The 230,686-nt window shown below is 43.2% G+C and carries 201 protein-coding genes, 4 tRNA genes, 14 pseudogenes and 2 other annotated features (2 of these 221 running past the window's edge); of the genes and pseudogenes, 32 read left to right on the top strand and 187 right to left on the bottom strand.

Translation table 11 applies throughout. The features are described 5' to 3' along the window. From VZF35_RS17560 to VZF35_RS17500, 13 genes and pseudogenes are all read right to left on the bottom strand, one after another. Positions 1–73 carry the start of an ABC transporter permease gene (locus tag VZF35_RS17560; RefSeq protein WP_407306956.1) on the bottom strand. Its footprint begins 1,127 nt before the window's first position, so only the first 73 of its 1,200 coding nucleotides appear in the window; its start codon is at positions 71–73; its stop codon lies beyond the left edge, outside the window. After that, positions 70–297 (bottom strand): hypothetical protein, encoded by a 228-nt coding sequence (locus VZF35_RS17555; RefSeq protein WP_407306955.1) that lies wholly within the window; start codon positions 295–297, stop codon positions 70–72. The genes VZF35_RS17560 and VZF35_RS17555 overlap by 4 nt, the downstream gene beginning before the upstream one ends. Then, on the bottom strand, positions 282–1,325 hold the full coding sequence (locus tag VZF35_RS17550) for an efflux RND transporter periplasmic adaptor subunit (RefSeq protein WP_407306954.1): 1,044 nt from the start codon (positions 1,323–1,325) through the stop codon (positions 282–284). Before VZF35_RS17550 ends, VZF35_RS17555 begins: the two co-directional genes overlap by 16 nt. Positions 1,326–1,357: 32 nt before the next feature. Continuing rightward, a pseudogene (gene obgE, locus VZF35_RS17545) lies at positions 1,358–2,625 on the bottom strand (GTPase ObgE). Positions 2,626–2,712: 87 nt separating this feature from the next. Further along, the gene (locus VZF35_RS17540; protein WP_407306952.1) at positions 2,713–3,222 is read right to left on the bottom strand and encodes a Spo0B domain-containing protein; all 510 of its coding nucleotides are present in this window, start codon (positions 3,220–3,222) and stop codon (positions 2,713–2,715) included. Between the two features lie 121 nt (positions 3,223–3,343). Then, positions 3,344–3,649, bottom strand: coding sequence for a 50S ribosomal protein L27 (gene rpmA / locus VZF35_RS17535; protein ID WP_407306950.1), 306 nt, complete (start codon positions 3,647–3,649; stop codon positions 3,344–3,346). Continuing rightward, on the bottom strand, positions 3,643–3,981 hold the full coding sequence (locus VZF35_RS17530) for a ribosomal-processing cysteine protease Prp (RefSeq protein WP_407314686.1): 339 nt from the start codon (positions 3,979–3,981) through the stop codon (positions 3,643–3,645). The genes rpmA and VZF35_RS17530 overlap by 7 nt, the downstream gene beginning before the upstream one ends. A 13-nt stretch (positions 3,982–3,994) precedes the next feature. Beyond that, positions 3,995–4,306 (bottom strand): 50S ribosomal protein L21, encoded by a 312-nt coding sequence (gene rplU, locus VZF35_RS17525; protein WP_407306948.1) that lies wholly within the window; start codon positions 4,304–4,306, stop codon positions 3,995–3,997. Positions 4,307–4,316: 10 nt separating this feature from the next. Then, positions 4,317–4,401, bottom strand: a sequence feature (ribosomal protein L21 leader region). 432 nt (positions 4,402–4,833) lie between these two features. Further along, positions 4,834–6,126, bottom strand: coding sequence for an MFS transporter (locus VZF35_RS17520; RefSeq protein WP_407306946.1), 1,293 nt, complete (start codon positions 6,124–6,126; stop codon positions 4,834–4,836). Positions 6,127–6,282: 156 nt separating this feature from the next. Further along, positions 6,283–6,768, bottom strand: a complete 486-nt coding sequence (locus tag VZF35_RS17515; RefSeq protein ID WP_407306944.1) for a MarR family winged helix-turn-helix transcriptional regulator — start codon at positions 6,766–6,768, stop codon at positions 6,283–6,285. Next, positions 6,731–8,356, bottom strand: coding sequence for a DHA2 family efflux MFS transporter permease subunit (locus VZF35_RS17510; protein WP_407306942.1), 1,626 nt, complete (start codon positions 8,354–8,356; stop codon positions 6,731–6,733). The genes VZF35_RS17515 and VZF35_RS17510 overlap by 38 nt, the downstream gene beginning before the upstream one ends. 15 nt (positions 8,357–8,371) lie before the next feature. Further along, entirely contained in the window at positions 8,372–9,022 is a 651-nt protein-coding gene (locus VZF35_RS17505; protein WP_407306940.1) for an HlyD family secretion protein, read from the bottom strand. A 17-nt stretch (positions 9,023–9,039) separates the two neighbouring features. Next, a complete protein-coding gene (locus VZF35_RS17500; protein WP_407306938.1) occupies positions 9,040–10,014 on the bottom strand; it encodes an HlyD family secretion protein in 975 nt (324 codons plus the stop codon). A 330-nt stretch (positions 10,015–10,344) separates the two neighbouring features. On the opposite strand from VZF35_RS17500, the gene VZF35_RS17495 reads away from it, so the two are divergent. The 3 genes from VZF35_RS17495 (at position 10,345) to VZF35_RS17485 (ending at position 11,263) form a co-directional block, all read left to right on the top strand. Continuing rightward, entirely contained in the window at positions 10,345–10,560 is a 216-nt protein-coding gene (locus tag VZF35_RS17495) for a helix-turn-helix domain-containing protein (RefSeq protein WP_407306936.1), read from the top strand. 220 nt (positions 10,561–10,780) lie between these two features. Further along, positions 10,781–11,002 (top strand): DUF1659 domain-containing protein, encoded by a 222-nt coding sequence (locus VZF35_RS17490; RefSeq protein ID WP_407306934.1) that lies wholly within the window; start codon positions 10,781–10,783, stop codon positions 11,000–11,002. Between the two features lie 21 nt (positions 11,003–11,023). After that, positions 11,024–11,263 carry a DUF2922 domain-containing protein gene (locus VZF35_RS17485; protein WP_407306932.1) on the top strand — a complete coding sequence of 80 codons (240 nt, stop codon included), beginning with the start codon at positions 11,024–11,026 and terminating at the stop codon, positions 11,261–11,263. An 85-nt stretch (positions 11,264–11,348) separates the two neighbouring features. Here VZF35_RS17485 and VZF35_RS17480 read toward each other — a convergent pair whose 3' ends face one another. Then, positions 11,349–11,789 (bottom strand): DUF134 domain-containing protein, encoded by a 441-nt coding sequence (locus VZF35_RS17480; protein WP_407306930.1) that lies wholly within the window; start codon positions 11,787–11,789, stop codon positions 11,349–11,351. A gap of 138 nt (positions 11,790–11,927) precedes the next feature. Between VZF35_RS17480 and VZF35_RS17475 the strand changes: the two genes are divergently transcribed. Next, on the top strand, positions 11,928–13,580 hold the full coding sequence (locus tag VZF35_RS17475; RefSeq protein WP_407306928.1) for an FAD-dependent oxidoreductase: 1,653 nt from the start codon (positions 11,928–11,930) through the stop codon (positions 13,578–13,580). 148 nt (positions 13,581–13,728) lie between these two features. Beyond that, positions 13,729–14,520: an SGNH/GDSL hydrolase family protein gene (locus tag VZF35_RS17470; protein ID WP_407306926.1), complete on the top strand. Its 792-nt coding sequence runs from the start codon at positions 13,729–13,731 to the stop codon at positions 14,518–14,520. Positions 14,521–14,685: 165 nt separating this feature from the next. On the opposite strand, the gene VZF35_RS17465 is transcribed toward VZF35_RS17470, so the two are convergent. Both VZF35_RS17465 and VZF35_RS17460 read right to left on the bottom strand, forming a co-directional pair. Next, positions 14,686–15,003, bottom strand: coding sequence for a type II toxin-antitoxin system RelE/ParE family toxin (locus tag VZF35_RS17465; RefSeq protein WP_407306924.1), 318 nt, complete (start codon positions 15,001–15,003; stop codon positions 14,686–14,688). Continuing rightward, complete coding sequence (locus VZF35_RS17460) at positions 14,990–15,259, bottom strand: type II toxin-antitoxin system Phd/YefM family antitoxin (RefSeq protein WP_407306922.1); 270 nt, start codon at positions 15,257–15,259, stop codon at positions 14,990–14,992. Before VZF35_RS17460 ends, VZF35_RS17465 begins: the two co-directional genes overlap by 14 nt. A 328-nt stretch (positions 15,260–15,587) precedes the next feature. On the opposite strand from VZF35_RS17460, the gene VZF35_RS17455 reads away from it, so the two are divergent. Beyond that, the gene (locus VZF35_RS17455) at positions 15,588–16,049 is read left to right on the top strand and encodes a hypothetical protein (protein ID WP_407306920.1); all 462 of its coding nucleotides are present in this window, start codon (positions 15,588–15,590) and stop codon (positions 16,047–16,049) included. Between the two features lie 59 nt (positions 16,050–16,108). Here VZF35_RS17455 and VZF35_RS17450 read toward each other — a convergent pair whose 3' ends face one another. The 6 genes from VZF35_RS17450 to VZF35_RS17425 form a co-directional block, all read right to left on the bottom strand. Further along, the gene (locus VZF35_RS17450; RefSeq protein ID WP_407306918.1) at positions 16,109–17,314 is read right to left on the bottom strand and encodes an ABC transporter permease; all 1,206 of its coding nucleotides are present in this window, start codon (positions 17,312–17,314) and stop codon (positions 16,109–16,111) included. 5 nt (positions 17,315–17,319) lie between these two features. Further along, positions 17,320–18,477, bottom strand: coding sequence for an ABC transporter permease (locus tag VZF35_RS17445; RefSeq protein WP_407314684.1), 1,158 nt, complete (start codon positions 18,475–18,477; stop codon positions 17,320–17,322). Further along, positions 18,470–19,177 (bottom strand): ATP-binding cassette domain-containing protein, encoded by a 708-nt coding sequence (locus tag VZF35_RS17440; RefSeq protein WP_407306916.1) that lies wholly within the window; start codon positions 19,175–19,177, stop codon positions 18,470–18,472. Before VZF35_RS17440 ends, VZF35_RS17445 begins: the two co-directional genes overlap by 8 nt. Before the next feature lie 2 nt (positions 19,178–19,179). Beyond that, positions 19,180–20,247, bottom strand: a complete 1,068-nt coding sequence (locus VZF35_RS17435) for an HlyD family secretion protein (RefSeq protein WP_407306914.1) — start codon at positions 20,245–20,247, stop codon at positions 19,180–19,182. A gap of 14 nt (positions 20,248–20,261) precedes the next feature. Next, positions 20,262–20,915: a TetR/AcrR family transcriptional regulator gene (locus VZF35_RS17430; RefSeq protein WP_407306912.1), complete on the bottom strand. Its 654-nt coding sequence runs from the start codon at positions 20,913–20,915 to the stop codon at positions 20,262–20,264. 109 nt (positions 20,916–21,024) lie between these two features. Next, entirely contained in the window at positions 21,025–21,156 is a 132-nt protein-coding gene (locus VZF35_RS17425) for a hypothetical protein (protein WP_407306910.1), read from the bottom strand. Between the two features lie 150 nt (positions 21,157–21,306). Between VZF35_RS17425 and VZF35_RS17420 the strand changes: the two genes are divergently transcribed. The 7 genes and pseudogenes from VZF35_RS17420 to VZF35_RS17390 all read left to right on the top strand — a co-directional run bounded on the left by VZF35_RS17420 (position 21,307) and on the right by VZF35_RS17390 (position 25,853). Next, on the top strand, positions 21,307–21,519 hold the full coding sequence (locus VZF35_RS17420) for a helix-turn-helix domain-containing protein (protein ID WP_407306908.1): 213 nt from the start codon (positions 21,307–21,309) through the stop codon (positions 21,517–21,519). Positions 21,520–21,919: 400 nt separating this feature from the next. Further along, positions 21,920–22,945: pseudogene (locus VZF35_RS17415) on the top strand (IS1595 family transposase). 149 nt (positions 22,946–23,094) lie between these two features. Then, positions 23,095–23,433, top strand: coding sequence for an IS66 family insertion sequence element accessory protein TnpA (gene tnpA, locus VZF35_RS17410; protein WP_407306906.1), 339 nt, complete (start codon positions 23,095–23,097; stop codon positions 23,431–23,433). Beyond that, positions 23,430–23,801, top strand: coding sequence for an IS66 family insertion sequence element accessory protein TnpB (tnpB, locus tag VZF35_RS17405; RefSeq protein ID WP_407306904.1), 372 nt, complete (start codon positions 23,430–23,432; stop codon positions 23,799–23,801). Before tnpA (VZF35_RS17410) ends, tnpB (VZF35_RS17405) begins: the two co-directional genes overlap by 4 nt. A 149-nt stretch (positions 23,802–23,950) precedes the next feature. After that, positions 23,951–25,383: pseudogene (gene tnpC / locus VZF35_RS17400) on the top strand (IS66 family transposase); the annotation flags it as partial. Positions 25,384–25,407: 24 nt separating this feature from the next. Then, positions 25,408–25,569: a hypothetical protein gene (locus VZF35_RS17395; RefSeq protein WP_407314682.1), complete on the top strand. Its 162-nt coding sequence runs from the start codon at positions 25,408–25,410 to the stop codon at positions 25,567–25,569. Between the two features lie 38 nt (positions 25,570–25,607). Then, positions 25,608–25,853 (top strand): hypothetical protein, encoded by a 246-nt coding sequence (locus tag VZF35_RS17390; RefSeq protein ID WP_407306902.1) that lies wholly within the window; start codon positions 25,608–25,610, stop codon positions 25,851–25,853. A gap of 85 nt (positions 25,854–25,938) precedes the next feature. On the opposite strand, the gene VZF35_RS17385 is transcribed toward VZF35_RS17390, so the two are convergent. From VZF35_RS17385 to VZF35_RS17165, 45 genes and pseudogenes are all read right to left on the bottom strand, one after another. Continuing rightward, positions 25,939–27,387 carry a hypothetical protein gene (locus VZF35_RS17385; RefSeq protein ID WP_407306901.1) on the bottom strand — a complete coding sequence of 483 codons (1,449 nt, stop codon included), beginning with the start codon at positions 27,385–27,387 and terminating at the stop codon, positions 25,939–25,941. Positions 27,388–27,514: 127 nt separating this feature from the next. Continuing rightward, positions 27,515–28,180 (bottom strand): class I SAM-dependent methyltransferase, encoded by a 666-nt coding sequence (locus VZF35_RS17380; RefSeq protein ID WP_407306899.1) that lies wholly within the window; start codon positions 28,178–28,180, stop codon positions 27,515–27,517. A gap of 374 nt (positions 28,181–28,554) precedes the next feature. Continuing rightward, the gene (locus VZF35_RS17375; protein ID WP_407306897.1) at positions 28,555–30,072 is read right to left on the bottom strand and encodes an oligosaccharide flippase family protein; all 1,518 of its coding nucleotides are present in this window, start codon (positions 30,070–30,072) and stop codon (positions 28,555–28,557) included. Between the two features lie 143 nt (positions 30,073–30,215). Next, positions 30,216–30,404: a transposase gene (locus VZF35_RS17370; protein WP_407314680.1), complete on the bottom strand. Its 189-nt coding sequence runs from the start codon at positions 30,402–30,404 to the stop codon at positions 30,216–30,218. A 1,017-nt stretch (positions 30,405–31,421) separates the two neighbouring features. Continuing rightward, complete coding sequence (locus tag VZF35_RS17365; RefSeq protein WP_407306895.1) at positions 31,422–32,783, bottom strand: hypothetical protein; 1,362 nt, start codon at positions 32,781–32,783, stop codon at positions 31,422–31,424. A gap of 270 nt (positions 32,784–33,053) precedes the next feature. Next, positions 33,054–34,151 (bottom strand): glycosyltransferase family 2 protein, encoded by a 1,098-nt coding sequence (locus VZF35_RS17360; RefSeq protein WP_407306893.1) that lies wholly within the window; start codon positions 34,149–34,151, stop codon positions 33,054–33,056. An 87-nt stretch (positions 34,152–34,238) separates the two neighbouring features. After that, positions 34,239–35,426 carry an O-antigen ligase family protein gene (locus VZF35_RS17355; protein WP_407314678.1) on the bottom strand — a complete coding sequence of 396 codons (1,188 nt, stop codon included), beginning with the start codon at positions 35,424–35,426 and terminating at the stop codon, positions 34,239–34,241. Between the two features lie 48 nt (positions 35,427–35,474). Next, entirely contained in the window at positions 35,475–35,669 is a 195-nt protein-coding gene (locus tag VZF35_RS17350; RefSeq protein WP_407314676.1) for a glycosyltransferase family A protein, read from the bottom strand. A gap of 62 nt (positions 35,670–35,731) precedes the next feature. After that, the gene (locus VZF35_RS17345; protein WP_407306891.1) at positions 35,732–36,346 is read right to left on the bottom strand and encodes a glycosyltransferase; all 615 of its coding nucleotides are present in this window, start codon (positions 36,344–36,346) and stop codon (positions 35,732–35,734) included. Beyond that, positions 36,343–36,984, bottom strand: a complete 642-nt coding sequence (locus VZF35_RS17340) for a glycosyltransferase (RefSeq protein ID WP_407306889.1) — start codon at positions 36,982–36,984, stop codon at positions 36,343–36,345. The genes VZF35_RS17345 and VZF35_RS17340 overlap by 4 nt, the downstream gene beginning before the upstream one ends. Before the next feature lie 301 nt (positions 36,985–37,285). Beyond that, positions 37,286–38,353, bottom strand: a complete 1,068-nt coding sequence (locus VZF35_RS17335; protein ID WP_407306887.1) for a glycosyltransferase family 4 protein — start codon at positions 38,351–38,353, stop codon at positions 37,286–37,288. A 285-nt stretch (positions 38,354–38,638) separates the two neighbouring features. Then, entirely contained in the window at positions 38,639–40,030 is a 1,392-nt protein-coding gene (locus tag VZF35_RS17330) for a sugar transferase (protein ID WP_407306885.1), read from the bottom strand. A gap of 293 nt (positions 40,031–40,323) precedes the next feature. Then, complete coding sequence (locus tag VZF35_RS17325) at positions 40,324–41,121, bottom strand: tyrosine-protein phosphatase (protein WP_407306883.1); 798 nt, start codon at positions 41,119–41,121, stop codon at positions 40,324–40,326. Positions 41,122–41,285: 164 nt separating this feature from the next. Then, on the bottom strand, positions 41,286–41,996 hold the full coding sequence (locus VZF35_RS17320; RefSeq protein WP_407306882.1) for a CpsD/CapB family tyrosine-protein kinase: 711 nt from the start codon (positions 41,994–41,996) through the stop codon (positions 41,286–41,288). 19 nt (positions 41,997–42,015) lie between these two features. Next, positions 42,016–42,714: a YveK family protein gene (locus VZF35_RS17315; protein WP_407306880.1), complete on the bottom strand. Its 699-nt coding sequence runs from the start codon at positions 42,712–42,714 to the stop codon at positions 42,016–42,018. A gap of 72 nt (positions 42,715–42,786) precedes the next feature. After that, positions 42,787–44,283, bottom strand: coding sequence for a cell wall-binding repeat-containing protein (locus VZF35_RS17310; protein WP_407306878.1), 1,497 nt, complete (start codon positions 44,281–44,283; stop codon positions 42,787–42,789). A gap of 314 nt (positions 44,284–44,597) precedes the next feature. Next, the gene (locus tag VZF35_RS17305; protein WP_407306876.1) at positions 44,598–47,534 is read right to left on the bottom strand and encodes a cell wall-binding repeat-containing protein; all 2,937 of its coding nucleotides are present in this window, start codon (positions 47,532–47,534) and stop codon (positions 44,598–44,600) included. Between the two features lie 566 nt (positions 47,535–48,100). Then, entirely contained in the window at positions 48,101–49,375 is a 1,275-nt protein-coding gene (locus tag VZF35_RS17300; RefSeq protein WP_407306874.1) for an Rne/Rng family ribonuclease, read from the bottom strand. Between the two features lie 506 nt (positions 49,376–49,881). Further along, on the bottom strand, positions 49,882–50,589 hold the full coding sequence (locus VZF35_RS17295) for a TIGR03936 family radical SAM-associated protein (protein WP_407306872.1): 708 nt from the start codon (positions 50,587–50,589) through the stop codon (positions 49,882–49,884). Beyond that, positions 50,586–52,442 carry a TIGR03960 family B12-binding radical SAM protein gene (locus VZF35_RS17290; RefSeq protein WP_407306870.1) on the bottom strand — a complete coding sequence of 619 codons (1,857 nt, stop codon included), beginning with the start codon at positions 52,440–52,442 and terminating at the stop codon, positions 50,586–50,588. The genes VZF35_RS17295 and VZF35_RS17290 overlap by 4 nt, the downstream gene beginning before the upstream one ends. A gap of 111 nt (positions 52,443–52,553) precedes the next feature. Beyond that, positions 52,554–53,441 (bottom strand): M50 family metallopeptidase, encoded by an 888-nt coding sequence (locus VZF35_RS17285; RefSeq protein WP_407306868.1) that lies wholly within the window; start codon positions 53,439–53,441, stop codon positions 52,554–52,556. 61 nt (positions 53,442–53,502) lie between these two features. Next, positions 53,503–54,285, bottom strand: a complete 783-nt coding sequence (locus tag VZF35_RS17280; RefSeq protein WP_407306866.1) for a murein hydrolase activator EnvC family protein — start codon at positions 54,283–54,285, stop codon at positions 53,503–53,505. Positions 54,286–54,401: 116 nt separating this feature from the next. Continuing rightward, complete coding sequence (gene rodA / locus VZF35_RS17275; protein ID WP_407306864.1) at positions 54,402–55,562, bottom strand: rod shape-determining protein RodA; 1,161 nt, start codon at positions 55,560–55,562, stop codon at positions 54,402–54,404. Positions 55,563–55,735: 173 nt separating this feature from the next. After that, positions 55,736–56,014, bottom strand: coding sequence for a cell division topological specificity factor MinE (minE, locus tag VZF35_RS17270; RefSeq protein ID WP_407306862.1), 279 nt, complete (start codon positions 56,012–56,014; stop codon positions 55,736–55,738). A gap of 29 nt (positions 56,015–56,043) precedes the next feature. Beyond that, positions 56,044–56,838 carry a septum site-determining protein MinD gene (gene minD, locus VZF35_RS17265; protein WP_407306860.1) on the bottom strand — a complete coding sequence of 265 codons (795 nt, stop codon included), beginning with the start codon at positions 56,836–56,838 and terminating at the stop codon, positions 56,044–56,046. Between the two features lie 35 nt (positions 56,839–56,873). Further along, positions 56,874–57,557, bottom strand: coding sequence for a septum site-determining protein MinC (gene minC / locus VZF35_RS17260; RefSeq protein WP_407306858.1), 684 nt, complete (start codon positions 57,555–57,557; stop codon positions 56,874–56,876). Between the two features lie 112 nt (positions 57,558–57,669). Further along, entirely contained in the window at positions 57,670–59,775 is a 2,106-nt protein-coding gene (mrdA, locus tag VZF35_RS17255) for a penicillin-binding protein 2 (protein WP_407306856.1), read from the bottom strand. Positions 59,776–59,799: 24 nt separating this feature from the next. Further along, positions 59,800–60,306: a rod shape-determining protein MreD gene (mreD, locus tag VZF35_RS17250; RefSeq protein ID WP_407314674.1), complete on the bottom strand. Its 507-nt coding sequence runs from the start codon at positions 60,304–60,306 to the stop codon at positions 59,800–59,802. After that, entirely contained in the window at positions 60,306–61,175 is an 870-nt protein-coding gene (gene mreC, locus VZF35_RS17245) for a rod shape-determining protein MreC (RefSeq protein ID WP_407306854.1), read from the bottom strand. The genes mreD and mreC overlap by 1 nt, the downstream gene beginning before the upstream one ends. Before the next feature lie 18 nt (positions 61,176–61,193). After that, positions 61,194–62,212 (bottom strand): annotated as a pseudogene (locus VZF35_RS17240) (rod shape-determining protein). A 125-nt stretch (positions 62,213–62,337) separates the two neighbouring features. After that, positions 62,338–63,021, bottom strand: a complete 684-nt coding sequence (radC, locus tag VZF35_RS17235) for a RadC family protein (protein ID WP_407306852.1) — start codon at positions 63,019–63,021, stop codon at positions 62,338–62,340. Next, positions 62,990–63,627: pseudogene (locus tag VZF35_RS17230) on the bottom strand (Maf family protein). The gene radC and the pseudogene VZF35_RS17230 overlap by 32 nt, the downstream one beginning before the upstream one ends. Before the next feature lies 1 nt (position 63,628). Continuing rightward, positions 63,629–63,892: a DUF4321 domain-containing protein gene (locus VZF35_RS17225; protein ID WP_407306850.1), complete on the bottom strand. Its 264-nt coding sequence runs from the start codon at positions 63,890–63,892 to the stop codon at positions 63,629–63,631. Between the two features lie 527 nt (positions 63,893–64,419). Beyond that, positions 64,420–65,829 (bottom strand): aspartate ammonia-lyase, encoded by a 1,410-nt coding sequence (aspA, locus tag VZF35_RS17220; RefSeq protein ID WP_407306848.1) that lies wholly within the window; start codon positions 65,827–65,829, stop codon positions 64,420–64,422. A 279-nt stretch (positions 65,830–66,108) separates the two neighbouring features. Then, the gene (locus VZF35_RS17215; RefSeq protein WP_407306846.1) at positions 66,109–66,498 is read right to left on the bottom strand and encodes a hypothetical protein; all 390 of its coding nucleotides are present in this window, start codon (positions 66,496–66,498) and stop codon (positions 66,109–66,111) included. Positions 66,499–66,571: 73 nt separating this feature from the next. Further along, positions 66,572–68,164 (bottom strand): citramalate synthase, encoded by a 1,593-nt coding sequence (gene cimA, locus VZF35_RS17210; protein WP_407306844.1) that lies wholly within the window; start codon positions 68,162–68,164, stop codon positions 66,572–66,574. Positions 68,165–68,448: 284 nt separating this feature from the next. Further along, positions 68,449–69,081 carry a redox-sensing transcriptional repressor Rex gene (locus VZF35_RS17205; RefSeq protein ID WP_407306842.1) on the bottom strand — a complete coding sequence of 211 codons (633 nt, stop codon included), beginning with the start codon at positions 69,079–69,081 and terminating at the stop codon, positions 68,449–68,451. A gap of 150 nt (positions 69,082–69,231) precedes the next feature. After that, entirely contained in the window at positions 69,232–69,930 is a 699-nt protein-coding gene (locus VZF35_RS17200) for an SPOR domain-containing protein (protein ID WP_407306840.1), read from the bottom strand. 143 nt (positions 69,931–70,073) lie between these two features. Then, positions 70,074–71,081, bottom strand: a complete 1,008-nt coding sequence (locus tag VZF35_RS17195) for an inorganic phosphate transporter (RefSeq protein ID WP_407306838.1) — start codon at positions 71,079–71,081, stop codon at positions 70,074–70,076. Further along, on the bottom strand, positions 71,074–71,700 hold the full coding sequence (locus VZF35_RS17190) for a DUF47 domain-containing protein (RefSeq protein WP_407306836.1): 627 nt from the start codon (positions 71,698–71,700) through the stop codon (positions 71,074–71,076). The genes VZF35_RS17195 and VZF35_RS17190 overlap by 8 nt, the downstream gene beginning before the upstream one ends. A gap of 178 nt (positions 71,701–71,878) precedes the next feature. After that, the gene (locus tag VZF35_RS17185) at positions 71,879–73,201 is read right to left on the bottom strand and encodes a bifunctional folylpolyglutamate synthase/dihydrofolate synthase (RefSeq protein WP_407306834.1); all 1,323 of its coding nucleotides are present in this window, start codon (positions 73,199–73,201) and stop codon (positions 71,879–71,881) included. 19 nt (positions 73,202–73,220) lie between these two features. Continuing rightward, a pseudogene (locus VZF35_RS17180) lies at positions 73,221–75,850 on the bottom strand (valine--tRNA ligase). 91 nt (positions 75,851–75,941) lie between these two features. Continuing rightward, positions 75,942–76,174, bottom strand: a binding site (T-box leader). Positions 76,175–76,259: 85 nt separating this feature from the next. Continuing rightward, positions 76,260–77,650, bottom strand: a pseudogene (locus VZF35_RS17175) (FMN-binding glutamate synthase family protein). 354 nt (positions 77,651–78,004) lie between these two features. Further along, on the bottom strand, positions 78,005–78,541 hold the full coding sequence (locus VZF35_RS17170) for a nitroreductase family protein (RefSeq protein WP_407314672.1): 537 nt from the start codon (positions 78,539–78,541) through the stop codon (positions 78,005–78,007). Between the two features lie 159 nt (positions 78,542–78,700). Further along, entirely contained in the window at positions 78,701–79,390 is a 690-nt protein-coding gene (locus VZF35_RS17165; protein ID WP_407306832.1) for a hypothetical protein, read from the bottom strand. Positions 79,391–79,673: 283 nt separating this feature from the next. On the opposite strand from VZF35_RS17165, the gene VZF35_RS17160 reads away from it, so the two are divergent. Both VZF35_RS17160 and VZF35_RS17155 read left to right on the top strand, forming a co-directional pair. Further along, on the top strand, positions 79,674–80,420 hold the full coding sequence (locus tag VZF35_RS17160; protein ID WP_407306830.1) for a LysM peptidoglycan-binding domain-containing protein: 747 nt from the start codon (positions 79,674–79,676) through the stop codon (positions 80,418–80,420). A 143-nt stretch (positions 80,421–80,563) separates the two neighbouring features. Continuing rightward, the gene (locus tag VZF35_RS17155; RefSeq protein WP_407306828.1) at positions 80,564–81,442 is read left to right on the top strand and encodes a DMT family transporter; all 879 of its coding nucleotides are present in this window, start codon (positions 80,564–80,566) and stop codon (positions 81,440–81,442) included. On the opposite strand, the gene VZF35_RS17150 is transcribed toward VZF35_RS17155, so the two are convergent. From VZF35_RS17150 to VZF35_RS17105, 10 genes are all read right to left on the bottom strand, one after another. Continuing rightward, entirely contained in the window at positions 81,408–82,406 is a 999-nt protein-coding gene (locus tag VZF35_RS17150) for a sodium:calcium antiporter (protein WP_407306826.1), read from the bottom strand. The two genes, VZF35_RS17155 and VZF35_RS17150, sit on opposite strands and share 35 nt — an antisense overlap. Positions 82,407–83,221: 815 nt before the next feature. Beyond that, on the bottom strand, positions 83,222–83,524 hold the full coding sequence (locus VZF35_RS17145; RefSeq protein ID WP_407306824.1) for a hypothetical protein: 303 nt from the start codon (positions 83,522–83,524) through the stop codon (positions 83,222–83,224). After that, the gene (gene yihA / locus VZF35_RS17140) at positions 83,521–84,111 is read right to left on the bottom strand and encodes a ribosome biogenesis GTP-binding protein YihA/YsxC (protein ID WP_407306822.1); all 591 of its coding nucleotides are present in this window, start codon (positions 84,109–84,111) and stop codon (positions 83,521–83,523) included. The genes VZF35_RS17145 and yihA overlap by 4 nt, the downstream gene beginning before the upstream one ends. 44 nt (positions 84,112–84,155) lie before the next feature. Further along, on the bottom strand, positions 84,156–84,359 hold the full coding sequence (locus tag VZF35_RS17135; protein WP_407306820.1) for a hypothetical protein: 204 nt from the start codon (positions 84,357–84,359) through the stop codon (positions 84,156–84,158). A gap of 42 nt (positions 84,360–84,401) precedes the next feature. Continuing rightward, entirely contained in the window at positions 84,402–86,822 is a 2,421-nt protein-coding gene (gene lon, locus VZF35_RS17130) for an endopeptidase La (RefSeq protein ID WP_407306818.1), read from the bottom strand. 72 nt (positions 86,823–86,894) lie between these two features. Continuing rightward, positions 86,895–88,640, bottom strand: coding sequence for an ATP-dependent protease LonB (gene lonB, locus VZF35_RS17125; protein ID WP_407306816.1), 1,746 nt, complete (start codon positions 88,638–88,640; stop codon positions 86,895–86,897). Between the two features lie 247 nt (positions 88,641–88,887). Next, positions 88,888–90,153, bottom strand: a complete 1,266-nt coding sequence (gene clpX, locus VZF35_RS17120; RefSeq protein ID WP_407306814.1) for an ATP-dependent Clp protease ATP-binding subunit ClpX — start codon at positions 90,151–90,153, stop codon at positions 88,888–88,890. Between the two features lie 41 nt (positions 90,154–90,194). Next, positions 90,195–91,478: a trigger factor gene (gene tig, locus VZF35_RS17115; protein ID WP_407306813.1), complete on the bottom strand. Its 1,284-nt coding sequence runs from the start codon at positions 91,476–91,478 to the stop codon at positions 90,195–90,197. 344 nt (positions 91,479–91,822) lie between these two features. After that, positions 91,823–93,088 (bottom strand): polysaccharide deacetylase family protein, encoded by a 1,266-nt coding sequence (locus tag VZF35_RS17110; RefSeq protein WP_407306811.1) that lies wholly within the window; start codon positions 93,086–93,088, stop codon positions 91,823–91,825. A gap of 41 nt (positions 93,089–93,129) precedes the next feature. Then, entirely contained in the window at positions 93,130–94,281 is a 1,152-nt protein-coding gene (locus VZF35_RS17105; protein ID WP_407306809.1) for an MGDG synthase family glycosyltransferase, read from the bottom strand. Positions 94,282–94,516: 235 nt separating this feature from the next. On the opposite strand from VZF35_RS17105, the gene VZF35_RS17100 reads away from it, so the two are divergent. From VZF35_RS17100 to VZF35_RS17075, 6 genes are all read left to right on the top strand, one after another. Next, a complete protein-coding gene (locus tag VZF35_RS17100; RefSeq protein WP_407306807.1) occupies positions 94,517–95,194 on the top strand; it encodes a DUF421 domain-containing protein in 678 nt (225 codons plus the stop codon). A gap of 54 nt (positions 95,195–95,248) precedes the next feature. Next, a complete protein-coding gene (locus tag VZF35_RS17095; protein ID WP_407306805.1) occupies positions 95,249–95,605 on the top strand; it encodes a DUF4363 family protein in 357 nt (118 codons plus the stop codon). Between the two features lie 439 nt (positions 95,606–96,044). Further along, on the top strand, positions 96,045–96,197 hold the full coding sequence (locus tag VZF35_RS17090) for a hypothetical protein (protein ID WP_407314883.1): 153 nt from the start codon (positions 96,045–96,047) through the stop codon (positions 96,195–96,197). 88 nt (positions 96,198–96,285) lie between these two features. Beyond that, entirely contained in the window at positions 96,286–96,735 is a 450-nt protein-coding gene (locus VZF35_RS17085) for a hypothetical protein (protein WP_407306803.1), read from the top strand. A gap of 153 nt (positions 96,736–96,888) precedes the next feature. Beyond that, positions 96,889–97,044, top strand: coding sequence for a hypothetical protein (locus VZF35_RS17080; RefSeq protein WP_407306801.1), 156 nt, complete (start codon positions 96,889–96,891; stop codon positions 97,042–97,044). Between the two features lie 119 nt (positions 97,045–97,163). After that, the gene (locus VZF35_RS17075) at positions 97,164–97,517 is read left to right on the top strand and encodes a hypothetical protein (protein WP_407306799.1); all 354 of its coding nucleotides are present in this window, start codon (positions 97,164–97,166) and stop codon (positions 97,515–97,517) included. 57 nt (positions 97,518–97,574) lie between these two features. Here VZF35_RS17075 and VZF35_RS17070 read toward each other — a convergent pair whose 3' ends face one another. From VZF35_RS17070 to VZF35_RS17060, 3 genes are all read right to left on the bottom strand, one after another. Further along, positions 97,575–99,188 carry a cell wall-binding repeat-containing protein gene (locus VZF35_RS17070; protein ID WP_407306797.1) on the bottom strand — a complete coding sequence of 538 codons (1,614 nt, stop codon included), beginning with the start codon at positions 99,186–99,188 and terminating at the stop codon, positions 97,575–97,577. 312 nt (positions 99,189–99,500) lie between these two features. Further along, the gene (locus VZF35_RS17065) at positions 99,501–99,659 is read right to left on the bottom strand and encodes a hypothetical protein (protein ID WP_407306795.1); all 159 of its coding nucleotides are present in this window, start codon (positions 99,657–99,659) and stop codon (positions 99,501–99,503) included. A 389-nt stretch (positions 99,660–100,048) separates the two neighbouring features. Further along, positions 100,049–100,615 carry a hypothetical protein gene (locus VZF35_RS17060; protein ID WP_407306793.1) on the bottom strand — a complete coding sequence of 189 codons (567 nt, stop codon included), beginning with the start codon at positions 100,613–100,615 and terminating at the stop codon, positions 100,049–100,051. Positions 100,616–101,272: 657 nt separating this feature from the next. Here VZF35_RS17060 and VZF35_RS17055 point away from each other — a divergent pair. Further along, a complete protein-coding gene (locus tag VZF35_RS17055; RefSeq protein WP_407306791.1) occupies positions 101,273–101,632 on the top strand; it encodes a hypothetical protein in 360 nt (119 codons plus the stop codon). Positions 101,633–101,637: 5 nt separating this feature from the next. Continuing rightward, positions 101,638–102,099, top strand: a complete 462-nt coding sequence (locus VZF35_RS17050) for a hypothetical protein (RefSeq protein ID WP_407306789.1) — start codon at positions 101,638–101,640, stop codon at positions 102,097–102,099. Positions 102,100–102,196: 97 nt separating this feature from the next. Here VZF35_RS17050 and VZF35_RS17045 read toward each other — a convergent pair. The 14 genes and pseudogenes from VZF35_RS17045 to VZF35_RS16980 form a co-directional block, all read right to left on the bottom strand. After that, positions 102,197–102,279 (bottom strand) — tRNA-Leu (locus VZF35_RS17045). A 74-nt stretch (positions 102,280–102,353) separates the two neighbouring features. Next, the gene (locus VZF35_RS17040; RefSeq protein WP_407306787.1) at positions 102,354–102,653 is read right to left on the bottom strand and encodes a hypothetical protein; all 300 of its coding nucleotides are present in this window, start codon (positions 102,651–102,653) and stop codon (positions 102,354–102,356) included. Between the two features lie 113 nt (positions 102,654–102,766). Beyond that, a complete protein-coding gene (locus tag VZF35_RS17035) occupies positions 102,767–103,423 on the bottom strand; it encodes a TVP38/TMEM64 family protein (RefSeq protein WP_407306785.1) in 657 nt (218 codons plus the stop codon). 600 nt (positions 103,424–104,023) lie between these two features. After that, complete coding sequence (locus tag VZF35_RS17030; RefSeq protein WP_407306783.1) at positions 104,024–107,158, bottom strand: efflux RND transporter permease subunit; 3,135 nt, start codon at positions 107,156–107,158, stop codon at positions 104,024–104,026. Further along, positions 107,155–108,363 carry an efflux RND transporter periplasmic adaptor subunit gene (locus tag VZF35_RS17025; protein WP_407306781.1) on the bottom strand — a complete coding sequence of 403 codons (1,209 nt, stop codon included), beginning with the start codon at positions 108,361–108,363 and terminating at the stop codon, positions 107,155–107,157. Before VZF35_RS17025 ends, VZF35_RS17030 begins: the two co-directional genes overlap by 4 nt. 333 nt (positions 108,364–108,696) lie before the next feature. Continuing rightward, a tRNA-His gene (locus VZF35_RS17020) sits at positions 108,697–108,772 on the bottom strand. A gap of 22 nt (positions 108,773–108,794) precedes the next feature. Beyond that, positions 108,795–108,871, bottom strand: a tRNA-Arg gene (locus tag VZF35_RS17015). 60 nt (positions 108,872–108,931) lie between these two features. After that, positions 108,932–109,009 (bottom strand) — tRNA-Pro (locus VZF35_RS17010). A 234-nt stretch (positions 109,010–109,243) separates the two neighbouring features. Then, on the bottom strand, positions 109,244–109,867 hold the full coding sequence (locus tag VZF35_RS17005) for an XTP/dITP diphosphatase (RefSeq protein ID WP_407306779.1): 624 nt from the start codon (positions 109,865–109,867) through the stop codon (positions 109,244–109,246). Beyond that, a complete protein-coding gene (gene rph / locus VZF35_RS17000; protein WP_407306777.1) occupies positions 109,864–110,589 on the bottom strand; it encodes a ribonuclease PH in 726 nt (241 codons plus the stop codon). The genes VZF35_RS17005 and rph overlap by 4 nt, the downstream gene beginning before the upstream one ends. A gap of 107 nt (positions 110,590–110,696) precedes the next feature. Then, positions 110,697–111,622, bottom strand: a pseudogene (locus tag VZF35_RS16995) (alanine-tRNA synthetase second additional domain-containing protein). Positions 111,623–111,668: 46 nt separating this feature from the next. Continuing rightward, positions 111,669–112,373 carry a heparan-alpha-glucosaminide N-acetyltransferase gene (locus tag VZF35_RS16990; protein WP_407306775.1) on the bottom strand — a complete coding sequence of 235 codons (705 nt, stop codon included), beginning with the start codon at positions 112,371–112,373 and terminating at the stop codon, positions 111,669–111,671. A 62-nt stretch (positions 112,374–112,435) separates the two neighbouring features. Continuing rightward, positions 112,436–113,110: an O-methyltransferase gene (locus VZF35_RS16985; protein ID WP_407314670.1), complete on the bottom strand. Its 675-nt coding sequence runs from the start codon at positions 113,108–113,110 to the stop codon at positions 112,436–112,438. A gap of 119 nt (positions 113,111–113,229) precedes the next feature. Further along, positions 113,230–113,454, bottom strand: coding sequence for a hypothetical protein (locus VZF35_RS16980; RefSeq protein ID WP_407306773.1), 225 nt, complete (start codon positions 113,452–113,454; stop codon positions 113,230–113,232). Between the two features lie 2 nt (positions 113,455–113,456). Between VZF35_RS16980 and VZF35_RS16975 the strand changes: the two genes are divergently transcribed. Continuing rightward, on the top strand, positions 113,457–113,594 hold the full coding sequence (locus VZF35_RS16975) for a hypothetical protein (RefSeq protein WP_407306771.1): 138 nt from the start codon (positions 113,457–113,459) through the stop codon (positions 113,592–113,594). A gap of 23 nt (positions 113,595–113,617) precedes the next feature. Here the strand turns inward: VZF35_RS16975 and VZF35_RS16970 are convergent, their stop codons facing one another. The 28 genes and pseudogenes from VZF35_RS16970 to VZF35_RS16835 form a co-directional block, all read right to left on the bottom strand. Next, on the bottom strand, positions 113,618–114,841 hold the full coding sequence (locus VZF35_RS16970; RefSeq protein ID WP_407314668.1) for an HD domain-containing phosphohydrolase: 1,224 nt from the start codon (positions 114,839–114,841) through the stop codon (positions 113,618–113,620). Between the two features lie 93 nt (positions 114,842–114,934). Then, on the bottom strand, positions 114,935–116,182 hold the full coding sequence (locus VZF35_RS16965; RefSeq protein ID WP_407314666.1) for a methyl-accepting chemotaxis protein: 1,248 nt from the start codon (positions 116,180–116,182) through the stop codon (positions 114,935–114,937). 259 nt (positions 116,183–116,441) lie between these two features. Then, positions 116,442–116,654: a hypothetical protein gene (locus tag VZF35_RS16960; protein ID WP_407306769.1), complete on the bottom strand. Its 213-nt coding sequence runs from the start codon at positions 116,652–116,654 to the stop codon at positions 116,442–116,444. Positions 116,655–116,756: 102 nt separating this feature from the next. Beyond that, positions 116,757–117,314 (bottom strand): Fe-S-containing hydro-lyase, encoded by a 558-nt coding sequence (locus VZF35_RS16955; RefSeq protein ID WP_407306767.1) that lies wholly within the window; start codon positions 117,312–117,314, stop codon positions 116,757–116,759. Beyond that, the gene (locus tag VZF35_RS16950) at positions 117,311–118,171 is read right to left on the bottom strand and encodes a fumarate hydratase (protein WP_407306765.1); all 861 of its coding nucleotides are present in this window, start codon (positions 118,169–118,171) and stop codon (positions 117,311–117,313) included. The genes VZF35_RS16955 and VZF35_RS16950 overlap by 4 nt, the downstream gene beginning before the upstream one ends. A 154-nt stretch (positions 118,172–118,325) precedes the next feature. Continuing rightward, positions 118,326–121,562: a cell wall-binding repeat-containing protein gene (locus VZF35_RS16945; protein ID WP_407306763.1), complete on the bottom strand. Its 3,237-nt coding sequence runs from the start codon at positions 121,560–121,562 to the stop codon at positions 118,326–118,328. Positions 121,563–121,929: 367 nt separating this feature from the next. Continuing rightward, a pseudogene (citG, locus tag VZF35_RS16940) lies at positions 121,930–122,842 on the bottom strand (triphosphoribosyl-dephospho-CoA synthase CitG). A 26-nt stretch (positions 122,843–122,868) separates the two neighbouring features. Next, positions 122,869–123,393, bottom strand: coding sequence for a citrate lyase holo-[acyl-carrier protein] synthase (gene citX / locus VZF35_RS16935; RefSeq protein WP_407306761.1), 525 nt, complete (start codon positions 123,391–123,393; stop codon positions 122,869–122,871). 3 nt (positions 123,394–123,396) lie between these two features. Next, positions 123,397–124,455 carry a [citrate (pro-3S)-lyase] ligase gene (gene citC / locus VZF35_RS16930; RefSeq protein WP_407306759.1) on the bottom strand — a complete coding sequence of 353 codons (1,059 nt, stop codon included), beginning with the start codon at positions 124,453–124,455 and terminating at the stop codon, positions 123,397–123,399. A 15-nt stretch (positions 124,456–124,470) separates the two neighbouring features. Then, entirely contained in the window at positions 124,471–126,009 is a 1,539-nt protein-coding gene (citF, locus tag VZF35_RS16925) for a citrate lyase subunit alpha (protein WP_407314664.1), read from the bottom strand. 41 nt (positions 126,010–126,050) lie between these two features. Then, on the bottom strand, positions 126,051–126,953 hold the full coding sequence (locus VZF35_RS16920) for an HpcH/HpaI aldolase/citrate lyase family protein (protein WP_407306757.1): 903 nt from the start codon (positions 126,951–126,953) through the stop codon (positions 126,051–126,053). A 34-nt stretch (positions 126,954–126,987) separates the two neighbouring features. After that, on the bottom strand, positions 126,988–127,251 hold the full coding sequence (gene citD, locus VZF35_RS16915) for a citrate lyase acyl carrier protein (RefSeq protein ID WP_407306755.1): 264 nt from the start codon (positions 127,249–127,251) through the stop codon (positions 126,988–126,990). Positions 127,252–127,323: 72 nt separating this feature from the next. Continuing rightward, positions 127,324–128,109: an acyl-CoA dehydratase activase gene (locus VZF35_RS16910; RefSeq protein WP_407314662.1), complete on the bottom strand. Its 786-nt coding sequence runs from the start codon at positions 128,107–128,109 to the stop codon at positions 127,324–127,326. A 61-nt stretch (positions 128,110–128,170) separates the two neighbouring features. Next, positions 128,171–129,184 (bottom strand): 2-hydroxyacyl-CoA dehydratase family protein, encoded by a 1,014-nt coding sequence (locus VZF35_RS16905; RefSeq protein ID WP_407306753.1) that lies wholly within the window; start codon positions 129,182–129,184, stop codon positions 128,171–128,173. 133 nt (positions 129,185–129,317) lie between these two features. Beyond that, positions 129,318–130,565 carry a methylaspartate ammonia-lyase gene (locus VZF35_RS16900; RefSeq protein ID WP_407306751.1) on the bottom strand — a complete coding sequence of 416 codons (1,248 nt, stop codon included), beginning with the start codon at positions 130,563–130,565 and terminating at the stop codon, positions 129,318–129,320. A 19-nt stretch (positions 130,566–130,584) separates the two neighbouring features. Beyond that, complete coding sequence (locus tag VZF35_RS16895; protein WP_407306749.1) at positions 130,585–132,039, bottom strand: methylaspartate mutase subunit E; 1,455 nt, start codon at positions 132,037–132,039, stop codon at positions 130,585–130,587. Positions 132,040–132,050: 11 nt separating this feature from the next. Then, positions 132,051–133,430, bottom strand: coding sequence for a methylaspartate mutase accessory protein GlmL (gene glmL / locus VZF35_RS16890; RefSeq protein ID WP_407306747.1), 1,380 nt, complete (start codon positions 133,428–133,430; stop codon positions 132,051–132,053). A 14-nt stretch (positions 133,431–133,444) separates the two neighbouring features. Continuing rightward, entirely contained in the window at positions 133,445–133,864 is a 420-nt protein-coding gene (glmS, locus tag VZF35_RS16885; RefSeq protein ID WP_407306745.1) for a methylaspartate mutase subunit S, read from the bottom strand. 50 nt (positions 133,865–133,914) lie between these two features. Further along, on the bottom strand, positions 133,915–134,850 hold the full coding sequence (locus VZF35_RS16880; RefSeq protein WP_407306743.1) for a glutamate racemase: 936 nt from the start codon (positions 134,848–134,850) through the stop codon (positions 133,915–133,917). Further along, positions 134,847–135,800 (bottom strand): GntR family transcriptional regulator, encoded by a 954-nt coding sequence (locus tag VZF35_RS16875; RefSeq protein WP_407306741.1) that lies wholly within the window; start codon positions 135,798–135,800, stop codon positions 134,847–134,849. The genes VZF35_RS16880 and VZF35_RS16875 overlap by 4 nt, the downstream gene beginning before the upstream one ends. A gap of 284 nt (positions 135,801–136,084) precedes the next feature. Continuing rightward, the gene (locus VZF35_RS16870) at positions 136,085–137,698 is read right to left on the bottom strand and encodes a cell wall-binding repeat-containing protein (protein ID WP_407306739.1); all 1,614 of its coding nucleotides are present in this window, start codon (positions 137,696–137,698) and stop codon (positions 136,085–136,087) included. 37 nt (positions 137,699–137,735) lie between these two features. Continuing rightward, entirely contained in the window at positions 137,736–138,953 is a 1,218-nt protein-coding gene (locus VZF35_RS16865; RefSeq protein WP_407306737.1) for an ABC transporter permease, read from the bottom strand. After that, entirely contained in the window at positions 138,950–139,675 is a 726-nt protein-coding gene (locus VZF35_RS16860; protein WP_407306735.1) for an ABC transporter ATP-binding protein, read from the bottom strand. Before VZF35_RS16860 ends, VZF35_RS16865 begins: the two co-directional genes overlap by 4 nt. 40 nt (positions 139,676–139,715) lie before the next feature. Further along, a complete protein-coding gene (locus VZF35_RS16855; protein ID WP_407306733.1) occupies positions 139,716–141,317 on the bottom strand; it encodes an HlyD family efflux transporter periplasmic adaptor subunit in 1,602 nt (533 codons plus the stop codon). Positions 141,318–141,438: 121 nt separating this feature from the next. Continuing rightward, the gene (locus VZF35_RS16850) at positions 141,439–142,971 is read right to left on the bottom strand and encodes a sensor histidine kinase (RefSeq protein WP_407306731.1); all 1,533 of its coding nucleotides are present in this window, start codon (positions 142,969–142,971) and stop codon (positions 141,439–141,441) included. Continuing rightward, positions 142,968–143,663, bottom strand: a complete 696-nt coding sequence (locus VZF35_RS16845) for a response regulator (RefSeq protein WP_407306730.1) — start codon at positions 143,661–143,663, stop codon at positions 142,968–142,970. The genes VZF35_RS16850 and VZF35_RS16845 overlap by 4 nt, the downstream gene beginning before the upstream one ends. A 162-nt stretch (positions 143,664–143,825) precedes the next feature. Then, positions 143,826–144,269: a MarR family winged helix-turn-helix transcriptional regulator gene (locus tag VZF35_RS16840; protein ID WP_407306728.1), complete on the bottom strand. Its 444-nt coding sequence runs from the start codon at positions 144,267–144,269 to the stop codon at positions 143,826–143,828. 452 nt (positions 144,270–144,721) lie between these two features. After that, positions 144,722–145,546 carry a GerMN domain-containing protein gene (locus VZF35_RS16835; protein WP_407306725.1) on the bottom strand — a complete coding sequence of 275 codons (825 nt, stop codon included), beginning with the start codon at positions 145,544–145,546 and terminating at the stop codon, positions 144,722–144,724. A gap of 195 nt (positions 145,547–145,741) precedes the next feature. Here VZF35_RS16835 and VZF35_RS16830 point away from each other — a divergent pair, with 195 nt between their 5' ends. Further along, positions 145,742–146,482: a ZIP family metal transporter gene (locus VZF35_RS16830; RefSeq protein WP_407306723.1), complete on the top strand. Its 741-nt coding sequence runs from the start codon at positions 145,742–145,744 to the stop codon at positions 146,480–146,482. Between the two features lie 110 nt (positions 146,483–146,592). On the opposite strand, the gene VZF35_RS16825 is transcribed toward VZF35_RS16830, so the two are convergent. Then, positions 146,593–147,294, bottom strand: coding sequence for a GDSL-type esterase/lipase family protein (locus tag VZF35_RS16825; protein ID WP_407306720.1), 702 nt, complete (start codon positions 147,292–147,294; stop codon positions 146,593–146,595). A 169-nt stretch (positions 147,295–147,463) separates the two neighbouring features. On the opposite strand from VZF35_RS16825, the gene VZF35_RS16820 reads away from it, so the two are divergent. From VZF35_RS16820 to VZF35_RS16810, 3 genes are all read left to right on the top strand, one after another. Beyond that, a complete protein-coding gene (locus VZF35_RS16820; RefSeq protein ID WP_407306717.1) occupies positions 147,464–147,949 on the top strand; it encodes a YlbF family regulator in 486 nt (161 codons plus the stop codon). Positions 147,950–148,112: 163 nt separating this feature from the next. Further along, entirely contained in the window at positions 148,113–148,712 is a 600-nt protein-coding gene (locus tag VZF35_RS16815; RefSeq protein ID WP_407306714.1) for a hypothetical protein, read from the top strand. Next, the gene (locus VZF35_RS16810; protein ID WP_407306711.1) at positions 148,699–149,013 is read left to right on the top strand and encodes a hypothetical protein; all 315 of its coding nucleotides are present in this window, start codon (positions 148,699–148,701) and stop codon (positions 149,011–149,013) included. Before VZF35_RS16815 ends, VZF35_RS16810 begins: the two co-directional genes overlap by 14 nt. An 89-nt stretch (positions 149,014–149,102) precedes the next feature. On the opposite strand, the gene VZF35_RS16805 is transcribed toward VZF35_RS16810, so the two are convergent. Then, complete coding sequence (locus VZF35_RS16805) at positions 149,103–150,065, bottom strand: hypothetical protein (protein WP_407306708.1); 963 nt, start codon at positions 150,063–150,065, stop codon at positions 149,103–149,105. Between the two features lie 112 nt (positions 150,066–150,177). Here VZF35_RS16805 and VZF35_RS16800 point away from each other — a divergent pair, with 112 nt between their 5' ends. Next, complete coding sequence (locus tag VZF35_RS16800) at positions 150,178–151,134, top strand: metallophosphoesterase (protein WP_407306705.1); 957 nt, start codon at positions 150,178–150,180, stop codon at positions 151,132–151,134. Between the two features lie 34 nt (positions 151,135–151,168). On the opposite strand, the pseudogene VZF35_RS16795 reads toward VZF35_RS16800, so the two are convergent. Next, positions 151,169–151,525: pseudogene (locus tag VZF35_RS16795) on the bottom strand (cell wall hydrolase); the annotation flags it as partial. 506 nt (positions 151,526–152,031) lie between these two features. Between VZF35_RS16795 and VZF35_RS16790 the strand changes: the two are divergent. Further along, on the top strand, positions 152,032–152,430 hold the full coding sequence (locus VZF35_RS16790) for a hypothetical protein (RefSeq protein ID WP_407306703.1): 399 nt from the start codon (positions 152,032–152,034) through the stop codon (positions 152,428–152,430). 121 nt (positions 152,431–152,551) lie between these two features. Here VZF35_RS16790 and ltrA read toward each other — a convergent pair whose 3' ends face one another. The 43 genes and pseudogenes from ltrA to VZF35_RS16575 all read right to left on the bottom strand — a co-directional run bounded on the left by ltrA (position 152,552) and on the right by VZF35_RS16575 (position 203,781). Beyond that, on the bottom strand, positions 152,552–153,961 hold the full coding sequence (ltrA, locus tag VZF35_RS16785; protein WP_407305724.1) for a group II intron reverse transcriptase/maturase: 1,410 nt from the start codon (positions 153,959–153,961) through the stop codon (positions 152,552–152,554). Between the two features lie 179 nt (positions 153,962–154,140). Then, positions 154,141–154,272 carry a hypothetical protein gene (locus tag VZF35_RS16780; protein WP_407305726.1) on the bottom strand — a complete coding sequence of 44 codons (132 nt, stop codon included), beginning with the start codon at positions 154,270–154,272 and terminating at the stop codon, positions 154,141–154,143. Positions 154,273–154,419: 147 nt separating this feature from the next. Then, the gene (locus VZF35_RS16775; protein ID WP_407306700.1) at positions 154,420–155,628 is read right to left on the bottom strand and encodes a TolC family protein; all 1,209 of its coding nucleotides are present in this window, start codon (positions 155,626–155,628) and stop codon (positions 154,420–154,422) included. A gap of 10 nt (positions 155,629–155,638) precedes the next feature. Then, positions 155,639–156,823, bottom strand: coding sequence for a TolC family protein (locus tag VZF35_RS16770; RefSeq protein ID WP_407306697.1), 1,185 nt, complete (start codon positions 156,821–156,823; stop codon positions 155,639–155,641). A gap of 147 nt (positions 156,824–156,970) precedes the next feature. Then, a complete protein-coding gene (locus VZF35_RS16765; protein ID WP_407306694.1) occupies positions 156,971–157,324 on the bottom strand; it encodes a hypothetical protein in 354 nt (117 codons plus the stop codon). A 55-nt stretch (positions 157,325–157,379) separates the two neighbouring features. After that, positions 157,380–159,041, bottom strand: coding sequence for a S41 family peptidase (locus tag VZF35_RS16760; RefSeq protein ID WP_407306691.1), 1,662 nt, complete (start codon positions 159,039–159,041; stop codon positions 157,380–157,382). Between the two features lie 189 nt (positions 159,042–159,230). Beyond that, a complete protein-coding gene (locus tag VZF35_RS16755; protein WP_407306688.1) occupies positions 159,231–159,635 on the bottom strand; it encodes a M domain protein in 405 nt (134 codons plus the stop codon). 131 nt (positions 159,636–159,766) lie between these two features. Then, positions 159,767–161,242 (bottom strand): DEAD/DEAH box helicase, encoded by a 1,476-nt coding sequence (locus VZF35_RS16750; RefSeq protein WP_407314660.1) that lies wholly within the window; start codon positions 161,240–161,242, stop codon positions 159,767–159,769. A gap of 330 nt (positions 161,243–161,572) precedes the next feature. Further along, on the bottom strand, positions 161,573–161,818 hold the full coding sequence (locus tag VZF35_RS16745) for a hypothetical protein (protein WP_407306685.1): 246 nt from the start codon (positions 161,816–161,818) through the stop codon (positions 161,573–161,575). Positions 161,819–161,856: 38 nt separating this feature from the next. Next, positions 161,857–162,000: a hypothetical protein gene (locus VZF35_RS16740; protein ID WP_407314499.1), complete on the bottom strand. Its 144-nt coding sequence runs from the start codon at positions 161,998–162,000 to the stop codon at positions 161,857–161,859. Between the two features lie 39 nt (positions 162,001–162,039). Further along, a pseudogene (tnpC, locus tag VZF35_RS16735) lies at positions 162,040–162,876 on the bottom strand (IS66 family transposase); the annotation flags it as partial. Next, positions 162,758–163,459: an IS66 family transposase zinc-finger binding domain-containing protein gene (locus VZF35_RS16730; RefSeq protein ID WP_407314497.1), complete on the bottom strand. Its 702-nt coding sequence runs from the start codon at positions 163,457–163,459 to the stop codon at positions 162,758–162,760. The pseudogene tnpC (VZF35_RS16735) and the gene VZF35_RS16730, both read right to left, overlap by 119 nt. A 141-nt stretch (positions 163,460–163,600) precedes the next feature. Then, a complete protein-coding gene (gene tnpB / locus VZF35_RS16725; protein WP_407306682.1) occupies positions 163,601–163,891 on the bottom strand; it encodes an IS66 family insertion sequence element accessory protein TnpB in 291 nt (96 codons plus the stop codon). Positions 163,892–164,066: 175 nt separating this feature from the next. Beyond that, positions 164,067–164,834, bottom strand: a complete 768-nt coding sequence (gene istB, locus VZF35_RS16720) for an IS21-like element helper ATPase IstB (protein WP_407306382.1) — start codon at positions 164,832–164,834, stop codon at positions 164,067–164,069. After that, on the bottom strand, positions 164,831–166,300 hold the full coding sequence (gene istA, locus VZF35_RS16715) for an IS21 family transposase (protein WP_407306679.1): 1,470 nt from the start codon (positions 166,298–166,300) through the stop codon (positions 164,831–164,833). The genes istB and istA overlap by 4 nt, the downstream gene beginning before the upstream one ends. A gap of 234 nt (positions 166,301–166,534) precedes the next feature. Next, a complete protein-coding gene (tnpA, locus tag VZF35_RS16710; RefSeq protein ID WP_407306676.1) occupies positions 166,535–166,873 on the bottom strand; it encodes an IS66 family insertion sequence element accessory protein TnpA in 339 nt (112 codons plus the stop codon). A gap of 175 nt (positions 166,874–167,048) precedes the next feature. Continuing rightward, entirely contained in the window at positions 167,049–167,501 is a 453-nt protein-coding gene (locus VZF35_RS16705) for a hypothetical protein (RefSeq protein ID WP_407306673.1), read from the bottom strand. A 244-nt stretch (positions 167,502–167,745) separates the two neighbouring features. After that, positions 167,746–169,578 (bottom strand): polymerase, encoded by a 1,833-nt coding sequence (locus VZF35_RS16700; protein WP_407306670.1) that lies wholly within the window; start codon positions 169,576–169,578, stop codon positions 167,746–167,748. Positions 169,579–169,813: 235 nt separating this feature from the next. Next, positions 169,814–170,398: an IS3 family transposase gene (locus VZF35_RS16695; protein WP_407314658.1), complete on the bottom strand. Its 585-nt coding sequence runs from the start codon at positions 170,396–170,398 to the stop codon at positions 169,814–169,816. A 241-nt stretch (positions 170,399–170,639) separates the two neighbouring features. Further along, entirely contained in the window at positions 170,640–170,801 is a 162-nt protein-coding gene (locus tag VZF35_RS16690; RefSeq protein WP_407306667.1) for a hypothetical protein, read from the bottom strand. Between the two features lie 15 nt (positions 170,802–170,816). Then, positions 170,817–170,933 carry a transposase gene (locus VZF35_RS16685; RefSeq protein WP_407306664.1) on the bottom strand — a complete coding sequence of 39 codons (117 nt, stop codon included), beginning with the start codon at positions 170,931–170,933 and terminating at the stop codon, positions 170,817–170,819. A gap of 89 nt (positions 170,934–171,022) precedes the next feature. After that, a pseudogene (locus VZF35_RS16680) lies at positions 171,023–171,365 on the bottom strand (transposase); the annotation flags it as partial. 310 nt (positions 171,366–171,675) lie between these two features. After that, positions 171,676–173,586, bottom strand: coding sequence for a methyltransferase domain-containing protein (locus VZF35_RS16675; protein WP_407306661.1), 1,911 nt, complete (start codon positions 173,584–173,586; stop codon positions 171,676–171,678). Between the two features lie 101 nt (positions 173,587–173,687). Next, a complete protein-coding gene (locus VZF35_RS16670; RefSeq protein WP_407306658.1) occupies positions 173,688–174,863 on the bottom strand; it encodes an acyltransferase family protein in 1,176 nt (391 codons plus the stop codon). Between the two features lie 224 nt (positions 174,864–175,087). After that, positions 175,088–176,221, bottom strand: a complete 1,134-nt coding sequence (locus VZF35_RS16665) for a DegT/DnrJ/EryC1/StrS family aminotransferase (protein WP_407306655.1) — start codon at positions 176,219–176,221, stop codon at positions 175,088–175,090. 21 nt (positions 176,222–176,242) lie between these two features. Then, entirely contained in the window at positions 176,243–176,764 is a 522-nt protein-coding gene (locus VZF35_RS16660) for a GNAT family N-acetyltransferase (protein WP_407306652.1), read from the bottom strand. Between the two features lie 19 nt (positions 176,765–176,783). Continuing rightward, on the bottom strand, positions 176,784–178,148 hold the full coding sequence (locus tag VZF35_RS16655) for a class I SAM-dependent methyltransferase (protein WP_407306649.1): 1,365 nt from the start codon (positions 178,146–178,148) through the stop codon (positions 176,784–176,786). Between the two features lie 12 nt (positions 178,149–178,160). Next, entirely contained in the window at positions 178,161–178,724 is a 564-nt protein-coding gene (locus VZF35_RS16650) for a hypothetical protein (RefSeq protein ID WP_407306646.1), read from the bottom strand. Between the two features lie 21 nt (positions 178,725–178,745). Then, on the bottom strand, positions 178,746–180,425 hold the full coding sequence (locus tag VZF35_RS16645; RefSeq protein ID WP_407306643.1) for a glycosyltransferase: 1,680 nt from the start codon (positions 180,423–180,425) through the stop codon (positions 178,746–178,748). Next, positions 180,418–182,268 (bottom strand): glycosyltransferase, encoded by a 1,851-nt coding sequence (locus VZF35_RS16640; RefSeq protein WP_407306641.1) that lies wholly within the window; start codon positions 182,266–182,268, stop codon positions 180,418–180,420. Before VZF35_RS16640 ends, VZF35_RS16645 begins: the two co-directional genes overlap by 8 nt. 12 nt (positions 182,269–182,280) lie before the next feature. Then, positions 182,281–183,000 (bottom strand): ABC transporter ATP-binding protein, encoded by a 720-nt coding sequence (locus tag VZF35_RS16635; protein ID WP_407306639.1) that lies wholly within the window; start codon positions 182,998–183,000, stop codon positions 182,281–182,283. 26 nt (positions 183,001–183,026) lie between these two features. After that, positions 183,027–183,809 (bottom strand): ABC transporter permease, encoded by a 783-nt coding sequence (locus tag VZF35_RS16630; RefSeq protein WP_407306637.1) that lies wholly within the window; start codon positions 183,807–183,809, stop codon positions 183,027–183,029. 186 nt (positions 183,810–183,995) lie between these two features. Then, the gene (locus tag VZF35_RS16625; protein WP_407306634.1) at positions 183,996–185,003 is read right to left on the bottom strand and encodes a glycosyl transferase family 1; all 1,008 of its coding nucleotides are present in this window, start codon (positions 185,001–185,003) and stop codon (positions 183,996–183,998) included. 9 nt (positions 185,004–185,012) lie between these two features. Next, the gene (locus VZF35_RS16620) at positions 185,013–185,906 is read right to left on the bottom strand and encodes a glycosyltransferase (RefSeq protein WP_407306632.1); all 894 of its coding nucleotides are present in this window, start codon (positions 185,904–185,906) and stop codon (positions 185,013–185,015) included. Between the two features lie 16 nt (positions 185,907–185,922). After that, complete coding sequence (gene rfbB, locus VZF35_RS16615) at positions 185,923–186,936, bottom strand: dTDP-glucose 4,6-dehydratase (RefSeq protein ID WP_407306629.1); 1,014 nt, start codon at positions 186,934–186,936, stop codon at positions 185,923–185,925. Then, the gene (gene rfbC, locus VZF35_RS16610) at positions 186,936–187,499 is read right to left on the bottom strand and encodes a dTDP-4-dehydrorhamnose 3,5-epimerase (RefSeq protein ID WP_407306626.1); all 564 of its coding nucleotides are present in this window, start codon (positions 187,497–187,499) and stop codon (positions 186,936–186,938) included. Before rfbC ends, rfbB begins: the two co-directional genes overlap by 1 nt. A 12-nt stretch (positions 187,500–187,511) precedes the next feature. Then, positions 187,512–188,390 carry a glucose-1-phosphate thymidylyltransferase RfbA gene (gene rfbA / locus VZF35_RS16605; protein ID WP_407306624.1) on the bottom strand — a complete coding sequence of 293 codons (879 nt, stop codon included), beginning with the start codon at positions 188,388–188,390 and terminating at the stop codon, positions 187,512–187,514. Positions 188,391–188,473: 83 nt separating this feature from the next. After that, positions 188,474–189,580, bottom strand: coding sequence for a glycosyltransferase (locus VZF35_RS16600; protein ID WP_407306622.1), 1,107 nt, complete (start codon positions 189,578–189,580; stop codon positions 188,474–188,476). Positions 189,581–189,809: 229 nt separating this feature from the next. After that, positions 189,810–191,159, bottom strand: coding sequence for a sugar transferase (locus tag VZF35_RS16595; RefSeq protein WP_407306620.1), 1,350 nt, complete (start codon positions 191,157–191,159; stop codon positions 189,810–189,812). A gap of 313 nt (positions 191,160–191,472) precedes the next feature. Next, positions 191,473–193,545 (bottom strand): cell wall-binding repeat-containing protein, encoded by a 2,073-nt coding sequence (locus VZF35_RS16590; RefSeq protein ID WP_407306618.1) that lies wholly within the window; start codon positions 193,543–193,545, stop codon positions 191,473–191,475. 256 nt (positions 193,546–193,801) lie between these two features. Beyond that, positions 193,802–197,353 carry a cell wall-binding repeat-containing protein gene (locus tag VZF35_RS16585; RefSeq protein ID WP_407306616.1) on the bottom strand — a complete coding sequence of 1,184 codons (3,552 nt, stop codon included), beginning with the start codon at positions 197,351–197,353 and terminating at the stop codon, positions 193,802–193,804. Between the two features lie 666 nt (positions 197,354–198,019). Further along, complete coding sequence (locus VZF35_RS16580) at positions 198,020–201,577, bottom strand: cell wall-binding repeat-containing protein (protein WP_407306614.1); 3,558 nt, start codon at positions 201,575–201,577, stop codon at positions 198,020–198,022. 614 nt (positions 201,578–202,191) lie between these two features. Further along, entirely contained in the window at positions 202,192–203,781 is a 1,590-nt protein-coding gene (locus VZF35_RS16575; protein WP_407306611.1) for an N-acetylmuramoyl-L-alanine amidase, read from the bottom strand. Positions 203,782–204,508: 727 nt separating this feature from the next. Here VZF35_RS16575 and VZF35_RS16570 point away from each other — a divergent pair. Further along, positions 204,509–206,431: a cell wall-binding repeat-containing protein gene (locus VZF35_RS16570; protein ID WP_407306609.1), complete on the top strand. Its 1,923-nt coding sequence runs from the start codon at positions 204,509–204,511 to the stop codon at positions 206,429–206,431. Between the two features lie 246 nt (positions 206,432–206,677). Further along, positions 206,678–207,022 carry an EamA family transporter gene (locus VZF35_RS16565; RefSeq protein ID WP_407306607.1) on the top strand — a complete coding sequence of 115 codons (345 nt, stop codon included), beginning with the start codon at positions 206,678–206,680 and terminating at the stop codon, positions 207,020–207,022. A 259-nt stretch (positions 207,023–207,281) separates the two neighbouring features. On the opposite strand, the gene VZF35_RS16560 is transcribed toward VZF35_RS16565, so the two are convergent. The 19 genes and pseudogenes from VZF35_RS16560 to VZF35_RS16470 form a co-directional block, all read right to left on the bottom strand. Next, positions 207,282–207,989, bottom strand: a complete 708-nt coding sequence (locus VZF35_RS16560; RefSeq protein ID WP_407306604.1) for a glycosyltransferase family 2 protein — start codon at positions 207,987–207,989, stop codon at positions 207,282–207,284. Between the two features lie 9 nt (positions 207,990–207,998). After that, a complete protein-coding gene (locus tag VZF35_RS16555; protein WP_407306602.1) occupies positions 207,999–208,400 on the bottom strand; it encodes a DUF2304 domain-containing protein in 402 nt (133 codons plus the stop codon). A 3-nt stretch (positions 208,401–208,403) separates the two neighbouring features. Next, a complete protein-coding gene (locus VZF35_RS16550; RefSeq protein WP_407306600.1) occupies positions 208,404–209,756 on the bottom strand; it encodes an ArnT family glycosyltransferase in 1,353 nt (450 codons plus the stop codon). A 31-nt stretch (positions 209,757–209,787) separates the two neighbouring features. Then, positions 209,788–212,049, bottom strand: a complete 2,262-nt coding sequence (locus tag VZF35_RS16545) for a cell wall-binding repeat-containing protein (protein ID WP_407306598.1) — start codon at positions 212,047–212,049, stop codon at positions 209,788–209,790. Between the two features lie 462 nt (positions 212,050–212,511). After that, a complete protein-coding gene (locus tag VZF35_RS16540) occupies positions 212,512–213,171 on the bottom strand; it encodes a GNAT family N-acetyltransferase (RefSeq protein WP_407306596.1) in 660 nt (219 codons plus the stop codon). A 272-nt stretch (positions 213,172–213,443) separates the two neighbouring features. After that, positions 213,444–214,100 (bottom strand): sugar transferase, encoded by a 657-nt coding sequence (locus VZF35_RS16535; protein ID WP_407306594.1) that lies wholly within the window; start codon positions 214,098–214,100, stop codon positions 213,444–213,446. Positions 214,101–214,213: 113 nt separating this feature from the next. After that, positions 214,214–215,425, bottom strand: a complete 1,212-nt coding sequence (locus VZF35_RS16530) for a glycosyltransferase family 4 protein (protein WP_407306591.1) — start codon at positions 215,423–215,425, stop codon at positions 214,214–214,216. Positions 215,426–215,515: 90 nt separating this feature from the next. Next, positions 215,516–216,520: a lipid II:glycine glycyltransferase FemX gene (locus VZF35_RS16525; RefSeq protein WP_407306589.1), complete on the bottom strand. Its 1,005-nt coding sequence runs from the start codon at positions 216,518–216,520 to the stop codon at positions 215,516–215,518. Continuing rightward, the gene (locus VZF35_RS16520) at positions 216,495–217,940 is read right to left on the bottom strand and encodes an O-antigen ligase family protein (protein ID WP_407314656.1); all 1,446 of its coding nucleotides are present in this window, start codon (positions 217,938–217,940) and stop codon (positions 216,495–216,497) included. Before VZF35_RS16520 ends, VZF35_RS16525 begins: the two co-directional genes overlap by 26 nt. Continuing rightward, positions 217,940–219,589 carry a hypothetical protein gene (locus VZF35_RS16515; RefSeq protein ID WP_407306586.1) on the bottom strand — a complete coding sequence of 550 codons (1,650 nt, stop codon included), beginning with the start codon at positions 219,587–219,589 and terminating at the stop codon, positions 217,940–217,942. The genes VZF35_RS16520 and VZF35_RS16515 overlap by 1 nt, the downstream gene beginning before the upstream one ends. A 5-nt stretch (positions 219,590–219,594) precedes the next feature. Beyond that, a pseudogene (gene wecB, locus VZF35_RS16510) lies at positions 219,595–220,663 on the bottom strand (non-hydrolyzing UDP-N-acetylglucosamine 2-epimerase). 154 nt (positions 220,664–220,817) lie between these two features. Continuing rightward, on the bottom strand, positions 220,818–222,236 hold the full coding sequence (locus VZF35_RS16505; RefSeq protein ID WP_407306584.1) for a flippase: 1,419 nt from the start codon (positions 222,234–222,236) through the stop codon (positions 220,818–220,820). 52 nt (positions 222,237–222,288) lie between these two features. Beyond that, complete coding sequence (locus tag VZF35_RS16500) at positions 222,289–223,512, bottom strand: glycosyltransferase family 4 protein (RefSeq protein WP_407306581.1); 1,224 nt, start codon at positions 223,510–223,512, stop codon at positions 222,289–222,291. Beyond that, positions 223,481–224,611, bottom strand: a complete 1,131-nt coding sequence (locus tag VZF35_RS16495; RefSeq protein WP_407306578.1) for a glycosyltransferase family 4 protein — start codon at positions 224,609–224,611, stop codon at positions 223,481–223,483. Before VZF35_RS16495 ends, VZF35_RS16500 begins: the two co-directional genes overlap by 32 nt. Beyond that, entirely contained in the window at positions 224,608–225,942 is a 1,335-nt protein-coding gene (locus VZF35_RS16490) for an O-antigen ligase family protein (RefSeq protein ID WP_407306575.1), read from the bottom strand. Before VZF35_RS16490 ends, VZF35_RS16495 begins: the two co-directional genes overlap by 4 nt. A 122-nt stretch (positions 225,943–226,064) precedes the next feature. Further along, positions 226,065–226,909 (bottom strand): annotated as a pseudogene (locus tag VZF35_RS16485) (DapH/DapD/GlmU-related protein). Between the two features lie 25 nt (positions 226,910–226,934). After that, positions 226,935–227,981, bottom strand: a complete 1,047-nt coding sequence (locus VZF35_RS16480) for a Gfo/Idh/MocA family protein (protein ID WP_407306573.1) — start codon at positions 227,979–227,981, stop codon at positions 226,935–226,937. A gap of 199 nt (positions 227,982–228,180) precedes the next feature. Further along, on the bottom strand, positions 228,181–229,536 hold the full coding sequence (locus VZF35_RS16475; protein WP_407306570.1) for a nucleotide sugar dehydrogenase: 1,356 nt from the start codon (positions 229,534–229,536) through the stop codon (positions 228,181–228,183). Between the two features lie 17 nt (positions 229,537–229,553). Beyond that, on the bottom strand, positions 229,554–230,686 hold the 3' portion of the coding sequence (locus tag VZF35_RS16470) for a polysaccharide biosynthesis protein (protein WP_407306568.1). It continues 739 nt past the right edge of the window; only the last 1,133 of its 1,872 coding nucleotides appear in the window; its start codon lies beyond the right edge, outside the window; the stop codon is at positions 229,554–229,556.

Below are 230,686 nucleotides of genomic sequence, written 5' to 3'. Positions count from 1 at the left end.
TCGTCAGCCCTGTCCGCAGCTTGTTTGTCCGCAAGCTAAACAGTGCTCCCCGCAAAGCCTCAAACAGACTCATGCTCCTCCACTTCCTTGTTCAGACGTCACCGTCATGCCTTCGGAAAGTTGGTTCGAAGGATTAAGTACAATGAGATCCCCGGACTTTAAACCACCAGTAATTTCTTGGTACGTGTCGTTCCCAATACCCACCTTGACCTCGGCCTTATGCAGACGTCCTTCTTGAATTCGATAGACAAAGTTTTTGCTGCCCTCCTGGAACAGGGCTTCTAAGGGGACCGCCAAAACCCCCTTTTCGTTGCTACAACCACTTGGATATTCACATTATAGCCCGGCTTCAGTCCGGCCGGAACATGGTCTAAACGGATTGTCACTCCCACTGTGGGGGAAGCATTCCCCTGAAGGCTTGCTTGAGCTGCCGCTTCAGGTGCAACTTCTGTAATAACGCCTGCCATCGTTGAAGCGCCTAGGGTTTTAGTGGTTACTGTTACTTTCTCACCTTGCTTTACCTTGCTTGCATCCATTTCATTGAGTTGAACAACAACATTCATATGGGTTAAATCTCCGACAACCACCAGAGGCTCTTGGGCCGAAGCCAAATCTCCGGCCTGAGCTTTCACTTCAAGAACGGTCCCTGAGAGAATAGCCTTGCAGCTCAGCTGGTCTCGTTGTACTTGAGCAACATGCAGCGTTTCTCGGGCCTGTTTTAACGCCGCCTGACTCTGGGCGAGAGTCCCTTGAGCCTGGGAAACAGCGCCTGAACCTTCGAAAACACTCGAAAGAGAGCCGACATTCGTCGAGCTGCTGTTATTATTAGAGACGCTTCCGCCGCCGTTTCCATTTATATTTACAACCTCCGCATTACTTTGGCTGGCGTTCCCAGCAATTGCGGCATTTGCAGAACTTGCGGCAGCTGCCGCACTGCTTTGAGCACGCTTCAGCTCCGTCAAATTGTTCTGCGCAGCATTAACAGCAGCTTGGGCCGCGTCAACGCCAGCCTGGGCTTGAGCCACCTGCGCATCTGCCAAAGTTGTATCGAGGGTAACAAGGACTTGTCCTGCTTTGGCGAAGTCTCCGACCTTCACTGCTACCTTGGAGACAATTCCAGGGTTTAAGACCCGCACCTCTTGGCGCGAACTAGGGGCAACACTTCCTGTCGCATAGACATCTTCTTGCATCGAAATCGACGTCACGGTTCCGGCAGTGACCTTCTGAGTGCCGCGAGCACTCCCCCAGATCAACCACCATCCGACGATGACCAACACAAGAAGCACGACCACTGTCCCTATTCCCCACCAGAGACGTTTCTTCACAGTGTTACCTCCAAACGACTAGAATTCGCTGTTTACTCCCATTCAAACGTCACGCCCGCTATTTCTACACTGTCCCCTTCTTTAATCCCCGCCTCACGCAAAGCATCGTCAACCCCCATCGCCTTAAGGATGTTTTGGAAACGGTAAACGCTCTCTTCGCGATCAAATAAGGTCATTCTGACATGTTTCTCAATTTCCTTACCTGAAATCGTATAATGATTGTCTGCTTTCAAAATTTCAAACCGCTTTTCCGGTTGGGCTTTTGTCACTAAATGATCCGTTGAATAAGCCGCAATCTCAGGCACAGGAATATCCGGTAAACGTTGGACAATACGATAAATCAACGCCTGCAGTCCTTCCCCCGTTGCCGCGGACACGGCAAAAATCTCCTGATCTTCCTCCAGCACGTCTTTTAAGCGCTGAAGATGTTCCTCCGCACCCGGAATATCAATTTTATTTGCTACGACAATCACAGGACGCTCAGCAAGCGCCGGGCTATATAACCTAAGTTCTTCCTGGATAATCCGAAATCCTCCACGGGATCCCGTTCTTCGGAGCCGGAAATATCCAAGACATGCAGAATTAAGCGAGTCCTCTCTGTATGACGCAAGAATTCATGCCCTAATCCAGCCCCTGTATGGGCACCCTCAATGAGTCCCGGAATGTCCGCCATGACAAAACTCTGGCCATCTTCGAGTTCAACCACTCCGAGATTCGGCACAAGGGTTGTAAAATGGTAATCCGCAATCTTCGGATTAGCCGCCGAAACCTTGGAAATCAGCGTAGATTTTCCCACATTAGGGAACCCTACCAACCCGACATCGGCCAAAAGTTTGAGTTCTAAGCGCAGCCAATGCTCTGCACCCGGTTCGCCATTTTCCGCTAAAGTAGGGGCTTTATTCGTATTGCTCATAAACCGAGCATTTCCTCTGCCCCCTCTGCCGCCAGCGGCAACAACAACACGCTGACCGTGTTCTGTAATATCGGCAATCACGTCACCCGTTTCATCCTCGATGACCACTGTGCCCACAGGAATACGCAGAACCACATCGCTGCCGCTCTTCCCGCTCATATTTTTCGCCTGCCCGTGCTCACCGCGTTCCCCTTTGTAATGCCGTTTATAGCGGAAGTCCACCAGCGTGCTCATACCTTCATCCCCAACAAAAACAATGTTCCCTCCACGGCCGCCATCTCCGCCGCTCGGCCCTCCTTCAGGAACGTACTTTTCTCGCCGAAAGGCGACAGCGCCTGCTCCGCCGTCGCCCCCTTTGACATAGATCTTTGCTTGATCATAAAACAATGACATACCCATTCTCCTTGTATCCTAAAATAGCTTTTTTAATAACTCTATAATATCGATTGAACCGCCAACTGCATTTTCATTAATCTATTCAGTAACCTCTCGCGTAAAACGCATTGTCCTATCAAAAAGCACCTTTTCCTCGTCCTCCAGAATAAATTGACAAGAAAAACCTTCCGGCTCATCGAACAAATATACTTCAGAATTTAAATCCGGAAATCCCTTATAGCGTTCCGAGACCTCCAAACATTCTCTAGTGTACCCGAATAAGCCCATTCCATATTCTTCTCGCCAATGATTTAGCCAAAAGTCCTCCAATTTCATCTCTTCAGGGTAGTCCAAAGTAGTAACAACGTTATTCTGCCTGAGACGAATAATCCAGCTGAGTAGAATCGCCGAAAGTACAGGAACTGGAATTTGACCGGCCTTTTGTTCTTCTTGAGGCCTTATCAGTTCGCGCATGTATCCGAGGGCTTTCTCTGGCTGCTGAAGCTGAAGATTGCCCATGACTACTTGCCAATGATTTAAAAAATCGTGTCTTTGAAGGCGATACCATTGCAGCATATCCAACAATAAACTATGTTCAAGATCTGACATTGTCATCGTTCCCCTCATTGGAAAACTTTAGTATTCCGTATAAATTTACGAAGTCAAATATCCCTTGTATATGTACACGAAAAACCCCTGGGGAAAAACCCAGGGGCGTAAAAAAAGCTGCTTATTGGGCAATAGCCGCCGGTACTTTGCGTTCAGCATAAACGCTCACTTGTTTATGCGTCCTGTCTTTATGCTCAAATTTAACGTAACCGTCAATCAGAGCAAATAAGGTATCATCTTTACCGAGGCCGCAATTTTTAGCAGGATGAAACTTCGTTCCCCGTTGGCGTACGATAATCGTTCCAGCAGTGACAAATTGACCGTCACCGCGCTTAAGCCCGAGACGCTGCGCGTTGCTGTCCCGACCGTTTCGAGAACTACCCACCCCTTTTTTATGGGCGAAGAGCTGCAGATTCATGTTTAACATGGAGTCCACCTCCTTTGATCAATTAATATATACGCTGGCCCATAGGCCGATTCTATTTGTTCAATACCAAGCTTCAAGGTCTGCAGAATCCACTGGGCCTGTTCTAATTCTTGCTCGGAGATTCCTACCAGTTTACAAGAGAGAAAACCCTCTCCTTCTTGAACTTGAGGTGCCTGCGAGAGAAAATATTCCAACCCATTGACCGCTGCAATACCCAGCGCGGAGACGCCCGCACAGACAATATCTTGGCCTGCTTCTGCATAACCGGCATGACCGGACAGCTCAAAACGACGAATTCGCCCCAACTCATCCGACCAAACTAAGAAGCAAATCCCATCCTGTCCCTTACGCTTGGAGTGCTTCGACAAGAACTTTTGTGTAAGGCTGACGATGTCCTTGTTTACGGCGATAGTTTTTCTTGGCTTTGTACTTGAAGACAATAACCTTCACCCCTTTGCCGTGCTCCACAACTTTAAGCACTGCGCTAGCACCTGCTACAACGGGGGCTCCTACTTTGACAACACCCTCTTTTTCCACAAGAAGAACTTTGTCAATCGTCACGGTATCTCCGACATTAGCTTCCAATTTTTCAACGAGAATCTCGTCACCTTCTTGGACGCGGAACTGTTTTCCACCAGTTTCAATCACTGCGTACATATATACACCTCCCATACCCTAGACTCGCCATTGCAGGTCGGTTTTTAAGCAATCAAAAACCTGTTTGCACCTGATTCGAGCGGTTGCGGTGAGAAGTCACCACATTTAGTTATTTTAGCATTTGGCTGCTTCGTTTGTCAAATAAAACTTACTAAAGACTAAATTCTGAGCCTATCAAAAGTACACAACAAAAAATTTCCAGGAACCTTACTTAATTTTAAAGGAATATCGGTCTGAATGTTGAATAGAAATCCAATATCCATCAATTGTAAGGAGTTAAAGTTTATGCCATGGATACGGTTTAAAGATTCCCCCTTACATTTACCAACACGTCAGGACCTCCTCATTATCGTTGGAGTTGTGGTTACTTGCCTTATTGTCATTGCTTATTTCATTCTAAGGTCATAAGCAAAGAAGATAACTATTAGCGTTAGAGCTGACTTCAAAGTCTAAGAAGAAAAATCAGGAGGTTCCGCAAGGGATTTCCTGATTTTTCTTCTTAGATTATTAGTTTTTCGTTATTAATCCTAGCCCAGAGAAGCACCCTTCTCCTCCATCGGCCATCTAGAAGACCGCGCGGGCAGACGATAGGAAATCCAACTGGCCATTAATAGGAGAAGTGTTGTTAAACCAAAAGCAAAGAAATGCGTCCCAAAGGTTTCATATCCCCAGCCGCCTAGAAAAGTCCCGATGGCTCCTCCAATTTGGTGACCAAAATAAGCCCAGCCATACAAAAGACCCAGCAGCTTTGTCCCATAGAGATCACTGAGAATCGCCGAAGACATAGCTGTAGAACCTGCCCAAACCAGTCCGCCGGCAACTCCTACAGAATACAGCTGCCAAGGGGTGGCTGCCAAAACTAAACCGAGAAATCCAAGACCACGTACCAAATAAATCCAAAACAAAATTATTTTGCGTTCATAGCGATCCGCAATAGAGCCTAAGAGCAATGTGCTGAAAATCGCTACAATTCCGATGATCCCAATTCCAAAAGACGCCGTCATCGGATCAAAATGATGATCAACAAGCATGGGAACCCCTTGGGAACCCAGAAGGTTCATACTAAACCCACAAGTAAAGAGTCCTAAAACGATCTGCCAATAAGCTTTTGTCCCTACTGCATCCCGCCAGGTCATTTCCGATACCTTAGAAAGGTTATTTACGCTAGACCTTCCATCAATACCTTTAACTGTTTTGTCTGGTTTAACCGCATCATTCTCACGATCTGCCCCCTCCGGTACATCATCACGCATTACAAACAGAGCACAGGGAACCACGATCACTATAAATAACCCGGCAAACAACCAAAGCGTTTTATGCCAACCCCAGGCCTCGATCAACATCGTCTCCAAGGGAGTCATGATGGCGATACCCGCCATGGATCCGCTGGATAAGTAAAATAAAGCCTTCCCTCTTTGCCGTACAAACCAACGGCTGATAATAGGAGTCATTGCAACGGGGCTTAAGAACGAAAGCCCAATAGAAAGCAAAATCCCAAAGGACAGAAGAAGAGATCCCTCGCTTTTCGCCAAAATCGTCCAGATTAAAGAGCCACAGACGATAACCATGCCCACAAGTAACACTGAACGTGTACTATAGCGTTTGATTAGAAATCCAGCCAAAGGCATACCTAACCCATACATTAAAGCACTTACTGCGGCGATTAAGGAAAATTGAGTGCGGGATATCCCTAAATCTTTCATCATAGGAATAACAAAAGGGCCGACTCCCAAACGAAACCCCACGGTAAGCAGAGTAATTAACGAAGCCGCCAGAACAATATACCAGCCATAATAACTATTTTTTCGATTCTCTTGCATATCGATCGTCTTCTTTCCTACTAACTAATAATATTGCAAACAGCACAAAAAACTCTAACTTGTGCAACTGCTCTCTCCTCAATATGTAAGCAATGAATAGGAAAAGAAAAGACCCAGTTGAGTAGATTCCTCGTTCTGAGTCTTTCCCTGGTGAAATTACAATAAATCATTACCTTTGCTTAGATCGTTGCCTTTACTTAATAGCCTGTACAATACCTCCAGACCAGTAATTATTTTCTCCAGATCTTCTTCATTAGCTTCTTTAAGCGCATCCGCAATGTACTTGTTGATAAGCTCCTTAATAACATTGTTCTCTTGAAATTCCGGTGTCAGAGATAAACGTACAATTCTGCGATTGTTCTCGGGGATTTCTCGGATGACGACTCCTTGATTAACCAAACGGTTTACAATCCCTGAAACAGTGCTTTTGGACAACCCTATACACTCACTCAGTTCGTTCAAAGTTATATAAGGGTGCTTACTCAGACCAAGGATCAAACCCATTTGTGGTCCGGTAAAGCCATATTGCCGAGATTTTTCAAAAATTTGGTCCCGATATATTTTTTGAACGGCTTTAAATAGAAATACGATTTGTTCAGAAGGGTTACTCCATAAAGCCTGCGAATCCAGCTTCTGGTTCATGAGCTGCCTTCTCTCCTTCTAAACTAGTATTGGGCTTGTTCTTGGTGGTCGCTTTTTTGGGCCTCATCATGAGTACTAAAACAACTGCGATGAAAACTGCTGGAACCGTAACTGCAATGGCATAATTCATGGCATCCAGATAAGACTGACCATAAATCAACTGCCCAAGCGTGGAAAAGGCCGATACTTGAGCATCCCCTTGGGATAAACCCGAACTCATAAACACACCTTGCAAAAGATTAGTCGCATACGTTGCCGTATGATTAAAGGGAGTAATCTGCTCGGCAAGTCTGGCATAGTTGAAATTTGACTTGGTAGAGATGATCGTCGTCATAAAAGTAATTGCCATAGCTTGAGTAATACTTCGAACTGTAGTTGACAAGGCCGTCGCTTTAGGGTAAAGATGCCTCGGTACAGCATTCATGGCCGCCGTATTGACGGGCATCATGGAAAGGCCCAGTCCAAGACCTCGAATGGTGGCAATAAAGGTAATGGTTGCTGCCGGCGTATCCATGTTAAACAGAGACATTTTATAGGTGGCATAGGCCACGATTAAAAGTCCGGGAATCGTTACCACTTTCGCCCCAAACCTGTCAAAAATAGCACCGCTGACAGGCATCATTAAGCCGGAGGCAATCGCTGACGGGAATAAGATCAGTCCTGTTTCCATCGCCGTGTAGCCTCGTAAATTTTGCAGGAACAGGGGAAGCACATACATTCCACCCATTAGGGCCAGCATTGTGATCGTGGTAATTAATTGACTGAGCGAGAAATCATAAATCTTAAAGACCCGCAATTCCAGCAGCGGATCAGGATGCATTAATTCATTAACAACAAAGATCAGCATACTGAAACAACCTAAGGCAATTAACAACGGAAATTTAATATTTCCCCAATCAATATTATCCGCTTCACCGAGAACGTACAAGAGACTTACAATTCCAATAACCGAGGAAAAAAAACCAATAAAATCAAAATTCCCTTTATAGGGTTTGAGCGGAGGTTCTTTGAGCAAAATACTTGCAAATAAAACTCCAAATATTCCAATCGGAACATTGACATAGAAAATGAACCGCCAATCCATGGCTTGAATGATATATCCTCCTAAGGTAGGCCCAATAGCCGGGGCAGCCATTGAGGCAATCCCCCAGAAACCTAAAGCCTTGCCTCGCTCATGGAGGGGGAAAATCTGCATAATATAAGACATTCCGACCGGCATAATCGCTCCGCCGCCAATTGCCTGGATAACCCTGAAGACAATCATCACGTTATTACTCCAGGCAAAACCGCAGAGAAAGGAGCCTATAGTGAAAATACTCAAGGCAAACATAAAGAGTTTCTTGATTCCAATCGTATCGCTTAAAAACCCTGTTATAGGTACTATGGCACCCATAGCCAAAGTGTAACCCGTTAATATCCACTTGACGGAATCCAAATCTGCGCCAAAAACGCTCATCATTTTGGGAATCGCGATATTAACGATACTGCTGTCCAACATAACCATAAAAGTGCCTATGACAACCACAAACAAGGCAAACCACTTATACGCCCCGTCACCTGCGCTTTCTGTTGGGTGATGTTCTGTCATACTCATTTCACCTCATCACTTAATGTGAATATTCACAACAGCATTTGTACCTGGCAGTAAGGACGTATCGACTTTATCAAATTCAATCTTAACCGGTATCCTTTGCACAACCTTGGTAAACGTTCCGCTTGTCGATGTCGGAAGCAGGGCAAACGTGGCATTCGAAGCCTGCCCAACGTATTTAACCTTACCGGTAAACACTTTATTGCCAAATTGATCAATCGTAATATCTACTTTTTGACCTTGCTTAACCTTGCCGAGTTTTGTTTCCTCAAGATTCGCCGTGATGTAAAGTTTGGAAGGATCAACAATCATCGCTACCGTCTGTCCTGGGGAAACGATTTCTCCGATCATACCTTGCTTTTTAATCACAATTCCGTTGATCGGTGCTCTAAGAACTGTTTGGTCGATGTTGGTTTCCTGAGGATCACTCAGACCTTGGCGTCCGATAATCTGATCCTTAACAACCGTATCGCCTTCCTCGATGTTTAATTCTAAAAGTTTTCCGGAAATCTGGGGACTCACATTGGCAATGTCGCCCTCTACTGTCGCATCGTCTGTCGAAACATAATAAGTATTTTGATACCAGTAATATCCACCGATACCGGCAAAGGCTATAACCATTACCGTAAGAATTAAGTAAATTATCTTTTTACGTTTTTCCATACTCTTCTCGCCTCTCCTTACTTTTTAAGGCCAATTTCTGCCAGCATGCCAGGCTTTAAGACAGGGTCCGGATTCTTAATTTGGATTTTTGCCAACACGCTTGTGCTCCGTGAATCAATCACAGGATCAACCGAAGCAACTTCTCCAACAAATTCTTTATCCGGAATTTCTGAGACCTTCACCAGGACCTCCTGACCGGCCTTCACGCTTCCAACAAGTCCGGCTGGCAATGAAGCGCTTACGAATAAGGAGTCATCATTGACGACGGAAAGCAACGCCACTCCTGGAGAGGCTAATTCTCCAATATTGATATTTTTTGCACTAATAGTACCCGAAATTGGGGCGACAATCGTTCCATTGGCAAGCTGAGTTTTGGCTAAGTCCAGGGCGGCTTGGGCTTGTTTGACTTGAGCTTGCAAAACATTGATGGTTTCTTGGGTTTCTCCTTTGCTCAGCATAGTCAGCGAGTCTTGGGCCGAGTTATACTGGGCCTGAGCAGCCGACAGCTGGGTTTGAGCGGTTTCCAATTGAGCTTGCGAGATTGCACCGGCAGAAGCAAGCTGTTGATTCCGATCATAATTCGTTTGAGCATTTGTATAAGCAGTTTTGGCAGCGTCCAACTGGGCCTGAGCTTGCGAAATCTGCTCAGGACGCGATCCAACCTGAGTCTTGACCAAATTTGCTTGAGCAGTATCCACCGCAGCTTGAGCCTGGGCTACTTGGTCTTCGATATCCTTCGTATCCAAGGTAATCAGCGTATCCCCTTTTTTGACTACGGAACCAACGTCCACGGAGATAGCAGCTACTTTGGCTGCGATTTTCGACGTGATCTGAGCCTTATCGTTGGCGTCAAGAATCCCGGCCATAATATAAACCGGCTTATTTGTTTGAACACTGGCGCTTGCTTGCTCGCTTGGTTGGCCTGCCCCTGCCGTCCCGCAGCCGGTCAGCCCAACAACTATGGCTAGCATGACTAAAACAACTCTTTTCATTCCAATCCCCCTTGTGTTTGTACTGCAACCGTTCGCATGCAGATTGTTTGCAGGCATAACTAAACTTACCTCTGTTTACGACGCCTGTCAAGACCCAAAATAAGCCTTTGCCGGGCCTTAGGATACCTCAGTTGGAATTGCCGGAAATAATGACGAAAAAGAAAGCAAGCAGCCTTTTATCATCCAGAACGTATCTAAGGACAGGCTCATATAATAGGAAAGAATTATCTAAGGAGGCGTCCCTCTAACTTTTTCAAAGCAGGTCTGAAACGAAATCCTTAATAAAGTCGCCTAAGGAAAACTATAACCTAAGGATGGAGGATCTTAAGTTTGAAAGCAAGAAGCCAAATAAACTATGCCGGCCAAAAAGTGAGAAAGGCCCGCCTTGACGCGCACATTGGGACCCAAAAAGAGTTAGCTGAGAAGAGCGGCATCCCTGCTAATATCATCAGTGATTTAGAGCGGGGAAAACGTCAGATGAGCCCAGCATGGGCAAAGCGGATTGCCGAAGCAGTTGGCGGGGAGTGGTCAGACTTCATCGATTAGCCCAGGTGTGATTCCATTCCCGGTCTTTCCCCGCGTTGTGACAGGAATAGGCCCAAGTCAATATACTGGAATTAGGACAAGCATTCTCAGGCAGGGAGCAATTCACTTACCATCCCTATCAGCCCTAAGATTTTGAATCTCCTGCCATTACGAACAGTCGGCAGAAGCGACTGTTTTTGTATCGAGAATTCTGCCCAATAGTATAGAAAGGAGCATGTGTATGGCAATAATCAGTAACGCGAGAGACTCAGTGATGGTCGTCACCTATCAAGTTGGTTTGACTGCCCAAGGCTCACCCAAACTCAGTCAGCGCAGCATTGGCAATGTCAAATCGGCCAGCTCCGACCAAGACGTCTATGACGTGGCCGTTGCCCTCTATGGACTCCAAGATTACCCCTTAGTTGGAGTGCGCCGGGACAATCGCCTTGATTTAACCGAGTAATAAAAGAAAGGAGGAGTGCCAATGGCCAGCACCAATAAAAAAGTTTTGCGCCTGAGCTTTAACAACGCTTCCGGCAGTGCCGTAACAATTACGCTGCCCCAACCTAAGGCCGATTTGACAGCCGCTGAGATTGAAACCGTCATGGATTTAATCATCGCCAAAAATATTTTCCTCACCTCCGGCGGTGACCTGGTTTCCAAACGAGATGCGAAAATTATCGAAACAACGACAGATGACCTCTACGATCCACCTGCCGTATAACCCATCCCCTTAGGCAGTGCAGAAAATCAGTAAGGCATCGGGGCAAACCCGATGCCTTTAAAGCTGCTGTGTGGTCCAGCAGCTCTTACTTTTCACATTCGGTAATACATTGCTGCTTATTACACACGATCTTATGGGAACCGCAATACTGGCATACAGGCCCTTGTTCCTCATAGGTCGTATTCATTTCATTCCCACAGGAGATACATCGGAAATTACAGACATTTTTCGTATAATGTCCTCCACCGATGGTGATCGCCCTATTTTCTATCAAGGCTCCGGCGACCTTCTTCCTTGCCTCATCAATGATATTCTGAAAGGTTTGCCTGGAGATCTGCATCCTTGCGGCACACTCTTCCTGGCTGAGTTCTTCTATATCCTTTAACCTCATGGCTTCTAGCTCTTCTATTTTAAGTTGAACCTCTTCAATTCCCTCTAAGCGATCACATTTTCCCTTGGGACAGGGGGCAAAATATTTATTTTCGGGAATATACTCAACCCTTCTCCATTTAACTGGCCTAGGCATAAGATTCTCCTTTCACTTAACAGCTGTGTTATCACGAATTAGAATAACATGATTATTGTCAAATGCCAATAATCATGTTATTATTTTCATAAATTCATAAACTCGGTTTAAATCTTTTAGCTGAAGGAGAAGTTTGTGATGAGCAAAAAGGTACTCATTGTTGGGGGAGTTGCTGGAGGAGCCAGCGCTGCCGCCCGCTTGCGCCGTTTGGATGAAGAGATGGAAATCATTATTTTTGAACGCGGAGAACATATTTCCTACGCTAATTGCGGCTTGCCGTATTATGTCAGCGGAGTCATCACTGAGCGGAGTGCACTTCTTGTGCAAACACCCGAAAGTATGAAAAAACGCTTTAACCTGGATGTGCGGATTTTCAGTGAGGTCACCCGTATTTTTCCTGAAGAAAAAGTCGTTGAAGTCCAAGAAGCCGGTGGCAAGATCTATCGGGAATCTTATGATCAATTGATACTTTCTCCCGGAGCCGCTCCGCTTCGTCCGCCGATTCCCGGAATCAACGATATCGAATCCCTTGTCGTGCGCAGTGTCACAGATATTGATCGGATTAAACGCTATATCGATGAGCAGAAGCCGCAAACCGCAGCTGTCGTGGGCGGCGGCTTTATCGGCCTGGAAATGGCCGAGAATCTCCAAGCAAGAGGCGTAGCCACTACGATTATCGAAATGAGCAATCAGGTCATGGCTCCTCTGGATTATGAAATGGCTGCAATTCTCCATGAGCAAATCTTCAACAAAGGTGTCAACCTTATCTTGGAAGACGGAGTAAAATCCTTTGCTAAAGAAGAAAATAAAACGGTCATCACCCTCCAAAGCGGTGAGCAAGTACAAACAGATTTAACGATCTTAGCTATTGGGGTGAAACCTGAAATCAAATTGGCTAAAGAAGCCGGCCTGGCCATCGGAGATCTGGGAGGAATCAAAGTTAATGAAAAACTCCAGACATCAGATCCGAATATATACGCCGTCGGTGATGCCATCGAAGTCAAACACTTAGTCACCGGACAAGCCGCGCTCATCCCCCTAGCTGGACCTGCCAATAAACAAGGCCGCATTGTCGCCGACATTATTGCCGGACGGAATAGTCAGTATAAAGGGACCCAAGGCACCTCTATTGCCAAGGTTTTTGACCTAGTGGCAGCTACAACCGGCGCCAATGAAAAAATGCTCAGCAAACTGGGAATCCCCTATGAAGTATCCTTTACCCACTCCGCTTCCAATGCCATGTATTATCCCGGATTCGCCAGGTTATCCCTTAAACTTATCTTTGACAAAACTGACGGCCGGATTCTGGGAGCCCAAATCGTCGGGGCTCAAGGTGTCGATAAGCGAATTGATGATATTGCCGGAGTCATCCGCCGCCAAGGCACTATCTATGATTTACAGGAACTCGAGTTGGCCTATGCCCCACCCTTCTCATCGGCAAAGGATCCGGTGAACATGGCTGGCTATGTGGCTGAAAACATTATCAATGGAGATGTCCAGACGATTCAATGGCACGAGCTAAGAAAAATGAACCCCAAAGAGGTCTGTATCATCGATGTACGGACGGAAGAAGAACGCAGAGGGAAATTTATTCTCGGCTCGGTCCATATCCCCATCGATGACCTACGTAATCACTTATCCGAGCTTCCTAAAGATAAAGATATTGTGGTTTACTGCGAGATCGGGCTGCGAGGTTATATTGCCTATCGGATTTTAACGCAGCACGGATTTACACGCGTTAAAGATTTAAGCGGTGGCTGGGTCACATATTATCCGGCTGTGTTTGGTTAACTTTGGTTATAGAATCGAGAAAAGCACGAACAGTTTTGTCCGTGCTTTTCTTTTTCATCGATATTAATAGAGAATTTCTCTGTTTTTTAGACAAATTTCCCCTTACTTCGCAACAGATTTATGGGATTATTAAGAGTGGAGTAATCTATTGACAGACCGTTTAATCAAAAAATATCAATTTAGTACCAGAAAGAGAGAAAAACTAACAGCCATGAAAAACAAAGCAGCAATATTCTTATCCTTAACAATCGTCTTATCAATGGCAAACTTTTGGATTCCGAAAACTGTACATGGAGCACAGGCTACCCTGACCACTTCAACTGTTGCCAATGCCCATTCCCTAACCGGTATTAAAAAATTAAAAAACGATAACATCAAGGCTGTTATTCTCGGAGACTCAATAGCAGTCAGTCAAGGCGCTTCGAATCCTTCAACGACAGGGTGGGTTTCTGAACTTATGACATCATTGACCAAAATATATTCACATAATATACTTTGGAATAATAAAGCTTCATCTGGAACCCTTGTAGATTATTGTTTGCAGAGAGCTGAAGAAATAGACGAAACTACAGACGTTGTCTTTATTTGTGTAGGAAGGAACGATAGAAACTATTATACGTCTGATCAGTTCTGCCTAAAATACACTCAACTAGTCCAGCTCATTAAACGGAAAGCTCCCAATGCAGATATATTTTGCATCGTTGAACCCCCTATGGTCTCTTCCGATGAATCCTTATTTAAAGGCATTCGATCTGCACTTACTATCGTCTCTATTAATAATAAGGTAACCTTATTAGATGTGTGGAGTGCTTTTCCAACCGATCAATCTGCTTTAGCTGACATATTAACGGACGGCCTTCATCCCAACGACGCGGGATATAATCTAATGTCCAGTTACATACGTAGTCAACTAGTCAATATGATAAATTCGGCCAACTGAAAACAGCCATAAAAAAGTTTCGTGGGGTAAACCACGAAACTTTTTTCTTTTTCGATTAACTGAAATCATCTCAACTCAGTTCGACAGATTAATAAATATGTTGAAAATGCAGGCATCACAAACCACATAACCCCCCATATGTTTCGGCATTCCTGCTTTTTGATTTTATCTCTTAATTTGTGTCAATAAGTTGGGATAATCCCGCATCCCATGAAGTACTCTGTATATTACAACCTCGTCATCAATCAGCTTATAAAAAACAATGTAGCTTTCGATAATTAGCATACGGTATTCTTGTTTTGCCAACTCATTATCTGGTACAATTTTACCAACAAGCGGAAGCTCTGCAAGCATATCAATTTTGTCAGTAATCTTATCAATCATGGCAAGCGCCAATTCCGAACTGTCTGCAGCAATGTAAAAGAATATTTCCCCAATGTCTTCACGAGCAATCTGTAGTATCTTAACCTTATACCTGCTCATTACACAGACCTCTGATATATTCTCTCACATCATCTGTAGTGTAGGTTGGTGCGCCACTAAGACGTTGTTGTTCAGCCTCTAACAACTTGGCTCTTAGATTTAGCATTGCTTCTCTACGTTCAAACGCGGCAATGCTCATTACAACCAACTCGCCCTCACCATTTTTGGTCAAATAAACAGGTTCAGACTTTTCCTTACATATTTTTGTTATTTCACCAAGCTCTGTCCTCAACGCAGATGTGGGTTTAATGATCATTATTCATCACTCCTGTGCAAAATTCTGACTTAATTATGCTTTTATTATATGCTAACTTTGTCACAGTTAGCAACAGGACAATGAGTTAAAGTAGTAAATCGCATTTACTCTGTTTTGTCGACCGAAAGCATATTGAAACTTTCGGGAATTCTTCTAAATTACAACCCATCATCACAAAACTGTCACAAAAGAAGCTTATAATTACAATGTGCGTTAAAAAAAAGAAAAGGAGCCGTAAAATGTCCGCCTCTGGTTATACTAGAATTGAACCCATACCCCTAAACCTATTTGACGTTAAATTAATTTATGTGAAGGAGCTATAATTCCCATGAAATTAAAAAAAGATGGATCACTGAAAAAGTCCAAGGGTCCCGCCGGTTCACTCGTATTGTATATTGCCTCTATTGTTGTAGCTTTAATGGGACTTGCCTATTTAGTGACAAACATTGTTTTGTTCCAAAAAGCTGTGGCTCAATATGTTGCCCAAGGATACCCTGCTGTTACAGTTACCAGCCAATTGATTCCCAGCCAATTGCTGCCGGGAATTTATGAGCCAATCGGTGTCTATGGCGGTATCGCTCTCCTTTTGTTTGGGGTCGGTATGCTCAATCAAAAGCTCTGGAATTATCTCAGACTAAGGGATATATCAACAGAGAACGCTCAGCTTAAGGCTGATGAGACTAATGAGACTGATATCGCAGTTTCTGAAACCAATACGTTAGAACCCGATGATCTTAAAAGTGACGAATTCGAATCGAATAATCCTGAGTCGAGGGAAGAAGAGCAGTGAGCTCTTGCGCCCATATGATTCCAACAATATGGGCGCAATTAAACTCTATGCCAGAGTCGTCAGCTCAAAAGCCGCTTATCAGGATAATCAACACCGCCATTGACCGCCACTCCAGTTTGAGCCGGCGGTTTTCTGCGCTTGGAGAAAGTCAAGGCAAAGAAAGAACTCACTGCTGCCATGACGATCAACACCATAACCTTATCAACGATATAATCGAACCCCAAATTTTTTACCGTAGCCAGACGGAAGCTTTCGGCCATCCAAGTGTAAGGCATAAGCCGAGCCAGCCAGTTAATGACAGCCGGGATATGAGTACTGGGCCAGGAATAGCCGGAAGCGACAAAAATGGGAATCGAAATCAGCATAAGATAACGGGTCACCAAGAGAGAATTAGGTACATAAACGGAAACGATAAACCCTAATGAGACAACAATTAAATCAAACAGCAGCCCCAGCAGGAGGATCAAAGCCACCGAGCCTTCAATCTTAGCATTAACAAAGCGGGCAGCAATCCACATCAATAAACCGTAATTGAAAAAGTTGGCAATAAAATAAGGTAAAGCTTTACCGCTAAAGATCTTCCATTGGGGAACTGGCGCACTCAGAAACTGAATCCAAGAGTTTTGTTCCTTCTCCCGCGTAACTGTTAAACCAATACCTAAAAGACCAATCTGTTGGAAAATCATCAGGGCCAGGCCCATAAAGATAAAGGTAGCGTAGCTGAAGGTTGGATTATACCAAACCTCCATACTAAAAGAAACTGTATCCATAACATTGGTTATCTCTTGCTTTGTCATACCCAACCCACTGAGGTAAGCAGCCGTATGGTCTGCACTGAAGGTATTGAGCACTTGCTGAAAATACTTGCGTGTATTGAAGCCATAAATCAGGTTGGACCCATCATAGATGGTCAGGATCTGGGTAAGTTGATGCTGAGACAATTTTTGGGAATAATCTTCGGGGATCACGACACCCGCACGCACCGTTCCGTTTTTCATTCCCGCCTCTAAGCCGGCATAGGTGGCCACTTCCGGTATCACCTGGAAGTTCGGGGTATTCTCAAAGGCCGAAACAACTGCCCGACTTTCCTGAGAATGATCCAGATCAACAATCCCCAGCGGCACATGCTGCAGAATGCTGGAGACGTAAACCAAACCGAACAACGAGGCATAAAGGAGCGGTACAATAAAGATCATCAGCAATAGCACCCGCTCTTTTAAAATATGTACGATTTCATAATGAGCTATATTCAAGATCTGCTTCACATCAATCACCCCTTATGCGAAACGCTGCCGAATACCAGACGTAACCCTGCAACGCTATAGAAGAGGACAGCCATTAGTCCCAACGCCAAACAATAGTGGCTCATAAATCCCCAACCCGGATTTTTAAAGGTCAGATAATTCACACCTTGAAAGAACCAAGTCTGGGGAAGGACCCAAGCCGCAGACTGGAACCAATGCGGCATAGCCCCAAGGGGCCAGGTATAACCTGAGATCACAAAAGCCGGCAGAGCGATAATCATCCCATAACGGGAAGCATTCACGGCATTTCGGGAAATGCTGGACATCATCGTGCCTAAGCTATGCAGAGTAATTGTAAACAGGAAGGTAAATAACAGGAAGCTCGGCCATCCGCAGGCCAGAGGAAGCTTAAAGACCACAAAGGCCAGAAAATACAGAGGGAAAACCAACAACATGAAAACACCGATATGAACAAGGGATTTGCTGAAAAAAAGCTTAAATGAAGATACTCCGGAAGCTTTAATCTGAAGCCAGCTGCGCAGCCCATTCTCGCCAATCACTGTCATGCAAGAAGCCAGCGTCAGGCACTGCTGCCAGACATTTAAGGCCAAACCCAGCACCATGAAATAGGCATAATTTAAGGTGGGATTAAACCAAGCCTCTTCCGGAAAGGCGATGGACTGATAAGCCTCTTGGGCCTGATTCACTTGAATCCCCTGAGCAATTAAGGTTTGAATCCCGACTTGAGCCCCCAAGGTTCGAGTAATCGTCAGTACCGCACTTGAGGCATTCGTGGCATAAGCCATGTTCATGCCATCAATCATCACAGCTACCTTGGTCTGGCGCTGCAAAGCAACATTCTTGCCATAATTCTCAGGAATAACAACCCCAACAATCACCTGGCCTCTTTTAATAGCCTCCTCCAACTGAGCATAACTGTCAAAATAAGCAACCACCTGCAAATTTTGCGTATTCTTCAGTTCCGTGACAACTTGCCGACTAGCGCTGCTATTATCCAAGTCCACAATCCCGGTGGAAATATTACCGATTCGCTGGTAGCTATAGACCCCTGCGAACAGCAGCAACCCCAGCAGCGGACCGATAAGCAAAATATTGCGCAGGCTCTTGTCCCGCCACATGTAAAATAATTCACGCTCCATAATTGCCCGGCATTGTCTAAGCATGACAGCAACCACTCTGTTCTGTGTAAAATTTCTTCTGCCTTTCCCACTCTGCCAAGGCAGCTTCCAGTTCATAGAGACTCATCTCTCCACCCTCCAGCCAAGCCACTTTGTTTACATAGTCACAAATCTCAAAATTACTGAAGGTGCTGACACAAGTTCCTCCTTCAGCCAGGAATTGTTTCAATTCCTTTAAGATAAGGCTGCGCGAGTATAAATCAATGTCGTTCACGATTTCATCGACAATTAATACTTTCGGTCGATTGAGCAGAGCACAAGCCAGAGAAAGCCGCTGCAGAACTCCAATCTCCAGGACAGCTACCGGCTTAGACAGATATTCCTGGAGTTGATAACGCTCAATCATCTCACGCACATTGGCCCGCGGCGCCTTCTTTAAAGCCGCAATAAAATCAAGATTTTCGATCACCGTCATATCCCGAAACATACTACACTCCTGAGTCACAAGCCCCAATTCCCGCTTAAACTTCTCAGTTTTTCGGATATTCCAGCCCAATAGTTCGACCTGCCCAGAGGTAAAACGGTCAACCCCCGCTAAAATATGTGCAAGAGACGTCTTTCCCGCTCCACGAGTGCCAAAGATCCCCAAACATTCTCCAGGCAGTACCTCAAAGGATATGCCCTTGAACAGTATTTTGCGGCCTATTTTCTGCACCAGATTATTAACCCTAATGACAGGCTCCATCCCTACTTGGCCTCCTCTACGATTTTAGCCTTGGCGGTCATCCCCGTCTTCAGGGCTAAATCCTGATTAAGCACATCAATCTTGACCTGGAAACTCTCAATATCATGCTCATACTGTTCATTGATCGCTTTCTTTACGGCAAATTCCCCGGCTCCATTGATTAAGACCACTTTCCCTTTAAAGACCCGTCCTGGGAAGGCATCCACAGTAATCTCCGCATCTTGATTCAGGTGGACACGCCCAATTTTAGCTTCGCTTATGTAAACATTCACATAAGGATGGGCCAAATCTGTAATCTCATAGACCGGAGTGCCCGCATTCAGCATTTCACCGGCTTGAAGGTATTTTTGAGTGATGAAACCGGACATTGGGGAAAGCAAATGGGTATCATTGAGATAGGCACTGGCTTTTTGAACAGCTCCACTGGCCTGTGTCACCGACCCCTGAGCAGCCTGATATTGGGTCTGAGCAAGGGTTACGTTGGTCCGAGCAGACAAAGCCTGATCAAGGGCGGCTTGGGCTTGCTGCAGCTTGCTCTGGGCCAAGTCATAGGCATTCGTGGCATCATCCAAGGTTTTCTGCGGTATAGCATCCCCTTTAAATAAGGCAGTAGCCCGGTCTAAGGAGGATTTAGCATCTTTAACTCCTATTTCAGCCTGAGTCACTTGAGCTTGAGCCTGGGTTATCGTACTTTCCACCTGTTGGCTTGTTAAAGGGACCGCATCAGCTGCCCGCTGCGCCTCTTCAACCGCCGCATTATACGCACCCTGAGCAGTGACAACATCAGAACTAATCTCTGAGCCTTCCAAAGAAGCTATCTCCTGCCCGGCATCTACTTTACTCCCCTCAGCGACAAGGGTTTTCTCCAGCTTACCGGGGACTTTGAATGAAGCCATGACATCCGTAGCTTCAAGGGTTCCTGTCGCCGTCAGACTCTGCTGTTCACCAGCCAAGGCAACCTCGTGTTGATAAAAATAGCGGTTAAATATAAGCAGACTTCCTCCAATAATCGCTATAAACAAAATAAAAGCACCGACTTTTTTAACATTGATTTTAGCTAAGGCATCCACGACTCTCTTCCTCCTTATGACATAAAGATTCCCTCAAAAATAAGCTTCAGTATGTGCTGCAAGCGTGCTTCGAGCATCCCCTCAGAAAGCATATCCTCCTGCCAGAGAGGCTGAACGATCTCCCGCCGATTAAAATAAACGAGACACAACGCCTGAACACTAAGGATCACCTGACGAATGTCAATATCCGCTCGGATAAACTTCCGCTTAATCCCATCCTTAATAATGCCGTCAAACTCTAACTCCACCAATTCAAAGAATTGAGGAATCACCTTCCGTGCAAACCGACCACCATTCAGCGCTTCCCAACTGATCAGCCGTACAAACGCCTCGTTGTTGGCCAAAAAATAGAAGTAAGCCCGAATTGCCCTGGTCACATTCTCTTTGGGATCATCCGCTAAAATGAAAGCATTCTTGCTCATGGTGTAGATTTTATCGTAGTTGAAACGCAAAACTTCCACATAGAGATCTTCCTTGTTGCCGAAATAATGATAGAGCATTCGCTTATTAATTCCCGCATCCTCAGCGATCTCATCAATCCGAGATCCATCAAACCCCTTCTCGGCAAAAATCTTCGTTGCCGAATTCAAGATCCGTCCACGGCTCTCCTCAGAGCGTTGTTCCCGACCATCCCCCTTTTTCGGTGTCGTATGTTCGATGTTATGCATAAGACGTCCTCCCAAATTAATCAGGTATGTAACTAGTTAGTTACTTTTCTATAAAACTTATTCTAAGGTTTCCATGCTTAATATGTCAAGATAATTCTGCTTCAATGAATCATTCTTCCTTCTTTGATTGATCAAGATCGTTGCCTGACTTCAGCAGAATAAATTCCCTGTCTTTGCCGCAAATGTACATCTCCTCAGTTTGACGCTGGATCTGCTGAATTTCTTCGATGATATCTGTCATTTTGTTGAATAATATACTGTACATCTCTTTGTAATCCACCATTGTACATCACCTCACTGCCAGGTTACACTAATCATTTTATGCGTTTTTTGCATAAAAATCAATATGCGATTATTGCATAATATAAAATGATTCCTGAGGTGTATGCACATGTACCAACGATTACGTGATTTAAGAGAAGACAGGGATTTGACCCAGAAAAACCTTGCAACCTTGTTGAAGATAAGTCAAACTACCTATTCAAGATATGAAAGCGGTGTCCTGGATATTCCTAGTACCTCGCTGATTATACTTGCTGAGTTCTATAAAACCAGCATCGACTATTTGGTGGGATTGACAAATAATAAAAAGCCGTATCGCTAACGTTAATGTTAAGTGCCAGTTAGAAATTACGTGCCTGATTAAAAAAGCAGTAATGTAAAGGATCTTATTAGGAATAGCAAATATAAATAGCTCCTTAAATATCGATAGTCATGTCACGTTGATCTGATAACCCAGCGATGATCTTATGTAACCCAAGTTTCTCCTAAAGCTTACGAAAAACCATAGCAGGACCGTGCTCTCGACTCTATAACCTAAACCTACAACCCCTACCGTAAATTGTTTACTTTGATTTTATCTAATAGTTTTTGCCTCATAATTAAAGTCCTCCGTACAATTTAATTTATTGGCTTAGTTAAAGAGTGTTGTTGATTTTTGCAAAGTTATGTCCAAGCCATGTCTTACAATAGAGTTAGGAACCTATTTAAGGAGGACTCTATTCATGGGTGGAACACTCTTTGGCTCTATTATTGAGCTTATCTTCCGTTTAAGCTATGACGAAACGGAACGGCTTGTCCTTAAAATACAACATATGCAGAGCAACTCGACCCAAGGCAATGCTAAACTGATTAGCAAACTCCGTAAAAGAAGTTTAGCGAAGGTTTTACTTGCCCTCATTGTAGAGGTTCTCATGTTGTTCGGTTTGGCAAGTTCAAGGGTCGTCAACGGTATCGCTGTAAGGACTGTTCCAAGACTTTTTAGCAACTTAACGGCTACTCCTTTAGCAAGAACTCGCTATCCGAATAAGTGGATTTGCTTTATTGACTGTATGCTCCAGGGACTTCCTCTTCGTAAATCAGCAGAGATTTTGGATGTTTCCCACGTAACCTTGTTCTACTGGCGACACAGCTGTTAACTGCTCTACGCAGATGGATATTCCTTCATTCAAGGGAATCTTAGTGATGAAACCTATTTTCTCTATTCAGAGAAAGGGAAACGCGGAATCACCTATCGCAAGCCTAGAAAGCGGGATGGGGTTGCTAAAGTTCGAGACATCAGTCACGAACAAGTCTGCGTATTGGTTGCCCGTGACCGTGATAAGAACACCGTTTCTAAAGTATCTTACCGAGGTCGAATCAGCAAAAAGCAAGTGGATAAACTCATTGGTTCATAGGTTTCGGAATCAAATATTCTTTGCTCCGATGCTTGGCGGTCTTACTCGATCTTTGCTAGGCAGAATGGCTTAGAACATTATCGTATTAAAAGTACCGAAGAGCATGTCAAGAAAGGAATCTACCACATTCAGAACGTGAATAGCTTTTACAAACGTCTTAAGAACTAGATGGAACATTTTTGTGGCGTAGCCAGCAAGTATCCGGATAACTATTTAGCATGGTTCAAGTTCTTAGATGCTAAAGGCTTTGAGAAAACTTAAGCCAACCTCAAGGAAATGCTTTACACCGCCTGTCTCTTTCGGGTTAGTGAAACCTATAATTCTTTGCGTTTGTCAGAATTCAGGGTCGCCTGATAGCATTATTTATTATCTTGGGCAAAATCAACACTAGAGTTTAAATAAGCCAATTTATTATGTAAGCGGTAGACTAAATAGCGTAGCGAAAAAATCTCCTGACTTTGTTACTCCGTTAATAACAGTGAATAGAGACAGGAGGTTTTTATATGGCTAGAGATTTAGCCCTGGAACAACGTTGGCGAGACCGTATCAAAGAATATCGCCAGAGCGGACTGAGTGTAAAGGAATGGTGCCTGCAAAACGGACTAAAGAATACCTCATTCCATTATTGGGTTAAAAAGTTTAAAATCATAGAACGACAAGATGCCAGAGATAACACATTCGCAGAAGTGGTTCTACTCCCAGAAGGTAATAACAGCACAGAAGAAACATTATCTATGAAATCTGAATTTTCCTTATCCTTTGGCGACTATTCCATCAGCATACCAGATGGTTTCAATCCGATCACCTTGGCAGAACTGGTGAAAGTTCTGCAGACGCTATGATTCAGCATATGGCCGATAGCGTCGAACATATTTATCTTGCCCTTGGATATACGGATTTTCGGAGGCAGATTACTGGATTGACGGCTATGGTTGCTCTGCAGTTTAAAATGGATCCCTATTCCAGAAAAACATTGTTCCTATTCTGTAATAAGCGCCATACAGCAATCAAAGCGTTGAGATGGGATGGAAACGGATTTCTGCTTGCTACTAAACACCTGGCTAACGACATGAAATTCCAATGGCCAAAAACACAGGGAGAACTCAGGGATATCAGCATCAGACAGATGAAGTGGCTGTTGGAAGGTTTGCAGATTGACCAGAAAAAGGCACATCCCTCAACCGTCGATACGACTAGTAGTGTCTTTTAAAATCAATAAAATAAAACACATCATTATGCTGGCATCATGTTTGTTTTTGCATGAAACCAGCATCATTTTATGCCTAAAATTACCGAATATATCGCAGTATTCGAGTATTTCCGGTATAATAAAGGTATGATTTGAAGGGGCAAAGACGGATGATGATATACCTTGAGCAGGAGCTTTCCAACCTCAAAGAGTCGGAAAAGAAGCTTCGCGAAGAGAATGAAATAAAACAAAAACGAATTGAAATTCTGGAACATAACGTGGAAGCGTTGACTCAGGCACTCCTGCAGGCAGCCAAGCAGCGTTTTGGTGCGTCCAGCGAGAAAACACCGGATGGAAACGGACAGCTATATCTTTTTGAGGGAGAAACAGAGCTTTCATCAGAAGAGGAAAAAGCACAAACACAAACGGTAAAGGCACACGCGCGCCTTAAAAGAAAAAGCGGTGACAAAGCACGTCAAATCGCAGATATTCCCCGCGAAGTAGTGGAATGCGTTTTGAATGTAGAGGAAGTGTGCGATGTCTGTTCTTCTTCTCTACAGGTTATCGGTAAGAAAACCGTAAGAACGGAGCTAGAGTATATACCTGCAAAGTTAAAGGTTATCGAATATATGCAGTATACCTACAAGTGCAGTACTTGCGGAACCACAGAAGAATACCCAGACGCAGTTATTAAGAAAGCACCCGTTCCGGCGCCGGTGATGCCGCGGCCCCTTGCATCCGCAACGAGCGTTGCATGGATTATGTACCAGAAGTATGCCCTAGCTATTCCCCTTTACCGTCAAGAGAAGGAATGGCTGCGTATGGGCATAGCCTTGACCCGATCAACTATGTCAAACTGGGTGATCCAGTGTGCTGCCTCCTGGCTGAAGCCTTTGCGCGAAAGAATGCGTGAAAGGCTGCTTACATATGATATCGTCATGAGTGACGAAACGACCATCCAGTGTAATAAGGAGGAAGGACGGAAGGCATCTAGCAACTCATACTTTTGGCAACACCGGAACGGACCGTGTGAGAGACCACCGATCATACTGTTTGAGTATACCCGTACCCGGGCAGGCGAACATGCCAGAAAATTTCTGGAGGGTTTTCCGGATTTATCATAACTGACGCGTATATAGGTTATGAAAAGGTGGAAAACATAACACGCTGTTTATGTTGGTCGCACCTGAGGCGATACTACCATGAAGCTATTCCACTGAACAGCAGCAAAAAAGAGATCCCGGGTTCTGCCGGTGCCAAAGGAAGAGCTTATTGTAACAAGATTTTTAAACTTGAAAAGCAATGGAAAGAACTACCGCATGAGAAGCGTAAACAGAAGCGTCTAGAACAGAGTATTCCTGTTTTAAATGCCTTTTTTGCGTGGGCTGAAAATGTGAATACTAATCAAGAGCCTTTAAAGAAAGCGATTAAATATACACTTAACCATAGGGAGTACTTTACTAACTTCCTGTTGGATGGGCGTATTCCTATCTCGAATAACATGAGTGAGAATTCAATACGAGCTGTAGCAGTAGCACGAAAGAACTTTCTCTTCTCCGACACTCCACAGGGTGCCGAAGCCAGTGCTCTTGTATTTAGCATCATAGAAACGGCAAAAGCTAATGGTTTGGATCCCTATGAATATCTAGTTCACATATATAGAAACCTGCCCAATCTGGATTTTTATAACAAGCCGGATTTGTTGGAGAGCTTCATGCCCTGGGCGGATATGCTGCCGGAATTCTGTTATGCGAAGAAAACTAATAAGGAAGCTGAGGAAGGAAAATAAGCAAGATGGCGATGACTAATATTAACTACATAATGGATATGACGAAATCGTTTTTAGATGGAGAAATCGACTGCATAAGTTATTGGCTGGACTTTCCCTATGAGATAGAAAAGCGCTATCGGAAGATGGTCCGGGAAGACAGAGACTATGCCGAACTTATTTTCGATTATCTAGTAGAAGAAGGAACTAATAAGTACGATGACTTAACTGATGCCCAGTTCAAGAAGCTGATCCGTAAACAATATAAATACATCAAGGATGTTGCAAGTGAAGGATTTTTGTAAGAACGTTAAATTCGCCCCGATTTTCATTAGTTGAAATCAGGGCGAATTTTTTGTGCTACGCCATTTGTTCCACCGCTTACATTTATTATATTGACTTCTTGAGAAACCCTGCTACCCTCTGCTTTATCCCAATGATAATACTGTCCGAGATTAGGGGGAAGTATTTAATTCTAGAGTTAGTTACTTCTACGTTTTCGACTAATCCACCTCTACTAACAAAAACCCCTATTTGATTACCCGTTGCATTAGTCTCATTGCCATCAAATTTGAAATCTCGTATTGTAGATTTATTATCTACAAATATCATTCCCACAGTAGCAGGCGAGTAGTTCACTCCGTTCATAAGTTTTATTATGGCATTATTTCCGTCAAGAACATTACCATATGTTACATCAAAAGCATAGCCTCCACTAATATGTGAAATATTATAGTTTCCTTCGAGTAATGTTACTTTACCTGTCCTTGGTAATATTGCGTTATTTATAGCATTGCCTATATCTGATCCGACACATAAAAATGCAGGAAAAGAAATACCACCTACTGGGTAATATTTTGAATAATAACACAATAGTTGATTATTGGGAAAAGTATCTCTATTAATGGTATTAGTAATTACGGAGGGAGTATCAACTAAATGAATAGGATCATAGACTACTACTCCTAAAAATTTACGTTGATCCTCTTTAAAAAAGGGGTCTACACATTGATAAAGTTCAAGTACCCCACCTTTTCTTGCATCATAGTATTTGCTAATTAATAAATAATAATTTCCGTTATATTTAAAGGGTGCCGAACAGTATCTATCGCCAGTAAATGTAAAGCCATTTAATGATCTTTTCCAGGATGTTAAATTAGTCGATGTCCAAACATTAATACTTCTATCTCCACAAGTTGTATTTGTATACAAGTAGTATGTTGATCCTACTTTAATTATACCAGCTGGGTCGGCTTCATTTGCAATTACAGGATTGCTTGCAGATTTAGCCCATACAACCCCATCACTTGACGTAGCCAAACAAACATTATTACCATTACCACGATATAACGCAAACCAGTTAGATCCTTCCTTCCAAGGGTTAAAAACTGCTACACTTTTATTATCCCATGTTCCACTACCACTGACTGTAAGTACTGGATTATGTGCTATATCAGCAGTCCAAGTAGTTCCGTCTTTGCTGGTGAAATGTAAGATATTCTTATAGGTACTATCGGCACCATAGGCATGGTAAATCGTACCATCATACCATACTAAAGAAAAGTTAGCTCCCGTTAATATTGGAGATTTATTTGGTTGATTCCATGCATTAGAAAGATTCAATATATCACTAAATGCAGCCCTGATTTGTTCCTCATCGTTTGTTCCTGTACAAACATAATCAGCAGAAGCTTTGGACTTGTCAGAGGAATTTGACGCAGCAATTATTCTTGTTGCGGTAAGTCCTTTAGAAGCGTTGTCTTTAGGTGCGGTAATTATACCGCACCCGCTTAAAATCATGACAAAGCTACAAAACAAGATCATTAATAGTCTTCTCATTTACAACCCCCCATATAAAATCTTTGCGAAATTTCTAAGTTATCAACATTCCTATAACATCATACTAATAATTTCAAGCCATCCCCTTGTGTAAGGAGCAGATCCTAGCATGGTTCACCCCCCTGGGTTACGATAGTTGTCGTAGGCTCTTAAGTACAAATAGAATATGCTTATGCTGACCCCAGACCCTGTGTTGTTTCTCTACTGAAAAATATTTAGACATTAACCTTTTCAAGCTTGCCTTTGAAGTCATTAAACTAATATCAATTTCCCAATGATGTTCTGGCTCAATAGATTTTGCCGGTATACGTATATTTATGTCTATAGGCCAATTATTCTTAAGAAAACCGTTAAGTAATAGTAGATATCTACCTGAGCGAGGTAAAGTAAGAACTGTCCAGTCAGCTAAACGAGAGAAACTTTCAAGACAGTTTTCAAAATGCTTATATGGTAAATGCTCTAATACCTCAGCACATAGAATAATGTCAAATTTTTGTTCTTTAAAGATAGTCGCTAATTCAGTAACACTTCCTACAATATCAGGTTTCAAATTTCTGTTTATATCGACAGTTGTTAATTTGTATCCAAAATTCCTAAGTATAGAGGAAACTACACCATTCCCGACACCAATCTCTAATATTGAGACTGGCTTTATGTTTTTAGCCGCTAGATTTACCACAGCCTCCACCTGAGCACGATAACTCATCCATTGAAACGACTTAAAATAGCCCTCTGTTAAATACCTATTAAAAGGTAAAGATGCCTCACCTTCCATCGAACGTCCTGTAGCCATTCCACATACCTCCTAAATTATAATATTACTTTTTGTATAATGTCGTAATTGATCTTAACTTAAATCTTTGTTCTTAGTGGAGTAAACCCTAGCAAATCAACTTCAGGTAACGATCTGTCTGTTCCCCCTAGTTTACTTCGGAGCTTCTCAATAGCCCAACCATGGACGAGTACCAAAAGGGCTCCTCATCTAACAGTACGTGTCCTATTATAGCTTACGGCTCCGAAATCATTCATGAAGGCATTCACAAGTCAACTATTGGATAAATAACCCATTTCTTGTACACCTGAGCTGAAGCTTAAATTTACACCATAACATCAATGGTATTAAGTTTTTTATAAACTTTTTCAAAATAGGCTGATCTCACTTACGGCTTACAACAGGTACTCATCCGTAACACGCAAATTATCCTTCAAATAATTAAGGCGTCTGTAGAAGATCAAAGTGTAAATGAACATTGCAAGCGACCCAACTGTAAACAATCTTATGTACATATTTACGCCAATTCGAATTAGCATAAATTCGATTGATAATTCAGGAATAATGCAACCCATGCAAATTAATATTATATATATCATATGCTTCCATGGAAATATTTCCCTGAATCTGCATTTTAAAATTTTTGAAGAATGATACAATTGAATATATGCAACTGACGCAATACTTAAAAGCGTCGCCCATGCAGGACCTGTGTAACCTATTAAATACCACAAGGAAAAAACAAGAAAGACATTAAGGAAAAGAATTATAAGCGAATAATAAAAAACAAATTTTGTATTACCGGTAGCATTTAAGATCATGCCATAATAAGTGACTCTAAAGAGTAAAATTAAGGCGTAAACTCTGAATACCGGAACTCCCGTTATATATTTAGAAGAGTATAAAAAGCTTACTATCTCCGGAGAAAGTAAAAAAATTATACTGACCGAAACGGAAAGAATAATAAAACACATTTCGGATGACAATTTCCATATTCTTATTACTTCATTTTCTTGTCCCTGTTTGAGCAGTTTTACCACAGTAGGGAATAATACCGAAGTAAAAGAAGCTGTTATCACAGTAATAGGTAGCTCCTTTGCCATGTTAGTGTATTCCGCTAGTTTTACAGTTCCCATAACATGAGCAATAAAAAGTTGGTCTATATTAAGTGTGACTGTACCCACAATAGAAGAAATCCAAATGGGAACAGAGTATGTAAAAATCCGTTTGTGTAATTGTATATCAAATTTACGAAATAAAAAGCCACCAGCATACCAAATAAGTATAAAAACCACAAATATGCAATAAGTGCTATAATATAAGAAAAATAAATATAAATATCTAACAACACCAAACTTTAAAATAAATGTTATAGCAGCAATTAAAATTTGAATAAAAGCGGTTACCATCCGTGTATAGATAATTTGCTTGGTTTTCCCCCATGTAATCAGTGAAACCTCAAATATGCTATCAAATATTGAGAAAAGCGGTAAAAAGACCATCACAGGTAATACTAAAAGTAAATCTTTATTACCAAAATACCAAGTAATTAAATACCTTAAAGCGAAAATTACTAGAGCGGCTATCAATCCAAGCATTAAATTGAGAAAAAGCATTTGTGAGATAATATTTCTTTGCTCATCTTTAGAATCTGACGTAGATAGAAAAAAATTACAGCTTGCACCTGCACCAAGCGAGAATATCGTAACCGCAAGCCCAGTAATTAAGAATATCTGTGAATAAGTTCCGTACTGTATCACAGAAAAAGCGCGTGTAAGTACGATTGCGTTAATCAAACCGGAAATAAGCGTCATAAATCTTGCGAATGAAAGCGTGGCAAAATCCTTAAAAATATTAATCCTCATACATACTCCAAAATTAATTAATTTTTCGTAGTGTTGATACTGATGCAAAAAGACAAACTTGATTCCGTCTTAAAGGGTTTTTGCTAAATTCACAATGCAATATTTGGTAAAGCACTCGTTCTTTTTAAAAATAGTCCATGTTTTTCTTTGCATCTACCCATTTGAACATCATTACTTGTCTTATCATGTTTTTAAGACAAAGCAACCCCTAGATCCTCTTTTCGAAGTTTCTTAGCAATCTCAAGCATATGTTTACAAAACCTCCTAAAGTTTTGAGCTGTTACTTTTAACCCAACTACCAATTGAGACTTGGCCAATCCACGAACCTTTAGACGATTCATGCCGTGTCTCCGCTTTAAAGCGGAGTTGGTACACTCTATGCCTGCCTACGTGCTGCAATTACTTTTATGATTTTCAGCTATCATTTTGCGTTGCTTGGATGCTATAAGTGCCTTGTTGCTGATCCGGACCACATAGCTCTTCTTCAGTTTCGGTTTTTTAGCTGGACACTAGTCTATCAGGTTACAACTCTCACAGGATTCCGATGGGAAATGGGCTATAATCTGGCTTCCTTTCTCAACAGCATATTTAGGTTGAATGCCCTTAGGACAGCTTTTGATGATTTTGGTGTTGTCATCTATGTCAAACTCACAGACTGCTATATTACTTTTGGTTCTTTCCCAGTAATAATCAGTGAAGTTGATCCTAGTACCATTCTCTTCTTTTGTACCGGCAGTTTTTTTAGAGTAATAACAGCCGTCGACGTAAAGTTCTTCGCAATCAGTATTGTTTTTGATCTCAGAAAGTCTCTCTTTAAGAAGCTCGACATCACTGGCAATGTTGGTAGGACCTTGTCGTCAGTCATGAGATGAAAGGGATTCTCCTTTGAGCAGGTTTCTGGTATTAAACAGGGATGGCTGATTATGAATGATATTTTCTCTAAACATGGCAATTACCACCGCTTACATAACTTTATGGTATAATTACTTGAATTATTTTCTATTTATTCGTAAATAAACCACACTTTGCGTTAGGTGGAGTAAATAATATGGGTTTTTGCACTAAAATCAATGTTAAATTAAAATCCTGTTCAGCTCTCCCACGCATAGCGTGGGGCTTATTTAGTAAATTCTATGCGAATTCGGCTAAAAATCTCCCTGGATTTTTTTCCGTCCCCAACCTGTCAGCGGCTTCTATATGACATACTAGATTGTTGATTTTTACTTCCGCTAACTCACCTACCAGCGCAGAATTTATATTGCCATATAATAAGAACAAATCTGTTTTTTCTTAGTAGTATTTTCTCAATTGCTCCCAGCATGGCTCCCAGCATCTTTCCGCTAATGCTGCTAAAGATGCCAATCCTAAATTAACACCCATTTACAACTTCAAATTAGTCAAAATAAGTCTTCAAATTGTTTCACTATATTCTTATAATTAAACCTTTCAATATAATCGTAATTCGGATTAAATGCTAACTTTCCGCTATCAGTGAACTCATTATATTTTGTTAAAATAAATTGTTTCAGAAGTTGATAATCCACCTCATCATTCACTTCCTCATAGCAAACACCAATCTTAGCTTCGTGAATCATCTCTTTAAGGGTACAGTTTGGCAAATTTCCAGATATTGCACACAGTATAGGTCTATCCATCATAATATACTCAAAAAATTTACCTGTAATAACGCCAGTACTACCAACATTGTTCCAAGATGCTAGCAGCAAAATATCAGCGTGTCTCTGCACCTCCAAAGACTGTTCGCGAGAAATTACACCGCAGACAGTTGTATTATTTTCTAAGTTATACTTGCCGATCTGCTGAAGAAAACACGCCTCTGACGCACCTGCATAAACAAATGATACTTTATCTATCTCCATTAATTCCTCATTAATAAGTTCACGAATACATCTAAAAACTGCCGTTAAATCTCTTTTTCCTTCATATAGTGAGCCAACATATGCAAAAATTAATTTGTCATGATAAGTATTATTTGTAGCTAATATATCAGTAACATCCTCCCGATCATATCCATTTGTAATAATGTGTTTATTAGGATAGTTTTCAAGGAACAATTCGTTCATACAACCTTTTGAGACAGCTACAACTGCATCTGCACTTTTTGTAACCCGCTGTGCATAGATTCTTGCATAATGTCTGAATCCCAAGGGAGTAAATATATTAAGAACAGGATCTCTAAAGTCAGCAATCCAGCGGATACTCGGATATAATTTTTTAATCCATTTTGCAACTAAGTGGCTGGACAAGGGTCCATATGTAGAAATAATATAGGAATAATCACTTAAATCGACAGTCCTAAGATATCGTATAGCACCATGCTTAAACGCCATAGTATTAGCATACTCTATTAAATAATATGCTAATAGTTTAAATTGTACCTTTATTTGATTATTATTTCTGAGTACACTATTATGTTGACTATCAGCAGAATTCATTTTTATGCGTCTATTATGCCTATTCACTAATAGACAATATACAAACCTTCCAATCCTATTATTATCAATTCGCACTATATTAGCTTTATCTATTACGTCTTTTTTGAGTATTTCGTCTTCATAATCTTTGTTATACTCATTTGCAATTACCAGTATTTCATATTTACCATCCTTATTGAGATACTTGGTTATCTTGGACATACGAACGGCTGCTATTATATTCTCTGGTGCATAATATTCACTTATTATTATAATCTTCTTTCTGTTACCCTTCCCCTTAATATCCCCACTATTATTATTCATTTAGATTTCCCCTTTGTTTTGCATAAACGAATGAAACAAAGAAATACAGAACTATTGTCATTATCCCATATCTGCAGTTAACTGTTTTTTGTGCTTCAGCAAATACAAATAAGCAGTAAATTCAAACATAAGATAGCTCCTGAAAATGCGTGTTCGACAATACCCGGGTGGTACCAGCCCACTAGCAAGCAAAGAGAGTTTATTTTTTAAATTTTCCTAATAGATAATAACGCTAATAATAAATAATTAGTGCTATATTCCATATCTTTATTAAGGCATTTTATTTTTCACTTCCTTATTGTTTGAATAGTAATTATGTTTAAGAAAGTAATTCGTAAGCGTTTTCTTAGCTCTAACCAACCAACAATAAAAAAGTGATGATCGATAGAATAATTTTATTTTAAACATACTAATTATACTATTACCTTTAAAATTACTCATACGGTGATATAAATTCTCTCGCAATCCTGGATATTCATTATCCAGTTGACAGTTTAAAACCTCAATGGTTTGTTTCTTAGGAAACTTACTTTCCATTGATAAATAATCAGCGCACGATACATAGTTATAAATATAATTACTAATAATAGAATCGTTTGTAATGCAATCAATAACCTCTCTTAATTCCTCTAGTTTTAAACTTTTGAAATACTCACCAATTCTCAGCATTGCGTTAATTACATCGAATCTTTTAATGTCAAACGAATTGGACATTGAACCAATACGCCGAACATAATATGTAAGGACTTCTTGTTTAAAACTTACCTTTTTAGCCTGTGAAAGAGCTTTATAAGTAAATTCTTGATCTTCACCATTTGCGCATCCTTCTGTATACTTTAAATTATGATTTAACAACCATTGCCTTTTATAAACCGCACTTCCCGTACAAATCCAAAACTGTTTTTCTAGTATGATTTTTTTAAGTACTTTTATTCCACTAATCTGATTGCCAAAGCTCTTATAATTATCAAAAAAACCTGATAATTTTACACTATCTTCATTAACTATATCAAATCCCCAGCATATAATTTCTGGTTCCTCGTTTTTGATCGTATCTACAACTTTCTTAACTAATTGACTCGAAATATAATCATCTGCATCTAAAAACAAGATATAATCACCAGATGATGCGGCAAGGCCTCTATTCCTTGCCGTACTAACCCCTCCACTTGGTGTTAAAATAACTTTGTAATTTTGAATGCCATTCCTTTTTAATTCATTATCGGCAAAAGAATGTGTCTCGTCTATTGAACCATCATCTATAACGATGACCTCAAAATCTATGTAATTCTGACAACCCAATGACTTAATACTTCTCGCTAAATAAGCCACAGCATTATGTGCAGGGATTACAACAGATAGATACATTGACCGACCCCCAATAAATCTTATTCTATCCTTTTAGTATTTATCTTTTGGTGTTCAATTTACCGAACATTAAATTTAAATTACATTTCACTCATAACTCAATTTTAAATCTTGTAAATGTAAATTATAGCTATAATTTACAATCACCATTAGTAATGGTAGAGAAATCATTGAACAAAAGTAAGTGTAAAACATATTAAAAAAAGCATTAAACCCCCAAATTACGAATATCAAAATTTTAAGGAGGAAAGGAATCTGTAGCCGATATAATAAACCTCTAAAAACAGCTTTAATGCTATAAAGATAGAGTAACAATCCTAAAAGTCCAAAAGTCGTCAAAATTTGTATAAAATCATTATGAGCCCATATATAAGAGCCAGTTATCCTAGCATTAACATCGTATACAAAGTTGAACCCATTTCCGAAGAGTTGATGTATAATACCAGAGTTTAAATAAGCCTCTAAATCGGCCCTCCAAAAAACAGAACGCCCGCTAGTTACTGTTCCCCAAAAATCATAATAGCTGTTACTTGTGTAAGACGTTGCTAGTATTTTGGATTGCGTCGCACTATATGCTATTAAGGAAACTGCAAGGAATGCTATAGGAACTATGGTTAAATAAAACATTGAACGTTTTGGACAAAATATATACCAAATTATTATAAACATTAATAGGCCTACGCCTAAATAAGTCCTTGACCCCCCCATATAAAAACAAAACATTGGCAATATCGTATATATAATATGCCTTTTTCTTTTGTAAGCAATCATTGCAAAAAGTACAAGTGTCATTATCCCCAAAGCAGTAGGGGCTAATCTAAATATATTTTCAGCAAAAGAGGTAAAGTATCGCTCGCCACCCCAATCAATTTTGTAAGAAGACGGAAGAGGAATAGATATCAATACTATCAAATTCCAAACTCGAATTAAGTTAATTATAAATTTTTTATCGTTTAATAAATATTTAATTATGGATTCTTGATTCTTCACTACATACAGACTATATAAAACCCAGAATACAAAATAGAACAAATCGTTAAGGTTGTATAGAGGGAATTCTGTAAAGAATAAAGCAAAAACATGAAAAATTATGAGTAATATAAAAATAAGCATCTCCTTATATATGGCTTTTTTATTAAGAATCAAAAACAAAAGCAATACCATTGAAACGCCAAATAGTATCTTATTTATAGCATCTAAATAGACCTGAAATATGGTAGTAAGAGTAAATAATAATAACAACCTAAATAATAAAACTTGTATATTAATCTTCATCAATCGTTATTCTCCCTATTCATAATAACCCAAAGATAGCATATTAAATTAGTTACTATTTCGACCATCGTTCCTGGTATCCGATAACCCGCCATTAGTTTTATGCATGGCTTTAATCCTATTATTAACCAATGTATACTTATCACATTTCGCACCGCTCGAATCCTGCGAACCATCGTGGACTAATAATATATCCAAGTTTTTATGTGTCTGATTCATTACACTTCTAATGCACCTAGCAATATAATTTTACTATATTATTACATTAAATACAGGTATTATCACACTTACCGTCAATCTCATATTTACATTCCTAATTCTTTATTAGAACCGTTAATAAGCTTTACGTAAACTTTAATAATATCTTTGATATATTTTTCGCCTTGGAATTCTTCTTTTGCAAAGTTGAGTGCATTTAAGCAAAGTTTTTCATAAGTTTTCTTATCTACTTGTGAAACCATTTTCATCTTCCTTAATAATTCCTCTCCATTGCCTGCTTTGAATAAATATCCATTATACCCATCAATAATCATTTCTGGCAATCCCCCATTGCTACTAGCGATAACCGGAACGCCTTTTGCTAGGGTTTCCATTACAGTGTATGGACCATTTTCATACCATTCTGAAGGGACTACCACACACTTTGCTTTCCTGATCAGATGGTCCATTTGTTCTCTCTCTTTAAAGCCAAGTAATTGGATTCTGTTCTCTAAATTATTTTGCTTCAAATAATCCTCAATTTCTCCAAATTGAGGCCCATTGCCAGCTATCTTAAGTACTGCCGAACCGGGCATTTTGGAAAATGCCTTAATAAGAGTCAGGATGCCTTTTTCAAACGATAAACGACCAAAAAACAAGAAATAATCCTCTCGATCCAAATTGATTCTAAACTCAGTTGAATATGGTAGAAAATTAATCATATGCTTAATGGGACTATTCGTAAAATTGGTTTGAAGGAGTTTTTTCTGTAAAACTCTGAAGGAGTAATATAGAAATCCACCTTATAGTAAGTCTTTCGCCACTTATAAAAGTAAGTCTCGATTACTCCAAGTAAACTTTTTAATTTGGATTTCTTAATGCAATTACGTTTTACACAATTTAGGTAGTTACCCGTTAAACAATCCTCACAAACACCATTGGGCGAAAGCATTACATAATTAGGACAAGCACAAATTAAATCATGCATTGTGAAAACCACTGGAATGTCGTATTTATGAGCAACATCAATAACAGATAATGTAATTTGTCGATGAACGTTACTCAAATGAATGATATCCGGCTTTTCGTCCAAAATTAATTCTTCAAATTTCTTTTTAGCCTCAAACGAATATATCAACTTAACACTAATTTTAATTATCTGTAAAAAATTATGCTTTTTGTTATAATCAACTTCTTCAACGAAATATTTACTTTGTTCACATGGGAAATTCATTTCATGTTTCATCGAAAAAAATACGACCTTATGTCCTTCCGCCTTAAGCCCATCAGCGAGAGCAAAATAATAACTTTCAGCTCCGCCTTTTAAATAGTGAAATTTATTTACGAGAAGTACTTTCATATCTGCTCATCTTTCTTTTGAATTAACGTTACGTTTTTAGTTCAAAAGATAAGAATATGATTAATCTTTTGAACCTAAAAAAGCTTCGTTCACATTAACTTATCTGATATTATTTGGCGCCCAAAATGCCATCTACCACCAAAGAAATCCTCCATATGTAAATTAATTTCATAAAGTGTTTTTCCAAAAGAACAACCACTATATATAGTGGCGTTTAACAGATTATTAACTATATATAGCACTAACAATTCGACTTTTAGGTATTATGAAATTGATTCATGTATAATGATTACTACGCTGTCTATTTTGCATATAGCCGAAGTGTCTCACGAACAATAACATCCCAATTATATTTTCCAATGATAAAACTACTTGCCTCTTTCTTAAATACTTCCACTATTTCCACATTGTCTATAAGCCATTGAAGCTTATCCCGTAAATCGTCTACATTACTCTTTTTAAAGCTCACAGCTTTATCTTCTATAATCTCTGTGCATTCAGCAATATCGCTTACAACACAGCAATTGCCGTAGCTCATAGCTTCCAACAGACTTAGTGGCATACCCTCAACATCACTTGGAAGAACATAAAGATATGAATTACTGTAGAGTTCCTCCAGTTCTTCGCCCTGTACGAAATCAGTAATTATTATACGTCTATCTTCAGCAGCCTTTCTTTTGATTTCCATTATATAACCATCCGTATGGCTGCTCCCACCTACAATCACCAGTTTCAACGATGTATTTAATTCTCGATAGGCATCAATCAAATAATGTAAACCTTTTTCTGGAACTACTCTTGCTAAAAACAGTATATACGTGTCCTTCTGAAGTCCCCATTTTTGAGAAATTATATTAGTACCCCGCTTTACAGGTTTGCTGATTCCGTTTGGAATGAACTCAACTTTCCTTCCATGTTCATCCATGAAATATTGCTTCATATTCTTTGAAAGTACGACTATTTTATCGGCATACTTAGCGGCTATTTTCTCTCCAAATCTTAAATACTTTACGGCAAAACCTCCCCATTTAGCTCTCTGCCAATCGAGACCGTGTATTGTTGCGACGGTCCGAATACCACAAAGATGCGGAAGCCATAACATTGCGCATGGACCCTCTGCATGGAAATGAATGCAATCATAATGACCGAACAATGCCCGAAATGTTGCCAGTACAGAGTATATAAACGCATTTAAATTTCCATTCCGAAAAGTGGGAATGACTAAGATTTTAATTCCTTTATATTCAGAGAGATTACCGTTTGACTTTCCCTCAAAACTTTTACCTGAAACATGATGCCCTTTTCTATTATAAGCATCAACTTCATTCCCTGCAGCGACCATTCGAGTAGAGAGTTCTTCAACGACCACCTCTACACCCCCCTCTCTAGAAGGGATACGTTTGTGTCCCAACATTGCTATCCTCATGTGTTGCACCCCATAAATTTAATATCTAGCGTGTTTTTCTTTAAGACTCTTACATATTTCAAATTCTGATTATTGAATTTAATTCTTCGTATGATTCTCTTATTTAATAAAAACCCTTAAAACATACTATATATAGTTTTTATCTCTTTAGGACAGTCGACATTCATTAGTACTTACTTAATTTATTGTTAAATTTAATGTTATTTTTAATGATGCAAAGCAGTTATGCTAACTCGCACCCTTCCTCCCCAATACCACCGGCACCGTCTTCACCAAGATAGCCATATCCATCCACAATGACCACCGCTCCACATACTCCGCATCCATTTCCATCCACTCTTCAAAGTCCACTTCATTCCGACCACTAATCTGCCAGATACATGTAATCCCCGGCTTGACTGCTAACCGCTTCCGATGCTTCGGATCATACAAATTAACTTCACTTGGCAATGGTGGGCGTGGCCCGACTAAACTCATCTCGCCTGTGAACACATTCCATAGTTGAGGCAATTCATCCAGGCTTGTTTTTCGCAGCAACTTTCCTATTTGAGTAACCCGTGGGTCATTGGTGATTTTAAACACTGGCCCACTCATTTCATTAAGATGAGCCAATTCCGACTTTAACGCTTCTGCATTCACGACCATTGATCTGAATTTATACATTTTAAAAATGCGACCATTTAAGCCCACCCTTTCTTGACCAAATAAGACTGAACCTTCAGATGATACCTTGATAGCAAGCACAATCAGCAGTAGAATCGGACTAATAAGTAGAAGACCAATGCCTGAGATGATTACATCCATGCTTCTCTTAATAAGCTCATGCCAGGGCTTCCTTGGACGGCTATCATAAGCAACCATCGGCAGTCCATTGAAATCAATGGGTCTGCTTCTTGCGATTTTAGCAACAATATCATCAAGTAAAATCGTTACCGTTTTTCCCATGAGATCTAATAATTCCAGACAATCCTTTATCCGCTCATCTGACAAAGGGGCTGTGACAACTGTTATGTCCACGATCTTCAGTGCTAAGACCGTTTGCAGATTTGAATAATCACCTAAATACGGTATTTCCAAGCCATTCCGTTTGGGAGCCAAGTAACCGACCAATTTGTAACCCAACTGCGGGTTTGCTTTCACTTTATCTAAGTATGTACGGGCAGCTTTGCCGCTGCCAAGGATAAGCACATAACGAGTATTTCTCCCGATTGAACGCCAGGCTTGCAGTATCAATCGAACCATTAAATGTTCGGTCAAAGTAAGACATAGTGCTATAGCCTCGAAATAAAATACAAAACGGTTATGCATCAAGGTGGGCTGATACAACATAACGGAGGTAACTGTTACAGCAAAGGTTACTGCATGTGCTTTAAAGATCTGCTTTGTTTCCAGACTTGCTGACATAAACCTCCTGGATTGGTAAACTCGATGAACTTTAGAACTGACAATCCAGCCTAAGATATAAACCAAAAAGATAAGAAAGTATTGTTCCCAAATCTTACCATAAATAGCGTTCTTATATCGATAAAGCTCAACGGTAAAGAAAAAGCCTAAACCGATAATTATTAAATCTACCATCTGTGAAATATCATCTAAAATTGTCCCGAATTCTCTGAGCACATGCTCTCCCCCTCTTGGAGATGAAACTCTGTTCAAAATGATTAAATGTATTCGTTAAAATTAACCGTAGACCCAACCGCATGAGTCTACGGTCCTAGTACATACGTACTATTACTGTAATTTCGCCATTTAAAAAAAATATCCTTCAAGTAAAGGATATTTTTTTACTAATATTACAATTAAAATTAATCAATCCTCTAAGGAAAAGACGTCTTGTAATATTTTATTCTAACTATAGTTGTTTAAAATTCTATTTTTCCTTAGATTACGATGCAAACATTAAGAGTTCGACACTATTTTCTAAATAAATCCCAAAATCTACGTTTTCCTTTAATATTTTCGATTATTTTCAGTTCATAATCTCCATTAGTCATTATGATTTCTCTCTCAAGAATCCTTTGCGGGTTCTTGACAGCGACTTCTTCGAACGTTTCTTCGTCTAAAAGTTGCCTCACTCTCTGGAGTGCCTCTCGATCGACAGATTCATTTTGGGAAACACGATGGGCATCGGAGCCTAAAAAATGGATTAAATGACTGTTTAACATTGTTTCCGCAAGTCGCTTCGACTGAGGGCCATATCGTCCACTTAAACTTCTTAAATCTAGTTGAAAGAGGATTCCCTTATTTGCCCACTCGACAAGACGTTCCGGCTCATGGAATAATTCTCGATATCTCTCCGGATGGGCAAGCACCGGAGTCAGTCCCTCAACCTGTAGCTCAAAAAAAACTTGGTCGACATAGTGGGGTATCTCCAGCATTGGAAGCTCAACGAGGATATAGTTTCCTGTGTTTGCTAAAGTCAGCAGCTTCCCTGCTCGTACCCACTTGGCCATGTCTGGAAAGATGTAGTTTTCTGCACCAGGGAAGATTTTTACAGGAATACCCGCCTCGGCGATTGCTTGGCGCACTTGTTCTACTGCAGTTAAGATTTCTTCAGCACGCAGGAAATCTGTCCCTTCAATGACGTGGGGAGTGGCTATGAGGGTTTCTAACCCTGCTACTTGGAGCTGACGAACTATTCCCAACGTCTCTTCCAAAGTTTTAGACCCGTCGTCTAATCCAGGTAGGATATGGCAATGAATATCAATCATCTTGAACTCTCCTAAAGATTAATTAGGTTTAAATTTAATTAATGACAAGTACCTATCAGACACCGCGCAAGAGTATGAATCTGAAAAGTAAATCAATGCTCATTCTGATTTAGCAAAAAAGCGATCCCTTCCATTATTTCTTTGGAGGAGAATCGCTTTTTTCATCAACGAGCTTTCTGACGTTTATGCTTTTTCTTAGGATCATCCGAACCATGGTAATAGTAGTAATAATAATATTCACTCGTTTTGAGGTCCGCTTTGTTGAGCACGGCTCCGAGAATCTTGGCACCTACTTTATCCAACTGTTCTTTCGCTCGAAGTGCATAATCTTTGTTTACTTCGCCTGAAGCCAATACTAAGATGACCCCATCGACTTCTTGGGCTAAGATGGCAGCATCTGTCACTGCCACGATGGGCGGGGTATCAATAAGGACGATGTCAAATTGCTCACTGGCTTCTTCAATCAAACGCTTCATTCGCTTCGATCCAACAAGCTCCGCTGGATTAGGAGGTATAGGACCGCCTGTGAGTACCAATAGCCCAGAGACACTCGTTTCTCTAACATAGTTTCGGTACTCTTGATCTTGAACTAACGCGACGGATAGACCCTGAACGTTAGCCAATCCAAAGAGCTTATGCTGAGTGGGATTACGCAAATCAGCGTCTATCACCAGGACGGTCTTCCCAGTCTGAGCAATGCTTACCGCAAGGTTGGCAACGGTGGACGATTTACCTTCTCTTGGACCAGCGCTTGTGATCATGATCTTCTTAGTCTCGGAATCCACACTTGTGAACTGAACGTTCGTGCGAAGGGTTCTGAAAGCCTCTGAGATCGGAGATTTCGATTGTTCTACAGTAATTAATGAATATGCCAAAGAAATCTTCCCCTCTTACTTATCCTTGTTTTCCAATGTCATAGTTTGGAATCACACCTAATACCGGAATCCCGAGAAGAGTCTCTACATCATTCGAAGTCTTGACGGTGTTATCCAGATATTCGAGCAGGAAAACCAAGCCCACCGAGGCCATCAGCCCCACTACGAAGGCAATCAATACATTAAGCTTCTTATTCGGTTTGACAGGAATGTCTGGAGTTACAGCTTTATCAACAATACTGACACTGTCCACTTTTTTAATCTCGATAACGGCTTTGGAAAACTCTTGGGCCATGGTGTTGGCAATAGAGGCCGCTAATTCAGGGTCGGTATTGCTCACCTGAATTTCAAGAATTTCTGTGGTCTTCACTTGGTCAATGGAGATCAATTTATCCAGCTCGTCGGCAGTCAGCGGCAGATTTAAATCCTTGATGACATTTTCCTCAACGGTTCTGCTTTGGGCAATGGTAGCATATGTCTTAGCCAATTGCTGATTAGCCAATAGGACGTTATTATCCAGCATTTGCGCTGCAGCTTGGCCTTCCTCAGATGCTTTCTTTCCAACGATCAGAGTCGTGGACGCCTGATAGGAGGGTTTTATAATAAAAAAGCTAATAATTCCGCTTGTAAGTGCCGCTATGAGAGGTATTGCCACTACGATAAGCCATCGTTTGCGCAGAATCTCCCAGTACTGCCTTAAATCTATTTCTTCTTCCATTGTCACCCTCCCAAATCAGTCCTCGTAAAAACTTGTTAGACTATTTACTTTTCTATTGGAGCTCACGAAAATCTAGTTTTTAAATTTCAAAGTAACCGTTAACGTACCTGCGGATGTCCCATCTTTCAAAAGTTGACCTACCAGAGTTTTTGTTGTGTAAATAAGTCGGAATTCCCCCAGGGTTACCTTACTCTGAATTTGTCCGCCAGTGATTAAATCCCCAATCGTCACGTCTTTCTCTACCCCTGCTGCCAAGGGAATATTCTGGACATTATTCAGCACTTTAAATTGAAGAGTGCAATCCTGATCCGCAGTCAGACCAAATCCGAGAACTGTTACTGAATCATCCAACCCTGAAAGATCAATAACTGCACCATTGTTAAATGTTCCCAATGAATTCGCCGGATCGGTATTGACTTTCAGATTGCTGACAGTCACAGTGCTCGGCATTGTAGGAGCCGTTGGAGTTGGCGCTGACGAAGCCCCTCCGCCTGCCGAGGGAACCGCTGACGCCGCAGGCGGAGTCGGTGAATTCGAGACCTCGTTCGAAATATCTGTTAAAGACCCTAATACGTTATCTGGTACAACGGCCGCTCCTCCAAGAGCAACGATCTCTTGCAAGTTATTTTGTTTTAAGAAATCCTTCATCGCAGCTGACCAGTCGCTTTGACTTAAAAGGATCGGGGAATTAGTGAGCGAAGCGAGTGATACTCCGGAAAGAGCATCAACAAACGTATCTCCATTTGCCACATAAACCTTATCATAATGAATGTCTTTGGCAAATCCTTTTAACACTTCAAGGTTCGTATCAAATTTCGTTACACCGAAATAGCGATGAACTGTCCCCGGAAGTGCTTCTTTAATTGCCTCTCCGACAACTGCAGTTCCGCCAATGACATAGGAATCTGTAATTCCAGGATGTTCATTTAAAAACTCCTTGATTGAAGGAGGCAAGGCATCATGTGTTGTGGCCAAAATCGGGATTTCCAATGCCGCTGCAATTGAAGAAACAGACAAAGCATCTACCGGGGCCATCCATCCTGCAGTTACGACTACCTTTGTCACATCCGTCCCCAGGGATACCATTTCCTTCGCGATGTTTGCCGATGTTTCATATTGATCGATCCCGCCGAGTGGAACCGGTGTAATCCCTAATGCTTTAATTTCTTCAATTGCCGAAGCTTTAATCACTGCCGTACCGCTGGTTATGTAGACCTTCTTCGGTTTAAGACGCTCAAGTTCTGCTTTCGTAAAGGAATTTAAATCTTGCCCGCTGTCTGTTAAAAGAATCGGAGCCTTTAACTTAGCTGCTAACGGGCCGGCCGAGAGCGCATCCACAAGGGCACTGTTTATTCCTGAGGAAAGAACAACGTTGTCCGTTGATCCTGTCCAACCTCTTTGGGCGATAAGTGCCGCTGTCTCGTACTGGTCAACTCCGCCAATTCTGGTCGGGATACTTGAAGTATTTGTAGTGGCTGCATTCGCGCTAACAGGAGCAAGGGTTGAAGACAGCAAAACGATAACTGCCATGCAAGCCTTTAACAAGGTTTGCTTTGTTCTTGGGTTCATTGATTTGACCCCCTCTTTTTACTCTTCCGTTGTTTCGAGGTAAGACAATAACTATTTATTCAGAGTCTTTGCTTAAAGGAGATCTCTGAGTTTATTCGACATGACAATGAGCTTTCCTGCATAAAGATTCATATTCTGTTAAATCCCAGCGTATCTTAAGCGAATACTCGGTTCATCGACTCAGAAGAACCCGCTACTTTTTTAGCGGGTTCTTCCGATAGGGAAAACTCTTTATCGTCGCCTGAGCTAACCTGCTGCCATGAAAGATACTTTAAGTTATCAAGTTAGGAAAATAAGCGCCGGTCCAAGTATTCTCAAGAGCCTTTAACAACCGTATATGTCTTGGTGGTTCCGTTCGCATTGGTTAAAGTTAGATACACTGTGTTTGGACTTGTCATAACTAGCTCTAGTAAAGCGCCATAATCGACGGCATTGCTTATATTCACCGTGAGGGCAGCTTGGTAGATGGCAGCACAATCAAGATAGACGAGATCTTTATTACCCGCAGGCAATCCATCAACCGCATTGAACAGCGCTGTAAAGTTAATCGCTAAGTAAATGGCATTTTTATTATTAGAAACTCTTAAAGCACTAAAAAGTTGCTGAAAATCAATGTTGCTGAAAAATTCATTCATTTTATTACTGTTATTTAGCGTTTCGACTGCAGCTGCAGAATTTGCGCTTGTTCCTGATAATAAATCTGCTGCAGTCACATTAACACCAGTTGGTATGGCGTTAGTAACGATATTACTGATGCTCGTTTGGGTATTCGCGTCAGCTGCAGCGTAAATACCTGGCAGATTAAGGGCCTGATAAAATGGATTTGCTGCGCTGGTGTTCTTAGCTTGGCTAAGAATATCAGCCATGGCATTGTATACATTTTCTTTGTTACTGGTTGTCATACCTTGGGCAGCTGTTAAGAGGGCTCCGAAGTTTACCGCGCCAAAAATTTGAGAGCTGGAAATTTGAGTTGCCTTGAGGGCATTCAGAGTTTGGATGAGGCTTAAGTTTAAAGCATTACTTGCGGAGAAAATATCATTGCCTGAGGCAGAATTAGACAAATTCCAGGTACCCAAATCATAATCTACGCCTGATCTCGTCACTTTGATTTTCATGGTTGAATTTTGATTAACTTTAACATTGGGTTCTTTGAATAAACCGGGAGTAATAGTAATGGTTTTAGTGGTATCATTGTCAACAATGCTGGCTGTCGCCCCTGATCTTGAACTGGTGATGGAAGTTACAGAAGGCGCTTGAGTTGTAACAGTCTGGCCTCCCGTTACGGTACTGCCGCCCACAGACGCGCTGCCTGCCCCGGGGGCTACATAAGTCGTAGCTGGAGATTGTTCAATGGTTGTTCCACTAGAATTAATTGTCACGCTGTTAATGGAACCCGAGCCGGTGACATTGGTTGCAGCATTTAATGTCATGGTCGTGACCGATGCTGCTGAGTCCATACTTACAGCAGTGCTGGGAGCGGTACTCGCAACCGTTATAGAATTGACCGTACCACCATGAACATTCACCTGAGCCGTCGCTTGGATGTTAAGTTGTCCGATATTACCAGAGCTCATAGTGACGGTGGGATTGCTCACCCCGTCAGGAATTGTCAGCGTTGAGACAGTACCGCCAGTAACGTTGACAGAACTCCCCGTGGCACTTTGCCCTAACGAAAGAGTTGATACAGTTCCATTCGGAACCGTGATCGTAACTCCGGGAGCATCTAAGGTGACACTGGTAAAATCCCCCTCAAGATCAATGTCATTGTCTGTACCTGTAAAGGTAGTCACTGTGACCTGACCGAAGGCTGAATTTGAGCTCGAATCGTTCTCCAAGGTAACTCCTGATTGCAGTTGAACGTTCGGAATGCTCGTATTTCCTCCCGCAACAATCCGAACACGACCGTCTTGCCTAATGACGATTAAAGTACCCGTTAAAGTCGAATTCGTAAGGTGAATGCTGTTCTGTCCCCCGCCTCTGACAGTTGTCTGACCTGAAACAGTGACATTATCCAAATAGACATCTCCATCTCCAACCGAGGCGGAGATCTCCAGATTCCCGCTAATACTTAAATTTTGCAGGTGGACTCCTTGAGCAGTGATCTGAGCATCACCCGATACAGTTTGTACTCCGGAAGTAGGACCATACGTTGAATTTGCTGTATCATAATAGGTTACTGGTGTACCGGGGTTTCCGCCGGGGCCGCCGGAGTAGCCTCCTCCACCTCCGCCGCCAGTAGCTGGAGCTGGAGCTGGAGCTGGAGCTGTATAAACGATACCTGTCCGTACAACTTCTGGAACTACTGCTATCCCACCCAAGGCAGTGACGATGCTTTTCGCAGAGAGTTTGCTGCTGACATATGTTGTGCCCTCATTGGCTTCTCCGTTCGTAAGTACAATTCCGGCGTTGTACTTTGCGGCAAGAGGCGCTCCAGCTAATGCGTCAATAGCCGTTTCGCCATTGGCTATAAAGACATGATCATACTTTAGTACGCTGTCAAAAGCTTTAAGAACAGCAAGATTTGTATCATAGGCTGTGTTGCCAAACTGACGTACAGCGCTGGGAAGCTGAGCTTTGACGGCATCGCTGATCACGCCTGTTCCGCCAATAACATCCGTTGTTTTCACACTCGTGTTATTTGACAAGAAGTCTTGCACACTTGAAGGGATTGAGTCTTTCTCTGTTAGGAGGATCGGCTCAGTTTGAGCAGAAGCAATGGAGGCGATGGAGAGCGCATCTTGATTCTTCCATCCATAGGCAACTGCTGCTTTACTTACGCTGGCTCCGAGCGACACCATTTTCTCGGCGATATTTGCTGATGTAGCAAAACGATCAACTCCGCCCAAGGAGACTACTGTAATGCCCATAGCTGTTAACTGATCAAGGACCGCTTGGCTGATGACACCCGTTCCGCTGGTGACATAAACCGTCTTAACCTGTAGTTTGGTGAGTTCTGCCTGAGTATCAGGATTCAGAGTGTCCCCTGCTTCTGTTAAAAGGATCGGTGCTTTAAGGAAGGTAGCGAGGGGGCCGGCTGTCAACGCATCCACCATGCCGTAGGATGTGGACGACGCCAGAATTGCTGTACCCGACCACCCTGTTTGTTCGGCGATTTGAACTGCAGTCTGTGCGGCAGTATTTCCACCGATACGTGTTGGGACGGTACTCTCTGCAAGGACATTTAAGGGGACCAAAGTAAGGGCCATACCAGCAATAGCTAATGAAGCTATCGCTTTTTTAATGCTTCTCATTCAGTGAATTTCTCCTCTCAACTCTCTTCTTGTTCGTATTTTATATTGGATTAACGATAACTAGTTCTATCCTTCACTGGACGCCGCGCAGCCGTCCCTCACCCCCTTAATTCAGAAAAATGCTTTTGAAAACTATCCAAAAGCATTCAAAGTATACTTCTAAGTGTCTCAACTAAGATCTTATGTCGAAGCATTTATTAGTTTTAAAGCGAACTGAAAATGATAATATTAACTCCAATTTATATGTACTAAGTTCTATTCTTTGTGAAAACAAATTTTCCTGCTTGTTTTGCAACATTTTTAAATTATCCAGACTAGATTTATATTTTTAAGATAATTAAAATCATCAAATTAAGATTATATCTGTCATTTATTTTAAATAATCGACTGAAAACGATATTTTACTACATTATTGGCAATTAGAAAACGAGAACTTTATACAACTATTAGCCTTTCCAAAGTTGAAGTGCGGTCGGACTTCCATATGCAAAGAAGCGGTCAACAATTGAAGGGTCTAACATTGAGAAAATGAGACTATTTGAGCAAAATAAAAAGAGGCCGAAGCCTCATTTTTCAATCATGTATGTCCGCCCGCTTCCATCACAGGCCGGGCAAGGGGACGTGTACCTCACTGCTAAGGTCTGTCCTACTTTCTTGCGAGTCATTTCCACCAGTCCCAGTTGAGTCAATCCTAAAACTTGGGACTTCGTCCTGTCCTTAGAGCAGGCCGATTCTAAGGCCTCGATCACTTGCTGCTGATCCTCTTTCGACGTCATGTCGATAAAATCAATCACAATAATACCACCCAAATTTCTCAGCCGCAGCTGACGGCCTATCTCCCGAGCCGCTTCAAGGTTTGTATGAACGACCGTCTCTTCCAGAGAACGTTGTCCGACATATTTTCCCGTATTCACGTCAATCACAATTAAAGCTTCCGTCTGTTGGATGACCAGATATCCGCCGCTTTTTAACCAGACCTTAGAGCGCAAGGCTTTGCGTATTCCATCGTCCACTCCGTATTTGACGAAGAGGTCCTCATCCGAGACGACAAAAATTCGCTTAGCGGCCGGATGTTCAATTTCCATCAAAGCCTGACGCAAGGTTCGAGCGACATCCTCCTGATCAACCGTAATCTTTTCCACATCCTGATCGATCCAATCCCGTAGTAAGCGTGAAACCAGATCGACATCCTTATGTACTAAACCAGGCACTGAAACATGTGGAATCCTAGGCTGCAACGTGCGCCACATTTCAGTCAGCTGGGCAATATCTTCTGCAATTTCCTCTCCATCAATTCCTTCAGCAAGGGTACGAATAATCACGCCCATCCCCTCGGGCTTAGCCTTCTCAGCCAAATCCCGTAATCTCTCTCGTTCATGGTCATCTTGGATCTTCCGAGAGATACCGATATAGCTGACCTGAGGAAGAAGGACAACATAGCGTCCTGGCAGCGTAAGGTTAACGCTTATCCGCGCTCCCTTTGCTCCAACCGGTTCTTTGTTAATCTGAACGACAAGTTCTTGACGTGGTTTAAGAATGTGCTCAATCCGATCCTGAAGAACCGGAGAATTCTTTTCATCATCTTCAAAACGAGAGGGAACAGCATCCCCGACGTAGAGAAAGGCATTCTTATCCAAACCAATATCCACAAAGGCTGCCTGCATCCCCGGCAGAACGTTCTCCACTCGGCCCCGATAAATATTCCCCACCAAATGAGACGAACCACCCTCTTCTTCGAAGACTTCCATCAATTCCCCCTGCTCAAACACAGCCGCCCGAATCTTATGGGACTGGCTTTGGAGAACAAGTTCCTTTTTGCAAGTCGAGTTCTCAAGCTTCATACGGATTTATACACCTCCTATAAGAACCTGCGTTACAATGCCCACCTCATGATATTATGCGCACTTTATCATAGAGCTTCGCATTTGTAAATGCGAAGTTCCAGTTAATCTTACCATTCAACTCAGTCATCCTGCTCAAACTGCTCTAAGCAGCCCCAAAAAATACTGATACTTAAGGAATACAAGTAAGAATACCAAAAAACCCCGAGCTTCAGAGCGAGGGGCGCGATCACCGACGAGAAGCCTTTGCGCTCGTCGTAGTCAAACTCGGCTTTAAATTCGCATTCTTAAAGCAGGGCGGGAAACAGGACGTTTCCCGCCGGCCTTGCGGCACGGACGACGGCACACGGATGTGCCTAGTGCAGGGTGCGCCATGGATGGCATAGCACGCTGCCGTCGCATAGGCCGGGAACCCTGCCCACTTCCATCCAGAATTTAAAGCCCTAGTTTGGCACGACGAACGCATGGCTGAACAAGGTGACGCGCCCCTCGCTCCCCAAAGCGTCCTATTCCGCCATCTCAAACGGCGAACTCTTCTTCCCCTGATAACTGACATGCACACCCGTCCGCTTAATATGCAAGGAGTCCAAATCCAAAGGCAGATTCTCCAGCTCTCTCAAACTGGCCAAGACTTCCTCAGGACGAACACTGCCGGCATTACCCATCTCGACATCCAGTTCAAAGATAACTTCGTCTCCCTGAACTTTCCCTTCCAGACTCTTCACCCAAGGGCGAATATCTTTATCCGTCGGTCCCTTTTTGGAGTAGCGTGAGTAGGTGACGTGTTCTCGTGCCAACCAAGCTGTGATAGCTTCCTGCAGGCGATTCTCCTGAATGGGCAGAGCCATAGCAACGCGTATTCGATAACTTGCTGCATTCAGCACGGCCATCAAAGGTTTGGCACCCGACGTTAAAACACTTCCTTGCAGCAAACGAATGCCGGAAGGCAATTGTTCTTGAATTCGTCCCAAGACGTCTCCCAATTCCAACTCATGTTCAAGATCTACGTCCACATATTCCCGCTCTCCTTCTGTTCCCACCGCCAGGGCAAAACCAAAGGAGATTTTAGGTCGGGGGTTGAAGCCCTCCGTATAGGACATTTTAATCCCTGCCCGTCGGATCGCGCGTTCAAACACCCGGGTTAAGTCAAGATGTGCTATAAACTTAGCATCTTCCACTTTGGTATAGGCGATTCTTAGCCGCATGGCACTCACCCTTTCAAATCAATCTGAACCCCTCTGCCCGGACATACCCCGCACCCGGTGCAGACATCATATCGACAATCAATGGTCCTGGCTTCTTGCAATGCCCGATGATGTTCTTCTGTCAAGAAACGTTTTGTCACACCGCTTTCTAAATGCTCCCAGGGCAGAATATCATCATAATCCATAGCCCGGTTCGCATAAAAATGAGGATCGATGCCTAATTCTTGGAATCCTTGCATCCATGTCTCTTGATCAAAGTGTTCAGACCAGCCATCAAAGCGGCAGCCGTGGTTAACCGCCCATTCCAAAAGCGGGGCTAAGCGTCGGTCTCCTTTGGCAAACACAGCTTCCAAATAGCTTGTCTTCATATCGTGGTAATTATATTTTATCCTGCGATCTCGTAATTTATCTTTAAGATATTTCTGTTTGAGTTCGACCGACAGGTGAGATTCTTGAGGTTCCCACTGAAATGGGGTGTGAGCTTTCGGAACAAAAATACTCGTAGAGACTGTTACATTAATATTTCTGCGACCCAGTTGGGTCCCCAGATTGGCAACCTTTTTCGCCAAGTCAACAATCCCGTCAATGTCCTCTTGGGTTTCCGTAGGCAGGCCAACCATGAAATACAACTTGATATTCGACCAGCCTTTCTTGAAGGCGGCGCCCACCGCAGCTAAAAGGTTTTCCTCGGTGACTCCTTTGTTGATCACATTTCTCAAGCGCTGGGACCCTGCTTCCGGTGCAAAGGTCAAACCGGATTTGCGGGCTTTTTGGATAGACTCGGCGAGGTCCACATCGAAAGAGTCCACACGCAGTGAGGGGAGAGAAACTCCCACCCCATCAGGGCTATGCTTTTCCATGATAGCTTGAATGGTCGGCTGGATGCAGGTATAATCTCCGCTGGAAAGCGACGTGAGGGCGATTTCATCATACCCCGTGGAACGCACGAGTTCTTCCGTATGTTTGAGTAAGGTTTCTGGGGATCTCTCCCGAACCGGGCGGTAAATCATCCCGGCCTGACAAAAGCGGCAGCCTCGTGAACAGCCGCGCATCACTTCCAGCATCATCCGATCATGCACGATTTCCATATAAGGAACGATGGGGCTGGTGGGAAAAAACGCTTGATCAAAGTCTTGAACAACGGCTTTCTCCACCACGGACGGAACATCGGCTTCCGCCTTGATTTCTTGGATACGGCCGTCCGGTTTATAGGACACATGATAGAAATCCGGAACATAAACCCCTTGAACCTGAGCAACGCGGGTTAAAAACTCGCGGCGGGGAAGCAGATGTTGCTTCTGTTCGGCGATGAGGCGCAGCACTTCCGGCAGTTGTTCTTCGCTCTCCCCCAGCAAAAAGAAATCAATAAACCCAACAAGGGGTTCAGGGTTAAAGGCACAGGGACCGCCGGCGATAATCCAGGGATCGTCGGCTCCGCGTTCCTCCGCACGCAGTGGAATTCCTGCTAAATCAAGCATATTAAGTATGTTGGTAAAGCTCATTTCGTACTGCAGCGTAAAGCCAACAACATCAAACGCCTTCAAGGGCTGAAAGGATTCCAGGGCATATAAAGGAAGCTTCTTTTGCCGCAGCTTTTCCTCCATATCCACCCAGGGTGCGAAAACCCTTTCGCAAAGAAATTCCGGGAAGGAATTCACTAAGTGGTAGAGGATCTTGGTTCCTAGATGCGACATCCCCACCTCATAAACATCTGGGAAAGCGAAGGCCATATGCACATCCGTTTTGTCCCAGTCTTTTTTTACAGCATTCCATTCAGAACCCAGATAACGGCTCGGCTTCAAAACTTTGGGCAAAAACATTTCGACCTGCCGGCGCAGTTCCGCAGGGGTAAGTTCACTCATGATTTTTGTGAGGCCTCCTTGTACTCCTTTGTGAACTTACATTATATCACAGATAACATAAATACCCAATATTTTGCCTAAGTCGATTCCAGTCGCCGATCGTTATCCACCTCACTCCTTAGTCAACAGTTTACCCACTGGGAAGCGAATCCCTTCCCTCAGCATTCCTTCCAAAACATCCGTTTCGGTCAAGATCTTTTCCAGTCCCATTTCTTCTTTGGGGAGGGTAACCAACGTATAGCGGTCAGGGGTAAATTCCTCGACGATGCGGACTAACGGAGTATTGCGCTGTACCGTAAGCCATTTGCTGCGCATCAATCCTTTTTTAATTAACTCCTCTTTTTTACGAGTTAATTGTCTAAGAAAGGTTATATGAGCTGCTGAAACCTCCTTGCTCCCTGCCAGCCAAAAAAATCCCCCCAGCACTATAAACGTGAGAGGTCCTTCTGAAAACTGCCCCTTGCTCCAGAGGAGAATTCCATAAAGTGCTAAGATGACACCCAGGCCTTTCCCTGCCCACGCCAGAAACTTCGTAGCCCGCACAAAGCCAAAACCGTCTGCACAAAGGGCCCTCATGACTCGCCCGCCATCTAAAGGCAGCACGGGAATGAGGTTAAAGGCAGCCAGCCAAAGATTATAGCGGACAAACTGGTCGGCGAATTCACCTGCCCAAATTCCTTGCCACCTTAAGGCTTGGGCAGCAAATAGAAGGGCAATATTAAATCCCGGGCCTGCTAAAGCCATCACACTCTCCTCAAGTTTTCTGCCCTCGAAAAGATCATCACAATAGGCCGCGCCACCGAAGGGAAAGAGCTCCAGACCAATCACTTTAAATCCATAGGCTCGCGCCGTGATCAGGTGCGCCAGCTCATGGCCCAGGACTAAAGCGAAGATGAGAAGAGCCTGGGTTACTAGACCCAGGACCCCATAAACCGCGAGGACAATGAATAACGTGGGATGGATGCGAAGGCTTACACCGAAAAGCTTGAAAAGCTCCATTTCAGCCTGGTCTTAGAAACCAGGTCTTTCACCTCTTTTCATAGTACATCGCCAAGTGCACTTAACTTTTAGACTGAGGAGGAATCAAATAAGGAATCGGATCGAGGGGTTGGTTATTCTTTCTTAATTCAAAATGCAGCCAGGGTTTTTTAAGTGGGGCTGAAAGTCCCACCGTCCCAATAATCATTCCTTGATTTATCTTCTGACCTTTCTGGACGGAAACATTTCCAAGATTGCCAAGCACCGTGGTCCAGCCATCCCCCAAATCGGCTTTGATGATCTTCCCTAATTGAGGATCTTCGCCCACAAAGGTAACTACGCCATTTGCCGGTGAAAGCACTGGGGTTCCCAAGGCACTTCCCACGTCAATTCCTTGATGTACTGAACCTGCCGCATTGCTTCCCCCTTCGCCCACAATTCCAAACTTAGCCATGACCTGACCCGAAATGGGCGGCAAAAACTTTCCGAGCATCTTGGCATCGACGGGAACACTTTTATTGCTTACTCCGCCAAGGGAAAGAGCATCCTTGGCCATACCATTTAAGGTATCATAATAATTTCCCGAATCCATAGCACTTCGGTACAACCCATGAACTGCCTGAGAGAATCCGTCAGTACCATTGGCACTGAAGAAAACCAAAAGAAATAAGGTTGCTGCCAAAATAGTTCGCTTCTGAGTCCCGTTCCAATGCTTAAAAAAGTTTCCCCGATTTCCCTTAGCTGAATGTCGATAACGTTCAGGGCCGCGGTTTAAGTCCGCTGATTTTCCCCGCCCCTGTTCTTTTCCCACCTCTTGGATTGCTCGTTCCCATTCCCAATCATCCCAACGTTCAAAAGGATTCATCCTGCAATGCCTCTCTTTTTTACCCTATTTGAGCTCGTACGTTTCTCTAATAGTTTATGAGAGGGCAAAAAAAATAGAACTTCGCTGTGCGAAGTTCAAGTTCGAAGTTGGAATCCTCAGAACATCAGCCTTTGCCGCCTTAAGTTTATACTCAGCAACAGTCCAATCGCCGCCATATTCGACCACATAGCACTGCCGCCGAAACTGATCAAAGGCAAGGGGATACCTGTCACGGGCATGATTCCAGAAGTCATGCCGACATTGACTAGAATATGAAAGGTAAACATGGATATAATTCCCGTCCCGACCAGCATGCCATAGGGACCTCGGGCTTTTAAGGCGATACTGATACTGCGCAGAATAAAAATCAGGAAGATAAAGAGCAGGGTCACCGTTCCGATAAAGCCAAACTCTTCTCCTACCACGGAAAAGATAAAGTCGGTGTGATGTTCCGGTAGAAAATTCAGTTGTCCCTGGGTACCCATCCGATAGCCTTTGCCCCAGAATCCTCCCGACCCAATAGCCCAAATGGATTGAATGATATGGTAGCCATCACCTGAGGTGTCGGCGGCGGGATTGACGAAGATGGTAAGACGCTTGAGCTGATAGTCTTGCATTGGAAGAGGAAGACCTTGAGCCCAATGCAGCCAACCGGGCAGGTTGGTCGCAAAATGCAGCCACAGGGCAATTCCGATCAAGCAGGCCCCGCCGAGCAGCAAACCTCCAAATTTCCAAGGGTTGGCCCCGGCCACAAACATCATACCGATAAAAATAGCCGCAAAGACCAAGGTGGTTCCTAAGTCCGGTTGTTTAAAAATAAGCAGCATGGGGACCAGAACAAAGAGAAACGGCAGTATAAAATCTTTGAAGTTATTCAGCTTGCCTTGACGGTCCGCCAAGAAATCAGCAAGGGTGATTATTATGAAAATCTTAGCGAACTCAGACGGCTGGATACTGAAGCTGGAGGTGATGGGAATCCAACGAGTTGCCCCTTTAGCACTGGAACCAAAGAGAACAACCGCCAGGAGCAGAATAAGGTTTAGGCCGTAAATCCACCAGCGAAAATGACGCCACTTCTCATAATCAATCGCCGCCAAGACAATGGCGATTACAATCCCACTCGCGATCCAAATCGCCTGAGCCTTCACGTAGTGCATCGGATCTGCCTTGTCAACATTGATGGAAGCTGTGCTTAAAATGACTAAACTTGCAGCCAATAGAAGGAACGTAAAGACAATAAATAAAGAATCTAGGTTTCTTAATGAACGTTTATCCACAAAAGCTGTCCCCTTCAGTTAATGTCGTCGCGGGATCACAGGTATATGAACATTATAACACATCTCGACATTCCTCCCAAAGGTTGTAGCCGGAGGCTAATCCAAAAAGGCCTCAACAAATTTTCCCAATTTGTGAGACCTTTTCTTCAATAGTTACTTACATTCTGCTTTACCTAAAATTTCGCTGCATAATCTCGTTTCATCTTAACGACAGGAATGTTGGCAACTAAAGCCACTTCGCGTTCATCTTGACAAAGATTAAATTCGAGGGCCGTTTCGTCAATTTCCATGTAGTTCGAGATGACCTTAACTAAATCTTCTCTCAACCTATTCAGCATTGCTGGCGATATACTGGCGCGGTCGTGAACTAAAACAAGCCGAAGACGTTCTTTTGCCACCGACTTGCTCGAGGCACTTTCCTTGCCAAGCATTCGGCTGATAAATTCTAACAAGGACGATTCCTCCTCTCAGTACCGAACGTTTAACGTAAGCCGACGAGTCTCTTCAGTTTATCCATAATTCCCACCGGCACATCGAGATTCATTAAAGGAACGTCTTCGCCTTGAATCCGCTTCGTAATCCGCCGATAGGCCTCTCCTGCCTTGGAACTGTTGTCCAAAACAGAAGGTTCGCCGCGGTTTGTGGAAATAACAATACTCTCGTCTTCCGGAACAACCCCTATCAGATCAATCGCCAAGATATCCAGAATATCTGAGATATCCATCATATCCCCACGCTTTACCATTTGGGGGCGAATACGGTTAATGATTAATTTTGGATTTCTAAGTTCGGCTGCCTCTAAAAGTCCAATAATCCGATCGGCATCCCGTACTGCACTGACCTCCGGTGTACAGACAACCACTGCTCGGTCCGCTCCGGCAATGGCATTGCGAAAACCTTGTTCAATCCCTGCAGGGCAATCAATCACTGCGAAATCAAATTCTGTCTTTAATTCTTCGCATAACGTCTTCATCTGCTCTGGACTGACCGCTGTTTTATCCTTTGTTTGAGCAGCCGGAAGCAAAAAAAGATTCGTAAATCGTTTATCTTTAATCAGCGCCTGCTTTAGACGGCAATTTCCACTGGTAACATCCACAAGATCATAGACAATTCGGTTTTCCAGTCCCATCACTACATCAAGATTGCGCAAACCGATGTCTGTATCAACGAGTACTACTTTATGATTGGCGGCTGCCAAGCCTGTACCAATATTTGCAGATGTCGTTGTCTTGCCTACGCCCCCTTTGCCGGAAGTTACGACGATTACCTCACCCATATTTAGACCTGCCTTTCCCTTTAGTCTTATTCTTCTCAACGGCCCTTGCTGCGCCAACTATTCATCCCAGCCGCTTCTACAATCAATCGATCATCTTTGATTCTGGCAATCTCAGGTCCCCGTCCATCCATTTCCTCATCAGGCGCTCTTGTAACCAAATCTGCAATCCGCAATTGAGTGGGCGCCAGATGATAGGCGCTCACCGAAGCTTTTCGTTCACCTGTCGCCCCTGCATGGGCTACGCCACGTAGGGATCCCAAAACGACAATATTTCCAGTTGCGATAATCTCTGCCCCAGGATTAACATCACCCAGAACGACGACATGACCTTCATATTGCACACTTTTCCCGGAACGCAGAGTTCGTTCTACAAAAAGACAGTGTCCTGCCACCATCCCTTCATCTCCAAGGCGCATTTCTTTTTCTTCAGCCGCATAGGATTGAACTTTGCCTGGTACGTACACTTCTTCTGTAGTCAACCATCCCCCAAGCTCCAACTGATGTTGTTTTAAGAGATCTGTTAACTGAGCATGCTCATCTTCCGTGTATTCCTTGCTTCCAGCATAACAGCGGACTGTCGCACCCTGTAGGAACTGGACAGAATCCATCAGCAGCTTGTCGAGCTCAGTCATCAACAATTCGAAATCCGCAGCCGGATCAAAGTACAGGACTAATCCTTCGCGAGTGCCCTTTAGGGCCACATGTTCTGTCCGTGTCAACCTGCACAATCCCCCATTGCTTCTCGTTATTCAATGTCTTCTATAAATTCTACAAGCCTGTCCCAATTCCCTTTTCCTCTAAAAAAAAAACGAGGAGAAATTTCCTCGTTTTTTAGCCCCCATTCGTGGATTTCCACCCAAAATACTTCATAAATGCCGCTCTAGCGACGTATCCTGCCGTATCTCCACCGTGACTTCCATATTCGACGACCCCAGCAAAGGCAATCTGGGGATGATCATAAGGGGCAAAAGCCACAAACACCCCATTATATAATTCTCCGGAAATTGTATCTTTTGATCCGATCTGGGCGGTACCCGTTTTGGCTCCCCCGGAAAAGTCCGGAATGTCTGAAAATAGAAAAGCTCCTGTCCCTTCGCCGGTTGTCACAGCGGCCATTCCTTTTTTGACGGTATCCAATACATCGGGAGAAATCGACACCGTATTTTCAACCTTCGGCTGATTTTGTTCAACGACCTTCCCTGTGATGGGGTCTAAAATCTTATCCACGATATAGGGACGATAGTGTTTGCCGCCATTGACCAAAGTTGCTACATAATCCGCCAATTGAAGCGGGGTATAATCGTTGTATCCTTGTCCGATGGAATTGTTGTAGCTGTCATAAACTTTCCAGTCAACGTTTTGACTGAGCATTTGCTGGTACCAGACCTGAACTTGCTTTTTCTCGGCATCCTCAGCCGCCTGCAATTTCTGTTTGCTCGCCGCGTCGGCTGCCTGTGCTAATTTCGGAACATATTTACTGTCGATATCCGCAAGTTTCTTGTCACGCTGTTTATCATAGTTCGGCTGAAAGTAGGACTTTTTCCAGGCTGCTGACGGGGCGAGTCCCTTTGCTTCTCCAGGTAAATCGACGCCGCTATCGGTTCCCAGACCAAATTCATGGGCGATCTGGCCTATAAACTCGGGGTTGGCATCAAAGACTCTCCGGCCCATGACTTCAAAATAAATGTCGGAAGATAAAGCCAATCCTCGGTAAAGATTCACGAGACCAAAATTATTTCCGCCCCATTCCACGAACCCTTGTTGTTGAGACGCTAGATTTCCCAGAGATGACAGAACATCATTGACCTTTTCCTCCGGTGTCGTCAATTTGAGCTGCAAAACAGCCATTGCTGTCACCATTTTAAAGACGGACCCTGGAGGATACACCCCCGCCAAAGCTCGGTTGAGGGAGGCCGCTGGTGCTTCTTTGTTCGTGAAATACTTATCGGACATAGCCTGGGAAATATCTCCTATTAAGTCATTGGGATTCATCCCCGGACGCGAGGCCATGGCCAGAATCTTTCCTGAATTGACATCGATGACCACTGCGGCACCGGACTTAGCATTAGGATTAGTATGCTGCTGGACATTGGAAATGACTTGATCAAGGCTATCTTCAACGGTTTTTTGCAAGTCTCCATCGATGGTAAGCTGAACCGTCTTTCCCGGTTCGGGCGCTTGAACGACTTGTTTGGACACGGGACGGGCATTGTTGTCTACCTCTACCTGTTGAATTCCTTCTTTACCACGCAGCCAAAAATCATAGGATTTTTCCACGCCGTCCTTGCCGACCAAATCTCCCTGCTGATACTCAAATCCGGCCTTTTTAGCATCTGGGTTTTGATTAAATTGAGAGATCTCATTCGGGCCAATCTCCCGAACATATCCGAGCAGCTGACCTGCTAAAGTGTTCTGAGGGTAGGAACGAATTGGGGTAGCATCTACACTGACACCAGGAAGTTCATCTTGATGCTCAGCAATGATGGCTTGGAGTTCCTGAGGAACATTGTCTAAGATAGTGACAGGACGATAACGCTCCCACTGGTGATTTTGGATATTGACCAAAATATCCATTGTGATGGAATCAACCGTTTGGCTACTATTCGGCCAATAAGGTTTAATAAAACCGGCTAAGCGAGCAACGACATCTTTCCAGTTCGTGGATTTAGACTGCTGCAAATCCAGCCAGTCCAGTGTCAGGACAAATTCCGGCACACTGGTGGCAAGAATCTTTTTATTTTTGTCAATAATATCCCCCCGGGTTGTCGGGATCTTCACAAGCTGCATCACATTGCCTTTGGCCATAGCAGAATAATAAGAGCCTTGAGCAATCTGAAGACGCCAAAGGTTAAAGCCCAAAATCAAAAACACGAGAACTACAACCACGCTTAGGCCCCAAAAACGATGCACATATGGTTTTCGTTCTTTGTCATCCATTCCTAAAACCCCCTATTCGATGCGCTATCTCTCATATCTCGGACGGTATCTCAGCCAGCCATGCAGGAAAGACCTATGAATCAGGGGATATGTTACAGGGACAAGGACTGCATTATACAAAGCGACTCCGAAGACCAATTGAGCAATATCTCCCAACGACCATTGAAGTCCTGCACCCAGACCCAAAAAAGCAACGCAGATTTGCCCGACCATCGTTACCAGAAAAACCATGAACGTTGTCAATAGAAAGTTTTCACGATACCAACGCTCTGTCAGCCAGTTGCTAAGGACCGCTACTACGATAAGGGTGAGAGTGTACATCCCAATATAACGGCCTAAGTAAAAGTCTTCTAATAAACCTGCGCCTAAGCCCCAGAGCATGCTTGAGGGAAGTCTGTGGTGCATGGCCATGTATATCGTGAGCAGCATCAAAAGATCTGGTTTAATGCCTGACCAAGCCCAAAAGTGAAATAGTGTCCCCGGCAGAACCAGGCTCATAAGAAACATTAAGGCGATCATGACATAGCGCATCATTTTGCCCCCACCATTTTTACGATATTTACTTCCTCTAAAGAATCGAAATCAACTAATGGTTCGATATAGGCTGTTTTAAGCAAGCCGGAAGGATCGAGTTGGATCGTCTTGACCTTCCCGATGGGCACATCTTGAGGGTAAACTCCGCCAAAGCCCGAAGTCAAGACCAAATCTCCTACATTGACATTATCCTCCCGCCGAAAGAGCATTTCCAGATTTCCTTCAGGTGTCAGACGAGAACCGCGTTTATAGGTTCCCTGTACAATTCCAAATGTCCCGCTGCCTGTACTGCCGCGTACTACGGCACTCACTTGTCCGTCTCCATCAAGAATCATCAATACTTCAGAAGTCGTCGGCGAGACAGACACAATCTTGCCTACAAGGCCTAAATCTCCGATCACAGGGTCGTTGACGGCAAGCCCATCTTTACTCCCTCGGTTTAAGGTAAACGTCCGATACCAGGTGTTCGGATTTCGATCAATGATCGTAGCCCCAACTTTCGTAAATTTATCGAGGGTTGGGCTGCGAAACACCCCTTGGTCAAGTTCCGTATACCTCATTCCTGCCAACACTTGTTCCTTGAGCTTGATATTGTCCCCTGTCAATTGATCGACTTTTTTGCGTAAAGCTTCATTTTGAAGTTGAACATCCCTAAAATTCCACAAGGCTTTTGTATTATCTCGAATACCATTTCCAAGCTGCAGAATCGGCTTTTCTATGGTACTCAATACGCCTTGAAGAACTCCCCCTATGGGGTTGGGAAACTGGCTGCCGAGACCTGTCAAGCGAATACTTATGAGTACGCCTAACAACAGAAAGAAAACGAGAACCGCAATTCCCGTTACATTAACTCTCTTCCCCACCATGACTCCTCCCCGCTGTCCTTAACTCTTTTGCGAGGATGCAATTTTACGAAGGACTTCAGCATGTTCCAGAACATGCCCTGTTCCGATGACGACACAGGACAAGGGGTCCTCCGCTAAGTGCACCGCAATGCCCGTTTCATCTGAGATCAATCGATCCAGATTGCGCAGCAATGAGCCTCCCCCGCCATCATAATACCGCGGTCCATAATATCGGAAGATAATTCCGGCGGAGTTTTCTCCAAACATGATTTCACAGCATCAACAATGGCCATGACAGGTTCTTGCAGCGCTTCCTGAATTTCTTCTGAGGAAACTTCAATTGTTTTCGGAAGTCCTGTCAATAAATCACGGCCCCGGACGGTATAATTCCCCGGCTCAGCCATGTAGGCATATCCAATCTCAAATTTCAAAGATTCAGCGGTGCGATACCCCACCATCAAATTATATCGTCTCTTAATATGAGCAACAATTGCGTCATCCATTTCATCTCCGGCAACGCGGATTGAACGGCTAGTTACAATCCCCCCCAAAGATATCACGGCAACTTCAGTTGTTCCGCCGCCGATATCGACGATCATGTTGCCTGTCGGTTCACTCACAGGAAGCCCGGCACCAATGGCTGCAGCCATCGGCTCCTCTAAAATAATGGGGTCCTTGGCTCCGGCAGCCATAGCTGCTTCTTTAACTGCACGCTCCTCGACAGGAGTAACACCGGAAGGTACACAGATAACTACCCTTGGGCGAATAAATGGGTGCTCTGTACCAAGGGCTCGGCTTATAAAGTATTTCAACATTTTCTGTGTAATATTAAAATCCGAAATGACCCCGTCTTTAAGAGGGCGGATGGCCACAATATTGCTGGGAGTCCGGCCAATCATTTCCTTGGCTTTATCTCCAACGGCCATCGGAGTCTTCGTCATAATATCCATCGCTACTACAGAGGGTTCTCGTACAACAATTCCCTTACCCTTTAAATGCACTAATGAGTTCGCAGTCCCAAGGTCAATCCCTAAATCCCGGCTGAATAAACTAAACATGGTTTTTTAAAACTCCTTCCAGTCACTCTATAATAAACAGTATACCCGTTCAACCCGTAAACTACCAAATCACAAGTTCGGGCATACAACACGAGACCCGAATTGAGACGAACAGAGTCACACAATTATAGGATTCCCCGTTCTTTCAAACTAATGTAGCGATTATCCCCAATGATTACGTGATCAAGAACTTCAATTCCGAGAATCTTTCCCCCGTCTGCCAAGCGGCAGGTGACTTCTATATCTTCCTTGCTAGGAGTCGGGTCGCCGCTGGGGTGATTATGCAACAGAATGATGGCATTCGAATTTCTTCGAATGGCTTCTTTAAAACATTCTCGCGGGTGAACCAACGATGAATTGAGAGAGCCAATTGAAATCGGGCTGATCCCCAAAACATGATTCTTAGTCGAAAGGGAAACAACGCGAAAATGCTCCCGATCAAGATGCCGCATCTCTTCCATTACGATGTGGGCCACATCCTGTGGCGAATTAACAACAGGTCTTGACATCGGATCCACTGAAGTCGAACGACGTCCTAACTCTATCGCAGCTTTTAGTTCTGCAGATTTGGCCTGTCCTAATCCGTGAATTTGGGCTAACTCATGAACTGTTAGTTTTCCTAAGCCCGAAAGCCCACCTACGCCCGCTAAAATACGTTCCGCCAGAGTTAAAACATGTTCTCCTTTAATCCCCGTGCGTAGAAGAATCGCCAGAATTTCGCTATTGGACAGTGCTTCAGGTCCTAATTGGCGAAGCCGTTCCCGAGGCAATAATTCCTCAGGCAAATCCTTTAACCGCCGATAATCCATGACTCACCTCGCGCGAGGCGATATTTGTCTGTTCAATCCCCCACGCCTTAAGCTGTTCAGCGAGATACTCCATCGGAAGACCAATGACATTTGTCAAGGATCCTTGGATCGCAGCGACAAACTTTTTAGCTTCCCCTGAATTCCGTAGGCACCTGCTTTATCCATCGGTTCCCCGCTGCTAACATATGTTTTAATTTCCTCTTGGGAAAGTTGACGAAAGACGACATTGGTTTCTGTTACTTCTGTTTTTAACCTTCCCGAACCGTTTATCAGGGCCACGCCTGTTAAAACAGCATGAGTTCGACCGCTTAAACTTTGCAGCATCTCTTCTGCTTCCAGCGGGTTTGACGGTTTGCCCAAAATTCGAGTGCCTAAGACAACGATAGTGTCCGCCCCCAACACAACATCTAAGGGGTCTCCCCCAAGTTCCAGCCAACGATTAAGGCCGGCTTTGGCTTTGCGTTCTGCCAGCTCTCTGACTCCTAGCTGCGGTGAAATCCCCTCAGGCAGCACTTCTGAGACAGCCATCGTTACTGTCTGGAATGAGAAACCAGCCTCGTTCAGCAACATAGCCCTCCGGGGAGATGTCGATGCAAGTACAAGCATCTTACCACTTCCTTGATAACATATATCCACCCAGTGCACCTAGTAATGTCGCGCTGGTAATGCTTAAACGAAATCCAAACGATAGGGAGAGGAAAAAGAAATCGAGGTAAGTATGAGACGGGAAATCGATGACAGCAGGCCGTAAAAACGGTGCAAAGATACCGTATTTTTCCAAGCCAAAGCCAACAAGTGTCCCTAGGGCAGCGCCAATCAAAATGAGCAATACCATTCTCCCTGTCCCCGAAGAATTTCGCCCAACCGCCATAGTTTTTTCCCCTTCCATCTACAGAAATTCAGTCTTTTGTCTACAAATCCCCAAACTATGACTTCTCATTAAGTGTAGCATCTTCCCCTTGACTAAGCAAGTTCGACACCCTTTTGCATTCCATGCAAATAAAGGATATCTTCGCTCATTGACACAATTCTTCAAAGAACCTTCCTTAGCAGAAACCCCTTCTCTCGCCTTTAAAAATCGGTGGAAAATTGAACTAAAAGATTGGGCAAAACTAAGGACGGTTCTTTATTGCATAAGCATACTCATACAACAAAGAACCGCCCCTTGTCTTCGATTATTAACGTTAGACATTAACGCATTAGAAAGCTTGAAAGGCCTATAACGCACAAGGCAATAAGCATGCACACACCTATAATAATCTGGTTTTGCTTTCCAGTTTTTAGTTTATGCCAAGGTAATGCTCTATCTTGCAATTCAAGTTCCTCCTAATAAAATTCTCACTCCCAAATGGTAAGATAGAGTTTCCAAAGAGTAAATAGTCCAAACAGCCTATTTTTTTATTTTCCCTTCAGTAATTCAGCTCCGGCAATGCCGGGTCGAGTCATTTCATAAGGATGCAGAATCAGATCAAGTTCCTCTTCAGTTAAGACTCCCTTTTCTAAGACGATGTCACGAACGGGCCGGCCGCTGATGATTGCTTCCTTCGCAACACTCGAGGCTACTTCATAGCCTACGTGTGGGTTAATAGCTGTAACAACACCTACGCTGTTTTCCACCATTTCCTTGCAGCGCTCCACATTTGCCGTGATACCGACCACGCAGCGATCTTGGAAAACACGGATTACATTGCGCAAAATATCCAAGGACTGAAGTAAATTAAACACGACCACTGGTTCCATAACATTAAGTTCGAGCTGCCCAGCACCACATGCCAAGGCGATGGTGAAATCATTCCCCTGAACTTGAAAAGCTACCTGATTGACTACTTCTGCCATCACCGGGTTCACTTTGCCAGGCATGATCGAAGACCCTGGCTGCATCGGGGGCAGATTAAGTTCATTTAAACCGGTTCTTGGCCCTGAAGCCATGAGGCGCAAATCATTGGCCACTTTGGAGAGATTTACGGCTAACGTCTTTAGTACCCCCGAAACCTCCATAAACGCATCGGTGTTCTGTGTAGCGTCCACCAAGTCATCGGCCATACGCATCGGCAAGTTCGTCCATTCGGCGATACGTTCAGTTACCTTTTCGATATATTTGGGATCGGCATTTAAGCCTGTCCCTACCGCAGTCGCACCCATATTCATCACTTCGAGGGACTGCATTGCCTGTTTCAGACGTTTAAGGTCACGTCCTAACATGTGAGCATAAGCTGCAAACTCTTGTCCCAGGCGAATCGGCACAGCGTCTTGTAAATGAGTTCTGCCCATTTTAATAACCCCATCAAATTCCAGCGCCTTGTCCTCCAAGGATTGACGCAATTGATCAAGGGCCTCAAGCAAATCGGTAGCCACATTTAAGCTGGCGATACGAATCGCGGTGGGGAAAACGTCGTTGGTACTTTGAGCCATGTTGACATGAACATTAGGATGAACTTTAAAGTAGTCGCCTTTTTGACCGCCAAGAAGTTCTATCGCCCGGTTGGCAATCACTTCATTAGCATTCATGTTCATTGAAGTCCCCGCCCCACCTTGAATCACATCCACCACGAATTGATCATGAAACTTTCCATTAATTATTTCCTTCGCAGCTTCCACAATTGCTTTCCCTATAACAGGACTCAGCGAACCAATATGCATATTAGCTTCAGCCGCCGCCCCTTTAACCATGCCTAAAGCACGGATTAATTCCCGATGCGGATGATACCCCGTAATAGGAAAATTCTCGGTTGCCCGCAGTGTTTGGATTCCATAATAGACGTCATCCGGAACATCGTGAACCCCTAATAAATCTTTTTCTTGGCGCATGCTGCTGCCTCCCCTAATTTTCAACGTCAGTATAATGTATATTGTATACATTATACAACCTAACTCAAAATCTGTCGATGAAAACTTCGCCTTACAACGTTCACCTACCAACCCCCTATGTCACCAAGAGCATAACTCACCTTTAATCCTATTTCATTTACAAAGAACTACACAGTGACGTTCCTCTCTTATCAACCCAGTGGGTCGCGGTCGCTTAGCGAGAACCTTTGGCGACTCGCTGCCAAGTTCGACATTAAACCCTCTTTCGTCAACAAGGAATCACACCATACATTTTTCTCTCTTATCAGCCCAGAGGATCGCGATCACACGGCGTGAGGCCTTTGCGTGCGTCGTAGCCAAACTCGGCTTTAAACCCTCTTTCAGCAACAAGGAATCACCCCATACATTTTTCTCCTTATCAGCCCAGAGGGTCGCGATCACACGGCGTGAGGCCTTTGCGTGCGTCGTAGCCAAACTCGGCTTTAATCCGCTTTCATAAAGCAGGGCGGGAAACAGGTCCCCTCCCGCCATCCATGGCTCCGGGGACACTAGGCCGTCCGTGGCCGTCGGACGTTTCCCGCCGGCATCGAGGCAAGGATGCCTCGTTTGCCGGGCACCCTGCCCGCTTTCATCAAGGATTAAAGCCCTAGTTTGGCACGACGAGCGCATGGCCGAACAAGTGTGATCGCGACCCTCGGCATACACCGCCGAACAAATGTATCACGATCAATCCAAATGTGATCTACTTTCGCGACCCCTCAAATTTCCAAATCGTCCAATTTATCGCATCCAACAAAGCCTGAGCACTGGCCTTAAGAATATTCTTGGAAACCCCTATCGTCCCCCAAACTTCATGACCTAAGCGAGTGTCTATGATAACCCGCACAATGGCCTCTGTCCCCCGAGAGCCGTCTAAAACCCTAACCTTGTAATCCACAAGTTCGCTCTGTTCCAAAATTGGGAAGAAGCTGGCCAGAGCCTGCCTCAACGCAGTATCGAGGGCATTCACCGGACCATTGCCTTCTGAAGCGATTTGCACGGTGGCTTCCCCGACTTTAACTTTTACGACAGCGACAGAATCTAGTTCGCCGCGCAGCGGATCACTCCAAACATGATAATCTAAGACTTCAAATGGGGACGTGAAACCATTGAGAATACGAACGAACAATAAATCGAGGCTTCCTTCTGCCGCTTCAAATTGGAACCCATTGTTCTCCAGGTCCTTAATCTCGATCATTGCTTTCTCTACCCGAGGGTCTTCCTTAAGAATATCCGGTACAAAACGCCGAAGTCGTTCTAAGATATTAGCTTTCCCTGCTTGATCAGATATTAAAATTCTGCGCTCATTCCCAACCTCGGCTGGGTCCATGTGTTCAAAGGTGCGTTGGTTTTTAAGAATTGCGTCAACATGCATTCCGGCTTTATGGGCAAAAGCACTGCGGCCTACGTACGGCTGTTTCTCGTCAAACGGTGCATTAGAAAGCTCAGCAACGAATCGGGAAAATGGGGTAATTTTAAGGAGGGCTGAATCCGAAACGACCGAGTAGTTTCCCTTGATCTGCAAGAGTGGAATCAGAGTACTTAAGTTCGCATTCCCACAGCGTTCGCCAAAACCATTCCAGGTTCCCTGAATTTGAGTAACCCCTGCCTCTACGGCGACGAGAGAATTGGCTACGGCTAAACCACTATCGTTGTGAACATGAATTCCTAACTCTCGAGGAGCGAATTCGTGCCTGACTGCTTCTACCCCCCGGGCAATATCACCGGGTAAACAGCCCCCATTCGTATCACAGAGAATTGCTATGGCTGCGCCTGCCTCAAGAGCGGCTGAGATACATCTAAGGGCATAAGCCGGGTTTTCTTTAAAACCATCAAAGAAATGCTCTGCATCAAAGAAAACTTCACGCCCCTGTTGAGCTAGAAACGAGACAGATTCACGGATTAAACGCAGATTTTCCTCTAAGTTTGTCCTTAAGACGTCACTTACATGCAGATCCCAGGCCTTCCCGAAAATGGTGATTGTTTGAGCTCCAGAAGCCAGGAGCTTAAGCAAAACATCGCTGTTCTCAGGGGATTCATTGACTTTACAGGTACTTCCGAAGGCTGCGATTCGAGTCGATTGAAGACGTTGTTCTCGTAAAAGCTGAAAAAAATTATCATCTCTCGGATTGGCCCCTGGCCAACCCGCCTCGACATAAAGGCTGCCCATCTCCTCAATCCGCTTAACGTAACTCAGCTTATCTTGTGTCGAAAAATGAATCCCTTCTCCCTGAGCTCCATCGCGCAGCGTCGTATCGTAAACAGTAATTTTCTTTTTACCCTCGTTTTGACCCATTCTTCTCCTCCTCTTCTCTAAAGTAAATTAAAAGCCCCGCAGCCGTTCCTAAGAACTTCCACGGGGCTTTTTTCCCACACGGTGTAGTTGGGCACTTTCCAACCTGTGTCGCTCGGTCCAGACCCTTGCGGCGGAACCCTTGACACACTTCTTATAGTGCTATTATATGACACAAACCACTTAATGTACAACAGCTTAAAGTCTTACACCTACGGGTATTGGCAAGGAAAAACGTAAATGTTAATTGTTTCTAATTTACTTAATTTACATAAGTAGGTTTAAGCTTAAAACCTTTGTACCCCGACATTAAATGTAAGTACTTCCAGGTTAACTGCTAAATCTACATTACGCAGCTCAATCTCAGGAGGAACATTCAAAACCACAGGTGCAAAATTTAAAATTGCTTGCACGCCTGCATTAATAAGTTTGTCCGCAATTTCTTGAGCAACTGCCGAAGGCACGGCGACAATACCGATCTGGGTTTGATTTTGTTTCGTAACCTCTTCAAGTTTGTCAATCGGCAGAATTTCCACGTCACCGATTTTTGTTCCTATTTTACTAGGGTCTGAGTCGAAAATACTGGTAATGATAAAACCGCGTTCCCGAAACCCTTTATAGGAACTTAAAGCCAAACCTAAATGCCCGGCTCCGACCAAAGCAACGCTCCAATCAACACTTAAACCGAGAATCCTTAGGATATGTTGACGAAGATCTTTAACGTTATACCCTACGCCCCTTGTTCCGAATTCTCCGAAATAAGCTAGGTCTTTACGAACTTGTGCAGGGCTGACTCCGACTCCTTCGGCAATATCCCCTGATGAGGTGGTAATTATTCCTTTTCTATCAACGTCTGTCAGATGACGTGAGTAAACTGAAAGTCGAATAATGGTAGCCTCTGGAATTTTAAGCGTTTTCAATAAGTTCCCTCATTTCTCATCTGATAATTTAAGGATAGATATGTTAATTATATCACTATCAAAGAAAAACGCAAATAAGTACAATTTGAAATCTTCTGAATAGATTGCATCTTTATCCCATCCTATCGCTTCATAGTTAATCTATAGTTATTATTTCCCAGAAAAGGCGTTTATAATCCTTGTTGATTGAAAATATAATGACAATCCTAAAACACGCTGTTCCTCAGGATTGGTCTGTTGCCGAAGCTTACTATAGAGTTGGTGGAGCTGAGCTAATTCTGACGGGGAATGATCTCCAGCTTGGGAATCCCAAGCTTGTTGTTCTTGGGCTAAAAGTTGGGGACTCAATCCGTCTTGCAAAACACTGTTAACGTTCGACAACAGTTCCATGGTTAGGCGCGAACCGTTTCCTGCGATACGAAAGGTCCGTTCAGGAAGCTCAACTTTTTTGACAACAATAGAGATTCCTTTTGAGGCCAGAGTTTGTTTTAATTCACTTAATTCCTTGGCCGAATGACCCAGACCAATCCCTACGACCCAGGGATTGGTGCTTATCACTTCACCCGTGTAACCTAGTTCCCTAAGTTGTCCGAGACAGGACTGAGCATTCTCTTCGCTCTTGAAAACACCAACTTGACAGGTCCAAAAAGTAACTTTGGGAAGCACCAGCATGGTGCCCTTCGATTGATCCGTTTGCTGATTGCTCGTTGGAACGTTTTTGGCTTTTACCCCTCCAGAATGCCCGACAAGTTCTAAATATACTCTCCCAATTCCCCAAGTAAGTAAGCCTAGAGCTAGCATCCCTAAAATCACTACAATGAGAATGCGCAAACGCTCAAAATTTTTCATGTCTCTTCTCCTTCCGTTTAGGCCGGACAACCCTTCTAACGGAAGATATGTTAGAGATCTAAAAAGTAGACTGAAAATATATGAACGGAGTTGCGACAAACTCCCAACAGTTTGTTGCAACTCCGTTGAAATCCTTAGACAATCTACATGAATTTTGAAAGCACAAAGTAATAGAGTGCTGCAACAGCGGAGGTAGCTGGGATTGTCACGACCCAAGCAATCAACATTTGTTGAGCGACGCCCCAGCGTACAGCCGAGACTCTTTTGGCACTTCCGACTCCCATAATAGAGCCCGAAACAACGTGAGTCGTCGAGACCGGAAGGTGAAGGCTTGGGAATACCGTTGCCGTCCAAATGACAATGGACGAGCTTAAGTCCGCAGCAAATCCGTTGATGGGTTCAAGTTTAAAAATTTTCCCACCCATCGTGTGAATGATTTTCCACCCTCCTGCCGCAGTACCCAGGGACATGGCCAGAGCGCAGGCCAGTTTAACCCAAAGCGGAGGGGCTAAGACTGTTTGAGCCTGTATCCCAGTTGCAATGAGGGTCATGGTGATAATCCCCATTGATTTCTGGGCATCGTTCGAGCCGTGATTAAACGCCAGCAGTCCTGCCGAGAGGATTTGCATTTTCTTAAACCCATGATTAACACGGGAGGGAGAAAACCGGCCAAAAATACAATTTAAAGATTTCATAATGATAAAGCCTAAAATCATACCAACAATTGGCGAAAAAATCAAGGCTAAGAGGATCTTGCCCAAACCCTGCCATTGTAAGACTGCAAATCCTGCTTTCGCAGCAGCAGCACCTGCAATCCCACCGACAATGGCATGGGAAGAACTGCTCGGAATCCCTAAATACCATGTTAGAAGGTTCCAGGTAATCGCACTGAGCAAAGCAGCGATAACTACCTCTTGGGTCGTTAATTTAGGTGATACAATATCTTTGGCTATCGTTTGGGCCACCCCGGTACTATAGAGTGCACCGATCAAGTTAAAGCAGGCAGCCAAGACTACTGCTCGTTTGGGGGAGAGAGCCCGAGTTGATACGCTCGTGGCAATGGCGTTGGCTGTATCATGAAAACCGTTAATATAGTCAAACGCTAACGCTAAAAACACTACTAAAACTAACAGCACGCCGATATCAGTCATATTTTAAGACCACGCTTTTTAGAAGATCGGCGATCGATTCACAATGATCGAGGGTTGTTTCAATATGCTCTAAAATTTCTTTCCACTTAATGATTTCAATCGGGTCTTTCTCGAATTCAAAAAGGCGGGCCACTTCTTGGCGATAGAGTTTGTCTCCAGCACTTTCTAAGTTATAAATTTCTTCTGCTGCAGCCAAAATCGTAGATTTCTTAAAATGAATGTTGCCAAGACAAGCAAAGGCCGCTTGAATCTGCTCTGTTGCCAGTTCGACTAAATGGACAAGTTCTTGAGCTCCAAGCGAAGGTTTTCCCGTACGATATAGAAGCATACGTTCTACGGTACCTTCGGCAAAATCTACGATATCATCTAATACTTGTGCAAGTTTATAGATATCTTCACGATCTAAAGGGGTAATAAAGGTGGAATTGAGGCGTTCAAGAATTTGCGTGGTCACCTTATCTGCTTCATGTTCGAACCGATGCATTTGAGCGGCATCTTCTGCTGATACAGAGTCTTGCTGCATGATACCCTGAAGTCTCTTCAGCGTTTTTGCAATGATTTCGGTACTTTGGGCGAAGAGTAAATAAAATTTATCTTCTTTAGGCGATAAACCGAACATAAAAAATAACCCCCAACCTAAAATTTTCAGTCTCCACACAGAATCTATCTGTTCCACGGAGTATTGTATCAAATCTTTGTTGGTTTGTGTAAAAAATATATTAAGTTTTTCGACACTGTTTGCCAAAAGAGGGGATTTAATAATACTTCCAGCCGTTATATTTGTTAACGTTCTGTTATTATTTCTTTAACTCAGCGATTAAAGCTTGTCGAGCATCCGCTAACATATAAATAGAGCCTGTCACACAAAGCATGTCCTTTTCACCGACACGGTTCAGGGCATAAATCGCTGCTTCTTTAGGATCTTCAATACATTGGACAGGCTTGCCGTGTTGTTCGGCTAAACTCCCCAGAGCTCTCCAATCCCCGGCTCGCGGAGAATTAGGGCGGGTAATGATGATTTCATCCGCCAAGGGAACGAGCATATCCACAACCTTTTCCCGTTCCTTATCCGCCAGCATTCCTAAACAGAGAATAAGACGGTCGCGTGTATAGAGCGGGATTGCCGCCGCTAACGCTTGAGCACCATCAACATTATGTGCTCCATCCAAAAGAATTTTAGGCTTCAAGGAAAGTAATTCTAACCGCCCCGGCCATTCCACGTTACGCAGACCCGCATAAACAGCCTCTCTCGGAATTGTTACTCCGTACTTGCTTTGCAGAAGTTCACAGACAGTTACAGCCGTAGCGGCGTTGCGCAGTTGGTGAAACCCTATCAGGTGAAGACGCAGTTTATAATACGTTGAGTGTAACCCGACAAGGTCAAATTCCTGTTCGAGCTCACCGCTCCACTTGCTCTCCCAACTAACATCCTCTCCGACGAGCCAAAGAGGGACGTCTGCAGCCTTCGCTGCATCACGCAGAACTTGAATCACTTCGGGGTCTTGAGCCGCTGTAACCACTAGGGACTGGGGCTTAATAATTCCTGCTTTAACCTTGGCAATGGATACCACATCCGGTCCCAAATAATCCATATGATCCATCGCAACATTGGTTATCACTGAAATTAAGGGAGTGACAACATTGGTCGAATCAATAGCTCCACCTAATCCTACTTCAATTAATGCATAATCAACATCTTCTTTCGCAAAATAGAGCAGCGCCAGGGCAGTGCTTACCTCAAATTCCGTGGGATGCTCAAAGCCCTGTGCAACCATATCTTCCAAGTGGGGCCGAACGTATGCAATCATCTGAACAACCTTTTCTTTGGGAATCATCTGTCCATTGATGGTCATACGTTCACGATAATCATGCAGATGAGGCGACGTAAAAACTCCGACTTTATATCCTGCTTCCCGTAAAATCCGGGCGATCATCACAGTCGTCGAGCCCTTACCATTTGTGCCCCCCACGTGAACAACGCGCAAGTTCTTTTCCGGGTTTCCTAACCGCTTAAGAAGTTCCTGGATTCTCCCCAACCCAAAGTTCATTCCAAAGGTCGTCAGGCTGACAAGGTAGTCGAGACTCGCTTGATAATTTTGCTCAAGTTCCATTGCCTTCATATCGCTTCCCCCTATTATACTATTGATTCGTCTGCAATTCCCTTAGGCGCTCTTCTAAGGCTGCTTTTCTGGCTGACAGGCCTTCCGCCCTTTCTCGCTCTTTTGCCACAACGGCCGCCGGTGCTTTGTTTGTAAAGCCCGGATTATTAAGTTTAAGCTCCAGAGCCTGTTGTTCAGCAAGCACGAGGGCTATCTCCTTTTCCAAACGAGCTACTTCTTTATCTAGATCCATTAACCCTTTCAAAGGAAGATAAATTTCCACACCCCCTAAAACAGCGCTGGCTGCTTGAGAGGGTTTCTCAGGCATGGATTCAAACAGCTCTACACTTGCCCCTCCGGCAAGTTTGAGGATATCCGCTTTTCCGTTTTCTAAGACAAATCGTTGGTTAGGATCGGCGGCTAGCATTAAAATTTCTACTTTTTGACCGGGAGAAACTTTCATTTCTGCCCGAATGTTACGAATCGCTTTGATGGCTTCCATCAGAAGAGTCATATCCTTCACTGCCTCTTCCTCATGATATGCCGATACAGCAGGCCACGGCTGCATCATAATGCTTACCCCTTGAACAGGGAGGTTCTGCCAGATTTCTTCTGTCAAGAAAGGCATAAACGGATGCAATAAGCGCAGCGTACCTTCAAGCACTTCAAGCAGAATGGATTGTGCCGTGTGGCGAGCAAGATTATCTTCTTTGTTATAAAGGCGTGGCTTGGTTAGTTCGATATACCAATCACAAAATTCATTCCAGATGAATTCGTAGAGGAGTCTCCCGGCTTCACCAAGGTCGAAAGCTTCAAGTGCTTCGGTGGTTTTTTCAATGGTCGAAGCATAGCGGCTTAAGATCCAACGATCTGCTAAGGTGAGTTCTCCGCGTGGTCCGGGCGCATAATCTTCTAAATTCATGAGCACAAAACGAGAGGCGTTCCAAATCTTATTACAGAAATTACGAGTTGCCTCCAATCGTTCCGGATGGAAGCGAAGGTCATTGCCCGGCGTATTACCTGTTATTAACATGAAGCGTAACGTATCCGCTCCATACTGTTCGATGACTTCTATTGGGTCCACTCCATTGCCCAAGGATTTGCTCATCTTCCGGCCTTTAGCGTCTAACACAAGTCCATGGATCATGACTTTAGGAAAGGGTACTTCTTTTCTAAACTCCATAGCCATAAAGATCATGCGCGCCACCCAGAAAAAGATAATGTCTCTTCCCGTCACTAACACTGTGGTCGGATAAAACTGGCTCAATTCCGGGGTTTTTCCGGCCAACCCATTGTGGAGAAAGGCCAAAGCCCTGAAGAAAACCAAGTATCCAAAACATCCGGATCTTGCTTTAGATGCGCTCCACCACAAGCAGGACAGATCGTTGGGTCTTCTTTCGCACAGATCTCCTGTCCGCAATCCTCACAATACCAAACCGGAATACGATGACCCCACCACAGCTGACGCGAGATACACCAATCCCGAATATTTTCCATCCATCCCAGATAGATCTTATCAAAACGTTCCGGCACAAATTGCAGTCGACCATCTTTAACGACTTCAAGCGCTGGTTTAGCCAAAGGCTCCATTTTTACGAACCATTGTTTGCTGACCATGGGTTCAATAACCGTAGCGCAGCGATAACATTCTCCTACTGCATGGGCATGGGCATCTATTTTGACCAATACCCCAGCTGCTTTCAGATCCTCCACAATCGCCTTGCGCGCCTCAAATCGGTCCATGCCCTGATACTTTCCGGCATGTTCATTCATCTTCGCTTCTTTGTCCAAGACGACAATCTGAGGCAGTTGATGCCGAAGTCCGATCTCAAAGTCGTTGGGATCGTGAGCAGGGGTGATTTTCACGGCACCGGTGCCAAACTCCCGATCTACATACTCATCGGCAATAATGGGAATTTCTCGTTCCATCAAGGGTAAGATCAGAGTTTTGCCAATTAAATGTTGATAGCGTTCGTCTTCCGGATGCACAGCAACCGCCGTATCTCCCAACATGGTCTCCGGCCTTGTCGTCGCCACGACCAACGTCTCATCACTATCTTTTACAGGATAACTTAAATGATACAAATGTCCCTCACTATCCACATGCTCAACTTCGATATCCGAAATCGTGGTGTGGCACTTTGGGCACCAATTGACAATATAATTTCCCCGATAAATTAACCCTTGCTGATACAAGTCCACAAAGGCTTCCCGAACCGCCTTCGAGCAGCCTTCATCCATCGTGAACCGTTCCCGTTCCCAGTCGCAAGAAGCCCCTAAGCGGCGCAGCTGCTGGGTTATCCGCCCGCCGTACTGCTTTTTCCACTCCCACACCCGGTCTAAAAACTTCTCGCGTCCGAGTTCTTGGCGGCTCGTACCTTCTTTCACCAACTGCGCTTCCACTTTTGCTTGAGTAGCGATCCCGGCATGGTCCGTCCCAGGCAGCCAGAGAGTATTATATCCCTGCATCCGCTTATATCTGGTCAAAATGTCCTGGATTGCGCCATCCATGGCATGGCCCAGGTGAAGGGCTCCTGTCACATTAGGCGGCGGCATCACAATGCTAAAGGGCTTTTTTTCTGCATCCACTTCCGAATGAAAGAACTTGTTTTCCTCCCAAAACTGATACCATTTTCCCTCCACTTGGCTCGATTCATAGGCTTTAGCCATCTCTATCTTTTCTGGTTTTTTCAAAATTTCATCCACAAGATTTAACTCCTTTCTTATAAACCATGTAAATATACAAAAAGCCTCTCATCCGACAAAGGACGAAAAGCTATCGTGGTACCACCTTAATTCAGTGAAACAGCCTTACAACACTTAAGACGTTTCACACTCATTGATTCGACTAACGGGTTTTTCCGTCAGAAAGTACTCTATTCCTCTCTGCCTCTCCTGTGCGACCCAAGTGTTCCTCCCGAAAAGACCTCTCAGCTTATGGCCTTTATCTCTGAACGGCAGCTTTGCACTATTCCTCACATTCATCGAGTTTCCTAATATTATATTTGGATACATTATACTCGGATAGATGGTGATTGTCAAAATTTGCGGCCTTTAACCCGTGCCTTAATCCGTCATTTTAATTCTCCCAAGGATAAGCGCGCTTGACCCCGGTTACCTTAGCTGTCCAATCGTCCAGGGCCACAAGATCGTTGGGACCGAGTTCGGACAAGGCCGTTTTTCCTAGTGCCCGCACCCCTTCTTCCATTTCCATGGTCATGGATTTTAAAACATTTGCCACACTCTGACTTGCCAGATTAATGTCCAATCGGTCTTTATAGGGCGAATTGTACCATACTAATTGGGTCAATGGTTCCCAAGGGAGCACTTTGTGAATTTGGCGATGTATTAAAGCAAACAAGGGGACTGTTCCCAGATAGACTGCATCAGCCCCTAAGGTTATGGCCTTTAAGCATTCACCAGGTGTCGCATAACCGCCGGCGACCACCAAGCTTACATCCTGGCGCGCGCCCTGTTCACACAAAAACCGTTCCGCTCGGACCAGACCTAACAAGCTTGGAATTCCTAGATCATCACAAATCATAGGTGAAGCTCCAGAGGCACCACCTTGCGCCCCATCAACCACTATCACATCAAAGCCCGCCTCTAAGGCCACTGCCAGGTCCCTTTCAATTGCGCCTGTCGCCATAATCTTTAAGGCAATCGGCTTGCCTCCAGCCTCTGCACGCAAATCCCGGACATACTTGATCCAATCCCAGGGACTTTGAACTCCCGGGATAACTGCGAGGGTAACGACCGTTTCAACAGGAGAGATGCCCATTAGTTTTTGGGCTCTGCCTTTAACGGCCTTCGGTTCAACAGTAAAGGGACCCATTCTCGCTCCCTGACCCATCTGCACTTCAATCATATCTGCCGCAGCGATGGCCTCGGGCGAATGTCCCCAGGAGCTCCGGCTAATTTGCCAAATAAACTTTCCTGCTTCCTGTCGCTCTTCAGGCAGATAAGGGCCTTCTCCGGAATTGGTAGCAGTTTTAAGCTGATTAGCCGCCTTGGCTAAGGCGATTTTTGCTTGCTCACTAAGCCCTATACCGTACCCCATGCCTGAGATCATGAGAGGAGTTTCTATGACCAGGGGTTTTTCGGCCTTAGGGCCAAGAGTTACTTTCATATCAATAGCAACACTTGCCTCTTTAGGCAGACGTGCCATCTGAGCGGGAACAAACATCAAGGTGTCATAATGAGGCAGCCGTCTTGGAGAACCTAAAGGCCGTTCAATGAGTTTTCCTTGCTCAGCCCGTAAGCTGATTTCCAAGATATTCTGTATTGACGTTCGCCGCACAGCACCCCAGAGTTCCATAAGATTTTCGTGGTACTTGTCTTCAAGCAGCCTTTCAATAACCAAACCAAACAAGCGCTGAACAAGCGTACGAAAAAACGTTTCCCCAGGAAATAGAACAAACCTATAAGTATTATTCCTGCGATGATTGCCCCAATTGCTGAAAGAGCAATAACGAGCAGAGCAGTCTGTAACAACAACGTCAATCCCCCATCGTTTCATAAAAGAGTACAGATATCTTCAGTAGTCTATACCACTTGTTGAAGAATATTCACAAGTATATACAATAGCTAGTTTGCTCTGCGTCTAAGCACTAAGTGTTGTGAATTCTATACTTTATTATTAAAAAAGCATTACAACCTTAAAAAGTTGCAATGCTCAAGGCCCATACCAAGACGGTGCACATAAAATGTGCCATCCCCCAAATCTCCTAAATACACTAACCTACTTGTTCCCTATCCCAAGCCTGGGGACGCAGTGTGCCACGAGGGCGACGTCTTTAGGTAAGCAGAATAGCTAACTCCGTGTCACACAAGTCCCTGATCCCATTTTCCCTGGAAAACAATCTCAGCCATTGTTTTGCGGGGACGTGGGCGCCGTTCTTCGGCGGCATATCCCAGAGGGGTCATCGCCAAGACCCGTACGTCATCTGGGACATTCAAAGCTTCTCTGACTTTTTGCTCAGTAAACAGGCCCTGCCAGCACGTCCCTAGACCTTGTTCCGTCGCCGCTAACAAGAGGTGTTCCATCGCGAGTCCGGCATCGAGCATCATAAAGTCCTTACCTTCCCATACCTCTGATTCCTTAGGCACCGCACAGAGCACGATGATAACTGGGGCACTGGTCAAAGCTTTCCGGCCAGGATTCGTCTCTCCCATACTGTCAGCTAAGGCTGCTTTTTCTGCCGCATCCTCAACGACAACAAAACGCCAGCACTGCATGTTCTTCCAGGAAGGCGCCAAGCGAGCGGCCTCCAGAACATACTCCAGCTTTTCCCTCTCAACGGACTTATCTAAATAGGTTCGCAAACTCCTGCGTGTCTGGGCTAATTCAAGAAAATTCATCATCAAATGCCTCCTATGCCTATTATGTCTATAATGTTTCCATTCAAAGAAATAGAATTCTTGTCTCCAAGTTTCTTTTTCTACAGAATTCTCTCTAAGATAGATGATTCCTTCCTAGATCCCCAATTTTCAGAAGTTTATTTTTATTTAGTCCATAACCTATTCCCACCACGGCCTGCTCTCACTTATTTTAGTCGGCTCATCCGGCTTAACCGGTTCATCCTGGATTTTCATGTTATCTATTTTTTCGTAACGTTCATTCCAAGGCCATTCAACTTCTGGATTTGGATCAAAATCTCTCTGTTCTGAACCTAACTCGAAACGTTCAACTTCAAAGTCGACGTTAGTTTCTGAGTCTTCCTTAGGTTCATTTATGTCGTTTTGCAGGCCGCTATCTGCATCCCAAGCAAAATCATCGGTCTGGTCCTCGCTGCCATACCCTGCAAAGTAAGGCCTGTAGCTAGGTTGTGTAGCCCTTCTGCCAATCCCTGGGTTTAAGACTTTTCCCTTTTTACCTCCAGCTCCGACTGCGCCTGCTACTAAACCTATGAGGATGCCCTCTCCTAAGACTTGAATGAAACCCCAGACACGAATCGGCAGAAATAAGGCGAGCAGCAGAGTTCCCACAGTAACATACCCCGCTCCCGTAATCCCGCCTGTCAGCCATTCTCCACTTTCTTTCGCGGTACGATATCCACCAATTAAACAGCTTGCCAGCAGACCAATATCTAATAACCCAGATACGTTCAATCCTCCAAAACCCATTGCCCCCCATATTACTCCGCCAAAAAGGGTTAAGACCGTCACCAGCATGGCCGTAGTAATTCCTCTTAAGACGTATGAAAGCATCGTTACTCTACTCCTCCCTATTTTAATTAGTTGGAACATTGTTGAACCACAGATTCATCTCTATCGTCTATAAATACGTCGAACCTGTCCAATACATTCCACAAATGCCCATAATTATCCATTACCATGCTTCATGATCGGAGAATATAGTGTACCATGACATAAAGAAAACTTGGCTTGTGCCGAGCTTGCGAAGGCAGAAGCCGTTAGTTGCTCTTATGCTGCAGAAAGTATTAACGAAGTTATACTTTCTGACAGTGCAAAGTAAAGGAGGAATACGAAAATGGATTATGCACGCTATGTTGTGCAAGCAGGGGATACCATTTATAAGATCGCCAAAGCATACTCCGTCGAAATGGCCGAAATTATCCTACTTAATCATTTAAAACATCCTGATCGCATTTATGCCGGTCAAGTACTTTTATTACCCGTTCTGGGTACTCATGAACCAAAGCCGGAAGAAATACCCGAACCAAACTTTACATACGCCATTTGGCTCTACGAGGCTTATGCAGGTACGGATTCGGAACTAACAGCCATCACCACATACCTTTATCAAGCTGTACTGCTGGATCGTCCAGAATTTGATGCCTTATTCAGACCAATTGCCTACGATGAAATCCGACATCTCGAAAAGCTGGCCTTAGCCCTGCGCCATCTGGGCGTTGATCCCAGATATGGCTCTTTAAGCAGCGGGCACTGGGTTGACTGGCGTTCTCGTTTTATCAACTATACCAGCGAACTTTGCGCTCTCATTGACACGAATATTGAAGACGAAGCCAAAGCTCATCGCCTCTATCTCGATCTTGCGCATAAGATCCCCATTCCGGAAATACAGGCGATCTTGACTGAAATGGCTGCAGATGAGGAACAGCACTACTACCTGTTCTGCCAAGCTAAGCAGCAATATTGCAGTGAATGTGCCCCCTGCCCGCCTCCGCCTCCTTGTTCTCCCCAACCAATCTATACCCCAACGGATGAGCCAGGTCAGCCTGATTTACCAGAACCCCATGAAGGGGGAAAGGGTTAACGGAACTTTTTTCTTTTCAGTTAGCTCGAGTTCCGTTATACTAGAACTGCGTGAACTTAGTGCCAAAAAGGCCGTTGCGTATTTTACGGGACGGCTTTTGTTATATCTTGTACCGTGAACAAATCGAGGGGGCCTGTATCAATTTGAAAATAACTCGCACTCAATGGGCTGATTTTTCGCTGCTCTTAGTGACTCTCGTCTGGGGTTCGACATTTGTGATCGTTAAATGGGCTATTGCAGATCTTCCCCCATTCCCTTTCCTGGCGATTCGCTTTTTTCTAGCGTTCCTAAGTTTGTTGCCCTTTCTATGGTTTCAGAGGGCCCATATTTCTAAAAAGACTGTTCTCAAAGGAATGGCCGTTGGTGTCTTTCTTTTTTCCGGATACATATGGCAAACGCTAGGGCTGCAATATACAACGGCCTCTAACGCTGGTTTTATTACAGGACTTTCAGTGGTTATTGTCCCTACCTTAGTTGCTATGACAACAAAGAAACTCCCCCGGCCGAGCCTTCTCCTTGGCATTATAAGTGCTTTAGTAGGTTTGGCGTTACTCTCCTTGGGAGATCATTTTCAATTTAACAAAGGGGATCTCATGGTTCTGATTTGCGCTTTCAGTTTCGCCTTACATATTTTCTTAGTTGGGCGCTATGCTCCTCAAACGAACGCCACAGTATTGGCCAGCGCTCAAATTCTTACAGTAAGTATCTTGAGCGGAATTTTCTCAGTGATTTTACCTCAACCGCCACTGCATTTTAGTTCGACAGCTTGGCTGGGCCTGCTCATAACTGCGGTCCCCGCCACTTCTATAGCATTTTTTGTGCAAACAAAAATGCAGCAATTTACCACGTCAACTCATACAGCCCTGATATTCTCCATGGAACCAGTCTTTGCGGCCATTTCAGGTTTCTTCCTCGCAGGCGAAGTTTTATCGATCAAAGGTTTATTGGGAGCCGGATTAGTCCTTGGAGGCATGCTGATTGCCGAACTCACTGGATCTGATAACGAACGATCGTCAGAATAAATATGACATAAAAGATTCCCCCCATGAGGAGACCAGAGGGATGGATTACTTCTTTACGACGCAGAGAATAAAACGGAATCATCGCCGAACCTAACGCTAAAAACGCACTCCAAAGTGCCAAGATGTCTAATTTCCAAGGCGTAAGAGCGATCCCGATTGCAGGAATCACAGAGCTTTGAAAGACCATCGCTCCCGTTAAATTCCCTAAGGCTAATGTATCTTTGCCACGAAGAATCCAAATTACACTGTTGAACTTCTCCGGAAGCTCTGTGGCCACGGGAGTAATAATTAAAGAAAGTACAAAAACAGGGATTCCCAGAGATACTGCGATTGGTTGAACTGCATTGACAAAACGATGAGCTCCAAACAGAATGGCAATTAAGGCCAAGACGATCTGCAAAATAACTGAACTCATTTTTGGATTATTAACTCCACGAGCTACGTAAAGCGAGGCTAATTTTTCCTCTTTATGACCGCCTTTACTTGAACTCAAGGTCAAGAAAACGTAGATTAAGTAAAATAAAATCAAAGACCAAGCGGCCAAAGTCTTATAAAATTGATTTCCCAAAAACGATGCTAATATGGCGATAGTGTATACGACAAGAAAGAACTTCAAGTCTCGTTGCAGGACTTTGGCATCCAGCTTTAAAGGACGATTCGTCCGTCGGCTCAAGAGCGCCGCCAACCCCGTTATAAAAAAAGCCAACGTTGCTAACATAAAAGGGGCCCCAAGAATAGCTCCGATGCCAATATCAGCCCCCTCTGTTCCCTCCTTAAAACCTAGAAACGCAATAATTGGAACAATTGTCTCCGGTAAAGCTGTCCCCACAGCCGCGAGAATACTTCCGACAGCCCCGACCCCAAGCTTTAGCTTTAGCCCTAACCACTCTATACTGTTTGTAAACGCCTCCGCTCCAATCAGAATTATCCCTAAGCTTACAATGAGCATAATGACATCTCTCAAGCTTTTCTCTCCCTTCTTTAGCTCCTTTAGACTGTCAAATCATTCCTCACTGTAACTATACGAGAGAGGTAATCCATTTATACTGGGAACTTTGCCTTACTTCGCACACTCAGATAAACTATCTTAGCTAAACTTGCCTAGAGGAGGCAGTCAGACATTTCGTAAATGCCCAGGCCATCAAAAAATATGAACTATGAGAGCTGCCACAAGTGAATGGCAGCTCTCATAGTTCACATTTGAGTTATTAACGTTAAACTGTTATTCTTCGGTTGAGGAATCCGTGTCCGAATCTTACTCCCTAACCCACAACAGACGGGGCACATGAAATGTGCCGTCTCCCCCAACACTCCTCGTCGTCCTCCCGTTCTCCGACCCCTAAGCCCGGGACGCAGTGTGACACAAGCGTGTTGTCTTTACGTAAGCAGAAACAGCAAACTCCGTAAAAGCCAATGACCCCATCTACAGCTTACTCTCCAGCCCACAACAGACGGCGCACATGAAATGTGCCGTCTCCCCCAACACTCCTCGTCGTCCTCCCGTTCTCCGACCCCTAAGCCCGGGACGCAGTGTGACACAAGCGCGTCGTCTTTACGTAAGCAGAAACAGCAAACTCCGTAAAAGCCAATGACCCCATCTACAGCTTACTCTCCAGCCCACAACAGACGGCGCACATGAAATGTGCCGTCTCCCCAACACTCCTCGTCGTCCTCCCGTTCCCCGACCCCTAAGCCCGGGACGCAGTGTGACACAAGCGCGTCGTCTTTACGTAAGCAGAAACAGCAAACTCCGTAAAAGCCAATGACCCCATCTACAGCTTACTCTCCAGCCCACAACAGACGGCGCACATGAAATGTGCCGTCTCCCCAACACTCCTCGTCGTCCTCCCGTTCCCCGACCCCTAAGCCCGGTACGCAGTGTGACACAAGCGCGTCGTCTTTACGTAAGCAGAAACAGCAAACTCCGCGAAAGCGAATGACCCCAGATGCGGGGCAGTGAACAAGGATGTTCACTGCCGCCATAGCGCCAAGGACGGCGCTTATGGCGGGAACCCCGCTCCCCAAAGCATGAGCTTGAACGGCTAGTTTGCTCTGCGAACGTATGACTGAGCGCTGTGTCACACAAGTCCCATCTCTTCAAGCGCCTCATTCAATTCTTCCACACCGGCCCCAGTCTGTGCCGAAAAAGGCAGAATTACAGAAACATCCTCGATCTCCAAAGCTTTGGCTATAATCGTCAAATGTTTAAGCCATTGCCCACGCGAGATTTTATCTGCCTTGGTGGCCACAACCATAGTTGGAATCTGTCTCATCCGAAGCCACTGCTGCATTTCAATATCCTCACGACTTGGCGCATGACGGATATCAACAATTTGAATTACCGCTTTAAGAAACTCTCGCTTTTTAAAATACGTTTCCATCATGGAACCCCATTGAGCATTGACTGACTTGGCTACTTTGGCATACCCATAACCGGGCAGATCCACCAGAAACCAAGCGTCATTGACCCGATAAAAATTAAGAGTCTGAGTTTTCCCAGGTGTATTTCCGGTCCGTGCCAGATTCTTTCTGCCTAAAAAACGATTGATCAGCGAGGACTTACCCACATTAGACCGCCCTGCCATCGCAATTTCCGGCAAACCGCCGATAGGATACTGTTCATATTTAACCGCGGAGGCCACATATTCGGCTTTCCGAATTACAATCAAGACTTCATCTTCCTTTTTAAGTATTTAGCGTTAAATTGCACATTCTATTCTCCAATCCAGAGGGTCGCGCTCACACGTGCGAAGCCTCTGCGTGAGTCGTAGCCAAACTCGGCTTTAAACCCACTTTCGTGAAGCAGGGCGGGAAACAGAACGTTTCCCGCCGGCCTTGCGACAGGGATGTTGCATTGGCCGGCACCCTGCCCGCTTGCATCAGGGTTTAAAGCCCTAGTTTGGCACGACGAACGCATGGCCGAGCGCGCGAGTGTGACGCGACTCTCTCTCGCGACTCCCTATGACACGACAGGCCGTTCCTCAGGCCTCGTATTATCAACAGGCATTCCCTTGGCTCCGTAGACGGAATGCCTTGCAGCTTCTCCGGGAACTTTATCCGAGTGAGCCAAAGGCAAAAGGGCTAGTTTCAGGACTTCTTCAATTCGGCTGACAAAGTGGAATTCCAGGATTTTGCGGACCTTCTCCGGGACTTCTTCAAGATCCTTACGATTTTCCTCCGGAAGCAAGACAACCTTGATGCCGGCTCGATGGGCGGCCAAGACTTTTTCTTTAACGCCACCGATAGGCAAGACATTTCCCCTCAAAGTTACTTCACCGGTCATAGCCAGATCTGCTCGCACAGCGCGTTTCGACAACGCAGAGGCCATTGCAGTTGCCATAGTGATTCCAGCGGAAGGACCATCTTTCGGGATTGCACCTTCTGGAACGTGGATATGGAGATCTGTGCGCTCATAGAAATCCTCTTCTATTCCCAGTTCCAGAGCATAGGCGCGTATAAAAGTCCAGGCCGCTTGGGCAGATTCCTTCATGACATCTCCTAATTTCCCTGTCAGAGTTAAATGTCCTTTGCCGGGCAAGGGGGTCACTTCGATCGTTAGAACCACTCCTCCCACTTCCGTAAAGGCCAGTCCAGTCACTGCTCCGATCTCCGGAGCCTTTGCGGCTACTTGGAAATGATAGCGTGGGGCACCTAAGGCCGCTTCAATGTCGTCAAGATTTAAGGGATGTGGTTCCCATTCTTCCTTTACCCAACGAACGGCAATCTTCCGGCAAACATTCGCCACTTGCCTCTCTAAATTTCGCACCCCAGATTCCCGCGTATAATTCTGAATGAGTTTAAGCAGCATCTCATCATCTAAAGAGAAGACCTCTTCCTTAAGCCCATGGGTTTTCATTTGTTTGGGTACAAGGTAACGCTTGGCGATATTCACTTTCTCATCCTCGGTATACCCGCTTAATGTAATAACTTCCATCCGGTCTAAGAGCGGGCGCGGGATAGTCTCTAAAGTATTCGCCGTCAGCACAAAGAACGTTTGCGACAAATCAAAAGGCACTTCTAAATAATGATCTGTGAAGTTGGCATTTTGCTCAGGATCTAGTACTTCGAGAAGAGCAGACGCCGGATCACCACGAAAGTCTGAGGACATCTTATCAATTTCATCTAAGAGAAATACCGAATTGCGTGTTCCGGCTGTTCGAATGCCCTGAATAATTCGCCCTGGCAAAGCCCCAATATATGTGCGGCGGTGTCCTCTAATTTCGGCTTCATCACGCAGTCCGCCTAAAGACATGCGTACAAACTTTCGATCTAAAGATCTCGCGATAGATTTTGCTAAGGACGTCTTACCAACCCCCGGAGGCCCCACTAAGCAAAGGATTGGACTCTTCATTTTAGGCGTCAGTTTGCGAATAGCCAGAAACTCCAAGATCCGCTCCTTGACCTTCTCCAAGCCGTAGTGATCTTCATTAAGAATATTTTCGGCCTTTTCCAGGTCAATTTTATCCTTCGAGGCCTTGGTCCAGGGCAGTACTAAGAGCCAGTCTAAGTATGTGCGGACAACCGTACCTTCTGCCGAAGAGGGAGGCATTTTCTCCAGGCGTTCAATTTCTTTCAAAGCCTTTTGTTCAACCTCTTTAGGACACTTGGCTTTCGCTACTTTTTCCCGATATTCGTCGGCTTCAACTTGGCGCTCGTCCTTGTCGCCTAGTTCTTTCTGAATCGCTTTGATCTGCTCGCGTAAGTAATATTCTTTCTGTGCTTTATCCATCTGCTTACGGACTCTCAAACCAATACGACGTTCCAATTCCATAATTTCGATCTCACGCATGATAAGTTCGGTTAAGCGTTCCAGACGTTCATCGATCATTAAGGCCTCTAAAATCGTTTGCTTGTCAGGGACTTTGAGATTGAGATGGGAAGCCACAATATCTGCAAGTTGACCCGGTTCCTCCACAGACAGAACCGTTCCCAGCGTTTCAACGGGTACACGCTTGCTAAGTTTGGCGTATTCCTCAAACTGATGAGTCATTCCCCGTACTAACGTTTCAGTTTCCGTCGTTATAGGTCCCTTTTCTTGGGCTAATTCCTCAACTCGAACCTTAAAAAACGGCTCCTCTTGGAGAAATTCCAGCACGTGTCCCCGGGAAATCCCCTCTACCAAGACACGCATGGTGCCTCCCGGAAGCTTTAGTAGTTGTTTAATCTCCGCAACCGTACCCATCGTATACAAGTCTGCAGTCGTTGGAGAATCAATCTCTGTTTCTTTTTGCGAGGTCAATAAAATGATTCGTTCTCCGAGCATTGCTTCCTCAATCGCTGCCATGGAACGTTCTCTGCCTACATCAAGGTGAATAACCATATACGGAAAAACTAGAATTCCACGCAATGGAAGTAATGGCAATTCACGTTCTTTACTCACTAAAAATCCCCCCTTTAGATCTATAGAAAAAGACACACTACAGCTAGTGTGCCAAACTTATCTTATACTATTCTAACATGTTTTGCCTCGTTCAGGCAAATTTACAGCCGCATTGTTTACTACTTTATTGACGGCAAAATCTAAGCAGCTTAAAACTTCTTCAAGAGGCGGACGCATTTCGGTTTTTTCTAGTTTTATTCCGGAAGGCATGGAAAGTTCTAAAACCTGAGTGAGGTCTTCCACAGGAATAACCTCTATACCGCCCTCAAACTCTGCAAAACGTTCCTGCCAATTTTCTTTAGGAATTAAGACTCGTTTACACCCCGCCTGCTTCGCTGCTTCAATCTTGGCAGCGACGCCACCGATAGGCTTTACTCGTCCACGAATTGACAGTTCTCCTGTCATGGCTAAATAATTGTCTACCTTCTTTTGGAGAATTGCTGAAATGGTCGCAGTCGCGATGGCAATCCCTGCTGAGGGCCCATCTATGGGGACCCCGCCTGGGAAATTAACATGGAGATCATAATTTACAGGCTGAATTCCAAGTTGTCGTCTTAAGACTGTTAGAACATTTTCTACAGAACTGCGGGCCATGCTCTTACGCCGAATTTTTTTTCCTTCACTCCCTTGCTCTTCTTCCTCAACGATTCCTGTCACGAGAAGAGCTCCGGTGCCTGGAGCAACAGGTAGAGCAGTCACTTCCAATTCTAATAAGGCACCCATGTTGGGTCCATAAATGGCTAAACCGTTGACCACCCCGACGCTGGCTTCCGTTGGAACTTTCCTCTCAGGACGGGGAGTATACTGACCTGTTGTAACCACCCATTCTACGATTTCCACATCCACTTCGGTCAATTGATCTGTCAAGGCGACTCCTGCGGCTAATTGAACCATATTGACGGCTTCTCGTCCGTTCGAAGCAAATTGCTTAATTACCTCAATGGCTGCAGGAGTAAAGGTCATATCCATTTTAGCTGCAGCTACGCGGGCTATCTCCGCAATTTCCTCAGGGAGCAAACCTCGGAAGTAAACTTCCATACATCGAGATCGAATCGCCGGTGGAATTTCCTCCGGACTGCGAGTGGTTGCCCCTACTAGGCGAAAATCCGCCGGGAGCCCGTTCTGAAAAATATCATGGATATGTTGGGGAATATTCGGATCCTCTGAACTATAATAAGCACTTTCCAGGATCACCTTTCGATCCTCCAACACTTTCAAGAGCTTATTAATTTGGATTGGATGGAGCTCCCCTATCTCATCGATGAACAGTATACCGCCGTGGGCTTTAGTGACAGCTCCCTGCTTTGGCTGAGGGATTCCGGCTAACCCCATAGCACCGGCCCCTTGGTAGATAGGATCATGCACTGAACCAATCAAAGGATCGGCAATCCCCCGCTCATCGAAACGCGCTGTTGCACCATCAATTTCTGTGAAACAGGCATGTTCTTTAAAGGGAGAGAGGGGATTCTTCTTAGCCTCTTCTAAAATCAAGCGAGCAGCTGCAGTTTTCCCAACACCCGGAGAACCGTAAATTAGCACATGCTGCGGATTGGGACCGCAAAGGGCTGCTCTTAAGGCCTTAATGCCTTCTTTCTGACCGATAATTTCATCAAAATGAATAGGGCGAGTTTTTTCAGATAGTGGAGTGGTTAAGGCTACTTTACGCATCTTTTGTAACTTTTCAAGTTCTTTACGTGATTCTCGTTCAACGGAAACCTTATTCCCCTGTTGTGACTTGAGCATTCCCCAAAAATAGAGCCCGATGACAACAGCGAAAACCAACTGAACGACCATGACTATTCCGCTCAGTCCATTCATACACTCATTTCCTCTCAGTGATTTCTCACTGTTAGTATTGCCATGGTGCAAAAATTAAAACATTCTATTTCACAAAGTATAAAATTAATGGAAAAGGCTGTAACAAAACCAGAAAACTGGTTTTGTTACAGCCCTGCTATAGTCATTATTTGTTATCATCCACCGCTATTGGGACTACTTACTTGCTGATCGTATCGTCTATCTCACCTTAAGCTGGTTCTAAATGGTTCAGAGCCTTCAGCTTCTCTTAAGCGGATTCTTCCTTCTTGCTTTTTTTAACCTTATCGGCCATGACAAGCATTGGCTCTTCTTTCTTTAGAACCACTTCTTGGGTTACGACACACTTTGTGACATCGCTGCGCGAGGGCAGATCATACATCACGTTCATCATAAGTTCCTCAACAATAGCCCTCAAGCCTCGTGCTCCGGTGTTTCGCCGAATGGCCTCTTCGGCTATGGAAGTCAGAGCAGTATCTTTGAATTCTAATGTAACACCGTCCAATTCCATGAGCTTTTGATATTGTTTAACCAGAGCATTTTTAGGTTCCGTCAAAATACGAACTAAAGCTGCTTCATCCAAGGCCTCCAAAGTTACGATCACAGGAAGACGTCCTACGAACTCTGGAATCAGTCCATACTTTTGAAGGTCGGCGGGCAAAATCCCTTTGAGTACTTCCCCGATTTTCATATCCTTTTTATTTTGGATATTCGCTCCAAAACCCATGGTCTTTTCCCCAACACGATTTTGAATGATCTTTTCAATCCCATCAAAAGCGCCACCCACAATAAATAGGATATTTGTGGTATCTAGTTGAATAAATTCCTGATGGGGATGCTTACGACCACCTTGTGGGGGAACGCTGGCAACGGTTCCTTCGAGAATCTTCAGTAGAGCTTGTTGAACTCCTTCTCCAGATACATCCCGAGTTATTGAAGGATTTTCGGATTTACGAGCTATTTTATCGATTTCGTCGATATACACAATACCCTTTTCTGCTTTTTCAACATCATAGTCAGCGGCTTGGATTAACTTTAGCAGAATATTTTCGACGTCCTCGCCTACATAACCTGCTTCAGTAAGTGACGTGGCATCCGCAATAGCGAAGGGAACATTAAGAACCTTAGCTAGAGTAGAGGCCAGCAAAGTTTTTCCCGAACCCGTAGGGCCCAGCATGATAATGTTGGATTTTTGTAATTCCACATCATCGATTTTCATACCTAGGTTTATTCGCTTGTAATGATTGTATACCGCCACGGAAAGTGCCTTTTTGGCTTGTTCTTGACCAATGACGTATTGATCAATAATCGCCCGAATCTCCTTAGGCTTCAGGATGTCCCCAATTTCTACGCCAAGATCGTCGGTAAGCTCTTCCTCAATAATTTCATTACAAAGTTCAATACATTCATCGCAAATATAAACGCCCGGGCCAGCAACCAGTTTCTTGACCTGCTCCTGGGTCTTACCGCAAAATGAACACTTTAGTTGATTTTTATCGTCGGTGTACTTTGCCATCCTCTCACCTCTATACCTCAGAATTTCCCTTAAGGCGTAGTTTAGGCGTTCTGTTCTGCTAAAAAGTTGACAGTTTTCTCTTGAATTAAATTTTTTCTAAAGAAATCCATCTGCCCACGCTCTATAAGGGATTGTTTGAGCAATGCAGGGTCTTGTTTAAAACGCTCACCAAGTTTTTGGATTCCTTCGTTTACTTCGTCTTCTGTAACCACAATTCCTTCTGCTTTGGCGACAGCTTCTAAAACTAAATCACTTTTTACGCCTTCCACAGCTTGTGGACGTAGTTGTTCCCGCATTTTTTGCTCAGATGAGTTAGTAAACTGATAGTACTGATCCATTGTCATTCCTTGCGCAATAAGATTGTTGTTCAATTCTTCGAACATGTCGTTAATTCGTTCCGTAAACATAACTTCTGGAATTTCGACGCTGGCATTGTCTACCACTTTTGTAATGACCGTTTTTAGGTAATCGTCTTTAACTTTTGCCTCACCGATCTTCATTAATTTATTCCGCAAATCGGTTTTCAATTCATCCAAAGTTTCAAATTCGCTGACATCTTTTGCAAATTCATCATCCAATGGTGAGAGTTCCTTACGTTGGATTTTTTTGATATCAGTTTTGAAAACAGCCTTTTGCCCTGCTAGCTCTGCACTATGATATTCATCAGGGAAGGTAACGTTGACATCTACATGTTGTCCAACTTCGGTTCCAATAAGGCCTTCTTCAAAGCCTGGAATAAAAGTTCCCGAGCCGATAACAAGCTCATAATTCTCTGCTTTACCACCTTCAAAAGGAGCGTCATCTTTAAAGCCCTCAAAGTCAAGGGTAACGATATCTCCATTTTCAACTTTGCCATCTTCTAACGTTAAGAGCCGAGCGTGCTGTTGTTGTCTGCCTTTCAATTCTTCCATAACTTGCTCTTCTGTCACAGTGGCAGCATCTTGTTCAATATGGAGGCCTTTATACTCGCCCAATACTACCTCTGGACGAACGACAACTTTTGCTTTAAAAATCAGTTCTTTACCTTCTTCGATTTGTACCAATTCCACGTCAGGACGATCAACGGGATTGATCCCGCTTTCTGCCACAGCTTGAGCGTAAGCTGGCCCGATGACATGATCGAGAGCTTCATCATACAGAGCAGCTTTGCCTACGTGCAGTTCCACCATTCTGCGAGGAGCCTTTCCTTTGCGGAAACCGGGAACATTCACTCTTTTAGCCAAGCTTTTGGCCGCTTGGTTGACCGCATTAACAAACTTTTCTGCTTCAACTGTGACTTCCAAAGCCACGACATTTTTTTCAACGTTTTCTACTGAGACTGACATATATTCTCCCCCTTAAAACACTATTTACTCTATGTGCAAGGCAACTGTGGGATACTTCGATAGTCTTACCGTTTTTTTAGACTACAAACCCCGCTTAAGCCAAATACATCCCTAAAAATCCGATTTTATGCATTAAACCTTAAATCTGCCTAAGGGGGAACATGCCGTTCCCCCTTTATCACAAAGTCCCTGTAAAATGACAAAAAATCGATCCAAAAAATTTACTAGCCAATTATACCAGACTTAGACGCTGTAATCAAATAGAAGACAAATAAGCAGCTATTTACTCTCATTCTTTACTCTCTTTTTTGAGAATAGTAAATAGCCATTAACTTTTTTAAATATTAGGGCTTACTAGAATTTAGTTCGGGCGCTGCGTAGGAAAGCAACTTGCTGCGGCTGATCCAAACCAGCTTCGTCTTAGTCCCTAAACGCTCGTTTCCACGCTCTTTACCAGCGGGATGATACACTCGCATAATCATCCTCTGCAGCCAAGCGATGCCTTTGCTGTTCCATGTTTCAGGCAATTCTTGAACTTCAAATCCAAATCCTTTAACCGCCCGATACAGCAACGTTTCACCCATAAAAACCTTAATGTTCGAATATCCCGGATTGTTGATGACATATTGAGCCAGATCCGGCATAGATGCTCGAGCTTGACGCAGGGCTTTGAGCGCCGTTTTCTGGATATCTCGGCCTTTAGCCTGGAGGCGAATATTATCCAGATGAATTTCTGCTACCGGATCTCCTTTTTCTGCTAAGAGCTTTCCATCTTCAGCATAGAGGTTTGGTCCATTATAAACTGTTTTTTCCAAACGAAAAATATTGGTGGCATTGACCCGCTCTACATGATGTTTTATGGCATAATAATGCTCCCATTTTTCCCATACTCGAAATATTAAACGTTGTCCAAAGGACCAATCAGGAAATTCAAGCGGTACAAAGGGCAATTTCAAGTCCTGTACAACCCGTTTGCTTAAAAGTTCCAAGGCAAGAAGAGTATTTTCCGGAGCCCCACTGTCACCGCCGCTATCATGCAGAACCACAATAGATCCCTCATTAATCTTCTTTATTATACGAGCAGCTATTTCTTCAGGAGAACGACGTACTTCCCAATCGTGTCCTTCCACATTCCATAAGACTGCTCTCATAGTATGCCTTTTTAGCCACCACCATGTTACTAGGTTAAATGTCCCCCAAGGCGGGCGCATCCAAGCTATTTTTTGGTCTGTAAGCCGCTCCAATAAGCATAAGCTTTCTGTCCATTCTCGCCAAGTTTTCCAGGGTGAAGTAAACCAAGCATAGCGATGGCTGAGAGAATGAACGCCAAGTTGATGCCCCTCCTCAGCTATTAATCTGGTCAATTCCGGATATTTCTCCGCTTTTTCAGCAACAACGAAAAAAGTCGCAGGAATGTTATATTGTTTTAAAATCTGCAACAAACGGGGAGTAACCATTGGATCAGGTCCATCATCAAAGGTCAGAGCTACGCCAGAACTATATTGGCGCTTCCAGCTCCCAATACCCAAACGATGGAGCAACAGGTCCGGGATCACGGTATAAACTGCTAAAATTAAGATCAAGCAAAACAATACATTCTCCCAGACCATGTTCTATCTCTCCATCTTCTTACAATTTCTTGTGCTATTTTCTAGCCAATCCTTTGAATGTTGCGCCGATCTTCCACAAGCTGCAGGATTCCCTCCACAGCAAGTTCTGCAGCACGGCCTGGAACTGCTTTGGCTGCTGCTGTGCGCATCCCTTCCAAGTCTTCAGGATGTTCTAACAGATTAAAAATGATCTTCTCCAACTCTTCTTCGTTCTGAGCAACCCGCCCTGCCCCGATCTCTTCGAGATAAAGAGCGTTTTCTTCTTCCTGACCGGGAATCGGTTTAAAGATGACTAAAGGCAATCGCTTAGTCAAAGCTTCCGAAACGGTGAGGCCTCCTGCTTTAGTAATAATCATATCTGCTGCGCTCATCAGTTCCTCGACGTTTCTGACAAAACCAAAACGCGCCACAGGGTTCTTACATTCCTCAACCAAAGAATCCAAAGCCTTATATAACTTTTCATCTTGTCCGCAGACAACAATACTTTGTACAGGGATTGAGGTCTCCGAAAGAACTTTGCAGATCCATTTGGCGCCGCCTAAAACTCCATACGCTCCACCCATCACTAATACCGTAGGAAGATCAGGATTCATCATTAACTTCGTTAAGATTTTCTGACGATCCAATTTTGATTCGAACTTAGGGCTTACCGGAATTCCGCTCACCCGAATCGATTGGGGATTGATTCCACGGGCGACCAGCCCTTCATAAACGCTTTCACACCCAACGATATAATGATCAACCCCAGGATGAATCCATTGGCTATGTACTGCATAGTCCGTTACAACCGTCACCAAAGGGACATTTAGGACTCCTTTCAGTCTTTGTTGAGCCAAAACGCCTGCTACCGTAGGATACGTACAAATTACCAGATCAGGTTGCAAAACCTGAATAAATCTCACGAATTCACGACGGCCGAGACCGTTCAAAAAACGTTGAAACAAGGAATCTGGAGGAATTTTGGAAGTGCGATAGTAAAATTTACCCCATAACCTGGGAGTATGCTTGATGAGCTCAATGTAAGTATTTTTGACAACAGAATTAAATGTCTTGCTTAGGAAAGCTCCAAAATCCAGGTGGGTAATTTTAACGTTCGGGTCCTTAGCGCGCAGCGCTTCAATAATCGCGTCTGCCGCTCGCACATGCCCAGCGCCAAACGACGCCGAAAAAATCAGCACATTTAATTGTTCCACGAACAAACCTCCTCGCTGACCGTCTGATCCTTTTCAGAATATACGATTAAGATGGCTAACCATTCTGAACCTCTGTTCTTTACCATTATAACGTGAAATTCACAGTTCACCAAATTCTGGGGGACTCGTAGTTAAATGGGGGATAACTCACATTATTTGGGGTAATATAAATGCTGCCAAATGCTTCGCTCAAACGTTAAGCATTCGGAACATTAAGCCAAAAAGGAGTACGAAAATGATCATTGTTGTGCTCAGAACCTTCATTTTATATGCCCTGGTAATTATCGCCCTGCGTCTGATGGGGAAGAGGGAAATCGGCCAGCTGCAACCTTTTGAGCTTGTTGTCATTATTATGATTTCAGAACTTGCTGCCATTCCCACAGAGAATATCGGCATTCCCCTTCTCAGCGGTATTATTCCCATTATGGTGCTTCTCTTAGCCAATGTTACCTTGGCTTGGATTTCCTTAAAAAGTGAACGGGCTAGGACGATCATTTGTGGTTCACCCAGCATACTTATCGAACGGGGGAAAATCTTAGAACACGAACTGAGAAAAAATCGTTATAGCCTCACCGACTTGCTCGAAGAACTGCGTATAAAGAATGTACCAAACATTGCAGATGTCGAATTCGCTGTTCTGGAAACCAATGGGCAACTAAGCGTTTTTCCCAAATCTCAAAACAGGCCCACGATTCCCAAGGATTTTATGTTAAAAACCCAATACGAAGGACTTCCGTTGACTTTGGTCATGGATGGTGTCTTAAATCAAAAAAATCTTCAGCAAGGAAATAAAGACTTGAATTGGTTTATGAACGAACTTAATAAACGGAATATCAACCGGGTGGAAGATGTTTTCTTAGCCAGCCTTGACACATCGAATACGCTCTTTGTACAGGCTAAGAGTCGATCATAAACTCAAGACAGAAAAGTGAGGCGAAAACTATTGCGCACCCTACCGACGATCTTCATGATATTAGTTTTATTACTTGGTGGTTCATTTGCATCCTATCATTATATCCAAGGAACAACTCAAACTCTGGGCTCTCAACTTGATACCCTCGAGCAATCGATCTCCAGCCAGCAATGGGACGCGGCTGAAAAAGAATTGGACACTGCCCAGCAACATTGGGATAACAATAAGAATTGGTGGACCGTTCTCCTTGATCATCAGGAGGTTGATAGAATCGACCTAAGCTTCAAACGACTCGACAAGTATTTAGTCACCCAAAATCTTCCTCTCTCTCTTGGTGAGCTTTCTGATTTGGAGCTGTTAATCCATCATATTTCAGATTCAGAAAAGCTTACTATTGAAAACATCCTATAACCAAATCGATTTTACCGTAATCATAAATAGGGTGATCGGTTTCATCAAAACCATTGATCGGCCTCTGATATAAAGAAAACTTGGCTGGCGCCCGAAGACACTGTCTTCGCACTTGTTAGCCTCTGGCGAAGGCGGCTGCCTAGTTGCTCTTATGCTTAGAAAGTATATAACGCAAGTTTATACTTTCTGGTTAGTAGAACAAACCTTGTGGGGTTTTAACTTTGGGATAATTAATTTCCTTATTGTTGCAATTTTTCCTTATGTTGCATATTATGAATTATCTCTGATAAAGGAGGAAATGCACATGGCATTTGGAGCTGTTGATGGGGCTTGCGGAACAGGACGTGGTTTTGGTGCTGGAATCGCTGCTGTCGTAGTAATTATTCTTTTGCTTATCGCAATGGGAATCGTATTCTAAATTAGAGAAAGGGGGAAAATAATGATGTACGGAATGGGTTATGGCGTTGGCGGCTACGGTATGGGTGGAGCATGTTGTGCTCCTGTCGCACCTTGTGGTGCCGGTCGTTGTGTTGGCGTAGGTATCATTGCAATCGCAATTTTGATTCTTATCGCTTTAGGCGTTATCTTCTAAAAGAAGTAAGTTTAGGGGGCGTAACGAGACTTCAGTTTCGTTACGCCCCTTCTATTTGTTGAAATCCTGTTTGACATCCCATGTTAAAGTGTTAAAATTTGATAATATTAAAAGAAATGTTGAGGTGATGATCATAAAAAAGTTACTTTATTTTTTAACATTATTAATTTTATTGGTTCCTCTGGTTTCATGTGGTGCTAAAAATCCTCAAGCTAATAATAACGCCAATACCTCAACTGATAGTAAAATAACGTATACTAAGGAATTCTCCTATCTTCCATCTTACTATGGCGCCAACTCAACTACTTACACCCCGTCTAACGCGAAGGAATCCCTCGCTAAAGCAACCTATATCATTCAAAATACAAAAGATACCAAGGTCTTTGAGGATTATGAAGCCCTCTTTAAAAAAGATGGTTGGACTATTACTCAAGAACAACCAGTTGCTAGTTTCTCAGCGAAAAAGGGAAATCATTCAGCAAATATTTTAATTCAAATATTTGGCAGTGATGTAAAATTAACTATCCAATCAAAGTAACACTTCTTAACCAGAGGGACTTCGATTTAATTCGAGGCCCTTCTTTTTTAGATGGACTATCCTATTTTTGTTTATAAAATCTCCCAAACATTATTCTTGTAATTCAGGAAATACTGTAAAGGTAATCAATCAAATTTTAAGGAGGGGTTTTTTTTGAGCAAGAATGAATCAAGAAGAGAAGTTCTAACAAATAAATATCCCGAAGTGGAACAGCATTTTCAAGATATCAAAGACGAGATGTATGAGCCTCAAGTAGAACGATTGGGTGAAACTAAGAAAGAACAAAAAAAGCGAACTAACGCTCAATAAAATAACTAATTCTACATTAAATTAATAAGGAGGGCTAAAATGCTCTCCTTTCCGTTGACATCTTAGCCCAGACGTGTTTATAATTTTGCAGATATCAAACAATTTTTTGAGGTGAGTTTATGAAAAATATATTTTCAAAATTAACGGGTGCGAAAGATACAAGCGCGGCTACTAATGTTGTTACTTCTTATACTAAAGAATTCCCATATCTTCCATCGTATCATTGGGTTCAAGCAACCGAATATACTTCTGCAACCTCGAATGAGCTTCTCGCGAAAGCTAAATACATCATCCATAATTCAAAAGATACCGTCGTATATGATGCTTATAAAGTCATCTTGGAAAGAGATGGTTGGACCATTACTGAGGAAACTCCGGTTATAAATTTCTTAGCAAAAAAAGATCTTCACGAAGCAAATATCTCATTTTCAATTTTTGAAGACGATGTTTTGCTGACCGTTCTATCCAAGTAATTTGAACCTGTATTTTAACAATGATCTTATTTTAGTTGCTAAATTCCCCGTATATTATTAAGTATTGCTTGCAACCTCTACTGTTAAAATTACATAGCCATCATATCCGTCTACCGTACCAAAATAATAATAAGTTCCAGCTTCACTTGTGTCGACAGTAGACACATTCCATTTAACTGCTACGTTGCTTCCGACATTTCCTTTATATACCTTTGCTTTTACGGTTGTCGGTAGCGTATAACTACCATTTTGATTTATAGATATATTTAGGTTATCAATTAAAATAATATCTTTCCCATAATTTCTAGCATAGATTATTTGAGAACAATTATAATCGCCTCCAGATAAATCCCTTAAGTTTATATTCTTAAGACAAATATACTTTAGATCGTCCAGGCATTTCAATAAATTATTACTGTCCAGGTGTAGCGTCGTAAGATTTGAAAAACCTTTTAGGGTGCTAAGATCACTTACTTGATTATTGTCGAGGTAAATAGCTGTTAAATTTGTACAGTTTTCAATACCGCCTAAATCTTTAATCTGACAATTATTAGCGTAAAGGCACTTTATACTTTGGACATCTTCAGTAGTTATATCTCCATTATTTTTATGAATTGTTTTCCTGATTACACTTTGCAGATTTTTATCTTTAAAATTACAGATCGTTTGTGGAGTAACAATTGTTTTATTACTTAAGTCTTGAATTAAACTATCAGAAACAACTGCTGTCCCTCCAAATACATTAATTGAACTTAGTTTTTTTACACACTGTTGATAGTAATTCTTTGTTACATCCTGCGGATCATTTTTTACAAGCATAATAGGGGTATTTAGCTTTGCAGCATATACTGAACCTGTCAATGCATCTGCGAAATTTTCTCCAGTAGCTAGACAAATATTATCAGATTTAAAATAATTTCTAAATTTCTGAATAACGGCTATATTCTTCTCATATTTATCCCTGCCATCAATTCTCTCGGGACTATTAAATTGATAATAAACATTGTCCTTAATAGTATCCGAATCTCCAATTACATAAATTTTGAGGGGAACCATTCTTAGGGCAATAATATAATTCTTGACGCAATCCGGCATACCGTCTTTTGGTACTAATATTATTGGACTTTGGGTTGCTGCTGCAATAGGGGCTATCGATAAAGCATCTGCATAATCCTCACCATTGACTACGAAAATCATAGGAGTGGACGGGTCAATTATCTGCTTAGCCACTTGTATCGCAGTCTCATACCGATCTTGGCCAGCGATGCGATTGGAATCAATTCCCATTGATTTTAATTCCAATTCAATTGATGAAGTTATTACTCCAGTTCCGCCAATAATAATCACGTGCTTAACCTGTAAATTTATCAAGGTTTGTTTCGTTGCGGCCGGCAAGCTATCGCTGGTCGTTAACAGTATTGGCGCATTATATCTACTGGCCAAAGGTGCTGCCGATAATGCATCAGGATAATTCTCACCGTAGGCTAATATTGCGTAATCAGATTGTTTCCAACCACTATTGACAATTGCTGCTGCTGTCGCGTATCTGTCAACACCGGCTAATCTGGTTAATGTTGGAGTTGTGTCAGCTAGACTTGGTATAGACAAAGAAAATATAATAATTAGTGTGAGTAATAGGCTGAAAAACTTCTTGGTCAAAGATGTGATCATTTTTACCCTCCTCATTGATTAGTTATACACACTATATCATGAGTAGCAAGCTTTTTTTGATGATTCTTGTCAACTAATTCAGTTATGGAAAAATTATTATACCCTTCAAAATATAAGACCTCCGCGTCCGGAGATCTTATTATGCAATGTCCTGTAGCCTTCGTCCTTGTCTATAGGGCAAGACTTATGTTATGTCTGCTAATACGCTTACATTTTGCAAAACAGAAAAGATCCCCCTTTCGGAACATCTTTGTTCTCATCTCAGTAAAATTCAGAAAGCCATACAGAGCAGCATGGTTTAGCAAAAAACACTTATGGTCTTATTGGTGCGGTGCCATTAAGTGTTACTTCAATGACGGTGTTTTCGCCTGAGACGATTGTCGAGTGAGTAAATCCGCTGTGTTCGAATAAGGCGATTCCATCAGATATTGGACCCGGGCCTTGAACCAAGATAAAATTACCGGGTTTCAAAATTATCCCTTCTTGTATTGGACATAAGAAAAACGCCCTTCGAATGGCACTTTTATGTAATAAATGTAAATGTTTAAGCTTCTAAATATAATATTTCTTAGGCGGCGACGTGGTGAGAACACAGCACTAAGTACATAGGCCTGTTCTCAGCGAATTCCTTTGCCGGTTCGAATCCAGCCCATCTACCCAGAAGAATAATTTTGCCCCTGGTCAATAAAGACCAGGGGCTTTTAACTTAATGTTGCTAGACAATAACTCTAGTACCGGATAAAATACTCTTTTTGGGTAACCAATTTTGCACAATTTCAATATCTAATTACGGAAATTCCAAAGGGTTATTTTGGTTCATTAAGTATAACGGCACGGTGTTTTCTTTTTATAGTACTTTATTATTGGGCTGAGTCGATTAGGATTGTATCATCTGTTGTATTCGAACTCGTCGTTGTAGTATCTGTCGATGCAGTAACACTACCACCCAAATCCTTCAGGATTGTTTGAGCGTCAGTTATCAGTTGTTTTCTGGCAGCAATTTGATTGTTTAAATCTGTAACGACGGTGTCCTGATCTCCAGCAACGGAATTCAGTGCATTTGCGGCCTGACCGTCCATTTGCAACTTAATATTGTCTTTTTCCAGGTTCAGTCTAGCAGTAAGTGCCTCGGTGTAGTCCTGCACCATTTTAGACTCGTCACTATTTGCAGCTAACAGAGCACTATAATTTTTTTGTGTCAAATCAGCTTTACGTTGTGCTTCATTACTTTGTCTTAAACTGAGTAACTGATTCGCTAAACCTTTGTCAGTCTTAAAAAGTGCGTTGATTTTAGTTGCAGAAGCTGTTTTAGGGCCGCCATAAACTACTCCCGTATGATTATGGGGACCAGCCATAACAGGCACGGCCGAAAACAAACAAACACCTATAACCAATCCTGAGGTAAGTAAAGGTTTAAAATTACGCATTAAACATCTTCCTTTCTTTCGTACAGCTTTAACCAGCCACCTTTTTTGACTCTCAACCTACACTAACATTTCGAACAAAAATTTGTCTATAGTAAATCAGTATATTAGCGATCAATTAATTCTATAAGGAGAGCTAGTCTGTTCATGTTTTTATTTTAAACTATATTTGTTAACCCTTCATAAACTTTATGTAAAGAATACGTTAAACATTGAATAAATATAGAATATTATAAAACCGAAAAAGGATTTAACTTAAATCCTTTTTGCCCCTTTGTCTCAACTCGTTTAATAAAATAACCCAGGGCACCTACTTCGCTGTCACTTCTAGCAGCTTTTTGGGCATAGATTCCAGGGCATAAAAATAACCGTCGAGTAGACGGTTTGTAAAACTTCAGGACTATAATAATGATGAAATAAGATACTCTTCTGAAGGGTATTTTAGATAAGTAAACTAGGCTGAACATGTACGATAGATAAAGCTCCCCTCGAAAGCCAAACCATAAGGTTTCACGATTTAAGATATTATCATGCCTCTTGGCTTTGTGCACAAGGATTGCCAGATAAGTTATGCTGCCGAACGGTTGGGACACGACATACAAACGCTAAAAGCCACCTATCAGCATCTTAGAGTATAACGATTATAATAGCCTTACAACTATGGCCCAAAAAAGCAAAGAGACTTTACAGGTCGAAACAATTCATGTCGCTGCCGATAAAGGCTATGATGATAAAGTTGAAATCGAGCAATGCCTTTTTAATGGGATTATACCGCATGTGGGATTTAAAAATGATAAGACCGAACACCTAATGATTATGGATTACGAAGAGGCCACGATAACAGAACAAGAGCGCGCATCGACTAAGCCTCAGGACATTGAGCGCTGTCTTAAAGCCGGAGTTCTGCCCAACTATTATGAACATACTATCCTGGGCATTGAGGTACAAGAGCAAACCAGTTCAGCTGTTTTACTCGTCATGAGGATGACACGGTTACCTGCCCAATGGGATGTATCCTAACAAGAGTGCGAACCCATGACGATGGCAGCGCGCGCTACCAGAACCGTCTGGCTTGCCGGCAATGCCCTAATCGCTGTACTTCGGGGAAAAATTACAAAGTAGTGAAATTTGGGCCAGGCACTCAGTATGTGGCGGTTTTGATGTATGGGACCGATACAGCGCAAAAAACATTACAGGTGTATCCAACCTCGAAAATTCCCTACAATGCTTTCAAACTCCTTGAGCGCCGGGCCAAGAAAAAAGTGATTCTGCATATTCGGGATGATTTACCAACCCAAAAGCTGCGGTTATGCTTATCGGAGCATCCTTTTGGAACGGTTAAATGGTACCATGGAGCCCACTATCTCTTATGTAAGGGCATAGAAAAAGCCACAGGCGAGCTGGGGCTTAGTTTTCTAGCGTATAATTTGAGAAGGGCCATCAATATGGTAGGAACAAAGAAATTAATAACTGCAATGAGGGCTTAATAGCCTTCTTTTTAATGCCTTTTTGCTAAAAGAACGAGTAAAAACTCTGTATAAAAACACTGAAACCCGCATGAACAGCGGGTTTTTAGACAAATTATGGTGCGGGAGACAGGACTTGAACCTGCACGGTTGCCCACTGGAACCTAAATCCAGCGCGTCTGCCAGTTCCGCCACTCCCGCATGCTAGAAGATCATTAACACTGAGATATAGTACCATAGATCTGGTAAGAAGGCAAGCCTCTATATTAAAATACTTATCCCATGTTTTGCATTAGCCAAAAGTACTCGGAAAGTAAAATGATCAAATCAATTCCGATGAGCAGCAGTAAATTCTTCAACCAATCTTGTGGGTATTTCCAATAGTAAAAGATCATATTAACTACGAGCAAGATAACCGAACTAATACCCCAAATCAAATATAGCCCTGAGTCATGTGAGAACAGATGGATAAACCAGATAATCGGCAAAAATAAAAATATGCCCATAAAGGTAATCATGGTGTATCCAATTAAGCGGCGCAAATCATTAGGATTCGGTTTAGCTCTGCTCAACATTTGGCCCCCTCATTCCATTATGCTTTAATATCAGTATAGCATGATTGGAGTAAGAATTTAAAAGAAAGCTCTAACAGCGGCTCCATGAAGTTTCTTGAACTAACTTTTTGGTACTAGACAACTGCTTTTCGCTTATTGAGGAAATAACCAGTTCCCCAGAATAAAATCAGTGCTCCAAACCCTAAGGCAAGCCAAAGCCAAGTCGATTGAGCGACACCTAAGAATACAAGGGCCGTTCCGACATAATAGGGAATCATGGATAGGGCAGCCGTCCAAAGATAGGTCCAGAACTTCATTGATGGCATTGCGCCTGCTATGTAATTAACGGCAAAGGCCGGAATAGGGAGCAAACGTGCCACCAAAAGACCGAAAGACCCTTTTCCTTTGACCCAATGATCAACTGTGTTAAATCGTTCCGGGGAAATCAGCTTTTGCATTAACGTTCGGCCATAGAAGCGTACGAGAATGAAAATTACTAATGAGCTAAACGTGGAACCCACCCAAGCAAAGAAAACCCCCTCATACACTCCGAAAATCTTCATGAACATGACTACCAAGCCTTCAGACGGTATCGGGGTCATGCAAACCGCCGTCATCAGTAAAACAGCAAAGACAACTCCCCAAGCTCCCCAAGCCTGAATAATAGTGGAAATCCGATTTTGTCGATCAAAATAAAAGAAGGTGGCAATCAAGACAATAAAAACAGCGATAATGATACCCGTCCATCCATACTTGCGTAAATTATGTTGATTTCCCATCGACTGATTCATAGCCTCTTCTCCCCTTTATCGCCGTTGCAAAAAAATCTGACAATTATTGGCCATTTTCCTCACGTTGATACCATCGAATGTTGATCTCCATTTAGTATTGTTCCCTAAATAGGCCTGGTTATGATTGCAATTATCTTAAGGTATGCTTCAGCAAAAGTAATAACGACTACGACTACAATTGAAGTTTCAAGTTCAGTTTCCTTATTCTTTACAATAACTGTGGATAAACACAAAAGCATCGGAAATTACTTCCGATGCGTCTTTTCGTTATGGGGTGGATGATGGGTTTCAAACCCGATGATGCGGGTTTCACGTATTTAACTGTGCAAAATTCTGTCTGCAGCACGCCGGATTAAGATTTCTTAACCTAACCAGATTCTATATTAACGCGAATAAAATTACAAGCCCCTTGAGTTATTATAGTTTGAATTATTTCTAGTAAGCAACAAAAATTCAGTGATTATAGAATATCTTAGCTGATGAGATGGCGAAGTTAAAAGGCCTAGGATAACAAAAATGCTAAGATAATGAATTGAATACAAAAGTAAAAGCTAGCAACTGCCTACTGGAAGTTGCTAGCCAATATTAACGTCGTCTTACTTAACCTGTTACAGTAGGATTTACCTCTACTTCGGAGTTAGTCTTTTTGTGCAGGAAACGATGGAAACGCTCACGGAAATCATGTATGATCGTATACATCACCGGTACGAGCACCAATGTAACCAGAGTAGAAATCGTCAGTCCAAAGACAACAACAGTTGCCATGGGGGCTTGCGCTTCGGAGCCATCGCCATGTCCTAACATTACAGGTAACATAGCCATTACAGTAGTGCATGTAGTCATTAAAATCGGTCGCAAACGAATCGGTCCAGCCTGGCAAAGAGCTTCCTTGACAGATAACCCTTTTTGGCGGAGTTGATTGGTATAATCGACGAGTACAATAGCATTATTTACTACTATACCTATTAACATAATAATCCCAATCAAGGAGTTCATACTCAGAGTTTGTCTCATCACCAGTAAACCTAACATAACTCCCACAAAAGTTGGCGGCAGAGAAAACATAATAATGAAAGGGCTAAAGAGTGATTCAAACTGCCCGGCCATTACCATGAACATCAAAATGATCGACAAGGGCATTGCCATCCCAAGACTTTTAAATGATGAGGCCATATCCAGGGACGACCCTCCAAATGACCAGCTGTAACCGGATGGAAAGCTTATTTGATCCAGCTGGGCTTTTATATCGTTTTGCACTTCCCCAACACTTCGACCGTAGATATCACCAGACACCGTTATCTGGTTCATCTGGTTGGTCCGCGAGATAGATGCGGGGCCGACGCCGGGCTTTACGGTTGCTACAGCGGTAAGAGGCACCTGCTGATTTCCTGAACCCAATAACATAATATCATTAAGATGGGAGAAATCACGGGTATAATCTTCGGACATTTGAACCACAACGTCGACAGCAGTAGATCCAGCTATATAACTGGTAGCCTTGGTCCCACCATAGTCAGCCCGTAGGGTACTTAAGATCTGAGCAATAGTTATACCGTAATAACCTGCCTTTTGACGATCTATGTTAAGATCATATTCCGGCGAAGTCTTTGACGCGCCATTTGTGACATTTCTGGTACCAGACACCTGACTAACTTGATTAACAACTAGATCCCCGAGTTTACTTAAGACATTTAAATCATTACCACTTATATCGATATCGACGCCCGAACCGCTAGACCGACCAATAGTTTGTTGAGTGGCCTGCAGTGTAATTTGAGCGCCGGGGATATTAGCAACTTGTTTACGCAAATCTTCGATAACAGTAAAGACGCTGCGCTTGCGCTGTGCTGAGGGTTTGAGGTTCACTTTAATACTCGCTGTATTGGTTGCCCCCGAACTAAAAGTTCCGCCACCGCTTCCTACAGTAGTATACATGGAATCTGTTTCAGGCATTTTCATGATCGCATTTTCAACTTGACTCGTTATTTTATTGGTTGTGTCCAAATTTGTTCCCTGGGTCAGACTTATTCTAACGGAATACATGCCTTGGTCTAAACTTGGAGTCAGCTCAAAACCAATAAGAGGATAGATCGCGATACTGCTGGCAAGAAGCAAGACTGTAGCTATCAAAACTGTTTTACGATGATTAAGCGCCCAGCGCAAAAGTTTTCCATAACCTAATGTTAACTTATGAATACCGGCTGAGAAAACATAGGCGGGGTTCCAACGGCTTCCTTTGTCCTCGTTTTCGCCGAACCCTTTGCCTCCCATCAACTTGGCCGATAACATGGGTACTAAGGTAAGGGCACCAAACAGAGCCGCAATATGAGAGAAAATAACCGCTAAGGCCATGGGCATGAACATCTGAGATGCTAACCCTTGGATAAAAATGATTGGGGTGAAAACACTAATTTGCGCAAGAGCACTGGCCATAACAGCCGTACCTACTTCGCTTGTGCCCAGTTTAGCTGCCTCACTCGGACCATAGCCGGACTCCCTGAAGCGAAATATACTCTCGATAACGACAACTGCAAAGTCCACCAAAGAACCTAAACCTACAGATAAACCACCTAGAGTTATAGTATTGATCGTTTGGTGGGCAAAATAAAGAGCAGCAAAAGTTGATACGACGGCAATAGGAATCACGATGCCAATTACAACAGTTGTACGTATCTTTCTTAAGAACAACCAGAGGATAATAAGGGCGAACCCACCCCCCATTAAAGTATGGTCTATCACCGTATTGATGGACTGTTTTATAAAAACGGCCTGATCACTAACAACGGACAGCTTTATCCCCTTGGGCAAGGCTTTATTTATGGCAGGCAAAATCTTTTGTAAATCGCTAGAAACCTGAACTGTATTACCTCCGGAAACCTTCATCACATCGAGGGATACACAAGGAACCCCATTCAAGAATGCCTGTGAAGTTATGTCTGCGTAGGCATCTTTAACCTGAGCCACATCCGAAATCTTAATCGTTCCGCCTGAAGGAAGGTGAACCGGAACGTTGAGCACGTCTCCAGGAGTAATAAATTGACCGTTAACATGCAGGTCAATGGTCTGATTTCCCTTATTAACCACACCTGCATCAGACTGCATATTATCGTTTTGCAATGCAGAAATAATCGAAGTCGTTGCCAGATTGTAAGTATATAGCTTGTTCGGATCTACGATAACTTGAATTTGGCGAGCCTTGCCACCGTTTACGTTGACAGCAGAAACACCGTTCACCTGCTGCACATCCGGTGATACTACGTCATTAGCTAGCTGATTTAATTGTTCTACATCGACATTTTTGCCAGACAGGGCAAGGCTTATAATTGGTTGACTATTAGGATCAACCTTCATGAGTGAAGGCACACCCGCATCTGTGGGCAACCCCTTGGCAACCTGATTCAATTTGTCACGCATATTAGCAATAGCTTGATCCAAATTTGCTCCATAGTTAAAATGCAGCATGACGGTAGATTGTCCACTACGGGATGTAGAGTCTACTTCACTGACATCAGACACGGTGCTCATAGCAGACTCTAAAGGTTTTGTAAGCTGCTGTTCAACAACTGAGGGAGAATAACCAGGCCAGGAAACAGATACAATGGCGATCGGTATATCCATATTAGGGTACAGATCGACAGGTAATAAGGGAAGAGTTATTGCACCCAGTAAGATCAATACCACTATAAGCATAGATATAAGGACGGGGCGGTCGACTGAAAGATTCGCAATTTTCATTTTTTAGCCCCCTGCTGAGATTGCTTAGGCTGATTGATTAGTCCATTTTCCCCGGCTTGATCTGCACTTTGTACAACCCTTACTTTAGATCCATCCGAAAGCAGGTCTTGACCAGCAATTACTAAGTTCTCTCCGGCATTTAAACCGCTAGTCACAACCGCCTTATCGCTGTTTACAGCTCCTAATTGGATCAGGTGCATATGAGCAACACCATTATCAACGGTAAATACTTCACTACCCTGAGAAGTTTCAACCACTGCCTGTACAGGAATAATTATACCTGGCTGACTCTTCAAACCGTTAAATTGTACAGTCACAGTCATGCCGGGCTTAATGCTTTGGTTCTGGCTGGCAATATCAATTTGCACAGGATAAGCCCGGCTTACACTATCCATCGCAGGACTTATCTTGCTTACTTTCCCTTGAATTGCATTGGAACTTTGACTATCAAGTGTGATTGACGCCGCTGTCCCTTGTGTGATACTACCAATCATTTGCTCCGGGACATTTACAGAGACATTTAAGGAACTAGGCTGAACGATGGTAAATAAATTGGAAGATGTTGAAACCTGCTCGCCAACTTCGACGTTTTTGGTGGATACAGTCCCATCCACGGGGGAAGTAATGGTTAGCTCATCAATTTGTTGTTGAGTAACTGAGAGAGCAGCTTGGTCTTTATTTATGACCGATTCATCCGCTTGAACCTTGGCATCGGCAGTAGTCATTTTAAGGCGATATTGATCTAGATCTGCCTGTGCAGCTGCACCATTATTAAACAAGGTCTGGTATCGTTGAAAATCTAACTGGGCCTGTTGATATGTAGCCTGGTCGCCAGGTAACTGCGCTTGATCCACCTGAAGCTGGGCCTGATTCTGCGACAGTTGTCTTTGCAAATCTGTAGGGTCTAATGTTGCCAGCACTTGCCCCGCATGTACGTCCTGACCCATGTTGACATTTGCGGTAAGGACACGACCGGCTAATTTTGAACCAATACTAGTTTGTAAATTTGAAGCAACCGTTCCGGTTAGAGTGTTGAGGCTATTTAAATCACCGGTTTGAACCGGCGCCGTTTGCACCGGTATTGCCTGAGGACCACGGGAATTTGGCGTTGCAGCGGTTTGGGTCCCACAACCGGCTAAAGATGTAATGAGCAGCCCAATTGCTAATAACTTAGAATGTTTTTTAATGGTCTCTGAGATGAGCAAAATTATTCCTCCCTTATTTTCCTAAAAGAAATTAAAAAGTTTCCATATAAGCTACAGTACCAGAATATAGAATCGCAACTTGATATCTCAATGTATTATATATCTAGAGCCAGTAGGGTCGTCAAGAAAAGCTAACCAATGCACTACAAGTAAAAAAATGAACGTTAATCGCCCTATTTGAGGATAAACCTTCATGAAACACACCTATTCTAAATATGAAGATTATCTTAAGAATTTATTAAGCTAATGTTATGGTTGCTTAAGTCAACGCCATCAAGAATGTTAGTAAAAAACAAAAGCACCGGAAATTACTTCCGATGCGTCTTTTCGTTATGGGGTGGGTGATGGGTTTCGAACCCACGAATGCCGGAGCCACAACCCGGTGCGTTAACCGCTTCGCCACACCCACCATGGGTAACATTATAATTGGTTGGTGCGCCTGGAGAGACTCGAACCCCCGACAACCTGCTTAGAAGGCAGATGCTCTATCCAACTGAGCTACAGGCGCAGTTTTAGAGTTGCGATTGTCAACCCAGGTTACTCCTAAACCTAAATAAGTTGGGAATAATGGTCGGGGCAGAGGGATTCGAACCCCCGGCCTCCTGCTCCCAAGGCAGGCGCGCTAGCCAAGCTGCGCTATGCCCCGATTGGTGACTTGATTAGTATAGCTTATCTCGATGCATTCGTCAAGGATTAATGTCCAATATTTTTAATAAAATTATTTGGACCGATACGTTAATTTATCCTCTAGTTTAGTTACAAATGCTTGCTGCAGTGCTGTAAGTTTATTTTGCACTATCAGAAAGTATAAACTTGCGTTATATACTTTCTAAGCATAAGGGCAACTTAGCTGCCGCTTTCGCCAGAGGCTTAGCGCCAGCTAAGTTTTCTTTATGTTTGTTGACAAATCGCCGCTTCTTAAGTTGTGCAAAATAGGGATCATTTTGCGAAATGCCTGGGCTCTGTGGCTTAAATTATTTTTCTCCGCTAAAGTGAGTTCTGCCATAGTACGGCTGAACTCCGTTACAAAAAACAGTGGGTCATAACCGAACCCATCCGCTCCTCGGCGTTGTCTCATGATCTTTCCTTCGACTGTTCCTTCGGTGAGGTATTCTTCCCTATTCGGAGTTGCCATAATCAAAGCACATCGAAAGCGAGCTGTTCTCTTTTCGTCTGGAATCGTTTCTAAAAGGTCCAGCAGTTTGTCATTGTTGCGTTCATCATCTTTTGGCTCCCCGGCAAAACGAGCAGAAAATACCCCAGGAGCGCCCTCAAGCGCGTCAACTTCCAAACCTGAGTCATCCGCCAGAGCAATTAAACCTGTTCTCTGGACAGCGGCTCTTGCTTTAATTGCAGCGTTCTCAGCAAAGGTTTCTCCATTTTCCTCTACGTCTTCCCAGTCAGGAATATCCCGCAGGGAAACAACTTCAATCCCTTCATCGGCAATCAGATCTTTCAATTCCCGCACTTTCCCCTGGTTTTGGGTGGCTAAGATTATTTTCATGAAGTCGTTTCCACCGCCGATTTCTGAACCTCCATAAGCGAACGGATTCCCTTTTCAGCGAGTTGCAAAAACACGTCGAGATCTGCGCGATCAAACGGAATTTCTTCAGCAGTTCCTTGAATCTCTACAAACTTTCCTGCACCGGTCATGACTACATTCATATCCACTTCTGCTTTGGAATCTTCTTCATAATCTAAGTCTAACACCGGGGTCCCTAGGACCTTGCCGACGGAGACAGCAGCTAAAGTATCCATGATCGGGTTAGCTCTGATCGATTTCTTTTCAAGTAAAAACTGTATAGCGTCAAGCATTGCCACATATGCTCCTGTTATAGATGCGGTTCGTGTCCCGCCATCAGCCTGCAGTACATCGCAATCCAGCCAAATTGTGCGCTCTCCTAATTTTTTCAAATCAACGACGGATCTTAAGGCTCGACCAATTAAGCGTTGGATCTCCATTGTTCGGCCGGTAAGTTTTCCCTTAGTCGCCTCGCGCTGTGTCCTAGTCTGAGTCGCCCGAGGAATCATAGCATATTCCGCAGTCACCCAACCTTTACCCGTCCCTTTTTGAAAAGGAGGTACTTTTTCTTCGATACTAGCCGTACACAGCACCCTTGTTTCTCCAATTTCGATGAGTACCGAACCTTCCGGTACATTTGTAAACTGTCGCGAAATTTTAATAGGGCGCAAAGTATCTGCGGCCCGACCATATGAACGTTGCATAATGAAATCCTAACCTTTCTAACACAATCATTTAACTAGTTTAGTTTACCAGAATGGCTAAAAAAATGCCAATTTTACACAGCCTAATTCCACACAAATTACTCACCTTATTGCTCTTGATTCCTTCCCCCAAATAAATCGATAGAGCGTGTGGGCATCGCCGCCTCTCCCACAATCCCAGCTATAGTATACAAGCGTGCAATTGGATCAAAGCGGAATTCCTTTAAAAGATGAAACCCTTTGATCTCACTTGTTCGCCGAATATGAATGCGCGGACCTGTACAAGGATACATCATTTGTCCGACTCGGATATGTTCATCGTCGGCGAAACAAATCGGCAAATCCGCCCTGATTAAGTCTAGGACACGTTCTTCCACCAAATCCAGATCAATGTCTGGTTTTTCAGGAAGTTCTAAGACAAAGCCATGTTTAATATCACTATGCACTTCAGGTTTTTCCAAACCCATTTCCTCTAAAATCATAGATGTAATATCTTCAGCGCTGTGGGCCATGCGCCGAAATTTTATGGAATCAAAAACAATATCCGCGATACTTTTAGGCTCTGGTCCAAATACGGTAGGTCGTGTAACGATGACTTCTTCCCCAACTCCTATTAAGACTTCTGCATTAGTCCCCAAGTGAGGGTATACAAGATCAAAATGCTCAACGACCACCCGGTGCCCACGGGCAACTGCTTTCTGAATTGCCTCGGCAATTTTCCAAGGCTGAGTGAAGGCAGACTCGAAACGAACATCTAAATGATAGGTGTGACAACGAAAATGCCCACGTTCTGCATCTTCCATTAAGGGTAGCGGCCGAATATTAATACCATCATCATCATTCGTCAGTTCAAGTCCTGGAAACATCCCACGGATAAGCAGGGACTTTCCTGCCCCAGCGTCCCCCACAAACCCAATTAGTTTGTCTTCCGGGCTTAGATAACGTTGCTGAATGTTTGTCCCTAAAAAAAGCAAGCGTTTTCTCCCCGCGGAGCAAAATAAACCGCTTGCATCAAATGTTCATGCACAAACATAGTCACTGCATTCCCTCCTTCTATTTGATTAAACTTTTGAAGCCTTCTAAAACTTCAGGCGGTTAATCATGAAAATGGCAAGCAAGAAAACCGGCTGATGAACCAGATAAATCCCCAAAGAATTCCGGCTCAACCATTGAACCCACTTAGGTACACGTTGAATCGGAACTCTTGTGGTCGATATTGTCTGCAGAGCGTAGAAGCGTCGATACGCCAAAATCCCTAATATGGTTACTGCGAGATAGGGGAAAAGTGGGTAATAATCAATGGTGCTGAAACCTTCATACATAAGGCCTAGGGGGATCAAAAGGTTTGTTTTAACCGCAAGGGTTTCAAACCAAAAACCTAAGCAAGCAATTAAACCAGCTAAGATCGTCAGGCTGCGAGATGACAGTTTCATGAACAACGGAGACAAGATCATCGCTACACCTAGAAAATGCAGAATTCCGAAACGGACATACTCCTCCTGCATAAATAGATACGTCACCGCAGTGATACCCATCCCATAGATCAGGACTTTAAAACCACGCCGAACAGGGAAACGGCTTAGGCCACTTGACAGTCCAGATAATCCAATAAAAAGGAGTGCGGACATCTTACCTATAGTAAACCAAAAAGGAGCTTGATAGTTAATGTTCACTCCGGCAAACTCCTTTAGGTCATAAGCAAAGTGAAAAAGAACCATCAAAACAATGGCCATAGCTCTGAGACTGTCAATCTCCTGATATCGTTGAGTTACAGATCTTCTCATCCCCGGGGACATAATTTGTCTTATCACTTCTTTCTATAATTAAAGCTCTAATTATTGACCGGTTACACTAATTTCTTTTGGCTGACTGACACACCATCTCCGAAAGGCAATACTGTCGTTGTAAAGTCCGGATTTTGGCAAAGTTCCTGCAAAAATTGACGCAGTCCCCCTACCATACGGTCATATTTAGGTGGGAATGTACTATCTGGAACCACCCAACCTCTGAAGAGCACATTGTCAACCACCAATACTCCTCCTGGGATAATTAAGGGGTAAATGAGATTTAAATAATCTAAGTATTCACCTTTAGCGGCATCAATAAAGACAAAATCAAACATCGAAGGCAGCTGGGGAAGAATTTTCCGGGCATCCCCATCTATAGTCGTGATATATTCTCTAAGTTCGGCACGTTCAAAGTACTGAATGGCTCTCGTCAAGCGATCCCTATTCAAGTCGATCGTCGTGACATGTCCCCCATTCTTTTCAACGGCACGAGTTAGCCAGATCGTAGAATATCCAATCGCAGTACCAATCTCTAAAACAGCTCGAGCCCTGCTCATCGTTATCATCAAGTTAAGAAAGTTACCCACCATCGGTGTCACTACTGGAATAGTTTCCTGAAGAGCCTGTTCTTCTATCTCCTTCAACAAAGGGTCTCTTTCTCCCAGCAGTGTTTCAAGATAGCGTTCCATTTCAAAGGGGTAAAACAAACCAATCGCCCTTTCATCAATATACATTATCTCCACTTTACCATAAAACTAGATCAAACGCACTTAAAGAAGCCTTATGTCCATCCCTTGCTACCTCTACTAAGCTCCGAATTGAATGTGACATGGGGACGGCTCTATTTAATACCTTAACAAACTTCGTGAAAGCCATTAGCCCCAATAATCTCACATCGGACGGTGCACATGAAATGTGCCGTCACCCAGCACTCCTCGTCGTCTTCATCGTCTCCCGACCTCAAAGCCGAGACGCAGTGTGACACGAGCGCGACGTCTTTACGCAAGCAGCTCAGCAAACTTCCGTTCAAGCGACCGACCCCAGATACGGGGCGGTGAACACGGTCCCTTCTCGCCATCCTTGGCTTCAGGGACACTCGGCCATCCCTGGCCAGCGGATGTTCACCGCCGCCATAGCGCCATGGATGGCGCTTATGGCGGGAACCCCGCTCCTCAAAGCTGGGAGCTTGAACGGTTAGTTTGCTCTGCGAACGTATGACCGAGCGCTGTGTCACACAAGTCTCACACAAGTCTCTGCCTTGCCAAATTCACTAACTCTGCGTCAACACTGATACCTACACCACGTTGAATTATATCGAGTGCTTCGCCGGCTGACATTGCACGGCGATATGGGCGATCCTCTGTCAGCGCGGCAAACATATCTGCGATGGTCATAAGTCGTGCTCCCACATCGACATCTTTTCCTGTCAAGGCAAAGGGATAACCCCTGCCGTCAAGGCGTTCATGGTGATGGGCAGCCCATTCAACCATCTGAGTCGGAAAACCGGCTTCCGTCAGTAAGCGATGAGTATAATATGTATGTGTTCGGATAACTTCTACTTCGGAAGCATCCAGAGGCCCTTGCTTATCCAAAATCTTTTTGGGTATGGATAGTTTTCCTAAATCATGCAGTAAACCCGCTACGTAGATTTCGTGCCGCTGCTTCTCATCCCAGCCTAATCCGCTAGCTAAATGTTCCACGGTTTCAGCGACTGAGCGCGAATGCCGGGCCGTAAACTGACTCTTTTGGTCGATCAAATCCGCAAAGGTCGCCGCTAACTCATCGGTGAATCCTGTTTCAAGTTCTCTGACCGAGGGCAAATGCCACTTTCCGAATAAAAGTTCTAAAGCAATCTGCAGCAAATCCGACTGCTCAATATCCAACCAAAACGCTTCTTTCTCGGCTACCTGCTCAAATGCTACTGTTACTTCAGGATAAAATAAGATTCCATTTTCCCTGGTTATCCATTGCAGCATTTCGTCTCGTTCTTGACGAGTGTGCCGTCTGCGAGGCAAGCGCAAATCCACCTGATCCGCTAATGATAAGATCCTGGCCATCAAAGGAACTTCATCCGCCGGCACCCGCAATGCGCTACGGGTAGGCGACGGCGTTTCATGATGATATTTGATCGCAGGGGCAAGAATGGCCCCCGACGGAAACCTTTCAACGATGGCTGAACCAACAAGACAATGTTTATTTAGAATCTTTGAATTACCGTAATGAGTTCTAAAACAGCCAAGCGCTCCGATATCATGCAGCAGCCCGGCCAGGGTTAGATGCACTAAATCTTTTTTATTGAGTCCAAGGTTTCGTCCCAAACGCATAGCAATATAGGCCACTCGCTCTCCATGCCGCTGGCCAAGTGCGACCTGAAGCCCACGTTCAATCTCTTCATCCACCAGACTGAGATCAAGTGCACGAGAAAAACTCCACATTCTCCGGATGTAGAAAGCATCCTCAGGCAATTTTTCCACCAATTTAATTAACTCCTTGCTCTTTTAGAATATGGTAAGGGGACGGTCCTCAACGCCGTCCCCTACCCACTCTCGTATACTTCCCTATTCTCTCAGTCCCATCTGGGCGAGTGACGTTGCCGAATTAGCAACATCTTCGGAGGCCGCTCCTATTTGACCTGCTGTCAAGGCCAAGGCGTCGATCTGCTGAGCGATTCCTTGTACTTGTTGAATGCTGGAATTTATGGCCGACATGATCTCGCCGAAACGATTTACCACTTCTCCCGCTTCCACTGCTGCGCTCTGCATAGCATCCGTTGTTTGGATAATTGACTGGTTCACGGCAACCGTATTTTGTTTTGTAATGGCAATGAGGGAACTGATTTCTCGGACAGACTGTTCCGAATGTGTAGCAAGCTTCTTGACCTCTTCGGCAACTACTCCGAAGCCCCGACCGCTATCACCGGCCCGCGCAGCTTCAATGGCGGCATTTAAAGCCAGTAAGTTCGTTTGAGAAGCAATTTCCTTAATCACATCCGTAACAGAGGCAATTCGTGCAGAGCTTTGATCTAACTCGTTCATTTTTTCCTGCATTTCAGAGGTCATACCTGCCAGACGTAAAATAGTTTCTGAAATCATTTGTATTTTACGTGCGCCCTCTTGAGCTAAGGCATCCACTTGACGAGAAAATTCTGCCGCCTCAGAAGCGTTATTGGAGATTTGAGTGGTCGCTTCGTTCATTTCTGCGGCTGAAGCTGCAGTTTCCTCGGAAGTTGCCGCCAAGGCTTGGCTAGCCTCATTAACTCTCCGCTGCAGACTATCGATCTCAAAAAGAGCTTTCTCCAATTCTGCCTTCTTGTCAATCTCATTCATATATGATTGAATATAACTTGCCATAACGACTTGCTGGTCAAAACTCAAGATTCTTTTAAAAGCAAGAGCGGATCGAACGGCCTGATCGGTTTTCTTTCGAAAATACTTAAAGATTCGAGGGATAATTTCATCGCACAATAGCTGATTAGCACTCAAATAATAAAAGGGTGGTAAATTTATCCGATGATGAACTTCGCCGATGATCACCCGCCACTGCATAAACTCCTCGTCAATTTTTTCCGGACATAATGATAATAAGTATTTTTTCATGGTGATTTTCAGCTTTTCTACGGATGAGAATTGGTCAATAATAGCTTTAAGTCCCGGAAGGGTTATAACATGAGCATAGAAATTGCCAACGATCTCATCGACATCCTTCTCTATAACCAGTCGAACCTCTCTTAGGAGTGCCAACTGTTCAGGATCAATTTTCAACAATTGGATCGATTCATTTAAATCAAACTGGTGTAGATGTATCAACAAGATCATCCCTTTCTTTAAATGAGACACAATACAAGCCGAAATTTAAAATAATTCTATATAAACATGACGATTCTATAATCAATCGTCAAAATCCTGCCTCCATTAGAGAATTCCAAGATATTTCTCATAAACAAAAGAGAGCCATTGGGCTCCCTTTCGCTTAGCTGACCTTATTTCTTATCATGTACGTTATTTAGCATTTATTAAGTATTGTGTGAAGACTACCATGTAAGGCCCACTTTTACAGAAATGGACTTCATCCGGCACGTCGGACTTCAGGACGAGAAACGACACGGGAAATAGGTTCACATTCGGTGATCAGCGGTTCTACCGATCCATCAGACATGACCTCGTAAATTTTGACTTCTCCGCCCCCCTTGGTCCATTCATGACAACAGTCTCGACAATAATAACGTTCGCGGCCGATTCGGCCTACCTCACGTGCGCCACAAAAAGGGCAACTATTCATGCTCCAGCAACTCCTATCAAGGATTTCCAGTATTATCTTATTATATCGTAAAATCCTTATTTGTTCCTTAAGAATTTGTGAAGCTTTTGTGACCTTTTGAGGTTAATCCTTTCTATATTGGGCTTTCCCGCTTTCATAAAGATTTACGCCTTTATGATCAATGATTACGATGACTGGAAAGTCTTTTACGACTAAACGTCTGACTGCTTCTGGTCCCAGCTCAGGGTAAGCAATCATTTCGGCTGAGACGATACGTTTTGCTATGAGGGCGCCTGCCCCGCCAATTGCCCCGAAATAAACGGCACCGTGTTCTTTCATAGCTTCTATGACATCTGTACTACGCAGCCCCTTGCCAATCATCCCTGTTAACCCTTGGGCAATTAATTTGGGAGAATAAGCATCCATCCGACCACTTGTTGTTGGTCCAGCCGACCCGATCACTTGTCCTTCTTTGGCGGGTGTCGGTCCGACGAAATAAATGATTTGATCTTTCACCTCAAAGGGCAGTTCCTGGCCTTGCTCCAGAGCTTCGATCATTTTCTTATGAGCGGCATCCCGCCCTGTGTAAATCACACCACTGATCAAGACGTTATCTCCTGCTTGTAATTCCTTGAGTTTTTCCTGAGTCAGGGGAGTTTCAAGGTGTTTTGCTTCACTCATTTGCTCTCCCTCCCATGCAAAGTGATTTCCTTATGGCGCGTAGCGTGACAGCCTATATTCACAGCAACAGGCATGCCTGCAATATGCGTAGGATATACTTCTAAGTTAACAGCTAAGGCAGTCGTTACTCCGCCAAACCCTTGGGGACCTATGCCTAAACGATTAATACGCTTAAGCAATTCTTCTTCGATCTTCGCTAGACGCTCTTCCTGATTATGTTTCCCCACTTCCCGCAGTAAGGCTTTCTTGGCCAAAAAAGTCGCTTTTTCCATTGTCCCGCCTACCCCTACTCCAACAATAATCGGAGGGCAAGGGTTTCCGCCCGCTCGATCGACGGTATCTACAACAAATTGCATAGCACCTTCTAGCCCTTCAGACGGCTTACACATCTTTAACCCACCCATATTTTCACTTCCAAAGCCTTTAGGAGCAACGACAAGGCGCAGAGTATCTCCGGACACGATATCATAATGGATGATTGCTGGTGTGTTATCCCCGGTATTTACGCGATCAAAAGGATCTTTAACGACAGACTTACGCAAAAATCCCTTTTCATATCCCTGACGAACTCCTTCGTTAATCGCCTCAGTAAGCCCTCCGCCGACCACGTGCAGGTCCTGACCGATTTCAACAAAGAATACTGCCATCCCAGTATCTTGACACATAGGAACCCGTTCGTCATGAGCAATTTCAGCATTTTCTATAAGACGTTCCAACACTTCCCGACCTAAAGGAGAAGCTTCATCTTTAAGTGCTTTTTGAAAACCTGTCATAATGTCCGAGCCCAAGTCATAGTTTGCTTTCATACAAAGTTCTTGGACAGCTGAAACAATGTCATCGACGTGTATTTCCTTCATTCTGTCTGCCCCCTAATTGCAGATTCTATTTTTTAGAATATTTAGCATAATGTGACTATTCCTAAATCTATTGTTAATATTACTTCTGAATCTTACCTAAGGTAATCCTAAAATTCAACTTGTATCTGTTGCAACAGCTAGATGCGTAATAAATTTACGAATTTGTTTTCGCGTAAGCAATCGGCGAATACGGGCCTGAACCAGTACTGTTTACCGCCTGTACTTTGTAATAATAGGTAGTATCTGCCCAAAGACCGGTATTATTATAACTGGTAGTAGTCACCGTCGCAATATGAGTATACGTTCCGGTGGACGAAGTTGCCCCGTAAATATAGTAAGAAGTTGCTCCGCTTACCGAATCCCAAGTAAGGTTTATTTGACTGGAACTAACGGTCGATGCTGTAAGGTATATAGGTGCGGATAGCGTGTTCGATACATCTGATGCTCCATTCAGAGTGGTTAAAGTACTATCTGGTACAACAACAGTTCCCCCAAAAATAACTTCTTTCTTGATATTGCCCATTATGCTTCCGAAATAATCGATTGTTGACTGTTCTACAGGATTGCTTACTAAGAAAAGCGGGGAATTTGTCACTGAAGCCAACGCCGAACCGGACAAAGCGTCGGCAAAGTTTTCACCAGTGGAAATATAGCATGTACTAAAATCAAGATCATTAGCAAATTCTTTTATTACACTAATGTTTGTTTCATATTTATCGGTTCCGCTAAGTCGCTTGGGAGATGGAAGCTGATTAAAGACACTGTCACTTATTACGCCTGTCCCACCTACAACATAGGAGCTTTGAATACTTTTTAAATATGTTTTTACACTGCTGGGGAGAGTGTCCTTAGGAGTTAGAAGGATTGGCATTTGCTTCATGGCAGCAATAGAGGCTATTGACAAGGCATCAGAAAAACTTTCGCCGCTGGCAACAACTGCTTGGTTAACTTGTCCCATCGCTTGAGCAATTTTAACGGATGTTTCATAGCTGTCATTTCCCGCGATTCTCGTCACTTCTATTCCCATGTTTTTGATGGTTTGCTCAACATCAGAGGAAATAACACCTACTCCGCCTACAATAAAGACCTCTTTCACTTTTAAACGCGAGAGCTGAGCCTTCGTTTGATCGTTCAAGGTATCCATCTCTGTTAGCAATAACGGTGCATTATATTTTTGAGCAAGCGGGGCACTGCATAAAGCGTCAGAAAAATTCTCCCCACTTACAATAATGGCATAGTAAGACGTATTCCATTCTTTAGCCACCTCTGCAGAGGTACCATACATGTCTACTCCAGCCAATCGTTCTGAAGGGATTTGGGAAGTATTAGATGTGGGAGTGTTGTCCGACCCAGTAGTCGCTGCATTAACTATTGACGAAAAAGAGCTTAATCCAGAACTGCCCACGGCTTGAATTTCGTAGTAATACGTGGTATTTAGCGCCAGGCTGGAATCCGTATAATATGGAGTTGTAACTGTAGCAATATTAGAATAAGTATCTGAAGGTGAGGTTGATCTGTAAACGTAATAGGACGTTGCATTACTTACAGGACTCCAGGTCAGATAGATCTGATTGTTGCTGACAGCCGTCGCTGTGACGTTTGTCGGTGCTGGCATAACATCGTTCGTAATAGTCGTCGTCGCACTTACTATGGTAGAATCCGAGCTTGTCCCGGTACTGCCCACTGCCACTACTTTGTAATAATAAGCAATGTTCGGTGATAAGCCGGAATCTGTAATACTGGTAGTTGTCGGCACACCAATAATGCTGTAGCTTCCGGAATACGAGGTCGCCCTGTAGACATTATAATAAGTTGCACTACTTACAGGATCCCAGCTTAAGTATATTTGACTGCTGCTTGCAGTCGTAGCTGTAACATTGACCGGGGCCGGCAAAGCGCCGTTCGAAGTAGTCGTTGTTGCATAAACTATCGCAGAATCTGGGCTCGACCCGGTATTTCCTACAGCCTCAACTTTATAATAATAAGTAGTATTCGCTGACACGGTCGAATCCGTATAATTTGCAGTTGTCGGCACACCCACAATAGTATACGTTCCAGTTAGTGAGGTGGACCGGTAGACAGAATAGTAAGTTGCATAACTGACTGGGTACCAGTTCAGGTACACTTGGTTGCTGCTGATAACCGTAGCTGTAAAATTTGTCGGAGCTGACATAGCACTGCTGGAAATAGTCGTTGTCGCATTAACTATGGCCGAATCAGAGCTTGTTCCGGCGCTGCCCACAGCCTGTAATTTATAATAGTAAGTAGTGTTTGCTGTCACACTGGAATCTGTATAATTAGTCGTTGTCGGTACACCTACAATGGAATAAGTTCCATACGGCGATGTTGACCTGTAGACATAATAGTAGGTCGCGTAACTTACAGAATCCCAAGTCAGGTAGATCTGATTGATGCTTGCAACTGTAGCCGTAACATCCGTTGGTGCTGAAGGAATACTGTTGGAAGCGGTTGTTGTCGCATAGACTATAGAAGAATCCGGACTTGTTCCGGCGCTGTTTACAGCTAGTACTTTGTAATAGTAAATGGTATTCTGGGGCACATTGGAATCTGTATAATTTGTCGTTGTCGGCACGGCAATACTGGTGAAAGGTCCAGATGGAGAGGTTGCTCTGTAGACATAATAATACGTTGCATAACTTACAGGGTTCCAGCTCAGGTAGATCTGGTTGCTGCCTGATACCGTAGCTGCTAGATTTGTCGGCGCTGATGGGAGTCCTCCAGTCGAATTAGTCGTTGTCGCATAAGCTATAGAAGAATATGAGCTTACACCGCCACTACTCACGGCCTGTACTTTGTAATAATAAGTAGTATTCAGTGATAAGCCAGTATCGGTATAACTTGTGGTTGTTGGCATTCCGACAACGGAATAAGTTCCGGATGCCGAAGTCGCTCTATAGACATAATAGGAGGTTGCATAACTTACAGAATTCCAAGTCAGGTAGATCTGACTGCTGCCTGCAACCGTAGCCGTGAGATTTGCTGGAGCCGACAGAGTACTGCCAGAACTAGTAGTTACTGCATAAACTATAACCGAATCTGCGCTCACTCCAAGACTGTTTGCAGCCAGAACTTTGTAATAAAAGGCAGTGCCCGGTGACAAACTGGAATCAGTATAGCTAGAGGTAGAGGTAGTTGGCGTAGCAATAATGGAATAATTTCCTGATGGCGAGGTAGCCCTATAAATATAGTAGCCGGTAGCGTCACTTACAGGGTTCCAGGTCAAGTATATTTGGGTGCTGCTGACCGCTGAAGCTGTAAGATTCGTTGGCGCTGATGGAGTTGTCAACGCTAAACTGCTTTTCGGAAATATTACAGTTGACATCAATAAGCAAAGTACTATGATCATTAATTTGAGATTATGCCTTTTCATTAATTTGCCCCCTTAATTTTAAAGTAATTTTGATCATCCCCTCTAGATCAGCTTATCACTAGCTTGTGTCTCTTTTCCTTATTCCAAAGTTTAATGTCACCTGCTTATTCAATTATGTATATAGGAAGAACTTCCGTGAAAGTCAGTCAAAACAATAACCTATTACTTATCACAGATTTTATCTAAATTGAGATAGCTTAATGCCACAATTTAAACAAACATTGGATGTATTATTCTTGTTCCAATGTGCATAATCCTTCCTAGTTTAAGTAACATTTTTAATTTAAAGTGATTTCCCCGCGCAAACAGAACAAGGCTAGAACTAATACTTCTAGCCTCATTTTAAATCGTTGGACTGTATACTCCTTTAGAAAGCCTCAAACACGTCCCAACAACTTTCTAAAAGATCCAGAAAAACGGTAACTCCTAACAAATCGGCACTTCCACCCGGGCTGATTTTGCGTCGACAAAAGTCCTCTTCCATTTGATCAATCGCTTGCAGCCCTGCAGCCGTTCTTACGCCTCCTACGGAAATGATCCGTTTAGCCCTTCCCTGAACTTCTTTCAAAGTCTCGTAGGAGTGTCGATGTAAAATCGTTGTATCCTCGCAAAACTGCATAATGGCTAATAAGGTTTGCACTAACCTCAAATTTTTGCTTAGCTCAAGATTTTCTTTATAGAATCTCAAAGACATGTCAAAAACCGTGGGAAATCCTCTTTCGGCCTCCCCGGATCCCTTCAATCTTATGGCTTAAAAAGAGTCTTTCACCGTGGGTCAGCGAAGAAGCAGAGGTGTTTTCCAACTCTCGAACTCTTGAATGTAATTCCTTTTCCACTAAACCCTCGGTCATCTGCTGAATTATTCTCTGCAGTGATGAGAAGGGAACGCCCGAGTGAAAAGCTTTCCCTCCGGCGGCACAGCAAATTCCTAATGAAAAAAGTGTTCCCTTATGAGTATTGATTCCTGAAGTTTTATGAAACATTTGTTGCTCACCCAATTGTCCGATCTGCCTAATTTGCTCGAAGATTTCCTTAGGGCTATTGGAAGAAAGCCCTGCCTCAGCGCAATGAAGCAAAGGGCCAATCAGAGCGGCGGCACTATCTAAAAAGGTGAAGTAATCCATATCACTATGTGCTCCGCTGGACCTTCTTGAAACCAGCCCGGGCGATGGATTACAGGAAGCTTCATAGAGGATTGCTTGTACTGCCAGACTTGCTATGTTGATTGCTTGATCACCGATACCGCCGTGTCTTCCCACGCTCACTTCTGATTTCTCCATTTCATTACAATGGTTTCCCTATTTCCTCAGATTTCACTCAGAGTCCCTAGGTTCCTATATTCCCTGAATTTACTTTCAATATAGTCGATAACCTCACGCTCACTATGTCGTCTTGCTCTTACGCAATGCTGAGCATAGTCCTCACAAAGATAGCATTTTCTTCTGAAAAACCCAAGCTCCAGCCTGCTTATGCCTTTACCCAGGCTATCATAAACATCCACATCTAAACATCGTCCAAGAACATGTTCTTCCTCCAGGTTAATCGCGGCTCTCTTTAAAGCTATAACATCTTCCGCTACTGCAGCCATAAAAACCGGACCCTCCGCCCCTTGCTGCAAAGACTTAAAACATATTTTTTCCCCGAATATCTTATAGATCAAAGCACTCATATCTTGAATAATCTTCAGTGTCAGATCATTCATTTTCTTTAGCCCAGGGTAGTTAACTCTCATAACTAACAATGGGGTGTTATAGTGTTCTATGAGTTTTTTTATACGATTAACACGTGCTTCCCTGGAAGCGAGCAGTTCATCGGCTGTATATTCCCTCATTACTTATTGCAGAGAGGAACTGCTATTTAACCTCTCCACGATCTCCTTTCCAAGGTTTGACCTAAGAAATTTCAAAGTTGCCTCAGGCAGAAGTTTATCCAAATGACCATGTTGAGCCTGAATATCCTTTTGTTTTAAAAGCTCACGAATCCTTGAAGCGCTAATAGGAGCATCCTGCCATAACCTCCTCTTCACTTCATATAATTTCACTCCATAGTTCGGAAGAACGCTTTTTAGGGCCTCATTGTACGCCTTGGTAACTCGGCAATAAGGCTCTTCCCCTACGTATCTCTTAGTGATATTCAAGCGCCTACAAAAGTACTTACCGAAAATTGAAGCATCCAGCTCTGTATAAGCTCTGAGCCGTTCCCCTTCTTCTTTCAGAAAGTAAGAAGGAAACGTAGCGGAGGATATCATATATTCTCCACTAGGTAAAACCTTAACATTTTTCAAATGTCCTGTTCCCTTGACTGCCATTTCATACCTGGCCTCGAAAGGGAATAAAGACTGATCTTCTTCAACAATAAAAACAAGCACCTCGTCATTATTCTTAGCTGCTTCCTCGATTAAATATTGATGTCCCAGGGTGAAGGGATTACAATTCATGACCAAAGCAGCCTTTTCACCTTCCCCAATATTATAATTCTTTTTCATTTTTTCTAAGGTACTATCGATATCGTAAAGGCCATTTTCCAGAAGTGTTACATCTGGGGTGCTATGAATCAGTTTAAAATTAAAGGCGGCAAAAACACGAATATTAGAAGGTTTCGTAAAGATAAAGCTATGGTATATACCTTGACTAAAGAGCTTATCGATCAACGCGGAAATCAAGAGGGAGGTTATTCCTTCACCCCTTTGCTCCTTAGCCACCGCAAAGCATTTTAAGACATTCTTAGCTTTTGAACAAGTAGCAATAATGGAGGATAACGATCCATTCCTTACAACAACCGTGTAATCTACATCACGATCTAAAATTAAATCATACCCCTGGAGAAAGGCTTCAACTTCCTGTCGTTCCAATGGATCATTTAAGTTAACCCATTCCGGGCTTTGTTCATACATCGTGGTTTTCTCTCCTTAAGGAACCTTCCTTACGACGTCTATAACAGTACCATCCCGATATTCCACAACAGCTACAATCTTCTCTGAAGTTTGAATTGGTTTTGGCGTTCCGGTGATTCTCTCCGCCAAAGTTTTCAGATCATTGATAGTTACCAGAGGAAGCTTTGTTTTACTCAGCTTTTCGATTAGATCTTCTCTTTTCGGATTGACAGCGATTCCCCGTTCCGTCACGACAACATCAATGCTTTCCCCAGGTGTTGTCACTGTCATAACCTGATCCTTGATAATCGGGAGCCGAGCCTTCATCAGATTCGTTACAACAATAGCAAGTTTAGCACCGGCCGCCGTATCGCTATGTCCTCCGGAACCACCCATGATCACTCCATTTGAGCCTGTCGTAACATTAACATTAAAGTCAAGATCAATTTCTGTAGCCCCCAGAATCATGATATCTAGGTTGTTAACGACCGCTCCTTTAGTATGAGGATTCCCATACATGGAAGCGGACATAAATTGGTGCCTAACATCATTCCTATAGGACTCAATCGCTTTCAAATCAAAGCATTGAACATCAAAGAGGGTTCTAAACAATCCCTCTTCTAACATTTCCACAAGATATCCTGTAATTCCACCCGCCGCGAAGCTTCCGACCACACGATCCTGACGCATGATCGTCGTCAGCTCTGCGGCGACTGCCAGAGAAGTTCCTCCTGCTCCTGTCTGAAAAGACATTCCATCTTTCACTAAACCGGAAGCTTTCATCACTTCGGCCGCCATTTTAGCGATTCTCAAGGCTACAGGGTCCTTGGTGATTTTGGTGGTCCCGGAAATAATCCCCTCAGGATCTCCAATGGATTCAACCTGAACCACACAATCGACATAAATCTGGCTTATTTCAATCGGACAAGCCGGATAGCTCACTAAATTGTCTGTAACAGCGACCGTTTTTGCAGCGTACTCCGCATCTGAAACGGCATACCCTAAGGTTCCGCAAGCAGACTTACCATGAACACCATTAATATTGCCGTAGGTATCTGCAGTTGGAGCCGCTAGAAAAGCCACATCAATGTTCAGATCTCCGCTTTCAAGGGCTCTCGCTCGCCCTCCATGAGTCTGCATCACGGCAGGTTTTTTTAATTTGCCCTGCGATATCGCTTCAGCAACAGGTCCTGATATGTAGTTTGCCACGAGTCCGGTTACCACTTGATTTTCCATATGTTTAACGAGAGGTTCATGAATTGGAAAAATGGAACTGGCAGCAACGGTCAAATCCTTAATCCCCCGCTTGGCTAGTGCTTCCATAACCATATTCAGAACATAATCTCCGTTTCTCAAATGATGATGAAAGGAGATCGTCATGCCATCCCTTATCTTGAGTTTATCTAAAGCTTCTTCCAAACCTTTCATAACCTTTTGCTCATTAGGAAACACACTCGTCAAGGCAACGGCTTTTCTTGTCTTCAACCTGCTGTCACTGGACGCGCCTAGGAAAGGCTTAACCTCTCCATACCCGTCGATATAGTCGGGAAGCTCTCGTCCTAAAATCGTTTTAATGGTCTTTGGCTCACTGCCCGCGTTTGTCGATCTAAGCGTTTTCATTGTTCTCCTTTCTCTAAAGAAAACTCGGCGATAAGTCCTAGCCTTTGGCCAAGCTCCATCGTTGTTATTGCTCTATTGATGACAGGAGCATCAACCATTTTACCATCTAAAGAGAATACGCCTTTGCCTTCTTTCGCTGCTTCCTTCTGAGCAGCCAGAACCCTCAAGGCATACTTCAACTCTGCTTCAGTCGGTGCAAATACTGAGTGAATAACATCAATCTGTCTTGGATTAATCGCGGCTTTTCCTGTTAATCCCAGGCTTTTTGCCTTAGCCGTATCCATTGTTAGTCCCTCAACATCATTCGTATCTGTAAATGGGGTATCAATAGCATCTACCTTCAAGGCCTTACAAACTGTCGCTACCCTATTACGTGCATAAAAGATTTCCTCGCCCTCTTTTGTTCTTTTGATTCCCAGATCCGAGGTTAAATCTTCCCCTCCCAATAAAACCCCTACAACTCGTTGTGAGGCCTTAATTATAGAGGAAACATTTTCGAGTCCGAGGGCAGTTTCTACTAAAGCAATAAGCTTAATGCTTCCTGCCACAAAACCTTTCTCTTGTTCAATAGCGGCCAACATATTATCAACAAGCTTTATTTGCTCTTCTTCCGCTTTAGGGATCAACAAAGCATCTGGATTAACTCTGGCAATGACATCGACATCCGCAGCCCCAAGTTCCGTATCCAGGGGATTGACCCTTACCACCACTTCAACCTGGGAGTAATCTATGTTTTTTATGGCTTCTCTTACTAGAATTCTGGCGCTGTCCTTTTCAGTAAGACTAACCGCATCTTCCAAATCCAAAATAATTGAATCTGCTCCGAGAATCGCTGCATCTTGAAGCATACCCGGATTATTGCCGGGCATAAACAGCATTGATCTTCTAAGTTTCTGCATTTAATTCACCTCGGCTAGTTGTTGTAGGTATCGACTAAAGTGCTCGTTTAAGAGCTGTCTCTACCCTAGCGCTAATCGTATAATTCAAGGCTCCCTTATCTTGAGCCTTAATTGTGATCCCCACAATTCCCATTTCCTGCACCTTATTTAAGATTACTTGCCTTATTTCATCCCCAAACTGCTGCATGACGATGCTTTCGAGCTCAAGCTCGACACTTTCCGAATCATTGGGCATCACCATGATAAGAATATCATTGGATTCAAGGGTACCCGCTTTAGCAATTTTTGTTATAACCATTGAACTCACCTTCATTTTATCTATGTAATAAATGCTTATTCCTGATAAGCTTTTTTAGCCAACGGGCAATAATTACAGAAGGTCACAACCCTCAATGCAGCAGCCAATTGCTCCATTAAACTGAGGTTCCTGGGGTATCACAATCTGCTTGCCGGTGCCCTCTTCCAAAAGCTTAGTGACGGCATGATTGTGGGCCACACCTCCAGTAAAGACTAGCACCTCTCCGGCAAAAGAGCGCAGAAGCGGCAATATTCGCTTTACGATGGTTGCGTTAACTCCAGCAGCAAGTTCTGTTAAAGGAAAACCCTCAACAATCTTACCGATAAGTTCACTTTCTCCGAATACTGCACAGGTAGAATTCAACTCTACAGGAGCATCCGAATATTGCCCGAGTTCCTCGAGGGAGACATCGAGAATATGGGCCATATTCTCCAAATAACGCCCGGATGATGCTGCGCACTTATCATTTGTTAAAAAATCGATCATTTTACCCTTACGAACTTGAATAATTTTACTGTCCTGTCCTCCTAAATCAACTAAGGTAAAATCTTTAAGCCCCGTTTGATACATCGCTCCCAGAACATGAGCCTTAAGTTCCGGAATAGCTTCACCTCCGGCAAGTTCCAGGGTATTCCTTCCATAACCGGTCGATACAAGAGCATCAACTTCGGGCAGCCCCATCGCTGCAAAATCCACAACGAGTTTTTCTCCTTGCTTACGTCCATACTCTCGGTAAAAACGGATCGTATCCAAGCTTTCCAAACGCAAGATCTTTAACTGATCCCCTCCACATAAGGACTGAATGAGGGCGATCTTCACACTACGACTCCCCAAATCAATTCCACAAATAGTTTGCATAGACATGTTTGTCGCGATCACACGACGAGCGCACGGCTGAACAAGTGTCTCGCGACTCTCCTTACTCTTTCAGCATACTTAAAAATGACTCTATCCTCATTTTGCTCCGCGCATCCAAGCCTGTTGGATTTTCTCCTTCTAACGTCAGAATCGGATAATCCAGCTTTTTTCGAATAATTAAATCCTCGATCTGACGATAACAAAAGCTTTGTGTATAGTGGATGATTCCGTCCAATTGACGTCGCTCCGCTTCACAAGCAATATCCTCAAGTCTGAAAAAGACTTGATAAGGGTAGGTATATAATCGATACTGTTCAATAACATCACTCGTCTGAAAAGGCATGGAAAACTGTCTTTGTACTTCATTAAAGACGACTCGAGCCCCATGAGTTTCCACAAAATCGTATAACTCCGGGAAAATCGGCGGGACCCCAATAAACCCCAAACGAATTTCCCGTGCTTTTTTTCGTGATTGGGAACGATTGATTTCAGACAAAGGCTCTCTCTGGTGAACTTTTTGAATGAATTCTTCCATCTCCCGAGTAAAGCCTTCCGGATCACCGTTGAAATCCGAACAGGAGACTTGGTAGAGGTGATTTTCAAAACCACTTACCCTATTCTCTTCCCAGGTCAGGCGGTCAATCTCCCAAGCCAAGGCACGAACTTGGTCAAGACGTTTTTTTTGCTGATTCACACCTTCCCAAGTCGCTCCTAAAGCTGTGATTAGCTTATCCATTTGCAGACGAAGCATGTCAGGATCACGATCATAAGGAAAGGCAAAAGGGATAATCTGGATACCCTCAACCTCCCAAGTCTCCATCAAAGCATGCGTATTGCTGCAATCTCCTTGGGTGACAGCTACAATTTGCTGAATTTCAGGGTTATGCAGGGCCGTGGAATACAATCCCTTAATCCAACCACATACATTCCTGGGAAAACCGGCAAGTTCGGCATCTTCCACTGAGCTCATGGCTTGGGGATTCGTAATGAAAATGTTGTTTAAATCTATGGGGATCTCCCCCGCTGCATAAATAACTTCAACAGGTATCGTTGTTGTTAAACCAATTTTGCCCATAATGACTATCTTCTCCTTACTCACCTTGTATAAGACTTACGCCTTTATATTGTAACGGTTCCAGATAAAAAAGTTAAGTCAAAGGCGAGGAAAGGCTAGAAGGAACGGGGTACTTTACTAGTACCCCTTACCCCTAGTGTGACGCGGATCTTCTTAAGACCGCTAACGTCCTGTTCATTTCATTATGAACGATCATGTACCCTTCATCGACGCCCATTCCTGGTTTGGCGAGCATTTGATCTGGGCGAGACGCCAGGGAAACATGAACAGCAGTTCGTCCACCGGCATCCGTTTCGTTGCACGAGCCGCCGACATAAGCTCCCACACCATATTTCTTGGCATAGATAACTGCTTCAATGGTATTTTGAATTCCACCCAAATCCGGTGTCTTGATTTGCACCATATCTGCGGCTTGAGCATCTACAAACCTTACGATATCTTCATAGGTGTTGCACCACTCATCGGCCACAATTTCCACCTTTACACCGCGTTCTTTTAAGGCTACTCGCAAAGCCTTTAATTGAGCAATTTGCCCTTCAACACTTCCAGCATCCATCGGGCCTTCAATTCTCAAATGCAGAGGTGCAGCGGCTTTTTCCAGCTCCACGAAATACTCGACCATTCGCTGTGTATCATCCTTAAAAGCGATCCCGATCGTTCCATAAACATCAATATGAAGGACTGGGCGATAATCCTCTCCTCCAAGGGTAAGAATTCGGTTCCTTAGCCAGGTTACATAGTCTAAGAGCAGTTTGCCATTTGCGCCCAGTTTCTTTTCGACGTTATTAATTAAAGCATGAGGCAAGACCCCGGCGCGTTTGATGATCGCTTTATCGGCATTATCATAGCGGTCATCCCCAGTTTGAGTAAAGATCGGAACAGGCTCCAGAATCATCGGCAGTTCATATTCTTCCAGAATCACTTCGGTCATGGTCTTTTTCTTAGCTTTGGCCACTGCATCCAAGATAGCTTGGCTGACTCCGTATCGAATGGCCGTGTGATAACGTTCCCCATTAGGGCGCTTTGAAGTCTCCACCGAGCCCACTAATTGACGGAAAGAATTCAGTTCTTTTCCAACTAGTTTAGAGGCGATCTCCTCCAGAATAATGGGAATAAAATCTTCCGCCAAAAAGAGCGGATCACGGCCGCCGGCTCCTGAATATTGCACGGCAGCGCAATCTCCTGAAGCCACTTGTCCATCTTCTAAGATCAGCAGGACAGAGATAGACTCTCCACGCTGTCTGACTGCCTTAAAACCTGAGGTCATAGGCTCTCCGGTATAAGCAAAACCGTCATGGCCTGCTCCTGCTTTAATCGCTCGTTGATCGTCAAAATAAAATCCCGTAAGACCCGGTGAAGCTATAACATCAACAATTTTCATCAAAAATACCTCCTCGTCATTAACTCCTTGGCCGCCCAACAAGCATACCTTTACCAATGGCATAGATATCGTCGATAACCATCTGGAAGGAAGGATCGCGCCCCTCATCTTGTCCACGCTTGGCGATACGTTCCCGATGGAATTCCTTAATCGTCTCATTAAAGGGGATATTGCCGAAATCCAACATCCGCACTGCACCGGCTGTATCACGGGCCGGCAGAATTTTACCCGCATTAAAACGGCTGGGAGCAAAGGGTACATCGATGACACCTGCTTGGAAGGCTCGGACGGTACCCACCGCAATATCCCCTTCACCTAGAGCTAGGACTCGATCCAGGATCGCCCTGGTTTCCGCCAGAATCATTTCTTCTTCTAAGGCCAGTTCTGCTGTCATCGGCAAACTCTGGTCTTTTAACATGTTTAGAACTTGCTTGGTGGCACGAATCCCTGCTGCATTGGCTTCTTTAGTCGGAATCCCCAGGGCCTCATGAGGGGTTTTAACGATAACCTTGGAGGCTTTGCCTAAAGCGGCAGTTGCTGCACCCCAGGAAATAACACCATAGGCTTTAGCCTCATCCTGAGGGAAACCACCCATCCACTGGTGAAAGACTGTTGTGATCATTACTTTAGGATAACCAAGTTTGCTCAGATATTCTTCAGCGAGGATCGGAAGGGTATGCAGAGCAGCGACGTCCTGGATAAGATTGCCGCATTGTCCATAACCAAGGGTCAAACTGCGAACACCTTGAGCTACCGCAAGAATCCCTTCAATAACCGCAACTGCGTGAGAAATCGCGGGTGGAACAAGCGTCCCTGTCAACGGTCCGAAGGGTTCACGGTTGATTTTCACCCCTTGCTCCTCATACAACCCAATGAGACGGTCTACGTACTGCCAATACTTAATGGTACTTTCTATGGAAACATCTTTCGAATAGGGAATATTGTAGGAAATGCCGCCTCCTTCATAATCGGTAAAACCTCCGGCAATGGTCACCTCGGCAAGCAAGCGTGCATCCGGTGTCCCGTGGCGTACTTGAACGGGTACTTGAACGCTCTCCACCACTTGACGACAAGCCGCAACTCCGTGGTTTACTGCCGGGAACCCATTGAGCATTGAACGACCAATCGCTCGACTTTCCTCAATTCCAGCCTGCGCTTCGGAATAACGGTTTTGCCGGGTATACGAATCAATCGTAGAAGGCAGAAAATCAGCGCCTCCTTCATCCTGGAGAAAACGCAAGAGCTCGATATGTTCGTTGAGAAGCGCAACACCGGCACGGGGTTGAGCAAAGGTTATACCTTTAGCCTTTCCGTCAGCGAGTTTTTCAGCAAAGATTTTACTCTTAGGCAACGCTTTATGATAGGCAACCGCTTCCTCAAAATTCACATCCTTGCCGGTTTCCCATTGTCTCAGAATTTCCTGACGCTGACGTTGAAACTCTTCAGCGTCCATTTGTCGGACTGTCAATTCCATCGTTATACCTCCTATAGTTGGACTATATATTTTTTCATCATCCGAAGGGCGGCCTGCGGCGCCACTTCACGCAGCAAACCCATGGCTGCTAAAATATAATCCTTATCAAGATAAAAGCTCGGATTTTGGGGTTTGAGCAACGTTGGTTCTCCATGGTTGAAAACAGAACCTTTTAGAATCTCTAAGACATTGGGGTGATGAAGCAAAACCCCTCCTGTCCCAATCACAACCGGCAGCGGCGTTAAATCTTTTCCATGCTGCACATAGGTCGCTCCGAAAGGAGTGTAAATAACCTCGATCGTCCCCACATGCCGATCCACTGCCAGACCGACAGCCATCCGACCCATTGCCGCATCAAATCTGGCCTCATCGTCTGTTTGGGGTATCCGCCAGGGGTCATCCTTATATAATCTCAACTGAGTAGTTACCTGATTATCCGTCCAGCCTAAATAATCGTACAATCTCCGACCTGAAGCTTCCACCAGGGCTTCCGAACTATACCGCATTCCCAGGTCGCCTTCAACCGTCCGTTTGGCATAAGGTTCAGGCAAGCCTTTGAGCATGACACTCGGTTTGCTCGGATCCCCTTTGGCGATGGAGTGGACATCTGTCGTCGCTCCCCCAACATCTACAACCATAAGTTCTCCAAGACCACGTTCCGATCCGTGTCCCTCAGCCAGTAATTCTGCTGCTGAAAGTACCGCAGCCGGAGTGGGCATCAATATCCGCTCTAAAAACTCTTCGGCCTTATCCAATCCTTTGGCACGGATAATATGGGTCAGGAACACATCCCGAATCGCTATACGAGCCGAATCTACCGCCAGAATCCCAAGATCGGGCATCACATTGTCTGCAACTACTACAGGATCATGCCGCTGCCTCAAAAGGTCTGCAGCCTGCGCCGAAGCTGCTTTATTTCCGGCAACCACAACCGGAAGACTCATAGGAAGTGTGCTGAGCATTTCTGCATTTTTAAGAAGAATCTCCTTGTTTCCGCCGTCTGTCCCTCCAGCCAACAGAAGAATATCCGGTCTGGAAGAAATGATCTTGTCCAGGTCCTGAGATGTCAACTCGTAACTAAAAATTTCCAAGACCCGTGCACCGGCACCCAGGGCCGCTCGCCTAGCTGCTTCTGCGGTCAATTCTTTGACCAAACCGCTGGCCATCATCTTCAAGCCACCCGCTGCACTGCTGCAAGCAAGCTTACGGATAAAATTCCAGCCTTCCGGCGGTTCTGGTATCTGAGCCAAAGCTGCATACAATCCGTCCATGATATTTGTCTCAACGGTCGTCCCAGCCCGAGCCGTACCAAGGATCTCTTCTTTCTCAAGATCAACGATCGTAACTTTAGTATATGTGCTGCCAAAATCAATGAGAAGAACTGCTTGCAAGGCCCATCCCCCCTTTAATCTTCCGTAATCCCTAAATCCTCACGCAAATCTCTGATCGGGGTCTCGGGCATCGTACCCGGCGGATAAACTCGATTAAAGCCCATCGCCAAGAAACGTTGTTTAACGGACTCAAAATCCTGCTTGCCCACAACTAAGTTGCCCCCAACATACATTAGGATATTGCCAATTCCCTTTTCCTGACATTTCTCACGCAGCCCTCGACAATCCATCTCGCCATGTCCATAGAGCGATGAGACCATCAGGACATCGGCATTCGTTTCAATCGCGGAATGAATAAACTCTTCTTGAGTTGCCAGCACTCCAATGTTAATCACTTTGAAACCAGCTTGGGTAAATGCATAATCCAAGATACGGTTTCCGACGGCGTGAACATCTGAACCGATTACCCCTAATACCAAGGTCTTTTGTTGCACGATAAATTCCTCCCGGCGTTTTCTGAATGTTGGAACTAATGATTGCTATGCTATGGGTGAAAAGGGCTGTCCCCAAAACACACTTGTTCTACCGATTCTATAGGTTCCTGAAGAAGTGTATTTCCTACCTGTCGAAAAAGTCCCGGATCTCCACTGACAAAATAGCGAGCTCGCCATTGACTTTTCCCTGGATTCGCCGCTGCAGCGGCTGCCTTGAATTCTAGCGGATGATCAGGGCTGGCTGCATCTCGGTCATCCATCTGCTGAAGCAAAGCTTTTAGTTCTTCAACAACAGCCAGAGCAGGGTCAACGATCAGGACATCTTCCCCTAAAATTTCTTTAAGAACAGGTTCTAAGAACGGATAGTGCGTGCATCCCAAAATGAGCGCATCGACTCCAGCAGCTTGAAGGGGCGCCAAATAAGTTTTAGCAATTCCCCGAGCTTCTGCAGAATTTGCCAGTCCAGCCTCTATCAAAGGAACAAAAAGCGGACAACCCTGGGCTTTAACCAGGGTGATCGCCTGTTCTCCCTGTTGCCAGGCCTCTCGCAATGTGGCGTCTTCCGGCAAGCTCCCTCTAGCTAACGCTCGGCTCACCCCAGACGAATACGCTTTACTGCGTACGGTCGTTTCTGTGGCAATCAGGCCAATGCGTCCCGCGATCGTTTTTTCAACCGCCAAACGAGCCCCGGGATCGACCATTCCGATCATGGGAATATTAAATCTCTCCCTAAGAACAGGAAGCGCCGTTGCTGAGCTGGTATTACAAGCAACCACAATGACCTCAGCACCTTGACCGATCAGAAACGTGACACTCTCTTCTCCAAAACGGACGAGTTCTTCCTGAGAACGATTCCCATACGGCACTCGAGCTGTATCTCCAAAATAAACAATTCGCACATCGAGCAATTGCTCCAAGATCTCTTTCATGACCGTAAGTCCGCCAACTCCGGAGTCAAATAAACCGATTACCCGTTGTTTTCTCAAGGTTTCCCCCCCTTTATTTCCAGCAAAGCGCCGCGAAGCAGATTTAAACTGCCGACATCCGGTTCGAAGCGAAATTCGATACATTCCATATTTTCCGGCAGCACCTTTTCTACCCAAAGCCGCAGTTTCGGGGCAAGAATCACTGCCCCACAGTCCGGCAAAACTTCACGCAGCTGTGTTTCATTCGGTCGTATTAATAGTTTAAATATTGGATGCAGCCCTGCTTGATTTAACGATGATTTTACTTTTTCGGCAAAGTTACTGCTTTCGCAAACTAAAGCCAGGTCTCGTCCCATAGTTAATTTAGCAATACGCACAATCGTCTCGAGTTTTGGCTGAAGTGACACCCCTAAAATCGGGAGGTCTAACTTCTCCAACAGTGTTTTGACCTCTGAAAGATGGGGCACCCCTGTCACGACCATATCCATTCCCGCCAAGTGTTTTTGGGCGCTCAGAGATTCTTGAAGTTCGGAAAGCAGAAATGGCAGCAAACTGACACCGGGACCCAGATTCCAACGAGCCTCGTCAAGCTGCTCCGGATTGCATTCGACGAAGGCAACTTTTATCCGCGATAGAAGATCCTTCTTTTCCATCCCCCGAACATGTACAAAAGAGACGAAATCATCAATCGTAAAACCCAATCCAACCGCTTCCTCCATCGCTACATCAATAATACGCAGAACTTTTTCTTTACGCCCCTCCTGCTGCATTATTATTAACGTATCGGCTACAAACGTACCTCTCCCCTGAGCCGAGCTTAAGACCCCCTCGCTTTCCAGCTCTTTGTAAGCTTGACTGACCGTATTGCGGCTCACCGCTAAGCTTGCAGCTAATTCCCTCTCAGTCGGCAATTTCATTCCGGCAGCCCAGACTCCTTGAGTAATGTGTCGCCGAATTTGTTCCTTAAGTTGTATGTAATAAGGAACCCCACTTTTGCGATCAAGATCCATTTGACCACCTTCTTAAGCTAGCTTCTTTCTAATTCTGGATTAATCCTTATTGGCATGGTCCATCAGTCCAATCTATATATTCGTGCTCTATGGGAAATTTCCTTCTGCTATCTTAGTATTTTATGAAAATTATTTTATAATTCTCTTTGCAAAAAAACAACTCGGAATTAAGATTAAGCGTTTTTTCTCCTATAATTCAATTGGGTCACCCCAACAAAAATAAGGCGCAACGAATTTAGTTTCGTTGCGCCCTACCAATCAGCAATGCCCTAGGTTCAATTAGTTTAATGAGCCAGCATTTGATTGAGTTGAGATTCTAGGTCCAGAGAGATACTACTATTATTTCCGATAACAGCCGAATTTTTGATATAACCCTTATTATATAGTAGGAAATAATTTAAACTTGAGGGGAGAGAATTCTGTGGAAGCATCGCCACGAAACCACCTTGTTTAGCCGCTAAAGCAGCAGTGACCAAAGCATCTGCTTTAGGCTTTCCCGAACTCACATCATCTTGGCGTACGAGCCCGGATGTGAAATAAATCGGAGACTGAGGTTTTTGGGTATTGAAAAGGTTCTGGAAGATAATATTTTCGGTGTCATAGCGGTCAAAACCGCCCCAGCGTTTAACATGATATTTGGAACTCAGCTCGTTCTCTACCGAGTCGCCGATGACTGCCGTACCTCCCAGCAGAACAATGTTACTTGCCTTAAGATTTGTCAAAGCTTGCGCTGTGGAAGCCGGTACTGAATCTCTTTCCGTGAGTAAAATCGGACTCCCTTGCTCAGCGGCAAAAGCGCTGATCGCAATAGCGTCAGGAATGGCATAAGCATTGGCGATATAGACAGTCTGGGTGGGATCAATTCCTACATTAGCAGATATCTGAGCTGCTGTATCATAAGCTTGCTGCCCCGCAACTCGGGTAACAGTAAACTCGCCGCTCAAACTGTCCTGAATCCCTTGAGAGACCGCAACTGTACCACCAACGATATAGACATTCTTGGCTCCTAAACTTCGAATCTCCGCTAACGTACGATCATCCAATTTCGATGAATTCGTCATTAGGATCGGAGCATCAAGCTTTTTTGAAAGCGGTGCGGCAGCGAGGGCATCGGAAAACTGATCATCTCTTGTCAGGATGACATATTGCGCCCCTGAAGCCCAGCCGCTTTGGGCTACATTAATCGCCAACGAAACATTATCATCAGAGGTTCCTCCGATTCGAGTACTCTGAGCATAAGCCGGAAGAACCGGTATGGTACCAATGATATGTCCGGCATAGACAATATTTACGTTTCCATATAAGGTTGGGGTCATGGAGAATGTAAATGTTCCATCACTGAGTGTTGTATAAGAAACAGAGGACGCTCCAACCAGGGATCCATCCACCGATCCAGATTTGCGCATCAAAGGACTCCCATTGGTATCGGTCAATTTAACCCTTACGGTATTGTTGGTGTTGATATACAAAGGATCCGTGACAAGGGCTTTGGCATCCAACACTGTAATAGTCCCTGAAGCATAGGCCGTTCCTAAAGCTCCTTCACGAATTGTTAACTGATAACTTCCAGAAGTATCCAGAGTCACGTTGGCAATTGTATAATCTCCACTATTTCCCGAAACTTGGTAAATCTTAGATACCCCATTAGAATCCGTAATGGTCGCACTAGCCACACTTCCCGAATAGGGATTGGAGTTATTATCCCAAAGCTGAACATTAATGTTCCCCGTTTCTCCGGCAATCAGTGTGGAATCGGCACTAGTCGCGAAACTGAGCCAGGCGAGCCATGTACTGCCATCACTTGTGTCTGCTGCTGCTATCCCTGGAATCATTCCTATCAGTAAAAACACCATTACCAGTACGCTCAGCACCACATTCGTTCGTCTCTTTTTCCCCACGTACTATATCCCCTTTCCAACTTCCCATGTTAATAATTTATTCATACCTTAAAGCATCAATCGGATCCATCGCTGCGGCCTTACGAGCAGGGAAAACTCCGAAGATAATTCCGATCGCAGCAGAGAAACCAAAAGCAACCAATACCGAAGTCGGAGAAATACTGGTACTCATCTTTAAGGCCGTCCCTGCCAGTGTAGATCCTCCAAAGCCAATAGCAATGCCAATCCCTCCCCCTAAAATACTGAGTACGACCGCCTCAATGAGAAATTGCATCATAATATCAAAGCCTTTGGCTCCGATCGCTTTCCGAATTCCGATTTCCCTTGTCCGTTCGGTCACCGAAACGAGCATAATATTCATGATACCTATTCCTCCGACCAACAAGGAAATACCGGCAATTCCACCCAGGAGCATGGTTAAGGTTTGAGTTACCCCTGTCATAGTTGCTAACATGTCAGCCTGATTCTGAACTGTGAAGTCATCTGCTTTGCCAGTCGGGATTTTATGGGCTTTATGCAACGCTGCTGTAATCTCATCTTGAGCCGTTTGCATTTGATCCTCTGAAGTCGCCGATACTAAAATATTCCGAACCGTCTTTTTTCCAATTAAGCGCTCTTGAACGGTTGAAATCGGAGCGGTTATCATATCGTCACTGCTCATAAATCCGGTCGACCCTGTGGCTGTGGTCACCCCGATGACTTGAAAAGGTACATTATTGATCTTGATTACTTTTCCGATCACCGAAGCATTAGCGTCACCGAAAAGATCTGTGACAACGGTGGGTCCAAGAACAGCGACTCGGGCACTGTTATTTACATCTTGTGTCGTGATAAAACGCCCGGTTCCCATGGTCACATTTTTAATGATTTGATAATCCTGGGTAGTTCCCGTAATCGTTGTAGAAGTATTGCCCGAACCAAAGACCACTTGCCCACTGGAATTCGAAACCGGCGCAACTGCTTTAATAGCTGTGTCAATCGGAATCTTAGTTACATCCGTCATACTCAGGGTGTTTGAGCTGCCAGCTCCACCCTTTACCCCTCCGGAATTCGACTGTCCGGAGCTGATCGTCAAAAGGTTTGAGCCCAATCCCTGAATCTGAGAGGTAATTGAAGCAGTCGCCCCATTACCAATCCCAACCATGGCAATAACGGCCGCCACCCCAATAATCATCCCCAGCATCGTTAAAGCCGAGCGCAGTTTATTGGCTCGCAAAGCCCGGAGAGAGACCCGGATACTTTCAAAAAAGTTCACTTTGCAACTCCCTCCTCAAGGATCTGTACTTGCGCCTTACGTGGATTTGCGACTAGTTCATCCCCTTCAATGTGGCCATCACGGAAACGCACAATCCGTTCCGTAAATTCCGCAATATCCGGTTCGTGGGTGACAATGACAATTGTATTGCCTGATTCATGCAGCCGCTGGAAGATAGCCATAACCTCTTCGCTGGACCGACTATCTAAATTCCCCGTAGGCTCATCCGCCAAAATAATCGAAGGATTCGTCACAAGGGCACGAGCGATAGCTACCCGCTGCTGCTGACCACCCGAAAGTTCCTTAGGGCGATGATGAATCCGACCGCCAAGGCCGACAGATTCTAGAGCAGCAATGGCGCGAGTTCGTCTTTCTTTGCTTCCCACCCCAGCATAGAGCATAGGAAGCTCGACATTTTCTACCGCCGTCGTCCGAGGAAGCAAATTAAATCCTTGAAAGACAAAGCCAATCTTGCGATTACGAATCACAGATAACTGATCACCACTTGCTTTTGCCACATCAGTTCCGTCAAGATAATACTCCCCTTCTGTCGGGGTATCCAAACAGCCTAAAATGTTCATCATCGATGATTTTCCCGAACCAGAGGGCCCCATGATGGAAACAAATTCACTAGCTCCCACGTGAAGGTCCACTCCGGCTAAGGCAGCAACTTGAATATCACCGTTGGCATATATTTTCTTGATCCCCTTGAGATCTATCAAATTGCATCCCTCCTGATATATTCGTCAAAGCTAGTTCAACTTAGTTCCCTCTGGCGCCGCCACCACCTGTTGGTCTGCCGCCGCCGCCTCCCAAACCAGGTAATCTTAATCCTGAACTGGAACTCGAATTGGTTGTTCCTGTAGTTGAACGAGTACCAGTAATAACTTCTTGTCCCTCTTCTAAACCACTTTTGATCTCCACATTCGTTCCATCATCAAGACCGATTACTACAGGAATTAAACGGACATTTCCCATAGCATTTCTGGTCGCTGCATTTCCATTACCTGAGTTTTTAGTGCCAGAATATCCGGTACCCGCATTTCCGGCGCTTGCATTTCCGGTACCTGAATTTCCGCCATTAGTGGATCCCTGATTCGTTTTCCCTGAGGAACTTGCCTGTCCTGCGCCAGTTCCTGGGCTTCCGGGTACCGTAACAAATGTTTGGGTTCCTCTCGTTTTGACTGCTTCGCTCGGTACGGTTAAGACATTTTTCGCCTCAGCCACAATGATATTTATATTGGCATTCATACCGGCTCGAAGCAAGTCGCTGTTTTGATCAACCGTCGCCGTAACTTGATACGTCGTAACGTTCTGAGTGGTTGTGCCTTGTAAGGCAACTGCATTCACTGTCCCGCTGATATGGTCATTCGGATAGGAATCTAGGGTAATATCCACTTTTTGTCCAACTTTGCACTGGGTGATATCTGCCTGATCTATTGCAGCATCCACTTCAAGCTTATCCCCCGTGGGAGTGATCGTAATGATAGACTTTGAATCTGAATCTTGCCCCAGTTGAAGTGGACAGTCGACAACCACTGCGTCCACTGGCGCAACGATTGAGGCATCATTTAAATCCGCCTGGGCACTGGCCAGTTGAGCTTGGGCTATTTGAATACTTGCTTGAGCTGATTGAACATCAGCTGTTTTCGGGCCCTGAGTTTGCTGGTCCACTTGATATTGAGCGGAGGTAACATCTGCCTGCGCGGCAGCTAAAGCCTGGGCCGCCCCTCCATTTTGAAGGTTCTGAGCGGTGGTTAAGGCATCCAGCGCAGAATTCAAAGAGCTTTGAGCAGATTGGATGGATGACGAATTTCCGCTCTGCTGAGCCTTGGCCAAATTATCACTTGCGGCTTTAACATTCTGATTAGCTAGTGTAACTTGGTTTGCTAAATAGCTTGGATCGGCATTCTGTTTAGCGGCCGTTAAATTCTCCTCTACTTTGGCAAGCGTCGACTGAGCCTGAGCACGGGTCTGGTCATTAAAGGAATCCTCAAGATTTTGGAGTTTAGACTCGGCGGAGGTTACATTGGCCTGGGCCTGCAAAACGGACGTATTTAGCTTCGTATCGTCTATCTTAGCTAGAACTTGCCCAGCCTTAACGGTGTCCCCCGCTTTGACGTTGAGCTCTACGATCTTTCCGGCCGAAGAAGCGCTTCCACTTGTTGGAAAGGTTAAAGTAATCGCATGTGGGTAATTGACTGTTCCGGTAGCTGTAATCACCTTATCAACATCACCCATTTTTGCCTTTGCCGTAATAAATGAGGATACTGCTGGCTTAGCCTTAAAGTGTTGATATCCCCAAAAACCGCCCCCCGCGACCACAACGCCTAGGACACCAATGGTCACCCATTTTTTGTTCATACCTGTTCTCCTTTTCTTCGACTTGTTTTAAACGATAAATCTTATTGTACTTGATCAAATAATTCTTGCTCAGGATACCATAGACTTATGTTTAAACAACGAAGGACTTCTTAAGATCTTGTCAAGGGATCAAATCTATTGTGACCTTTGGTTTTAGCGGTAGTAAAATCCGAAAACTGCTGCCAACCCCAAGTTTACTATCCACTTGAATAGTACCACCATGCGCCTGGATAAACTCTTTGGCAATGGCCAGCCCTAAGCCTGTTCCGCCGTTTTCTCGTTCGCGGGATTTGTCAACACGATAAAAGCGATCAAAAATATGTTCAAGCTCTTCTTCGGGAATTCCCTCTCCGGAATCTTGTACTGTTGCTTGTACCCATTTTCCTGATTTGAGATCATCGATACTGCTTTTATCCTTAGAGTTCATTTCCTCTGCCTTATCGTCTTTCCGCCGAAAAACGTCCCGCAAACGGCGTGTGGCTTCCTCATTGCTCATCCCATTTTCCATAGGATTTTGTACCTCCTCCAATAAAACACGCAAAGTTCCGCCAGAAGGGGTATGCAAGAGGGCATTGCCAATCAAATTTACAAAAACTTGGGTTAGACGGTCTGCGTCTCCAATAATCTCCGGAACCTTGTCTTCGACGATCTCAATGTGTAACCCTCGTTCCTCAAATTCTATCTCGAATTGTTCGGTAATTTTCTCAACGATCGTTCTGAGATTGACCTTCCTTAGGGTCATCGGCAATTTACCCGCTTCTGCAAGGCTTAGCTGCTGAAGATCACGAACCAGCCGAATGAGTCTTAACGTCTCATCCTGAATCGGTAAGATGGTTTCCGGAGTGGAGGGCAGCACACCTTCTTGAATGGATTCCAGTTTTCCAAGAATAACGGCTAAGGGAGTGCGCAATTCGTGGGCAATATCTGCTACCATGTTGCGCCTCACTTCCTCGTTGCGAGTCAATTGTTCCGTCATCCTGTTAAAATCCCGAGCCAAGAGCGCAATGTCCCCGTTTCCCTTTACCTCAACTCTCGAGGCCAGATCTCCATCCCCCACTCGCCGCACGGCTTCCATCAGTCGATTTAAGGGTTTTGTAAAATGTCGGGTTAATAAAAGGCCTAAAAGCAGGGCCACAAGAGACGTAATTATTAAGCCAATGATCATCGCTTGAATTATGGAGGTACCAATGGTTTTCGCTAATCTCCCATCCACGACAGGGGAATGGATATCCTGCCAATAATGCCCCACTGTTTTCCCATTAACTTTAATTTCCTGCCATTGTTTCTGGATTCTATCTGCCGCTGGAAGTATGGCGAGTTGTTTTCCCAGATCTTTACTTGATGGATCAACGATGACCTTATTGGATTGATCAAACACCAAAAATCGCTCGAAATCACGGGGGGGACGTGCAATTTTTTGATCATTCGGTTCTATGACCTGCGAGACATGGTCCTGTACTCCGTTCCAACTATTATGGCCCTCATAATAAACACTAAGTAGTTGATTCAAGTGCTCTCCATAAGACTGTTGGACATAGGATTCTGCATGCCCAAGCAAGGCTTGCGTTGACGTTAAAGCAATGAAGGTGAAGACAATCGACATGAAAAAAACCATGCCGATCAAGGCTAGGATAAATTTACGTCGTAACGTCACAGGTCTTCACCAAACCGATACCCAACCCCAAATATAGTTTCGATATATTTAGGATCACTGGGGTTATCTTCAATTTTTTTACGCAAATTCGAGACATGCGTGTCAATCGATCGTTCGTAATAGAGATACTCTTCTCCCATAGCTTGCCGCAAAAGTTGAAGCCGACTATATACTGTTCCTGGCCGCAAAGCTAATAAATGAAGAATGTTGAATTCCGTTGGAGTTAAGAAAATTTCTTGTCCTTTTTTCGTAACCTTATGGCTTGTGGCGTCAATACTCAGATCACCGCGCATGAGAAGGGAAGAGTTTGCATTTTCTTGAATCCCTCCTGCTGATCGACGCAGCACAGTTTTTATGCGCGCTGCCAACTCCCTAAGGCTAAAGGGCTTGACGATATAATCATCTGCACCGAACTCGAGACCTAAAACTCGGTCAATCTCTTCCGACTTTGCTGTTAACATAATAATTGGAATTGTGCTTGTCTCCCGCAAACGCTTGCACATTTCCAAGCCACTCATTCCTGGAAGCATCCAATCGAGCAACACTAAGTCAGGTTTTTCCCTTTCGATGAGTTCAATTCCTTCAAGGCCATTAAGTGCAGTCAAAACACTAAATCCATCCCTTGTCAGATAATCTCTCACAAGAGTTAGGATTTCAGACTCATCATCCACTAGGACAATTTTTGTTGTCACGTCCACTTCTCCCTCCAGCTAAAGCATTTTGCCTTATTTTTGTTAGTTTAAGTATACCGCTTATGGTTAAGTTGTATTTAGGAATGTTCTAAAGATTTTATGGAGATTTCCCTCAAAACAAAATACCCTCGCTTAAAACAAGCAAAGGCATTTAAAGGTTATTTATAACTGTTTTAACTCCATACGTTGTGCTAACGATTCTAAGCTTCTAAATAATTCTTCATATTCCTGAATGGAATAGTCCTTAAGTACTTCTCCGATAAAGCTTTGTCTCTCCGCAATCACGGCATCAAGGACTTTATCCCCTTTAGACAGCAAGTGCAGTCTGACCACTCTACGGTCATTATTGTCTCGAATCCGTTCGACCAACTGCACCCGTTCCATCCGATCCGCCAAATCAGTTGCTGTACTACAGGCTACAAACAAATGTCTACCTAGCTCTCCCATGGTTAATGGTCCGAATTCTCGAATACTTAAAAGTGCATTGAATTGAAGTGCAGAAATTTCCATACCTATCAGAATCGATCGACCACGTTTGAACAATACGGTGTTTGCTCGTCTTAAGGTCTCCTCTAATTGTTTAGTCAATTCTTCGGTTGGCGCCATCTCTCGTCCCCCATTCCCCATATAGTTCTATTTTAGCATAGATTTTGGGGTTGTACATGGGGAACTTCGCGCTTACAACGCTCACTTGCTTGATTTCGCAGATCAAACTAAGACTCAAGAGCTTTCTTGTGGGAGGGCGGGGTTCCCGGCAAATCGGACATCCCTGTCCGAATGCCGGCAGTGTACATCCTTGTACACTGCCCCGCCGTATGAAAGCGCTCTTGAGCCAAGTTTGATAAGCTGCTCAATCAAAGAAGATTCGCTTTTGTAAGCGCGAAGTTCCGGGCTAGGAAAGCAAGAAACGTTTTCTTAGACTTTGAGGTTAATGAGGAGTGGAACGGTGAAAGAAGTGAGTTTTGGTATAAGCTGTTGCGTCGTTGACGCAAGACGCGGGGAGCGAGATTCTTAGGGTCTTATACAATATTGCACTAATATATCACTTGCGATTCTATTTAAGTAGAACTCGGAGGATAGTTGAACAGGTTGATTGAGCTCGGGGAATTGGGGAGGGCTCCGTTGCTTGAGTCTGGTGAAGATCCACTTGTGCCGGAGGTTTGTCCCGCAGATTGTCCTGAAGTGTTGATATTAATATCGTTATTTGTTCCGGCACTAGTTCCGGAATTTAAGCTGTTGCTAACTCCAGTGCTTGAACCAGTACTAGGGAATATCGGTTCGGAAGATGTTGATCCCTTCACTAGGCTAGGTTTATTGACCAGCTTTGTACAGTCAACGGTTCCATACTTTGTAAGAGGTTTTCCTTCAATTCGAATCTGAACTTGTTTAATCGTCGAGTACTGAGTCAAAGTGTCAACAAGCCCATAGAGGGCGACTTCCGGGGAAACTTTGGAATTAGGTTGGAGAAATTCTTTGCTCAAATCAACAACTGCCATGTTGTTTTTAATGGCTATATCCAAGAGCGTCGTTGTCGTTGGGACAGCAGCTTGTGTGGCCGTCCCCTTAGCGGCTGGTCCTTTCAACCACTGAATCACTGTTTCTCTGGCTACACTTAAGGTCTTAGGCAATGTTCGTTGTTCTTTGACAAGATACTTGCCTGTCGAGTCTGCAAAATATAGAGTGATCACTTGAGCATCCGCAGATGTCGTTGCTGGAGCATCTGCGGGGACTGTTTGTGTTTTATCCCCACCGATAAAATTCCCGAACGAACTCCCGCTCCCATCCTTGTTTACCAGTGTTTCCAGTGTTCCACAGCCCGTAAGATACAGCAAACTGACTATGATTACCCCTACTAGTATGCTGTAACGCACTTTCATCGTCATTATTTCTGCCCCCTCTCAGATACATACTTAGTTTTTGCCGTTTTCTTTCCTCACATTAAACCTATGCTTTGTCCCAGAAAATAGTACAGCATCCAGATAAAGTTTGTCGTACTGAAATAGGCAATGTTTTTGTATAAAGCGGGGCAATGGACCATACATATGGTAGCGGTTAAGTATTTAGAAAGGAGATCCCTCATGCAGGATCTATTTGAGATTTTCCGAATCAGCACAGTCGCTGGGCTGGCCACAACATTAGGCAGCTTACTGGTTCTCTTGTTCGGTAAGCCTCAAGAACGTATTTTAGCTTCTCTCTTAGCAGGGGCAGGCGGGGTGATGCTTGCCGTTGTAAGTGTTGATCTGCTTCCCAATGCTTGGAAAATTGGCCCGCCCCCTCAAGTCGGAATTGGCTGTGCCCTAGGGCTGCTCTTCATGTTTCTGGCCGATCGTCGTCTTAAGATTCCCCGTGACTCGCTCCCTTTGTCTCGGCGTCAACGTCTCAGAAGGGTTGGGCTTCTGGTTGCAACAGGGATTGCTTTACACGATATCCCTGAAGGAATGGCTATTGCAGTCAGTCAAGAAGCCGCTCCCGGCCTCGGCCTGCTTATCGCCGCTGCAATTACGTTACACAATCTTCCTGAAGGAATGGCTACAACAGCCCCTTTGAGCATGGCACACATTCGTTGGTGGAAGATACTTTTACTGAATATTGGAATCGCCTTTTTCACCCCCTTAGGTGCTATGCTCGGTCTCCTTGCCCTGGAGGGGGTAAAAAACTCTTTGGCTTTTTTCCTAGCTTTCGCAGCCGGAGCAATGGCCTTTCTTGTCTTCGCTGAGCTGATCCCCCTCGCTCGGGAACGCCACCCTCGTTATGCCCTGCTCGGCGGAACCATAGGTTTTGTCTTTTTTGCGATTGTCAGTATGCTTCTCCCCGCATAACTCCCCAATCTCACATCCGTTTCAATATTCTTAGATTTGTCTACAAAAAAATGGGGTTGTAACAACTGAACCACAGTTCGTTACAACCCCTTCTGTCTATATTGTGTTTTCTATTTTAGCACTTGCGCCGCATAATCTCCCATTGCTTTATAACCTTTGGCATTGGGATATTTTCCGTCTGAAGATAAACCATTTAGGTATTTCTTATTATCATCAAATAACACCGTTGAAAAATCCAGGGTCATGATACTTTGCTTCTTGGCGTAATCCACTTCCCAGTCTCGAATCTCTTTAATGCCTTGCTGATACCCTGAATACCAAACTGGCAAAGCCAATACAGGGATAATGTTGCTTGATTTAGCCTTTTCCACCATGGCTCCGATATTCGTTTGCACATCTTTTAAGGGCACCCCCTGAATTGCATCCCCAGTTCCTGCAAAAATAATCACACGACCCGGTTTCTCAGTGACTACATCCTTGTCAAAACGGGCCAGTAAATCTTTGGAAGTTTGTTGCCCTTTTCCTTTATTGACTACTGTAATTTTTAATGCATCTGCCAAACTCTGGGTCCAAGAGTGTTCCGCATCCAACGGATATCCTAAAGTAAATGAGTCTCCTAACGCCACAATTTTTGAATTACTGGGTGTTTGAATTGCAGCTGTACCTGATCCTGCTGTCTCTTGTACACCCGCTTTCTCTCCAGATGATTTATCGCCTTGTCCCCACAGTCCAAGAAATCCAAGAATCAACACAATAACAGCAAGCGCGGATGCGACTTGAATCAAACGCAGTTCTAATCGATAAGTACGCACAGAAACTCCTCCTTTTCCTTCTAAAAGCAACTATTCAACACAGTTCTCTTCTTTCCTCTAATTTTAAGAACTCTGTCTGATTAAAGCAACACTCTTTTAGGGGTTTATTTGAATACACCAGTGAGCTGCTATACGCATATTTTATAGGAGGAAAAAAGGAGGTGCCTCTATGAGTTACATTGACAAGGCCCGAGAGTTAGGGGAAGCCCTGTCACAAACCCCTGAAATTCAAGGTTTAAAGGCTGCTGAAGCTGCCATAATGGCCGATCCTCAAAGCAAAGAAGCATTTAGTCAATATCAAGAAAAAGAACGCAATTTAGTCACGGCACAAATGATTAGTAAAGTAGTCCCAGAGAAAGAGTCTCTAGCCTTACTTGATCTTAAAGTCCGTCTTATGAACAAATATCCGCTGATTAAAACCTACTTTGTTCAACAACAAAACTATGAAAAACTTATGGCCATGGTCAACTTGACCTTAACCACAGCTATGAATGGCTTACCCTCAGCGGATGATCTTCCTATACCGGAAGAGTTAAAGGGCATGGCCCAACAAATTCTTGATAAGATCAGCGGCGGAAACCCCATGGAAAAGATGCAAGTTACTCCTGAAATGCTAAAAAATATTAAACTTCCACCCGGTCTTACTCAGAAATAGTAAAAGGTAGGATTAGCATGCTGCTCGACGGCTATCATGGACCCCAATTTATCAACGATATAACACATCCTGTAACCTTCATTGCCTTCCTGATTGTGCTTCTTTTGGGAGGGTGGGCAACTATTCGCACTTGGTTTTAAAAGCTTAGGAGAGGAGGAACGCCGTGATCTATCGAACTGAATGTGCCCCCCCATTACCGGCTACTCCTTTCTCCTTTTCTTTCTTGGTGTCCAGCCCTATTCGACGGGATCTTCTCTTTTGCCCGGTTAGCGCAATGATATTTCCAATCGCTTCAACGGAAATTGAGTTTGCCTCCATGATTGTAGCAGGTATTGATATACTGATGGCCTTTCTTTTTAAGCGTGCTTTAGCTCATCCTCCTAATTTACGCCGCCCTGCCCCTGACTTATATCCCGTAACGTTAACCCTGCCCCAATTGACTCAACTTATGCAGGCTGCTTTCAATGGGCAAGCCCCTATTTCGCAGGCTCTCCAGCCCGTTCCCGGGCAAGGAGTTGGTCCTGTCGGATCCGATGAACCGCTTTTTCCGGATAATTTAAGTGTCTCTTTAATAATTTCTGCTCCGTTTGCTCCTTTTGACGGAAGTCCCGACACTTCGTTTAACGTTCCGCTCTTTGAGGTTCCAGGAGCGCCTGGTAATCTAATAATTGCTTTAGGGTTAATGATCGCTCAGTTCTTTGTCGAGCGCAGTGGGATCGGACCTCCCAATGGAAATGGAGGTAACGCCAATGCCACTTCTTAATAGATTGAGAAATCCCGCTCCCCCATCAGCATTTCCAGCACAATGCACTCCCCTTTCACCCTATGGCTACCCTGATCCAAAATCCCCGGAAACCTGGGATTATGGGTTCAAGCGTATCGTGCCAGTTCTGCAATCACCAACGGTTGGTGCGGGATTCATAGCCATTACCTTTTTTTTCTTAATTATTTTCTTTTCCAATATCTTATTAGCTCAATTATCTATGGCTACCATCGGGATCGCCGTAACCATAGCTACGTATGGACTAATGGCTTTAGTGGTGCTCGTTTTGTTTCTGCTCTAAATCCAGGTATTGGTTAATAATAGAGGAGTAGGAAATTCATGATTCAATGAATTTCCTACTCCCTTTTTTGTTACTCACTTTACGTTTAATTATTGGGGAGGCGGAGGAACTACCGTTTCAGGAGATACATTCATCTGATTTAGAGACTGAAGTAATTCCGGACTTATCGGTGCTGATTCCGGACTAATTGCTGGTTTTTTCCTGCCGCTGATCAAGTTAGAAATCTTTCCCCAAACTGAAGATGCCGTATTTTTCATAGGGGTAAGAAAGGTCATTACTCCCATGGGTTCCTTAACTTTTAAGATAATGGGCCCGTTCGGTGCCTGTCCAAGTTGGCTGAGACTTTCCACAGAAACTACAGTACGGCTGTAAGGATGCAAGGGAACCTGGCTTTGGAAATGCGTCCGATAAACGCCATTTCCAACAGGGCGCATCACTCCTGCTAAGAACCCCGTCCTTCCTTTATCATCAACAAGATAGGCCGCATATTGTCCTACCTGTCCTTGAGCAAGGAATGTTTGCGGCGGCGGGAGGTTAGCAATCAAAAGAAAACTGTTATCCGGTGATATGGTAGCAACGCCATTCCCCATGATCCCTTCTTGCGCAGCTTGAAGGACGAGTTGACGAGGCTGATTCATGCCCGGCTGAAAATTTCCGTACGCTTGATTCGGTAGGTTCTGATATCCTGGGTTTTGATTATAACCTGGGTATTGATTATAGCCCATGCTTGAACCATATCCCATTGTTTGATTGTTTCCCCCATTTTGTTGAGGAATTGCACTCATATTCTGAGCTGTGGGAGGAGCCTGCCATGGATTCCCTTGAACAGGGCCTGTGAATGGCGCTTGTTTCGGGCCAATAAAACCTCCCCGCGAATTATTAATCTGCCCATTTTTTTGGAAAAAACCACTCGCTTTAAGTCCCGATCCGAGGGTGTCACGAATCGTACCTGGAGAGTAACCTGGACCTAATGGAGCATTAGGTAATGTTGGGAACCCTTGTGTCCCCGCGGGTTCAAAAGGATTTGAAGGTGTGTTCCCAGTGAACTTCACCCCGCTCCCCTCCTTTATTCATTCAAACTAACTTCATAACATGATATGATACAAAGAAAGGAAGGGTTCTGATATCCTATGTAATGGGTAAACTATTATTGAGGAGGCTGCTATGCCGAGTAAATTAACCAGGCTGTTTTCTAAAAACATCTCTCGCCGTCAATTTTTTCGTGGAGCCGGCGGATTTATTATTAATCATTGGCTGCTTTCAATCCTGCCCCTCGGAGGGGCAGGACTCCTTGGCTGGGCTGAATACGATACCCAAGAATTAAAATGCGAGACTTGGGATTTGTTTTACCCTCAGCTTCCGTCTGCCTTGGAGGGGAAGACCATTTGTCAACTGAGCGACTTGCATTTGGAATCACTGAGAATGACGCCTGAGCTCATATCCCGAGCCGTCGCGTCCGGAAAACCAGACCTGCTTGTGCTTACTGGGGACATCATCTCCACTAGAACGGATCTTGATAAAGTGGATACCTATCTAGGAAAACTTTCGGCACCTTATGGAAAGTATGTTGTCCTTGGAAACAACGATTACAGCCACTTATCTCATACCCTATTGAAACGTTATCTTAAACAATTTCAGGGCTTAGGCTGGAATCCCTTGCTTAATCAAGCGTCTTTTTTATCCTCCCTCAATCTTTGGATCATCGGCATTGACGACCCTGCCACCGCGCATGACGATGTGGACCTGGCCTATCAAAAAGTTTTAGCCATGAAATCATCTCCGGAATCCACTCAGAATCCCCCTTTCCGTCTGGCCTTAGCTCACTCCTCTGATTGCCTCGATGATGTTGCCATATACGGAGCAAATCTCCTGCTGACGGGACATACCCACGGAGGACAAATCCGTCTTCCAGGCCTCGCGCCACTGATCACAAACACCTATCTCGGCGATAAGGGAATTTACGAAGGGTACCATATCGTGAACGATACCCCCCTGTACATCAACCGGGGCATCGGGGAAAGCGTTATCCCACTGCGCTTTAACGTCCCTCCGGAAGTCACCTTCTTCACCTTCCACCGAGGATCAGAGCCGCCAAAACATCAGGTCAGTGATGCAAAGTAGCCCCGCGATTTCGCGGGGCTACTTTGCATCTAGCTCAGATACTAAACGTATGGTTTCCTATTCTCTTAATTACAGGCCTGCTTTTAATCCAGCGGTCGGTAGCGAGGCGCGGATTGTAGTAATAGATTGCTCCATTACTGGGATCAAGGCCTGAAAGTGCTGCCTCTGCAGCCTTGTAGGCTTCATCATCTGGATTAAGATGAATTTGTTGATCCGATACTGCTGTGAAAGCGCCAGGCTGGTAAATAACGCCCCAAATTGTTTTCGGAAAATGAGGGTCCTTCAAGCGATTCAAAACGACAGCTCCAACAGCGACTTGTCCTTCAAAATTCTCTCCTCGTGCTTCTCCGTAAATGACACGAGACAACAATTCAATTTCCTCTTCGCTTACTAAACGTCCTAAACTACGAGAGAGCATCTGACGCCCTGGCCCTGTGGTAGAAACCTCTTGAGAAGATTTATCCGTTAAAGTTTTTTCTTCGTTGACAATGATATTATACGTTGGAATTTGCGCTATTGACTTCTTTGGCTGGAGCTCATTGGGTCGCGAAGGGGTGGTATTTGCAAACATGATCTCATAAACGGTATCTTGTCCCAGAACAGGATAAATGCTGGCCTGCCAGAGAAACAGGCACATCATCCCACAAAGAAACATCGCCCAGGACTTCCGACATCGTCGGTGTGGCAAAAAAATCACCTCTTAAGTTCTTAAACTATTTCTAGTCTTTCCCAACAAAGGCGATTTTTATAACATCAAAAATTTCTATGACATCTTAACGTATTTTTTGAATCCTCCTAATCATATCCAGCACTTTACTTACATATACTTTGGCAAACCGAGCAAAGCTAAAGGGAACAATTTTTATTGAGCACAGTAAGTGAAGTGAGGCTGATGGTATGCGAACTTTATTCAATTATCTTTTATCATCTTGTTCTTCACTAGAAGAGCCACCGCTCGATGAGGCTGAACGCCTATTAGCAGAAATAGAAGAATCGCGTGAGAAAATTGACTATGCCTGGAATCACTTTGATTACGCTGATCCAGAGTATGTAGAGATTGCAGTACTTGAACTTCTCTTAGCAGAAACCCAATATAGTATTCTTAATAAGCGTTATCGCCTGATGCTGGGTATCCGCGAAAAGTCTCCATACATGGCGGCTTCTGCAGTCAACACACCCTCATTTTCTTTAGAAGGCCAACTCCAAAGCCATGCTTTCTATGGAACATTCTTCAGTAGTATCGAAGAAAATCCGGCCCCAGCAGTCCCTCAGTTAATGTCGCAAAATCAGTTGTAATTGCTGACAACAAATAAGATTTTAACATTAATCGGGTAGGAGGCTGATCATTAATTGATCAGCCGACCTCCCACAGCACCGTACGTACCGTTCGGTATACGGCGCTTCCAAAGTTTATACATTATTTCGCAGAATAACATTCACTAAAACTAAGGTATCCGATTCGTCTGAAACGCTCATTGGATAGAGCTTTTGTCAGAATAGGGCTATGGGCAACGCGCCAATAGCCTTTTCTTGTGTTTGCCCACATCCATGCTTGTTCCTTGGTAATGCCCGCTTTCTTCAGGTTCTCAAACCTTGTTCGGGTTTTCTTCCATCGCTTCCAAGTTGCCATTCGTATGCGACTTCTCGTCCATTCATCCAGGTCCTTGAGTAGGTTCTTTGCATCGGCAGGTTTGAAGTAATTCGTCCAGCCTCGTACTACTTGATTGAGTTTAGTTCTGCGCTCTTCGATTCCCATCCCATTGCTACGCCCAGTAACTCCTCGGATTTTATCCTTAAGCTTCTGGATGCTTTTTGGGTGGATTCTCAGGCGCCCTTCTCCCCTGTAAATGTAAAAGCTATATCCCAAAAACTTGACATAGTTTACATGAGCGACCTTCGTTTTCTCCCTATTTACCTTCAGAAATAGTTTCCCTTCGATATAAGGGAGAATGTGATCAAGTGTTCGTTTTGCCGCCTTTTTACTTTTGCAGAAGATCATCATATCGTCTGCATAACGTACAAAGTGGTGTTTCCGCTTTCCCAGTTCGTGGTCACATTCGTTAAGCATTATGTTGCCAAGTAATGGGCTCAGGGGGCCTCCTTGTGGTACACCTTCTGGACTTTCTTCAAACATTCCATTGGTCATAACTCCTGCTTTCAGGAATTTGTGAATCAGCGATACGACCCGGCCATCTCTTATCGTCTCCGACAAAATTTGGATAAGCTTACTTTGGTTTACCGTATCGAAATATTGGGCCAAATCCATATCAACTACATATTTGTAACCTACTGTTATATAGGTTTGGCATCTTCTTAATGCCCCATGGGCACTACGATTCGGTCGAAATCCAAAACTATTGTCTGAAAACTGTTTCTCAAAGATGGGACTTAGAACTTGAGTTATCGCTTGTTGAATTAACCTGTCTAAGACGGTGGGTATTCCTAGTTTTCTGGTCTTTCCGTTCTCTTTGGGTATTTCTACCCTCCGTACGGGTTTTGGACGGTATTTACCATCCCGGAGAGATTGCAATAGTTCATCCTTGTGTTCTTTCAAGAAGGGTAGAAGTTCATCTACCTGCATACCATCAATTCCACCTGCGCCCTTGTTTCTTTTAACCTGCCTATAGGCCTGGTTTAGATTTTCAGTGCTAAGGATTTGCTCAAGCAACCCATTCGTCTGCTCATTTGTGTTGGTGTTGTCGGTTTCAGTCATCTTAGGTAGCTCGCACACTTCTGCATACTCTTTCTGTTCCGCAGATACCCTTTGCAGATAGTCTTCAATTCGAAGTTGTCTGTGTTTTAAATTACCACTTTCAGTAACTTTCATTGACCCACACCTCCTTTGGTTCAGCCCTTCCGTCGGTGTCTAGATCACCTCTGTACTATGGCTTCTGCTGACTCCTCACGATAAATCTTGTTTCAACCGGGTTTCTTACTCTGTTTCCACCCGTCCGTGAGGCCTCCCACGGTAAGACGATTCACTTTCATTCCATGTACCCGCAACATTTACGCTGGCGTGTCTGTGTAGCTTTTGGGCTTTAACTTGTCGTGCAGTCTTACCCCACGTTTTGCGCCTGATGCTGTTCGTGTTCCTCGGGTCAGAATTTTGCCGCCGGCTTCCTTCAGATTCCACCTCACGATGGACACCCTTGCCTTAAGCTAATGGTTGGTCGCTACATACCCCCATATCGGACTTTCACCGTCTAGTTAATCGTCATGCGTGGCGCACACAAAGAGTTGGCCCAGAATCTTTTCGATCCTGGGCCAACTCTTTATTCTTGGAGATTACTCATCTAAGCTATTTTGGAAATTCGCTACTGCCGTCATATAAGTATTTATATCCTGTTGTAGTGTATTCTGGTCATTTAAGAGCGTGTTTTGCAGAGTTATCATATCAAGGCTGCTTGACTTACCGACATCAATATTTTTTTGCATAGTATCAATATTGATTTGGTCGGCTTCCACGGTTAATTTATCAGCTTCAATTGTATTTTCCAGTGACTTTAAACTATTATAAGCTGTTCGCAAACTAACTTCCTTTGTAACCGCTAAATTTGCCAGGGTCGCTTTCTTATCCTCAATACTTAACTCGATTTGGTCAGCCACTTGCGTATCATCATAATAAAAGTCTATATCATGTTCAATCTGAGAAATGTCAATATCCTGTGTATATCTTTGGATATCGTAATTATTTTTAATGGCGTTAGCGATTTGGTTATCAAGATCTGAATCATCAAATTTCGAATATGGAGTAAGGCTTGAAGTCAAAACAAGGTTTCTGTTAATGTCGATTCCCAGATCTTGCTTAAGTGTAATCATCGAACTGTCGATACTGTTAAGAATAGCTTTTTGGGCTGCTTCCAGCTTACTCTTCTGAGCATTATAAGAATTTATTGCTGATGGGATCTGTAAGCCAAGTTTTATCTGAAGGTTAACCTGATTGATAACTGTATCCAGGTTTGCAAGCTGTGTCTTATAGTTATCCGCCTGTTGCTGAAAGGTCAAAACATTCTCGTATTCATTGGTGACTTGAACTTTCAGATTTTTTAATTGAGTATCTCTGTCGTGCTTTGCATTATCTAAAGTCCATTGAGAGCGTTTATAGTTCAGGTCGTGAACTTTCTTAGAATCCTCGTCTGTGACAAGCGTATTAGCATCACGCTGTGCCAGGTTTTGTTGATTCTGTTTGTCGTAGATTTGGATTTGGCTGTCCGTTAATTTCAGGTCGCTGTTACCCGTTTCTATAGCCTTCAAAGCGTCTTCAAGCGAAAGATTCAGGGTTGAAGTATCTGCCGGTGGCGTGGCAGGTTCTGTCGAACCTGTAGATCCAGCGCCCGTTGACGTATTATCAGTCGCGGCACTGTCGGTTGAAGCAGGGGCTGCAGTTGGTTGAGCGACGCCATCTAAAGCCATGGTGGTATGGGTGGAAAATGCAATAGAAGCAGATAGAACAAGCGCAAACAACGTTAAGTAACTCTTTTTCAAGTTAGACACCTCCAAGTTATTAGTTGCGATTTTTGGAATTAAGTTGTTCAGTGGGGTTCACTTTGTTAGAGCTGGATTGCATAGTACTCGAAGAAGCATTGGTTGAAGGCACGTAACCGGCGCTGCATGCCGTATTCATCATGGTCTGCACCAGCCAAGCATCCAATTGGGCGTTTTTATAGTTCACATCCGCTTGAGCTTTGGTAACTTTGGCATCATCAAACTCTTGTAAGGAGATTTGTGAATTCTTGTATTGGATTTCTGCTGCTTGATAATTTGCTGCCGCTTGATCATTAAGATCTTTCATTGCTTCCAGGTTCTTCATAGCACCTTGTAATGTTTTATAGAGATTTGTAATATCTTTCTGAACGCTAATCTTCTTAAGATCCAGATCGTTTTGGGCTTTGTCTAAGTTATACTGTAGCTTCTGCATGGTAAATTCATAATCCGTAGCAGGTTCTGCCTTACTGTAGTCAAATTCCTGCTTATCTGTATCCAGAGTACTCTGAGCATTCTTTATATCCACTCGATTGGCTAGGGCAATATTAATGTAGTCATTTAAGGACTTTATTTGAGCCGCAGGGCTTATGTTATTATCCTGTAGGATCGAGTACTGCTTAGTGAGATCCTCGCCCATAAGTTTATTAAGCGTCATGGAAGCGGAACCAAAACTTTTCTGTGCGCTATTGTAGCTATATTGAGCTTTGAGATACGCGATTTCACTCAATCTTAGCTGCGAAGACGAAATCATCCCTAGCCCCTCCTGCTGCTTTGCTGTTCTGTAATCAGCATCGAGACCATTCATAAGGCCCTGTTGAATATTTTCCGCATAATCTGCCTTTAAAAGGTTGATATAATCTTGATAAGCAGATAGTCTAACGGCATTTGTCACCACTGCCTGACTATTAGTAGTCTGAGTCATATTGTTTTTAGCATTTAGGGGCAGAAAAACAATTTGAACTAAAGTGCTATAGGAATTTTGATAACCTAAAAGAGCTCTCATAGCATCCGCAGCCGAATTTGAGTCTTCATAATATTTTTTGGATAGTGTTACCATTTTGTTATAGGTTTGAAGATCTTGAGAATTTTTTATAGCTTGGATGGCTACCTTTTCTATATCCAAAGAATCATCTGCAGCCAAAACAGTGTTTGTTGAAACAAGCAACATCAAGCCAACGATCAAAACCGAAATTATTTTTTTCACATGTACTTCCTCCTTTGCCAATGATTGAAATGGTCCCAATTCATTTTTAATACATTCTCTGCTATATCTCTCCACCCTTCGACGTATATGGGATATATTATAAATTACTTAAAACATATCTTCCAATGGAAAGAAATGGGGGCGTTTTCAGCGGTCGGAGTCTTCTTCGCTTTTTCTCCCCCGAAATTCCTGCCAGAGCTCTCTAAGCTGCTTAAACGTCTCCAAAAAGCCTGTAAGCAAGTACAACGGATCTTTCCTTAATCTCTCAAAACCAACAGCGACCTCGCTAACTGTTCCGCTTACTTGCTCCGAAGTATGTCTCACAAGGTTCGTCATGACTTTGGCATCCTCAAGCATAGACGGTATATAAGTGTTGAAATTCTGGACGGTTTGCTTGACCTCATCTGTGAGTTTCCGTACTGAACGAATCCAGATAATTAATTCTAGGCCCAGCATTCCTAAGATAATAGTGGCTACAAGTGCACATACTTCATAAACCATAGAGCCTGCCTCCAATATCCTTCCGAAATCCTCAACATCTTGCTTACTTCTACTACTATTTTTTCTCCGTTAAGTCCCAAATCGCCCAACCATAGTCAGGATCACCAGGATTAGAGAATTTCCCTTCGCTTATGGATCTCAGAGGTTTATTAAAAGACTGAACCATTGCTTTCCCTGCAGCTGTAGGGCCCTGAGTAGTATGCACAATCGTCAACGTTCCTTTACTCAAGGCCTTACCCGATGTGTACAGAATTGTAGGGTGGGCAACCAACCAATAGGTCGTGTCAGGAGACAAAGCTTTCTCCGGAATTACTTGCACATCGGAGGGACCAAGTATATTAAATGTCGTAGGTGTTCTCTCTCCAGTCTGACTGTCAATAAGCTCAACACTTACATCATTCACACTATGCCAATCAACCGCTCCATCAAAATGCACCGTAAATTTCTTATCCAGGGGAACGGAAGATAATTCACCGACTTTTTGATAATCAGGGTAATAAAGAGTATATAGTTCAGGGTTCACATTGGTCGCTGTCGAACTTGAAAGTTCTCTCCAAGATTCCCAATAGTCCTGAGTTCTAGCCTTGTTGAGAGCAACTGTTTTATCAGTTAGCAGTAATTCTGCCGCCTTCAGTGAATCCGTCTGTTGTATTTCTACATCAGGAGTAATTCCCACTTTGTTAATTTCATGTCCAAACGCGGAATAAAAGTGTTCTACGGTCATCTTAAGGACCCCGCCGTTAGAAAGATTAAACATACTTTGAACGGTGCCTTTACCATAGGTCGTTGTCCCAACAATAGTCGCTTTATGATAGTCTTTAACCGCGGAAGTAAGAATTTCGGAAGCACTGGCACTGTTTTCATTCGTCAAAAATATAATAGGCTGGTTTAAGGTAAAGGGCTGATTCGGGGCTTGGTATAAATGAAGAACTCCCGAACGGTCTCTTACTTGAACTGCAACATCTGGTCCAATGAAGAAACCCGCAAGGTCAATCGCCGAGCTTAAGTACCCGCCACCATTGTCTCTTAAATCCACAACCCAGCTATCAACGACGTTTTGGCTATTTAATTGCACCGCAGTGTTGGCAAATTCCGATGGAGTATTACTACCAAACGATTTCAGTTGAATATAACCAATATGTCCATCCAGCACAGAACCTGTTACTGTCGGTTCCGCAACGGCTTGACGAGTTACCGTAAAATCCATGGCCTCAGTTCCCCGCTTGATGCTGATTTGAACTTTACTCCCCTCAGCGCCGCGCAACAAGTTTACGGCCTGATCAGAGGATAATCCTGCTAAAGATTGCCCATCCGCATCAATAATGATATCTCCTGCTTTCAATCCGACCTCTTCTGCCGGTGAACCTTGAATCACTGAGTCCACCTTTACCCCCTCAGGGAGCATCTCAATATGTATTCCGATCCCTACAAAGCTCATGTTTACGCTACCCACAAAGTCTTGGTATTGAGCAGGAGTAAAATAAGATGTGTGTGGATCCCCAAGCCGCTTCAGCATTTCATCAATAGTCGGAGCGTTTAAGACCTCTTGGGAAACCGGATCCGCATACTGATCCTGAAGCAAAGAACGAATTTCAGGCAGGACGTCATTCGTTGAAGCCCAAACGGACGTCGAAGTACTCAAAATTAAGATTAAGGCGAGCATCAAATTTACAAAGAGACGCCCGATAACCCTCTTACGAAAAAAACTCTCTAACATAATTATTTTTATCTCCCTCCAAATGTAAGACAATACTAAATAGGAGATTCGACATCCAACCTCAATTTACCTTTGAACTTAAAAAAAGTTCTCCTTATCAAATAACAAATAAAACTGCCTTATATGGTCATATTTACCACATAGGCAGTTTATTCCCTAAACAATTTATTGCGGTTAAACTTCATTATATCATATCGCCTTCCGTGCTGTAATTACCTCACCTATAGCATTAATTGTCCCTTCCAGATGGCCTCCTCTCAACCTAAGACCATCAATTTCTGCTCCGCGCACATTATTGCTATGTTCTATAGCCTTTGCTATCAAATAAATTTCGTCTTGCCTTGATTCTACGTTATCCATTCTTAACTCTAAGCTATCCATCCTTGATTCTAAGTGATCCATCTTGGACTCTAATCTGTCCATTCTTGATTCTAAGTGATCCATCTTGGACTCTAAACGGTCCATTCTTAATTCTAAGTGATCCATCTTGGACTCTAAACGGTCCATTCTTGATTCTAAGTGATCTATCTTGGACTCTAAGCCGGTAAGTTTATTAAGTATAAGCCCGAGCATCTCTTTAATCTCATTCTCCATTGTTTCACCTCCATCTTCTAAATTATACCATCACAAACGTTACTTCATCAAGATGAATCCCCTTAAGAATAGAGAAAAGGCCATTATGGCCTCTTTCTAACCCCTATTATTTATTCCATCAGCAAATTCCCTTAGCCGTTTCTCTTATGATCCCGACCTCTTTGAGCCCCTGCAGCGCCTCCGCGAACATCATGATTTCTTCTCCGTGACCAAGTATCTGTCTTTTGCCCATAGCCATTTCTATTAAAACCGCCTTGTTGTTGTCTCGGATTACCCATGCCTCTCACCCGAATCGGGGCTGCTTCTGTTAAGCGAACCTCAACGGCTTCAGGTTCCTTCGTGATAATTTTCAAGGCAGCCGATAGAAGCGTGACAGAATCATTTTCTGCAAGCAGTTCTTCAGCTACTCCTTTATATTTCTCGATATCTTCTTCAGCAATAACTCTCAGAATCTCGTTCATGGTCAATCTCTGCTGTCCTTGAACTGCTTCGACAATGGTCGGAATAGGTTTACGAATGATCCGCCGCTTAATCACCGATTCGATGAGTCTTAACATTCCCATCTCACGTGGAGTTACCAAGGTGATGGCAAGTCCCGTTTTACCTGCACGTCCAGTTCGCCCGACCCGATGGACGTAACTTTCCGTATCTTGAGGTATATCAAAGTTAAAAACATGGGTCACGCCACTGATATCGAGCCCTCTTGCAGCCACATCGGTGGCGACCAAAACTTCGATGGTTCCATCTTTAAATTGCCTCAGGACGCTGTCTCTCTTACTCTGAGTAAGATCACCATGAATTCCCTCAGCGGAATAACCACGTTTGCTTAAAGCTTCAGAAAGCTCATCTACCCGACGCTTTGTACGAGCAAAGACAATGGATAAGTCTGGGGATTGAATATCAAGAAGCCGCGATAAAACGTCAAATTTAAGCTTTTCCGGCACTTCATAATAATGTTGTTCCGTATCCGAAACGGTTACACCTGTTGCCTTAATACTGATCAATTCCGGCTCTTTCATAAAACGCTGAGCAATATTCTGAATCTGTCTAGGCATTGTCGCAGAAAAAAGTAGGGTCTGACGTTCTTCTGGGACCTCCTTGAGGATGGTTTCAATATCTTCTAAAAAGCCCATGTTCAGCATCTCATCGGCTTCATCTAAGACAAGAATCTTAATATCATTTAAGCGAATCGTCCTTCTCCTCATGTGATCCATCAATCGCCCCGGAGTAGCCACTATAATATGGGGTCTCTTCCGCAGGGCACGGATTTGCCAGTCAATACTTTGCCCTCCGTAGATAGGTAAGGCATGAATTCTCTTGAATTGACCAATTTTGTTTAACTCCTCAGCGACTTGGACTGCTAATTCCCGTGTAGGAGCTAATACAATCCCTTGAATTTGTTCAGACTGTTCCATAATTCTTTCTACAAGGGGTATCCCATAGGCAGCCGTTTTCCCTGTTCCTGTCTGTGCCTGTCCGATTAGGTCTTTTCCTTGCAGCGCTATGGGTATTGTCATCTCTTGAATAGGGGTGGTTTCTTCAAACCCCATATTGATAATCGATCGTATGACAGGTTCGTTTAGGCCTAGATCTGTAAATGATGCCAATCGTTTCATGCTCCTTTTTTGCATATTATTAATTATTAAGTTTTCCAAATGCGTCTCTATCTATAACTGCGTGCTCAGAAAATCCTTACTATATCGTTAAACCGCTGTAACAGAATCGCAATCGCGCGTGGTTTCGCAATAAGCAAAAGACGCTATGGTCTCAAAAAACCATAATACCATATTATCTTTAAAATGTAAACAGCAATAGTTTTTAATTAGGCTGCTTTATCACAATAAAATAAGCGTTCTCACGTAAGCGGTGGAACATATAGCGTTACCCGAAAAATTGGCCCTGATTTTCAATAGTTGAAAATCAGGGCCAGCTTACATCTAAAAAAATCCTTCACTTGCAACATCCTTGATGTACTTATACTGTTTGCGGATCAACCTCTTGAATTGGTCATCTGATAGATCATCGTACTTATTGGTCCCTTCTTCTACTAGATAGTCAAAAATTAGTTCTGCATATTCTCTATGCTCTCGGACCATCTTCCGATAGCGCTTTTCTATCTCATAGGGAAAGTCCAGCCAATAACTTATGCAATCAATTTCTCCATCAAGAAACGATTTCGTCATATCCATCATGTAGTTAATATTCGTCATCGCCACCCTGTTTATTTCCCTTCCTCAGCTTCCTTATTAGTTTTCTTCACATAACAAAATTTCGGTAGCGAATCCGCCCAGGGCATTAAGCCTTCCAATAACTCCGGTTTGTTATGAATGTCCAGATTGGGTAGATTTCTAAATATGTAGACCAGATATTCATAAGGATCTAAACCATTGGCTTTAGCCGTTTCTATAATGCTAAAGGCAAGTGCACTTGCCTCGGCACCCTGCGGAGTGTCAGAGAAAAGGAAGTTCTTTCGCGCTACTGCTACAGCTCGGATAGAATTCTCGCTCAGATTATTCGAAATAGGAATACGCCCATCCAACAAGAAGTTTGTAAAGTATTCCCTATGGTTAAGTGTATATCTGATGGCCTTCTTTAACGGTTCTTGATTGGTATTCACATTTTCAACCCACGAAAAAAAGGCATTTAGAACAGGGACACTCTGTTCTAGACGCTTCTGTTTACGCTCCTCATGCGGCAGTTCTTTCCATTGCTTTTCAAGATTAAAGAGCTTGTTACAATAAGCTCTTCCTTTGGCACCGGCAGAACCTGGAATTTCCTTTTTGCTACTGTTTAATGGAATAGCTTCATGATAGTATCGTCTAAGGTGCGACCAACATAAACAGCGGGTTACGTTTTCCACCTTGTTATAACCTGCATAGGCATCCGTTACATTATATCCGGAAAAGCCCTCCAGGAATTTTCGGGCGTTTTCGCCTGCCCGAGTACGGGTATACTCAAACAGTATGACCGGTGGTCCCTGACACGGTCCGTTCCGATGTAGCCAAAAGTATGAGTTGCTCGATGCCTTCCGACCTTCCTCCTTATTGCATTGGATAGTCGTCTCGTCGCTCATGACAATGTCATACGTGAGCAGCTTTTCGCGCATCCTTTCAACCATTGGCTTAAGCCAGGAGGCAGCACACTGGATCACCCAGTTTGACATTGTTGACCGGGTTAAGGCTATGCCCATACGCAACCATTCCTTCTCCTGACGGTAGAGGGGAACAGCTAGGGCATACTTTTGGTACATTATCCATGCCACGCTTGTTGCGGAGGCAAGGGACCGTGGGAACAGATGCTTTCTTAAAGACAGCATCGGGATACTCTTCCGTTGTTCCGCAGTTGCTGCACTTGAAAATGAGCTGCACATACTCCAAAACTTTTAATTTTGCCGGTATAAACTCCAGTTCTGTTCTTACCGTTTTCTTTCCAATAATCTGTAGGGGAGATGAACATACGTCGCACACTTCCTCGGGACTTAAGACACACTCTACAACTTCGCGGGGAATATCTGCGATCAAACGTGCTTTGTCACCGCTTTTTCTCTTTAGGCGTGTGTGTGCTTTTACAGTTTGCTTTGGTGCTTTTTCTTCTTCTGATTGAAACTCCGGTTTTTCCTCAAAAAGATAGAGCTGCTCGTCGCTATTGGGCGTTCTTTCGCTGGATGCACCAAAACGCTGTTTGGCTGCCTGCAGAAGTGCCTGAGTCAAAGCTTCCACGTTATGTTCTAAAATTTCTATTCGTTTTTGTTTTATTTCATTCTCTTCGCGAAGCTTCTTTTCCGATTCTTTGAGTTTAGAAAGCTCCTGCTCAAGGTATATCATCATCCGTCTTTACCCCTTTAAATCCTATCATTATTATACCGGAAATGCTCGAATACTGCGATATACTCGCTAATTTTAGGCATAAATAATGCTGGCTTCATGAAAAAGCAAACATGAAGCCAGCAATTTTTTGGATTGTTTTTAAAAGACAGTACTTGTTGTATCGACAGTTTGAGGATGTGCCTTTTTCTGGTCAATTTGTAAACCTTCCAGCAACCACTGCATCTGTCGGATATTGATATCTCTCAGTTCTCCCTGTGTTTTTGGCCATTGAAACTTCATGTCATTGGCCAACTGTTTAGTAGCAAGCAAAAAACCGTTTCCATCCCATCTCAAGGCTTTGATTACGGTATGACGTTTATTGCAGAACAAAAAAAGCGTCGTACCGGAATAGGGATCCAGTTTGCGAATGTCAAGAAAAAAGTGAGCCATTCGCCAGGAAAAATTTGATCCACTAACGCCAGTAAAAAGGTGATCCATATTAGTGAAAACGCTGGAAGAATATTGAGCCACTTACTGGTATAGATATGCGCCTGTAAAATCGGAAAGAGGGCGTAGCCCGAATGGAGATTTTACAGGCGCGCGCGGCTAAGCTCCATGCCTGTATTCACATAGTTTGTTTAGCCAATGTCTGCTCTAATCGGTAAGAATCCTTCACATTCATGTTTAATACGTGGGATCGGAAGGTTACTCTGTCAATCAATGCTGCAACCATAATTTCGTTCTCAAATAGCTCTGTCCAACGTGAGAATTCTAGATTGGTGGTTAAGATTATACTCCCCCTTTCGGAACGTTCCGATATCACCTGAAACAACATTTCGGATTGGTGACGGTTGAAGGTAAGATAACTGAGTTCATCGATGATCAGTAAGTCGATCTTAGCCAGACTTTTTTCAAGTTTTGACAACCGGTGAAACTGAATAGCCTCTGCAAGTTCATTCGCCAAGTTGATCGCCGAATAGAATTTCACATTAAATCCTGCGTAGCAGGCCTTCATGCCTAGTCCTATGGAAAGATGGGTTTTCCCCGCACCGGGGGTACCGATCATTACAATGTTTTGTCGGTTTTTAATATAATCACAAGAGGCAAGCTCCCATATGTAGGAGTCCGATATATGTTCAAGACGTTCATATTTAAATTCATCAAGAGTCTTCATGACTGGAAAGCAAGCTTTTTTAATCCTGCGTCTTTGCCCAGCAACCTGTCGCTGTGAAACCTCAAGTTTCATGGTCTCACAGAGAAATTGGTCATATCCGTCACCAGGAGAGAGCTGCCGGACAACGTTTTCATAGCTTACAAATGCAGGTGTTCTGAGTTGCTTGGCATAAAGCTTGATGCTCTCTTTAACAGGGTTGATTTCATGGGCCCCACTCATACCGCAGCCCCCCTGTTCATCAGAACGTTATACTTTTCAAACTGAGGCTTGGGCACTGGAATATCTATTTCTACAGGTATCTTTTCAGGTGTATTAATCGGCGTTAGAAAAGCTCGTATCTGATCGACCGATAGTTCAGGACTTTTCAGAGAGGCTATTGCTCCCAGAACCTTGTCCTCTCCATAGTCAACACAAAGCCTTAGCAACTTGACCATTTCGCGCGGGCTAGAAAGCCGTCTGCCGATCTCTAGCAATTGTGTTGTTAGGGTGCTTTTTACGGGCTTGGCATTGAAAACACTGCGAGGACGCTTTTCAATCAAGTCTATGTAGTGTTCAAGCCGATATTTGGTTTGTCCTCGTTCGTAACAGCGGGGATACCTGGCTATCTCAGCATTTCTGTATATCATCACTATCTCGTTACCGTAGCCCTTAATACTGATTTCTTTGTCAGCGTACTTAACCGGCACGGAGTAGTGGTTGTAATCAAATCTCACCGTTGAAAAATCACTCACTCTTTGTGTTATGCTCTTGCTTGGGTCAAATCTATATCGTGGCAGGGATGTCAGCATGACTCTGGTGGTCATGGACATCTCACCGACGGTCTGCTCACGGCCTGTTATCTTATGTTCACGGTATCTTAAGCACCTGCGCAGTATTTCTGTATTTAGTTCGTCAATCGTTTCTACTCGAGGTATGGGCACTAAAACATTGCGCCTCACCCAGCCCACAAGTCCCTCGACGAGTCCTTTCTCATGCCCCGCCGCTATATTACAAAAGTCGCATTGAAAGGCATAATGTGCGGCCAACGCAAGGTATCTGTCTTGGGCTTTGGCATGAATCCCGAACCCTTCCTTAACGGCTACTTTGGCATTGTCAAATATTATCCGTTTTGGAGCACCTTCAAAATAGTCAAAGCCGGTGATTTGAGCTTCGAGGAAACTCTCCTCGTTCTGGCGGTAATATGCCCGGCAGTAAATATCGGCACTGTAACACTCCCGCATACAAAACAGGTTCAACTTCGTCTTTTTACCACTGATGTATGCGGTTGCTTCGCCCCAATCAATCTGAATCGCTTCTCTCGGATCATAAGATAATGGGACGAATACTTTTGCCTGTTTGCCTTTTAGTTCCGCTACGATTTCCCGGATAGTTGATTCGCCACCCTTGAAGTCTTTCTCTTCCACGAGGCGGTCATATATTCGCTTAGCAGTATGTTTCTGTTTCTTAATATTTTCTGTTTCATCAATGGCCAGGCAGTTCTTGATAAAATCCATTACCTCATCAGTAACCACATATCGCTGACGACCACTTGTTCCTTGACGTACCCAGGGGACCTGTGATCCTTCACAGTATTTTTTAACCGTATTACGTGATATCTCGAGCATCTTAGATATTGTCCTTTGTGACTTACCCTCATGTACATGCAAATAGCGTATCTTTTCGTAAATATCCACTTCTATTGACACCCTTTCTCCCCCTGTACGTCAGCTTTTCTCTCTTCTGAACTATACAGGTTTTTTCATAGAAGTGGCTCACTTTTTTCCTGGCGTTTCCCTTATTTTTGGCTCACTTTTATTTTAGCGTTTATACCAGTTTAAACTTTAGGGCGACCATCGCCGTCAAGCCCGTAATTTGTCTCCGAAAATCCGTATATCCAAGGGCAAGATAAATATGTTCAACATGATCGGCCATATGTTGGATCATAGCTTTCGCAGAACCTTTACCAGTTCCGCTAAGGTCACAGGATTAAAACCATCGGGTATTCCGATACAATAGTCCCCAAACGATAAGGAAAATTCCGCCTTGAGCGATGTTATTTCTTTCGTACTGTTTTCAAGCTTAGGGAGCAGAACCACTTCCGCAAAGGAATTATCTTCGGCCTTCTGCAGCTCCTGAAGTTTAAACTTTCTAGCCCAATAATGATAAGCGGTTTTCTTCAGCCCGTTTTGAACGCACCAAGCCTGGACACTCAGTCCACTTTGGCAGCATTCTTCAATGCGGTCTCGCCAACATTGTTCTTGGGCTAAATCTCTAGCCATAACAAAACCTCCTGGCTTCTAATATTCACTGCTGTTAACAGGATACCAAAAGACAGAAGGTTTTTTCGAGCCGCTATTTTATCCACCGCTTACGTTCTCACTTCCACTTTGACGATGAAAGGAGAACGCTCTTTAATTGATGTAACACACCCCTCAATTCTGAAAGACCGTTAACTCAGGGTTTAAATGCAATAGAATCAGTTGTTTTTCCGTCAATCACCACTTGAGTCGTAATCTGACGTTTGGGGTAATTAACTTTAAGCTGAGTTAGAAACTCATTGGCCAGCTCATGAGCGTAATCTTTAGCAACTCCACTCTTGAACGTAATATTCCCATAAACAATCCCTTTTTGTTCGTAGATCTGTGTACCTAGGACATCCTTCTGCGTCATAAGTTGTTTCGAAACTTGGTTATTCGCAGTGACTAGAGGGGTTCCTTGGGGAATAGGTGTCAGATGCACTAGTTTGGAATCTTGTGAAGCCGCTGTGTTCTGTTGTGCGTTTACTGATGACGCCTGATTTGCCCCAGTTGTGTTTTGTGGTTGAGTTTTCCCGGATGAATTACCGCATCCTACGAGCACTAGCCCTAACATTAAAATCATTACTACCGTCATTACTTTTTTAATCAAGTAAACACTTCCAATCATCGAGAAGATTAACATAAATCGTTTTTCACTGCCTGTTATTATACCATTTGTTTATGTTCAGTCAAAATTCAAGGAATCAACTGAACGCCAAGAACGAACCCCCCATGTTGGGGATTCGCTCCATTTAAGATCGAAACTACTTTATACATTTCGGTTGATTAATTGAGAGGATAAAAGTCATTGAATTATCATTAATATTATGTGTTTAAAAGAGTGTTCTACCCAACTACTCTGTGATTAATCGGGGTCTCGAGTTCTTTTTCTCCAACATGAAATTTATACTAATTCCCAATCCTAAAAGAATCCAAAATATTGGAGCAACTGAAACGACACTATCATTAAAGAAGGCTGCTCCCAAATAACCACATACTGCTACAAAAACCCCAACTCCAGCTCTCGAAACGAAATCCTCATAATCATTCTTAATGTAAAGCTTTACACTTCTTATAAAATACGCGATAAACAAGGATAAGAGAGCCAAGAGAGAAATAATCCCTGTGTTGATACCGACCTGTAAATATAAATCGTGAGGCTTATCAACTATCTGCCACATATCCCCATTATAAGCGTAAAACTTGCCTACAAGGTCATTTTGGGGGAAATAGATTGCAAAGGTATCCGGTCCAAAACCAATAAACAGGGTATGCTTCAATAAGGGAATAGATCTGGACCAAATATAACCCCGTGAAGATCCTAACAATTCTTTACCTTCAAATCCCCATTTTTCCACGGGTTGTAGATTGACAACATTACCTTTATTATCGAGTAACGCAATTTGATTGTTAGAGATTCTAAAAACTAAGTTAATCATGCCTTTCTGAACTTGGAGAGTATTCATGTTATTGGCCTTACCGGAAGTAATTTGATAATCTTTGTATCGACTGTCCTGTAACTCAATCTTGCCAGTGCTTGGATCCGCTTTAACATTGATCGGATGTGCCTCTTTATCTTGGAACGAAAATTGACCATTGTTAACTTGAACTTTAAGCGACTCTGTTGAAGTCACTAAGGTTGCCTCATTTCCTTTGATGGTTAGCCCTTGCAGAAGAGAATTCGCTTGGCCCCCGTCCTTTCCTGTACTTCCTGTAATCTTGGAAGCATCAGAAATCAAAGAGCTAATCCGTGAACCTAGATATCCCTTAGACAAGTAATTTAATCCAAATAAAACGAGTCCCAAAATAACAATTCCGCCTAGGAAATACTTCCAATTTCGAATTATATATCTATTCATCATAATCATTAAAATGACAAGTGCTATTATACCACCAAGTAAGCCAGCCCTGGACGTACATCCGAGCCAGTTTACAGCCATTAGAAGTGAAAAAGCTGCCAAGAGTGCTTTGAGCCATCTTCCTTTAGAGAGCAGAAACATAGCAAAGGATAAGGGGAAAAGCATGGCCATATAGCTGCCCACGTAATCAAGGTGATAAAGGGTTGAATATATCATCCCTTTAGAAAATTGAAACTGCAATTCATTGGCCATTTGTTTGTAAGCCGCAGGTAAAATGAGACTTCGACCGAACGCAGTTTTAAATATATCATACCCCAGATATTGAAATACTCCAATGGTGCCTATAATAATGGCTCCGGTAAAGAGGGCACCAATAAGAGCTTTAATATGCTGTTCCGTATTCACAAGATTAATGGTTACAAATAAAACGGCCATATAAGCTAGAAGTACATACATCCCTTCATAACGATCGACAAACCCCGTTAAGGAGATATCCGTATACTGAGAAAACTCCGTAGAAAGAATCACAAAGAATGCATAGACGGCTATGGGAATATAGTAATAGCTTCCCTTTATCCTTTCGAATCCATAAAACGCCACCATTAACGCCAAGGCACCGACCGACAAGATACTGCTAATTATAATCCAGACCATCTTGTAATATGAGAAAAAGTCCAGATTTTCTTTTTGACCAGTCCAAAAGTCAAAAGATGCACCAGTTAAAGGTACAACTTTCAGATAGACAATTAAAGGCACAACCGATAGCAAAAACATTAATGGCACAAATAAATACCAATTATGATTTGAAATACTTTCCTTCTTCGTCATTAAATTTCCACCTTTTCAAAATATGTAATATAAGCAAAATATGTAAGAACTATACGAGTTATTATAGCATTTTTAGGGAAACGTTTGTACAGCTTTTTAAAGACAAGTTATATTGTCTAAGTAATCTCTCCCCTTAGTATTAGTGTTAAGTTTACTTTTCAGCGCTTCTTAAATGCTTTCAGTCTCAGATTACCGATCTTCCAAGTGTCAACTGTATCCCAATTAAGCCTATCCGCTAGTTCTCTGGTCTTGAGGTCATGCCACAATGTTCATGAATTCTAACGGTGTTGTAAAAAGTCTCAATATATTCAAATATTAATTCATGAGCGTGTCTAGTGTTTTTATCACATATCGGATGGAACGCTTCTATATATGCATTGTCCCATGGGGTTCCCTTCTTTGAGTAACTGTGAATAAAATGGGCTGCTGGAGTAGCCTCTAAATAGCTTTTAGATACAAACTGAACGCCTCTGTCGCTATGGATCACTACAGACTGACTAATTTTTCGATTCACTTTAGCTTTTTCAATGGCCTTTAACACATGCTCTGTGGATAAACTATCCGATACCTGCCAGCCTATGATTTTCCTAGAAAACAGATCCATCACACTCGTCAGATAGGCAAATCCAGATAGGGTGTAAACATATGTTATATCCGTAACCCAAACAGTGTTGGCTGCCTTCGGATTAAAGTCTCTATTAAGAATGTTTTTAAGCTTGTTATCGAAATCAGGATCTATGGTTGTTCTAGTGTAGGGACGTACCCAGATGGCTTTTATTCCCTCTTCTCTCATGTAGTTACCGACGGTCTTCTCTGCGATTACATGCCCCTTGATTGAAGAATTGAGGTTATTTTTGGGGCCCCATACATTTGATGAGATTCATTATAAATCTCTACAATTTCAGCTTTGATTTTTTGCTTCCTTATTTCCTGATCGGATGGAGGTCGTTTGACCCAACTATAATATCCTGATGAAGAAACGCCCAATAATTTGAGCACACTGTTAACAGAAATCTTGCGCTCCTTCGATGCTAGTCTTGTTGCTAAATAAATTGATTCTGTTAGTTGTTCAGTATGCTTATAGCCTTTTTTAAGATGTCCAGCGCATCCTTTGAATCTTTTAATTCCTTCTCTAAGCGAGCAATTTCTTTTTCTGAATCTGAGTTATGATTACCCGATCCTCTGTGATTAACAGTACCATTATTTGTTTGAGCACTTGACACCCACTTACTTAAGGCTTACTTACTAACTTTAAGATCTCCGGATACTTGTTCTAGGCTTTTGCCCGATGAATGATAATGCTCTACGGCATCCTGCTTGAATTCAGCACTATATTGTTTTTTGTGTTTTACCATTAAACAACTCCCCCTAGTTCAGTTATTTTGATTTTATAAAAAACTAGGGAAAATCTCTATTTCAGTTGTCCTATTTCTATTCTAGCAGCACGTTTCCGAAACTTGACCAGAGCTACTGGGGTAAAGGGTTTCGTCAACTGGTACTCACCTAGGTCGATGAAGTATTGAAGATAAGGATTTTCTGTTATCTGTTGTACGGTTTCACGATAAGTATAGCCACCGGGCTTGTATAATCAACGATCCCAAGGCCATGCGGACAGGTTTGGATACATTACCTCTGTCACTAGGAAACATAAAAGCGTATTCTTTTTCAATTTCATCCCAAGGAATGATTTTTGCCAACTGAACCCAATGATTTTCGGCACTGAGTTTCCCCGAGAAGGGTAGTATGAAATCATCTATCGTCATCTGAGATCTGGGCTTGCGGTACATCTTTTTCCCTCCATGTGCACAGTTTTTAAATGATTTTGGTGTTTTTCCATGCACATAATATTCGACAAAAGTGTCTGCAAACCCAGTCAAATCTAGCTTTTCGGATTATTTAGCAAGTCACTATTTAGTATATATAGAAGAAAAAGAGACAACATTACTCACTCCGTCTACTGCAAGTGAAAATAAATCCATAGCACTTCATTGTTTTCCCTTTTGTAATAAGAGGAGCCATAGTAACTAAGTGGAACGGTTAGCAAACGCGAATAATGGCACCGAATATTTGTACATATCTCTCAATTAAAATCGGCTGTCATAAGCCTTTTCTTAATCCATTATGAAACAAAATACTTTTTACCTTATAATCGAACGAATGGTACTTTGATATCTGTTCATAATTCTTATTTATTATCTCCTTAATTTTGCTATTATCAATTCTATTCAGCCACTCATAAGCTGAAACCTGCCAAATTTCCTTGTCATTGGGAAGTTGAATTATTCCCCCGTCAAATAAATTATCCACATATGGCAATCGCGTTGTAAACACCAGGCATCCACATGCAATTGCTAGATATACTCTTGTTGATACGCAAAATGTTGATTGAGCATTCTTATTATCAACAATATTATAAACGATTTTTGATCTTTTATAGAATTTAAATGCATCTTGTCGGCTTACTCTTCCAAAGGGTGAACCATCACCGATCCATAGAACGCTAACTCTTTCATTTTGAGGCAAAAACGATTTTATGTTCGCTAGTCGTTCCTCCGAATATGCATTCGCTATTATAAGGACATCTATATCCTTTTTATCCCACTCGATAAATTCACATAGTTTCTGATCATATACTCCATTCATATGTACCTGACCACACGGCGATTTTATTTTTCCTATAAAGTGTCCAGAAGCTACAAAACTCATATCGAAATAGTTTGAAGGTTCATATACCTCACTAATATATCTTGATTCATCAACATCACCATACCACTTAGAAATTAAAAGCTCAGGATATTGATATTTCACTTTTTCTAGCAATTCTTGAATATTAGAAAAATTTGCACCGGTACCCAAATGTAGTAAATCTGCTCCATCGCATTTGTCTAATATATCATTTATAATCAATTCTTTAGCTTGTAAGTTAGTTTCTTTTAAACTAAGCATACGGAGATCACAATTCATCTTAAATGCTTCCACCCAATTTGGAGTGTAGGTATCTCTAATGTTCAAATCACAATATGTCACTATAGGCTTTTTATTTGTAAAAATAAATTCTGCGAATTTCAAGGTAACAAAGAATGTATTATCTATTAATTTAATCTTACAGTCTCCATAATTACTCATAAATCTCTTAATTGATTTACTGCTCCAAAGCGATAAATGAGTCGGATCTGCATGATAATTCTCTTTTGTTATCGTTAAGAATAAATATCCATTGGGCTTAATCACTCTTCGTATTTCTTCTAATATTCTTTGGGGATATAATGCATGTTCAACACCCTCAATAAAGATACCACTATCGAAAGAATTATCTTCAAAAGGTAACTCATAAAATGAAGACTGAATAAATTTTATATTATAAATTTCGTCTCCAAAATATTCCTTGGCACACCTATTACTATATTCAATAGCAAATTCATCATTATCAAGTCCTACAATTGGTTTTTTTGTTTTTTCGTGAAAAAGAATAGCTCTTTTACCCGTCCCTGATGCTATATATATAGTTCTTCCAAAATTTATTTTTGAACCAAATAGTTCCTTTGTAATAATTTGTTTTCTATACCAATCGTAACTATAATCAAGATCCTCATTGATTTCTCTATTTTCAATAATATCTTTACAACGAGATTCTGAATGGCTTCTGTTTTGTGTTAATTCAATTTTATTATGTGAATTGTTAACTTTTATTTTTACTTGCTTTAAAAAATTGATTTCCCCATTATTCTCCAAGATCCTTATATCTAAAGTATGTTCTCCATTTTTAATACTTTTAGTATTGCAACTAAAATTAAACCCAGCATTTACATTTTTATATTCAGGAAATAATGTATCAAAGTGTTCTCGAAAATCTCCATAATAAGCTTCACCAATAATATTATTGTCAAGCAAAATTTCAACTTTTAACACTTCATTTTCACTAAGATACCATCCATACAATAAATAGGTATTCGAAATCTCATCTCCGTCATTTGGAGCATCAAGCCATCCTTTTGCTTTTAAAACCAATATATTCACTCCAATTCACAAGATAATATACAACTTCCGAACTGGTTGTAGGAAAGATAAATGATGTATCTATAGTCGTATCTTCCAATAAAACTATAGAATTAGTAATTCACGTTAGTTTTAGGTAAAAATAATCTACATTTAATTATTAAGACGTTTTTAAGATGCAAAGAGGGACCTTCTATGTATTTCCATGATAATATTGAGACAAATAATGTAATGCAAAATACTAATATAAAATAGTTCGCAATTGTCAAACGCGATCCAAAATAATAAGTTATCAATTGTTGAATAGGGAATGCATATATATAAAGTCCATAGGTAAAATCTCCATATTTTCCAAACGAAGGAAGCCTAAACTTTAATCCAAGGGCAAGTATGAGATATGGAAGACATACTAAAAAAGCATACTTGAGTAAATGGATGTTAGAATTAACAAATAAAAACAATAAAACCATAGTAATCAAAAATATAAAACGCCAACTAAAATAGATTTTATCCATAAAAATATATATTGATGAACCAGTAAGAAAATAATACAATAATTTGATAAATGAAGCGTATTCATTATCACTTATAACCCACCATTTGTAACCCGATAAATGAACTAAAGAATAACTGTACTTTAAATTTAAAATGACGAGCATTCCAGTAATAAATGTCGTTAAAAGCAACAGTTTACGGTATTTAAAAAAATAAAAAAAAGAAAATACAATTAAAATAAGATACATAGCGAATTCATGCTTTATTGTCCACATTGAACCATTCAAACCTAAAGAAAAAGGATTAGATGAGAAAACATCTCGAATAGTCCAACTATATCCTGTAATATTCAAAGTAATATTTTTAAATACAAAATTCCAGGGATTATCCTGTCCTGGTGCCCAAAAATAATTATAAATTGTAGTATGTGATACAATTGGACCTATTATGAAAGCTATGACTGTTAGAGATACAAAAAAAGCTGGAAAAATCCTCAAGACTCTTTTAAGCAAGTAAATCCCGTAAGAGGGACTTTCCAAAAGGCTTTGAGTTACCAAAAAACCACTAACAATAAAGAAACATTCAACCGGAGGGAAATAATTTACATAATTCAGTATGGCTGGATAAGCGTAATTTAGGTGACCTAACAGTACAAATGAATGAGAATATATCACCATCATTGCTAATAAAAATCGTATTAAATTAAAGGAATTATCTTTTTTTGAATATATGTCTTTAAAGGTTACTAACAGAACAATCAACATCCTTTGAGTAATATTATTGTAAATATCCATTGAGTCTTACTTCAATAACTTTTGAAACGAGGTTTAAGCTTTAATTATTCAAGATTTGGCCATGTATGGCCATTCATAGTCAAATCTTGCTTGCATAACACCGGAATAGGATTATGGCATGAAATAGAGAATGGAGGGATATTAAGTATGGCTAACTACTCGGCTATTAAAAAGCAAATTTCAATAAATAATGGAGGACACCTGTTAATAAAAATAATGGGTTATTATTTTGTAAAGACATTCACCACCCCAGCAATCTTTTTAATATCTTCCATAGTCAGCCCCAAATGCAACGGAAGCGTAATAATGTGCTGAGATATTTTATGCGCATATGGGCATTTCCCATAATCATAGGAATACATATCATATTCGGTATTGTCACGGTAATGTACACCTGCGTAAATATCAGCATCATTAAGTGCTTGCATCAACCCATCTCTATCTTCAACCGCGACTTCGTAAATGTGAAAAGAGCATTCATCCCTATACGGAGCCTTAATAATTTGGACCCTATCATTCTCTACAAACAATTCATCATAGTAAGCTGCCAGTTTCCTTCTGTAAATGTTATCCTCATCGAGATATTTTAACTGTACTAATGCAATCGCCGCCATAATTGAATTTCCGTGATCCTTGTACCCCAAATAATCAACATCATATTTCCACTTATAAGTGCCCTTGTCACTGCTTCTCTCATATGTGTCCTTATTAATACCCAACCACGTCAGCTTACGACAAATCACATCATTTCCAACATTTTCAAAGCAAATCATTCCGCTATCAGCTGTAGGAAGATTTTTTACTGCCTGATAGGAATAAACAGTTACATCCACTCCTTCAAAAGTACCTGGGCAGACGCCGTTCACTCGAGTTCCTGCCATATGCGCCGCGTCGAGAATCAACTTTAAATCATGATTCTTGCAAATTTCAATTATTTTATCTAACTGTCCTACTCTACCACCATAGCCTACAAACATAACCGCTTTCGTTTTATCATTAATTTTCTTCTCCACGTCAATAGGGTCAAGACAGAGATATTCATCAATGTCGGCAAATCGTGGAACGAGCTTTTCATACAAAATAGCGTGATTGGTAGAAACAAAGGTGATAGGAGTGGTAATTATTTCGTCGCCTTCTTCCCAACCGTTTTCCTTTTTCAAAATTTCTACTGCAAGGTGTAACCCTACAGTCGCTGAGTTTAGAAAATGCGCATTTTTGTGTCCAGTAAACTGTTTCCACTGCTCCTCAAATTCTACAGTCTTAAAGCCAAGGCCTGTCCAACCTTTTTCCAAACACTCTCTAATTTGCTCCAGACACTCATCTACATGGAATTTGGGTTTTAACACTTGTATTGACATAGAATTACCTCTTTCCAAAATTTATAGGGAATGTTTAATAATAAATTTGTCCGTTATCAGCTCCATTTTTAACATTCCATTAACCTTAGCATAGGTGATAAAGCCGGTCTTTTGATATGTTTTCATAGCACGAATGTTGTCCATAAAAACCTCGAGTATTATTCTTTGCATCCCAAGTATCTCAAATCCAATTTTACAAGCACAAACAGTAGTATCAAATCCTAATCCTTTTTCTGTTCTAGTATCTTGGTCAATTACAATACGCCCGAATTCACAGGTTTTTTCCATGTTATTGAAATTATATAACCCCACCATACCGATAATAAGATCAGGTCTTTTTACTTCAGAAACAGAAAACATATAGTCATCTTCTGTTTTTAGGTATTTTTTAAACCAGAGCTGTTGTGTTTTCTGGTCTATTTCTTCTGAATAGATAAACCATTTCCTCTCACGGTTGCGCAAAAGGCGCAATAGTTCAACATCCTTTTCTGCCAAGGGTCGCAAAATAACACGACCAAAGCATTTTGTTAATCGATGATTCATTTTTGGTTACCCCCATAAGTCAATCAATAAATGCAGCCAAATAATTTTTCTCAAAAATCCAAGACTTTCGATTAATGACTTCTAAAACTCGTATAATACTGGTACTACTCAAACTTTTAAAGCGAATGGCAACGTTTCCATTAAGTTTCCCAACTTCAATTTGATGCAGACCTTCGTGTGAAACAGTAAAACTTTCTTGTTTAACAATTTTGCCATCCTGAACTACTTCTATGAACAGACACGAACCATAATTACTTACCAAAAAATAATTAATTTTCTCTCCATAACCTTTTATAAAATATTCGATGTAGTCATCACATGGAACAACCTTTGAAAATTTCAAAATTGATCCTTTATGAAAGTCAATGCAATTTAATATAATCTGATCAGTAAAATTCTGAGATCCCTTTATAAGTAATGAAAACGAGTCTCTTCTAGCATCAAATATTTTAAAATAATCAAAAAGAAAATAACCTCTTTCATTTTTTTGTAAAATTTCTAGTTCTAGTTTTATCACATGGTCTAATTTTCGATTATACTCCTGTTCAAATTCTTTATTCTTGACAAGTTGCATGTCAATAGTTTGTTTAAGCTTATTATTTTCTTCTTGCAAATTATTAAATTTAGTAGTTAAGTCATCAAGTTTAGAGTTTAAAAACTGCTGTTTTTCCATTAGTGGTTGAGTTATGTCAGTTAATATGGATCTCTCGCTATTATATAGAAGATCTCTGTTACGGAGTACATTAATAACTGATGGTTCAATTGTTTTAGCTTGTTCACTTAATTTTTTCAATTCCTCATCACTAAATGGTTGATTTGATTTATTCACTACAAGTACATAAAAGAGTTGATCGCAAACATTATGAAGTGCTTTTCGTGCATGGCGTTTTTGTTCTTGAGTTAAATGTCGATATTCTTTGTAATAAAAAAATTCTATTTTTAACGGCTCGAGCTGCATTTCTACTCCACTATTATCACTATCTGCTAGACCCCAGATTGGAGAATGTGGGCAATAATATTCTTCAAAATCCACAAGTGACGTAGGATAGCTTGTGCATAGTCGCAGTGTATCTTCATTGAATACAATCTTATGATAATAATTTGCTTGATCTAAAGATGTATTTGAATAGGGCGCTAAAATTTGTACTATCGCTTTGTTCTTGCAAACCCTATATATTTCTTCCATTACATTTTGAAGGTTTTCCATATGTTCCAATGAATGAGACGCATATATAACATCTACCGAATCATTATCGAAAGGAAGCCCCTTATCAACATCGGCTACTATGTCGACACCTTGTAACGGGAAACGATCAATACCGATATAACCATCTGTCTTTGTTTTACCACAGCCGATTTCAACCTTGATCAAATTTTTTTCCATCTTATAAATCTCCTAAAGTTTGTAATCTGGCCCTTTTTGCAAAGCAGATAGTCCAATAGTTGCCAGATACATTAACAAAATCGCTATAATTCTTGAAATCGAAAAATTAAACTTTATCGGATTAATAATTACGGTTATCTTCTTAAGTACCAAACCGGGATTATCTCCTAAATCAATCCGCAGATCCTTAACTTGCTGATTTAAATCAATTGTTGTTGTTGTTACCAACGTCTCATTATCTGTTATCATAGATTCTGCCGAAAAATTTATATGTTTGTTGTTGGTATAAAACAAAACGACATTGGAAATTGATTTGTCAGCATCCACTGTAATATTAACTTTATTCACCATAGTATTAATACTAGGTATAATCAAATTTGGATCGAATCTGCTAACAAGAGTATTATCCTGTTTTGTCCAATTCACTGCTTGCATCTTTTCCATTGTATACGTTAAATTATACTTTTTATTTGGATTTACCTTAGCCGATATAAAATCAAAATTAAACACACCAAATTCCAGAAGCAAGGCTACCGTCAATACAATCAATAAATTTTTTACCCTAATATTTTTCATGCATTTCACCTAATTTTATTTTTACTCAATACAATTCACATAAAGAGCATCTGTGCCTTTGAGTGGAAATCCTAACCTGTTAAAAACTTTATAAATGAACGGCCTATTTCTTGTATCTTCTAATACTCCTATATAATGGGATTTGTGTGAATATTTAAGATCAAGCTCAACTGTTAAGAGTTTTCCTCCACAGTTGTATACTGTTTGAAAGCCAAAAATAGTCCACTCTTGGTATACTATTAACTCAATAGGAATTGCGACATGTCTGAGGAGGCGTGCATTTGCATATAAATTCATTTGCACGGTTCCTGAACATCCGATAAAGTCTGATGCGAAAATTATACCTAGTCCGGACATCTGTTTTACTTCGCAGAATATATTATACTTCCTGCTCTGACTAATTTCTTTGGAATAACAAAGTAGTTCATACTCTATATGTTTATCTGATCTAATGATGCAGGATTTATTGACCGCCGTGAAGGTTTCGATAGCTCTGGAATCGGCTTCTGCCTCTAAAATTCGAATCAGGCTGTCATAATGAAGCTGTTTCTCTAATTTAACCCCAGCGTAGCGTTCTAATGTTTCGTCAATTACATTTGTAAATTCTCTCAGGGCTCTTTGTGATGAAAATTTCTCTTCATAAACACGATAGCCGTGAATACCATATTCCTTGGCCTTTTCAGGGTAATCAAGAAAATATGCCATTTTATCAGCTAACTCCTCCGGATTATTCCGTTGGATCAAAAAACCTGTCTCATTGTCTAAAACAATTTCCTTTGGTCCACCGGATCTTGCAGCAATTGAAGGTCGACTGTGTGCCATCGCTTCTATTATTGTCATCCCAAAAGATTCAACATATGAAGGCTGAACAAGACACAAACAGTTGTTAAATATCGCTGTAATATCATTTGTTCTGCCCATCATTTTTATGTGATTTCTCAATCCATTTTGAACAATGAAGTCATTGATTTCCTTTTTAATCGACATAGAGCCATCACCATAAAGTAACACGGTAAAGTTCTCATGTTTTCTACGTAACAGAGTAGCAGCTTCCAATAAAGTAAAAATCCCTTTGTATTTATCAAATGTGTTAAGACAGATAAAAGTTTTACATTGCGAATCAAGTTCTTTCACCAGATTTGGCTCTGTTGTCCAGTTATGCAATGTGGTTACCGGACTTAGGTTGTACTGTCTATAATGTGATGTTGTCCAATCAGAGCAGCATATTATACTGTCGCTCAGTGCAATAAACATGCGATCAAAGAACAACCGCCTTTCTGGATCAAATTCAGGCGCAAGCATATAACTATCCAAAATACCGTGTATCCACCCTACTACCGGAATCTGCAGTTGAACTCCAGCAAGTGCCGAGATAATGCTTGTAGCTGTATTGTTAACCACTAAACTAATATCATTCTTTTTTAAGATCCTTGCAAGTTCCCCATAAAGTTCCAATGTCTTCTTTGCATTTTGACTACTATTGTATTCTGTGGCAGAAATATATTGGACATATTCTGGAAGATTAACAGTCTTAATCTTATAATCATTACAAATCGTCTCTAAATCCTTACTGGGGCCGACAGGAATGAACATCACAGGGCGATGTCTGTTAGATGATTTTAATAGCATTGCCAAATTGAATAACATTCGTTCAGCTCCAGTCAGTGCCGGACTGTGTGAAACAAGTGCGACATTAATCATCTATCCGATCCTCTGCTTTCACAATGTAATCTATCGTATTAACGAATTCCCCAAGTAAAGCTCCCACAGTATGATTTTCCATGACATCACGATAGGCATTACTCTGTACTTGTCTTAAAAGTCCTGGGTTAGTCAAAACCTCTTCTATTTTGTCTCTCCAGCCCTCTACAGTTTCAGCTTCAACAAAATAACCATTCTCTCCATCTTTGACAACAGTTGTGTATGGTTCTACTTTCGAATAAATACAAACGGCTTTTACAATTGAACTCTCTACATATTTATTATAACACTTAGACATGGATGTTCTTGTATGTAAAATAGGCGCAAGTAGTACGTCTGGGCTTAACTTGCTAATATTTTTTGCATATGCTGAGTAACTTAAAAAAGGAATTTCCACGACATCCAATCCATCAAATAATTGTTTCTGTTCCTTGCTAAGGATTCCACACAAAACTACACAAATATTATTATATTGTCGTGCTACTTCAGCTAACGCCCGAAATGGTATGTCATCGTACCGAAGACTTCCTGAAAAACCAACAAAAAATTTATCTGACTTTTCACGCTGATTTTTGCTATCAAACAATTTAGGCTCCACACTAATAAAAAATTTCGTAATATTTCTAGCATAAGGTGCTATATCTTCGATTAGTTTATCGTTAAACGTCCATGTAGTTTTGCATTTGCCAATTGCTTTAATAAAGTTATCATAATTTGGGTTCCCTTTCACAAAGATACTTCCATATTTGGGATGATCTTTTGCGATACTAATCCAGTTGTCATCTATCATATAAATTGTTGGAATGCCATTGAGCTTGCAAAAATCAATCAAATTTAGAGCATTATCGCTTCTACATCTTGTGAAAATCACCAAATCAGAAGTTTCCAGCTCTTCTTCAGTTGCCAACTCATCCAAGCATGACTTATATGTACAAAAGCCCAGTCCAGAAAGATTTTCAAAATAATTAAAGAAGCATATCTGGTTGTGGTGGTATTCCCAATATCCACCCAGCACCGTAATCTTATACTTATTCCTGTATTTTAGTTCTTTTCTTTTTATGATAATTCCGGTAACATCAGAAAATCTTGCTGCATCTTCTTCCTTTAAATCCTGCATGAAGTCCTGAGCGATCTCTTCACGAGCTTCACCTGGAAAGGCGGGGCGACTATTCCGGATAATATATCGATTAATGATATCCTTGGGTAAACGAATTTTTCGATGAAAAGAATAGAACTCAAAACTCGGGGCCTCATGCTCAAAAATTCCCATGTCTTTAAATGATTGATCCTTTGAGAGTCTTAACGTTAATTCCTGCATAAAATCTGCCTGCAATGATTTTGAAGGGTTAAATCCACCTATACTTTTCAAAAATTCAGTTCTAACAAATAAATCCATTGAGGAATAGCAGTTCAAAGCTTGTAAAAATCCATATCGATTTTCATCTGTCACTTTGATACCTGTTACCAATGCTACTTGAAATGCATATACATTTTGATTCAATTCTTGATCTAAAAATATTTTTACTGCCCCCGGTATATGTTTACATCCCGGATAAACAAACGTCACATATTTGCCTGTTGCCGCTTCCAATCCCATGTTAAAAAGCTTCGCAGGCAAATCGCAGATGGATTTTGTTTCAATAAATTTCGCATTTTTAAATAATATTGGAAGTACCTGGTATGTCGGAAGTGTTGTCCAATTTTCCCCGTCTGCAACAAAAATAAGTTCAATCTGTTCTAACTCCTGTAATTCTTTAATTAAAGTATTGAACTTTTTAATTAAAATTTCATATCTGCCAAACAATCCAATAACGAGTGTCAGTCTATTCGAACAAAATTCCATAACAACACCTCACTAAATCGTACTGTTCATGTATGCGTTCACAACCGTCTGCGGATCCCCATCCATTAAAATCATTCCCCGTTCCAACCATATGCACCGGTTGCACATTTCGATGGCAGACTTCATGCTATGGGTAACTAGTACCATAATTTTTGAAATTTCCATCATTTTATTCATTCGTTGTGTTGCTTTATTGAGAAATTCTGCATCTCCAGCAGCAACTACCTCATCTAACAATAAAATATCTGGTATTATGGCAGTAGAGACCGAAAATGCTAAACGAACAAACATACCCGAAGAATAATATTTAACCGGCATATTTAAAAATTCTCCTAACTCGGAAAACTCAGCAATTTCTCTCATCTTTTTCTTTATACTTATCGGCGTTTCACCTAACATCAATCCACGCAAATAAATATTATCCCAACCGTTTTGTTCCATTTCAAAGCCGGTGGATAACTCAAACATGCTAGATATCCGTCCATCCACAGTTAGCTTCCCTGAGACCGGCGGATAAATACCAGATACCATTTTTAAAAAAGAACTCTTTCCCGCTCCGTTATGCCCGATAATTGCCAGCCGCTCACCATCCTGAATTAACAGGTTCATATCCCTTATAGCGTGAACCGATCCATTTGAATCAAAATCATTGAAACGTTTGCTCCCTGGAATTAAAATATCCTTGATTCGTTTTTCTCGCCAAACCTTGAAGATAAGGTTTACATTTTCCAACTGAATAACACTCATGTTCTTTCTTATTATAGCTTAAATGCTATTCCTTTCTTAGTATTCATGGTCATTGCAACGCTAAATATAAAGAATATACATGTAAGGCCAATAGCAATTAAATACGTTGATCCCTCAGGCAGTTCTTTTCCTAACATAGGCATTCTTACTACTTCCATAATATAGTAGAATGGATTGATCTTGTAAACAAACTCAAATCCCTTTTTGGCTAGCATTTCTGGCTGATAAAGAATCGGAGTCACATAAAAAATTCCTTGTAGTACCAAACTCTGTAACGGTTGGAAATCTCGCAAATTCAAGTTGAATACTGCTGAAAAATTAGCAAGAGATAACGCGAATAAAAACATAATGACGAGCCCAGGAAACATTAACAACATTTTAGGTCCAAATAGCTGTGGCTGCAAAAATAAATAAACAGCAAAAAAAGTAATAACACTATACACCAGATTAATAAAATTGACAATTGTAATCCTTAAGGGAAAAATCTGAGCATTGACGGTTGTTTGCTTCAAGTATCCCTCTGCTGAAATAAAGGCATTCGTTCCTCCGTCAGCAGAGGCATTCATGAAAAGCCACGGGTTTAATCCAGCAAAAATCAGTGGAATAAACTCCTTGGGATCAACGCCAAAAATAATAGCATAGACACTTCCAATAATTAAAACTAGACCTAATGGTGTTAAAACTGCCCACGCTATGCCTAATACTGACCGGCGATACTTTGTCTGTAAATCACGGTTTACCAAACTAAATAAAACATAGCGATCACGCCATATACCAATAAAATATTCTTTCATCAACTAGTTATCTCCTTATTTTCTTGAGAAAATTTAAATACTTTTTAAATAGTTTCCAAATAAGAATTGGAAAAGCCGCCAAACCAAACTGTCTCCATAATAATTCTACCCGCTTCCAATAATTCAGCAGGTACATGTTCTTCAATGATATATCCTTAGGTTGCAACTCTTGCGCACAGAAGTCAATCAGTGGAGGAATTTCCTCTGCCAGCTTCTCCGCCACTTGAGGGGGGAAAACTCGTTACCTACCAGTTTTCTCGCCTCATTTGCACAGTGTTCTCTCAGTTCCCAATCCAAGATAGCTTTTTTAATGGTATTATACCATCCGTCATATGTATTTTCACAGAGAAACCCATTTTTATTATCTTCCACTATTGTTGTGTAAGGCGGACATTTTGTATAAATCCCAGCCGCACTCAGAGTAGTATATTCAATAAATTTATTGAAATATTTAAGCCGATAAAATTCGGTGGTATATAGAGGAGCGAGTCCTATATGGTATCTGTTTTCAGACAGAACCCTCTTATACTCATCATAATCATCAAAGAAACCATAATGCCTCACATTGGTGAGTTCTTTAAGCTTCGGATCAGCGCCGATAAAAGTAAAGTTCACACTATCTCCGAATTCCTCACTTATCTTTTTAACCACCGGTGAAAGATATTCCTGAATCAATCCTGAATGATCCACTGAACCAGCATACAAAAGATTCGTTATATTACCATTCATTAACTGAGGTAGCTTGCAAGACAACTCCACTGGTACTTTACTGATAACCCATTTTCCATTTCCATAGATATTATATTTTTTGCCGATTAACGGATTAACGCACCAGAGTATATCGCTTTTTTCTATTATTCTAATTAATGCCTGCTTCTGTTCTTCATCCGAGAAGTAATTTGTACTTGAAATGCCTTCGGGTATATTAAGTAGATCATCATCTAAGAAGTAGATCACGAACCTGCCAGCCTTTTTGGCTGCCTCAACAACCTTTAACGAGACATATTCAAAGCCTCGGACACATATTAAAATATCGCACCATGCAATATCACATTTTTTAATCTTCATTGTTTCTAAGAATCGCACCTGACATTTTCCCTTGCGTTCTAACGGTTTCAATGATTCAAGGACACCTACTCTTACGGATGCTATTAGTGCAGGACATTCTACCAGAACTTTCGTTGGTCTAACCATTCTGCCCCCCTAAACGTTATATTTACCTAAAACATAAAGCACCTTAAATATCATAGTTTCAAACCATGTTTGGCGAAATACTCGACAAGTGACAACATAGCATATTCTCCGAAGGAGATTCCTTTGACTGGAAAAATAACGTTCAACTTCACGTTTCTTTTCTTCATCAAGAACCTGTCCGTATCGGTTATAAAATGCTCGTAATTGAAGAGAAATACTATTTCCCTTACCAGTGCGTACGTTTTTCAAACGTTTCATAGACTGTTCCCAAAAATTCAAATCATAGCCCACAGCGTTGTCGCCATGTTGTCTGTGCATTACTGTAAAATTTCTGTCAAAGGCAATATTTCCTATTCCAGTTGCCACGAGATAGAGCCACCAGTCGATAACATGGACATCACTAATTCCTTTTGCAAGCAATTCTTTCATCATTGCCAAGTTAAATACCTGAGTATGACCAGGTGTTACATTTTGCACCATGGCATTAAAGAATGAAATACCCTTCTTCGGTACTATAGAGCTTCCTCGAAAACGAAGTTCTTCATCTACAATTTGCGAACAGGATGCGAACATCGCCGGCTTCGAATCATCAAAGTTTCTTAAATGATTAATCGCCGTTTTTAGCTTTTCTCTCAGCCAGACGTCATCCTGATCGCTAATCGCAAAATAATCACAGGATAAATCGCAATGGGCAAAAGACCAGAACAAACTATCGTTAACACCCAGATTTTCTCCCATCACAACCTCAAAGCCATATCTCTGATTGTACTCACGTAATATCTCCACCGTATGGTCTGCAGAGCCGTCATCCCGTATCAGAACCTTAATATCTTTGACACCTTCCAGTTTTAAGAAGCTGTCAAGTTGTTCTCGTAAGTACTTTTCTCCGTTATATGTAGACATTAGTATTTGTATCTTTTTATCGCTTATCATACATTTTTGCATAATAGTTCTGGTATTCTCCACTGATAATATTTTCCCACCATGATTTGTTATCCAAATACCATTGAATTGTCATCTTAATGCCATCTTCAAATTTTGTTATTGGAAACCATCCTAAATCATTGTGGATTTTTGCTGAATCTATTGCATATCTCATATCGTGTCCCGCACGATCTTTTACATATTCGATTTTTCCATTACCGAGTTCCCTTATAATTGTCTGAACAACTTCTAAATTGGTTTTTTCATTATGTCCACCAATATTATAAATCTCACCCAACCTGCCCTTATGGATAATTAAATCGATGGCACTGCAATGATCTTCAACATAAAGCCAATCACGCACATTTTCCCCAGTACCATACACAGGAAGTGGCTTATTATATAATACATTTGCAATCATCAACGGAATGAGCTTTTCCGGAAAGTGATAAGGTCCATAATTGTTAGAGCAGCGTGAAATAGTCACTGGTAATCCAAAGGTTCTATGATAGGCCTGTACCAACATATCTGCACCAGCCTTACTAGCAGAATATGGGCTGGAAGCATTTAGAGGGGTTTCCTCCGTAAAGAATAAATCCGGTTTATCTAGCGGAAGATCCCCATAAACCTCATCTGTGGATACCTGATGATAACGATCAATCCCATGCTTCCTGCAAGCGTCGAGTAAAACCTGAGTACCCATCACGTTCGTCTGAAGAAAGACAGAAGGATTTTCAATAGAACGATCTACATGGCTTTCTGCTGCAAAATTAACAATTATATTTGGTTTTTCTTTGTAAAATATTTCAGAAATCACTTCCTTTTCTGCAATATCAGCCTTGTAAAATTTAAACCGCGGATTATTGATTACAGATTCTAACGTTTCCATATTTCCCGCATACGTCAATTTATCCAGACAAATGATTTCATACTCCTCATACCTCTTCAGCATGTAATGTACAAAATTTCCTCCAATAAAACCTGCTCCGCCGGTTACAATTATCTTCATTAATATTTCTCCTCGTAAATAAAATCAACATCGCTTTCACATAATTTCGGAGCATTTGCATCTTTGTTAGACAGGATGGGATTTTCTATCCCCCAAGATATGTTAATCTCATCATCATTCCAAATAATATTACGATCTGCTTCGGGGCTGTAATTGTTATCTGCTTTATACAAGAATTCCACGTTATCCGTTAGAGTTAAATATCCATGAGCAAAACCACGTGGAATTAAAAGTTGTCTCTTGTTTTCAGCCGATAATTCTACTCCTATCCATTTCTTATAGGACACTGAACCTTTTCTCAGATCTACAGCAACATCTAGCACTGCTCCCTTTCCGCAACGTACAAGTTTCGCCTGTGCAGCTGCTCCCTGTTGAAAGTGTAACCCTCGCAGAGTTCCTTCTAGAGCAGAAAAGGACTGGTTGTCCTGTACGAAACTGTAATGTAAGCCTGCCTCTTCCATCTTTTTAGCTGACCATGATTCCATAAACCACCCACGATTATCTCCAAATACCTGGGGCTCTATGATATAGACATCCAAAATCTCAGTTTTTATCACGTTCATTTGTTATTCCCCTTAATACAATATTCTTCCACCTGCGACTGTTTTTAGATGCGCACCATACGCTGATTTACCATATTTTTTGGCAGATTCCAACACGTTTTCCTTTGTAATCCAGCCGTTATGATATGCAATTTCTTCAAGAGCAGAAATTTTTATCCCCTGCCTTGTCTCAAGTACTTTTATAAATTCTGATGCTTCTGTAAGAGAATCAATTGTACCTGTATCCAGCCAAGCAAAGCCACGCCCTAATGTGACTACTTCAAGACAGCCATCCTCTAAATATATGCGATTCAAATCTGTGATTTCCAGTTCACCTCGATTAGATGGTTTGAGCATTTTTGCATATTCAGACACTTTGGAATCATAAAAATAAAGACCGGTAACTGCATAATTTGACTTTGGAATGACAGGTTTTTCCTCTAAAGAAATTACCTTTCCATTCTTATCAAACTCGACTACACCGAATCTCTCCGGATCCTCCACATAATAACCAAATACAGTTGCACCCTTTGTTTGCTGAGCTGCCTTCATCAAATGTTTAGTAAAGCCACTGCCATAAAAAATATTATCACCCAATATCATGGCACAGCTGTCTCCATTAATGAATTTTTCACCAATAATAAAAGCTTGCGCAAGGCCATCCGGCGAGGGTTGCTCTGCATAGGAAATATGAATCCCAAAATTTGAGCCATCACCTAAAAGTCGTTTAAAATTCGGCAGATCCAGTGGAGTTGAGATAATAAGAATATCTTTAATACCTGCCAGCATAAGTGTAGACAACGGGTAATAAATCATCGGTTTGTCATAAACAGGCAAAAGTTGTTTTGAGGTCACAAGCGTCAACGGATATAACCGCGTTCCGGATCCTCCTGCTAGTATAATCCCTTTCATTGAGTAACCTCCTAATTTGTAATCTATTTTAAATTGGGTCTCAATTACTAACTGATAAACTACTTTATTTAAAGATTAAAGCCTTAATTGAATGTGGTATAGATTTCCATGATCTGATCAAAAACATGGTCCAATTGAAACATTTTTGATTTTTCGAATCCGATTTGTCCATAATGTATTCTCTGTTCCTGACTACATGTATAAATTGACTTTAAACAAGAAATTAGTCCTTTCTCATCCTGACTTTGAAATAAAAGCCCATTTGTGTTCTCTTCTACCAATTCTCTGTGACCTTTAATTTCACTCACTACCACCGGCAGACGGCACCCCATTGCCTCAATGATATTAAAAGGAAGACCCTCTATCAAACTAGTAGATACAGCTACGTCACATTTAGTATAAAGAGCAGGAACATCATTAACATAGCCTAAAAAATGTATGTTATTTGACATTCCGATTTCTTTTGCCAATTTTCTACAATCCTCAAGTGTTCTACCATCTCCTGCTAAAACCAAATGGGCTCTCTCCAACTTACACTTAGCAAATGCATTAATCAAGAGGTTATGATTCTTTCGTTTGGAAAACTCTGCAGCATAAACAAACAGGAAATCATCCGGTAAGAAACCCATCTGTTTTCTCAGTTCGCTCTTTTCATGAGGAGAAACAGATTTGCAACGTGACGGATTAACGCCCATGCCATCAATATAATGGAGACTTTCTTTAAACAATTTATATCTTTTAGCTATCTCATGATCCTCATGGTTCATTACCATAACGATATCGCTTACTCGTGCAACGATCTTTTCCGGAATCAAATAAATATACTTTTTTATGCCGGAATTTAGATTAAACAGATAACCATGAGAGATGTGATAGATTCGTGGACGGGATTTCAAAAACATCGCCGCTATCCGCATAACTGCTCCTGCAAGGGTAGCATTAGTGATTATCTTTTCATAGCTCTGCACATCCAACAATTTAAATGCCTTAATAATAGCACGTAAATTGTTGGGTGAATGCATTTTCTTATCAAAAGGCAGGGCAAAAACCTGATGCGCCCACTTAATTGGAACTGTTACATTGGTGACAACATGTACTTCATACCCCATATCTCGAAATGCCTTTAGATATGGAAGATGAAAATTATTTATATGCGATACAGTCGATGCACAAAATAAAATTTTCTTCACATTTCTCTCCAACTAAATCAAAATCAGTACCCTGAACTCTTTCAGCATACCACAGTAAGTTTCTATTCAATTCTACAACAGAATAATTTTGAATTGAATCAAGAGGTAGCTTATCTTAACAACATCCTCAGTCAATATATTACCATCCTGTAGTATCTTTCTGCAGCATTAACCCTTACAGACCAATTTTTATTTTCCCTACACTTCCTTGGTAAAATACTTTTCTGACTTACATTGCACCTTTTCTATATAATACTGCAGGGATTGTCTGCAAAATAATCTTCAAGTCAAAAACAAGCGACCAATTATGAATATAAAAAAGGTCCATTTGAATCCTGTCTTCATAACTTACATCATTACGTCCACTCACTTGCCAAAGCCCTGTGAGCCCGGGCTTCACGCGAAGAATCACATTCCCATGAGCGCCATAACGAGCAATTTCTGCCGGGACAATCGGACGTGGGCCTACAAAACTTAGGTCTCCTTTTAATATGTTAATAAGTTGTGGCAATTCATCCAAACTACACTTTCGTAAATAACTCCCTAGTGATGTAATTCTAGGATCATTATCAATTTTATAATTGTCATGATAGTCTTTATTGATATTCTCATTTTCAAGCAGGGTCCTAAGTTTTTGTTCCGAGTCTACTACCATTGTCCGAAACTTGTAAATTCGTACTCTTTTACCATCAAGCCCTAATCGTTCTTGGGAAAATATAACATGACCAGGTGAGTCAAGCATTAATACTAACGATATGAGAACCATAAGCCATGACGTAAGTACGATTCCTATTGAGGCCAATACCACGTCTAAGACTCTTTTGAGTCGTTTTGAGACGCCATCCACAATTAAGTCCTTAGGCCCCAAGAGTAGAATTCCTTTATAATTAATTGTCTTTAAAGGAATTGACAATAAGCTACTCACCGATGGTACAATATATAGTGGGATATAATTAAGCTCGCAATAAGAAATGAGTGGTTCAAGTTCACCTACTCTTTCTTCGTAGACTAAAATACCTAGATCCCTAGAGTCCAACAAACCTAACTTGTTGGCTATGTCTTGATGGCTTTGTACTAATTCCGATAAGTCGGTGGTTAAGGAACTATTTGCCACAACCCTTAGTCTCATCTCATGTATCAATTTTTTAAGAAGATTTTCATTTCCAAACTCAAATCCTATAGCGACTAAAGGAAGTTTTGCCTCATCCCCTAGACTTGATTTATGCACTCTCGCTAGAAGGTACCTTGCTATTATGGCCAAAATGAAATTAACGCCAAAAAAAACTGTGAAATATATACGCGAATAGCTTATACTACGCACGTAAAAGGACATAACATAAAAAAAAGCAGCACTATACAATAGCGAGCGAAAATAAATTTGTGGCCTTGCCTGCAATAGTTCTGACGTTTCATAGTTCCCTGAAAGATACAATAAGCCTAAAAAAATAATGCCTATCAGCGATAACATTATTAAATAGGCATTGATACTAATGACAGATATATCATTCAAGAACTTTAAATATCCAACTAAAGAACCGCTCAGACTATAGATTAGTACATCACAGATAAAAAACCGCATACTTAGCCGGATACTCTTCCAGAGTATAACAATTTATATAACCTCCGCTATTGCGAGAAAAAATGCTTTCTCAGAAGTTCTTTCATTATAGTATGATTTAATATTCGACGCAATTCTTATTAATCCTCCTCGGTGATAAGTGAATGTTTGGGAATAGCAGTATATATTAGGAAATTGTTTGTTATGTGCTCGCAACGATAATTGTTAATAGAGTGCTATCAAATATTTTGTATCAAAATTAGCCCTATAGAATAAACACTTAAAAATTTAATCATTCTATAGGGCCAATTCAATCTTTTCAGCACCCCAATAATTAATTTGTTTGTTTTTCGTCCAAGACATTAACTCTAGGGTCAGACGTGTTCGATGTATGTAGATCAAAGAACGCTACAATTGAATGTTTCACTAACCATTTTCCGTCACCAACAAAGGTAACTTCATTCGACGGAAATTGGGGAGATGCAAAATATGGGTAATAATCTTGATAGAGGACATTACCAGAAAAACTTTCGCCAGGATAATTTTTGGCGAGATCATTATTTATCTGGACAAAGTATGCCATAATGCTTCCTTGTTCGTTCGAATTGATTAAAGCTGTCCAATTTCCATAATCCTTTGGATTCATTATTCCATGTATGCTAATATCGGCTGTTCCGGATTGATAATCATTGACCTTCCAAATGAAGTGAACACTTTTTCCTGCTATGGTCATAACACTATAGGAATTCTCCAAATTCTTTAGGTTCTCTGTAGAATTAAGATAGTTCAAAGGGTCCGTAAAATCTTGATCAGTCACTTCCGTCACGGGTGTTGTATTATTTTCGCGTGGTAGTTGCGACAGTGTTTGATTAATATCCTGCGTTAGCATTGGCTTTAATTTATTAATAGGTACCGACAAGTATAAATTCTGTCCATCAGTGATATCTGTTGTAGTTGTTCCTATTACTTCAGCCCTCTCATTTACTAACACACCACCACTTGTTCCTGCAGATACTGGGGCAGATATTTGGATATAGGATCCACCATTAAGTAATTCCGATTTGGTGCTTATGATTCCGTCACTCATTGTGTTATCGTTACCCGAGAGGTTTCCGATCGTATAGATTTTATCTCCGGTACCTATCTCGTCAGAATCACCGAGAATTACTGGTTGTAAACCCGTTGCGTCTATTTTAAGCAAGGCTAAATCCTGCGTAGAATCATACGCCAAGACTTTCGAGACATCATATACCTTTCCATCGTTAGTTTGAACTTTTACAGAATTGGAACCTTTGATTATGTGGTAGTTCGTAGCGATTTTACCTGTGGCGTCAACAATATATCCGCTGCCGCTGGCAATAGGTATACCATTGGAATCACTGGCTTCAATGTGAACGATCGAGGGGCTTAATTTCTTGGCAATCTCACTTGCGGTGTATGTTGAGCCTGGAGTGGTCATCTGTGATGAATTTGTGTATCTTTGAATTAATGCCGAGGGCATAACAACTTCTCCGCCTAGAATATCTATTTGCTTTATTGTGCTACTCTTAGAGTTAAGATAATCACCTATCGTTTGACTATAGTCAACATCGACAAGCACAATAGGAGCGTCCTGGCTAGCAGCATAAGCACTTCCAGCAAGGGCATCCGCAAAGCCGTTTCCAGTTGCAATAAAGAGTTTACTCCAATCGAGGTCACTATTAAATTTATTCAAAACTGCAAGATTTCTACCATACTTATCACTTCCGGTTATTCTTTCCACGTTAGGAAATTGCATTGTTACGGACTCATTAATTTGATCTATGGTCCCAATTAAATATGTGTGAGTAATTTCTTTTGAACTAAGATAATTCTCAATACTGCTTGTCAAATGATCTTTGGGCACTAAAATAATCGGTGCATTCAATTGTGCGGCTATAGGAGAGACGGATAACGCATCTGCATAATCGTCACCACTGACTACGGCTATCTCTTGTACGTCTCCTAGCTGATTAGCAATTTCAATAGCCGTATCGTACCTATCCTGCCCTGCCAAACGTGTTATATTGATTCCAAGGTCTCTTACTTCGTTCTCAACCGTTGAGGAAATGACCGCAGTTCCACCCACTATGAACACACTCTTTACCTTAAGGTCTATCAGAGTTTGCTTCGTTATGGGTGTTAACTCTTGAGCTTCTGTCAGTAAAATTGGGGCATTATATTTTTTAGCTAAAGGAGCTGCTGCTAGTGCATCCGGAAAATTCTCTCCATACGCCAAAATAGCATAATCGGACTGTGTCCAACCTTCTTTGGCAATATCCGAGGAAGTATCATACTGTGTATAACCAGCTATGCGATGAGTCGTAGGAGAGGCGATAACAATACTGGCAAACGTCATCTGAAGGATACATACAGAAACAATCAGCAATAACGATGTATATCTCCATCTTATCCGATGATCTTTTATATTTAGAAAATCCTCGCTTATAATATGACAACCCTCCCTTGTAATCTTTGATAATTCATTGTTTCTACGTGAATCTTGATTTACCTCTTTTGCTTTTGCAAAATCTTATTGCGCAAAGAAAAGACCCTACAGAGTTAAGGATTAGCAAGCAAAAAATCGCCCCACGTTCTTTTAGTTAGGACGTGAGGCGTAGGTGATTATATTATAATAAGAAATTTTATCGGGCAGTATCAGTGTATATTGACATGTAGGTAGGATCTGTAGCTACTACGTGGATTTCAATTGTTTTTGTTAAGCCGTTTGTTGTTACACCGGTAAGCGTAATTACGTCACCTACCGCAGGCTTATTAGTAATCGTACCATCTGCATCCATTCTGAATTGACTGGGGTTTCCGTTAGCATCGACTGCAGAATCTATTATAATCTGTGCTAATGGCATTGCTTTTGTACCATACTGATCAACCGCTAAGAAATATACGGCACCGCGGCCAATAATATTCAAATTAGCTGTGGGATCTAATCCGTTATTAGTTGGCCCATACTTCCCTACCGTTCCGTTTTTGTCGAATCTTGCCATAATCTTATTTGTATCTAGCCAATTTTGGGCAATTGTAGCTACATCTCCAGTTTCATTTAGTGAGTTACCCGGCAAATAAGTTCCCACTGCAGCAACGATAGCTATTGCTGTACGTGTTGCTGATGAAGATTTAAGGGGTGTCGTTACGGTATGAATTTGCCCATCAGCACCTTGAAGAGTTACTGTTAAGGTTGTGCTTGATGCGGTTACATTATCAGCTAACTTATTGGCAACTACCTTGACTTTATCATAAGCAATTGCTCCGGAAGCTGCTTTATCAACAACTGTAAAGTCTGTTGAATCAACAGATACGCCGATCACGGGCTTCCCTCTTAACTTTACTTTTGCTCCGCTTGAGGTTGTTCCATAAACATATGGGTTAGCTGCATAATCTTTATCTATATCATTAATAGACGAGTCCCCATTAATATCATAGATTGGATTTGCAACTTTATCGATGATGTAATCTTTTATATCTTTGTCTGCTAGAACTGAGATAGTTATGGATTTTGAATCAATTACCGTATGCGGGTCTGCCAATGTTCCTGCATGGCCATCCTTTGCATTAATCAATTTGAATATTACAACCCCGCTAGCAGCTCCTGTTAGATTGTTTACATTGGCCGCTGTTGTTTGAATGTTAATACCCTTGGCGCCAGATGCTACGGGGTCACCTACGGCATTTCCATATATATCCGTACCAATCAATGTAATAGCAGATCCGGTAGCAGTAGTCGCTAAAACTTCATAATCGTAAGCTGGAACAGCTAAAACCCCGCCAACTTGAAGATCCGGCTCAGTAGCTTTACCTATCATATCAAACACTCTACCATATTGATCTTTTACACTGAGACCACCATAGTTGATTCCGAAGTCGATGAATTGGTTTGATCCATTTTGCATGTTCGTTAACAACACGGCAGAGTTCAATATTAACGAGTCGGCCTTAGCCGGTTTTTGAATATTTAAGGTTAGTGTACTTAATTTTCCGGTAGAAGTCACCGCTGTCAAAGTTTCTGTTACACTTTGTGTTCCGTTATTCGCAATCGCTGTGTTTAATATACTTGCAGTTCCATCAGCATTTTCATGAAGGGAGCAGTTGGTTAGTGTCAAACCACTGACACTCTGTTTCAAATCGCTATATTTTGTTAATTGGCTCCCATTTTGATCATAGGCTATGAATGAAATTACCTTTGATTCCCCAGAAGCTATTTCGTAGAAAGGGCCCATTAATTTAATTGAATCTAGTTTAGATGCTTTCTTTAGGCTTGCATTGAGTGACGAAGTTGTTCCTGACCAAGTCATGGCTGTAATGACTGTCGGCATATCCATACTGATTGGAGTACCAGATGTATTATTAACAACCACTTTAATGACTGCTTTTGAGGAATCGCTCGGATCTTCTTCAACCGAAGCTGTTACGTAAGAGTTTGAAGTGGTCAACAGATTATCATTACCGTTATTATCAGAATGTAAAATTAACCCGCCCTTAATCAAATCATAACTCGTTGTTGGATTACCACTGCTATCCTTGGCTGTATAGCTTGCATAGAAGATACTTGTATCTCCATCCGTTAATTCTTTACCATCTGCGTTGGTTAAAGCCCCAAATTGAAAATCACTTAACGTTCCAATTTGTGTCGAAGTTGTTAGGGTAGCGCTTGTTGAAATTCCTGAAGTTGAATCGTAGCCAGTGATTACCACAGTGGCGAACTGCATAAGATTTGTAACATTTGGGGTTAATGTAAGCAAACCATCTTTTGCATCAACAGCACCAACGCCGCTTTGGAAGGTTAAGCTATTAGCCAGAGCTCCTGTAGTGATATCATTTCCATATTGGTCTAATACATTATAGGTTGCATATCCTGTTTGAGCATTATTGTTATGTGAATCGGTAACAACCCCTAATTTTGTGGAAGTAATATTAATCGAAGCAATTTTTTGTTGAACTACAGATACTGAAGTAGTTCCCAGATCCGTTGTGTCATTCTTTACATCAACTGTATAAGTTCCTTCTGGAAAATTAGCTGAATTCTGCAGGGTCGCTTCTGTCTTAGCAACATTCCAAGTCGCCAATACAATTACAGGAGTTGATGCGTTTTGGACAGTGAAGATAACTTTCGAGGTATCTGCAGGCACTTGATTAAATACTACTTTTAAGGTATCGGCACTAACTGCGCTAACAGAAGTGACAGCCAACGTGCCAGTAGGGGCTGTAACTTGCTCAGTACCAACTCCTGTACGTACAGTTTCAGAAACAACTGCTGCACCACCAAGGGCCGTTACAACAGCACCATCCGAGAGTTTACTGTGCACAAAGGTATTTGCTTTTGGAACTGTTCCGTTAGTTAAAACGATAGGGGATTTCGTTTGAGCTGCGAGTGGAGCACCAGCCAGAGCGTCAATTCTCGTTTCACCATTGGCTATATAGACATTGGTATAATTCAGTGTTGAACTGAAGTCCTGGATAACTTGATTGTTGGTGTCATAAGCTGTAGTTCCTGCATGGCGGATCGCGCCAGGGAATTTTGCTTTCACTGCATCACTGATGATGCCTGTTCCACCGATAACATCAGCAGTCGTGATACCTGGATTAGCAGCTAAATAAGCAGCAACACCGGCAGGTACTTCGTTTTTATCTGTTAAGAGGATTGGTTCATTGCCAGCAGAAGCAATTGATGCAATGGAGAGAGCATCCGGGATGCCATTTGCCACTGCAACTTTTGTTACGTCTGCCATTTTTTTAGCGATGTTTACTGAGGTGTCTGCACGATCTGCGCCACCGAGGGGAACAACTGTGATACCCATGCTACTCAGTTGATCAAGTACTGCTTGGCTGATAACAGCGGTTCCGCTGGTCACATAAACTGTTTTAACTTTAAGTTTTATAAGTTCTGCCTTGGTGTCTGAATCGAGTGTGCTTCCTGCTCCGGTCAGAAGGATAGGAGCTTTCAAGTAAGTAGCGAGCGGACCAGCTGTCAAGGCATCAACCATACCATAGGATGTAGAAGATGCGAGGATTGCTGTACCGGTCCAACCGGTTTGATCTGCGATGGCTGCAGCAGTTTGAGCTGCAGTTGTGCCTGCCAAACGAGTTGGTACTGTATCCGTTGCAAATACATTCATTGGCACTATTGACATAGCCATACCAGCGATAGCTAATGTTACTAGAACCTTTTTAGCTTTTTTCATGTAGTTACTTTCTCCTCTCAAATTATTGTTTTTGAGGATGTAAATAGACTTTGATTTTCCGTTCCTAGGACGTCCTATTGTTGTCCACCACCCCCTTGGAAAATGAATCTTGATTCATTTCAAGCGCTGACAAGGAAAGAGATAGTTCAGTCACCAGACAACTATAAGTAAATAGGCCAACCGGATTTTTAGAAGCGTCCTTCAAAAATTCGATTGATTTACCTCTGGTGCGTACCTCAATTAAATGTGGAGTTAAATATCCCCATAGTAGTAAATTTACTTATAAGTATTCTAATAATGGAATCTTAACCACCAGATGGAGCAATGCTCTAAGATATGTTATTCTACGTACTTTTAATTTATCCTTCATTGTTTTCTGATAAATCACATTTATTCTACTTATCACAATATTCTCAATTGTTTACTACATGATAAATACAGCAAAACGAGCCTTTCGCCTACTAGGGATGAGAGACTCGTTTTGCTAAATTTACCAAATTAATTCCCTTCATGTTAGATTAAATCTCAAAGAAGGAGCCGCTTGCCCCCTTCTCGTTGGATTTGATCATTATCTCAAGAAAAAGAGGAAGGACAGTTAATAAGCTGTCCTTCCCTTTGAAAATATTTAGCTTTTCAAGCTGTCTTAATGTTACGGTGACTATTAGCTTAATTGGTGACTACGATGTTAATGGTTTTTACCAATCCGTTACTACTAACGCCAGTTAGAGTAATCGTATCACCAACTGTTAGATCAGCCGCAGCCGCAGCCGTAATTCTTCCATTAGCATCTAATGCGAAGGCAGTCGGCGCGGTAGTTGTAGTGGAACCATTAACAACTGTTCTGGTGCCAGTTGCAATGAGCTGAGATAATGGAGCTGCTTTCGTACCATATTGATCCATGGTCCTAATATAAATTACTCCACGACCAGATGCAGATCCATTGGGATCCATTCTTTGCATAAGGGTACCAGCTGTAAGGTAGGATTTGCTAACATGAGCAACATCTCCCACATCATTCAGCGTAACACCAGATTTCCAAGTACTTACCGCAGCAACAATACTAGTAGCTGCTGGTGTATCAGTTGAAGATTTAATAGGTGTCGTTACGGAGTGAATTAAGCCATCAGCACCTCTAAGCGTTACGTTTAAGGTAGTGCTGGATGATGTAACGTTATTTGCTAATTTTTTAGCATACACAGCTACATTTTGCCACTCATAAGGTTCAACATACGAAGACGGTCCGGGATATGTGGAAATGAAGTCAGAGCTATCAACACTTGCACCAAGTATTGTACCGCTTGCCAAGACTACTTTTGATCCACTTGCAGATTTACCATAAATATATGGATTAGCTGCAAATGCATTTTCTCTGTCAGTAGTAGCTCCAAGAGTAGAAATAGCTGCTGTAGTAGTAACAGAGGTATTGTTAGCATCCATGTCAGCATATATTGGTTTTGCTAGTGGATCCATAGTGTAATCTTTGATATCAGTATTTTTCAGAACTGAGATAGTTACAGATTTCGAATCAATCACAGTGAAATCTGCAAGTTTCGTTTTAACTTGATTTGCTACGTGAGGGGTATTGTCCGCATCATTACCTGCAGATGTCCATTTTTCATCCAAGTTAATCAACTTGAACGAAACTGTACCTGAACCTCCGGTAGTTGCTAAGCCAGACTGGGCTTGAATTCTAATACCGTTTGCACCAAATGCTACTGGAGCGTTGCCGGTTATATTTTCGCCGGAATCTGTACCAATTGCATTGATAGCTCCCGAAGTGGTTGCCACAACTTCATAATTAAAGGATGGACTAGCATCAGTACCTAAACCACCTTGGTATTTACCTTGCATGTCAAGAACTCTTCCGTATTGATCTTTTACGGTGAATCCGCCATAGTTCCATCCAAAGTCAATGCCTTGAATTGCGCCACTTTGCATGTTACTTAACACTACTGAGGAGTCTAATTGTAACGTGTCAGCTTTTGCAGCTTTCTGAATATTGATCGTTACAGAACTGTATTTACCTGTCGTTGTCGTTGCTGTAATGACTTGTTGCCCGTCAGTTGCAAATCCGGTACCGTCACTTGGACCGCATATCAAACTAGCAGTTCCATCGGCATTTTGAGTAAGGTATCCGTTAGTTATAGTGAGATCGGTAGTTTTTAAATCAGAATACTTTGTGAGTGCTACTCCATTTTGATCTAATGCTCTAAATGGAATTACTTTCGCTTCATTAACAGCAATACTATCTGCAGGAGCCATTAAAGTAAATGTATCTATCTTTGAAGCTTTGTGTAATGTTGTATTGAGTGATGAAGTTGTTCCTGACCAAGTCATAGCAGTAATGACTGTCGGCATATCCATCGTTAGAGAATTACCACTGGTATTATTAGCAACTACTTTAATAACTGCTTTAGAAGAATCGCTTGGATCTTCTTCAACAGTAGCAGTTACATAAGAGTTTGATGTGGTTAACAGGTTATCATTACCGTTATTATCGGAATGTAAGATTAACCCGCCCTTAATCAAATCATAACTGGTTGTTGGATTACCACTGATGTCCTTAGCAGTAAAGCTTGCATAGAAGACACTTGTATCTCCATCCGTTAATGTTTTACCATCTGCATTAGTTAGAGTACCAAATTGGAAATCACTTAACGTTCCGATTTGTGTCGATGTTGTTAGGGTAGCGCTCGTTGAAACTCCTGAAGTTGAGTCATAACCAGTGATTACCACCGTAGAAAACTGCATAAGATTCGTGACATTTGGAGTTAACGTAAGCAAACCATCTTTTGCATCAACACTACCAACGCCGCTTTGGAAGGTTAAGCTATTAGCCAAAGCTCCTGTAGTGATATCATTTCCATATTGGTCTAATACATTATAGGTTGCATATCCTGTTTGAGCATTATTGTTATGCGAATCGGTAACAACCCCTAATTTTGTGGAAGTAATATTAATTGATGCAATCTTTTGTTGAACTACAGATACTGAAGTAGTTCCCAGATCCGTTGTGTCATTCTTCACATCAACTGTATAAGTTCCTTCTGGGAAACTAGCTGAATTCTGCAAAGTAGCTTCAGTTTTATCAGCATTCCAAGTTGCACTTACAGTTACAGGAGTTGAAGCATTTTGAACTGTAAAGGTGATTTTTGAGGTATCAGCAGGAGCTTGATTAAATACTACTTTGAAGCTATCAGCTGCAACTGCACTTACAGAAGTCACTGACAACGCACCAGTAGGTGGTGTAACTTGACCGCTAACAACTCCTGTGCGTACAGTTTCGGAAACAACGGCTGCACCACCGAGAGCTGTTACTACGGCACCACTAGCAAGTTTGCTGTGTACAAAGGAAGCTGCTGCAGGAACGGTTCCGTTCGTAAGAACGATCGGTGATTTGGTGATAGCTGCGAGCGGAGCTCCGGCAAGAGCATCAATTCTGGTTTCACCATTGGCTACAAAGACGTTGGTGTAGGTAAGCGCGGAATCAAAGTCTTGGATGACTTGATTGTTGGTGTCATAAGCAGTGGTTCCAGCATGGCGGGTTGCGCCAGGGAATTGAGCTTTGACTGCATCGCTGATGATGCCTGTTCCACCGATGACATCGGTAGCAGTGATTCCTGAGTTAGCGGCTAAGTAAGCAGCAACACTGGAAGGAACGGAATTTTTGTCGGTTAAGAGGATTGGTTCGTTAGCAGCGGAAGCAATCGATGCAATGGAAAGAGCATCTGGAATACCGTTCGCTACGGCAACTTTCGTTACGCCAACCATCTTTTTAGCGATGTTTACGGAAGTATCAGCGCGGTCTACACCGCCGAGGGGAACAACTGTGACACCCATGCCGGTCAGTTCATTAAGAACGCCTTGGCTGATTACCGCGGTTCCGCTGGTTACATAAACAGTTTTAACATTGAGTTTGGTGAGTTCAGCTTTGGTGTCAGCATCAAGTGTGCTGCCTGCTCCGGTCAGAAGGATAGGAGCTTTTAAGTAGGTAGCGAGCGGGCCAGCTGTCAGAGCGTCAACCATACCATAGGAGGTGGATGATGCAAGGATTGCTGAGCCAGTCCAACCTGTTTGATCTGCAATAGCTGCTGCAGTTTGAGCTGCGGTAGTACCCGATATACGAGTTGGCACTGCACTGTCAGCAAATGCGTTAAACGGTACTACTGTCAAGGCCATACCAGCGATAGCTAATGATGCTAAAGCTTTTTTAGTTTTTTTCATGTAGTGAATATCTCCTCTCGTCTTTGGATCTCTTCTGTCTGGTGAATGAACTATCTCTTCCCTTACCAAGGACGTCTTCTAGTCGTCCCTCACCCCCTTAAAATGAGTAGCACAATCTTTAGACATTGCGCAATATCTAAAAGCAGTTCACAGGACTTAAGTGGGAGCGTCCCCCTGAGGATGAAGAGCCTCATCCCGCCTGTGACATACCCTTTAGAACCGCATTAAAATGAAGAAACCACAAAAAAAGGTCTGCATTAGCTATATGTATTCTCCATAATAACTAATATTCCTGCTTACTGTCCGATTTTTTTTTAAAGTCTTTTAACGGACGCAAAAATTCTCGGACGCGTTTTAAGTTAGCACTTGTTTAGTTTACACTAAAACTTACTAGTTTTCCACCATTAGTCAAAAAATATACTGACCTAGACGGATTGACTCGAGTATACCACAGTTCTCTGGACCAGATGTGGGCATCTTGTTAACATCTAATAAAAAAGTTGTTTAGAAAATCTTGAACCCTTGTACAACACAAACTTACCACGAATTCAACAAGGAATCAATGCTCATTTTAGTAGAACCAGAGATTTTAACGTTTTTCATTGTTTAAGCAGCTAATACCCTTTAAATTTCAAGACCCCTTGGTAAATTCCAAGTGCCGTCTTCCTTTGGAAGTCTGCTGAGCCCAAAAGTTTTTCTTCATTAGGATTAGAAATAAACCCAATTTCAACTAATACTGCCGGTATCTTCGTATTTTTAATCACGTAAAAAGGGGCATCCTTAGTGCCTCGGTCATTCAAGCCGATCTCCTTGACTAATTCGCCTTGTATGCTGCTAGCGAGAGCCATAGATTGATTGGCTACGGGATTAGCCGAACTGTAATAGGTAGTCGTCCCCGAAGAGCTTGGGTTGCTGAACGAATCATTGTGTAAACTGATAAAGAGATCTGCATTCTGATCATTGGCCAGTTTAGTTCGAGCTTGAAGGTCGGAGAGTTCGGAATATGTTCCCACAGCAGGAGACACATCCGTACTGCGAGTCAAGATGACCCGTGCTCCGGCAGAACGCAAATCGCTTGCCAAATTAAGACCTACAGCCAGAGTATTGTTTTTTTCATAAGTTCCTGATGGGCCGATCGCTCCGGTATCCGGTCCGCCGTGACCCGGATCAACGACAATGGTGACACCTGCCAATAATGAGGAGGGCTGCACCGTTCCCTCAAGCATACCCTTGACTTGGTCAGTAATAACCGCAGTTCCTCCGATAATCACCATACTGATCGGACTTTCCGTCGGTTTGGACAAGACAGAGTACGTTGGCCCAGGCAAGGTGTTTCTCTGGGTCATGACAATCTCGGCGCGCTGCTTGGCAGCTAATGCCCCAGCAGCGAGAGCATCTGGAAAGTTTTCGCCGGTTACCAGATAGGTTGTTGTAGCAGTGAGATCGTCCTGGGCAAAATCATAGACATCTGCCGCCGTCTCGTAACGGTCATTACCGGCAATTCGCTGAACATTGTTTAAACTGCTTAAGGTTGAACTGGACACCACTGCTTCCCCGCCAACGACAATCGTGCTAAGATCCCCGCTTTGCTGAAGTGTATCGAGCTCTTGTTTCGTAGCATCAGGCATGACCTTCGCCTCTGTAAGCAGGATTGGAGTTTCTGTTTCGCCTGCGTAAGCAGAAATCGCTAGAGCATCTGGAAACTGTTCCCCGCTTGCCAGAATAACTTGCCCTTTAACCCCCACACGTTCGGCAACTTTTTGAGCGGTTTCATACTGATCTTGCCCCCAGATGCGTTCCGGTTTCGGTAGACCTGCTTTTTGAATATCCGCTTCCACTTGAGGACTCAAGGCCGCGACCCCGCCTAAGAGAATGACCTTTTGGGCTCCTAGACGATGAATTTCATCCATGACTCTTGGATCGACTCCCTCTACCGGAGTCAGAAGAACAGGGGCATCTAACTGATGCGAAAGTGGTGCCGCAACCAAGGCATCCGGAAAATGATCACAATTAGCCAATAAGACTGTATCTGCATGCTGCCATCCTGTCTGTGAAACGGCGATAGCAGTGTCAATTTGTCGCTCCCCGTAAATCCTTGATGTTCCAAAGTCTAACGAAGATGCCTTCGCAGGGTTCTGCAGCCCTATTAGAAACCCCAAAACTACGATGAGCATCCCAATAACTTTCCATTTTAAACGTGCCACATCATAATCCCTCCTTTTATTAAATACTATGTTATTCGACATATTTAGATGATGTCCTGCTGAATAAATTGGTATTTTACCCCAATCCATTATTTGAGGAAAGTTCTTACGCTCTTGACAACGTCGTCAAGCAGTACAGCTTTCCCTCCCAGGACCTCAATCTTTCTTCCCTTCCACGACGATAGGAAAGGATGTTGTTTTGGGGTTGGGTTGTCACAAAGACAACACTTTTTCAGTCGATTGAGGGGAATAGCACGAGTTGGAGATTCGGGGCAATCAATCCTATTACTATTAAAGGAACAAGACAATATTTCGTTTTAGACCCTAGTCTTTTTATAAAACTCCTTCTAATAAAGATGTTCTTACACCTCTTTCTTTCCGAGCACTGAGTAAAGACCCAATTCGACAGGAACTGTTGCTTTCCATTCTTGCCCGAACAATCGTAACATCGAGATTTGGAAGTCAATTGTTTGATATTGGCAATTGATGTTGTCGAATTTTCGGCAGGTTTTCACTCTTCAACAACGAATACTTAAAGGGCAAAGTTTACAGAACTTTAAATTTTTAAAACAAAAGGAGGGGAAGAATAATTAAATTCTTCACAAGTAAATCAAATCGCAATTTAATTAGAAGTAAAAAGGGCAGATTCAAAATTACATCAAACCTTATCGCGCTCATATGCAGTCTGGCCCTCCTTATCAACCTTATCCCCATTCAGCCGCTTGATGTGCAAGCCGCCTCAAGTGAGACATTCACAGATCGGATCTACGGGAATACACTGTACGATACGGCTGTAGAGATTTCTAAAAAGGGCTGGGATCAAGCTCCTGTCGCCGTTCTGGCTACGGGTGGAAACTTTCCGGATGCACTTACTGGGTCCGTTCTGGCCCATAAAGTAAATGGACCCTTGCTTTTAACGGAATCAGATCACTTAGACCCTGCTGTATTAGCCGAGCTGAAACGACTAGGTACACAAGAAGTCTATCTTCTTGGCGGAACCGTTGCCTTGAGCAGTTCGATCGAGCAGACCCTCAAGGACCAAGGGATCCTGCCGAAACGCCTGGCAGGCTGGGATCAATACGGAACAGCTGCAGCTATTGCTGGCGTAGCAACTCCGACTTCCAGCCAGGCCTTCATTGTCAATGGTGAACATTTTCCAGATGCCCTAAGTATCTCTTCTTACGCTGCAGCCCAAGGAATACCGATTTTGCTGACCCGCTCCGATTCATTGCCTCCGGAAACAATTGCAGCTCTTGCTCAAATGGGAGTTCAGCAGGTAACTTTAATTGGCGGCAAAGCTGTTATCAGTGATTCAGTCGAAGAACAGCTCAGTAAACTTCCTCAGCCGGTCAAGGTCACTGCCCGCTTCGCTGGCTACGATCAGTACGAGACCAACTCCATTGTCTTAAATCAACTTCCTTTCGATAGTTCCCAAGTTTATGTCGCTACAGGAATAAACTTTCCGGATGCCTTGGCAGGAGCTGCTCTGGCAGCTAAAACCAATTCACCCATCCTTTTGTTTCCCTCGACACAGTTAGCTGCTTATACTACCTCATATCTTGATCAGAAGCGGTCCTTAGGCACTACCTTTACGATTTTAGGGGGGTGGGGCGTTATCAATTACAAAATGGAAAGTATCCTGCGCACAGGAGCTGCCCAACCGCGAATTTCCCTTCAATACACTCAAGGAGGCTTAAGCGGGGCGAAAGGGATGCTTAGTCAACTTCAATCCATCCCCTCTCCGGCTACAGATTACGCAGACATAATTTCGCCAAGCTGGTATTATCTTGATGACACTGCAGACGGCAATGTGACAGGAGGCTGGGATGCCACCTCAGGGGACTATGCACAGTTCGCAAGTGCTGTCCATGCTCGCAATCTCAAAGTCCTCCCTGTGATTCAATCCACTTGGAGCAGTCCCAAAACTGTGGACACTGTACTGGCTTCACCAACAGCCCGAACAAAATTAGAAGACCAAATCATCTCACGAATCCAAAGCACCAACTCAGATGGGATTATCATCGACTTTGAACTCATGAGCGACAGCACGGGACCCAATCTTACACAGTTTATGAAAGAGCTCTATGCCAAACTTCATCCTTTAAACAAATTGGTGATTGAGGCTGTCATGGCTCGAACAGGCTCCGAATCTTGGCTCGCTGAATTCAACTATGCCTCCTTGGCTCAGTATGTTGATTACTTGGACATTATGACCTATGACTATAGCCACTCAACCCCCGGACCCATCGCACCCCTGGATTGGATGAACAAGGTGCTGCAATATACTCTTGGACAAGGCGTTGATATGCACAAAGTACTTCTGGGTATACCTTATTATGGTGCTGATTGGTGGACGACAACCTCTGGGAGCGGCGCAACCTATCAGCGGAAATCCGGAGGAATGGCCGAACTTTCGGCCCTCGCTAAAGGTCCGGTTCAGAGAGATTCATCTCAGATTCCCTATTTCAATTATACTGATTCTTTAGGTACACATACCGTCTATTATGATGATGCCCAAAGCTGGAATGCCAAACTGTCCTTGCTCAACCAATACGGACTAGGTGGTGTTGGGGCCTGGTCCCTTAGTTGGTCCCTAAATCCCGTAAGCTCTAGTGCGATTTTCCCGCTTCTTAAGCAGTATTTAAGGTAAAGCAAGGTGCGGGGTTTGCTTCCATGTGAAAACAATAAGAGCCGTCATTTAAGTTTGACGGCTCTTATTATTTTCATTTCAGCCCAACATCAATTTTCTTTCTTTAAACATTTCAGCATCAACCTATCAACCTATCAAACTTAAGTTACGCTATAAGAGAATGCTGTGAGAGTACTTATAGATTGCTTAAATACCCTTACATTGTATAATATTATCAGCAATCTAAATAAATATGAGGTGAACTTATTGTTAATACTACTGACGATTTTTAATTCCGTGCTGATGGTGACTGGGCAAACTCTTTGGAAATTAGGGGCCTCAGGTAAAGAGGTTCACAGCCTTAGCCAGCTTCTTCGGCTTTTCTTAAGCCCCTATATACTCGGAGGCCTTACGGTATACGCCTTTGCTTCTGTACTTTGGATTTATGTCTTAAATAAAGGCGAATTAAGCTATGTTTATCCCATCCAGAGTACAGCCTTTATTTTTGCCATGATTATTGGAGCAACAATTTTCAAAGAGCAACTTACACCTTCGAAAATTATAGGGGTATTGGTGATCTGCTTAGGCGTCATTATTATTACAAGAAAGTAGGAATCAAAAAGAGAACTTAGGTCGTCGCCTGAGTTCTGCATTTCAGGAACCTTATACTCTGGCTGAACCACATTGCTTATATGCTCATCATCTTCTTCCGCTTCGCGGAAACGAACGTCGAAGGGTACAGCGTATATTTTACAGGGCGTATCCGTGAGATGACTACGGAACTGTTAGAATAGTTCACTTTTGGGAGTCCTCAACGTTGAACAAGTAAATAAATCCCGAAGTTTATTACATAAACTTCGGGATTTATTGCTCACTCCGGCCATATCCTGCTCATCATGGAATTAAGAATAATCGCCAAACTCACTTTAAACATATAGTACCCGCTCTTAAAGGGGGTAATCGAAGAACTTCCTGAAAGGCGGGCATCCATTTCCACCGAGACCTCTATAACTCGCATTCCGTTCTTCACTAAGGTGACGATGGAATCAGGTTCCGGATAATCTGTAGAGTAATGAGTTGAGACAACTCGCAGGGCCTTCTGGTTATAGGCCCGAAACCCGGAGGTGGGATCTGAATATTTCTTGCGCACGACGGACTGGATCGTTTTACTTAACAGATAGATTCCCAGCCGTCGAGATAAAGCTGATTTGTAGGATGTCTTGGTCAGGAAGCGTGAACCAATCGTGACGTCGGCCTGCTTCTGAAGAATAGGTTCAATTAATTTGCGAATTTCTTCCGCTCTGTGCTGCCCGTCTCCATCGACTTGAAGGGCAACATCATAGCGATTCTTAACAGCGTAAAGAAACCCTGTCTGTACCGCTCCACCGATTCCCAGATTCACAGGCAAAGAAATTACTTTCGCCCCATGTGCGTGAGCAACCTCTGCTGTTTGATCCGTTGACCCATCGTCAATCACAAGGACATCCAGCCAAGGGGACACGCTTTTCAGATTTCTTACAACAGAACCGATATTCTCAGCCTCATTCAAGGCGGGGACAATGGCTAAGATTCTTTGCATACTTTCTTTCTACACGTCCTTAAGTGACTTATTTTCGCCCTTAGGTCCTAATTCTCTCTCGCTGGATTTAGCTTCAAAATTTTTCAAGTCATCTTCAAGCAAGGCAATTCTTTGAACCAAAACACGATTTGTGGAACTCAGCTTAGAAATCGCTAAAGAGAAATGGACACACAAGACGAAAACCAACACCCCAAAAACTACGAATATCGCCGAAGGAGCATAATAAATTCCCATGAGACTTGCTAAGTACTCTATTCCATTTCTCCATAAAGAAAAAAAGATCATGCCGAGACCCGCAACAATCCAGATCAGAGAATATTCAACGGCTAAACGGCGTTGTCGGACTTGCTCAATAATAAAACCTGTCACGAGGAAGCTCGTTATGAGTACGACGATTTGGACACGCGACATACGTTAAGCCCTCCCACCTGCACGCTGTACGACTCCTTGCATTTTTCCGATTCCTTTAAGCAGCATCACAAAGACTAATGACCCCAATAAAATCATGGCGGGCATTACAGGCAAGCGATATCGCCCCCCTGAGACCACTGTGATCATACTTACAACAAAGCTATAGTAAAGTACATACAGCAGGAGAAAACTGTATCGTTTTATCCAGATTAAGCTAAGCAGTATTCCGATCAATCCCAACAGAAGATACCATTTGTCAAGAAAATCTCCCCGCATCTTGTAAGCTTGTCCCTCGGGAGGGCTTACAGGTTTCCAAAACAGATTCTTTTCTTTAGCCAAAGTGCGTTCCAAAAACATCACTGGGTGGCTGAGAATGTAGGAGACTCCCAGACTTTTATACTCTTTTTCCTGTTCTCCTATGGGCAGCTTCTCAATACGTGCCTTGACAGCTGGATCATAGCTGGGCTGATCGAAAACAAAGTAAACGTTGGTTACCGTTTTAGGATTGTTCCCTAAATAGAATTCGTAGGATCCATAGTTTGAAACTGGGATAAACTGATGATATTTCAACTCATTGCGTACCCACCAAGGGCACATGACTAGGACGGTCATCATCACAATTAGAGTGAAATCCCTCAGGGCCAGTTTTAAACGCCAACCCTTCATCCAGAAGATCCAAAATCCCAAGACCGGAAAATAAAGCAAAAGCAACGGTCGGACAAGATTGGAAAACCCTATGACCGCTCCTAGAATCAAAAGGGTCATCAGTTTTGGCCGTGCGATGTCTCGAGCATAACGCGCTAGGCAATATAAAAACAACCAAATTGCAAAAACATAAGTGACCTCTGTTAGAATGTACATCCCCCAAAAGGCGAACAGCGGGTATCCTAACGTTAAGAGGTAGGGAATCCAGGCATACGCTTTGCCGAAGATAAGTTCCCCCGTCTTGTAGGCTAATACCGCACTGGCAGCTCCAAGCACGGCGTGAAGAACAGTGACCACCATAGCATAGTTTTTCAGCCCGAATATTCCATAAATCAAGGCCAGCAATAAGGGATAGACTGGGCCAATAACGTAGTCACGATTCTTTGGAATCGCCTGCATGAGATGATCAGCACCCTCGGCGAAATTCACGGTATTGATAAGCCCTTTGCCCTGAAGAAAGCTCTCGGCTATGTTGGTGTAAAGGTACCCATCCTTCGAAATGAAATAATGTACCTGGTAAGATTTGATATAGAGAAGCTCAATGCCTAAGGCTATGAAGAACAGGAAGCCTGTTATCCATAGCCCTTTTCGATATGCAGGATTCGATGCACGAGATTCGAACTCTCGTACCTTTTTGTGCCGTTTATTCAATGACGCCCATCCTCTTGCCGATTTTGGAGTATTACTGAGTTAATATAGTAGTAATAGTTTTCGCATTCGAATTGGAGATGACTCCCGTTCCGCCAAGAATATACGCATTTGTAGTTTTCCCGGCTTGATCTTTCAAATAAGCCTTAGTATCAGAGTTTATATCCCCTTGCGGGATCAAAAGCATCGGACTTCCGGTTAAGGCTGCAAAAGCTCCTCCCGCTAAACCATCCGGGAAGTTTTCACCGGTTGCCATCACGAGGGTCGTCGGGTCCTGCTTGAAATAGGTTACAATCTGTAACATCGTATCATATTTCGTCTCCCCCGCCAAGCGAAGGGGACCGAAGCTGGTCAGGGGTCCGCCCTTACTGTCAAAGACTGGGGAAATGGCAAATTTGCCTCCTACGATAATCGTCTTGGTCACATTGAAATCCTTTAAGACCTGCAGGGTAGAACCGGGCAGGGTGCCTTGTTCTGTCAGCAGGATGGGAATCCCCAAGGCTGCAGCCGGAGCTGAGGAGGATAAAGCATCCGGGAAGCTCGTACTGGAAGCGAGTATAACCTGAGTACTCGGACCCATTTTACGAGCGATGGCAGCGGCCGTATCAGCGGCAGTATTGCCGAAAATCCGCTCGTTGGGTAAATTCGCTTGAGTAAGGGCATCCGTCACTGTCGTTTTAATCGCGCCTTCTCCCCCGATAACGTAGACTTTCGTCCCCGCTCCAAGTCGTTTTAATTCTTGTAACACGCTACTATCTAGCTGGTCCGGTGCTGTCAGAAGCAAAGGAGCATTAAGTTTTCTTGCCAGGGGAGCGGAGGCCAGGGCGTCCTGGAAACGGTCTACCCGGGCTAAAAGTACAACCGGGGCAGTATTGTCAGCCCAACCCTTTTGGGATATCTTGATTGCCGTGTCTTCCGCCCGTGTTCCTGAGAGGCGTGTGATGGTTGGAACTACGGGTTGGGGAGTTGGTGTCGGTGTCGGTGTTGGATTTGGTGTTGGGTCGGAGGTAGAGCCAGAATCCGAAGCACTTGTTGCCTGGTAGCCTGCATTAGCCCGGTCGGTGATACTCGCATCCAGACTCGGTCCTTGTAAAACGGTTAAATAGTAACTTGCGGCACTAGCCTTCGACGCAGTTGTTCCATCAAAAGCCAGTTTGTCCGCTTCTGCTAAGAGCTTAGTATAAGCATTAAGGAGACTGGTTGTTGCCCGTTGAGCGAGGGCATCATCCAAGCTCGAACCTTGCAAAACGATTCCATAATCTTGCACGGCACTCACGTAGGAAGGAGCCGTTCCTGCAAGGACCAGTTTGTCCGATTCATCCAAAAGTTTGCCAAGTGCACTCTGCAGACCAGATTTTGCCCGCTCCATAAGCCCTCCATCTAAACTGGGGCCTTGGAGAACCGTCCAATAATATTTTGCGGCATTAACATCCGAAGAGTCTTTTCCTTCCAGGACTAAGGAGTCAGCTTCAGCTAGGAGATTGCTTTGAGCGCTTAGGATCTTCTGAGAAACCAGAGTCTTATCCGTAATCGTCGAGCTGTTATAGGCAGTATTGTAAAAACCTAGGGCATAGTAGGATGCCCAACGTGCGTAGTTGTACCAATAATCACCATTCGCGGCATCAGCGCCTGATCCTCCTCCCGTCGACAACAAGAGGGTCTGATCAATGGCGAGATCCCCCGTATGCGTCACAGACGGCGTGCTCCAGCGGCTGGAGTAATTCGGCGGATTCACAGAAGGCAAAAGGGTTGCTGGAAACTTCGTCGCGCCAGGAGCGAAGGTAATTGCACTGTTGTATTTCTGCCCCATAAGGCTGAAAATTGAGTCCTGATAAGCTGATGTCCCTGTACTAACATTCGGGTTGTTCCGTGAACCCCAACTGTTGTAGGCCCACACAGCAAAATACCAGTTTTCCAGAACGTTTCGATCACCGTTGCCAATTTTCGGCGCGGCCCGCCATTTTTGATTAAGCATTTGACAGCCCGTTTCAATATTGAAGTCAATATCGTTCTTCAATTTATCCACTGTCGCAGTGTCAGCGGAATTGTAACTCGAGATCTGCATAATCCCAATGCCAATACCATCGTTCCCAATTAAAGGATGATCTAACATAGGCTGTCCCGAGGCATCGAGCTGATATTGCTTCCAGCCGCTCTCCATCCAAGCAATGGCTTTGAGCAGGACTGGAGGAATATTATATTTATTTGCCCAATAATCTAGTTTATTCCCAATCCCAGCGTAGTAAGCCGTTTGATCCACTGCCGCCGAGACTGTTTTGACCGGAATTAGCTGCAAAAAAAGAGTCCGACCATCAAAATGGCCATAATCTTCCTGATTTGGCGAAAACCCATTTCTCTCCCTCTTCCCCCTCCATACCAAGTCTTGTCCTTACCCTATCTTATTCGACAATAAATGAAGTAGTTCCTCCTAAAGGATTAAAGAAAACTTGGCTGGCGCCCGAAGACACTGTCTTCGCACTTGTTAGCCTTGGCGAAGGCGGCTGCCTTAGTTGCCCTTATGCTTCAAGACGAAGACACTGTCTTCGCACGAATTAACCTTCTTGCAGTATACAACAAAGTTATACTTTCTGATTAGTACAAGAAAACTGGCTTGACTCCTGCTGTATTTTGATATGAAAATGCTCCCTCTCAGAACAGATTATTGGCTATCTGTTCTGAGAGGGAGCATTTTCTTTGCTGAGACTAAAGTTTCAGCACGGCCCCATTTCAAGTCAAAGGGGGATTTTCTCAACCTGACTTAAACAATAGTTCTTATGAAACTTAGTGATGCGGCATTACTTTCTTCTAAAACCCATCCATCTTTTTTATAAAAGTGAATGGCTCGTTCGTTCCAGGGAAGTGCAGACAAGCCTACTTTTTTATATCCCTCTTGTTTCATTTTGCTACAAAAATAACTCGTTAGCTGATTTCCAATCCCCATTCCCCGATAGTCTGAACTGACTCCAATTGCCAAGATTCTTGCCGGCGCAAACCTGTTTTGTTCGTCTTTTGTCTCACCCTCTTGATGTCTTCTGGGAACAAAGGATTTCAGAGCATCTGCAATACAGCCAAACCTTTTCACGATATGTTTCCGGACATAGGCATCTTGAAAATATCGCATAATGACCAGAGTTATAAGTGTCCAAAAATTTTGGCGATAAAATCGTGCAAAAGGTTGGCGATCAATCGACCCTAAGACGAAACCTACCGCCCTGCCATTACTTTTGGCGACATAACCATGATTAGTCGGTGAATTTATAAATTGTGCACAAAAGAGCTGCAGAAATTTCTGGCCCATATGACCCAAGAAATGATCAGAAAAGGCTTCCTGATATAATCGGGCAATTTCAGGTAAATCATATAAACATATTGCAGCAAGTTCAATACCTGGCTCATATTGAGGCTTCTTATTCAGCACGGAAAAGAACACTCCTTACATTTTCTTGAGTGGATTGGCAATTCTTAAATCTAAAAATAGTTTAACCAGATCAAGGAATAATAACCAAATTTCAAACTGATGATTTCTAATCATATCAAGAAGGTTATAGGATTTATTGTCCCTATTGTGTTAATTCTGTGGTTATCTCTTTAAGATGCCCGATTCTCCAAATACTCAAAAGACAAAAACAGAGGACAGTGACGAAAGCTTTTTACACTCTGCGTCACTGCCCTATATCATGAGATCCCTTCTCAGTATGCTCCCTTGCCAGTAAAAACTACAAAAACGGTTTTCCAGAGAATTTTCAGGTCTAACCAGAAGCTCCAAGTCTTAACATACTCTAAATCAAAGTTCATGGTTTCGCCCAAGGTCAATTCGCTTCGCCCATTGATTTGCGCCAAACCGGTTACACCCGGCAGGAGATTAAGCCTTCGCCGTTGTTGTGGTGTGTAAAGCTTGACGATTTCCGGAACCTCTGGGCGCGGACCGACGAGACTCATGTTTCCTATCAAAATGTTGATCAATTGAGGAAGCTCATCCAAACTTGTTTTTCTGAGGAAATGACCGCTTCGAGTAATGCGCGGATCATCTTTTTCCTGAAAAACGAAGGTTTCGAGATCATTCACCTGTTCCAGTTTGTCCTTGATGAGGGCTTCGGCATTCTGGACCATCGTGCGAAACTTATAGATGGTATAAGGCTTTCCCTCCAGCCCCACCCGAATCTGCGTAAATATAGCCGGTCCTTCAGAATCCGAGCGAATCCAGAGAACAATAAAGAGCCATAAAGGAGACACCACGATAAGGAGCAATAAAGCGACCACAAAATCCAACAACCGCTTCAAAGCCAATTGCCACTGGGGATAGGTTAAACCTCTGCTTTCCACGGATGCCGAAGATCTCTGATCCATCGTTTCGTCTCCTTTCCTAATCATACGCGGTACTGTATCAGTATCATCGTCCTTATTTCCTTTAGATATTCAATCTCTTATCTCGAGAATCCAGGCCATTGCTCGGCTTCTAGTTAGATCCCCAGTTCTTTCAGCCAACGTGAAATAATCTCAGTCCAAGCATAATGTTCTTGCACAAACTGGCGCCCTCTTTTCCCCATCTCCCGCCGGTTAGGGTTAGACTTAAGTTCCAAAATAGCTTGCGCCAGCGCTTCACTGTTTTCTGGTTCAACAACGACACCGCCGCCGGATGATAAAACCAGTTCGGCTGCCTCCCCTTCCCCGGAATAAATAACAGGGACTGCCGAACCAAGAGCGGGAAACATTTTTGAAGGACGCGCTCCTTCGAAAAGCTTATTCTTTTTAAGCGGAACAATGCTGGCAGAGGCCAGGGAAAAATATCTTGGCATTTTCTGGACCGGCTGAAACTCTACAAAACTTACATTGTCTAAACCTTTTTCCTTGACAAGCGCTTCGAGCATCGGTTTCTCCGTGCCGTCTCCCACAAATAAAAAGCAAATCCCGGGTTCCTCTCTGAGAAGCTCAGCTGTTTTAATCACAGATTCCAGGCCCTGAGCATATCCCATCGTTCCAGCGTAAATCAAGACAAAATCCTCTTCTTGGATCCCCAGCATCAAGGCCAGGGCTTGATCCCGTTCACGAGGTGCAAAAAGATCTAAGTTCACCCCGTTCGGTAAAAAAGTCACTTTATGCTCAGGAACGCCTCGTTTCAGCAATGAGGAACGTATTCCTTCAGTTTGAGAGGATATTTTCCAGGCTCGGCGGTAAAGCAGTTTCTCTAACCACTCTGCAGCGCCGATCATCCAACGATTATTAACAAGCCCCAAGGCCACGGCTGATTCCGGCCAAAGGTCGGAGATATTCATGATAATTCGCGTACGTGTAAACCACCCATAGATTAAAGCAGTGATCCCCAAAAATAAAGGAGGGGATTCAAAAAACAGAGTATCTTGCTTTCCAGCTTTACTCAAACCCCAGAAGGAGGAAAAAACAAACGAAAAATAGTTGAGAAGGCGCTTCCAGAACCGTCCTCTCTGCACCGGATAAATCCAAGTCCGCCAGACCGGAATGCCATCAACCTCATCCTTCATTCGCCAATGTCCCTGGTACTCCGGTGGAATAATTCCGCTGGGGTGATTGGGAAAGGCCGTGACCACAGTTACTTCGTGACCATTGCGCTGCAGCCCTTTGGCAACTTCTTTAAGCCGGACCTGTGCAGCCCCGGACTCTGGTGGAAAGTATTGTGTCAACATTAATATGCGCAAAATAGACCGCCGCTCCTTTTTCTCCTCTGAAAAATCATGTCTAGTTTATTGTAACACTCCACACCTGCTTAGCCAAACTTTGAGCCTTGATCAGGAGCGTTTAAGAAATTTCTTAATCGTGTCTCCGTGTTTGGCATAGACTGTTCTCCCCACCCGAGCTGCAAGGGTCCGATTGCGGTAAGCGTAGAGATATTTCCGCTCTGTGCTGCCAAAACTTTTCTTGAATTTGGCGATGCTCGGGATATTGGCACCTACCATATCGTAGAGTTCAACTCCCATGGTTTGAGCCCGTTTCAGGTATTCCCATTGTACGAGATTATTGGGGACTACTTTGTTGTATTCCCGATCTGATACCCCGTCCAAATAATAGCCAACGTTTTTATCCCGCGGAAAAATCCCCCCGGCGATTATTTTTCCTTCAAAACGAGCTAACAAAACCACCAAATCTCCCGTTGGATATAGTTTTTGCCAAAGAGCTGTGAAGTATTCCTTGGTGAAGGGGGGTTCTTTATCTTGACGGCGATAAACTCCGCAGGAGAGAGCGTAGTACGGCTCCAACCATTCTTCAAGGGTTTGAGGTTCAATCACCTCTACTCCCGATTTTTCCGCTTTGCGTACGGCGTTGCGGCAGCGCACTTCCAGGCCCGCCCATAAAGACTCTTCATCCTTGGGCAGAACTAAATCCAAGGTCAACAGTTCCTGAACTGTGTATCCTTGCTGTTCAGCAACCTCTTTTCCTGACAAATCCGGAAGGGTCAGCTCAAGATAATCAAAATGCTTTTTAGCCGCATAATCCTCCAGAGCAAGCAGCACTTCTGGCAAAGCCACCGCTCCTAACGGTCCGGTATGAGGGGTTGCCGTGCCGGACAGTGAACTTCCTGCTAACTTGAGCAGGCTCATCTTTCGTTCGGCTAAAGGGAGCACCCCTCTTAAGATCCCCTCTCCGTCAAAAAGTCCGAGTCGGTTGACCTTTACTCCAAAACCTATTTCAATAATATCCTGCCATTCCCAGCGGTGAAAGAGAGAACCCTGAGACATTCCCTTCAAGAAATCTTGCCATAGTTCGTGCTCAACTGGCTGTATGGTTAAACTCACGTCTGTTTTCACTCCCAACTTTGCCCACCAACATATGAACCATTATTCCCATGCTGATCCAGATCATCGGATCTTCAAAAAACCGCGCCTCAGACTGCGAGCTGATAAAAACTGCAGCGATCCATAAGAAATACCCTACTCCAATTAGATAACCTGCGTTCGAACTTGCCCTTCTCTTGCCCGATTCGCTTTCTCCGGCACTGGCGCCTTCAGCCTCACTCCCGCTTACGCCTTTCAGGCCAACGCCGCTTACATCGTCTCCTAGTTTATTAACGTCACTATCCTGTAAACCCTTTAAGGCCCGAAAAATAGCCACCCACACCCAGGCCAGGGCGGCTAGACCGACGATGCCAAGCTCTGCGGCAATCGTCAGAATGGTCGTATGAGAAAGAGTTACTCCTTGAACATAGGGAATTGCAGTCTTATAACTTAAGTAATTCGTTAAAAATGATTTCTGAAATCCGCCTAAGCCAACTCCGAACAAGGGATGGTCTCGAAACATGGCCCATGAGACTCTGAACAGATAGGCCCTTTGCTCATCCAGCGCTCCCAAACCGTTCCGAATCGTCAGGAGACGCTGCCAGACAGTCGGCCGCAAAGCAACAATAACGACTCCGATCAGTCCTAAAACTCCAATCGGTTGGAGCATCCGCTTCCGTCGAATAAGCAAGCACATCAAGACTAAGACAACCACTAACGTCACTATCCCGCTGCGTGAGAGAGTAATGGCTAAGGCAGCCAACAATCCCATGAGGGAAACGAAGTATACCAGCCGTTTCCGTGGTTCCCGACATAAATATTGAAGAATTAAACTTGCCACAATCCCCAAAACCAAGTAGCGGGCAAAGATATTGGGATCTACGAAGGTAGCATTAACCCGAGCGATTTCTCCCTCAGCCAAATATCCTCGCCAAATAAAATGACGTGTCACCCCCTCATACACTGTGAGAGGAATTAAGGCCACACCGACCCAATGCACGACCTTCAACGGGAGGAGAATATTTTTAGGCTCTGCCAGCAGACAGATGCCCAAATAGAGCATAAACAACGTGAGCAGCCGGACTACTCCCCCCAGAGTTTCTGACCTGCCAATGGTATACACAAGGCTGAAAGCGCCAACCCCAATATAGATCAATAACGCTATGCTCAGGGGATACTTTACAATTGTCTTCAATTGCTGCCGTTTTTCAGGATGTCTCCAAAGGGACCAAAGGGCCGCCGCGATAATCCCCACTGTAAAAAGACGTGCCAAGCTGTTTATTTGAGAGCCGATTGCCCCAAGGGGAGGAAACCAAGTGGTGGAGATATCTAAGGCGACAGATCCTGCAAGGAAGGAGATTAAGACACTCGGTTTCTTCCAGCCAAAGTAAACAACTAAACCAAGACTGAAGAGAAAAAAACACCATTTCAAAAGAAGCATCACCCTAGCTCTTCTCCTTCCACATTTAGCGTTATTAAGGGCTGAGCCGAAAAATCGATATACCCTTCTCCCACCTCATAAGAGGATGAACAGGCTTGAATTCGACGTGGATCAAGATAAAGCCGGATCCGTACCGGAGGTATCTGGGAGGTAGATTGCCCCAAAGAGGCAGCTCCCTCAGGTTGTGTGCAGGAAACCTTCCAGCTTGTTCCTTCGACCGTCAAGGCCACCTGACATTCTCGCCTGCGGGCAAACCATCTCAAGGCTTCGCGTGGTATAGCAATCCACGCTCCGTCCTGTTTTCCTTGTTCTATCAAGCGTTCATAAACCTCCCCCCAAAAGCGGGGCGCTGTAAAACTCTGATTATGCCAAAGCAGACTTACTGCTCCGCCAAGACGCTTAGCCCAAGCCAAAATTGGCAAGGCCTGATGAAAGGCTTCTTCTCGATTTAAATTAAGATGCTCTTCCCCCATCAAAGCACCATCCTGAATATGTAGAGGCAATTCCCATAGTGCTTGACAATTCAAAGGATGATATGGTTGAAGGGTACCCGCACGAAAGCCTACAACTTCATTATACCCAAAGGTGGCATCATACAGAAATCCACCCTCTTCCAGGGCCTGAAAAGAAGCAGGAGTATCGAAATACAGCCAGTGCATGCGCACCCCTAATTCATTTTGCCCTGTCAATTGGGAAATTCGCCGCTGTTCTGCTCGAGCCGCTTGAGCCGAATGCCAGGCATCAATGCCATGAACCCCTGCTTCCCATCCTTCCTCTTCCAAGCGGGTTAGGAGTGTTTGCTGCTCAGCAACATCATAGAAGGAGGCTCGATTCGCCGGAGCTTCTGTTCTTGCAGGATTCCTTAAATCCGAAGGCTCGTTATGATGTGGAAGAATACCAGGCTTTCTGGGGAAAGGCATAAAATATAGACTTGATCGAACTCCAAGGCGCTTCTCCAAATCGATCAGCTGCGGCAAGGCGCGCTGCCAAACATCGTGCCCTAGTCCGATCTTTGCTGCCCACGTTCTGGCCATCTCCCAAAGAGTCTGAGTGAATTCTGAGGTTTTAACTTTGCCGGTCCGCCAACGTTTCCAGTTCACCAGAGAACTGCGGTAAAAGTACCCTAAAAATGTGCGGGCAATCGGCATTTCCTTAAGACTTAAAATATCCAGATCGTGAGTCAGCGTCATCGTATAGGCATATCCCCAAGGTATAGGCGGCAGCTCCAGATAATGTTTAACATGTTGGCGAAACATTTTACGAAGCTCCTCAAGCATCTGATCGAGAACAGGTTCGCCAACTCTTGATTCCGTATACTCGCGCCCTTCTACAAGCACGCGGGTTCCCTCGAGGCCAAGATTAAAGGGCATAGTTTTCAGCCGCAAACCGGGATTTTCTCCCTGGATTGGCCCACACACCAAAATCAAGGGATTTTTTCCGACGCCTCTAAGGGATGATAACGAAATTCCATCCACTAAGATAACATCGCAGTTTAAAAAGACCTCAGAAACAGTGGGCTCCTGCCGGCTCCGAGAGTTGTTCCAGACAGGATTCGGAATTCCCATAAGTGCGGCCATTTCCTGATAAACCTGGACCAACTCATCCGCCACGTAAACTCCGATACGCCCAAATCCATGAGGACTGCTCAAGAAACTCACCTTCTTTTCTGCTCAATGGCTGCCACGATGTCTTCGCTGGCCCGGCCACTTCCGTAAAGATTTTCCTGGTAAGGCGGCAGGGCATGCCGGCGATATTGATCAACCGCAGCCACAATCTTTTCCGTTTTTGCGCCTGTGAGCGTGTTCCATCCGATCTGAACCGTCTCAACCCACTCTGTCTCGTCCCTCATCGTTACACAGGGCACTCGCCAAAGATAGGCTTCTTTCTGTACCCCGCCGGAATCTGTAAGGATGCAGTTCTGCCCCTTTCTCGAGAAGAATCATCTCTAAATACCCTACAGGTTCAATCACTTCGACATTTTCCGGGATCGAGATTTGATGGTCCAGAAGAAGTTTCTTCGTGCGGGGATGAAGCGGAAGTACAATTTTCCCATCGATCCGGGCGAAAGCATTAATGATTCCTTCCAGGCGGCTTGGGGTATCTGTGTTTTCTGCCCGATGGACGGTAGCTAATAGGTAAGATTTTTCCTGATAGTGTAAAGTGTTTCCTATCTGACGCTCTTCGGCCCGCCGAGCATGATAATACAGAGCATCGGCCATAACATCCCCGGTTCGAATCACACCGCTCGTTAATCCTTCCTGAGCAAGGTTTTGTACAGCCTGATCCGTTGGGCAAAATAAGAGCGCTGAAACATGGTCCGTAAGAACTCGGTTTACTTCTTCGGGCATTTGCCGATTATAGCTGCGCAGCCCAGCCTCGACATGAGCAATCGGAATATGAAGCTTCGCTGCAGCCAAAGCCCCTGCCAAGGTGGAGTTCGTATCCCCAAATACCAGAACCCAATCGGGCTTTTCCTTCAGAAGCACTTCTTCCACTCCTGTTAACATCTCTCCGGTTTGGGCTCCATGATGTTTTGAGCCTACCCCCAGAAAATAGTCCGGTTTAGGAATCCCCAATTCTTCAAAAAACACATCCGACATCTGATAGTCATAATGCTGTCCGGTGTGAATGATTTTCTCTTCATGGCTTTTGCGAAGGGCTTCTGAAAGAGGCGCTGCCTTGATAAACTGGGGCCTGGCACCCAGTACGGTGATAACTTTCATAATAACTATCTAACCTCAATTCTAAATACTCAATTTCTAGTTTCCTGCGGCCTTCTTCGCTCTTCGCCATCCTCTTCTGTTGACATCCCCTGAAATATCTGATGGAAAGCCGCCGTTATTTTTCAATCAACGTTATTATTTATCTCCCTAAGTCTCATACTTTCCTACTAGTTACCTGACGCAGAACATACCCGCCAATGCGTTGGAAGTCAGGATCTAAGCCGATCAAAATCGCCAGATAAACGATCCCGGCTATTCCTCCTGAAACCAAGGGATGAAGATAGCGCAGGAAATAAGCAACCATTGCCATTGCAGCGGAAGCCAAGACAATGACCGGAAGCTGACGCCATATCCGCACTTTATAAACTTGGCGCCGTACCACCCCATAATACATCACAAAGACATACAACTCGGTGATGAGAGTCGCCACGCTGGCACCATAAATTCCGTAACGAGGAATGGCGTAAAGGTTAATCCCAATATTTATAACTGCAGCCCCTCCTTGAATCCAGGCTCGGGTCCATTGCCGGTTGGTGGTCGTCAGAACATCTCCCAGAGAAAAGCTCAGGCATTCGAGGGCAAAAAACCAACATAGAATCATCATAATCGGTATCGATGCCTGAAAACGATGACTATAAAGCCAAGTCAATAAGGGGTTTGCTAAAACAAACAGCAGTACGCTGCCTGGAATCCCTACCGCACTTAACACCTTAAAGATCTTCTCAATGGCTTCTCGGTGTTTGTCATGGCTCTCAACCCCAAGTTGGAACAGAACAGGATAAATGACACTGGTTAAAATTCCTGGGATAAATAAGAGCACGGAAATCAGACGATAGGCGGCTGAGTAAATTCCAACTTCTCGTGACGCACGCATTAAAGAGAGCATGAACATGTCGATTTGAAAATAGACATACAAAAAAATAACAGCAGCTCCATAAGGCAGTCCCTTCCGGAGCATCTCCACAAGACGGTGCCAATTGAACTCGAGCCGGATATTCCGCCTCAGGTGGATATACAACATGACTGAAATGGCCAGCGTAGCAGCCATCTGGGCATAAGTGATCATTACCACATTACCCTTGGTCACCACCACCACGATCGTCAGTACGCCAATAAGAAATGTCGATAAAAATTGGTACATTGCCGCATAGTACATCTGCTGTTTGGCTTGAAAGTAGTTGTAGACAGAGCTGTCTAAGGCATTTAACGCACTGGCTACCCCGAAAACAATCACCATGCTTCGGGTCGTCAAGCTATAGTTGGCAGGCATCAGAACAAGCATCAGCGCATAGATAGCCAGTGAGGTAAACGTCTTAAAGGCCAAAGTGTTCCCTAAATACAGCGGCAAAACACTCTCATCACGAGAGCCTTCTTGGACCATGTAATTGCTCAAACCAAAATCTACAAAGAGGATAAAGGTACTCACAAAAGCTAGTGCTGAATTGTACTCTCCATAGGTTGTTGGCCCTAAATAACGTGCGACCGCAATGGCCACTATAGCAGTAATTGCTTTGGACAGCACACTTGCCACACTTAAAGCAGCAGCATTCTTAAGGACTAAGCGAAGTTCCACTGAGGCTCTCCTTTCTCTATCTTTTCATTTACCGGATGGTATGTAAGTTTCCCTAATGGGCTTTTAGAGCTTCCTGATAAACTTCAAGGGTCTTCTGGGCATTGTGGCGCCAAGTAAATTCACGGTTAACAAGCGCTTTCCCTCGAGCTCCCATCTCTTGTGCTCGTTTCGGATGCCTGAAAAGCTCACGTATCGCAGCGATAATAGCCTGCACATTCTTAGGAGGGACTGCTATACCCACCTCAGTCTTATCTAAAACCTCCGCGATTCCTTCCCCTTGAGTACCGATAATTGGTTTGCCATGGGCCAGCGCTTCGAGATAAACAACTCCAAAAGCTTCCTTCCAACTCGGTAAAACAAAAACGTCGCATTCAGACATTTCACGCATAGCCTCATGGTGAGGCAAGCTCCCCAAGAATACGACATGCCTATCAAGTCCTAATTCCTTTGCGAGGGCTTCCAAACTCTGGCGTTCCGACCCATCGCCTACAATTCGATAGTCTAAATCAGGAAATTCTCGGATCAATTCAGGAAGCGCCTGCAATACCATAGCATGTCCTTTGTCTGGACGTAAAAATCCTACGCTTAGAAGGCGATGTCGATCTGCTACTTTAGAAGGGTTTTCCATGGGGATTTCTTCTTCCAAATCCACGCCATTATAAATCACCTTATACTTAGTCAAAGTATCTGCCCAGGTTTCCAAACCATATTGGTTTTTTAGCTTTTCACTGACCAGGATTACTTGCGAGGCTCCTTTAAGTGTCGCTCGAACACTTTCCGCACAGGCCCGGCTGCGCTTCAGAGTATACGCAAAATCCTGGCCATGAATCGTTACGACGACAGGCAGATGATACTTTTGGCCAAATTTCCAAGCAGCCGCTCCGTCTGGATGGGCGACATGGGCATGGATCAAATCCACACCTTGTCTGATCTGTTCGAGAAAGACCTTTCGTATGCCGTACGCGAAGGTCTCAGGATAATACTCAAAAAACATCGAGCGCGGAAACTCCAGGACTCGAGGATGAAAGACCGGAAACCCGTCCGGCTGTTCCAAAAAGGGGACCGCAGGATATCCTCCCCACTTTCCCCGTCCGGACATTAAACCTGGCACCCAAGGAACGGGCGCCACTATCCTCACATCGACCCCAAGCTGAGTCAAAGCAGCCGCCTGTTGACGTACAAAAATCCCTCCCAATGGGGATACGGAATTCGGGTACATATGAGATAACATTAACACACGCATCTTACGGATTCCTCGCAGCCAAAATTCGCTCATAGAGCTTGATTAGTTTGCTTTGTTCTTTCTCCCAGGTATATTCTCGTTGGAAGGCATCCCAACCATTTTTGGCATAATTTAAAGACCTTTGCGGGTTTTCAATCAAAGTGCAAATATCTTGAGCGAGGCTTTCCGGATCTCCAGGCTCATTAAGCAACCCGCACTGATTTTTTTCAACAATTTCTTCAATATAACCAAAGCGGGAACCAACCACAGGCAAACCTGCTGCCATATATTCCAGGAGTTTTACAGGGATCGCTTTACGGTAATTCAAGGTCGGCAGCAAAGGCACGAGGGCGATGGAACTCTGGGCCAAGACACCCGGAACTTGTTCATAGGGTATCTTCCCGCGCAGATGCACCCCTCCGCGCTCCAGCCAAGGGTCAAGCTGCGAAAATTCCGGTCCCAAGTCCTCAGTCTCTGCCGGTCCCACTAATTCACACACAGCTTCGGGGTGTTTAGCCCGCACTAAAGGCATCGCCCGCAGGATGATCTCCAAGCCCCGTTCCCGGTTAATCCCACCGAGATATAAAATCACGGGAGGTTTAATCCTTTCCGGCCGGGGGAATTCAAACTGACGTTTAAGAGGATAGTTATGCAAAATTGCCCCTTCTGGGTTTTCCCGTTGAAAAAGCTCAGCCATATGGCCATTGACGGTTATAATACCGGCAAAGGAACGTGCTGCCCTTTTTTCAAGCAGATCAACCGTCCTTGCGACAAGCTTGCGCAAAGGTCTGGGAATCCAATAACGCGTGAGAAGGCTGTCTCCATAATATTCATGCACATCATAAACAACCGGTTTGCCGTGTTTACGACTTAAGCGCAATCCTACCGGTATCAAATCCGGGTCATGGAAATGATAGATGTCCGCATTTTCCTGAAGTGCTGTTCGATAAAGAGAGTTCAAGCGCCAAATCCGATCTGCTCTGGCAGAAAGCGGCGGCACGGCCTGAATCCGAATCCCTTCTTTGATCAGCGAGGTTTCGTAAGGCGCCACTATGACCACTTCATATCCCGCCTCTGTTAAACTGCGGGCTTCCTTATGAAAAATACGCTCATCGAAAGGAGAGTGAGCCGTGGTTAAAATGCAGGCTTTCAAACGCTTTCCCCTTCTATTCTATAAATTAAGCCCATAAATAAGGCAAATAAGGTCATCAACTGAAGATTATAAAATATTCCGGCAGTAATGTTATAGACAAAGACCGCCGCAGTTGCCGCCACAAAAGCGATGCAAAGCATAATTTTTGTCTCCCGCATCCCCTGATCCGAGGCTGAGAAGTTAAATAGTCCGACTTTCCCGATTGCAGCCTTAACCGGCCGCAGGAAAAACCAAAAATACAACACTAAACCGATGATTCCATAGCGCCGAGTTATCAAAGCATACTCATCATCAACCAGGGTCGTCATCGTTGTTTTAGCAGTGCCCCAGCCCAAAATAGGGGATTCCTTAATGAGTTCAAAGGCATTTCCTGCTCGTAAAAAATGCCCTTGGGCCGAAGTGCTTGTCTGCAGATCAGTCGCTTCATTTATGCGAGTTGTGAATTCACGCGGCGAGGTAAAGAAAATCAGCAACGTCAAAATGAACAAAGCTCCTACCTTTAAAAGCATGTCCTTTTTCCACCTATATTTAAACAAGGACCAAAGACTCAGCACTGCCAGCACGAGCGCTGTCGCCAAAAGAGCGGTTCGTGAAATCGTCATAAAGACTAACTTAATAGTAAGCCCTACTGCCACAAAGAGGAGTACTGCCTTCAAACGCTCATTTTCCCGGAAATAAAACAAGGTCACAAATAAGGTTAGGGTTAGGACAGAAAAGATCCCCATGACATTAGGGTTATCAAAGGTACCTAAAACGCGAGGAGGGTTGGCATTCACAAGGTTATCCAAGTGAGACTGAGCAAAAAAAGGAGTTAGCCAAGCGTTAACATTCGCTAAATTCAAAAACTGACTCCAGGAAAGGACCATGATGATTCCAAACCCTACGAGGAAGGTTTTGCGCAAAATACTGAACTCTCCTTCCTGTAAATCCAGGGAAAGCGCCAGTGTTGCGACGAGATAGTATTTGGCAAGAGTAACTCCTTCCATGACATCCCTTAAGCCGAAATGCAGCCGCCAAAAAAGTACGGCAAATAGGTTCGACAGAACCATAGAGCCAAGGAAAAGCAAAAAAACATTTGAAACTGCTCTTATTGCACGAGATTGGTCCTCATGATAGGATAACCCGAGATTGTAATCTGATGGGGAGCGATAAATTAGCCACAGGAATACATTGAGTGCAAATACCCCGAAAATCAGGACATCATCTAAGCGAAGACGAGGGAGACTGGGGTGGATTTCAATTGAAGGCAAGAGCATGGCGGATAGCATGATGGCAAGAATAAGCAGCAATTTATTTGAGTTTGTGCGTGTAACCCCTGTGTTCCAGAACATCTATCTTTATCCTCCTTGTTTCCAAACCTAGTTACCAAGGCTGCGATCTGTTGTTGCGAGCTGCAATTTCCATCACTCTCTCGACATCCGCCGTTGGCCGCAAATATGTAACCCCTGGCCCATCAGGGTAAAAGTTCATCTTCGGGCACTTCCCGCATATCCTTGGCAGGGAAGCCTTTAAGCACACGTTTTTCTGAGGTGTCTTTAGTGACTAAGGCTCCCGCGGCCACAAAGGTCTCAGGGCAACTTTTACACCAGGTAAAAGGATAGAAGCTCCGCCGATTCTGGCGCCTCTCTGAATCGTTGCACCTTTAATCGCTTTAAAACGCTTTTCTGTGCGTCCCATATAGTTGTCGTTTGTCGTCGTAACCATGGGGGCAATAAATACGCGCTCTTCGATTTCCATATAAGCAGTGATGTATGAGCCTGTTTGAATCTTAGTAAAGGAGCCGATCTTCGTATCATTCTCCACAGCTGCTCCGCTTCCGATGACAACGTTTTGACCAATCGAACACCGTTCCCGGACAACTGCTCCATCCCCGATAAAAGCCTTCTCACCATAGCTTGTCCCTGCATAAAGTACTGCTGAACATCCGATAGTGTATCCATCTCCCATCTTAAGAGGAGGGAGGTTTGTCTGTACTTTTACTGTACTCGTAGCGGCAGCCTTTGGCGATCGTCCGATGGAAGAGTTGCTGCCTATAAAACCATCCTCACCAAGCACTGTATTTGCATAGATCGTACTATGATCACCAACTCTGGAACGAAGCCCAAGCTCTGCTCCAGAGCCTACAGTAACGTAGTTCCCGAGTTCGCTTCCTGCACCCACTTTTGCTCCATTGCCTAGAACGCACCCCACTCCTAAGACCACATTCTCCCCTAGCACGACGTTTTCTCCGATCACGCAAAAGGGTCCAACCTTAACACTCGATGGAATGGCTGCATTAGGGGCGATCTGCTGATTCATTGCGTTAGCTCCTTTCGTATGACCTCTACTCAACAGTTAAAGGGAACACAACCGGTTCTTTCGTCTCCTGGCATTTGTAGATAGCCAGGATAATTTCCAGGGCTTTACGCCCTTCCTCGCCTGGTATAGCTGGCGTTCGTTCTTCTCGAATGGCGTGAATCATATCCAGGATAAGTTCTCTATGTCCAAACCCATAGACGTTGGGCGGATCAACTTCCTGACTTTCAAAAATCTCTTTCTGCTCTTCGGCACTGTCCGGTAATTCCCAGACTTCAATTCGGTTGACTGCGATTCCACCGACAATCACAGATCCGGTCTCTCCAAAAACATTCAGAGTCTCTTCAATGTTCTTCGGATAAATCGTAGAGGCTGCTTCAATAAGACCGATAGCGCCGCTCTTAAACTTAATCACGGCCGCGCCCATGTCTTCCATTTCAATTTTGCGCATAAACGTCGCAGTATATCCAAAAACAGATTCCACGGGTCCAAACATCCATTGCAACAAGTCGATGTTGTGGATAGATTGGTTCATTAGGACTCCGCCATCTTGAAGTTTCGTCCCCCGCCAAGGGGCCTGAGTATAATAATTATCATTTCGGTTCCAGCGAACAGTCGCTTGTCCATGAGTCAATTTGCCAAAGCGGCCATCCTCAAGTGCTTTACGCAGAAGCTTTATCGATGCGTTAAAACGGTTCTGGTGAATAACGCCTAATTTGACACCGGCCTTTTGGCAGGCCGCAATCATGGCATCAGCTGTTTTCAACGTCATAGCCATTGGTTTTTCCACGAGAATATGTTTCCCTGCCTCCGCTGCAGCAATTCCAATTTCAGCATGCAATCCACTGGGAGTGGCTATGGTCACAACATCAATATCTGTTCTTTTGAGCATTTCCTTGTAATCCGTATAAGGATCAGCTCCGTATTTATCGGCAAATTTCTGAGCCTGTTCAGGTAGTATGTCGCATACTGCGACCAATTCTGCTTCTGGGAGAGCAACGATGGACTCAGCATGTTTGGGGGCAATCCGCCCGCAGCCAATAATTGCAAACCGCATCTTTTTTTCTTCGCTCATAATATTAACAGCTCTTTTCTTTTAAAATTTTCCTAAAGGAGGGAATGGAATTTCTGGTTACGATTAATCTAATTTATATCTTATACGAGATGGTAAAATATAACTGTTCTGATATACAGGTTTAAGGGGAATCTATTGATTCCCCTTAAACCCAAGTCTCTCAATAACTTTTAAATGTCTTTGCTTTAATCGTATCCACTTAGATTTTGGCGATTTTCTCACGACTTTCCAGGACGTTTTTCGTAGCATTGCGGGTATCCACGACAAGTTTTGCCTTCTCGACCACGCGCTCATAATCAACAGCACTATGATCCGTTAAAATCAGAACACCATCCGCCTCTGCCAACACTTCATCCGACAGAGGAACGCTCTCGAGGCGCATAGTGCTTCCGCCATGGGGCTCGATAACCGGTATATAAGGGTCATGGTAGGTGATATTAGCACCTTGTTTGCGTAAAAGTTCCATAATTTTCAAAGCCGGCGATTCACGAACATCATCAATATCTTTCTTGTAGGCCACACCAAGAACAAGGATCTTAGCATCTTTTAAGCTCTTGTTTTCGTCGTTGAGCGCTCTGACTATCCTGTTGACAACGTAATAGGATACCTCGACATTAATTTCCCCTGCCAATTCAATGAACCGGGTATGGAAATCATATTCGCGGGCTTTCCAAGTCAGGTAGAACGGATCGATGGGGATACAATGACCACCCACTCCCGGTCCTGGATAGAAGGTTTGAATACCGAAGGGTTTCGTGCCTGCAGCTTCGACGACTTCCCAGATGTCAATTCCCATCCGGTCACAGAGCATCATGAGCTCATTGACCATGGCAATGTTTACGGCCCGATAGGTGTTTTCAAAGACCTTGGTCAGTTCAGCGGCCGCAGGTGAGGAAACAGGCACAACATTCGTGATGGTCTGCATGTACAGGGCATAAGCAATCTCCAGGCAGACGGGCGTCATTCCCCCTACTACTTTAGATGTGTTTTTCGTGCTGAAGCGTTTATTGCCAGGGTCAACCCGCTCGGGCGAGAAAGCAAGGAAAAAGTCCTTTCCCACTTTGAGGCCTGACTTTTCCAAGAGCGGAAGAATGACTTCCTCTGTTGTGCCAGGGTAAGTCGTACTTTCCAGCGTAATTAACTGTCCCGGACGGAGATATTTGGCAATCTGTTCCGAGGAAGCTTCGATGTAGGAAATATCAGGATCACGGGTAATCGTTAACGGCGTGGGGACACAGATGATCACGACATCACATTCAGCTAAACGAGAAAACTCCGTGGTAGCAGTCAATAACCCCTTCCCCACGATATCCCGCAAGTCCTCATCTTTGACATCCCCAATATAGTTATCAGCAGCATTCACTCGGTTGACACGTAACGAATTAATGTCGAAACCAATGACAGGAAAACCGACTTTACCCTTTTCCACAGCTAAAGGAAGGCCCACATACCCTAAGCCGATAACCCCAATTCGAGCCTCGTGTTTTAAGATTTTTTCTTTAAGAGCTTTAGCGATAACATCCTCACTGGAAATCACGTTCTGCACGCTCATCATTATTGTTAAATTCCTCCTTATTTGGCTACTGCGTTAGTATTTTTCTTACGAAAGGTCGGAATGACAGTCTGCAACAAGGAGATCACTTCATCTCTCGTTAAAGAACTGCCTCGCTCTCGAACTGTATGCGTGAGGTCTTCCAAGAGGCTCACATCAATAAAGCTTGGCTTTGCGACAAATATTCGGCTGTGTTTCGTGGACGTTATGCCTTCCTCAGCTGTCAGCAATTCCTCGTAGAGTTTTTCTCCCGGCCGAATCCCCGTGAATTGTATCTTAATATCGACATCAGGTTCAAAACCTGAGAGTCGAATTAAGTCTTTGGCTAAATCTAAGATTTTAACAGGTTTACCCATATCTAAAATGAAAATTTCCCCGCCCTGGGCCATAGCCCCAGCTTGGATGACTAATTGGGAAGCTTCCGGAATCGTCATGAAATAGCGCACCATCTCCGGATGAGTGACAGTGACCGGACCCCCTTTGGCAATTTGTCTCTTGAAGGTTGGAATGACACTTCCATTACTCCCTAAAACATTGCCAAAGCGAACAGCCACAAATTTGGTCTGCGAACGACGGTCTAAGCTCTGAATGAGGAGTTCAACCGTTCGTTTGGTCGCTCCCATGATACTGGTTGGATTAACGGCCTTATCTGTGGAAATGGAAACAAAGGTTTTCACTCGGTATTCATCAGCCGCTTCCGCCAGGTTCTGAGTTCCGAGGACATTATTTTTCAGAGCTTCTTCGGGATTCCTCTCCATTAAAGGGACATGTTTATGGGCCGCCGCGTGAAAAACCACACCCGGCTTATATCGGTTAAATACTAAGAAAACTTTTTCTCGGTCTTTAATGTCCAGGATTTCTGTTACATAGTCAATGCCGGGGTGTTCCGCTCGAAGTTCTTGTTCAATGTCAAAAATACTGTTCTCCCCGTGCCCAATCAAAACAAGTTTCCCGGGATTAAACTTGGTAACCTGGCGGCAGATTTCCGACCCGATTGATCCGCCTGCTCCGGTGATAAAAACGGTCTCCCCAGAAACATATCCTGCTACTTCTTCTAAGTCAACCGAAACAGGGTCTCGGCCCAGTAAATCCTCCACTTGGACCTGACGTATCGGATTGACATTAATATCTCCGCTGATGATATCGTAAACAC

Origin of the sequence: Desulfosporosinus paludis (assembly GCF_045689965.1) — a bacterium.
Classification (GTDB): Bacteria; Bacillota; Desulfitobacteriia; order Desulfitobacteriales; family Desulfitobacteriaceae; genus Desulfosporosinus; species Desulfosporosinus paludis.
The sequence above is the reverse complement of the archived record's forward strand: the minus strand, read 5'-3'. Positions and strand labels throughout refer to the sequence as shown.

Excerpts from the sequence above, each read along its gene's own strand:
- VZF35_RS17540 (WP_407306952.1), bottom strand. The coding sequence starts at position 3,222 with ATGTCAGATCTTGAACATAGTTTATTGTTGGATATGCTGCAATGGTAT.
- rpmA (WP_407306950.1), bottom strand. The coding sequence starts at position 3,649 with ATGTTAAACATGAATCTGCAGCTCTTCGCCCATAAAAAAGGGGTGGGT.
- rplU (WP_407306948.1), bottom strand. The coding sequence starts at position 4,306 with ATGTACGCAGTGATTGAAACTGGTGGAAAACAGTTCCGCGTCCAAGAA.
- VZF35_RS17520 (WP_407306946.1), bottom strand. The coding sequence starts at position 6,126 with ATGCAAGAGAATCGAAAAAATAGTTATTATGGCTGGTATATTGTTCTG.
- VZF35_RS17515 (WP_407306944.1), bottom strand. The coding sequence starts at position 6,768 with ATGAACCAGAAGCTGGATTCGCAGGCTTTATGGAGTAACCCTTCTGAA.
- VZF35_RS17510 (WP_407306942.1), bottom strand. The coding sequence starts at position 8,356 with ATGACAGAACATCACCCAACAGAAAGCGCAGGTGACGGGGCGTATAAG.
- VZF35_RS17505 (WP_407306940.1), bottom strand. The coding sequence starts at position 9,022 with ATGGAAAAACGTAAAAAGATAATTTACTTAATTCTTACGGTAATGGTT.
- VZF35_RS17500 (WP_407306938.1), bottom strand. The coding sequence starts at position 10,014 with ATGAAAAGAGTTGTTTTAGTCATGCTAGCCATAGTTGTTGGGCTGACC.
- VZF35_RS17490 (WP_407306934.1), top strand. The coding sequence starts at position 10,781 with ATGGCAATAATCAGTAACGCGAGAGACTCAGTGATGGTCGTCACCTAT.
- VZF35_RS17485 (WP_407306932.1), top strand. The coding sequence starts at position 11,024 with ATGGCCAGCACCAATAAAAAAGTTTTGCGCCTGAGCTTTAACAACGCT.
- VZF35_RS17480 (WP_407306930.1), bottom strand. The coding sequence starts at position 11,789 with ATGCCTAGGCCAGTTAAATGGAGAAGGGTTGAGTATATTCCCGAAAAT.
- VZF35_RS17475 (WP_407306928.1), top strand. The coding sequence starts at position 11,928 with ATGAGCAAAAAGGTACTCATTGTTGGGGGAGTTGCTGGAGGAGCCAGC.
- VZF35_RS17465 (WP_407306924.1), bottom strand. The coding sequence starts at position 15,003 with ATGAGCAGGTATAAGGTTAAGATACTACAGATTGCTCGTGAAGACATT.
- VZF35_RS17460 (WP_407306922.1), bottom strand. The coding sequence starts at position 15,259 with ATGATCATTAAACCCACATCTGCGTTGAGGACAGAGCTTGGTGAAATA.
- VZF35_RS17455 (WP_407306920.1), top strand. The coding sequence starts at position 15,588 with ATGAAATTAAAAAAAGATGGATCACTGAAAAAGTCCAAGGGTCCCGCC.
- VZF35_RS17445 (WP_407314684.1), bottom strand. The coding sequence starts at position 18,477 with ATGCTTAGACAATGCCGGGCAATTATGGAGCGTGAATTATTTTACATG.
- VZF35_RS17440 (WP_407306916.1), bottom strand. The coding sequence starts at position 19,177 with ATGGAGCCTGTCATTAGGGTTAATAATCTGGTGCAGAAAATAGGCCGC.
- VZF35_RS17430 (WP_407306912.1), bottom strand. The coding sequence starts at position 20,915 with ATGCATAACATCGAACATACGACACCGAAAAAGGGGGATGGTCGGGAA.
- VZF35_RS17425 (WP_407306910.1), bottom strand. The coding sequence starts at position 21,156 with ATGACAGATATCATCGAAGAAATTCAGCAGATCCAGCGTCAAACTGAG.
- VZF35_RS17420 (WP_407306908.1), top strand. The coding sequence starts at position 21,307 with ATGTACCAACGATTACGTGATTTAAGAGAAGACAGGGATTTGACCCAG.
- tnpA (WP_407306906.1), top strand. The coding sequence starts at position 23,095 with ATGGCTAGAGATTTAGCCCTGGAACAACGTTGGCGAGACCGTATCAAA.
- tnpB (WP_407306904.1), top strand. The coding sequence starts at position 23,430 with ATGATTCAGCATATGGCCGATAGCGTCGAACATATTTATCTTGCCCTT.
- VZF35_RS17390 (WP_407306902.1), top strand. The coding sequence starts at position 25,608 with ATGACGAAATCGTTTTTAGATGGAGAAATCGACTGCATAAGTTATTGG.
- VZF35_RS17385 (WP_407306901.1), bottom strand. The coding sequence starts at position 27,387 with ATGAGAAGACTATTAATGATCTTGTTTTGTAGCTTTGTCATGATTTTA.
- VZF35_RS17380 (WP_407306899.1), bottom strand. The coding sequence starts at position 28,180 with ATGGCTACAGGACGTTCGATGGAAGGTGAGGCATCTTTACCTTTTAAT.
- VZF35_RS17365 (WP_407306895.1), bottom strand. The coding sequence starts at position 32,783 with ATGAATAATAATAGTGGGGATATTAAGGGGAAGGGTAACAGAAAGAAG.
- VZF35_RS17360 (WP_407306893.1), bottom strand. The coding sequence starts at position 34,151 with ATGTATCTATCTGTTGTAATCCCTGCACATAATGCTGTGGCTTATTTA.
- VZF35_RS17355 (WP_407314678.1), bottom strand. The coding sequence starts at position 35,426 with ATGAAGATTAATATACAAGTTTTATTATTTAGGTTGTTATTATTATTT.
- VZF35_RS17345 (WP_407306891.1), bottom strand. The coding sequence starts at position 36,346 with ATGATTAATTTTCTACCATATTCAACTGAGTTTAGAATCAATTTGGAT.
- VZF35_RS17340 (WP_407306889.1), bottom strand. The coding sequence starts at position 36,984 with ATGAAAGTACTTCTCGTAAATAAATTTCACTATTTAAAAGGCGGAGCT.
- VZF35_RS17325 (WP_407306883.1), bottom strand. The coding sequence starts at position 41,121 with ATGATTGATATTCATTGCCATATCCTACCTGGATTAGACGACGGGTCT.
- VZF35_RS17315 (WP_407306880.1), bottom strand. The coding sequence starts at position 42,714 with ATGGAAGAAGAAATAGATTTAAGGCAGTACTGGGAGATTCTGCGCAAA.
- VZF35_RS17310 (WP_407306878.1), bottom strand. The coding sequence starts at position 44,283 with ATGAACCCAAGAACAAAGCAAACCTTGTTAAAGGCTTGCATGGCAGTT.
- VZF35_RS17305 (WP_407306876.1), bottom strand. The coding sequence starts at position 47,534 with ATGAGAAGCATTAAAAAAGCGATAGCTTCATTAGCTATTGCTGGTATG.
- VZF35_RS17300 (WP_407306874.1), bottom strand. The coding sequence starts at position 49,375 with ATGAAGCTTGAGAACTCGACTTGCAAAAAGGAACTTGTTCTCCAAAGC.
- VZF35_RS17290 (WP_407306870.1), bottom strand. The coding sequence starts at position 52,442 with ATGAGTGAACTTACCCCTGCGGAACTGCGCCGGCAGGTCGAAATGTTT.
- VZF35_RS17285 (WP_407306868.1), bottom strand. The coding sequence starts at position 53,441 with ATGGAGCTTTTCAAGCTTTTCGGTGTAAGCCTTCGCATCCATCCCACG.
- VZF35_RS17280 (WP_407306866.1), bottom strand. The coding sequence starts at position 54,285 with ATGAATCCTTTTGAACGTTGGGATGATTGGGAATGGGAACGAGCAATC.
- minD (WP_407306860.1), bottom strand. The coding sequence starts at position 56,838 with ATGGGTGAGGTAATCGTCGTAACTTCCGGCAAAGGGGGCGTAGGCAAG.
- mrdA (WP_407306856.1), bottom strand. The coding sequence starts at position 59,775 with ATGGATGACAAAGAACGAAAACCATATGTGCATCGTTTTTGGGGCCTA.
- mreD (WP_407314674.1), bottom strand. The coding sequence starts at position 60,306 with ATGCGCTATGTCATGATCGCCTTAATGTTTCTTATGAGCCTGGTTCTG.
- mreC (WP_407306854.1), bottom strand. The coding sequence starts at position 61,175 with ATGGTGGGGAAGAGAGTTAATGTAACGGGAATTGCGGTTCTCGTTTTC.
- radC (WP_407306852.1), bottom strand. The coding sequence starts at position 63,021 with ATGGATTATCGGCGGTTAAAGGATTTGCCTGAGGAATTATTGCCTCGG.
- VZF35_RS17225 (WP_407306850.1), bottom strand. The coding sequence starts at position 63,892 with ATGGCGGTTGGGCGAAATTCTTCGGGGACAGGGAGAATGGTATTGCTC.
- aspA (WP_407306848.1), bottom strand. The coding sequence starts at position 65,829 with ATGCGCCAAGAAAAAGATTTATTAGGGGTTCACGATGTTCCGGATGAC.
- VZF35_RS17215 (WP_407306846.1), bottom strand. The coding sequence starts at position 66,498 with ATGCGCTCGTCGTGCCAAACTAGGGCTTTAATCCTTGATGAAAGCGGG.
- cimA (WP_407306844.1), bottom strand. The coding sequence starts at position 68,164 with ATGGGTCAAAACGAGGGTAAAAAGAAAATTACTGTTTACGATACGACG.
- VZF35_RS17200 (WP_407306840.1), bottom strand. The coding sequence starts at position 69,930 with ATGAAAAATTTTGAGCGTTTGCGCATTCTCATTGTAGTGATTTTAGGG.
- VZF35_RS17195 (WP_407306838.1), bottom strand. The coding sequence starts at position 71,081 with ATGACTGATATCGGCGTGCTGTTAGTTTTAGTAGTGTTTTTAGCGTTA.
- VZF35_RS17190 (WP_407306836.1), bottom strand. The coding sequence starts at position 71,700 with ATGTTCGGTTTATCGCCTAAAGAAGATAAATTTTATTTACTCTTCGCC.
- VZF35_RS17185 (WP_407306834.1), bottom strand. The coding sequence starts at position 73,201 with ATGAAGGCAATGGAACTTGAGCAAAATTATCAAGCGAGTCTCGACTAC.
- VZF35_RS17170 (WP_407314672.1), bottom strand. The coding sequence starts at position 78,541 with ATGAATTTTCTTGAATTAGCCCAGACACGCAGGAGTTTGCGAACCTAT.
- VZF35_RS17165 (WP_407306832.1), bottom strand. The coding sequence starts at position 79,390 with ATGCTTTCATACGTCTTAAGAGGAATTACTACGGCCATGCTGGTGACG.
- VZF35_RS17160 (WP_407306830.1), top strand. The coding sequence starts at position 79,674 with ATGGATTATGCACGCTATGTTGTGCAAGCAGGGGATACCATTTATAAG.
- VZF35_RS17135 (WP_407306820.1), bottom strand. The coding sequence starts at position 84,359 with ATGCGTTCGTCGTGCCAAACTAGGGCTTTAAACCCTGATGCAAGCGGG.
- lonB (WP_407306816.1), bottom strand. The coding sequence starts at position 88,640 with ATGAATGGACTGAGCGGAATAGTCATGGTCGTTCAGTTGGTTTTCGCT.
- clpX (WP_407306814.1), bottom strand. The coding sequence starts at position 90,153 with ATGGCAAAGTACACCGACGATAAAAATCAACTAAAGTGTTCATTTTGC.
- tig (WP_407306813.1), bottom strand. The coding sequence starts at position 91,478 with ATGTCAGTCTCAGTAGAAAACGTTGAAAAAAATGTCGTGGCTTTGGAA.
- VZF35_RS17110 (WP_407306811.1), bottom strand. The coding sequence starts at position 93,088 with ATGGTCTGGGAGAATGTATTGTTTTGCTTGATCTTAATTTTAGCAGTT.
- VZF35_RS17100 (WP_407306807.1), top strand. The coding sequence starts at position 94,517 with ATGATCATTGTTGTGCTCAGAACCTTCATTTTATATGCCCTGGTAATT.
- VZF35_RS17095 (WP_407306805.1), top strand. The coding sequence starts at position 95,249 with ATGATATTAGTTTTATTACTTGGTGGTTCATTTGCATCCTATCATTAT.
- VZF35_RS17090 (WP_407314883.1), top strand. The coding sequence starts at position 96,045 with ATGATGTACGGAATGGGTTATGGCGTTGGCGGCTACGGTATGGGTGGA.
- VZF35_RS17075 (WP_407306799.1), top strand. The coding sequence starts at position 97,164 with ATGAAAAATATATTTTCAAAATTAACGGGTGCGAAAGATACAAGCGCG.
- VZF35_RS17070 (WP_407306797.1), bottom strand. The coding sequence starts at position 99,188 with ATGATCACATCTTTGACCAAGAAGTTTTTCAGCCTATTACTCACACTA.
- VZF35_RS17060 (WP_407306793.1), bottom strand. The coding sequence starts at position 100,615 with ATGCGTAATTTTAAACCTTTACTTACCTCAGGATTGGTTATAGGTGTT.
- VZF35_RS17055 (WP_407306791.1), top strand. The coding sequence starts at position 101,273 with ATGGCCCAAAAAAGCAAAGAGACTTTACAGGTCGAAACAATTCATGTC.
- VZF35_RS17040 (WP_407306787.1), bottom strand. The coding sequence starts at position 102,653 with ATGTTGAGCAGAGCTAAACCGAATCCTAATGATTTGCGCCGCTTAATT.
- VZF35_RS17035 (WP_407306785.1), bottom strand. The coding sequence starts at position 103,423 with ATGAATCAGTCGATGGGAAATCAACATAATTTACGCAAGTATGGATGG.
- VZF35_RS17030 (WP_407306783.1), bottom strand. The coding sequence starts at position 107,158 with ATGAAAATTGCGAATCTTTCAGTCGACCGCCCCGTCCTTATATCTATG.
- VZF35_RS17005 (WP_407306779.1), bottom strand. The coding sequence starts at position 109,867 with ATGAAAATAATCTTAGCCACCCAAAACCAGGGGAAAGTGCGGGAATTG.
- rph (WP_407306777.1), bottom strand. The coding sequence starts at position 110,589 with ATGCAACGTTCATATGGTCGGGCCGCAGATACTTTGCGCCCTATTAAA.
- VZF35_RS16990 (WP_407306775.1), bottom strand. The coding sequence starts at position 112,373 with ATGAGAAGATCTGTAACTCAACGATATCAGGAGATTGACAGTCTCAGA.
- VZF35_RS16985 (WP_407314670.1), bottom strand. The coding sequence starts at position 113,110 with ATGTATATTGATGAAAGGGCGATTGGTTTGTTTTACCCCTTTGAAATG.
- VZF35_RS16980 (WP_407306773.1), bottom strand. The coding sequence starts at position 113,454 with ATGGCGAGAAGGGACCGTGTTCACCGCCCCGTATCTGGGGTCGGTCGC.
- VZF35_RS16960 (WP_407306769.1), bottom strand. The coding sequence starts at position 116,654 with ATGAATAGTTGCCCTTTTTGTGGCGCACGTGAGGTAGGCCGAATCGGC.
- VZF35_RS16955 (WP_407306767.1), bottom strand. The coding sequence starts at position 117,314 with ATGAGTGAAGCAAAACACCTTGAAACTCCCCTGACTCAGGAAAAACTC.
- VZF35_RS16950 (WP_407306765.1), bottom strand. The coding sequence starts at position 118,171 with ATGAAGGAAATACACGTCGATGACATTGTTTCAGCTGTCCAAGAACTT.
- VZF35_RS16945 (WP_407306763.1), bottom strand. The coding sequence starts at position 121,562 with ATGAAAAGGCATAATCTCAAATTAATGATCATAGTACTTTGCTTATTG.
- citX (WP_407306761.1), bottom strand. The coding sequence starts at position 123,393 with ATGAGGGAATATACAGCCGATGAACTGCTCGCTTCCAGGGAAGCACGT.
- citC (WP_407306759.1), bottom strand. The coding sequence starts at position 124,455 with ATGTATGAACAAAGCCCGGAATGGGTTAACTTAAATGATCCATTGGAA.
- VZF35_RS16920 (WP_407306757.1), bottom strand. The coding sequence starts at position 126,953 with ATGCAGAAACTTAGAAGATCAATGCTGTTTATGCCCGGCAATAATCCG.
- citD (WP_407306755.1), bottom strand. The coding sequence starts at position 127,251 with ATGGTTATAACAAAAATTGCTAAAGCGGGTACCCTTGAATCCAATGAT.
- VZF35_RS16910 (WP_407314662.1), bottom strand. The coding sequence starts at position 128,109 with ATGCAAACTATTTGTGGAATTGATTTGGGGAGTCGTAGTGTGAAGATC.
- VZF35_RS16905 (WP_407306753.1), bottom strand. The coding sequence starts at position 129,184 with ATGGGCAAAATTGGTTTAACAACAACGATACCTGTTGAAGTTATTTAT.
- VZF35_RS16900 (WP_407306751.1), bottom strand. The coding sequence starts at position 130,565 with ATGAAAATTGTTGATGTTATAGCTTCACCGGGTCTTACGGGATTTTAT.
- VZF35_RS16895 (WP_407306749.1), bottom strand. The coding sequence starts at position 132,039 with ATGGAATTGACAGTCCGACAAATGGACGCTGAAGAGTTTCAACGTCAG.
- VZF35_RS16875 (WP_407306741.1), bottom strand. The coding sequence starts at position 135,800 with ATGGATCTTGATCGCAAAAGTGGGGTTCCTTATTACATACAACTTAAG.
- VZF35_RS16855 (WP_407306733.1), bottom strand. The coding sequence starts at position 141,317 with ATGAACAAAAAATGGGTGACCATTGGTGTCCTAGGCGTTGTGGTCGCG.
- VZF35_RS16840 (WP_407306728.1), bottom strand. The coding sequence starts at position 144,269 with ATGGCGCCAACCGAAGAATTGACTAAACAATTAGAGGAGACCTTAAGA.
- VZF35_RS16835 (WP_407306725.1), bottom strand. The coding sequence starts at position 145,546 with ATGACGATGAAAGTGCGTTACAGCATACTAGTAGGGGTAATCATAGTC.
- VZF35_RS16830 (WP_407306723.1), top strand. The coding sequence starts at position 145,742 with ATGCAGGATCTATTTGAGATTTTCCGAATCAGCACAGTCGCTGGGCTG.
- VZF35_RS16820 (WP_407306717.1), top strand. The coding sequence starts at position 147,464 with ATGAGTTACATTGACAAGGCCCGAGAGTTAGGGGAAGCCCTGTCACAA.
- VZF35_RS16810 (WP_407306711.1), top strand. The coding sequence starts at position 148,699 with ATGCCACTTCTTAATAGATTGAGAAATCCCGCTCCCCCATCAGCATTT.
- VZF35_RS16800 (WP_407306705.1), top strand. The coding sequence starts at position 150,178 with ATGCCGAGTAAATTAACCAGGCTGTTTTCTAAAAACATCTCTCGCCGT.
- VZF35_RS16790 (WP_407306703.1), top strand. The coding sequence starts at position 152,032 with ATGCGAACTTTATTCAATTATCTTTTATCATCTTGTTCTTCACTAGAA.
- ltrA (WP_407305724.1), bottom strand. The coding sequence starts at position 153,961 with ATGAAAGTTACTGAAAGTGGTAATTTAAAACACAGACAACTTCGAATT.
- VZF35_RS16765 (WP_407306694.1), bottom strand. The coding sequence starts at position 157,324 with ATGGTTTATGAAGTATGTGCACTTGTAGCCACTATTATCTTAGGAATG.
- VZF35_RS16760 (WP_407306691.1), bottom strand. The coding sequence starts at position 159,041 with ATGTTAGAGAGTTTTTTTCGTAAGAGGGTTATCGGGCGTCTCTTTGTA.
- VZF35_RS16755 (WP_407306688.1), bottom strand. The coding sequence starts at position 159,635 with ATGGAGAATGAGATTAAAGAGATGCTCGGGCTTATACTTAATAAACTT.
- VZF35_RS16745 (WP_407306685.1), bottom strand. The coding sequence starts at position 161,818 with ATGACGAAATCGTTTCTTGATGGAGAAATTGATTGCATAAGTTATTGG.
- VZF35_RS16730 (WP_407314497.1), bottom strand. The coding sequence starts at position 163,459 with ATGATATACCTTGAGCAGGAGCTTTCTAAACTCAAAGAATCGGAAAAG.
- tnpB (WP_407306682.1), bottom strand. The coding sequence starts at position 163,891 with ATGGCTCACTTTTTTCTTGACATTCGCAAACTGGATCCCTATTCCGGT.
- istB (WP_407306382.1), bottom strand. The coding sequence starts at position 164,834 with ATGAGTGGGGCCCATGAAATCAACCCTGTTAAAGAGAGCATCAAGCTT.
- tnpA (WP_407306676.1), bottom strand. The coding sequence starts at position 166,873 with ATGGCTAGAGATTTAGCCCAAGAACAATGTTGGCGAGACCGCATTGAA.
- VZF35_RS16700 (WP_407306670.1), bottom strand. The coding sequence starts at position 169,578 with ATGACGAAGAAGGAAAGTATTTCAAATCATAATTGGTATTTATTTGTG.
- VZF35_RS16685 (WP_407306664.1), bottom strand. The coding sequence starts at position 170,933 with ATGGTAAAACACAAAAAACAATATAGTGCTGAATTCAAGCAGGATGCC.
- VZF35_RS16670 (WP_407306658.1), bottom strand. The coding sequence starts at position 174,863 with ATGGATATTTACAATAATATTACTCAAAGGATGTTGATTGTTCTGTTA.
- VZF35_RS16665 (WP_407306655.1), bottom strand. The coding sequence starts at position 176,221 with ATGTCAATACAAGTGTTAAAACCCAAATTCCATGTAGATGAGTGTCTG.
- VZF35_RS16660 (WP_407306652.1), bottom strand. The coding sequence starts at position 176,764 with ATGAATCATCGATTAACAAAATGCTTTGGTCGTGTTATTTTGCGACCC.
- VZF35_RS16655 (WP_407306649.1), bottom strand. The coding sequence starts at position 178,148 with ATGGAAAAAAATTTGATCAAGGTTGAAATCGGCTGTGGTAAAACAAAG.
- VZF35_RS16650 (WP_407306646.1), bottom strand. The coding sequence starts at position 178,724 with ATGAAAAATATTAGGGTAAAAAATTTATTGATTGTATTGACGGTAGCC.
- VZF35_RS16645 (WP_407306643.1), bottom strand. The coding sequence starts at position 180,425 with ATGATTAATGTCGCACTTGTTTCACACAGTCCGGCACTGACTGGAGCT.
- VZF35_RS16640 (WP_407306641.1), bottom strand. The coding sequence starts at position 182,268 with ATGGAATTTTGTTCGAATAGACTGACACTCGTTATTGGATTGTTTGGC.
- VZF35_RS16630 (WP_407306637.1), bottom strand. The coding sequence starts at position 183,809 with ATGAAAGAATATTTTATTGGTATATGGCGTGATCGCTATGTTTTATTT.
- VZF35_RS16625 (WP_407306634.1), bottom strand. The coding sequence starts at position 185,003 with ATGGTTAGACCAACGAAAGTTCTGGTAGAATGTCCTGCACTAATAGCA.
- VZF35_RS16620 (WP_407306632.1), bottom strand. The coding sequence starts at position 185,906 with ATGTCTACATATAACGGAGAAAAGTACTTACGAGAACAACTTGACAGC.
- rfbB (WP_407306629.1), bottom strand. The coding sequence starts at position 186,936 with ATGAAGATAATTGTAACCGGCGGAGCAGGTTTTATTGGAGGAAATTTT.
- rfbC (WP_407306626.1), bottom strand. The coding sequence starts at position 187,499 with ATGAACGTGATAAAAACTGAGATTTTGGATGTCTATATCATAGAGCCC.
- rfbA (WP_407306624.1), bottom strand. The coding sequence starts at position 188,390 with ATGAAAGGGATTATACTAGCAGGAGGATCCGGAACGCGGTTATATCCG.
- VZF35_RS16595 (WP_407306620.1), bottom strand. The coding sequence starts at position 191,159 with ATGCGGTTTTTTATCTGTGATGTACTAATCTATAGTCTGAGCGGTTCT.
- VZF35_RS16585 (WP_407306616.1), bottom strand. The coding sequence starts at position 197,353 with ATGAAAAAAGCTAAAAAGGTTCTAGTAACATTAGCTATCGCTGGTATG.
- VZF35_RS16580 (WP_407306614.1), bottom strand. The coding sequence starts at position 201,577 with ATGAAAAAAACTAAAAAAGCTTTAGCATCATTAGCTATCGCTGGTATG.
- VZF35_RS16560 (WP_407306604.1), bottom strand. The coding sequence starts at position 207,989 with ATGCAAAGAATCTTAGCCATTGTCCCCGCCTTGAATGAGGCTGAGAAT.
- VZF35_RS16555 (WP_407306602.1), bottom strand. The coding sequence starts at position 208,400 with ATGTCGCGTGTCCAAATCGTCGTACTCATAACGAGCTTCCTCGTGACA.
- VZF35_RS16535 (WP_407306594.1), bottom strand. The coding sequence starts at position 214,100 with ATGGATCAGAGATCTTCGGCATCCGTGGAAAGCAGAGGTTTAACCTAT.
- VZF35_RS16520 (WP_407314656.1), bottom strand. The coding sequence starts at position 217,940 with ATGCTTCTTTTGAAATGGTGTTTTTTTCTCTTCAGTCTTGGTTTAGTT.
- VZF35_RS16500 (WP_407306581.1), bottom strand. The coding sequence starts at position 223,512 with ATGAGCGAATTTTGGCTGCGAGGAATCCGTAAGATGCGTGTGTTAATG.
- VZF35_RS16490 (WP_407306575.1), bottom strand. The coding sequence starts at position 225,942 with ATGTTCTGGAACACAGGGGTTACACGCACAAACTCAAATAAATTGCTG.
- VZF35_RS16480 (WP_407306573.1), bottom strand. The coding sequence starts at position 227,981 with ATGAGCGAAGAAAAAAAGATGCGGTTTGCAATTATTGGCTGCGGGCGG.
- VZF35_RS16475 (WP_407306570.1), bottom strand. The coding sequence starts at position 229,536 with ATGATGAGCGTGCAGAACGTGATTTCCAGTGAGGATGTTATCGCTAAA.